Here is a 228551-nt window from a genome sequence, read left to right as displayed (position 1 = left end):
ATGGCTTGAACGACTTGATCTTCGTCGCTCAACGGCGCGGCGAGTTCGTGCGACAGGGCGCGCGTCGCCATCAGTCTCTGACCGAGGCGGTCGTATCGCGTTGGTGTGTCTTGGGGTGAGTCTGCGAGGATAGTCTGTGTGAGGCTCATGGTTCCTCCCGGTTACCGTTTGGACCCTAAGGGGCAACACTACGCCGAACAGCTTGTTCCATATCTCGAAACACGTCACCATGCACAATTCCGTGACGATGATCGGGCAATTTCAGAAGGAAATGTCAGTGCCCAACGTGGAACAGGATCCGTTGATCGTGGTCGACGGGCGCCAGTCGGAGGCCGCCGCCGCGCTACAGCGCGGCGTCTGCCGCACGTTGCGCGCCTATGGCCATTCGGTGATCACGGAATTGCCGCTCTCGAACGGCCGGCGTGCGGACGTTGTCGGGCTTTCCGCCTCGGGCGACATCACGATTGTCGAGATCAAGTCCTGTCTTACCGATTATCGCACTGACGGAAAGTGGCACGAATATCTCGACTATTGCGACAGGCTCTACTTCGCGGTGTCTGCGGATTTCCCGAGTGAGGTGATTCCGGAACACGCCGGGCTGATTCTCGCCGATCGCTACGGCGCGGAACTTGTCCGCGAGCCCAAAGAGGACCGGCTCAATGCCGCGCGGCGCAAAGCGATGATGTTGTGTTTCGCGCGCGCCGCCGCGCTCCGGCTCCAGCACCAGCTGGATCCGGGGTGTGGCTTGAGAAGCTAACGCGCCCTGTCGCTATTTGGGGGCGCGCTTCGCCAAGATTCGCTGAAGCGTACGGCGATGCATGTTGAGCCGGCGCGCCGTCTCCGAGACATTGCGATTGCAAAGCTCATAGACGCGCTGAATGTGCTCCCACCGGACACGGTCCGCCGACATCGGATTTTCCGGCGGCAACGCCTTGTCGTCGGGTGCCGCAACGAGCGCATTGTAAACGTCGTCGGCATCGGCGGGTTTGGCGAGATAATCGACGGCGCCGATCTTCACCGCCGAAACGGCCGTCGCGATATTGCCGTAGCCGGTGAGGATCACCGCCCGCGAATCGGGCCGGATTTCCTTCAAGGCCGCGACGACATCGATGCCGCTGCCGTCATCGAGACGCATGTCCACGACGGCAAAGGCCGGGGGCCGCTGCCGAAGCATTGCCAAGCCTTCATCCACCGAGCCTGCGGCCTCGACGGCAAAGCCCCGGGTTTCCATGGCGCGCGCCAAGCGCTGCAGGAACGCCCGATCGTCGTCGACAATCAGTAGCGTGTTGTCCTGGAGGGGGCCGCTGAGATCCTCTGACATCGGTAGTACCGGCTGCATATCCATAAGTCTGCTCCCTTTGCGGTCGTACAACCCAACCAAAGGGCGTGTCCTCCCGGACGCGAGTACAATTTGCCTTATATAGCTTGGCTGACAGGTAAGGTCTTTAACCAGTCATGACAAGTCTTGGCAGTTTCCGCCACGGCCTATTCTAACGGAAAAACGGAAAAACTGGGCCGTTCACGGCTGTGTTTTACCCTTATGGTGAAGAATACGGCAGCCGATGGGCAAAGGGGGCCACGGAAGCCTAAATCGCCAATTCCGCTTGATCGCAACATTGGGGCTCTTCGAACGCCTTCCTTGGCCAGATCACCGTTACGACGGCCCCTGTTTCGGGCTCGGGCCGATTGGCGAGTTCAAGGCGCGCACCAGACCGCTCGAGCAGCGTCTTGGCAATGAAGAAGCCCAATCCCATGCCGGCATGACCCGGCTCGTCGTGGTCGACAGTCGCGGCGGGCCGTGTGGTCACGAACGGCTCGCCGAGTTGCTCGAGGACATCGGGGGGAACCCGTCCCCGTCGTCGGTAACCACGATCCGGACTTCGTCGCGCGACCAGCTCGCGTCGACATTGACCTCGTCCTTGGCGAAGTCGAGGGCATTCTCGATCAGATTACCGAGGCCGTACAGGACACCGGGATTGCGATCGGTCACCGGCTCGCGCACCGCATCGCTGCTCGTGGACACGCTAGGTTGCGGACCTGCAGTCACGTGGATCGGGACGGCGAGCGGCCGATAGGGTTCGACCACCTCATCGATGAGGTGGCTGACAGGCAGCCGCGAGAGAATCGTATCGAGTTCCTCGGCGCGCGCGCTCAATTCCTTCAGGATGTCGCGGCAGCGCTCGGCCTGATGCCGGACGAGAAGCAAATCGTCGTAGATCGGGTCGCCTTCCTTGGCCGCGTGCAGGAGTTCCTTGGTGGCGACGGCGATCGTGGCGAGCGGGGTGCCGAGGCCATGAGCGGCGGCTGCGGCCATGCCGTCGAGAGCGGACAGTCTCTGCTCGCGTGCGAGCACCATCTCCGTCGCGGCCAGCGCCTCGGCCATGCGCCGGTTCTCTTGCGCCGTTCGCCACGTATAGAAGCCGATGAAGACGATCCCGAGCACGACCGCCGCCCAGACTCCCAGCACGTAGAGCTGCGGGATCGCGATCGTTTGGGAATGGCACCAAGCAATCGGGTGATGAAAGAGTTCGGAGCCCGCATTGTCGTGGTGACACCACGGCAGCGGGTAGTGGACGTATGCGAGGACGCTCGCCGCAGCGATCGCGAGAAGGCCCAGTGCAATGGTCGTGCGCAGCGGCAGGGCCGAGGCGGACACGGCGACCGGCGCGACCAGGAGAAACGCAAACGGGTTTTCCAGCCCGCCGGTGAGATAGAGCAGCGCGGCGAGCTGGATAATGTCGAAGCCAAGCATCAGAAACGCCGAGCGGGCGGTCAGGCGCTGGCTCTCCGGAAAACGGATGCGCAAAGCCACGTTGAGCCATGCCGACAGCGCGATCACGGCGAAGCACCAGCCGATCGGGACGGTCATGCCCAGTCCCCATTGGACCGCCAATATGGTCAGGCTCTGCCCGACCACGGCAAGCCAGCGGAGGCGCACGATCGTATGGAGGCGCAGCCGGGAATCGCCTGCGCGCAACCATTCCGGCTGCACGGGATCGATTGTCGCCTGCTGCGTTTCTGTGAGGCTCATGAGGAAACCCTAGCATGGGCCGGAAGCTATAATTCCGACAAAGATGTTCCGTATCGCAAGGCGCCCCAACACCGCAAGGCGACCGAAAAGCGCGGGGGCAGCAAGGATCGAGACGACGTGGCGCGAGACATCAACCAGGACGAAGGCGGAGCGGCTGCGGCCGACCTGGCTCCTGTTGTCGTGCGCGGTCTCACCAAACGATTCGGATCCGTGACCGCCGTCGATCATCTCGACTTCACCTTGGAAGCGGGATCGACCGTCGCGCTGCTCGGCGGCAACGGCGCCGGCAAGACCACGACCATCGCCATGCTGCTCGGATTGATCCGGCCAAGTGCGGGGACGGTGCACGTCTTCGGCGCCGACATCACGAGCAACCGCTATGCGGTCGCGCAGCGCATGAATTTCCAAAGTCCCTACGTAGACCTGCCGCAGCGGCTCACGGTGCGTCAGAATCTCATGGTCTATGCCGGTCTTTACGGGATCGCCAACGCGCGCGAACGTATTGCCAGCGTCGCCGCGCAATTGCAGATCGACGCGCTTCTGGAACGGCCGACGGGCAAACTCTCGGCGGGACAGAAGACACGCGTGGGACTTGCCAAGGCGCTGCTGAACGCGCCGGACCTTCTGCTCCTGGACGAGCCCACCGCATCGCTCGATCCGGACACGGCCGATTGGGTGCGTCAAACGATCAAGGGCTACGCATCGGCCCGGGGCGCCACGCTGCTCATCGCCTCGCACAACATGGCCGAGGTCGAACGGCTGGCGGATCGCGTCATTCTTCTGCACGCCGGCCGCATCGTCGAAGACGAAACGCCCGCGGCCCTCATCGCCGCCTACGGCCGCGAAACGCTCGAAGACGTGTTCCTGGACGTCGTGCGCGGACGCAGCGCGTCCGACGTGCCGGATCGTGTGCAAAGAGAAGCCTCATGAGTGCGCACCGGCTCGACGAGACTGTCAGTCCCATCCTTCTTGCGCCGACCGGCGTGCGATCGTCGGTGCGCCGCATCGGCGCGCTGCTGCGGCGCTACATCTATCTCTTGCGCAGTTCGAGCGTGCGGCTCGTTGAGCTGATCTATTGGCCGTTCCTGCAGATGCTGACCTGGGGCTTCCTGCAGAAGTTCCTGGCGAGCACGAACAATCCGTATGCGAAGGGCGCCGGCGTCCTGATCGGGGCGGTGCTGCTCTGGGACATTCTGTTCCGGTCCAATCTCGGCTTCTTCACGACGTTCATCGAAGAGATGTGGTCGCGCAATCTGGGCAATTTGCTGATCAGCCCCTTGCGCCCGCATGAGCTCGTCATGGCGCTTTGCATCTGGAGCGTCATGCGGCTTTCGGTCGGTATGATCCCCGTGGCGCTGGCCGCGTTCCTCATCTTCGAGTTCAACCTGCTCAACCTCGGTCTGTGGCTCGTGGTGTTCTTCGCCATGCTTGTCCTGACGAGCTGGTCCTTGGGACTGATCGCGGCGGGCGTCATGTTGCGCTACGGCCTCGGCGCGGAGGAACTGGCCTGGTCGCTTGCCTTCTTGCTGTTGCCGCTGACTTGTGTGTACTACCCGCTATCCGCACTCCCGGGCTGGCTCCAATACGTCGCGCTTGCGCTTCCGCCGACCCATGTCTTCGAAGGCATGCGCGCGATTCTGTTGGAACACCGTTTCGATCCCGGCGATCTGTGGTGGGCGTTCGGATTGAACGTGTTCTATCTCGCCGTGGGGTACGGCGTGTTCCGTTGGTTGTTGAGCCGCGCCCGTGACAACGGCTCATTGCTGCAGCTTGGTGAGTGAGACAATGAAACGTCGTTTGCTTCTCGTGATTGTCGGCAGTTTTCTGCTTGGGTCCCTGATCGGCGTCGGCGCGCTCATGCTCAATCAGGCATCCCCGAACAAGAACCGCGTGATCACGAGCGGGCAGGCACTGATCGGCGGCCCGTTCGAACTCGTCGGCAAGGACGGTAAGACCGTCACGGACGAGGATTTTCGCGGGCGCTACATGCTTGTGTTTTTCGGCTTCACACACTGCCCGGATATTTGTCCCGCGGAGTTGCAGGTCATGTCTGCCGCGCTGGACGAACTTGGCGACAAGGCGGACAAGGTCGTCCCGATTTTCATCACCGTCGATCCGGAGCGCGACACGCCGGAACTGGTGACCGCGTATGTTGAGAATTTCGGACCGAACTTTGTCGGTCTAACAGGTTCGCCGCAGGCGATCGCAGAAGCGGCGAAAGCGTACCGCGTGACCTATCAGAAGTTCCAGGAAGAAGGTGCGGGCGACAACAACTACAGCGTCGACCATTCGGCGCTCCTCTATCTCATGGGGCCGGACGGCAAGTTTGTGACGCATTTCCCGTACGGAACGTCCCCGGAAAAAATGGCTGAAACATTGCGCCGCTATTTGTGATCGCGCGACAGTCGGCCCTGCGGCCATCTGTCATTGTACAGCAGCACAATATCACCATCCCATTTTGCGATGCAGCATTAAGATGAAATGAGTCGGAGACTCAAATGCTGTACCACCTCTATGAGCTAAACCAGGCCGCGCTGCATCCGGCCCGGGCGGCGGCGGAAGCCTACCGGATGATGTGGCGAAATCCGCTGAACCCGGCCTCCCACACGGTCGTTGGGCGAGGTGCTGCGGCTGCGCTCGAGCTCTTCGAACGTTCGACACGCCGGTACCGCAAGCCCGAGTGGGAGATCGATACGGTCACGGCGCACGGCATGACGGTGCCGGTGAAGCCGGTCACGATCCTCTCCAAGCCTTTCTGCAATCTGGTGCATTTTCAGCGCGAACTGCCGAATGCCGTCCAGAAGAAGGACCCGAAAGTGCTGCTGGTGGCGCCCATGGCGGGCCACTTCGCGACGCTTCTGCGCGGAACCGTGCGGGACCTCCTGCCGGACCACGATGTGTATGTGACCGAGTGGATCGATGCCCGCTTCGTGCCGCGCGCGACGGGGCCTTTCGATCTCGACACGTACATCGACTACATCATCGAGTTTCTTCAAGGCTTTGGCGGCAACGTCCATGTCATGGCCGTCTGTCAGCCGACTGTGCCGGTGTTCGCGGCCGTCTCGCTGATGGAGGCCCGGCGCGACCCCAACGTGCCCCGGTCCATGGTGCTCATGGCCGGTCCCATCGATGCCCGCAAGAGCCCGACCGCAGTCAACAAATACGCGACGGGCAAGCCCCTGAGCTGGTTCCGGCAGAACGTGATCACCCAGGTGCCGTGGCCCTATCCCGGCCATATGCGGCTGGTCTATCCCGGCTTTTTGCAGCTCTCGGGTTTCATGGGCATGAACCTGGAGCGGCATGTGACCGCGCACCGCGATCTGTTTCACAATCTGATCCAGGGCGACGGCGACTCCGCCGACAAGCACCGGGAGTTCTACGACGAGTTTCTCGCCGTGATGGATTTGTCCGCCGAGTATTATCTCCAGACCATCGAGAGCGTGTTCATGGAACACAAGCTGCCCAAGGGCGAGATGCGCCATCACGGGGAACTCGTGGATCCCTCGAAGATCAAGCACGTGCCGTTGATGACCGTCGAAGGGTACAAGGACGACATTACCGGGATCGGCCAGACGGAAGCAGCGCTTGAATTGTGCACGAACCTGCCCGACTCGATGAAGGCGCATCATCTCCAAGAAGGCGTCGGACACTACGGCGTCTTCAACGGATCGCGCTTCCGCAATGAGATCCTGCCGAAGGTCCGCAAGTTCATGCGGTCCCATCAGGGGCAGGGCAACTTGCTCAAGCGGGTTCTGCAGCGCGTGGCGTGAGGCAAGCGCGCATGTTTCCGCCACGCTCCGTGCTAGGCTGACATCTTCGGATTCGGAAGGCCGATTCGGCCTGCAGCCAGGGGATCCTGCAGCCATGGGATCGTGCATGCCTTGGGACGCCGCATGCTGAAGCGACTCAAACTCGGACGGGCCGGGACGACGGAGATCGCGATCAACGGACTGGACGTGCCGTTGGTCCTGCGCCGCAACGCGCGCGCGCGGCGATTCAGCCTGCAGGTCAGCGAAGCGCGCCGGAGTGCCGTGCTGACCGTGCCGGCCTATTCGAGCCTTGCCGATGCGCAGCAGTTCCTGTCGCGCCACATGGACTGGCTCAGGGAACGGCTCGACGGGCTATGCGATCCCGTGCCGTTCGCGGACGGTGCTGTCATCCCTTTGCGCGGCCTCGCTCACCGGCTGAATTTCGTCGGCCCCGTCCGGCGCCGCGGCGTGGTTTGGATCGAAGATTCCGACGAGGCGCGGATCGCGCCCGTATGGCCGGACGGCCTCACCGATGCGGATGATGTCCTTCCGCTCCTCAACGTGGCGGGGGAAGGGGAGCACGCCCCGCGGCGCCTGCTCGATTGGCTGAAGCGTCAGGCGCATGACGATCTCAAACTCCGTGTCGATATCCACGCGAAGCGGCTTGGCCTGTCTCCGAAGCGGATCAGCGTGCGGGATCAAAACACCCGTTGGGGATCGTGTTCCTCGACGGGGACGCTGTCGTTCTCCTGGCGCCTTATCCTCGCGCCACCCTTCGTGTTGGACTATCTCGCCGCGCATGAGGTTGCCCATCTCGAAGAGATGAACCACGGGCCGCAGTTCTGGGCTCTGGTCGCGCGCACGATGCCGCGCCAGGGCGAAGCCCGTGATTGGCTTCACGAGCACGGATCGCATCTGCACGCGTTCGGCGCAGACGGTGCGCCGCCGCTTGACCAAGAAGACTGACTCGAACGAAGCGTAGTTGCGGCCGCTCAACCGCCGCCGAAGAATCCCATGACACGTTGAAACAGGGGACGTGCCCTCTGGGCGGCGCCGTTGGGCCCGTTACCGAGGAAGGGAAAGCGCGAGGCGACAGCGCCGCTGCCCTGCCACGGCATGCCGGGGCCACGCTGGCTCGGAAGCGCCGTGGGGCGCTTGTCCTTGTGAGCGGCAAGCATGATGTCGTGCCACAGTTCGGCGGGGAGCGAGCCGCCGGTAACCTTCTGCATCGGAGAATTGTCGTCGTTGCCGATCCAGATTCCGGCGACGTAGTGCGCCGTGTACCCGACGAACCAGGCATCGCGCGAGTTCTGCGTCGTGCCGGTCTTGCCACCCGCCGGGTGGCGCGGAATGGCCGCGCGCCTGCCCGTGCCGTCACGGACCACCGCGCTCATCATCTCGTTCATGGCCGCGACATGGGCCGGCGCCACGACGCGCCCGACGGCCGAGCGCTGGCGCGTATAGAGCGTTTCGCCGTCCTCGGTGCGGATGTGCGTGACGACATGGGGAAGCACGCGCGCCCCCCCGTTCGCGAACGGCGCGTAGGCGCCCGTCAATTCGACCAGTGTCACTTCGGATGTGCCAAGCGCGAGCGAGGGCTGCGCGTTGAGCTTCGAACTGACGCCGAGACGTTGAGCGGTCTGCGCGACGCGGGCCGGCCCGACATCGGCGGTCAGTTTCACGGCCACGGTGTTGATGGAATGGGCCAGCGCGTAGCGCAGCGAGACCCGGCCCTTATATTTGTTGGTGTAGTTCGAGGGCGTCCAGCCGCGAATGTTGACCGGCCCGTCGATCGCAACGGAGCCCGGCCCGTAACCAGCTTCCAGCGCCGCGAGATAGACAAACGGCTTGAAGGCGGAACCCGGCTGCCGGCGCGCGTTGAGCGCGCGGTCGTAGGGGCTGTTCTTGTAGGAGCGCCCACCGACCAGCGCCCGCACGGCCCCGGTGTTCGGATCGAGCACGACCACCGCGCCTTCACCTGCGCGGAGCTTGCGGCCCTTCCCGTCGAGCAGCTTGCGCAGGCCTTCTTGCGATAGCCGCTGCAGTCTTGCATCGATCGTCGTTTGTACGACCAGGGCGTCGTCGTGATGGCCTACGTATTCCGGCAGCAATTCCGCGACCCAATCGACGGCATAGGGAAAGCCCGTGGCGTCGCCTTTGGCTTGCAGGCGCAGCGGCTGTTGTCCCGCCTTCTGCGCTTCCGCCGCCGTGATGAAGCCGGCCTCGACCATGTTGTCGAGCACGACCTGGGCGCGGGCGCTCGCCGCCTTGATGCTGCGGGTTGGTGCATAACGCGACGGGGCTTTGAGTAACCCGGCGATCACCGCGGACTGCGCGAGCGTCACATCGCGGGCCGAGCGGCCGAAATAGTGCCGCGCGGCCGCTTCGACGCCATAGGTCCCGCCGCCGAGATAAACGCGGTTGAGATAGAGCTCGAGGATTTCGTCCTTGGTGAAGCGCTGCTCGAGCCAGGCCGTGTAGACCAGCTCCTCGAGCTTCCGCATCACGGTGCGCTCGGGCTTCAAGAACAGGTTCTTTGCAAGCTGCTGCGTGATGGTCGAGCCGCCTTGCACCACGCTGCCGGCCCGGAAGTTCCGATAGCTCGCCCGGATCAGGCCGCCGACATCGACGCCCCAATGATCGTAGAAGCGGCGGTCTTCGGTCGCGAGAACCGCCTTGATGAGATGGTCGGGCAGCACATCGACGCGGATATGGCCGCGGCGCAGGCCCCGTTCGGCGAGCACCGAGCCGTCGGCGGCGAGCACGGTCACGTTCGGCGGCCGGTCGTCCAGCGTCGCGAGCAGCGGGTCGGGCACGCGCGAAATGAAGAACAGGACAGCGCCCGCGAGAATGAGCGTGCCGAACAGCGAGGCGACGAGGCCGAGCTTGGCGGTGCCCATCAGAAAGGGATGGCGTTGGGAGAAGCGCTTGTAGCGGCTCCAAAGACCGCCGCGCTTGCCGCGCGTCCGGCGGGTGGACGGCTTACGGCGCGCGGTCGAACTCGTACGCGACGTCTTTGTCCCGGGTGACTTCGGCGTGGACGAACGGGATCGCGCGCGTCCTTGGCCTGTGCCTTGAGGTTTGGGCCTGCGCTTCGCGCCGCTCATACGCAACTACACTCCGTGCAAACGATGGAGATGGGCCTTGCCGCCGCCGCGGCAGAACCTTGGCCACGTCAAGACCTTGGGGGTCTTCCACTGCAAGCACCCTAGGACAGCCATGTTGCCATCCCGTTAAGGAATGTGGCCTGACAGCGCGGTTAGACGTCCAAATTGGCCACTTGCAGCGCGTTTTCCTGGATGAACTCGCGCCGGGGCTCCACCACGTCGCCCATCAGCCGGGAGAAGATGTCGTCGGCGTCTTCGCCTTCCTTGATCTTCACCTGCAAAATGGTCCGCGTTTCCACGTCGAGGGTGGTCTCCCAGAGCTGCTCCGGGTTCATTTCGCCGAGGCCCTTGTAGCGCTGCAGCGAGAGACCCTTCTGCCCGGTCTCCATCACGGCGCCGAGCAGATCGGATGGCCCGTGCACGGCGAGGCTCGTATCTTTGCGCTTCAGCGTGGCGGGTTTCGCATAGACTTCCTGGAGGTGCCCGGCGTAATGGTCGAGCTTGAGCGCGTCCGCCGACGCGATGAACGGCCCGTCGATCAGATGGGATTCCATCACGCCGCGGAGCTCGCGCCAAAAGCGCAAGCCGCCCTCAGGCAGGGCTTCGCCTTCCCAGCCCTGCTCGGTCTCGTCCGATAGTGCATCCAGCCGGCGCGCGATGTAATCGGCGGCCTCTTGAGCCTGGCTGACTTCCTTCAACATCTTCGGATTGAGAACGCCGGCGATCGCCGCCTGCTCGACGATGAAGCGGGGATAGCGGCTATGCAAGCCGCCGAGGATCGATGTGATCTTGCGGGCCTTCTCGACGATGTCGCGCAGGTCCGCGCCACCGCGCGCCGCGTCGTCACCCGTCATGAGCACGGCGTCATGAAGGCCCTCATCGATCAGATAGTCCTGAAGGCTGGCCTCGTCCTTGAGATAGCGCTCCTGTTGTCCGCGCTTCACCTTGTAAAGCGGGGGCTGCGCGATGAAGAGGTGGCCCGCCTCGATAATCTCCGGCATTTGCCGGTAGAAGAACGTCAGCAGCAGTGTGCGGATATGCGAGCCGTCCACATCGGCGTCCGTCATGATGATGATCTTGTGATAGCGCAGCTTCGACAAGTCGAACTCATCGCCAATGCTGGTTCCAAGCGCGGTGATCAGCGTGCCGATCTCGGCGCTCGACAGCATCTTGTCGATGCGTGCCCGCTCAACGTTCAGGATCTTGCCGCGCAGGGGCAGCACTGCTTGGAAGCCCCGCTCGCGCGCCTGCTTGGCGCTGCCGCCGGCCGAGTCGCCCTCGACGAGGAAGATTTCCGACTTGGCCGGATCGCGCTCCTGGCAGTCGGCGAGCTTGCCCGGCAGGGACGCCACATCGAGTGCGCCCTTGCGCCGCGTCAATTCACGTGCCTTGCGCGCCGCTTCGCGGGCCGCCGCGGCCTCCACGATCTTCTGCACGATATTGCGCGCTTCGTTCGGGTTCTCCTCGAACCATTGCGACATGCGTTCGGACATGACGCTTTCCACCACGGGGCGCACTTCCGAGGAGACGAGCTTGTCTTTCGTCTGGCTTGAGAATTTCGGATCCGGCACCTTCACCGACAGCACACAGGTGAGGCCTTCGCGCGCATCGTCGCCCGTCAGCGACACCCGCTCTTTCTTGGCGATGCCGGATTCGGCGGCGTAGGTGTTCACCGTGCGGGTGAGCGCCGCGCGGAAACCGGCCAAATGCGTGCCGCCGTCACGCTGCGGGATGTTGTTCGTGAAACACATCACGTTCTCGTGGTAGCTGTCGTTCCACCACAGCGCCGCTTCCACGGTGATGCCGTCTTGCGTTTTCTCCACCACGACGGGCTCGGAGATCAGCGGGTGTTTCGTCCGGTCCAGGAACTGCACGAACGCCCGCAGGCCGCCTTCGTAGTGCATCTCTTCCGACTTCGGCTCGACTCCGCGCAGGTCGGTGAGGTTGATGCGCACGCCTGAATTCAGGAACGCCAGTTCACGCAGCCGGTGTTCGAGCGTCGCATAGTCGAAATCGACCATGGTGAACGTCTCGGTCGACGGCACGAAGGTAATCTGCGTGCCTGTCTTGCCGCCGGAGTCGCCCACGACCTCAAGCGGCCCTTCGGGCACGCCGTTCGCGAAACGCATCGCATGTTCCTTACCGGCCCGCCAAACAGTGAGTTCGAGCCGGCTGGAGAGCGCGTTGACCACGGAGACACCGACGCCGTGCAGACCGCCCGAAACCTTGTAGGAGTTCTGATCGAACTTACCGCCCGCATGGAGCTGGGTCATGATGACCTCGGCGGCCGAAACGCCTTCGCCCTGATGGATCTCGATCGGAATGCCGCGGCCATTGTCGTTGACCGTGACGGACCCGTCCGCGTTCAGCACTACGTTGATCAGGTCGCAATAGCCGGCGAGCGACTCGTCGATCGCATTGTCCACCACCTCATAGACCATGTGATGGAGGCCCGAGCCGTCGTCGGTGTCGCCGATATACATGCCGGGACGTTTGCGCACGGCATCGAGGCCCTTCAGAACTTTGATGGACTCGGCGCCGTAATCGGCCGCGGCTTCAGCCTTGCGTTTGGCAGCAGGTGTCATGGTCTACGAATGTACTTTTGGAAACGGTTTCGAGGGTCGTTCGAGGGCCAGGCAAGGGTCCCAAGCGGGGGTGCCGGCGAACGTGTGAATCATGGAGATATTATACCCCGATTCACGTCCAGAATCTGAGCACTTTGTGCCAAAGGTGAAAAAAGTTCCTTGTCCGTTCCGGTCATCCAGGCCTGGACTTTTAGCCTTAGAATCTCGGCAAAAAGGGCCTCGCGGCGGACGCCGTCCAGGTGGGCCGCGACCTCGTCTAGGAGCACGAGCGGGGCGATCCCTTCCATGGTCTTGATGAGCTCGGCTTTGGCCAGGACGAGCCCCAGCAACAGGGCCTTTTGCTCGCCCGAGGAGCAGATGGCGGCAGGGGCGTTTTTGGGCCCATGCACCACCAGGAGATCGCTCCGATGCGGGCCTTCGAGGGTGCGGGACGCGGCCCGGTCCCGCTCCCGGCCTTCCTCCAACAGGATCCGAAAGGCATCTTCGGCCTCGGTTGCCGACCGTTCCGCGAGGTCGGCCTCCACCGTGCCGTGCAGCGCCAGCACCGCATGGGGGAAAGGCGTTTGGTCTTGGGCTTCGCGCCGCTCGTCGATGAGGGCGGAGAGCCGTTCCACCGCGTCGAGCCGCGCCGCGGCGATGGCGACGCCGGCTTCGGCCATCTGCTCTTCCAGCCCCTCGAATAGGCTCCTCCCGTACTCGCGCATCTGGAACAGCCGATTGCGCTGGCGCATGGCCCGCTCATAGCGGCTGAGCGATGTTCGAAGGCCGGGCGCGATCGCGACAACGAGACGGTCGAGGAAGCGCCGCCGGTCCGACCCGCCGCCGGTGAAGAGCCCATCCATGGCCGGGATGAGGAAAACCTGTTTCACGTAGTCGCCGAGTGCGCCGGCGCTCGCGTCCTTGCCCGCGATGCGGACGGTGCGCCCCGTGCCGTCCTCGCCCGGACGCGGCGTGTAGCCCGTTCCGATATCGAGTTCGCCGTGGCACGTCCGAATGGTGGCGGCGATCGCAAAGCCGCCCTGGCCGTCCTTGCGCGCGAGCTCGGCATAGGGACGTCCGCGCAAGCCGTGGCCGGGCCCGAGCAGTGACACCGCTTCGAGGAGATTGGTCTTGCCCGATCCGTTCTCGCCGACAAGGACCACCGGGCGCGCGTCGAGGTCCAGCCGGGCGGACGCGTAGTTGCGAAAGTCCGAAAGCTTCAGGGTGCGGACGGAAAGGGTCGTTGTGCCGGTCTCGGCCGGGTCGGTCTGGTCGATCTTTATCGTGTGTTCGTTTGGGCTCGCGGTCATACCCGCATCGGCATCAGCACGTAGAGGGTCGATGTATCTTTCACGTCGCGGACCATCGTCGGCGAGCCGGGATCGGCGAAAAGGAACTCGGCCGTCTCGCTTTCCAGCTGCTGCGCGATGTCGAGCAGGTAGCGGGCGTTGAAGCCGATCTCCAGCGGATCGGCGTCATAGCTGACCGGCAACTCCTCCGTGGCGCTGCCGGACTCCGGATTATTGACCGTGAGGGTGAGCGTGTCGCCGGCGAGGGCAAGTTTCACCGCCCGGCCCTTGTCGTTCGAGAGGGTCGAGACCCGGTCCACAGCCTGCTCGAAGGTCACGTTGTCCAGTTCGAGGCGCTTGTCGTTGCCTTGCGGGATCACGCGCTCATAGTCCGGGAACGTGCCGTCGATCAGCTTCGAGGTCAGAACGATCTGACCGGCGGACACGCGGATCTTGGAGGGCGACAGCTCGATGCGGATATCCTCGTCGCCCGCTTCCGTCAGACGCAGCAGGTCCGCCACCGTTTTGCGCGGCACGATCACGCCCGGCATGCCCTTGGCGCCGGCCGGCAGAGCGATCTCCACCTGCGCCAGCCGGTGGCCGTCCGTGGCGACCGCCCGCAACGTCTCTTTGCCGTCGGTCTCGGCGGCATGCAGATAGATGCCGTTCAGATAGTACCGGGTCTCTTCGGTCGAGATCGCAAAGCGGGTCTTTTCGATGAGGCGCTTGAGATCGGCCGCCGGCACCGTGAAGGCATGGTCGAGATCCTCGACCGACAGGGTCGGGAAATCGTCGGCAGGCAGCGTCTGCAGCGAGAATTGCGCGGGGCCGGACGTGATGGTGAGGCGTTCCTGCTCCGCGTCGCGATCGATCGCGATGTCTCCGTCCGGGAGTTTGCGCACGATGTCGTTGAACATATGCGCGGGCACCGTGACGGCGCCGTCGGCGGCGATGGTGCAGTCCACCGTCTCGACCACTTCCATGTCGAGATCGGTGGCGGTCAGCTTCAAGGCATTGTCGCCGGCCGTGAGCAACACATTGGACAGGATCGGTATCGTGTTCCGGCGCTCGACCACGCTCGCCATATGGGCGAGGGCTCGGGCGAGTTTCGGCTTCTCGATAGTAAGGCGCATGGTTGGAGAGTATCCCGAAATCTAGCGTCTTTTCCGCTGAACGGTCCCCCGTCCAAGACCCGCATTCCGGCTGAGCCAGGGCTCCCCTTGGAGCCACCGCGCTCCCGATGGAGCCTTGGGGAGGCGGGCGAAAAACCCGCGTCAAAAAACCCCAGTGAACTTGCAGTGATGCGGCGGAATTTGCAAGTGCGCCACGCGTTCAAGGGCCACGTGGATAGGGGCCTTGGCGCGGCGCGATGGCGGCTACAATAGGCGGCGGGGCCCGGAGCAGCGAACTCCGGGCCCCGCGAGCCTCAAGCCCTAGTCGCGCAGGAGCCGTTTCAGCAGCTCAATCTCCTCGCGGAGCTGCGTGTCGTCACCCATCAACTGCTCGATCTTGCGGATCGCATGCAGCACCGTCGTGTGGTCGCGGTTGCCGAAGCGGCGTCCGATCTCGGGCAGCGACCGGGACGTCAGCAGCTTGGCCAGATACATTCCGATCTGCCGGGGCCGCACGATGGAGCGGTTCCGGCGCCCGGAAAGAAGGTCGCTGCGATTGACGCCGTAGTGCTTGGACACCGTCCGCAGGATGTCGTCGATGCGCACCCGGCGGGGTTCGGCGCCGCGCATGAGATCGCGCACGATCTGTTCCGCCACGGCGATGGTGACCGGCTCGTCGGTGAGCTGGTAGCTCGCCCGCAGACGGTGGACGGCGCCTTCAAGCTCGCGCCCGCTCTCGGTCAACCGCTCCGCCAGGAAGGCGAGGACCGTGTCCGACACTTCGAGGCCATTCGTCTCCGCGCACGCTTCCAGCGCCCGCTTCTCGAGAATCTTGTGGCGCAGGTCGTAGTCCATGGCCTTCATTTCGGCCACGAGACCGCCGCCGAGGCGGGAGCGCATCCGCATATCGAGCTTGTCGAGATGGGTCGGCGCCCGGTCCGCGGCCACGACCACCTGCCGTCCGCCATCGATCAGCGAATTCAGCGTGTGGCAAAACTCCTGCTGGATGGTCGGGCCCTGCAGGAACTCCATGTCGTCAATCAGGAGAATATCGATATTGCGGAGCTTCTCCTTGAAGGCGAGGGCGTCGCGTGCCCGCAAGGCCTGTACGAAGCCTGACATGAAGCGCTCGGCGGTGAGATAGAGAACCTCGGCCTCCGGCTTCTGCCGCTTCACCTCCCAGGCGATGGCATGCAGGAGGTGGGTCTTGCCCAGCCCAACGTTGCCGTGAAGAAACAACGGGTTGAATGGAGACTGCGGGCTCGACGACGACAGCGCCACCTGATGGGCCGCCGCGTGAGCGAGCTTGTTGGTGTTGCCGACGACAAAGCTGCCGAAGCTCAGGCGCGGGTCCAACGGCGACCCCTCGAAGCCGTCATAGCCCGTGCGCAAGGGCATCGGCAGGGCCGAGCGTTCCGACAAGACCTGCGGCGACACCGGGCGCGGGATGCACGCATCCTTCGGCGGTTCGGCCGTGAAATGCGGTGTCCGCACGGAGAACTCCAAGCGTTCCGCATCGGGCCACTCGCCCTGAACCTGCCGCAGCACGGTGTCGTAATAATGGGTTCTGAGCCAGTTGCGCAGGAAGCGCGTCGCGACCGTCAGATGGATGACGCCGCCGGCGATGTCGTCGACTTCGACGCCCCGAAACCAGCTTGCGTAAACGTCCTCTCCCACCTCGCCGCGCAGCCGGGATTTGACGCGCGTCCAAGCTTCGCCTGGGCCGCATTGTTGCTCTTGATGGACTCCATGGTCGTGAGCCCGTGCTTGTGCCTCTGCCACGATATTGTTCTTTCCCTAATCATTTTTTGTCGCGCCAACACGCACCGTACGCAGCTACTGAAGCGGCCAACAATCTTGGACGCAGACCATCCCGACAGTTCCAATGACTGGCTTCCTAGCCCTGTAGCCAGGGGAGCCCAGTCGCTTTCCAACCAGACAGGATGCCCCGATGCCTATCGTCGTCGAGCGGTCCTTCGAACCCCTCCGAGACGTTGTGACAAGCGCGATACCCCGCCGACGCCATCGCGTTGGCCGCGGCCAAGCTCCGGCTACCAGAACGGCAAATGAAGAAAAGATCGTCGTCTACTTGGACACCGAGAGCCTGCAACTCGTGTGCAAGGCGATCGGCAAAGCGCGGGTCGACGGACTGGTCGGGAAAGGTCTGCCACTCAACAAGGACAGCCCGTTTGCCGAGGGCCCCCAGATCCGGGATGCCCACATAAGTCCACTCCGCGCGTGTACGCACATCGACTAACTGCGATCGAGGATTCCCCTGGAGAGCGCTCCAGGTCGACGCCACATCAACCTCATCGACCGTGTAATTGTCCATGCGCGCGCCCAATTATCGAGCCTCCTCCCCAAATTCATGAGCACGGTACAAGTACAGAATTCGTGCCACCCACTATCCGTGGTGATCTTGTGCGGTTTACGCACGTAATATTCACAACTTACGCATAAGCATTCCACAAGATGTTCATGAAGCCCCACGCTCAAGACAAAGAAATCCTGTCTCGGCAACGGCCAAGATCAAGGTACTCGATTGTAAGGAGGGGACTTCCCCGTTCGGATAACTAGACTATACACACGCCCTTCCCACCGATCAAGCAAACGAGATTCTGGCTCAGGTCAGTATTCGTCAGTAGACTCACTGTTGATCGGCGCCCCTCAAGCCTCTGTGCAAAAAGCCTGAATCGGCTGAGTCACCGAGACCGGCCTTACGCGCCAAAGCTTTTTTGCGCCTCCGAGGGGCGAAAATTTTTTTTCCAGGGACATTCGGTGGAAAAGTGAGGCGCCAGGGCCACAACTGGCAGGCGGCAATTCCATGACAGAGCCGTCAAGCAATTGATATCTCAGTGTCAAGCAATTGAGACAAACGGGCAGCACGTCGGGTGCAGTGTCAGCGTCGCCCGATGCAAGCACAAATGTGCGGGAGGAAGCGCCGTTCCAAACGTCCGTCGGAAGCGAATTGGAGCCGCGCGCAGGCGCAGCCGGAAAGCCTCGATCCCCATGGCCGGCACACCGCCGATGGCGCGCATTGCGGCCCCTAGGCCAAGACGCAAAAAGACCGCCCGGCGCCGCGTGAAAGCGGAACCGGCCGGTCCGTCATGTCATCAGATAAAGAGGCGACGAAACGCGCCTGCTACGCACCCATGGCGCCGACGCGCTTGGCAAGACGCGAAACCTTCCGCGACGCCGCGCGGCGGTGGAGGATGCCAAGCTGGGCCGTGCGGGCGACAACCGGCTCAGCGCTGCGCAGGGCTGCCTGGGCTGCGTCTTTGTCGCCGGAGGCGATCGCCTCCTCGACCTTGCGGAGGTAGCTGCGCATGTTGCTCCGCCGGGTCTTATTGACGGCGGTACGACGGGTAATCTGGCGAACGGCTTTCTTCGCCGACTTGGTATTGGCCATGTTCAGGATCCTTGAGGGCTTCCGGTCCGCCTGGGGCGGCTCTCAGGAAGCGCCGTAAATACGAATTTGGCATGCTCTATACAGAGCGCCCTCCGAGGCGTCAACCAGGGCTGGAGTTAGCGGTTCTTGAACTGGGGTTTCCGCTTTTCGATGAAGGCGGCCATTCCCTCTTTCTGATCTTCGGTGGCGAACAGCGAGTAGAACTGGTTCCGCTCGAAGCGAACGCCCTCCGACAGGGTCGTGACGAAGCCCCGGTTGATCGACTCCTTGATCATCATGACGACGTGGATCGGGAAGTCGGCGATCTTGGTGGCCGCCTTCATCGCCTCGTCGTGGAGCGACTCCACCGGGACGACGCGGCTCACGAGGTTTGAGCGCTCGGCCTCGTCGGCGCGCATCTGCCGGCCGGTCAGGCACAACTCCATGGCCTTGGCCTTGCCCACGGCGCGGGTCAGGCGCTGGGTGCCGCCGGCGCCCGGCATGATCCCGAGATTGATCTCCGGCTGACCGAACACCGCATTCTCCGCGGCCAGGATGATGTCGCACGACATCGCCAGTTCGCAGCCGCCGCCGAGCGCGTAGCCGGCAACCGCGGCGATGATCGGCTTACGGGTCGCGGCGATCGTGTCGTAGGGCGCGAGGAACGCGGTGCTGTACGCCTCCACGGACGTCTTGCTCTGCATCTCCTTGATATCGGCGCCGGCCGCGAAGGACTTCTCGCCGCCGGTAATGACGATGCAGCCGATCTCGGGATCCTTGTCGAAGATGTTGAGCACTTCGCACAGCTCGCCGACGAGCTGGGAGTTGAGCGCGTTGAGCGCCTTCGGGCGGTTGAGGGTGATGACCCCGACTTTGCCCTCGCGCGTCACGATCAGCGTTGCGTATTCCTTGGTGGCTGGTTCTCCGCCGACCGTGGTCTGATCCATATACATGTGTGTCAGTTCCCTTATCTCTGGCAGATTGGACAGTAGAAGGTCGAGCGCCCGGCTTGCGCGATCCGGTGGATCGTGCCGTTGCAGGCCTCTCGCATACAGCGCGCATCCTCCCGGCCATAGGTGCGGAAGCGGTGCTGGAACCGGCCCAGCCGCCCGTCCGTATGGCGGTAGTCGCGCAAAGAGGAGCCGCCCGCGCGAATAGCGTCGTGCAGGACGGAGGTGATGGCCTCGACCAGCGCGCTCGTCTTGGCGGTCGGGCGGCCTGTCTTCGTGGCGAGCGTGCCGGCTGCCCGGGTCGGCGAGAGCCCCGCGCGGTGGAGCGCTTCGCAAACATAGATGTTGCCGAGACCGGCGATGAGCCGCTGGTCCAGAAGCGCCGATTTGATCGGCGTGGTCTTGCCCTTCAGCCGGCCGGCGAGCCAGGCGGGCGTCAGTTCGTCACCGAGCGGTTCGATGCCGAGGTCTTTGAAGAGTGCATGGGACTCAAGTTCGCCGGCATCCGCGAGATCCATGATCCCGAAGCGGCGCACGTCGGAATAACGGACGGTCGATCCGTCGCCCAAATGGAAGACGATGTGCTCGTGCTTGGGAAAACCGAACGCGGCCGATGGGCTGGGGTCGTGTGCGAAGTCGCCCAGCGCGGTTCTTTTGGCGCCCGCCTTCTCGATGGCGAAGCGGCCGGTCATGCCCAAATGCATGATTAGCACCTGGCCGTCGTCCAAGCGCGCCAGGAGATATTTCGCGCGGCGGTCCAGCCCCTCGATGGCGCGGCCGGTCAGCCGCTCGCTGAACCGCTGGGGCAGGGGAAAGCGCAAGTCCGGCCGGCGCTGCTCCACGCGCGCGAACGCGTTGCCTACAAGCACGGGCTCCAATCCCCGGCGCACGGTCTCGACTTCAGGCAGTTCTGGCATGGGCCTCGAAAGTCCTCAGGGGCAGAACGAGTGTCGGAAAATGACAGTTTCCAAGGCTGCGCCGGTACGCTGCAGTGCAAGGTCACCATCATTGCACCGCAACAATAGCGTGAACTCAGGGCTTAGGCTATTGTCCGCTGCCATGCCAGATGACGTGAAAAATCCAGACGATTCCGGGACCGAGACGAGCTTCGGCTTCGCCCGCGTTTCGGAGACCGCTCGCCAGGGCCTCGTCAACGAGGTCTTCTCCAAGGTCGCCAGCCGCTACGACCTGATGAACGATCTGATGTCGGGCGGGCTGCACCGCCTGTGGAAGGCGGACCTCGTGACCGCGCTCGCCCCGCCGAAGTCGGACGTGCCCTTCGCGCTGATCGACGTGGCGGGCGGGACGGGCGACGTGGCCTCGCGTTTCCTCGATGCGGCAGGCAAAGGCAGCTCGGCCACGATCTGCGACATCTCCAAGGAGATGATGGAGGAGGGCAAGCGGCGCGCGAAGGGGCGGGAGCGGCTCTCCTTCGTTCAGGGCAACGCCGAAAGTCTGCCCTTCGAGGACCGCCGTTTCGACGCCTATACGATTGCCTTCGGGATTCGCAACGTCACCCATATCGACACGGCGCTCGCGGAAGCCTATCGCGTTCTGAAGCCGGGCAGCCGGTTTCTGTGTTTGGAGTTTTCGAGCGTCGAGATGCCGCTGCTGGACCGGGTCTACGACGCCTATTCGTTCAACGCGATTCCCGCGCTCGGCCGCCTTGTCGCCGGGGACGCGGAGTCCTATCGCTATCTCGTGGAAAGCATAAGACGCTTTCCCACTCAGGAACGCTTCGCCGAGATGATACAAGATGCCGGGTTCGAGCGTGTGCGCTACCGGAACCTGACTGGCGGCATCGCCGCCATCCACTCGGGCTGGCGGCTTTAGAGCATCGTGCGAAAAAGTGGATACCGGTTTTTCGCGAGAAACGATGCGGCACCAAAAAAACAGGGCTCAATACGTTCTGGTTCCATCGGAACCCATTGAGCCTGAAGTGAGGCGATAGACGTGAACGCCATTGCGAATATGGCGCGGCTGACGAAGGCAGGCGCGACGCTCGCCTGGAGCGGCGCGCGGGTTCTGCCCGACGATGCGCGCGTGTCCGGCCCGCTGGCCGTGTTCGGCCGGGTCACCGCACCCTTGCGCAAAAAGGGCGCCACGGAGAACGAGGCGCGTCTCTCGTCGGCGCTCACGTCGCTTGGTCCGTCCTACATCAAGCTCGGCCAGTTCCTCGCCACGCGGGACGACATTGTCGGCCGGGAGCTCGCGCGGGATCTGTCGACCCTGCAGGACCGCCTGCCGCCGTTCTCGCAAGGACAAGCGGTCAAGCTGGTCGAATCCGAGCTCGATGCGCCGATTACCGAACTCTTCGTCGAGTTCGGCCCGCCGGTGGCCGCGGCGTCCATCGCCCAGGTGCACAAGGCCAAGGTCAAAGACCCCGACGGTAGTCTCAAGGACATGGCCGTGAAGGTGCTGCGCCCCGGTATCGAGCAGCGCTTCAAGAAGGATCTCGATTCGTATTTCTTTGCCGCGCGCATGATCGAACGGTTCCATGCGCCCTCGCGGCGCCTCCGCCCCATCGCCGTCGTGGACACGCTGGCGAAGTCGGTCGCGATCGAGATGGATTTGCGCATGGAGGCGGCGGCCATTTCGGAGATGGCCGACAATATCGCCGGCGACGAAGGTTTCCGCGTCCCCACCGTTGATTGGAAGCGCAGCGCCCGCCGCGTGCTCACGCTCGAGTGGATCGAGGGCACGCCCATGGGGGACCTTGAGACGCTGAAGGCCAAGGGCCATGACCTCAAGGCGCTGGGCGCGACGCTGATGCAGACCTTCCTGCGCCATGCGCTGCGGGACGGCTTCTTCCACGCCGACATGCACCAAGGCAATCTCTTCGTCGATGCCGAAGGCCGGATCGTTGCGGTCGATTTCGGCATCATGGGACGCCTCGGCATGAAGGAGCGCCGCTTCCTTGCCGAGATCCTCTACGGCTTCATCACGCGCGACTATCGCCGTGTCGCCGAGGTGCATTTCGACGCGGGTTACGTGCCGCGCAAACATTCGGTGGCGCAGTTCGCCCAGGCGCTGCGCGCGATCGGCGAACCCATCATGGACCGTCCCGCCAACGAGATTTCCATGGCGCAACTCTTGGGCCAGCTTTTGCAGTACACGGAAGTGTTCGACATGCAGACCCGGCCCGAGCTGATCATGCTGCAAAAGACCATGGTCGTGGTCGAAGGCGTGGGCCGGACGCTCGATCCCGAGCTGAATATGTGGGTCGTGTCCGAGCCGATCGTGAAGGAGTGGCTCGAGAGCCAGCTCGGCGCGGGCGCGCGGATCGAGCAGGCCGCCGAAGGGGCCGCGTCCGTCGGCCGCTTCGTCGGCGATCTGCCGAAGCTCCTGCGCCAGGCCGAGCGGACGGCGGATTCGTTCGGGGCCATGGCCGAAGACGGGTTGCGCCTGGACGATGAGAGCGTGGCGCGGCTGGCCCAAGCGCAGAAATCCCAAGACCGCTGGACGCGGCTAGGCATCTGGGTGGGCGCGCTCGCGCTCCTCGCCATCGCCGTCTCGCAGATCTTCTGAAGCCCAACCGAAGGGCTTGGCTGTGATAGACTATCGCTCAAGAACCCAAGGACTGATCCGATGCTGAGCGGCAAGCGCATCCTCCTGATCGTCGGCGGCGGCATCGCCGCCTACAAGGCTCTTGAACTCGTCCGCCGTCTGCGCGAGCGGGGCGCCTCCGTGCGGGTCGTGCTGACAGAAGGCGGGGCGCAGTTCGTGACGCCGCTCTCTTTTGCCGTCCTGTCGGGCGAGGAGGCCTTCACCGATCTTTTCGACCTCAAGGACGAGGCGGAGATCGGCCACATCCAACTCAGCCGCGAGGCCGATCTCGTCGTGGTGGCGCCGGCGACCGCGGACCTCCTCGCCAAGATGGCGAACGGGCTTGCCAACGATCTCGCCTCCACCGTGCTCATGGCGACCGACAAGACGGTGCTCGTGGCGCCGGCCATGAACGTGCGCATGTGGGAGCATCCCGCGACCATGCGCAACGTCGCGACATTGCGCGCCGACGGCGTGCGCTTCGTCGGCCCCGAGGCTGGCGACATGGCGTGCGGCGAGTTCGGTCCCGGCCGCATGGCCGAGCCCGAGGACATTGCCGATGCGATCGAGCGCGTGCTTCCGGGCGCGCGCGGCGCATCGCTTGTGGGCCGCCATGTCCTGATTACGTCCGGGCCGACTTACGAGCCGATCGATCCCGTGCGCTACATCGCGAACCGCTCCTCGGGGAAACAGGGCCATGCGTTGGCGCGGGCCGCCAAGGACATGGGCGCGCGCGTCACGCTGATCTCGGGCCCGACGCATCTGCCCGATATTCCGGGCGTGACCACGGTCAAGGTCGAAACCGCCGCGGACATGCTCGACGCGGCGCTTGGCGCGCTTCCCGCCGATGTCGCGATCTGCGCCGCTGCCGTCGCCGATTGGCGCGCGGCCACCCAAGCGTTGGAGAAGCTGAAGAAGGAAGAGGGCCAGACCGCGCTCAGTCTCGCGCTCGCCCGCAACCCGGACATTCTCGCGACCCTCGCGGCGCCGGGCGCGCGGCGGCCGACGCTCGTTATCGGCTTCGCGGCCGAGACCGAAACCATCATCACCCATGCCCAGGAGAAACTGAGCCGGAAGGGCGCTGATTGGATCGTCGCCAACGACGTGTCGCCGGATACCGGCATCATGGGCGGCGACCGTACCGAGGTCCATCTCGTCTCGGCCTCGGGCGTCGAGGATTGGCCGGCCATGGGCAAGGACGAGATGGCCGTGAAGCTTCTCGGCCGCGCCGCCGAAGCGCTGCATGCCATGCAGCTCGCGGCGGAATAAGGGGGCGGCATGAAGCCTCGCCTGCGCGTCCTGCGGCTCCCGCATGGAGAAGGTCTGCCGCTGCCGGCCTATCAGACCGAGCACGCGGCCGGGTTCGACCTTGTCGCGGCGATCGGCGAAAACGAGCCCGTCGTCTTGAGTGCCGGTGCGCGTGGGGCCGTGCCCACGGGGCTCGTGTTCGAATTGCCGGAAGGCTATGAGGCGCAGGTGCGGCCGCGCTCTGGGCTTGCGTTGAAGCACGGCGTGACGGTGCTCAACAGCCCCGGCACGATCGATGCGGATTATCGCGGCGAGGTGCAGGTCGTGCTGATCAATCACAGCGATGAGCCGTTCCGCATCGCGCGCGGCGATCGCATCGCCCAAGTCGTCATCGCGCCGGTCACATGCGTGGAGATCGCCGAGGTCTCGGATGTGGGTGATACAGCGCGCGGCGCGGGCGGCTTCGGCTCGACCGGCTGAGCGTTGCCGACAACGGGCGCACTTCAGCGCCGCCGACGTTGTTCGGCCAAGGAGATGCTTCGATCAATACCATGCTGACAGACCAGGAAATCGCCCGCTACCGCCGCCATCTCGTGCTGAAGGAGATCGGCGGCGAGGGCCAGCAGCGCTTGAAGGCGGCCCGGGTACTCGTGGTGGGCGCGGGTGGTCTCGGGTCGCCGCTGATCCTCTATCTGGCGGCGGCGGGTGTCGGCCAGATCGGGATCATCGACGACGACCGCGTCAGTCTGGACAATCTCCAGCGCCAGGTTCTGCATGGCACCGAGTCCGTCGGCATGCCGAAGACGCGCAGTGCCGCCAACACCGTCTGGAGCCTCAACCCTCATGTGGACGTGAAGCTCTTCACCACACGGCTCGTGGCGGAGAACGCGCTGAGCATTGTCGGCGCCTTCGACATCGTCGCCGACGGCTCCGACAATTTCGCCACGCGCTATCTCGTCAACGATGCCTGCTATCTCGCCAAGCGGCCTCTGGTCGCCGCCGCGCTCGGACCGTTCGACGGACAACTGACCACCTTCCGCGCCTTCGAGACCAATGCGGACGGCCAGCCCAATCCCAACTATCGTTGCCTGTTTCCGGCCCCGCCGCCGGACGGGACGGTGCCTGCCTGTTCGGAAGCCGGCATCCTGGGGGCTGTGGCGGGCGTGCTGGGCTGCCTTCAGGCCGTGGAGGTCGTCAAGGAACTTCTCGGTATCGGCGAGGGGCTCGTGGGCCGGCTCATGCTCTATGACGCCCTCCAGGCCCGTTTCTCGCAAGTGGGCTATGCCTGGGATCCCGAGAACCCCCTGAATGGCAGAAACCCCAGCCTCAAAGACCTGTCGCACCATATCGGCTGAGGCCCAGGCGCGGCTGCTGGAGCCTCGACGTGGCCTGCTGGAGCCCTGGCGTCACCCTCCGGAACAGGATTTCTCAACCTTTTGACGGCACGATTTCCCCGTGAAACTCTAAATTGATCGTGTGAATATCAATTGTGGGATCGCCTGGCTGTCATGCCGGGGCCCCGCGAATGGGGCTGTGCGATGTCCGACGAGCCAAGGCAACAGACGATCACCGCCCAGTGCGCCATTGCCGGCGGTGGGCCGGCGGGCGTGATGATGGGGTTCCTGCTTGCACGCGCCGGCGTGAAAGTGGTCGTCCTCGAGAAGCACGCCGATTTCTTTCGCGATTTTCGCGGCGACACGATCCATCCCTCCACACTCGAAGTGATGGACGAGCTCGGCCTGCTCGATGCCTTTCTCGAACTGCCGCATCAGAACGTGGACGAGCTCAGCGTCGAGATCGGCGATCGGACGCTGAAGGTTGCCGACTTCTCGCACCTTCCGACGGCGGCGAAATTCATTGCGATGATGCCGCAATGGGACTTTCTCGATTTTCTCGCCGCGCGGGGGAAGGGGTATCCGAACTTCGATCTGCGCCTCGGCGCCGACGTAGACGAACTCCTGACCGACAACGGCAAGGTCGTCGGCCTGAAAGCGGCAACCCATGAAGGCGATCTGGAGGTGAGGGCTGATCTCGTCGTCGGCGCGGACGGCCGTCACTCGACGGTGCGGTCGCTTGCCCGCATGGAGGTCGAGGATATCGGCGCGCCGATGGACGTGCTGTGGATGCGTGTGTCGCGCAAGCCCGAGGATGGCGATGCAACCTTCGGCCGGGTCGAGCCGGGCCGGTTCTTCATCATGATCAACCGCGGCGACTATTGGCAGTGCGCCTATGTCATTCCCAAAGGCGGGTTCAACCAGTTGCGGCGCGACGGCCTCGAAGCCTTCCGGCAGATTATCATGGGGCTGAAACCGTCTCTTGGCGCGCGTGTGCGTGAACTCGAAACCTGGGACGACGTGAAACTGCTGTCGGTCCGCGTCGATCGGCTGAAGAAATGGTACCGGCCGGGGCTTCTGTGCATCGGCGATGCGGCCCACGCCATGTCCCCGATCGGCGGTGTCGGTGTCAATCTCGCCGTCCAGGACGCCGTTGCGGCCGCCAATATCCTGGCGCTGCCCTTGCTCGAGCGGAATGTCTCCGAGGCCGATCTCGCGCGGGTCCAGAAGCGCCGAACCTTGCCCATGAAGCTCACGCAACGGCTACAGGTCTTCCTGCAGGACCGGGTGGTCACCAGCGTCCTGACGGCGAAGGAGATTACGGACATCCCATTCCCGGTGCGGATCTTGAATGACTTTCCGTTGCTCCGGCGCATTCCGGGCCGGATTATCGGCCTCGGCTTTCGGCCCGAGCACGTCGCCCTGCCGGAAGTGGCGCGGATGACCCGCGCCTGATCCTGCCTAGAACCTGATCCCGCCTAGAACATAGCCGGGTGGACGCGATCCGGCGGCGCATGGCCGTCGAGGAACGTCTTGATATTCACGATGACCTTCTCGCCCATATCGACGCGGCCTTCGAGCGTGGCCGATCCCATGTGGGGGAGCACCACGACTTTCTCGTTCCGCAGAAGCTTGGGGTTTACCGCAGGCTCGTGCTCGAACACGTCGAGCCCGGCACCGGCCAGTTCATGGTTTTCGATCATGCGGGCAAGGGCGTTCTCGTCGATGACCTCGCCGCGTGCCGTGTTGACGATATAGGCCGACGGCTTGAGCAGCGCGAGGCGGCGCGCCGACAGCAGATGATAGGTCGCCGGCGTGTGCGGGCAGTTGATGGAGATGATGTCCATCCGCGCCAGCATCTGATCGAGGCTGTCCCAATACGTGGCCTCGAGCGACTTCTCGACATCGGAAGGCACCCGGCGACGGTTGTGATAGTGGATCTGAAGGCCGAACGCCTTGGCGCGCCGCGCGACGGCCTGACCGATCCGGCCCATGCCCACGATGCCGAGGCGCTTGCCGTAGATGCGGTGACCCAGCATCCAGGTGGGCGACCAGCCTTGCCATTCGTCGCTGCCGGATTTCAGCAGTGCCGCGCCCTCGGTCAGCCGCCGCGGGACGGAGAGGATCAAGGCCATGGTCATGTCGGCCGTGTCCTCGGTGAGGACGCCCGGCGTGTTCGTCACGATGATGGCGCGGTTACGCGCCGTGTCGAGATCGATATTGTCGACGCCGGTTCCGAACTGGGCGATGAGCTTGAGGTCCGGTCCGGCCTGGCTCAGCACGGTGCGGTCGATGCGATCGGTGACGGTCGGCACGAGCACGTTGGCTTCCTTCACGGCGGCGATCAGCTCGTCCCGCGTAAAGGGCCTGTCCTCGAGGTTGAGCCGCGCGTCGAACAACTCCCGAAGCCGTGTCTCTACGACATCCGGTAGCTTACGCGTGACGATAACGAGCGGTCGTTCAGTAGCCATAAGTCATGTCCCGTCAGAAGGCTGGGCGGTCCCGAGCCCTAGTTTTCGTAGAATTCTGCGCCCTGTCTAACAGAAGCGACTCCGAGAGATAAAGCGTCAACTTGGCCCAACTGTGCCGCACGGGCCCCCAAGATGGCCCCTCTGGCCCGCGGAGCCACGATCCGTTCACTTTTCTCCGCCATTCAGAAGGTAAGATTCGGTTTCTGAGGGGTGAATTGATGGGCAATCGCAGGACTGCACGGCTGGGAACGGCGCTGGCACTGGCCGGAGGCGCTCTTCTGGCGGGGCTGGTTCTGCACGGGTCTCCCGCGCCGGTCGCGGCTGCGGACGTCGTCGTCCCCATCGCCGCGAACGGCAAGAGCTCGGGCCTGCGCGTGCCGCGCTTCGTCAGCCTCAAATCCGACAAGGTCAATGTCCGGCGCGGTCCCAGCACCGATCAGTCGATCGTCTGGGTATTCTCGCGGGCCGGTCTTCCGGTGGAGGTCATCGCCGAGTTCGAGAACTGGCGCCGGGTCCGGGACAGCGAAGGTGCCGATGGCTGGGTCTTCCACAGCCTCCTCAGTGGACGGCGTACCGTCCTCGTCAGCCCCTGGAGCAAGGGGAAGCAGACCCCGGTTTCGATCCCGCTTCACAGCAGCCGGTCCGCCGGGTCGGGTGTGGTCGCGCAGCTTCAACCGGGGGTCTTGGGCGACCTCGTCGAATGCGACGGCTCCTGGTGTGAGCTGTCGGTCGGCAATTACTCCGGCTACGTCCAACAGGAGAAGCTGTGGGGCGTGTACCGGGATGAGAAGTTCGAGTAGCGGGAAGTCCGCCTGGTTCAAAACGACCGCAGGCGTTCGAGGGACCGTCTAGCCGTCCTTGTCGACGAGACGGACCAGCACGTCCACGCGGCTGATCACCTTGCCGTCCGGCGCTTCGGGCAGGCCTTCGATGCGGATCGCGCTCGTGTCGATATCGAGCAGGTCCGAGCTGTCCTCGCAGAAGAAGTGGAAATGGTTCGACGTGTTGGTGTCGAAATACGTCTTCGCACCTTCCACGGCCACGGCGCGCAACAGGCCGGCCTCGGTGAACTGGTGGAGCGTGTTGTAGACGGTCGCCAGCGAGACAGGGACCTGTGAAGCGACGGCTTCCTCGTGCAGGCGTTCGGCCGTCACGTGCCGGTCGCCTTCGGCGAAGAGCAGACGGGCGAGGGCGAGACGCTGACGCGTGGGCCGAAGTCCGGCACCGCGCAGCAGCCTTGCTGCGTCGCCGGCCGGAGCCATCTTGGGATCGTCTGCGGTCGTGATCTCTGTCATCGTCTCATTCGAATAAGTCATTGAAGCTGGGAATATAGTGGGAACCCACGGCAACCGCAATGCTATGTCCCAGTGGGCATTTTAGTACCTTGACCTGGGTCATCTAACCGCCCGAAAAAACTCCCTCGGCCGGGGGGGGCCGGGCGGGGTTTTGGTGGGCCCGGGCATGTGTTAGGAAACCTGCCCACCGAATGGACCACATTTCCAACGAAGGACAAATGAGCGTGCAAGAACCACTGGCGGAACGGCAGTCCAGCTTCGACTATGAGGATCTGCTCGCCTGCGGCCGGGGCGAACTGTTCGGCCCTGGCAATGCGCAGTTGCCCCTGCCGCCCATGTTGATGTTCGACCGGATTCCGCTGCTGGAGCCGGCCGGCGGCGAATTTGGCCGCGGCCGGATCGTGGCGGAATTGGACGTGAAGCCCGATCTGTGGTTCTTCGCCTGTCACTTCCAGGGCGATCCGGTCATGCCCGGCTGCCTTGGTCTGGACGCACTCTGGCAGATGCTCGGGTTCTTCCTCGGCTGCACGGGCGCACCCGGTAAAGGGCGGGCGCTCGGGGTTGGCGAGGTGAAGTTCTCTGGCATGGTGGTGCCGACGGTAAAAAAGCTGGAATATGTCGTCGACGTGCAGCGGGTCATCAGCCGCAAGTTCACCCTTGGGACCGGCAATGGCTTGCTCAAGGCCGACGGCGAGACGATTTACACGGCCAAGGACCTCAGGGTCGGGCTGTTCCAGGCGGAAGAGGCCGCACCCGCCGGTGCATAGACGCTATGTCGCGGCACAGGCCGCAAGGACGTTGAGCCAATGAAACGCGTGGTCGTAACCGGCATGGGCATCGTTTCCTCGATCGGAAACAACGCTCAGGAAGTCGTGGCCTCTCTCCGGGAGGCCAAGTCCGGCATCGTCAAGGCCGACAAATATGCCGAGCTTGGATTCCGCTGCCAGGTTCACGGCGCTCCGTCGCTCGATTGGGAGGAGGCGATCGACCGGAAGGTTCGCCGCTTCATGGGCGCGGGTGCGGGCTGGAACTACGTGGCCATGGAACAGGCCATCCAGGACGCGGGGCTCGAGGAGAGCGATATCTCCAACGAGCGCACCGGGCTGATCATGGGCTCTGGCGGCCCCTCGACCCGGGCCATCGTCCAGGCCGCCGACACGACGCGCGAGCGCGGGCCGAAAAAGGTCGGACCTTTCGAGGTCCCCAAATCCATGAGCTCGACAAATTCGGCCACGCTGTCGACGCCCTATCACATCAAGGGCGTGAGCTATTCCATTTCCTCGGCCTGCTCCACGAGCGCGCACTGCATCGGCAACGCAGCCGAGCTGATCCAGCTCGGCAAGCAGGACGTTGTCTTCGCGGGCGGGGCGAGGAGCTCGATTGGACGCTCTCGGTACTGTTTGATGCGATGAACGCGATGTCGTCCGACTTCAACGACCAGCCGGAAAAAGCCAGCCGCGCCTACGACGCTGCGCGCGACGGTTTCGTGATCGCCGGCGGCGCCGGCGTGCTTGTGCTCGAGGAGCTGGAGCATGCCAAGGCGCGAGGCGCGAAGATCTATGCGGAGCTTGTCGGCTATGGCGCGACTTCGGACGGCCACGACATGGTGCTGCCGTCGGGCGAGGGCGCGGTGCGCTGTATGCGGATGGCCATGCAGGGCCTCGGCGATGACAAGATCGACTATATCAATCCGCATGCGACATCCACGCCGCAGGGCGACGTCTTGGAGATCCAGGCCATTCGCGACGTGTTCGGCAAGGACTGTCCGCCGATCAGCGCCACCAAATCGCTGACGGGCCACTCGCTCGGCGCGGCCGGGGCGCACGAGGCGATCTATTCGTTGCTGATGATGAAGAACGGCTTCATCTGCGAATCCGCGAATATCGAAAATCTTGACCCGGAGGTTGCGGACGTCCCAATTGTCCGTGAACGTCAGGACGGCATTGTGATGAACACGGTAATGTCCAACAGTTTTGGTTTTGGGGGCACGAACGCCTCCCTCGTTTTCCGCCGGTTGGATGGCTGAGGCCGACGGAACGGGACTTTAGGCAACTTTGAGCAGAGTAAGCACGATGACGAAAGATATTGCAGAACCTGGACCGCTGATGGCGGGCAAGCGCGGCTTGGTGATGGGCGTCGCCAACGATCGATCGATCGCTTGGGGCATTGCCCGCGTCCTGCACGGACAGGGCGCCGAGCTGGCGTTCAGCTATCAGGGCGGGGCCTTTGGCCGGCGCGCGGTACCCCTGGCCGAATCGATCGGTGCGGAGATCATCGAAGAAGTCGACGTCGAGGATTTGGATAGCGTCGACCGCATGCTCGACGTGATCCGGAAAAAGTGGGGCAAGCTGGACTTCGTGGTCCACGCGCTGGCCTTCTCTGACCGGACCGAGCTCAAAGGCCGCTACTGCGACACGACGCGGAAGAACTTCGAGCACACGATGGTCATCTCCTGCTTTTCCTTCACGGAGATCTGCAAGCGCGCCTCCGACATCATGAACGAAGGCGGCTCGCTACTGACGTTGACCTATGGCGGCTCGACCCGCGTCGTGCCCTGCTACAACGTCATGGGCGTCGCCAAGGCGGCCCTGGAAGCGTCGGTGCGCTATCTGGCCTCCGATCTCGGGCCGCAAGGCATCCGCGTGAATGCGCTGTCCGCCGGGCCCATGCGGACGCTGGCGGGTGCGGGTATCTCCGATGCGCGGACGTTGCTCCACTACCAGCAGCAGCATGCGCCCATGCGCCGCTCGCCGACGCTGGACGAGGTCGGCGGCTCCGCGCTGTATCTCCTGTCCGATCTTTCCGGCGCGGTCACGGGCGAGGTGCATTTCGTCGATTGCGGTTACGCAACGACCTTCATGCCCGACCTCGAGTCGCTGAAGGAGATCGAACGGGCCGAGGAAATCGGCAACGCGATGGCCAAGGCCGCGCCGCGGGAAGCCGCGCAATAATCAATCGACAGCTTTGCCGCTGCGGATGGATCGCTAGGGAGTAGCCATGTTCGAAATCATCGTGATGGTTTGCCTTGCCGCCACAGGCGAGGATTGCCGCGAGTACAAGATGCCCGACACGCAATTCGAGGACGCGGTTTCGTGCATCCGCGAAAGCCATGGCAAGGCCTACGATTGGCAAAGCGAGAACGAGAAGTACACCATCATCGGAACGCGCTGCGCCAAGGATGCCAAAGTCCCGGACGTGCCGAAGGACTAGCGCGGCCGGGCCTCACACTGAACGAGATGCAAAATAAAAGGGGCGCCGAAGCGCCCCTTTCGTACGTTTGGATGCCGGTGTGATGCCGGCGGTGCGTCTGGCCTAGCCGGCCTCCGCAACCTCTTTTTCCTGACCGGTCTCCTGGTCCACCACCTTCATCGACAGGCGGACCTTGCCGCGCTCGTCGAAGCCGAGCAGCTTGACCCAGACCTCGTCGCCTTCCTTGACCACGTCCCCAACGGTCTTGGGGCGGCCTTCGGCAAGCTGAGAGATGTGCACGAGGCCATCACGCGGGCCGAAGAAGTTCACGAACGCGCCGAACTCCATGCACTTGACGACCTTGCCCCGATAGATCTCGCCGACCTCGGGTTCGGCCGCGATCGACTTGATCCGGGCGATGGCTTGGCGGATCGATTCCGCGTTGGCGGACGCGATCTTGACTGTACCGTCGTCGGAGATATCGATCTTGGCGCCCGATTCCGCGACGATCTCGCGGATGACGGAACCGCCGGAACCGATGACCTCACGGATCTTGTCGGTCGGGATCTGGATCGTCTCGATGCGCGGGGCGTATTCGCCGAGCTCGGGACGGGCCTCGTTCAGCGCCTTGTCCATCTCACCAAGGATGTGCAGGCGCCCATCCTTGGCCTGATCGAGCGCGATCTTCATGATCTCCTCGGTGATGCCGGTGATCTTGATGTCCATCTGGAGCGACGTCACGCCCTCGGACGTACCGGCCACCTTGAAGTCCATGTCGCCGAGATGATCCTCATCGCCCAGAATGTCGGACAGGACGGCGAACTTCTCGCCTTCCTTGATGAGGCCCATGGCGATACCGGCGACAGGCCGCTTGAGCGGCACGCCGGCGTCCATCAAGGCCAGCGAGGAGCCGCACACCGTCGCCATCGAGGACGAGCCGTTCGACTCGGTGATCTCGGAAACGACGCGCAGCGTGTAGGGGAACTGCTCGTGATCCGGCAGGATCGGATGAACAGCCCGCCAGGCCAGCTTGCCGTGGCCGATTTCGCGGCGCCCCGGTGAGCCCATGCGGCCGGTCTCGCCGACGGAGTAGGGCGGGAAGTTGTAGTGCAGCAGGAACTTCTCTTTGTAGGTTCCCTGCAGGGCATCGACGAACTGCTCGTCGTCGCCCGTGCCCAGCGTCGTCACGACGAGGGCCTGCGTCTCGCCGCGTGTGAACAGCGCGCTACCGTGGGTGCGGGGCAGAACGCCGACCTCGCAGACGATCGGACGGACGGTCACGAGATCGCGGCCGTCGATGCGCTTCTTGGTGTCGAGAATGCTGCCGCGCACGACATCCTGCTCGGCCTTCTTGAAGGCACCGGCGACCTTGCCGGCGATCGAGCCGTCATCGTCCTCGGGGACGAGCGAAGAAACGACCGTCTCCTTCACCTGGGCGATGCTGTCGCGGCGCTCCTGCTTGGAGACGATGGCGTAGGCGTCGCGAAGACCGGCGTCGGCCAGTTCGCTGACCTTGGCGACCATGTCCGAGTTGTCCTCGGTCTTCAGATCCCATGGCTCCTTGGCGGCAACCTCGGCCAGCTTGACGATGGCATCGATCACGGGCTGGAAGTGCTCATGGCCGTACATCACGGCGCCGAGCATGACGTCTTCGGGAAGCTCGCTGGCTTCGGATTCCACCATCAGAACGGCGTCTTTGGTGCCCGCGACCACGAGGTCGAGCGAGGTTTCAGGCATCTCGTCGACGAGCGGGTTCAGGATGTACTGGCCGTCCACATAGCCGACGCGCGCGGCGCCGATGGGGCCGAGGAACGGAACACCCGAGAGGGTCAGCGCCGCGGAGGCGGCGACCATGGCCACGATGTCGGGGTCGTTCTCCATGTCGTGCGAGAGCACGGTGGTGATGACCTGGGTGTCGTTCTTGAAGCCCTTGGCGAAAAGCGGGCGGATCGGACGGTCGATCAGGCGCGAGGTGAGGGTTTCCTTCTCGGTCGGACGCCCTTCGCGCTTAAAATAACCGCCGGGAATCTTACCGGCGGCGAACGTCTTCTCTTGGTAGTTCACGGTCAAAGGAAAGAAGTCGATTCCGGGCCGTGCTTCTTTTGCGGCGACAACCGTCGCAAGAACGCAAGTATCGCCATAAGTCGCGAGGACGGCGCCGTCGGCCTGGCGCGCCACGCGCCCGGTCTCGAGTTTGAGCGGGCGCCGGGCCCATTCAATTTCTACAGTGTGTTTATCGAACATGTGTGTGTCCCATTCGGTAGGGAAAGATTAGGCCGCCCCAAAGCCCGGTGGCGATGGGACGAGCCCGTGCATAAGTGTGGAAGCTCCCACGCACGCCGCGGCATGCGGCGCGGATGCTACCGGCGAATTCCGAGCCGGCCGATGAGCTTCTTGTACCGTTCTTCGTCTGACGCTTTCACGTAGTCGAGCAGGCGGCGGCGCTGGCTGACCATTTTCAACAGCCCGCGACGCGAATGGTTGTCCTTACCGTGCGTCTTGAAGTGCTCGGTGAGGTTGCTGATGCGCTCGGTGAGAATGGCGACCTGGACTTCCGGGGATCCGGTATCGTCCGCCTTCGTCGCGTATTCCTTGATAAGCTCTTGCTTGCGTTCAGCACTAATCGACATCGGGTTCTCCTTATAATTTGAGGTGTTTGACAAGGCCGGGCCGGGATGTCGTCCAGCGCGGTCGGATCTGATTGCGGGGCAAGGCTGCGAATATCGCGAGGGGCCCCAAGCAACCGCTGCACTATAGGGATAAAAGTCCCCGAAGCCAGCGCTATTTGGGGGTCTATTCGGGCAGAACAAAGACCCTGGATGGGTGGAATTCCCCTTGGGCAACCTCGCCGATGGCGACGGGAGCCCCCCTTGATACCGCATAGGCGGCACCGGCCATGATCGGCGCATCCCGCCCCCGCAGCAGAACCGCGCGCCCCAGGCGGATATTGGCGGCATCCGCAGGGCTGACGGGCAGCGCCGGCAGGTCGGAAAGCGCCGTCTCCACGGGCTGCAGCAAGGCCAGGAGCGCCTCCCGGCCCTCCTCCGCGGCCTGCTCCACCGCTTCGAGAGTGACTGCCTGGTCGACGGTGAAGCCGCCGACCCGCGTCCGCCGCAGGGCCGAGATATGCCCCAGGCACCCAAGGGCCCGGCCGAGGTCCCGTGCCAGCGCCCGGACATAGGTGCCCTTGCCGCAATCGGCCTCCAGGACGCAATGATCCGGGTCCGGCTGCTCCACCAAGGTCAGACGGTCGATGGTGACCGTCCGGGGCGCCAGCTCGAATTCCTCTTGGTCGCGCGCCAGATCGTAGGCGCGCGCGCCGTCGACCTTCAGAGCCGAGAACCGGGGCGGTACCTGCTCGATATCGCCGATAAATTGGGTCAGCGCGGCCTCGATGGCGCCACGGGGCGCGCGCATCTCGTTGGTCGCGGTTACTGAGCCTTCGGTGTCGTCCGTGTCCGTTTCGGCCCCGAAGCGGACCGTGAAGCGGTAGGTTTTGGCGCCGTCCACCGCAAAGGGGACGGTCTTTGTGGCTTCACCGAAAGCGATCGGCAAAACGCCTGTTGCCAAAGGATCGAGCGTTCCGGCGTGACCGGCCTTTTGTGCGTCGAAGAGCCAGCGCGTCCGTCCCACCGCTTTCGTGGAGGTCAGGCCCTCGGGCTTGTCCAGAATAAGCCAGCCACTGACCGCTTGGCCCTTGCGCCGCCGTGCCATCGAGAAGCCCTCTACGCGTTCTTGCTAGTCGTCGAGGTCACGTGGCGCGTCGCGCCCCACGTCGCGGGCCACTTGGGGAGAGGCCAGAAGCTCGTCGATCCGCGAAGAGGCCTCGAACGAGGTGTCCACCCGGAACCGCAGTTCCGGCATATAGCGGAGGTCGACCCGTTTCGCGACCTCGCCGCGCAGGAAGCGCTTGTGCTGTTCCAGATGCTTGACGACATCGCCGGCTTCGCCGCCGCCCAGCGGCATGACATAGCAGGTCGCGACCTTGAGATCGGGCGACATGCGCACTTCCGGAACGGTCAGGGAATGGCGCGCGATCACGTCGTCCAGCACCTCGCCGCGTGCGAAAATCTCCGCAAGCGCGTGGCGGACGAGTTCGCCCACCTTCAACTGGCGCTGGCTCGGCGCTTTGGGGCCACCATGGTTTCTGTTCATCTCGAACGTTCCATTCAAATGAGAAGTGGATATCAGGTCGTGCGGATGCGACTTGCCCGGTATCCGAACAAAAAGTAAGTCGCTGCAAAAGCTACCCAAATAGCTATGTCAGCAGCGTTGGTAAGGGGGGACAGGCAACCTTCCCGAAGTGAATCTTCATAAAATGGACCAGGTTCGACCGCGTTGGCCACCAGCAGCAGGCTGACCAATATGCACCAAGCTGAGATCGGAAAGGCGAGCCACCACAGTCGGAAGTAAGCCACGCAAACGAGACCAATAGCTAGAAGCGAGAGAGTAATTGGGAAGCCAATCGGGTTGAAAGACGTGGCGGCAGGATTCAAGAGCCACGCCGGACCATCTGCTAGACGCCAATACTCTCCAACTCCCTTGTCGCACACTTCCGCGAACGCAGGCATTGTGCCGATTATCAGCGAAAGAAACGGACTGATTGCCAACAAACATCGTCGGAGCAATGCCATGGCTGTCCCTGGTCTGCGTTGACTAGAACTCCACGCGCACGCGAGAACTGCTGCACTAAAGCGTGCGCTGAACGTGCTCCACCTGGAAGCACTCGATCACGTCGCCCTCGCGCATGTCCTGATAGCCCTCGAACGCCATGCCGCATTCCTGGCCGGCCACGACTTCTTTGACCTCGTCCTTGAAGCGCTTGAGCGTGGAGAGCTCGCCTTCGTGAATGACGACGTTGTCGCGGATCAGGCGGACATGAGCACCGCGCTCGACCTTGCCCTCGGTCACGCGGCAGCCCGCCACCTTGCCGACCTTGGAAATGTTGAACACTTCCAGGATCTCGGCATTGCCGAGGAAGGTTTCGCGCCGCGTCGGGGCCAGAAGGCCCGACATGGCCTGGCGCATATCGTCGACGAGGTCGTAGATCACCGCGTAGTAGCGCACTTCCACGCCGTCGCGCTCCGCTGCCGCGCGGGCCTGCGCATTGGCGCGCACGTTGAAGCCCAGCACCACGGCGCCGGACGTCGACGCCAAGGAGATGTCGGACTCGGTGATGCCACCGACGCCCACATGGACGAGACGGGCCCGGACCTCGTCGTCGCCGAGCTGGCTGAGCGCCGCATTGATCGCTTCGACCGAGCCCTGCACGTCGCCTTTGATGACGAGCGGGAATTCCTTGATCCCATCTTCCTTGAGCTGATTCATCATCTGCTCGAGGCTGCCGCGCTGACCGGCGACGGCAAGCGTCTTGCGCCGCTCGCGCTCGCGATATTCGGTGATCTCGCGGGCCCGCGACTCGTTCTCGACGACGGCGAACTGATCGCCGGCTTCCGGCGCCGTGTCGAAGCCCAGAACCTCGACCGGAACCGACGGACCGGCCTCCTTCGTGTGCTCGCCAAGATCGTTGATCAGGGCCCGGACACGGCCCCAGGCCGAACCGGCGACGATGATGTCGCCGAGCTTGAGCGTGCCGCGCTGAACCAAGGCCGTGCCGACGGGACCGCGCCCGCGCTCGAGCTTGGCTTCGACGATGACGCCATCGGCGGGGCGGTCGGGATTGGCCTTGAGCTCCAGGACTTCCGCCTGCAGCACGACCGCTTCCAGCAGCGCGTCGAGATTGGTTCTCTTGAGCGCCGAAACCTCGATCTCGAGCGTGTCGCCGCCCATGCTCTCCACCACGATCTCGTGGCTCAGCAGTTCCGTGCGGACCCGCTGCGGGTCGGCGCCCGGCTTGTCGATCTTGTTGATGGCGATGATGATCGGCACTTCCGCCGCCTTGGCGTGATTGATCGCCTCGATGGTCTGAGGCTTCACGCCGTCATCGGCAGCCACCACCAGAATGACGATGTCCGTGACCTTGGCGCCGCGGGCACGCATGGCGGTGAAGGCCGCGTGACCCGGCGTGTCGATGAAGGTGATCTTCTGACCCGACGGAATGGTGACCTGATAGGCGCCGATGTGCTGGGTGATGCCGCCGGCTTCCTGACTGACCACATTGGCGGCCCGGACGGCGTCCAGAAGCGAGGTCTTGCCGTGGTCCACATGGCCCATGATGGTCACCACGGGCGCGCGCGGGACGAGATCCTCTTCGTTGTCCTTTTCGCCGATGAAGCCTTCTTCCACGTCGGCTTCCGACACGCGGCGCACGGTATGGCCGAACTCCTCGGCGATGAGCTGCGCGGTATCGGAATCGATCACGTCGGTGATCTTGTGCATCGCGCCGTCCTTCATCAGGTATTTGATGATTTCGACGCCGCGCTCGGCCATGCGGTTGGCCAGTTCCTGGATCGTGATGACATCGGGAATCGTCACCTCACGGGCGATCTTCTGGCCCGTCTGAGGCCCGGTTCCCTGCTTCTTCTGCCGTTCGCGATGGCGCTTCAGCGAGGCAAGGCTCCGCTGCCGCTGCTCTTCGTCGAGCGCGTTGGTAATCGTGAGGCGTCCGCGAACGCGGCGCTCTTCGCCACGGCGCGGTGTCGGCGTGGCTTTCTTATGCCGGGCATCGGCCTGGCGCTTCGGGCCCTCCTGATCGGGCTCCATCGGCCGGCGCGGCGCCTCGGCGGCCTTCGGCGCAGCCTTGGGCTTCGCCTTGGCCTCGGCTTCCGCCTCGGCGGCCTTTTGGGCCGCTTCCTCGCGCTCCCGCGCCTCGGCCTCTGCGGCCTCCTTGGCGCGCTGCTCGGCGAGGGCGGCCTCTTTGGCAGCATCCTCCTTGGCCCGCTCGCGCTCTTCGGCCTCGCGGACCCGGGCGTCGGCAAGCGCCTTGGCGCGCGCGCCCTTCTCCTCTTCGGAGAGCTGTTTCAGAACGACGCCGGAACGGCGCTGCTTGCTGGCTGCCGGCTTGGGTGCAGGCTCTCTCGCAGGCGCCTCTTGTGCGGCGGACTTGGCCTGCGGCTTCTCTTTGGCCTCGTCGGCCGCGCCGCCAGATCCGATGGACCGGCGCTTTTTCTTCTCGACCAGGACGGACTTGGAGCGCCCATGGCTGAAGCTCTGGCGCACATGGCCCGACTCCACCGTCCGGCGCAAATTAAGCGTCATCTTGCGCCCGCCGCTCTTGCCTTCAGTCTCGTTGGTCTCGCTCATTCTTGTTCCGTATCCAATCCGTGTGTGTCTGCGAATGCAGAAATTCCCTTGCGGTAGCGCTCGACACGCAAGGCCGCCGCAAGAAACTTTTGAGCCGCACCGCCCTGGATGAGGGCAGCATGTATCACATTTGTCCGGCCCGATGCCAAACCCAATTCATCTGCGGTAAAGACGCAGATCGCCGGAAGGCCTTGGCCGCTGGTGACGGCGCGGGCCTTGCCGTCCAGTTTCCGGACGCCGTCCGCCGCCGCATCGGCGGCGTGAACCAAGGCGATGGTCCGGCCTGATCGCAGGGCCTCTTCAACCTTGGTATGGCCGAAAACCAGTTCGCCAGCCTTGTTGGCCAAGGCCAGCGCTCCGAGAGCAGACTCCGCCAGGAGGCCGTCAACCTGCTCGGCCAAGCCGTCCGGCGCGCGAGCATCGGTCTTGAGCGCGCGGCCGAAGGCGCGACGCTTCGCAGCCTCCGCTATCGTATCATATGCGGCGGTGAGCCAAACCCCCCGGCCGGGGAGGCGCTCCTTGAGGTCCGGGACGACGGTGCCGTCTGGCCCCAGCACAAAGCGGATAAGGTCAGATTTGGCCCGGTGGGCACGCGTCAGCGCACAGCGCCGCTGGGTATCCCCAGAGGCCTGTCGCGACGGGGACCGCCGCGTCTTGCCATGCACTGCCGTTTCCAACTGCAATCGCCTTGTGTTCTAGCCGCCTCATGACGCTGTTGCGTCTTCGCCGGAAGTTTCGTCCTTGTCCGCGGCGCCCTCGGTGTCCTCGGAACCGTCTTCTTCGGTCTCCTCGGGCTCGTCAGGGATCAAATCCGCCTCGTCGATCCAGCCCGCCTTCACGCGGGCGGCCAGGATCAGGTCCTCGCATTGGGCCCGGGTCATGCCGAAACCGTCGAGGAACCCGGAATGACGGGTCGTCTCCTTGTCCTGCCGCTCGGTCCAGCCCGCGAGATCGTCGGTGGCGCAGTCGGCCAGATCTTCGACCGACTTAACCTCGTTCTCGCCAAGTGCCACCAGCATCGCGGTGTTCAGGCCCTCGAGCTGCAGCAGATCGTCCGCAACGCCGAGTTCCTTGCGCTTGGCATCGAGTTCGGCCTCGAGCTTCTCGAGATGCTCGCGCGCACGCGCCTGAATCTCGCCTGCGGTTTCCTCGTCGAAGCCTTCGATGGAGGAAATTTCGTCCGTGTCCACAAAGGCCACTTCCTCCACCGAGGAGAAGCCTTCCGAAGCCAGCAGCTGGGCGATGACCTCGTCCACGTCGAGGGCTTCCATGAACCGTGCCGAACGCTCGGCGAACTCCGCCTGACGGCGCTCGGATTCGGACGCCTCGGTCATGATGTCGATATCCCAACCGGTGAGCTGGGAGGCGAGGCGCACATTCTGGCCCTTGCGGCCGATGGCGAGCGACAATTGCTGGTCCGGTACCACCACCTCGATGCGCTCGGCATCTTCATCGAGCACGACCTTGACGACTTCTGCTGGAGCCAGTGCGTTCACGATGAAGGTCGCGGCGTCCGGCGACCATTGAATGATGTCGATCTTCTCGCCCTGAAGCTCGTTGACGACAGCCTGCACGCGGGAGCCGCGCATACCCACGCACGCGCCCACGGGATCGATCGAACTGTCGCGGGAGATGACGGCGATCTTGGCGCGGCTGCCTGGGTCGCGGGCGACGGATTGAATGGTGACGATGCCTTCGTAGACTTCGGGTACTTCCTGCGCGAAGAGCTTGGCCATGAATTCCGGGTGAGTCCGCGACAGGAAGATCTGCGGTCCGCGCTGTTCGCGCCGCACGTCGTAGACATAGGCGCGTATGCGGTCGCCATAGCGGAAGTTTTCGCGAGGCAGGGTCTCGTCGCGGCGCACGACCGCTTCGGCGCGGCCGAGATCCACGATCACATTGCCGTATTCGACACGCTTGACGATGCCGTTGACGATCTCGCCCACGCGGTCCTTGTACTCGTCGTACTGACGCTCGCGCTCGGCCTCGCGCACCTTCTGCACGATCACCTGCTTGGCGTTCTGCGCGGCCACGCGCCCGAAATCGAGCGGCGGCAGAGGCTCAGCGATGAAGTCGCCGACCTGGGCTGCGGGGTTCTTGCGCCGGGCCTCGGCCAGCGCAATCTGCGTGGCCTCGAGCGTGACGTCCTCGACCACTTCCAGCAAACGGGCCAGCGAGATCTCGCCGGTCTTCGGGTCGACTTCCGCCTTGATTTCGTTCTCGCTACCGTAGCGCGACTTAGCCGCCTTCTGGATCGCGTCTTCCATGGCGGTGATGACGACTTCGCGGTCGATCGACTTCTCACGCGCGACCGCATCGGCGATTTGCAGGAGCTCCAACCTGTTGGCGCTCACACCTGCCTGAGACATTCCTTAGCCTCCAAACAAAGTTACGTTCGTATCCGGCAAGCCCCAACGGATTGCCGCAAAATTCAATGGGCGGCGTCGCCACCCGAAAGATCTGCACGAAGCGTGTCCGCGTCGATGGTCAGCTTCGCTTCGCCGATGAGCGAGAAGGGCAGGCCGATGATCATCGGCTCCGGATTGCCTTCCAGCTCGACCTTCAAATGCACTTCGTCGTCGACCACATCCTCGATCCGGCCTTTGAACCGTTTGCGGCCGTCGACGGCCTCTTTCAGCTCGACCTTCGCGTCATGCCCCACCCAGGTGGCGAAATCGCTCGGGCGGACCAGAGGCCGATCGATACCGGGCGAGGAAACCTCCAGGTGGTATGTCTCAGGCATCGGGTCGTAGGCATCGAGTACGGGAGACAGGCGCCGGCTGATCGTCGCGCAATCGTCCACACTCATCTGTCCGTCCGGCCGCTCGGCCATAATCTGCACCGTGCCGCCGTCACGCCCCGAAATCTTGATCCGCACAAGACGGAAACCAAGTTCGTCCAGGACAGGTTCGGCGAGGTCCGCAACAGCGCGCTCCTGCCCGGTCTCCCGGACAAAGCGGCGATCCTCGTCTGCAGCAACGCTCGACATTGATGTCCGCACTCAAGGGTTTCGATCGATCAGGGTCTGCGATAGCGAGAAACGGCTATGCGCACCGCGTGCGGCCGAAGCCCATAACAAAAAGGAGCGGGCCAAGGCCCACCCCTGATCAAATCAATCATGAGTTTCTGGCGCTAATATACGGTCTTTTTCGAACGATTCAAGCGCGCCACGCTGCGGAAATTCGATATTTTTCAGTCGGTTCCGATTATTCGGACAGGAGCTGGCGCTTGATGCGGGCAAAATCGGCCGCGCGCGCCAGACTCAAGGAGCACAGGCAGGCCGAGTAGTTTCCCCCGATCGACGTGGCACCGAACGCGAGTTCGTCCTCGAAGGTGCAGTTGGAGTCGCGATAGGCCATCCACTTCATCTGGGCCGCCGTGAGCGCCTCTAGTTGGAGGTCGGGTTTCTGCCCCATGACATCCGCGTGCCGCCGAATGGCCGATTTGAGCGTGCCGTAGGCCTCGTTGAGAGCAGTATCCGAAGCATCGGCTTTGCGGGACAGGCACGCCTTGTATTCCGGGTTCGAGGTCGTCTGGGATTCGCAGTCCGTGTAGCAGGTGGATTCGATGTCGGCCGCGTGCGCGGGCAATGCCGCGGCAAGGCTCGGCAGCACGAGTGCCAGCACGATGAGAAGGACGGTCCGCATGGCGTGCTCCAAGGGGTTGTTCCAAGGTCAGCGACGGCGAAAGCAAAGATAGGACGGCTTCCGGCCCTCGCTCAATGCCTTGCGCTCGTAGCGGGTTTCCGGCCAGTCCGCGGGCCGCTCCCGCCAGTCGTTGGCGCGGCGCGCGGTCCAAGCAAAATCCCCATCGCGGCCGATCGTGGCCAGCGCCGCGCGCACATAGTTCATATCGTCGCTGGCAAACCGCAGCTCTCCCCCGGCACGGAGGATGCGGGCGAGGGACCGGACGAGTGGCGGCGTCAGCAGCCGCCGTTTGGCCTGGCGTTTCTTCGGCCAGGGGTCCGGGAACAGAATGAAGGCGCGGGAGATCGACGCGTCGGGCAGCCAGGCGATGAGGTCGCGCGCGTCGCCGTCATGGATGCGGATCGTGTTGATGCCGTGATCGTCGATGCCCCCGAGTAGGCTGGCAACGCCGTTGAGGAAGGGCTCGCAGCCGATAAGGCCGATGTCCGGGTTCGCGCGCGCCTGCCAGAGGAGGTGCTCCCCGCCGCCAAAGCCTATTTCGAGCCAGGCCTCGCGCAACGGGCGATCGAACAACGTCCGCACATCGTTGGGGGCCGGGTGTGAGAGGTCAGGACGCAGCTGCGGCAGAAGATCGGCGACGAGCGTTGCCTTGCGGGCGGTCAGCCGTTTGCCCTTGCGCCGTCCATAGGAGCGGAGCGGGCGCGCGTCGCCGCCGTCTCGTGTCTCCGTCGTCATCTCACGCTGCGTGCCAAGCATGGGGTCGCCTGTCTACCCCCAAAAAGCCGATGGCCGGGGCGATGCCCGGCCATCAAGCGAGTTCGTTGCGTGTCCTTGCGGCTTAGCTGAGCGCGCCGCGAATCGGGTCGGCCAGGTCGACGCGCTCCCAGGAGAAGCCGCCGTCGTTTTCCGGCGTCCGGCCGAAATGGCCGTAGGCGGCGGTGCGCTCGTAGATCGGCCGGCTGAGGCCGAGATGCTCGCGGATACCGCGCGGGCTGAGATCCATCACCTCGCGCAGGGCGTTCTCGAGCTTGTCTTCGGCGACCTTTCCCGTCCCATGCAGATCCGCATAGAGCGACAAAGGCTGCGACACGCCGATGGCGTAGGACACCTGCAAGGTGCACTTGTCGGCAAGTCCCGCCGCGACAACGTTCTTGGCGAGGTACCGGGAGGCGTAAGCCGCCGAACGGTCGACCTTGGTCGGGTCCTTGCCGGAAAAGGCGCCGCCGCCATGCGGGGCCGCACCGCCATACGTGTCGACAATGATCTTGCGGCCGGTCAGTCCGGCATCGCCGTCGGGGCCGCCGATGACGAAACGGCCGGTCGGGTTCACGTAGAACTTCGTCTTGCCGTCGACCCAGCCCTTGGGAAGGACTTCGTCCACCACGCCGCGGACGATCGCTTCGACCTGTTCCGTTGTGGCTTTCTCGTCGTGCTGAGTGGAGACCACGACGGAATCGGCGCGGACAGGCATGCCGTTCTCATAGACCAGCGTCACCTGGCTCTTGGCATCGGGACCGAGTTCCGGCGTGCGGCCCGCGTGACGGGCTTTGGCCATCTCGTGAAGGATGCGATGGGAATAGAAGATCGGCGCGGGCATCAGCGCGTCCGTCTCGCGGCAGGCATAGCCGAACATGATGCCCTGGTCGCCGGCGCCCTCGTCCTTTTCCTTATCGGCATCGGCGTCCACGCCCATGGCGATATCGGCGGACTGCTCGTGCAGGAGGTTTTCGAACGTGGCGAGGTCCCAGTGGAAGCCTTTCTGCTCGTAGCCGATCTCCCGAACTGCGCGCCGCGCCGCCGCTTCGATGGCTTCGCTGGTCACGCTCTCCGGGCCCCGGACCTCGCCCGCAAGGACGATATGATTGGTGGTGACAAGTGTCTCGCAGGCCACCCGCGAGAGCGGATCGGCAGCAAGATACAAATCGACCACGGCGTCGGAGATGCGGTCGCAAACCTTGTCCGGATGTCCTTCGGACACGGATTCGCTCGTAAAGAGGTAGTTTCCTCGGGCCACTGGGCTTCCCTTCGTGTGAGATCGTCGGCACAGGCCGACGTGCGGGGCCGGTTCTGGCAACGGCGCGACCCGAGGTCAAGCCCCTTACGTTGAGAGAGTGCTGCGGACCCTACTTCTGATCCTTCGGCTCGATCAGGGCCCGGACGAGGTCGACGATGCTCTTGCGAACCTTTGGATCGGGAATCTTGGTGAAGGCGCGATTGAGCTCAAGTCCTTCGCGCGTATTCAGAAAGTCGAGGATGAAGGCCTCGGATTCCGGTTCCGCCATGCCGGGCGTAGCCGCGTTCTCTTCGATGTTGGGAGCTTCCTCGAAGAAGAACCCCACGGGCACGCCGAGTATTTTCGAGATGTGGTAAAGGCGGCTCGCCCCGATACGGTTTGCGCCCTTCTCGTACTTTTGCACCTGCTGAAAGGTCAGCCCCATGCTATCGCCGAGGCGCTCCTGGCTCATGCCGAGAAGCATGCGCCTTAACCGGACTCGGCTGCCAACATGGGCGTCGATGGGATTGGGTTTTTTCCCTGCCATTGAATCGTTCTCGTTTGGGGCTGATTGCGAAAGAGGCCGCCGGGCTCTCCCGCCAAAGTTTCTAGGTTAGGCAAGTACATAGGTTGGCCCAGGTCAGCCCGTCAAGCGCGGCGGCCCGGTCCAGATGCGGCATACAAGCCATCCCAATAAGGCGATTCCGAGGGCAAGAAACTCCGCCCACAACCCCCATACGGCATAGGGCGTGATGAGGCCCAAAGTGGGCACGTCGACGTCGCGGATGGCCCTCTTATCCAGATCGATCTTCGCAAGAACGCGGCCGTGAGGATCCACGACCGCCGACACGCCCGTATTGGCGACACGCACCAAAGGCAGCCCGAGTTCCACCGCGCGCACGCGCGCCTGATAGAAGTGCTGATAAGGTCCCGCGCTCGACCCGAACCACGCATCGTTGGTGACGTTGAGCATCCAGCCCGGACGTTCGGCGCCGCCAGGAGGGGAAGCTTCGGCACGGACCTCGTTCGGAAAAATGATCTCATAGCAGATCAACGGCAGTGCCGGCGGCGCGCCGGGGACCGTCATTAGGCGGGGACCTGTTCCCACGCTGAAGCCCCCGCGCACACCGGTCATTTGCATGACGCCGAGGCTCTCCAGGAAGTCCTGGTAAGGCAGATATTCGCCGAAGGGGACCAGGTGGATCTTGTCGTAAACGGCGACGACCTGCCCCTCATCGTCCACGGCCATGAGGCTGTTGTAGGCGTGGCGGGCGAGAAGAATTCCGTTGTCGTTGCGCCGTTCCGTCCAGCGTGCGCTTCCAACCAGCAGGACCGTCCCGTCGGGCAGCATGTCTCCGATCGCGGCGAGTGCGTCTGGAGATTTGTCGAGCGCGAAAGGCAGGGCCGTTTCCGGCCAGACCACGACGTCGACGTCCTCGAGTCCCGGCCGGTCGGTCATTTCGAGATAGGTCTCGAAGATCCGGGTGGCGTTCTCGGGCCGCCATTTCTCGGCTTGGTCGATATTGGCCTGTACGAGGCGGACGCGAAAGTTCGTAGGCGTGTCGGTCGCGTCTGCGAGGCGCAATGCGCCCCAGACATAGGATGCAGCGACCAGTGCCAGGAGGAGGGTGGCCAGAGCGGCCGACCCGCGGCTGGGTTTGCCGCCACCGCTCCAAATGGCCGCAGGGGACGCGAACACCAGAACCGCGAACACGGTCGCGGCGTAGACGCCGAAGAGAGCGGCGAGCTGCATCAGAGAGGGGTCAGCGAGGAGCCCGTAACCGATCAGGTTCCAGGGAAGACCCGTCAGCACGTATCCGCGCGCGAGTTCCGAAAGTCCGAGCCCCAGTCCCAGGGCGAAGATCCGAGCCGGGCCTTCGCGCCACAGCACCATGGCGAACGCGCAGCCGCCCGCGAAGAACAAGGCCATGCCGGCCGGGAATGCCGTCATGACGAAGGGGATCAACCAGCCGTGGCGCCAGGGCTCGACCAGGAAAGCTTCGGCGATCCAATAGAGCCCCGTGAGGAAGAACCCGAAGCCGAACCAGACGCCCGTCAGGCCGGCGGCAAGCACGCGTGCGGTGCGCGTTTCTCCGCTGCGGTAGCTGCCGTCGAGCAGCCAAACGAGCCCGCCAAGGCTCACGAACAGGATGGGCCACAGATGAAACGGCGCGAAGGCGAGAACTGAAATTGCCCCGAGCGCGATGCCCGTGGCGGCGCGTTTCAGGCCGGTCAACCCCGCCGTCCAGGCCGCGATGCGCGCGGGCCCTGCCACGGCGCCGCTCAAGACTCGCTTGGCGTTGCGCCGCTCTTCTCGACGGGGATGACATGCCCCTTGGGCAGATGGATGCGCACGCGTTTGATCCGTCGCGGGTCGGCGTCCAGAACCTCAAACTCGACGCCGCACGGATGGCTCACCACCTCGCCGCGAGCGGGGATCCGGCCGGCGAGCGCAAACACCACGCCGCCCAGCGTGTCGATATCCTCTTCCTGTTCGTCGGTGACGAGGTCGACGCCCAGATACTCGTCCAGCTCTTCGATTGGCAACCGGGCGTCCGCGACAAGCCCAAGCACCGGATCGTTCTCCAGCATGGGTTCGTCTTCGACGTCGTGCTCATCGGCGATGTCGCCCACGACCTCTTCCACCAGGTCCTCGATCGAGACGAGGCCGTCCGTGCCGCCGTACTCGTCGACGACAAGCGCGAGATGAAGCTGCGCCGTCTGCATCTTGAGCAGGAGGTCGAGCACGGACATGGACGGCGGCACGTAGATCAACTCGCGTGCGATTTCGATCGAGCCGACGGTGCGCGTTAGGTCGACCTTGCCGAGGTCGATGCGGCCGTCATCGTTGCCGTTCGCTTCCTCGGTGATCCACGACATCAGGTCGCGGATATGAATCATGCCGCGCGGGTCATCCAAGGTCTCACGATAGACCGGAACGCGGCTGTGCTCGGACTTCCGGAACACCCGCAACAGATCCTCGATGCTCACGCTGTCGTCCACGGAGACGATGTCCGCGCGCGGGACCATGACGTCCTCCACGGTCAGCGTGCCGAAACGCAGTATACGCAGCATCATGCTGCGTTCCTGCGGGCTCAGCGCATCGCTGGTGCTCTTGACGAGGGCGCTCTCGATGAGGGTGCGCAGGTCTCGTTCGTCGTTGAGCCCGAACGTCTGCAGCAGCCGTTCGAACCAGGAGGACTCGTCGTCGGCCGTGCGGGCCGACTCTATTTCACGATCGCGCTCTGGCGCGGGGGTACTCATCTATGCGATCTCCGCTAGGCCCGCATTGCTGTCCCGGGCGGGAACATCGTCCGCGTAAGGGTCGGCAATGCCCAACGATGCCAGGGCCTGTCGTTCCAAGTCTTCCATCTGTTCGGCTTCTTTGTCGTAAAGATGGTCGAAGCCCAGCAAGTGCAGGGCGCCGTGCACCACCAGATGCGACACGTGGTCGGGCAGGGGAATGCCTTTGTCCACCGCTTCAGCGGTCGTGGTCTCGAGTGCGATGACGATATCGCCGAGGAGCACAGGGACGCCATCCGGGGCGTCGTCCTCGATCGCGCCGGCCGCGTCGGGCATGTCTCCCGACGGAAATGAAAGCACGTTTGTCGGCTCGTCCTTGCCGCGCCAGGTTCGATTGAGATCGCGGATCTCGGCGTCGTCCGTCAGCACGACGGTCACTTCGCAATGCGCAGTCTTCGTAGGCGGTGCGCAGGCAAGTGCGGCGTGGGCTGCAAGCTCCACCATGGCGTCGCTGATACCGCGTTCGGTCCACGCGCCGTCGTGGCGCACGACATCGACGTCCAGCGCGCACGCGGCCGATGTCTGCCTGGTACTCGGTCTAGGGCCGTCGTCGCTCATCAGTCTTCCCCGGCGCCGGGAGCATCGGTCGTCCGCTCCGCAGGCGAGGGCTCCACGAGGGGCTTTGCGTCCGGACGCTCGGACTGGCTGGCGGCATCGTAAGCCGCGACGATGCGCCCGACCAGTTCGCGCCGGACCACGTCCGCATTGGCGAACGCGATGTGGCCGATCTCATCGATCCCGCGCAGGATCTCGATGGCCTGGAACAGGCCCGAATCCTGCCCCTTGGGCAGGTCGACCTGGGTCGGATCGCCGGTCACGATCATCTTGCTGCCTTCACCGAGGCGCGTGAGAAACATCTTCAGTTGAACCGCCGTGCAGTTTTGCGCCTCGTCGAGAATGACCATGGCATTGGAAAGCGTGCGCCCGCGCATGAACGCGAGTGGGGCGATTTCGATCATGCCGGTCTCGAGCCCGCGTTCCACCCGCTCGGAGCCCAGCGTGTCGTAAAGGGCATCATAAAGCGGGCGCAAATATGGATCGACCTTCTCGCGCATGTCGCCGGGCAGGAAGCCCAGGCGCTCGCCGGCCTCCACGGCCGGGCGCGACAGGATCAGCCGGTCGCAAAGACCGCTCTCCAAGGCGGCTGCGGCGAACGCCACGGCGAGATACGTCTTGCCCGTGCCGGCCGGTCCCGTGGCGAACACGAGGTCGTTGTTCTGCAGGCATTCGAGATAGGCGCTCTGCGCGGGCGTCCTTGCGGTGATGACGCGCTTGCGGGTCTTGATCTGCTGTGCCTTGGGGCGAACGCCGCTCTCGGCCACGTCGGCTGCGGTGGCGTGACGGACTGCACCGGCCACGTCTCCGACGCCGATGGTCTCTCCCGCGGCGAGGCGATTGTAGAGGTGCTCGAGGATGACCTTTGCGGCGGCGCAGGCCTCAACCGGGCCGCGCAGGGCGATCGCCGTGCCGTTGACCACGGCCTCGATGCCGAGCCGTTCTTCGAGAACCGCTAAGTTTGCGTCGAAATGGCCAAGAAGGTCGCGCACAAGGGCCATATCGTCAAAATAGACGACCAGGGGCTCTTGGACCCCATTTGCCTGCGCCGTATCTAGGCGCTTTGCCGTTGCTACTCGCCCGCGCGTCAAAAGTGCTTTCCGAAAACTGCCTTGCAGCTCAAACGGCTGTTCGAATCGGCTCGCGCCATTCAAATCCCGCGTTCATGACACCGGTAAGACTGTTCGGCCCCGCGGCCGAGATGTCAACCTTGGCGATGCGACCTATCAACCGTTCCGGACCGTCCACATACACGGCCTGAAGGTAAGGAGAACGCCCGGCGATCTGTCCGGGTTTCCTGCCCTTGCCCTCGAAGAGCACCGGAATCCGGCGGCCGACTGTCGCACGGTCGAAGGCGCGGCGGCTTTCTTCGATCTGCGCCTGGAGGATGGCGAGCCGTTCCTTCTTAACCATGTCCGGAACTTGTCCCTCGAGCGAGGCGCCGGGCGTGCCCGGACGGGCGCTGTATTTGAACGAAAAGGCTTGGGCGAAGCCCACGCGCTTGGCCACGTCGAGCGTGGCCTGGAAGTCTTCATCCGTTTCGCCGGGAAAGCCGACGATGATGTCCGTTGACAGGGCAAGGTCGGGCCGCGCGGCCCGGATGCGCTCGATGAGGCGCTCGTACTCCTCGGCCGTATGTTTGCGGTTCATGGCCGCCAGGATCCGGTCCGATCCCGCCTGATAGGGCAGGTGCAGATACGGCATCAGCTTCTCTTCGTCCCCGAACAGGGCGATGAGGTCCTCGTCCATGTCGCGCGGATGGCTGGTGGTGAAGCGCATGCGGGCGATGTCCGGGATCTCCGCGAGCCGCCGCAGCAGTCGCGCCAGGGACCAAGCCGAACCGTCCTCGCCGTCGCCGTGATAGGCGTTGACGTTCTGGCCGAGCAGCGTCACCTCGCGCACCCCGGCGGCGGCGAGCCGTTCCACCTCGGCGACGATGTCCGTCACGGGCCGCGAGTATTCGGCGCCGCGCGTATAGGGCACGACGCAGAACGTACAGAACTTGTCGCAGCCCTCCTGCACCGTCACGAAAGCGGAAACCTGGCGTTTGCCGCCGGCACGTGTGGGAAGCGCGGTGAATTTGTCGTCGGCCGGGAATTCGGTCTCGACCGAGCGTTCGCCGGTCTCGGCCTTGGCCACGAGGTCGGCGAGCCTGTGCAGGCTTTGCGGTCCGACCACGATATCGACCACGGACGCGCGGGCGATGATCTCCTCGCCTTCGGCCTGCGCCACGCATCCGGCCACGGCGACCATGGTGTTGCGCCCTTGGCCTTTGCGCGCTTCCTTGTTGACCCGCACGCGGCCGAGTTCCGAGTAAACCTTCTCGGCGGCCTTCTCACGGATATGGCACGTGTTGAGGATCACGAGATCCGCATCGTCCATGGCCTCGGTCACGTCGTAACCGGCAGGCGCCAGCGCTTCGGCCATGCGCTCTGAATCGTACGCATTCATCTGGCAGCCGAAGGTCTTGATATGGAGCTTTTTGCGGCTCTGGGTCATGCGCTGTTGTGAGCAAGCCCCTGACATTCGTCAAGAGGCGCGCGCGAGCCCTATTGCTGCAGGCGCACGAGCACGCTGTCGGCCGCGCCGAGCGCGTCGGTCACGGTTAGCCGCACGAAGCCTGGGCCTTGGGGTGAGAAGAACACGGTGCCGGCGCCACGCGCCGATTGCAGCGGCAGCCCGTCCACCAGGATGTTCAGCGGGGCCGTGCCGCCGGTGAACTTGATGGCGACGGGATCGATGGCGTCGCCGTCGGCCTCGAGCGCCAATGAGGCGCCGTCCGGTGGGAACAGGATGCGCACGTCCGGTGCGCGCGTCGTGCCGGCAAGTGTGTTCGCGCCGAAGCGCCGGAGCGGCGGCGGCAAGTGCGCGGTGCGGGCAAGCAGGACCCCATTGGGCGCGGGGCGCAACGGACGCGGCTGCTTGATGAGACGCGCGAACACGTCGAACAGGATCGGCGCCGCCGCGGTGCGCCCCAAAAGACCGGGCACCGGGGCCCCGTCGGGACGTCCCGTCCAGACCCCGACCGTGTAGCGCCCGTCGAAGCCGACGGCCCAAGCGTCGCGATAGCCGTAGCTCGTGCCCGTCTTGAAGGCGATTCGTCCGCCGAGCGCGTTCGGCGGCGGCGGGGCGTCGCGCAAGACGTCGCCCACATACCAGGCCGCCACCGGCTCCATCAGCCGCCGTTCAGGCCAGCGCGGCTCTGCCTCCCGTTCGTAGAGCGGCAGGACCGTCCCCTGACGCGCCAGGCCCGCATAGAGCGCGGTAAGATCGACAAGCCGAATGCCGATACCGCCGAGGCCCAAAGCAAGTCCGGCCGTTTCGTGCTCAGGCAGTTTCAGCCGCGCGCCCGCCTCGTCGAGACGCGCCAGAAGGCGGCTGGGGCCGACCGCATCGAGCAGCGACACTGCCGGCACGTTGAGGGACTGTTGCAGCGCCCGGCGCACCGTGACGGTGCCCTGGAAGGTCTGGTCGAAATTCTCCGGCGCGTAGTCGCCAAATCGAATGGGCCGGTCCTCGATCAGCGACTCCGGATGGATCAGGCCATCCTCGAAACCGAGCCCATAGATGAAGGGCTTCAGCGTGGAGCCCGGCGAGCGCACCGCGCGGGTGAGGTCCACCTGACCGGCGCGGTCGAGATCGAAATAGTCGGGTGTGCCGACACGGGCGAGGACGCGGCCCGTGTCGTTCTCAACGACCACGATGGCCACGGACATGGCATCGCCAAGAGCGATGGCGCGGTCGCGGGCCAGCCGCTCCAGGCGCCGTTGCAGCCGTGCGCGGATCGTCAGCCGTATGATCGATTGCCCGGAGGACGCGGCCTTGGCGTCGTCCGCGGCGTGGGGCGCGCCGAGCGGCATGGGCCGGCGCGCGTCCGGCACCGGCTCGGCTTTCGCGGCTTCCAGTTCCGCAGGGCTGAAGATGCCGCTGTCCGAGATGCGATCGAGAACGCGATTCCGGGCGGCGCGCGCGTGATCCGGGTGGCGATCGGGGCGGCGATATTCCGGCGATTGCGGTAAAGCGACCAGCAGCGCCGTCTCGCCGAGCGTCAGGCGCCGCGGTTCCTTCCCGAAATAGGCGAACGACGCGGCGCGAATTCCTTCGAGGTTGCCGCCATAGGGCGCGAGCGTGAGATAGAGCGCGAGGATCTCGTTCTTGCTGTAGGCCTGCTCGAGTTGCAGCGCCCGCACCATCTGGCGGTACTTCGCATAGAGCGAGCGCTTGCGCCGCGGCTCCAAGAGGCGGGCGACCTGCATCGTGATCGTCGACCCGCCGGAGACGATCTCTCCACGCGTCGCGAACTGGAAGAAAGCGCGCGTCATGGAAAGCGGATCGACGCCGTGATGGTCGTAGAAGCGTTTGTCCTCATAGGCGAGAAGCGCATCCAGGAAGCGCGGGTCCACATCCGTTCGTGAAGCAGGGAGACGCCAGCGGCCGTCGGGCGCGAGATAAGCGCGCAACAGGTCGCCGTCGCTGCCGAGCACGGTCTTGGAATAGGTGAGGTTCTTGCCGAGCGGCGGCGGCCCGAACGTGTCGGCAAGGCCGACAAGCGCGCCCGCGACGATGGCGGTGCACCACAACGCGCCGACCGCCGCGTAAGCGAGGCGGCGGCGCCAGTTGCGTCTCTGCGGAGTCCCCATCAGCGCGCCGTTACCTTCACCGTGCCCGTCGCCGTCCGGCCGAAGCGGTCGGGCTGATACATATCTTCGACACTTGCCTGCGGCAGCACATAAGTGCCCGGCGAGACGGCGCGCACGATATAGGCGACGCGGTAGACGACCGGGCTCTTCGCGGTGCGGTCGAACGCCGCCACGAAGCGGTCGTCACGGAACGCCGTGTGCACCGGACGTGCCGCATGGGTGATCCAGGGCAGTCCGCCCGTGTCCGCCGACGAGACCAGCTTCGGATTGTCGATCTCGAAGCCCGCGGGCACGTGGTCGGTCAGGGCGACCCGCGCGAATTGCGGCTTGGCTTCCGTCACGGAGAGCAGAACCACATAGCGTTCGTTCTGCTTGGCCTCGGCGATGTCGACCTCCTGGCCGTCCAGCGTGTGGAAGGTGCGCTCGAGCGCAAAGCCGCTGTCGGTTGCGGGCTCGGGCGATGTCGGTGCGCCGGAAACAGAGAACACCACGTCGACGGGCGCGCTGCCGCGATTGGTCACCGCGACCGGACTGATGCCGAGGTCCTCTTCGCTGTAGTCCCGATAGAGCGGGCCGCTCTGCGGGATAGGCTCGGCCGCGCCCGATGCGACGTCGAGCTCGACGCCCTGGTTCCCGAGAGCGCGCGCGGCCAGGATGAGCCAGGCGTCTTCCTGCGTCGATGTGCGGGTCACGGCCTTGCGGGCAACGCCGATCTCTTTCGTGGCACTGACGAGGATCGGCTCCGCCGCTTTGCCTTCGGCGGCGAGGGTCACCACCGTGGCCGCGTCCCGCAGCCGCGATCCGAAGTCGACACGGCCGTTCGTCGTCACGATCTCATCGGGAAGCGCACTTGCGGCGACGCGGAACGCTTTCTCGGCACGCACGCGGTCGCCGAGCATGGCGAGCGCCGCGCCGATTTCGGCCTGCGCCGCAGGCGAACCCAGCTGGCTCATCTTCACGTCGGCCACGTAACGCAGATCGCCCACCGGCGCCGCCCCGTTCCGCGCCAACACATAGAGCGCGTAAGACAGGGCTAGACCGCCGTCATTGGAGACGTCCGGCGCGGTGCTCACATAATTGCGCAAGCGGTTGATCGCGAGCTTGAAGCGCTCGTCGGGGATGGCGTGGCCTTGGGCCCGCGCGCGCGTCAGGAAGTCGGCGACATAGGCATCGAGCCAAGCATCGCCGCCGCCGGGCGACCACAGGCCGAAGCCGCCTTCGTAGCCCTGACGGGCCAGCACGGTCTCGATGGCGGTATCGATGCGCTTGGCCGTATCCGGGTCTGGCGTTTGTTCCGTCTCCAGCTCGCTCAAGTAAAGGAGCGGGAGCGCGCGGCTCACGATCTGCTCGGTGCACCCCAGCGGGTAGCGGTCGAGCGCCGCCAGCCGGCCGGTGACGTCGAGCGCCGCGGTCGGCGTCACGGAGAGTGCGAGGCTGCCCGTTCCCGGCACGAGATTGGCGAACACATCATTGGAGAGCGTGATGCTCTTGCCGGGTGCAAGCGGTGTCACCGTACGGCGCGCAAAGATCTGCGTGGCCGGTTGCACCTCGATCGTGTAGCGCCGCGCGACCTCGAAGCTCTCGGGGCCGCTCACGGTGATGTCGACGCTGCCTTCGCCGACGCCGAGTGCCGCAAGCTCGAAGGACGCGGCCTTGCGCGTCTTGGCGTCAATGCCGAGCACGCTCTCCGTCTTGGGCAGCGCAATGGGACCTGTCGCGGCCAGCGCGATTGTGTAGTCGCCGCTCGCGCCTTCGACATTGTCGAGGTCAAGGCGCAGCGTCGAGCGGTCGCCCATGAGCAGGAAGCGCGGAAGCGTGGTCGTCACCACCACGGGGTCGCGCACGATCACGTCGCCCGACCCGTGTCCAACTTGGGTCTTGTTCCAGGCGACGGCCATGACCCGCGCCGTTCCCGTGAAGGCGGGAATGTCGAATTCGATCTCCGCGGTGCCGTCGTCGCCGACAGTGACGATGCCCGAGTAGAGCGCAAGCGGCGGCCCGGACGGGGGGCTGCCCTGGAGCGTTCCGGCGCCGCCATCGCCGCCGGTCCTGATCTGGCCGCGCGTTCCTTGCATGCCGTCGATCAACTGCCCGTAGAGGTCGCGGACCTCGGAAGAAAGCTTGCGTTGGCCGAGATAGTATTCGTCCGGGTTCGGCGGCTCGTAGCCGGTGAGATTGAGGATGCCCACGTCGACCGCCGAAACGACGATGTGCGCCTGCTCGCCCGGCACGAGGTTCGTGAGCTTAACCGGCACGAGCAGCTTCGAGTTGGGGCGGATGAGATCGGGCAGGTCCATCGCGACGCCGATCGTGTTCTGCGCCTTGTCGATGCTGAACCATTGCGTGCCGATGGCCCGGCCCGGCATGCGCTTGGCCGCCGCATCGAGCGGACGGCGGAGCGTCGCCAGCACATAGGCGCCCGTCCCCCAGTCCGAACCGACGGTGAGCGGGATCGTCGTGAGGCCGGGTTCGACATCGGCCGTGCTCTGGGTGAGGAGCCTGTCGCCGATCACAGAAAGCGTGACGGTGCCGGCGGCGCGCGCGGTCACGGCGACGTTCATCGTGTCGCCTTCCGCATAGCCGGACTTATCCAGCGCGATCTCGAGGCGGTCGGGCGTATCGGCGCTGGCCTCAGCGTACCAGCCGGAGTCGAAGCCGTAGGTCGTGACGGGACCGAGCGGGTCGGGGCTTTCGACCTCGAGCCGGTAGCGGCCCCAGGAAGCAGGCATCTCGATCGATGCGGGCGCGTCCGCGCCTGCGTCGATCACGCCGTTCGCGACACGGCGCGTGACCTTGATGGGCTCGTAGTTCCAGCTGCCGTATTGGCGGTACCACTGGTACTTCCGCTCAATGCGCAGCAGCTGCCATTTCAGGCCTTTGCTCGCCAGTTGCGTGCCGTCGGGCGCGACCATCACCACGTCGAACTTGGCGATGTCGTTGTCGCTCAGGGCCGTGCCCTTAAAGAGAGGCTTCACGCCGATCATGTCCGCCTTCGGCTCGATCGGCAGCGTCAGATCGTGCTCGACCGCGCGGCCGCCGGGCTCCGCGAGGCGCACCACGATCTTGGCTTGAAGCGGGCGCGATGCGGCGGGCAAGGCGCCGAGCGCCACGTCGAACGTAGCTTGGCCATTGGCGTCCGTTTCAGGGAGATCCGCGAGCGGCAGCGTCTCGACGGTGAAATTCTCGCCGCTGTCGGCGTCCTTGGTGCCGAACACAAAGCCGTCGTATCCGGGCCGGGCGCTGGTGGCCGTGACCTTCAATTCGCCGTCGACCGGAAGTCCCGATGCCGGCGCCCCGTACAGGAAGCGGCCGTCGAGGGCGATCTTGGCGGGGGCAGCTTGCGACAGGCTTTTCGCATCGGTGGAGATGTCGAATTCGAGCCGCTCTGGCACATAGTCTTCGACGAGGAAGCTCGTCTCGCCGATCGGCGCCGCCTTCGGATCCGAATAGACCTTGACCCGGTACGTGCCGGTCTGGGCGGCGGCGATGAGCGGCAGATCGACGGACAGGCCGCCGACCCCTGCGTCCTGCGCGACTATGCGGCGATACTCGATGCCGTCCGGCCGGTCGACAACGAGTGTCGCGTTTAGGTCCGGCACGGCGATCCCCGCAGCGTTCCGGAGCAGAGCCGTGATGTGCACGGTCTCGCCGGTGCGGTAGACGCCACGCTCGGTGAAGACGAAGGAGTCGAGGCCCTTCGGCGCATCCCGCCCCGCCACGCCCCGGTCGGTCAGATCAAAGCCCGGTGTCTTCAGGTTGAGGAAGGCGTAATCGCCTTCCGTGGCGCCCGTCACCAGCAGCGCAGGCGCAAGGCCGCCCTTACCGCGCGCGAGACCCGGCGCGAACGTCACTGCGCCGTCCGCATCGGTCGTTGCTGTGCCGAGAACCTCGTTGTTGCGGGCGATCAGCCGCAGTTCGATGCCGGAGATCGGCTCCGTCGTGGCGAGCGAGTTGACGAAGGCATGAATACCGTCCGAGCCGGAATAGGCCGTCAGCCCGTAGTCCGAGACAACGAACCATTGGGTCGCGCGCTCGCCGTAGTCGTCGCCCGGAACGTCGGAGGGCCGCGCGGCGAGGATATAGATGCCGGGCGCCAAGTGGGGCACGGCCTCGCTGATCGGGAAGGCCGTCGTCACGTCCTTGTTCAGGTCCTTCTTGACCTTGAGCGAACCGCTCCAAACTTCCTCGCCGCTTTCATCCGCGATGTTTTCGAGGCTGTAACCGTAGAGATTGCGCTGAAAGTCGTAGCCGAGCACGGTCCCCAGCAGATTGCGGTCGCCGATGCGATACAGCGTGACGTCGAGTGCGCCGGTATTGACCGACTGGAGCGGAATGCCCTGCTGCCCGGTGCTGGGCAGTACGTACGCCTTGCCCACGGGCCGTACCGACGGCGTGCGATCGCGCACATAGATCGTGAACGGGGCGTTCTTGATGAGATCCTCGTGGACGGACGAGGGCAGCCCCGCACGCAAGGTCACATTATAGGACTCGCCGTGCTTCAGGCCCTCCACGCAAAGCTGCTTGTCATCGAGCGACAGGGCCGGTTTGTCCTCGCCGGCGACGGCGACGAATGGAGCGTAGTCCGCGCGCGCAAGCAGAGGCTCGGTGAACTGGAAACATGCCCGGGGTGAGGTCGCGTCGGAATCCACGCTGAAATCGGCGACCCGGAATCCGTATTTCTCGCGAAGCTGAGCGTAGGTGGCCGCCAGGCCCGGATCGTCGTCGAGCGTGGTGGCAAGCCGCAGCGCGTTCAGCGCCGGACGCCACTCGCTGCCCTTGGCGAACGCGTTGGCGAGAGACCCGAGTGCGGCGGCTTGGCCCTTCGGTGTCTTCGCCTGTGTGTAGGCGATATAGGCGGCAGTTCTGGCTTCGCGGTAGCGCTCGCTGCCATCGTCGTCTTCGTCCGGCGGGATGGCCAGCCAGATGTCGGCAAGGCGCCGCCAAGCCTCGGAGTCGTTCGGCGCGGCGGTAACGATCTGCCCATAGATAAAGGCGGCGTTCCCGAGAGACTGCTTCCGCAGCTGCACGGCGGCCTGCTCCTTCAGCATCGGCACGGGCCGCTCGATGGTGCCGGACTCGTTCTTGAGGTCGACTTTGAGCGTGATGGCCGCTTCGTCCAGCGCGTCGTCTTGATAGGTCTTGTCGGCGGCGAAAGCGGATAGGGAGACGCAGGCGAAAAGCACAGCGGCAAAGCCGGTGCGAAACCACACAACCATGGGTGTCCTCCAGACGCCCGGCCCTCGGCGGCGAGCGGGCGAGGAGGCCATGGTAGCGGAGCATCATGACGGAAACAATTGAGCGGTTGTGGGCCGGTCGGCCGCAACGTGACCGCGCCGCAAACGCCCGACGGACGGGCCATTGCCAATGATTTGACGCTAGCCCGCCACGTCCTGAGCCAGGAGCTCTTGGGCTAGAAGCGAGAACTCGCCGCGCAGCCATTGATGGCACTCGTCGCGGTCGTAGCTCGTGTGCCACAGGAGGCGCACGGGAAACGTCACGGGCTCGACGGGTTGCTTGATCCGCGAGAGGCCGAACTGCCGTTCCAGCAAGCTTGCGAGTGAGGCCGGGAGCGTAAGCAGGGCATCGCTGTTGAGCGTGGCCATGACGCCCACAAGCGCGGAGGAGACCTGCGACGTTCGCCGGATGTCGTGCCCCGCCTGCGCCAGCCGGTCGGCGAGACCTTGGAACCCTGGGAGGGAGTGAACGGCCACGTGCTCCGCACCGGCGAAGGCTTCGCCGTTCGGGCGCCGCTTGGAGAACGGGTGCCCCGGCCGCGCCAGGGTTGCGAGTTCGTCGTCGAAAAGCTTGGCGGCGCGTACGTCCGGCGCCTGGGCGCTCTCGCCCATGATGTCGATGACGAAGTGGCAGCGCGCGTTGCGCAACTCGTCGATAATCGACTCCATATTGGACGACGTCCAATCGACCCGGACGCTCGGCGCGCCCTCCTGCAACCGCTTGCGCAGTGGCTCGATGAGGATCAATTCGCCGGCCTCGCTGGAGGCTGCGGCAAACGCGCGCATCGTCAGCGACGGGTCGAACGGCTTGTTGGGACGAAGCAGGCTCTCCATGCCCGCGAGGATCACGTGGACCGTCGGCGCTAGTTCCTGAGCCCGGGCGGTTGGAACAAGCCTCTGCCCGGCGCGCACGAAAAGCTCATCGTCAAACAATTCCCGCAACTTAGCCAAGGCATGGCTGATGGCGGAGGCGCTGCGCCCGAGCCGTTCGGCGGCACGTGTGACGCTGGCGTCGACCAGCAGTGCATCGAGCGTCACGAGCAGATTGGCGTCGACTTCCTTAAGATGCATATCATTCAACTATTATCATGAAAACTGTTCACTTCATTCATGATAGGGCCCCCGTAGGGTTCTGGCAAGACATTCGGCCGCCCAGCCCGAGTGTCTGAAGTGTTTCAGCCCGAGCCGAAACGCTTCCTCATCTCAGCCTTGCGGCGGCCCACGGTCCCTGGCCGCTGGGCCGTCGCATCTTTCGCCCTTGTCATAGACAAAAGCGATCGAAATTGGTGATTTTAGATAGAAAACGACCGGCGAGTCGTAGCAACTTGAGAGGGAGTTCGATGTTTCGAGGACTAAAGACGATGGTGCCGGCGGCTGTCCTGGCGTTTGGCTGTTACGTCTCGCCCGCGCTGGCCGATAGCCCTAAGGACGTTTTGAAGAATTACGCCGACATCGCGCAGGCCGGATACGAAGATTCGCTTGAGACTGCCAAGACCATGCAGCTCGCGATCGACGAGTTCCTGGAGAGCCCGACGGAGTCGAACCTGCGCGCCGCCCGCGCCGCCTGGATCGCCGCGCGCCCCTCCTACATGCAGACCGAGGCCTACCGTTTCGGCAATCCGATCGTCGATGATTGGGAAGGCAAGGTGAATGCCTGGCCGCTGGACGAAGGTCTGATCGACTACGTCGCCGAGGTCTATGGTGACGAGTCGCCCGAGAACGAACTCTACGTGGCCGACGTGATCAAGAACGTCTCCCTGTCGCTCGGCGGCAAGAAGATCGATACCTCGAAGATCACGAAAGCGCTGCTTGCCGACACGCTGCAGGAAGCGGGCGGTGTCGAGGCGAACGTGGCGACGGGGTATCACGCGGTCGAGTTCCTACTTTGGGGACAAGACCTGAACGGCACGGAGCCCGGCGCCGGCGAGCGTCCCGCGTCCGACTACGATCTGAAGAACTGCTCCAACGGCAATTGCCAACGGCGCGCCGAGTACCTGAGCACCGTCACCCAACTCCTGATCGACGATCTGCAGTGGATGGCCGATCAGTGGAAAGAAGGCGGCGATGCGCGCAAGGCCGTCATGGACGCGGGCGATGAAGGCGGCCTGACCGTCATCATGACCGGTCTCGGCAGCCTGTCTTATGGCGAGCTGGCCGGCGAGCGCATCAAACTCGGCCTGATGGTGCACGACCCGGAAGAGGAGCATGACTGCTTCTCCGACAACACCCATGCCGCACACTTCTTCGACGCGCTCGGCATCCACAATGTCTACACGGGCCGCTATCGCCGCGCCGACGGCTCCGTCGTTTCGGGCCCGAGTGTCTCGGATGTGGTCAAGGCCAAGGATCCGAAAGTAGACGCCGAAGTCATCGCCGCGCTCGATGCCACCATGGACGCGATGAACACGCTCTATCTGCGTGCTCTGACCACCGAGAACTACGACCAGATGATTGGTGAGGGGAACGACGAGGGCAACAAGGTCGTCCAGGACGTGGTCGACGCTCTGCTCGTTCAGACCAAGGCGATCGAGCGGGCCGTGGCAACGCTGGATCTGAAAGCCATCGAGTTCGAGGGATCGGACAGTCTCGATGCGCCCGAGAAGGTGGGAGCTGAATAGACCAAACAGTACGGTCGGCAATAGTTGAAGAGAAATCAGCTACTGCGACGACAATCGACCTTGAGAAAAGATGACTCGGAATGTTGTATTTTACGCATTCCGAGTCGGATCAACGGCGAAAAACAGCCGAAGACGATTAGCAGAATAGAACCTGAAGCCGTTGGGGGGCTGAAAGAATGACAAAAGATCGCAGAGGGTCGGGTGCTCGACCCATTGACAGTATGAGCGCCAGAGGACAGCTTGTGGCTGTTGAAGGTTCCTCGAAGACTCGTTCCGAGAGGATGAAAAGGGAACACGGTGTGTGCCTCTATGGCGCCGAAGCCGTGGCTGCCCCCGCAACTGTGAGCGGTGAGCTCGCTGCCAAATGTGACCACTGGGCAACCGGGAAGGTCGGGCAGAAAGCGATGAACCGTGAGCCAGGAGACCTGCCTTCAACCGTGACAGGGCTGATGGGCGAACGGGGGTGTTCGCACATTGTCGGGATCTTCCGCCGGAATTCTCCGAAAGCGCTGACGCGATTTTTTAGTCACTCGGCTTCGGAGGGAAGAATGTCCGACACACAGAATTCTCCACGCGCGTTGCGCGTTCCTACAGGCTTTCAAATCGGCAAGGGGCTGCGCGCTGCGGCGTTCGGTGCGCTCGCACTCGTCCTTGCACCGGCCGCGGCCAACGCCGCCTGCGAGATCCCGGAAGATCCGTACGATCGGTTTGCCTCAGGGGCCAACGGAAAGCTCGACTTCATCGACGGCGCGAAGGGCGGCATGACCGGGTCGCTGAACAACACGGGCATCGACATCGGCGGCGCCTATGTCGCCGAGCCGTTCTACAATTGGGGCGGCACCGACGAGGGCGGCGAGTATCAAGGTGTGCTCGAGCTCTACGTCAACGCCGACATGAAGAAGCTCGGTCTGTGGGACGGTCTTTGCTTCCACGCCAATGGCTACCAGATCCACGGCAACTCCATCACGGGCTCCAATATCGGGTCCCTGATGCCGGTCACCAGCTTCGAGGCGAACGACGCGACGCGCCTGTTCGAGATCTGGTTCGAGCAGTTCCTGTTCAACGACACGGTGTCGGTCAAGGTCGGTCAGCTCGCGGCGGACGCCGAGTTCTTCTTCGCTGAAGGCGGTGGCTACTTCATCAACGGCACGTGGGGGTGGGCGCCGATCGCGGCCGAAAACAACCCCGGCGGCGGTCCGGCCTACCCGCTGGCCACGCCCGGCGTTCGTGTCGCCGTCACGCCGACGGAGCAAACCAGCCTGATGGTCGGTGTCTACAACGGTAATCCGGCTCCGGACTGCGCCGCGGACGATCCGCAAGTGTGCAACAACGACGGACTGGATTTCGGTCTGCGCGATCGGACGCTCTTGATGGCGGAAGGCGCCTACAGCTATTCGCTGGCGGGCGGTGAACTGCCGGGTTCGATCAAGATCGGTGGTTGGAACCACTTCGGGGACTTCAACCACATCTATACCGATGTAGGCGGCAACCCCATCGCGATCTCCGGCAAGGACGGCAAGCCGCTGGACAACGATTACGCTCTCTATGTGATCTTGGATCAGCTTCTGTGGCACGCGCCGGGTACGGAAGAGGGGCAGGGCCTCGGCTTCTTCACCCGCTTCGCCGGAGCGCCGGACGATCGAAACTATGTCGATTTCTACTTCGACGTGGGTGTGACCATGACGGGCATGATCCCGGGCCGTCCGAACGACGCACTGGCCATCGGTTATGCCTATTCGAGCATTTCCGATCAGGCGCAGGCGTTCAATGTTACCAACGGCGATCCGGCCGGCGAGGGCTACGAGGCCTTGATCGAGATCGCTTACACCATGGAGGTCATCGACGGCTGGACGTTGCAGCCGGACTTCCAGTACATCATGAACCCGGATGGCGGCGTAGAAGCCGACAATGCAACGGTCATTGGCGCTCGCAGCACGTTCGCGTTCTAGAAAGGTGGGCGCGTGAACACAGTACGGTTCACGCCTTCTCAGAGTCAGTCGACCCGACAGCACCGTCAAGTCACGCGAAAGCATGGCTTGGCGGTGTCCTTCTTGTTGGGGCCTGCGTACCTCTGCTGGCGGGTCTCGTATTGTACGCGCGCTCCGCCGGCGGAGCGGGCGCGCCCGACGTGCCGGTGCCGGCGATCGATTTCACGAAAGCCGAGCCGGGCGAAGACCGGCCGGGCGGCGGCGCCACATCCCGTGCCGCGACCGACACCGCCAACGCGTTCTCGCAATCATCCGGCAATATGGGGTTCCGCAAGGAACTCGACTTCAAAATCGGGAACAGCATTTTCCGGCGGCATTGGGTTTCGGCGCCCGCCTCGACCGATGCCTCGGACGGCCTGGGGCCGCTCTTCAATGTGCGTGGCTGCCAGGACTGCCACCTCAAGGACGGACGCGGCCATCCTCCGCTCGCCTCGAACACGCCGGGACCGACGGCCTCGCTCCTGTTCCGTCTTTCCGTGCCCCCCAAGACCGATGACGAGAAGGCTCTCCTCGCCTCCGGCAAGGTGACGGTGCTGCCTGAGCCTGTCTACGGCGGGCAATTGCAGGACATGTCGATCCAGGGCCACGACGCCGAGGGCGCCGTCAAAGTGTCCTACGAGGAGAAAGAAGTTTCGCTCGGGGACGGCGAGACAGTCTCGTTGCGCGCGCCGCACTACGAACTGACCGGACTCAACTACGGTCCCATCAGCCCGGACGTGATGGTGGGCCCGCGCATCGCCCCGCCAATGATCGGGCTCGGACTGCTCGAGGCGGTTCCGGAAGAGCAAATCATGGCCAACGCCGACCCGGACGATGCGAACGGGGACGGTATTTCAGGCCGTCCGAACCGGATGTGGTCCAAGCTGCATGACAAGGAGATGCTGGGCCGTTTCGGCTGGAAGGCGAATGTGCCGACCATCGTCGAACAGAACGCCGATGCGTTTTCCGGTGACATCGGCATCTCGACGACGCTGCATCCGAGCGGCGCCGGCGAATGCACCGAGAGGCAGACGTCGTGCATCGACGCGCCGTCGGGCAACTCGCCCAAGTACCAGAACGTGGAAGTGGGCGACGAGCTGTTCGATCTGATGACGTTCTACACGCAGAACCTGGCGGTTCCGCCGCGCCGGAACGTGGATGCGCCCGAGGTGCTGAAGGGCAAAGAGCTTTTCTACAAGGTCGGCTGCGCTCAATGTCACCAGCCCAACTTCACGACCGGCGATATGCCTGAGCAGACCCACCTGTCGAACCAGCTCATCTGGCCGTACACGGACATGCTGCTCCACGACATGGGCGAGGGGCTGGCGGACGATCGGCCGGACGGCAAGGCAACTGGGAGCGAATGGCGTACGCCGCCGCTCTGGGGTATCGGTCTGACCGAGACGGTGAGCGGCCACACCCAGTTCCTTCATGACGGCAGGGCCCGTAATCTCACGGAGGCCATCCTGTGGCACGGCGGCGAGGGCCAAGCGGCCCGCGACCGTTTTGCCTCGCTGGACAAGGAGGATCGGGAACGCCTCCTGGCGTTTTTGAACTCGCTCTAGTCGCGACAACCGGGCCCCACGCCAAGCTGCGCATCAGATGTTAGACATATGCCAATGACCCGTTTCCTCCATTCGGCCCTGTCCCTCGGGATTCTGTTTCTTGCTCTTGGTTCGGCCGGGCCCGCGGCGCGGGCGGAGGCGGATCATGGCGCCGTTGCCGAGGCCGCGCTGACGAAAGTCATACGGCCGGGTTACGAGGCATTCGCGGACGATGCCGCGACCTTGGCGGCCGTGACCGCCATGCTCTGTAGGGATCCCTCCGACAAGGCTTTGGCAGATGCCCGCGCGGCGTTCGTTGCGGCCGTCGAGGGTTGGAGCGCGGTCGAGATCTTTCAGTTCGGACCGGTCAATCACGAGCATCGCTACGAGCGGCTGTTCTTTTGGCCGGACCGGAAGGGCCTCGGCTACCGGCAGGTCCAGCGGGTCCTCTTGGATAAGGACGAGAGTGTCACGAGTGTGGGGACGCTCGCCAAGAAGAGTGTCGCACTGCAGGGCTTGCCGGCCCTCGAAATTCTTCTTTACGGCAAGGGATCCGACGCCCTTGCGAGCCCCGGAGACGATGCGGTGTTTCGCTGCCGCTTCGCCGCGGCAGTGACTGACAATATTGCGCAACTCTCCAAAGACCTTGTCGAGGCGTGGGCGCCCGATGCGCCGTTCACCAAGAGCTTCCTGGAACCCGAGCCCGACGGCGTGCTCTACCGCGCGCCGAAAGACGTCACGCTCGAACTCTTCAAGGCCTTCAGCAGCGGCATCGAACGGGTGCGCGATCAAAAGCTCGGCCGGGTGCTGAGCGAGTCCGCCGAGCGCGCACGCCCGCGCCTCGCAGCGTTCTGGCGGAGCGGGCAGACCTTTCCGAACATGACCGTCAATCTTCAGTTCGTGCAGGCCCTGTTCGTCGAGGGCGGCTTTGCGGGGATCGTTGCCGACCAGTCGCCGGGCGTCGAAGACTCGGTCGTGTTCGACCTCAAGCGCAGTATCGACGTTCTTGGCGCCGAAACCGAGCCGGTAGCCGAGGTGGTCACCGACCCCGAACAGCGCGGTAAGCTCGAGGCCCTGCGCGTCGGTTTGAAGAGCGCGAACACCACCGCATCCGTATTGATTGCCGAGGGTGCGGGGCTCAGCTTCGGTTTCAACGCAGGTGATGGAGACTAGCCATGACGCTCAACCGCCGCACGTTTCTCACGGCGCTGGCCGGATCCTCGCTGGCGCTGACCGTTCCCGCAGAGCTTGCCGCCGCGTCGTTGCCGGAGCGCTTCGCCGCCGCGCGCAAGGACGACCAAGGCAACTATTCTGCGGCGCTGTTCGACCTCGAACGCGGCGACATTCGCGAAGTCCTGCTGCCGGCCCGCGGCCACGATGTCGCGCTGCGTCCGGGCGGCTCGGAATGGGTGGCATTCGCGCGACGCCCCGGCCGTTTCGGCGTCGCCGTCCCCATGGATGCGCGTAAGCCGGTTTGGTTCTCGGCCCGTCCCGGCCGGCACTTCTATGGGCATGGTGTGTTCTCCGCCGACGGCAGGCTGCTGTACACGACCGAGAACGATTACGACGGCGGGCGCGGCGTGATCGGCGTCCGCGACGCGGGAGCCGGCTATCGTCAGATCGGAGAGATTCCGAGCCACGGCATCGGCCCGCACGATCTGGCGCTGCTCTCCGACAAGCGCACGCTGGTCGTGGCCAATGGCGGCATTCAGACCCATCCGGACCGCAGGCGCGAGGAACTGAACCTCGCCGTCATGGAGCCGTCGCTCACCTATGTGGATCTCGAGACGGGGGACCTGCTGGAGCGGCACGGTCACCCCGAGGAACTTCGCCGTCTGTCCATTCGCCATCTGACGGTCGCGGGCGATGATATTGTGGCGTTCGGCTGCCAGTATCGCGGCGATGCCGACGACCTGCCGCCGCTGATGGGATTCCACCGGCGCGGTGAAACGCTGACCGTCATTCCGGCGCCGGAAGAGACTCAACTCACCCTGAAGAACTACATCGGGTCGGTGACGGCCGATTCGGATGGCTCGGTTGTGGCGGCGTCCGCGCCGAAGGGTGGGGTCGTGACCTATTGGGACCCGAAAGCACGACGCTTTCTCGGATCGTGCAGTCTGCGCGACGGCTGCGGACTGGCGCCGACCCACAAGGGTGCGACATTCTTGCTCACCAGCGGCGAGGGCTGGCTCCTGTCGGGCAGTGCGGACGGCCTCGGCCCGCGCCATTCCACGCGTTTTCACTGGGATAATCACGCAATTCTCGTGCGCTGAGCGGCGCAACTCGGCATACCGGATAGTTTGTCCGTGGACGAAGCGCGCGGTCTTGCGTTTCGTTCCAATTCTCACCGCATTTGTCGGGCTAATTCGGACAGTTCGTCCGGGGGATCAATGCAGCGCCACACATCTGACAAGACGCGACAGCGTTCGCGCGCACTCGTGCCTGTTTCGCGATCGCTGCAGCCCGCATCTGTGGGACTTCGCGGCGTCGAGTTAGAAGGCGCGCTCCCCCCGCAAGCACCCCGGCGCCGCATTTGGGGTCTCGGACTGAAGATTTTCGGCGGCGTCACCGCCGTGTGTGCCGTGGCTCTCGCCGGCGCCAACCTATTGGCTCCGTCTAGCTGGGTCGAAGCGCGGGCCGTCTCTTGGCTCAACGCGCATACCGGGCGCGACCTCGCCATCAACGGCGGCACGCGGCTTTCGTTTTTGCCGACCCCTCATATCGAGATCACCGATGCCGTCATCAGCGCACCGACCGCGCAGCCGGACGCCGCAGCGCTGTCGATCCCGAAGCTCGAAATCGATCTTGGCTTTCTTGATCTCTTTGGGGCCCCCGCCTCGATCGAGCGTGTCGTACTCGATCGCCCCGTGCTTTCGCTGCATGCGGATGGCAGCTCGGATGATGCGTCGTCGGCCCTGACGGCTGTCGGACAGGCCGATGACCCGGCGGCTCCGCAAGCGTTCGCCATCGAAGAGCTTGAGATCCGCGATGGCACGGTTCTCGTCCACAGCGCCCGCCGCGCGAAACCGCATCGCTTCGAGCGCGTCAACGCCGCGCTGACCATGCCGGCTCTCACCTCGCCGATGGCCGGGCGCGGACACCTCAACTGGAAAGGCAAGTCGGTCGGCTTCGACTTCAAACTCGCGTCCCCGGCTGCTCTCGCAGACCAAGGCGCCGCACAGCTGAAGCTGGCCATCGAGGCGGATACCGTGTCCGCGCGCTACGAGGGCGACATCGCGATGGTTCCGCGCCTGTCCGGCGAGGGCACACTCTCCGCCAAGACCCGCTCCGTCCGCCAATTCCTCGCCTGGCTGAAAGGCGTCTCCGGCGCCGTCCCGGTGACGGGCGAAGGAGAGATGCAGAGCACGGTGGCCTGGACCGGCGAGCAGGTGGACCTTAGCGACATACGTTTTGTGCAGGAGAATGCACGCGGCCAGGGAAGCGCGAAGATCGCGCTGACCACTACCCGGCCGCGCATCGAGGGATCGTTCGTCGTCGACGAACTCAATCTCGGCCCGGTTCTGGCGATGACGGGCCGGGGCGCGCTGCCCGCGATTCCAGCCGCGACGCCGTTGGCATTTGCGGCTCCAAGCCCGGCCAACCCGAACACGGGCCCCGCTACGCATGTCGAGCAGGACATCGCACCGCCGCCCAACCCCGACGCCGCATCGGGCGCCCCGCGTCTTCTCAAGCCGGGGCCGGGCGTGTCGCAGCCCAGCCTCACGATTTCGATGCCGCAGGAGGCCATTGACCAGGTGCTGGCGACGGCAGCCGTCCCACAGTCCAACGAGCCGCTCTTCGATGCCGATGTGGACCTGGATATCCGAAGGGCGCGGCTCGACGGCGTGCAGATCGGACCGAGCGCGGTGAGCCTCGACTTTGCGAACGGCACACTCGCGGCCACGCTCTGGCACATGACATTCTACGGCGGCAGCGGGCGTGGAACGCTGACAGCCGCCTTGAACGATTCCGTTCCAAGCTTTGCCGGTGATCTTCGTCTCGAGGATGTCGACACCCGCTCGCTGCTGAAGGATGCATTCGGAACGGAGCGGATCGGCGGCCAGGGCAAGCTGACACTCAACGTTTCGGGTATTGGCGGAGACTGGCAGGAAATGGCGTTGTCGCTCATGGGCAACGGCGCTTTCGCGATCGCCGACGGCGCAGTCGATGGGATGGCGGCGTCCACGCTCGTCAGCGGACTCGAGGCCGGGAAGCTCGACCTGCACCAGGATCCCGGGGCCACAATGCCGTTCAGCCTGCTTGCGGGCAGCTTCGACATCAATCACGGCTTGGCGGCCACCCGGAACCTCAGACTGCGGAGCCCGTCGGCGAACATCAATGCCGACGGCGTCGTGAACCTTCCGCGCGACAGTCTCGATCTCGTCGTGAATCCGGGACCGGTCGAGAAGACGCAAGGCGGCGGCGTGGCCTCGACGGCCGAACATCTGCCGCAGCTTCGGATTGCGGGGCCCCTGACGAACCCCCGGATCGGCATCGCGGGTAACCCGCTGGTGGCCGGAAGCGGCGAAGCCGCCACGGAGATCGTCATTCCCGGTGTGGCTCTTCGTGAGAAGCGTGGCGCTCGCCGCCGGACGCAGATCACAAGCGGTGGTCCCGCCGCAGGTCAGGAAGCGCAGCCGAGCGCGCTGGCGCCATCCTTCTCCGTCGCGCCTGCGGACGGCGATGGCTCCCCGCCGCTGCGGATGGAATCGCTGCGTTAGGTTTCGCGCCTTTGGTTCTTTGCGGCGCTAGTTGTTCTTCACGATTGCGGTGCGTTTCTTGTCGAGGGCCTCAAGCCCCAACGCGAGCCCATCGAACTCGGCGACCGTCTGGATTTGCTTGCCGTTCAGCGCGTAGACGACGATCGTTCCTTTTTTCGAGTTCAGTAGGTCCTGCCGCATCTCGTCGGGCACGAGATAGAGCGCCTTGCAGCCCATGGGCAGGCAGGTTTGATACGGCATTGTGTAGACCTTCTCCGAATCCGTCGCGAGCTGCACGCCGCGCTGGAGCGCAACGCCTGTCGGCCCGTCCACGCGAAGGACCAGCCGGCCCTTGGGGCCGTAGACCAGAATCACCCGGAAGATCAGCTTCTGGGTCTTCTTCTCGATCAGCGGCAGGACGAGCGAGCATCGCTCCTCGGCGGTCTTCGGGTCGCCCTCCTTGCCGCACAGAAGTGTCCAGTTGCCGTAGCTTCCGGCGACCCGTGTCGCAGGCTTATTGGGATCGGTTTGGGCCGGAGGGGTCTTCTTCGCCGATGTGGTTTGGGCCGAGGCCGTGCCGAGCGGCGCGCCGCAAACCAGGACCCCGGTCAAGAAGGCCAGAAACATCGGACGCAGACGCATGAGCAAGCCCCTTTCGCAAGCTTAAGAGTCTCTCCGTACCGGCGGCCCTCAGCTACCGGGAGATAAACGCCAAACGGCGTATCATGCAACGGCCTTGCCGACGCCGGGGCCTTGCCCCTCACGCCCTATTGCCTCGGGCACCGGCAAGCCTATAAGTGCGACCGATGACTGAAACCACACCCGACGAAAATGCGCCGAACAGCGCCCACGCCCCGAAGATCGGCCTCGTGAGCCTTGGTTGTCCCAAGGCCCTTGTGGATTCGGAGAGGATCGTCACGCGCCTGCGCGCGGAAGGTTACGTGCTGTCGCCAAGCTACGAGGGCGCCGACGCCGTCGTCGTCAACACATGCGGTTTCCTCAACAGCGCCAAGGAAGAATCGCTCCAGGCCATCGGTGAAGCGTTGGCAGAGAATGGCCGCGTTATTGTCACGGGTTGTCTCGGCGTCGAAGCCGGGCGCATCCGCGATCAGTATCCCGACGTGCTCGCGATCACGGGACCGCAGGCCTATGAGGCCGTGGTCGAGGCGGTGCACAAGGCCGTGCCGCGCGCTCACGATCCGTTCCTGGATCTCGTGCCGCCGGACGGCGTCCGCTTCACGCCGCGCCACTACGCTTATTTGAAGATATCGGAAGGCTGCAATCATTCGTGCAGCTTCTGCATCATTCCGCATTTGCGCGGGCCTCTACAAAGCCGGCCGTTCACAGACGTGATGCGCGAGGCTGAGCGGCTCGTCGCTGCCGGCGTTCAGGAACTCCTGGTGATCTCGCAGGATACGAGCGCCTATGGCGTCGATCTCGGATATGCGGAGACCGAGTGGGGTGGCCGGCAAGTGCAGACCCGTTTCGCCGATCTCGCGGCGGCCCTGGGCTCGCTCGGCGTTTGGGTCCGCATGCACTACGTCTATCCGTACCCGCATGTGGACCAGGTTTTGCCGCTGATGGCCGAGGGGCGCATCCTTCCCTATCTCGACATTCCGTTTCAGCATGCCAGCCCGCGTATTCTGAAAGCGATGCGCCGGCCCGCCCATCAGGAGAAGACGCTGGAACGGCTCGCACGCTGGCGGGCGCAGTGCCCCGATCTTGCCGTGCGGTCGACGTTCATCGTGGGTTTTCCGGGCGAGACCGAAGAAGACTTTGTTCAACTGCTCGACTGGTTGAGCGAGGCACGGCTCGCGCGCGTCGGGTGCTTCAAATACGAAGACGTCGACGGGGCGCCGGCCAATGCGCTGCCGGGCGAAGTCCCCGAAGAGGTCAAGGAAGAGCGCTACGCCCGTCTCATGGCGCACCAACAGGCCATCAGTGCCAAAGTGCTCGGGGCCCGTGTCGGCGAAACGCTCGAGGTCATCGTCGACGATGTCGACTCCGAAGGCGCGATCGCACGATCTCATTGGGACGCACCGGAGATCGACGGAAACGTCTTCATCGAGGATTGCGAGGGGCTCGAGCCCGGTGACCGGCTGTTGGCAACGGTGACGGACGCGAGCGAATACGATCTATGGGCGAGCCCTGTGCGCCAGCCCGCGGGAACCGATGCCTAGCAGGAATTGTCGGTCTTCTTGACGGTCAGGCTCCGCCTCGGCCGCGCATAGAACGTGCGTTCCATATTATATGCGCCGGGACTGAAGAACTCGGTGAGCCCGATCAGCGGCTTGAAGGCGTAGGTCACCTCGGCAACGATCACGCTACTGTCCGGCTCAGTGAGTCCACTGGGAACCTGGTACGTCGAGCCCTTGGTGCGCGCCGCGCCTGTGTTGGCGCAACTCCATTCAACTTTGCCCACATTGTTGTCGTTCGCGACCACGCTCGTCAAAACGATCTTGAGAGGCCCGGCCGAGTAGGGGGTGAGGATGCTCGTTGCCGCAGCCTGAATGTCGGCGATGTCGGTCTTGGTGACGGATTTTACTTGCGCGGTGAGGTCGGCGGCCGTCGTCGCGACCTGCATGGTCCGGCGATAGACTGTGAGCGCGTTGTTCAATTCGACAGCGCCGGTGTACAGGATGAGCATGACGGGCAGGATGAACGCGAACTCAATCGCCGAAGCGCCGCTGCGTGCGTCGGCGAGACGACGCGCGAGGCGCTTCATGGACCGCTGCAGGCGCGATCCCATGCGTCGGAACGATGTCACGCAGCAGACCCCTACAAATACGGTTCGTTACGGAACGCGGCGGTGGATACGAGCATGCGGTCTCCATCGGCCATGTTGCCCATGCTGCCGAGACCGTATGCGGATGGGAAAAGCGAGCCTATCTCCAGCGGATAGAAGGCGCGAACGATGACAACCTGCTCCGGGCTGCCGGGATCGAAGGCCACCTTGGTATTTATTCTTCCCTTCGAATCGAGAGGCGGTGTCAGTCCGGACGCGGCCGTCGAGAAGCTGTCGTAGCTGCGCACGTCGAGCATCAACTTGCCGCATGACAGTGGGCCGATCAGTCCCTTGCACAGTTCTTCTTTGAACTTCGCCGCATCGAAGCCCTGCATCTGCGCCTGACCCGTCCGGATGAGGCGCGCGCCGTTCGCAACCGCACCGTCGAGCGCAAAGTTCGCGAAGAACACGTACCCGATCTGCATGATAGCGAGCATGAGGAAGATGAACGGGGCCGCCACGATGGCAAATTCGAGGGCGGAGGCGCCCTTCTGGTCGTGGACGAAGCGAGCGCGAGCCCCGATGCGCCGCGCCCCAGCGACCGCCTCTCTAATCAAGAACAACATGTTGAAACGAATAGAGGCTGTACGTTTAACGGCGAGTAAATGGGAAGTTCTGCTGCAGGCGAAGGTAAACGAAGAAGAAACTCATCTTAATTCTAAGTATATTTGAATTTTATCAAATTGAGAGACGGGCCGTAAGGACGTTTCTGCTTAGATGACGCCCGCTGGACAGGGGGCACGTCGAATGATGCCCCTGCCGGCCAAAACACACAGGGGTGTCAAATGCTGCAGGCTTCGACGGCGCGCGCGCGCCGCTTTTCCCGTGACAAGCGTGGCAACGTGGCAATTCTTTTCGGCCTCGCCATCGTTCCGCTCGTTCTTTTCGTCGGCTTGGCCGTCGACTACGGCAGGGCCATGACGGTTCGGGGCGCGATGTCCGATGCGGCCGACTCCGCGGCACTGGCGATCGGATCATGGGTAGGGCTGAGCGAGTCGGAGCTTGAGGACAAGGCGAAGAAGTTCTTCGAGGCCAACTACGCATCAAGCCTGTCTGCGGATATCAAGAGCAACTTCGAGGTTCGCTTCGTCGGCGACGATATCGTCGTAAAGGCGACGGCCTCGGTGCCGACGACCTTCATGCGGCTTGCCAACTACGACAATATCGGCGTGAGCATCGAGAACACGATCACGAAGCGTCAGCGCAACATCGAGCTTGCCCTCGTGTTGGATACAACCGGCTCGATGGGGTCCAGCGGCAAGATGAATGCCATGAAGGACGCGGCCAAGAAGATGGTCAACGACATGTTCGGCGATCGCGACACGTCGGACACGCTGGACGTGGCGCTCGTGCCCTTTGCCGCGGCGGTCAATGTTGGATCCAACAACGAGAACGCTGATTGGCTCGATACCGAGGCCAAGTCTCAAGTCGCAAAGGAAGACTTCGGTTCGGGTACGAAACCGTTCGACTTCTTCGACAAGCTGCGCCGCAAGAAGTCTTCTTGGGACTGGGAGGGCTGTGTGCGGGAGCGGGCCGGCTCCGCCTATGAGCTGACCGATGCAACGCCGAGTCCCTGGGCCCCCGATTCCCTTTTTGCGCCCTACTTTGCGCCGGACGAGCCGGACTCGGACAATGATGACGGGTACAGCTACCCCAACAGCTATATTGACGACCAAAAATGCGGAGAGCGGAAGAAGAAGAATCGCACGCCCGAGAAATGCCAGAAGTACACGGGCAAGTACGACAACATCAGCATCGACAGCAGCTCCAAAGGTCCGAACCAGAATTGTCCTCCGCGCCCCATCACGGCTCTGAGCGACAGCAAGAGCGATGTGACCGACGCGATCAATGCGCTGCAGGCGAACGGCTACACGAACATCCCGGCCGGGCTCCTTTGGGGCTGGCGCGTGCTGTCGCCGAGCGCGCCCTTCACGGAAGCGGAGGCGTACGACGAAGAGGAGCGCGTCAAGGCGATCGTGCTACTGACGGACGGATCGAACGACCCGGGCCGCGTCTACAACCATAACGGTTCCAACTACAACGCCTTTGGCTATCCGTCGGAGGGCCATTTGGGCAGCACCAGCGGCTCGACCGCGGAGAATGAGCTCGACGACAAGACGGAGACGGTCTGCAACAACATCAAGGCGAAGGGCATTCTGATCTACACGATCGGCTTTCGCGTGAGCAGTTCCTCGACCCACACCCTACTGAGGAACTGCGCGTCGAAGCCGGACATGTACTACAACTCGCCGTCCAATTCTCAGCTCGCGGCGATCTTCGCCGATATTGCGCAAGGCTTGAGCGAACTGCGCATTGCGCAATAGGGTCAAGACGGCAAAGGGTGCGGTATCTCGGAGCCCGGCGTGTCAATCGCGCCGGGCTTCGGTGCGTTTGGACGCGGGGAAGCGTGTTGCGGGCTACTCGCCGCCGGCTTCGCCTTGCGCGGAGGACTGACCGATGCCTTGCTTGACGCGAACCTCTTTCGCGATCGTATCGAAATAGGTCGCGTTGTCGCCGATGACGAGCGGCGTCTCGCAGTTGGGCGCGCAATGGACGGTCTCGCGGCTGACGCCCCGGTATACGGTGACGAAGCCCCCATCGGGTTCCTGAACCACGATGCGGCGGTTCACGAGGACCTTCCGTCCCGATCGGTCACGATCAGGTTGGTCTCGCCGAACGACTTGCCGGTTAGAACGAGCGTATTGCTGCTCTGTACGGCGACATCGGCGATCGAGGGATTGCCGACCACGATTTCCGCGGCGGGACGTTCCAGGCGCACCATCATCGCTTGGTCCATGAGGACCTCGATGTCCCGGCTGGAGGCATGCATGCCCGAGGCCCACGCAGGCTGAATGGAGGCCATGGCCACGGTCGCGGCAACTGAGATACCGCAGGCCTTAAGACCCGGGCGAAAGCGGAATGCCATTGGCTTCCTATCCCCTACGCTCAACTACTAATGAGGACTGAATGTCTGAGGCGATCTCACCCGGAAAAGGTGAAGGATTGGCAAACCTTGTTCACCACCGATCGGTTAACGCGGTCTTTAACCCTTGGCCCCAAGACTGCCCCCGCTGCACGGGACCGTCCGTTCTCGTGCGAGATTCCCAAAGCGTCCCGTAGAGGCAGAACGGCACATGGTAACCGACCTACTCATCATCTCGATCTTTCCGTTGGCGATGGCTTTTCGCGGCTGCCTACGACCTGTTCTCGATGACGCTGCCCAACTGGATCTCGCTGGCCTTGATCGCCGGGTTCGCCTTGCTCGCGCCGCTGGTCGGCATCGGCTGGGAGACCGCGGGCCTTAGCGTCGCCCTGGCCATGGGCGCACTCGTGATCACCTTCGCGATGTTCTCTATGGGGTGGATCGGCGGCGGCGATGCGAAGTTCTTCGCGGCCACGTGCCTATGGATGGGGCCCGAACACGCCCTGGCCTTCGCGATCTATGCCGCAGTCTTTGGCGGCGTTCTGACGCTGTTTTTGCTCGTGATGCGGTCCATGCCGCTCCCGGCGGCGCTGTACTCGCAGCAGTGGATCACGCGGCTGCACGATTCCAAAGAGGGGGTTCCCTACGGCATCGCTCTCGCGGCCGCCGGCCTTCTGGTCTACCCCCATACGGCGTTCATGGCCGCGTTTGGCGGGTAGCGCGCCCTAGCGCACCTACGCATCTCCCGATCGACGTCAAGTCACGGCACCAGGGCTCTGGCGCCGCGATGCCGCGTGGCCGGGCCTCTATTTAGGCCCCGCTCAGGCCTCGACCCTGGCACCACCTCGGCCCCCAACCCCAAGGGTTCCTGCGCCCAATTTGGCACAGGCATTAACTTCGCGTTGAGGTTTGATGCGGCACAGTCGGCCTTAACTGGCGCGATGTTCAAAGCGCCGAAGGGGAAGGGCTGACAATGAAAAAGGGAAGGGCCGTTGTTCTGGTGATTGCCGCGACTGCAGCAATCGCTGCGGCGTGGATGGCGAATTCCATTGTTTCCCGGCCTCCCGAGGTGCAGGAGGTCGAGAAGACCGTGGGCGCCACGGATGTGCTCGTTGCGTCGAAGGACATTAACCTCGGCGACAGCGTGGATGCAGCCGACTTCAAATGGCAGCAATGGCCCGTCGAGGGCGTGACGCCGGGATTGATCACCCGGGAGTCGCAGCCCGATGCGCCATCGGATCTTTCCGGCGCTGTCGCGCGCGCGCCCTTTATCGCGGGCGAACCCATCAAAGATCAAAAGCTCATCAAGATTTCCGAAGGCGGCGTCATGGCCGCCATTCTGCCGCGCGGCATGCGGGCGGTGTCGACGCCGATCCAAGAGGAAACAGCCGCCGGCGGCTTCATCCTGCCGAACGACCGGGTGGACGTGATCCTGTCGCACAAGCAGCAAGTCGGCCGGAAGGACCAGATGGTCAGCGAGGCCATTCTCCGCAACGTTCGCGTGCTCGCCATCGGCCAGGCCCTGGAAAACAACGATGGTGAGAAGTCCGTCTCTGGAAAGACGGCCACGCTCGAACTTACTCCGCGCCAGGCGGAGGTGCTGATGCTCGCGCAGTCGATAGGGGAGATCTCCTTGTCGCTGCGCAGTCTTGCCGACGCACAGACGAACGGAGAGTCCGCGGCGCCGATTGGCGACGACGGTTCAAGCACAGTGAAGCTTTTGAAATACGGCGTGCCGTCGCGCGCCTTCGGGATCAACTGAGAAAGCGCATGACGAATACAACAAAAAAAGCTCACAGGATGCGTCGCTCTCTCTTTGCTGCCCTGTTCCTGCCGGCCGCGATTGCGGCGGCCTTCGCTGCGGCCGCGATGACGATGGCGCCGCAAACAGGCTACGCTCAGTCCTATCACCAGTCGCTCCTGCGCGTCGGAGACGGCCAGGTCCGCCAGATCAAGCTCGGACTCAACAAGTCGATGATTGTTGAGCTGCCGCGTCCGGTGCGGGAGGTCATGGTTTCCAATCCCGAACAGATAGACGCGGTGATGCAAAGCGCCACCCGCGCCTATCTCATCGGCAAAAATCTCGGTGAAGCCAACATTCTCTTCATCGACAACAACGGCGGTCAGGTCGCCGTGCTCGAAGTCACCATCGAGCGGGACCTTGGGGCCCTCGAGAATCTGATCGCACGTCTGGTTCCCGGCTCGCGTGTTCACGTCGAGACCGTTGGTCAGAACGTGGTCCTGACCGGGAGCGTTCCCACGCCGATCGACGCGACCCGCGCGAGCGAGATCGTGAACAGCTTCCTCGATTCCGGGGCCGCGCCGACCAGCACGTCGGCTGGTGGCGGAGGTGCCGCGGTCACGATCAACAACAGCAGCGGTGGTGGCGGCTCCGGCGGCGATCAAGGGTCCAGCCGGGTGATCAATATGATCACCGTCGAAGGCCGCGAGCAGGTCCTGCTCAAAGTATCCGTGGTTGAAATGGAGCGGAACGTCGTCAAGCAGCTTGGCGTCGATTTGGCCGCCATCGTCAATTCCGGCAATTTCGGTTTCGCTGCGCTCTCCGCGTTGCCATACCCCATCAACGGTGCCGTGGGCGCCGCCGCGGGCGGATTGCTCGGCGCCGGCGGCCTGCCCAATCTCGTCGACAGCCGCCCGGGTGCCGCGCTTGCAGGCGTGGGGTGGCAGTCCGGAACGAGCCAGGTCGACGCCGTCCTGCGCGCGCTCGACCAGAACGGCCTGATCCGTACGCTTGCAGAGCCGAACCTCACGGCGATTTCGGGAGAGACGGCGAACTTCCTCGCCGGCGGTGAGTTCCCGATCCCGGTCGCGCAGCAGCTGGATCAGATCACCGTCGAGTTCAAGAAATTCGGTATCGGCCTGTCCTTCACCCCGGTGGTGATGTCCGAGGGGCTGATCAGCCTGAAAATTTCGACGGAAGTCAGCGAACTGTCGACCGAAGGCGCGGTCGTCCTGAGAAATATCTCGATCCCGGCCCTAAAGGTCCGCCGTGCGGAGACGGCCGTCGAGCTGCCGAGCGGGGGTTCGATCGTGATCGCCGGATTGCTGTCGGACCAGTCGCGGCAAGCCATCAGCGGGTACCCCGGCCTGAAAAGCCTGCCCGTCCTCGGGACGTTGTTCCGCAGCCGCGATTTCCAGTCGAAGGAAACGGAACTCGTCGTTCTGGTTACGCCCTATGTGGTCAAACCGGCCGCTCGCCAGCAGTTGGCGCGGCCCGACGACGGCTTCGCCTGGGCATCGGACGTGAACAGCGATCTCCTTGGCCAAATGAACCGGATTTACGGACGTGATCCCGAACGCGCACCTGTCGGCGACTACGCAGGCGACGTCGGATTCATCGTCGAGTAGAGGGAAGAGGAAAGTCAGATGAAGTCTACCGCTCAAGGTCTCACGGGCTTTGCTCGACCAAAGCTCGCGCTGCTCGCGGCCGTCATGGTGGCAGCGCCCACAATGACGCTCTCGGTCGCCGGGTGCGCGCAAGGTCCGCGCATGCAGGCGCCGTTCACCTTGTCCGATCCCACGCAGCGCCATCCGATCCAAGTCGGAGAGGGCGAGGCGATGCTGGATATCGCCGCGCCGCGCGGGACGCGTGGCCTGAGCGGCACGCAGTGGAACCGGCTGTACGGCTATCTCGCCAACTACCACGAAAGCGGAACGGGCGGTCTGATCGTGCGGACGCCTTCTGGCAGCGGCAATCAGGCCGAAGCCAAGCGCGTCTACGGGGATGTTCGCCACGCCATGCGCCGAAGCGGCATCAGCCCGCGGGATGTCCGCGTGGAGCCCTACTATGCGAATGGCGACCCTTCGGCACCGGTGCGCCTGTCCTACATGGAATTCCGCGCGAAGGGACCTGATTGCCCTGATTGGTCGGAGAACCTTGCACGAAATCCCGCCAATCTGCCCTCGCCGAATATGGGCTGCGCCACGCAGAAGAACCTGGCGGCCATGATCGCCGACCCGCAGGACCTTCTCTCGCCGAGGCCGGAGGCCCCGCGTCCGGGCGAACGGCGTGACACGGTCTGGAGAAAGTACGTGAAGGGCGATCCGACGGGCGCCAAGTGGGCTCCTCAGAATCAGCCTTTGCCTGAGCGCGCGCTCACGAGTGAATCCGCCGTAGGAAACTAGCGAATGTCGAGCAACGTCGCCTATTCCCTGGAATCACCACCGCCGTCCACGCCGGACGCGCCTGAAGAGCCGCGTGCGCGCCCGATTCCACGGGTCAATATCCAAGCGTTCTGCGAGGACCAGGACACCGCTTCTGTCATTCAGAAGGCGTCGGAAGATCGGCGCCTGTCCAAGGCGCATGTCACGGTGCAGATGGGAGGCGTCGAAGCGGCGGTTGCTTTCTACCGAGATGCGTCCACCCCCAATCTCATCGTCATCGAGTCTCTCTTGGACAGGACCGAGATGCTTGCCGATCTGGAGCGTCTCGCGGAAGTCTGCGACGCGGGCACCAAGGTCATCGCGGTCGGACACGTCAACGACGTGGTGCTCTACCGCGAGCTCCTGCGCCGTGGTGTAAGCGAGTACGTCGTTGCGCCCACGGGCGTTGCCCAGCTAATCGAAAGCATCTCTTCGATCTATACGGATCCGTCGACCGGGCCGGTCGGACAGTCCATTGCTTTCGTCGGCACGAAGGGCGGCGCCGGGTCCAGCACCGTTTGCCACAACACCGCGTTTGCCATCGCGGGCGCGCTGGAAAGCGATGTCGTCATCGCCGACATGGATCTTCCCTTCGGTACGGCTGGGCTCGACTTCAACCAAGACCCGCTCCAAGGGATTGGCGACGCATTGTCCGCGCCGGAACGCCTGGACGAGGTTCTTCTGGATCGTTTGCTGTCGCGGTGCTCGGAACACCTGAGCCTTTTTGCGGCCCCATCGCCCTCGATCGGCCTTATGACATCGATGCGCACGCCTGCGAATCCGTGCTCGATATTGTCCGTGAGAGCGTGCCATGGGTCGCGATCGACGTCCCGCACATGTGGACAGCCTGGGCAAAGGACGTGGTTCTGAAGGCCGACCATGTGGTGATGACCGCGATGCCCGATCTGGCAAGCCTGCGGAACACCAAGAATCTCGCCGACCAGCTCAAAGCCGCCCGGCCGAACGACCGCCCGCCGATGCTCGTGCTCAACCAGGTCGGTGTGCCCAAGCGCCCCGAGATCCCGGTCAAGGATTTCGGCCATGCCATCGAGCTCGAGCCGCGCGTGGTCATCGAGTTCGACGCCCAGCTCTTCGGCACGGCTGCGAACAACGGTCAGATGATCGAGGAAGTCTCCGACAAGGCGAAGGCGGCGGACGCGTTCCGGAGCCTTGCGAACCTTCTGACGAACCGGGTCGAGCACAAGAACGAAGGCTCATCGCTTCTCGCGCCGCTGCTCGAGCGGCTCAACCTCAAGAAAGCGCGCAGCTAGTACGTACCCATGTTCGGAAAGAGAAACAGCACCGGGGCACAGGTCAGCTCCACGCCAGCGCCCCAGCAGGGACCCACCGCGGTTCCCAAGGCGCCACCAGTGGCCGCGCCCGACGTCCCCCCTCCGCCAACCGAGCGGAGTGAAGCGCCGTCCCCTGCAGCGCCGGCCCAGAAGGTGCCCGTGGAGGCCGCGCCGGCGCCGCGCAAGGCGCCGGAGTCCAAGCGGTCCGAGGAGTATTACGACGTCAAGACGACGGTCTTCAACGCGCTGATCGATACGATCGATCTTACCCAGCTCGGAAAGCTGGACGCCGAGGCGGCCCGTGAGGAAATCCGCGACATCGTCAGCGAGATCGTGGCGATCAAGAATGTCGTCATGTCCATCGCCGAGCAGGAAGAACTGCTCCAGGACATTTGCAATGACGTGCTGGGCTATGGCCCGCTTGAGCCACTGCTCATCCGCGATGACATTGCTGACATCATGGTCAACGGCGCGGAGACGACCTACATCGAAGTGAGCGGCAAGGTCGAGGCGGCGTCCGTCCGCTTTGCCAGTAATGCGCAGCTCATGAATATCTGTCAGCGGATCGTCAGTCAGGTCGGCCGACGCGTCGACGAGTCGAGCCCGATCTGCGACGCGCGGCTGCCCGACGGTAGTCGCGTGAACGTGATCGCGCCGCCGCTGGCGATCGATGGTCCGACCCTAACCATCCGCAAGTTCAAGAAGGACCGGCTGACCCTCGACCAACTGGCGCGGTTTGGCTCGATCAGTCCGGAAGGCCAGACGCTTCTATCGATTATCGGGCGGGTGCGCTGCAACGTCGTCATCTCCGGCGGCACGGGCTCCGGTAAGACGACCCTGCTCAACTGCCTCACCGCCTATATCGACCAGGACGAGCGCGTCATCACCTGCGAAGACTCGGCGGAGCTTCAATTGCAGCAGCCGCACGTGGTCCGGCTCGAGACACGCCCGCCAAACCTGGAAGGCGAGGGCGAGGTCACGATGCGCGATCTCGTCAAGAACTGCCTTCGCATGCGCCCCGACCGCATCGTCGTCGGCGAGGTGCGCGGCCCGGAGTCTTTCGATTTGCTCCAGGCCATGAACACGGGTCATGACGGCTCGATGGGAACGTTGCACTCCAACAGTCCACGCGAATGCCTGAGCCGTTTGGAGAGCATGATTCTCATGGGCGGGTTCAACCTCCCGGCCAGGACCATTCGCGAAATGATCACGTCGTCGATCGACATTATTGTGCAGGCCTCGCGGATGCGCGACGGCAGCCGCAAGATCACGCACATCACCGAGGTCGTCGGTCTCGAGGGCGACGTGGTGACTCTCCAGGATCTGTTCGTCTACGACCTCATGGGCGAGGACGCCAACGGCCGCATTGTCGGTCGTCACCGCTCGACCGGAATCGCGCGCCCGATGTTCTACGACAAGGCCGTCTATTTCGGCGAGCATCAGCGCCTAACTGAGTGTTTGGCTTCGGCCGAGGTCGCCGACGAGAACGGCCGCCCGCTGGGAGAGAAATTTGTTACCGCCTGAGCTCATTCAGTTCGCTGCCATCGCTCTGGCCGCGCTCGCCGTCGGCGGTGTGGTCTATGTTTTGGTGATGCCGTACCTCAGCGGCGAACGCAATGTGGACAAGCGCTTCGAAGTCGCCGCCAAAGGGCAGACATCGCTGCGTCAACGGGCCGCCGTGCCGCAGCAGCTGCAAACCCGACGCCGGCAGGTTCAGGACACACTCAAGGACATTGAAGCCAAGCAGAAGAAGCAAAAGCGACCGTCGCTGCGGGTGCGGCTGATGCAGGCCGGGCTGAACGTCAAGCCACGGGTCTATTACATCTTCTGCGCAATCATGGCGCTTCTCGGTGGGCTGGTCTTTCTCCTGTCCGGACTTTCGCCGATCGTGTCGCTGCTCGGCATGGTGGTTTGTGGGATCGGCTTGCCGCGGTGGCTGCTGTCCCGCCGTATCCGCTCGCGCCAGGCCAAGTTCCTGACCGAGTTCGCCAATGCGATCGACATCATCGTGCGCGGCATCCGGTCCGGTCTTCCGCTAACGGATTGCATGGAGGTGATCGCGTCGGAATCGCCCGAACCGGTTCGCAGCGAGTTCGTGGAACTCGTGGAACAGCAGCGCATCGGCATTCCGCTGCCGCGGGCGTTCGAACGCCTGTATGAGCGTGTGCCGCTCCAGGAGGTGAGCTTCTTCTCGATCGTCATCGCCATCCAGTCGCAGACCGGCGGCAATTTGGCCGAGGCCCTGTCGAATCTGTCGGGTGTGCTGCGGGACCGCTACAAGATGCAGGCCAAGGTCAAGGCGCTCAGTGCCGAGGCCAAGGCGTCCGCCATGATCATCGGCGCTCTGCCGCCGCTCGTGATGGCGGCTGTCTATTTCATTTCGCCTGACTACATCGCCCTGCTTTGGACCCGGAAGATGGGGCAGGTCATGCTGATCGCGGCGGTCGTATGGATGCTCATCGGCATTCTGGTCATGCGCAAGATGATCAACTTCGAGATCTGACGAACGGACAAGCCATGTCGATCATTATGGATTTCGTGACCGACCCGAAGGCTGTCGTGGTGCTCCTCACCGCGATCGCGGCCTTCGCCACGGTTGCCTCGCTGATCATGCCGTACTTTGCCGGCGACCGGTTCGGTGCGCGCATGAAATATGTCTCAAGCGAGCGTGACAAACTTCGGGCCGAGCGCGTGGCAGCGATGGCCGACGAGAGCCGTCAGGCCAGGCTGCGCCGCGAGCCGAAGAGCTTCATGAAGCAGGTCGTGGAGAACTTCAATCTCAGCAAGGCGCTCGAAACGGACTCGACGCGGGACCGGTTGAAGATGGCCGGCTTTCGCGGTCAAGCGCCGGTCGTCGCGTTCCTGTTCTTCCGGGCGGCGTTGCCCTTCGCCGGCTTCACGGTCGCGTTCGCCTATCTGTTCTTTGTGAACGATTTCGGTCTGCCCATGATGGCGCGGCTTGGGATCTCGATCGGCGGGGCGTATCTCGGCTTCTATTTCCCGGACATCTTCATCAGCAATCTCATTCAGCGCCGGCAGAAATCCATCACGAGCGTGTTCCCGGACTCGCTGGATCTGCTGCTGATCTGCGTTCAGGCCGGCATGTCCGTGGAAGCGGCCATGAACAAGGTCGCTGGCGAGATCGGCACGCGCTCCATCGAACTGGCCGAGGAGTTCAGCCTCACCACGGCCGAACTGTCCTATCTGCCGGAGCGGCGCCTTGCCTATGAGAACCTTGGCAAGCGCACGGGCCTTGCGGCCGTGAAGGCCGTCGGTACGAGCCTGATCCAGGCGGAACGATACGGAACGGCCGTGAGCGAGGCCTTGCGCGTTCTGGCGCAGGAAAGCCGGGACATGCGCATGTCTCTTGCCGAAAAGAAGGCCGCGGCGTTGCCGCCGATGCTTACCGTGCCCATGATCGTATTCTTCCTGCCGGTGCTGTTCGTCGTCATTCTCGGACCGGCCGGCATTCAGGTCATGGACAACTTCCGCCAGTAGACCGCGACGCGGCGCCTGGACGGGTCTGCCTTCCGGAGCGGGCACCGCACCGGGCGGGACAGAAGGGCGCCCACAAGAAAGGCGCTCCGAAGAGCGCCTTCCCTCGTTTCCCTCAAAACTTTCGCTAGGCCTGCGGCGGTCCCCAGGGGGCTCTATCGCGACGACGACTTGGAGAACGTCGAGGTGCCGGGGCTCGATGCTTGCGCGACCTTCGGCGGTGCGGAGACCACTTCCTCGACCGGCTTGACCATCTGGACCGTCGGCAGCGGGCGCGCCTGCAGGGGGCTCGCCGCCGCGACGCTAGGCGCGGCCGGCTTGGCGGGGGTGCTGGGGCCGAAGGGCGACCAGCCTTGGTCGGCCTGCGCCGGGGCTTGCGGTTCGGCGGCGGCAACCGCGGTCGGCTTGGAGAGCATGTTCTTCAAGTAAGCCACGCTCCTTTTGGCCTGGGTCTCGCCGACGTCGACGGCGGCCACGTCCTTGGCCTCGTTGTATTTGCCCTGGACACCGAGAACGAGCGCGAGGTTCTGGCGCAGGCGCTTGTCGCTGCGACCATCTTTCTCGGCTTTGCGAAGAAGGGTCTCGGCCTGCTTGGCCTTGCCGTCCAGCGTGTAGGACAGCGCCAGGTTGTTGATCACGGATGTCGAGTCAGGCTTCTGCCGCAGGGCTGCCTGATAGTATTGCTGGGCCTTGGCATGGTCGCCCCTCTTGGCGGCGAGCGTGCCCTGAGCCGAAAGCGTCTTCCAGTCTTTGACGCCTTTCTCCTCGGCGGTCTGGAGCGCCTTAGTGGCGACGCTGACCTGGCCGGTCTCTAGCGCGACCTTGCCGATTTCGGCGGCAAGTTCCGGATTGTTCGGATTGGCCGCGTAGGCGGTCTGCAACACTTCGAAGGCGCGCTTCTTGTTGCCCAGTGTCCGCAGCGCCGCGGAGTAGCCGAGCGCGTTGCGCGCGTTGGTGGTGTCCTTGTTGTAGGCGTCGTTCCACTTGGTCGTGGCCTCGAACGCCTCGGCGGCGGTCATCTGCACTTCGGGCGGTTTCTTCTTGAAGAGGCCGAGCCCGCTACTGGCGAGTCCGCCGCCCATGCCTCCGCCGGCGTGACCGCAGCCGCCAAGAAGTACCGCTGCGGCGGATGTGGCCAGCAGCGCTATCAGCAGTGAATGTCGCGGAGAGTGGTTGCGGACCATAGGTGTGACTGTCCCCGGCGGGCGAGGGTCGGTGCGCCCGCTGTTTCTGGCATGCTTTGTTGAGTGTCATGATGTGGGACAGATGTATAAAAAGTCTTAACCATAAGGCGGCGCACGCGCCGGCTTGCGCACCAGCGCCTCGACGGCTGCCGATCCGCGGGCTCGCGCACGGCTTTCGATGAGAAGGCGGTCTAGACCAACTCGCGCTCGCGCATTTCGGCGTCCGCGCCCGCCAGCCACTCGGCCATATCGGGCAACGCGTAGATCGCGTCTATGTAGTCGGCGGCCGTACCGTCGTCGCCGAAGTCGGCGAGAGGAACGCCATAGGTACGGAAGCGCGTCGCGACCGGCGCATACATGGCGTCGGCATTCGTGAAGCCGCCGAACAGCAGCGGTCCGCCCTGGCCGAAGCGCGCTCGTGTGTCCATCCAGATGGCGACCACCCGGCGGATGTTGTTCTCCAGGGTCTCGCTGAGCTCCGGCATCGGAAAGCGCGAAATAAGATCCATAGGCATGTCGTTGCGCAGAGCCTGAAAGCCCGCATGCATCTCCGCGGAGACGCACCGTGCCGCGGCGCGCGCGGCGGGATCCGCGGGCCACAGCCCGGCATCGGGATATTGCTCGGCGAGATACTCGACGATCGCGAGGCTGTCGTAGATCACGCCGAGATCGGTCTTGAGGGCCGGGACCTTGCCCGAAGGCGAGCGCTTGAAGATCTCGGCCTTGCTCTCGGGCATCCTCAGGCGGACGCGGTCCTCGTCGAACGGAACCCCGCAGGCTTTCAGCGACAACCAGGGGCGCAGGCTCCACGACGAGTAGTTCTTGTCGCCAATTACCAACGTGTAGCCCGTACCGGTCATCGTTCCGCCTTCCGTCGTTGTCATGTTTCCGCTCCCCTGCCATTAATGCGCGGCCCCTTCAAGACTCATCCGGGATTTTTCATGCAAACACACGTGACCTCGCTCGATCCTTTGCGCCAAACGCTCGAAGAGCTGCTTCTGGAGCCCGGCTCGCCGTCCATTCCCATTGAATTCATCACTTCGGGAGAGGACGTATCGCGGCTCGGCGCCCACGCGGTCCGCTGGGTCGAGGCGCGGGGATGGAAGCCCGCGCAAGGGTCGGTGCTTCTGGTCCCCGACGAGACGGGCGCGATCGACAAGGTTCTCTTGGGCACGGGCGGATCCGATTGGGCGGAGCGTGAGCCCATGCTCACAGGCGCTCTCCCCGGCGTGCTGCCGGCGGGCGACTACCGCTTTGTTGGGGATTTGCCCGATCCCGATCTGGCGGCGCTTGGCTTCCTGAAGGGCTGCTACCGGTTCACGCGCTACAAGTGCGGCGGCACGGGCGACGTGAAACGCCTGGTCCTGCCGGAAGGGGCGGATCGCGCGCACGTCCTGGCGCTGGCAGAGGCGGTCTATCTCGGGCGCGACCTGATCAATACGCCAGCCAACGATCTGGGGCCGGCCGAACTCGAAGCCGTTGCGCGCGATATTGCCAAGACCTTCGGCGCCTCCATCAAGGTCACCGAAGGCTCGACCCTGCTTGCGGACAACTTCCCGATGATCCATGCGGTCGGCCGCGCAAGCAACCGGGCCCCGCGCCTGATCGACCTTCATTGGGGATCGGAAAGCGCGCCGAAGGTCACCATCGTCGGCAAGGGCATTTGCTTCGATACGGGCGGGCTCAACCTGAAACCCGGCAACGCCATGAACCTGATGAAGAAGGACATGGGCGGCGCCGCCGCGGCGCTCAGCTTCGCGGTGATGGTGATGCGCACCAAGCTGCCTGTCCGCCTGCGCGTCATCATTCCGGCCGCGGACAACTCGGTCGCGGGCAACGCCTTCCGGCCCGGCGACGTGCTGCCCAGCCGCAACGGGATGACGGTCGAGATCGGCAATACCGATGCGGAGGGCCGATTGGTGCTGGCCGACGCGCTCAGCCTCGCCGACGAGGAGGCGCCCGACTATCTCGTCACCTTCGCGACATTGACCGGCGCCGCGCGCGTGGCGCTGGGTCCCGACCTCCCGCCGTTCTACTCAACCGATGAGGCCTTCGCCGAGGGCATGATCAAGGCGGCGAGCGCTGTCGGCGATCCCGTCTGGCGCATGCCGTTCTGGGCGCCCTACGACAAGATGCTCAAGAGCAGCATCGCCGACGTCAACCACATTTCCGACGGCCCGTTCGCGGGGTCGGTGACGGCGGCCCTGTTCCTCAAGCGTTTTGTGAAGGACGCCAAGCGGTATGCCCATCTCGACATCTATGGCTGGGTCCCGCGCGACCAGCCCGGGCGGCCGCGTGGTGGCGAGCCGCATGCGGCGCGCGCGTTGTACGAGTACTTTCGCGGAGAACTGAACGCGTGACGAAGCTCGATCCACGCCGGCATGCCTTCCGCGACGATCTCGCGGCCGAGAGCTTGCGTGGCGTGGTCGACGCCGGCCGCTATGTGCAGGGGGAGCGCCGGCAGGTCGCGGCCAGCACCTTGCCGCTGCGCCGTAAGCCGCGTGACGATGCCAACCTCGATACCGAAGCACTGCACGGCGAAACCGTCATGGTCTTCCACGAGGCCGACGGCTGGGCCTGGGTCCAGCTCGATCACGACGGCTATGTGGGCTATGTGCCGAGCGAAGGGCTCGGCAGCATGGGCGCGCCGGCGACCCACCGCATTGCGGCGCTTCGCACCTATGTCTTCCCGGAGCCGGACGCCAAGGCACCCCCGCAAGGGATGCTCAGCCTGAACGCGCGCGTGAGCGTGACCGAGGAGGGGGGGCGTTATGTCCCGCTCGAGACCGGCGGCTTCGTCTATGCCAGTCATATCGTACCCGTCGGCCATCAGGCGCCGGATTTCGTTGCAGTCGCCGAAGGCTTTCTCGGCGCGCCTTATCTCTGGGGCGGGCGCACCAGCGTCGGCCTGGATTGCTCCGGGCTCGTGCAGCTTGCTGCCGGGGCCGCCGGTCATGTGTTGCCGCGCGATGCGGATATGCAAGAAGCCGAGGCGGGCGAGCCTCTCGACATCGCGGGCGGCGCCGGCCTCCAGCGCGGCGATCTCATCTTTTGGGAAGGCCATGTAGGCATCATGACCAGCGCCGACGAATTCCTGCACGCCAACGCCTATCATATGGCGGTGGAACGGGAGCCCTTCGAGGAAGCCCGGCGGCGCATCAAGGACGCAGGGTTCGAGGTCACGAGCGCGCGACGTCTCGCCGCCAAGCTCTAACCTGCAGCCTCAGGTGGAAACGGCGTCGGCGGGTGTGGTCTCGAGTTCGAAGGCCGCCGCCAGCAGCGCCTTCGTATAGTCCGTCTTTGGATTGGCGAACACTTCCTGCGAGGGGCCTTGCTCCACCACTTTGCCGTGCCGCAGTACGATGATCGAGTTGGCCAGCGCGCGCACGACTTTCAAATCGTGACTGATGAAGAGATAGGCGAGCCGATGCTTCTTCTGGAGATCCCGCAGCAGGTCGACGATCTGCGCCTGCACGGAAACGTCGAGCGCCGATGTCGGTTCGTCGAGGATCAAGAATTTCGGCTCCAGCACGAGCGCGCGGGCAATGGCGATACGCTGGCGTTGACCGCCGGAAAATTCGTGCGGGTAGCGGTCGCGGACCTTCGCATCAAGCCCCACTTCGGTTAGCGCCCTTGCCACCCGCGCATCGCGGTCCTCGCGCGAGATGTCCGGATTCTGGATCAGCAAGCCTTCCTCGATGATCTGTCCGATGGACATGCGCGGGCTCAAAGAGCCGTACGGGTCCTGGAACACGATCTGCAGATCCTTGCGCAAGGGGCGCATCTGTTTCGAGTTGTAGCCGTCGATGCGCTGGCCGAGATAGACGATCGGACCGTCGGACGAGATCAGGCGCAGGATCGCCTGGCCGAGCGTCGTCTTGCCCGACCCGGACTCGCCGACCACGCCCAAGGTCTGACCTTCCCTGACATCCACATCGACGCCGTCCACCGCTTTGACATGGCCGACCGTCTTGCGCAGGAAGCCGCGCTTGATCGGGAACCACACTTTCAGGTCGTCCGTCTTGAGGATCGTCTTCGCGTTGGCGTCGGCCGGCGGCGGAGAGCCTTTCGGCTCCGACGCGATGAGATGCTTGGTGTAATCGTCCTTCGGGTGCTCGAAGATGTCTTTGGTCAATCCATGCTCGACGATCTTGCCGTGATGCATCACGCAGACATGATCCGCCATCTTGCGCACGATTCCGAGGTCGTGGGTGATGAGCAGCATCGCCATGTTGAACTCGGCCTTGAGCTGCAACAAGAGCTCGAGGATCTGCGCTTGGATCGTCACGTCGAGCGCGGTGGTCGGTTCGTCAGCGATCAGGAGGTCCGGTTCGTTGGCCAGCGCCATGGCGATCATCACGCGCTGGCGTTGCCCACCCGACAGCTGGTGCGGGTAGGAGCCGAGCCGCTCCTCCGGCTGTTGGATGCCGACCTTGGTGAGAAGATCGAGAATGCGTGCGCGCGCCTTCGCGCCGGTGATCCCCATATGGATCCGCAGCACCTCTGCGATCTGCTGCTCGATCGTGTGGAGCGGATTGAGCGAGGTCATCGGCTCCTGAAAGATCATGGAGATCTGATTGCCGCGCACATGGCGCAGGCCCTCAGGCGGCAACGCCAGGAGGTTCTCGCCTTTGAAGTAGATCGCCCCACCCGGATGCGAGGCCGCGGGGTAGGGGAGCAACTGGAGGATCGATAGGGCCGAGACGGTCTTGCCTGATCCGGACTCGCCCACGAGCGCGAGCGTCTCGCCGTGGTCGATCTCGAACGAGACGTCCTTCACCGCGTGGGTCACCTTCTCGCCCGCGCGGAAATCCACACAGAGGTTGTCGACGGTCAGAAGAGTGGGCTTATCGGTCATGAGGTCGCTCGATGAGGTTCGTCCGTCGTGTCGGCGCAGGCGGTGCACTCGACCTCGACCGTCGCGTGATCCAGATTGAATTTTTCCTTCAGCCGCGCCTTCACGCCCTTCACGACCATGTCGATCTCCGCCGCGTCGTCGATGACCGCGTGCAGCGTCGCCATACGGCGCGACTGGGTGATGGACCAGACATGGACATGGTGGACTTCGTCCACGCCGGGCACATTGTCCACGAGGTCCGGCGCAATCTCGCGCGTGTCGAGTTCCTGCGGCGCGCCCTCGAGCATGATATGCGCCGACTCCGTCACCACGAACCAGCCGCTGCGCAAGATGATTACCGCCACGAGGATCGACAGCAACGGATCGATCGGCGTCCACCCGGTCAGCATGATCACCGCGCCCGCGATCAACGCGGCCACCGAGCCAAGCAAGTCGCCGAGCACGTGCAGCGCCGCGCCGCGTACATTGAGGTTCTCCCGGTCGGCGCTGCGCAGGAGCAGGAACGACACGATATTCACGAGTAGGCCGGCGACGCCGATAACGACCATGATGCCGCCCGCCACATGCGCCTCACCTGCCAATAGCCGGGTGATTGCCTCGTAGACGATCCAACCGGCGATCACGAACAGCGCCAGGCCATTGGTGAACGCCACCAGCACCTGAAAGCGGTCGAAGCCATAGGTACGCTTCCAGTCGGCGGGACGCCGCGCCAGCCGGAACGCAAACCATGCAAGTCCGAGCGCTGCGAAATCGGTCAGCATGTGCCCGGCATCGGCGATCAGCGCCAAGGAGTTGGCGATAATGCCCCCGGCCAGCTCGACGACCATGAAGCCGCCCGTCAGCAGGGCAGCGATTCCCATGCGGGTTTCGTTCTTGGCGTTCACCGTGTGGCTATGGTCGTGCGAACCGTGCATGGAGTCCCCTCAGGTCAGCGTCTTGCGCGGATCGAGCGCGTCGCGCACCGCCTCGCCCACGAAAATCAAGAGGCTGAGCATGATGGCGATCACGAAGAAGGCCGTAAGCCCGAGCCACGGCGCCTGGAGATTGTCCTTGCCTTGGGCCAGCAGTTCACCGAGCGACGGCGATCCCGGCGGCAATCCGAAGCCGAGGAAGTCCAGCGACGTCAGCGTGGTGATGGAGCCATTCAGGATGAAGGGCATGAAGGTCAGCGTGGCGACCATGGCGTTCGGCAGCAGGTGCTTGAAGATGATCTTCAGGTTGGGCAGCCCCAGCGCCCGCGCGGCCGTGACATATTCGAAATTGCGCGCACGCAGGAACTCGGCCCTGACCACGCCAACGAGGGCAACCCAGGAGAAGGCCAACAAGATGCCGAGCAGGATCCAGAAATTCGGTTCGATCACCGCCGCCACGATGATCAACAGATAGAGTTGCGGCACGCTGGTCCAGATCTCGATGAAGCGCTGGAATATGAGATCGGTCCAGCCGCCGAAATAGCCCTGTATCGCGCCGGCTGCGACGCCGATGATGGTCGAGAAGACCGTCAGCACCAGTCCGAACAGCACGGAGATGCGGAAGCCGTAGATGATCCGCGCGACCACGTCGCGGCCCTGATCATCGGTGCCGAGCCAGTTCCACTCGAGACTGGAATTGCAGGGGTGGAAGCCCTTCTCGACGGCGAGCTCGCAATCCTTGTCGGTGAGCAGCCAAGTCGGCTTCACCGGAAACGCCATCGGCGGATTCTTGTTCTGCGTATTGTACGAGAAGCGGATCGGCGGCCACAGCATCCAGCCGCCCTTCTCGGTGATCAGCTCCTGTACGACGGGGTCGCGATAATCCGCTTCGGTTTCGAAGATGCCGCCGAAATCCGTCTCGGGGTAGGCCTGGAAGATCGGCCAATAGAGTTGCCCCTCATACTCGACGAGGATCGGCTTGTCGTTGGCGATGAACTCGGCGAACAGGCTGATCACGAAGAGGAACAGAAAGATCCACAAGGACCAGTAGCCGCGCCGGTTGGCCTTGAAGGTCTGCCAGCGGCGCTTGTTCAGCGCCGAAACCCAAGCCCGCGGCTGCGGGATGCCTTCCGCCGCGACTTCTTCTGTGACGCTGACGTCTGTTGGCGCGTCCATCAGACCTCCCGCGTCTCGAAGTCGATGCGCGGATCGACCCAGGTATAGGTGAGGTCGGACAGAAGATTGATGAGCAGTCCGAGCAGCGAGAAGATGTAGACGGTCGCGAACACGACCGGGTAGTCGCGATTGACGATGGACTCAAAGCCGAGCAGTCCCAGCCCGTCCAGCGTGAAGATGGTTTCGATCAGCAGCGAGCCGGCGAAGAACGCCCCGATAAACGCGCCCGGAAATCCGGCGATCACGATCAGCATGGCGTTGCGGAAGACGTGTCCGTAGAGCACCTGTCGCTCTGTCAGCCCTTTGGCGCGCGCGGTGGTGACATATTGCTTGCTGATCTCTTCCAAGAACGAGTTCTTGGTGAGGAAGGTTGTCGTCGCGAAAGCCGACAGCGCCATCGCGGTGAGCGGCAGCACCAGGTGCCAGAAATAGTCGGCGATCTTCGCGTACCAGGGCAGGGACCAGAAATCCTCGGAGACAAGGCCTCGCAAGGGAAAGATCTGCAAGAAGGACCCGCCTGCGAACAGCACGATCAGGAACACCGCCACCAGGAAGCCTGGAATGGCGTAGCCGATGACGATCACGCTCGATGTCCAAACGTCGAAGCGGGTGCCGTCTTTCACAGCCTTGCGGATGCCGAGCGGAATGGAGATCGAGTACGAGATGAGCGTCATCCAAAGTCCGAGCGAAATCGAAACCGGCATGCGCTCGGCGATAAGTTCCAGCACGCTCGTGTCGCGGAAGTAGCTCTCACCGAAATCGAAGCGCATATAGTTCCAGATCATCTGGCCGAAGCGCTCGTGGGCCGGCTTGTCGAAACCGAACTGCTTCTCGAGGCTGGCGATGAACTCGGGGTCCAGCCCTTGCGCGCCCCGGTATTTCGACGAGGCGCCGCTCACGTCGCCGCCCGGCATGCCCTGCTGACCGCCGCTTCCGGCAAAGTCGCTGCCGCCGCCGCTGAATTTCGCGGTCGCGCCCGCATCTGTGCCGGTCAGCTGCGCGATCAGCCGCTCAACGGGCCCGCCCGGCGCAAACTGCACGATGACAAAGGTCACCAGCATGATGCCGAGCATCGTTGGAATGATCAGTAAGAGTCGGCGAAGGATATAGGCGGCCAATTGTGTCGGGCTTCCCGTCGCTGCGCTGCCGATTGCAAAGGAGTGCCGACGCTCAGCCCAGGAGGGCCGGAGGATCGGCATTTGCAGCCTTTGCTTACTGGATTCTGGGGGCGAACGGAACCCGACAGAATGCCCAGAATTGTTGCAAGTTGGTAAGGCTAGGCGGTGAGGCGCCAAAAGGGCGGCCTGCCGGGCCCAGGGGGCCACCTCCGTGGGACGGCGCGCGGTGGACCGGCAGGCCGCCCTCGACCAGCGCCCATGCTGCTTTGGTGGCTACATGACCCGGATGGTGCCGTTTTCGCCATGGACAGCGATGTCGGCGAATTGGCACTTGCCCTCGGTCTGCTGGAAGATGCTCACGGCGATTAGCCAGACTTTGACGATCTTTTGGGGCATCGGGCCGCCGATCCGCTCCGCGTAGTCTTTGTAGAGGTCCCGCTCCTCCGAGAGCCATTTGCCGAGGTCGCCGAGGCCGCTCCGCACGACTACGTGGGTCTCGCGCTCCGCCCAGGTGGGGATGGGGCACCGGAACGTCGTCTCGAGCGGCAGTTCGCAGCTCCAGAAGTAGGTGAGGTCCTGGCCGTTATCGAACTCGACGGCGACGCTCAGATAGTCGTGGGTCGGGAAGGTGTCCTCGCGCACCTCGGACGGGAGCTTTTCCATGCGCCAAGACCAGGAAACTTTGGTGCCCGGCTTCAGCGGCACGACGCAATCCTTGATCAAAAGGGCGCCGTTGTTGTCGCTGTGGCAGCAGATCGCGTGATCGCGCCCGTGGTCGCTGCACTCTTTGTAGATCTCGGACGGGCCGATGAACCACAGATACTCCCAGCCCTTGGGCACCGGAACCTGGGTGGCGAAACGGTCGATCTCCGCGGCGACCATCCCGTTCACGTCGCCGACCGTCTGGAGTTTCTTGAGAGCTTCCAGCGGGGCCACCTGCCAACGGACCACGAGAAGCGTGAGAATGCCGTCGGCCATGGCGTAGGCTTCCGGCGGCACGGCAAGGCCGCCCGTGCGGGTGGCGAACTCGCCGGGAAAGCTCGTGCCGACATAGAGCCGTCCCCGCTTCACGGCTTCGAAGCTGTTGGTGGCTCGCGTGCCTCGAAAGATCTCGCCCTCCGGTCCGATCCGGCTCCACAGTTGCAGCGCGGTCGGAAACGAGATGGGCGTGCCGGGAAGCGAGGTGATGCCGACCGCGAATGTGGAAACCTGGTCGCCGGGCGCGATGTCGATCCCCGTGTCGAGCCAGGGCGGCTGGTTCGAAGGCACCCGGACAAAGTGGAAGTCCTTGACGGTACCGGCAGGCGCGTTGCGCAAAAGCGCCGTGAACTGCGCTTCAAATGCCGCGCCGTCGAGTTGAGGCCTGTCTTGCATGCATTCCTCCAGTCGGTTCCCTTTGTGCGCCCCGCCGATTGCTTGTCGTGCAAGGGCTTTGTTCTTGCGCGGCGACAATAGCCGAGCGACCATAGGCTCGACTTGCAGGAACCTGCTATGGACCGATTTCATCCGTTTCATTCCCAGCTCTATATCGGCAACGGCCGGGCCGTGTACTGCGGGCCACTGCAGCACTTGGAGGACCACGTCTACGGCGCGCCCGTGCTCCATGTCGGCATCTACAAGCCCTTCCACCTGATGCTCGCGGGCGGGGAGTGGCAAAGTTATCGCGTCGCCCTTGTGCCGCCGGGCCTGCGCCATGCCCTCAACCTCGAAGGGGGCGTGCACGGAAAACTTTTCGTCGACGCGGAAAGCGCGTCGGCGCCTGCCTTCCGCCGCCGCTATCCGTATCGGAAGGGTGCGGTGAGCAGTTTTAACGATCCCGATATTGTCGCGGCGTTTCATTGGGTGTTCGAAGAGGATCCCCGCCAGCCCGATGTGGAGGCCTTGCTCGACCGAATGTTTCCCGAAGATCCCGGCAGCACCATCGACCCGCGCATTCTGAAAGTGCTCGATCTCATCCGTAGGGAGCCGGACCGCAATCACTCGCAAGACGAACTGGCGGTGGCGCTGGGCCTGTCGCCGTCCCGGGTGCTACATTTGTTCAGTGAACAGATCGGCGTTCCCTACCGGCGCTATCGTATGTGGAAGAGGTTGTGGCTTTCGGCGGAACGGCTTCATGCATCCGACAGCATGACGAACGCGGCCCTCGACAGCGGGTTCGCTGATGCGACCCATTTCAGCCATGCCTTCCGGGATACGTTCGGCGTCAATCCCGCGCCGGTCTTTCGCAAGATCGAGCGCTTCGAGCGGCTAATCTAAGCCCGCTACTGATCGCCGGTCGTCTGGGTCTTCGCGCCCTCGAACCACCAGGTGTCGAGGATGCCGCGATCGAATTTCGGCTTCGTCTCGGGCTGGCCGAACTTGTCCCAATACGCGATCGTGTGAGACGCCTTGTACCAGTGCGGCACCCAGTAATGGCCAGCGCGCAAAACACGGTCGAGCGCGCGGGCGGCAGTATGCATGTCCTCACGGTTCTCGGCGCCAATGATCTTTTCGATGAGCGCATCCACCGCGGGGTCCTTGATGCCGGCCAGGTTCAGCGAGCCGACCATGTCTGCGGATCCGGAACCGAAATAGCTGCGCAGTTCCACGCCCGGCGTATTGCGCATCACATAGCGTTGGGTGGTGACGTCGAAATCGAAATCCTTCAGGCGCTGCTGATACTGCGCCGGGTCGACGCGGCGGATGCCGGCATCGATCCCGAGAAGCGAGAGGTTCTTCACGTAGGGCGCGATGATGCGCTCGAAGGTTGGCTCGAAGGTGAGGAACTCGACCGTCAGCTGCTCGCCCTTATCGTTCACGCGCTTCTTGTCCTTGATGCGCCAGCCGGCCCCGTCGAGGAGCTTGCTCGCCCGCTGCAAGGACGCCCGGTCGCGGCCTGAGCCGTCACTAATCGGCGGCAGCGGAACGGGGCCCAGCACGTCCGGATCGACATCGGCACCGAGCCCTTCGATCAAGGCGCGTTCCTCGGCCGACGGCTCGCCTTCCGCCTTCATCGGAGAGCTCTCGAAATAGCTCTGCGTGCGGTTGTAGAGGTTGAAGAACATGTTGCGGTTGGTCCACTCGAAGTCGAAGGCGAGCCCCAGAGCTTCGCGGACACGCTTGTCCTTGAACTTGTCGCGGCGCGTGTTGATGAAGAACCCTTGCGTCCCCGATGGCGTCAGGTCGGGCAGAACGTCCTTCTTCACGCGCCCGTCGCGGATCGCGGGGAAGTCGTATTCGGTCGCCCAGACCTTGGAGGTGAATTCCTCGCGGAGGTCATAGGTGCCGGCCTTGAAGGCTTCCATGCCGGCCGTGCGGTCGCGAAAGTACTCGAAACGGATCGTGTCGAAGTTCCAGCGGCCATTGTTGACCGGAAGGTCCTTGGCCCAATAGTCGGGGTTCCGCCGATACGTGATGTTGCGGCCCTGTTTGAGGTCGTCGACGAGGTACGGCCCCGACCCCAGAGGCGGCTCCAGCGTTGTTTCGTCGAACTTTTTGTCCGCGTAGTAGGCCTTCGAGAACACGGGCAGTTCCGCCACGGTGAGCGGCAGATCGCGGACGAGGTCGCCTGTGAAGGTGTAGCGCACGGTAGCCGGGTCGAGCGCCTCAGCCTTCTCCACGTCGCGCAACATCTGCGAATAGAGCGGGTGCCCCTTTTCCTTCAGGACGTCGAACGAAAAGACGACGTCGTCGGCGGTCACGGGCGTGCCATCGGAGAAGCGGGCCTCGGGCCGGAGATAGAAGGTGACGGACTTGCGGTCGTCCGCGACTTCCGCGCTCTCGGCGATCAGTCCGTAGACCGCGTCCGGCTCGTCCATCGCCCGCGTCATCAATGTGTCGAACAGAAGTTCGAGCCCTTGAGCGGCGTCGCCCTTGAGAATGAAACTGTTGAGGCTGTTGAACGTGGTGACGCCGCCCCAGCCGATCAGGGAAAACGCGCCGCCTTTCGGCGCATCCGGATCGACATAGGCAAAGGCTTCAAAGTTCTCGGGCTGGGCAAGGTCGCCGAAGGCGGAGAGCCCGTGTTTGCGCTCGGCGGCCGCCGGTTGGGCGAGGAGGAGCGTGCAAAACAGGCCTGCGGTAAGAGCGGCTGCGGTGCGTGTCGTTGTCATCGAGCAAAACATTGTCATCGACCAGACTTCCGCCCTGCTGAGATCAATTCGATGCTTGAGAGTCAGCTGCGGCCTTGTCCTTCTCGTCCCACCAGACTTGGAAGAACCCTGGGGTCAGTCCCGGCAGTTTCTCGGGGCGCCCGTAATGGCTTCGATAGGCGATGCGCTGATAGGGCGAGAACCATTGCGGCACCACGAAGTCGTGCCACAGCAAGACGCGATCGAGCGCATGCGTCGCGGCAACGAGTTCCTCGCGGTCCTTGGCGAAGATGATGTAGTCGATCAGCTTGTCGATCGCCGGATCCTTGATGCCGATGAGATTCATGCTGCCGTCGCGGTCGGCGGCTTCACTGCCCCAATAGTCGCGCTGCTCGTTGCCGGGCGACTCGGACTGACCGAAATTGCCGACGACTACATCGTAGTCGAAATTGTTGAGCCGGCGCGTGTACTGCGCCGAGTCCACAAGACGGATCGAGCCCTTGATGCCGAGCCGGTTGAGATTGCGCAGATAGGGCTGAATGATGCGCTCGAACAGGGGCGAGATGATCAGGAACTCGATGTTCATCTGCTCGCCGGTCTTCGTATTGACCAGAGCCCCGTCCTTCACCTGCCAGCCCGCCTCGCGCAGCAGCATCACGGCCTGGCGCAGATTCTTGCGCATCTCGGTCTGGTCGTTGTTGGTCGGGTTCGCGTGCACGGTTGTGAAGACTTCCTCCGGAACCTCATCGCGCACCGTCTCGAGGATCTCCAGTTCACGTCCTTCGGGCAGAGCCTTGGGCGACGCTAACTCCGAATTCTGGAAGTAGCTGTCGACGCGCTCATACTGGCCGAAGAACAAATTCTTGTTCGTCCACTCGAAGTCGAATGCGAGATTCAGCGCCTGACGCACGCGCCGGTCCTGGAACTTGGAACGCCGCTGGTTCAGCACGAAGGCCTGCATGGGCATGCCGCGCTCGAGCCTGACCTCTTGCCGCTCGATCTCGCCATTCTCGACAGCCGGAAAGTCGTAGGCCATGGCCCAGTTCTTCGAGCTCGACTCGTTCCAGTAGTCCAGATTGCCGGCTTTGAAGCTTTCGAACGCGACCGTGATGTCGCGATAGGAATCGAAGCGGATCTCGTCGAAGTTCCACATGCCTTTGTTCACGGGCAGGTCCTTGCCCCAATAGTCCTCGACGCGCTCGAAGCTGATCGACCGCCCAGGGCTCACCGACTTGACCCGATAGGGCCCGGAGCCGAGCGGCGGCTCCATCGTCGTCTTCATGGGATCGCGCTGCTCACCCTCCGCATTCGTTCCCGTCCAAAAGTGCTTCGGCAGGATGGTGAGCTGGCCCATGATCATCGGCAGCTCGCGGTTGCCCTTGGAGTCGAAATAGAAGGTGACCTCGTTGTCGCCGGTCTTCTCCGCGCGGGTCACGTTCTTGTAGTAGAGGCCCATGCGCGGGTTGGCCTCCTTGTTCACTTTGAGGCTGTAGATCACATCCTCGGGCGTGATCGGCTCGCCGTCATGCCACCGTGCTTCGTCGCGGAGCTTGAATGTCACGGAGGAATAGTCGTCCGGATAAGACGCCCATTCCGCGATGAGCCCGTACGCCGTGGACGGCTCGTCGATGCTGTCGGACATCAGGCTCTCGTTGACGAAACCGATGCCGGGCGCTTGCTCGCCCCGATACAGAACGGGGTTGAGGCTGTCGAATCCGCCGATCGAAGGCAGGCGCACAAGACCGCCTTTCGGGGCATCCGGGTTCACGAAGTCGAAATGGGTGAAGTCCGCAGGGTATTTCGGTTCGCCGACGAGTGACAGCGCATGATGCTTCGTCTGAGCGGAGGCCTCTGAGGGGGCCGACTTGGCCTCTTGGGCAGCGGGCTCTTGGGCAACGGCCTTTTGGGCAGCACCATCTTGTGCAGCGGATTCTTGGGCGGTAGCCGGTCCGATCAGGAGCGCCGTGAGCGCCGCGGCGAAGGTCAGTCGTGAAAACACCATGGGGAGAGAAGCACCATTCCGCGTTGACGGGATTGTCGGGGCGAGGCGGCTTCCGGCGTACCACTCCGGCGGCCATGAAGCGCGAACCCTGCCTCAAACCTTGCAATGGGGCCGCAAAAACCCCGGTGGGCAAAAAAGTTAGCATGCCGGGGTACGGGACCAAATGAATTATCGGTCATGTCGCGGCCCCTAACGTGGCGCGAGCTGCCGGCTGGACTTCGATGGACCCGGCCCAAAGAAAAAGGGCCCCGGAAGCGGGGCCCTTGATCGGAATGTTCTGTCTGAGACCGGTCAGGCCTAGATCCCGTCCGGCTTACCGTCGGGATACACAGGCTGAGGCTGCGAAGAGGTGCTGCCGCTGTCGTCCGAGGCGCTGCCGCTCTCATCGGACATGCTCGGCTCGTCGGCCTGTGTCGTGGTGGACGAAGGGTCGGATGGAACGACAGGCTGCGGCTGGTTGGGCGAGGGCGGCTCACCCTTGTGCGGCAGGGACGGCGCATCCTCCGAGACCATCGGCGAATTCACGACCGTGTCGTCGCTGCTCGCCGCGTCCTCGGCCGCGGGTTCTTCCGCAGCAGGCTCCTCGGTGGCAGGCTCTTCCGCAGCGGGTTCCTCCGCCGGCATAGCCTTGTCCTCGGCAGGAGCCGCCTCTTCAGCCGGCGCGGCCTCTTCCTTGGCGGGCGCGGCTTCGTCCGCGGACTCTTCAGCGGCCGGTTCGTCAGCCGGCATGGCTTCGTCCTCGGCAGGAGCCGCTTCTTCGGCGGGCTTCGCCTCTTCCTCGGCAGGAGCGGCGTCGTCCGCGGACTCTTCCGCAGCGGGCTCCTCGGCAGGAGCCGCCTCTTCAGCCGGCGCAGCTTCTTCCTCGGCCGGTGCCGCTGCGGCATCGCCCGCAGGAAGTTCCGGCGGGTTTTCAGTCTGGCTGCGCAGGAACGCGATCACGTCCGCACGCGTCTTCGCATCGGCAATGCCGGGGAAGGCCATCGTCGTGCCGGGCGCGAATGTGGCCGGGCTGGTCAGCCACTCGTCCAGACGCTCGTAGGTCCAGTCCCCGCCCTTGTCCTTGAGAGCCGCGGAGTAGCTGTAGCCCTCATGATGCCCGACCTGGGCACCGACAACATTGTGCAGGTTCGGCCCCAGACCGTTGGCGCCGCCCGCCTCGAACGTGTGGCAGACCTTGCAGAGCGCCGCGGACTGCTCGCCCTTGGCCGGGTCGGCTTCAGCGAGAAGCGACAAGATTTGAGGCGCCGCTTCGTCCGGGTTTTCTGCTTCCGCGGACTCTTCGGCTGCGGGCGCGGCCTTGGGCTCGGGGATCGCCACCGGGCTGTCGCTGTTCTGGTTCAGATAGGCGATGACGTCGGCGCGCTTCTGGAGATCCTTGATACCGGGGAAGGCCATGCTGGTGCCGGGCGAGAAGCCGGCCGGGTTTTCGAGCCAATGATCAAGGTTCTCGAAGGTCCACTCGCCGCCATGATCCTTAAGGCCCGCCGTGTAGCTGAAGCCCTCATGCGCGGCGATCTTGTGCCCAACCACGCCGTAGAGGCCGGGGCCGATCATGTTCGGGCCGCCCTTCTCGAAGCTATGGCAAACTTTACAAAGTCCGACGGCTTGCTCGCCCTTGGCGGGGTCGGCCTTGTTCAGGGCTGCGATGAAAGCCGCGCCCTTGTCTTCTTCGCCGCCCTTTTTCGCGTCGCCATGGACGAGATCTTCCTCGGCGCCGGCCACCTCGTAACCCGGCGTCGCCGGCAGGTGTTCTTCATAGATAATGTCGATGAGTGTCCGTGTGCCAAAGAACAGAAGCAGTGCCAACAGCACCGCCATAGCGACTTTGTTCAAGTAGTAGTATTTCATGTTGGATATCCCCCCGGCAGGAAACAAAGGCTACTTCAGAATAGCTCTTGCGACGCTGGCTGACACTATAAGGGGCCGACGGCGGTTGCAACTGAGAGAATCAGCACAGCTGGCAAGGTCAGCCCATTTGGCATTCGAACGCTAACAAACGGGAAAAAATGACAAAATCGATAGTCGTCATTCCTGCGAGGCGCGCCGCGACCCGCCTGCCGGACAAGCCGCTGGCCGAGATCGCGGGCGAGCCCATGATCGTTCACGTCTGGCGCCGGGCTATCGAGGCGGAATGCGGCCCCGTGCTGGTGGCGACTGATTCTCAGGAGGTGCAGGACGCCGTTGCGCGCGCAGGTGGCGAGGCGGTTCTCACGCGCGCGGACCATGCAAGCGGGTCCGACCGGATCTTCGAAGCGCTGGCGTCAGCGGACCCCGAGCGGGAATTCGACGTGGTGGTCAACCTGCAAGGGGACCTGCCCACGCTCGATCCTGCGTTGATCGGCAAATGCGTCGAGGCGCTCGAGGAGGGCGAAGCGGATATCGGCACGATCGCGGCGGAGATCGTCCGCGAGGAGGAGCGCAGCAATCCGAATGTGGTCAAGGTGGTGGGGTCGCCCTTGTCGCGCGGCGGCATTCTCAATGCCCTCTACTTCACACGCGCCACGGCACCGCACGGAGACGGGCCGCTCTACCACCACATCGGGCTCTACGCCTATCGCCGCGCCGCGCTGGAACAGTTCGTCGGTTTGCGCCCCTCGCCGCTCGAAATGCGCGAGAAACTCGAACAGCTCCGGGCGCTCGAGTCTGGCATGCGCATCCATGTCGGTCTCGTTGACACGGTTCCGCTCGGTGTCGATACTCCGGCCGACCTCACGCGGGCCCGCGAAATTCTTGAAACCGCGTAAGAATTTCCGATCCCCGCCTGCCTAACCGACGATGAAGCCCAAGACTGCGATGGCTACGAAGCGCGCAAATCGAATCGCCTTCCAAGGGGAGCCTGGTGCGAACTCGCACCTCGCGGCCAACGACGCCTATCCGGATATGGAAGCGTTGCCGTGTGCGACCTTCGAGGACGCGCTGGCCGCCGTCAAAACCGGTGCTGCGAAGCTCGCCATGATTCCCATCGAGAACTCGGTGGCGGGGCGCGTGGCCGATATCCATCATCTGTTGCCCCATTCGGGTCTCTTCATCATCGGCGAGCATTTCGAGCGCATCCGGCATCAATTGCTCATGCTGCCGGGTGCCAAGCTTGCCGATCTCAAATCCGTCCACAGCCACATCATGGCGCTGGGCCAGTGCCGGAAGATCATCGCCGAGTTGCAGCTCACGCCGGTGACCGAGGCCGATACGGCCGGGGCCGCGCGCCATGTGAGCGAGGCCGCCGATCCGACCCAGGCGGCGATCGCCTCCAAGCTCGCCGCCGAGATCTATGGGCTGCGCGTCGCGAAGAAAGATGTCGAGGACGCGGCCCACAATACGACGCGGTTCGTGGTGCTGTCCGCCAAGCCCGTGAAGACGAAGGCCGATGACGGGCCGGTCCTCACGACCTTCGTGTTCCGCGTGCGCAACGTGCCCGCGGCGCTCTACAAGGCGCTCGGCGGCTTCGCCACGAACGGGGTGAACATGACCAAGCTGGAATCCTACCAGCTCGAAGGCTCGTTCAACGCGACCATGTTCTATGCCGACATCGAAGGTCATCCCGACTCGCGGCCCGTGCAGCTCGCCATGGAGGAACTCGACTTCTACACGAGCGAGATCACGTTGCTCGGGACCTATCCGGCGAGCCCGTTCCGAAGCACGCTGAAGGCGTAGGCGCGCACGAGTCTCGTCTCGACAGCTTGGTGCCACAAAACGGCGCTAGAGACGGAACCCAATGATTCTGTGGTTCTTTTAGTATCGGTAAGCCGAGTCGGCAGGAGGAGATGTCAGATGAGCAAGAAACCCCAATCGAAAGCATGGACTCCGGCTCTGGGAGTGGCGCTGGCAGGCTTGGCCGTGGCTGGCTCGGCCTCCGTCAGTGATGCCTGCACCCGCATTCTCTACGAGACGGGAAGCCAGGACTACATCGTCGGCCGCAATATGGACTGGGCCGACAACACGCAGACGAACCTCTGGGCCTTTCCGAAGGGCATGGAGCGCAACGGTGGCGTGGGCGAAGGCTCGGTCACCTGGACCTCGAAATACGGTTCGGTCATCGCCACGATCTACGATGTGGCCACGGTCGACGGGATTAACGAGGCCGGCCTCGTCGGCAACGTCCTCTATCTGGCCGAGTCCGACTACGGTCCGGCCGACGCGGGCAAACCCAAGATGTCCGTCGGCGGCTGGCTGCAATACGTCCTCGACAGTTTCGCGACGGTGTCGGAAGCCGTCGACGCCTTGAAGGACAACCCCTTCACGGTCGTGGCGCCCAACCTCCCGAACGGCAAGGCGGCGACGGGCCATGTGGCATTGTCCGACCCGTCAGGCGATTCCGCCATCTTCGAGTATCTCGACGGCAAGCTCGTCATTCATCATGGGCCGGAAACGAAGGTAATGACCAATTCGCCGCCTTACGATCAGCAGCTAGCCATCGACACCTATTGGACGGGGATCGGCGGCAGCACGTTCCTGCCCGGCACGAACCGCGCGGCGGACCGTTTCGTGCGCGCGAGCTATTATTTGAGCGCGTCGCCGAAATTCGAGGACAAGCGGACTGCGGTCGCAAGCGTCGCCTCGATGATGCGCGCGGTCAGTGTTCCTGTCGGCGTCAAGGATCCGGCCAAACCGAATATCGCGACAACCCAGTGGCGGACCTACGCCGACCAAGGCACCAAGCGCTACTATTACGACTCGGTGTTCAATCCCGGACTGTTCTGGGTCGACCTCGATAAGCTCGATCTGTCGGAAGGAGCCGCGCCCAAGAAACTGGAACTGACCAGCTTCCCGATCCTTGCAGGTGAGGTCTCCGGCAGTTTCGAGGACGCGAAGCCGTTCAAGTTTCTGGCGCCCTGATCCGGCGTCGCCGGCTGCGCACGTCGTCCAAAACCCACTGGAATCGGCGCATCGCGAAGATTAGTGGCGCTCACGGTTGCCACGGGGCCCCGCTTCCCCGATATAGTGCTCCAGGGAGGTTGGCGGCAGGCGCGTGCCTCGCCAACCGGGTCAGGTCCGGAAGGAAGCAGCCCTAACGAGCGTTTCGCGGGTTGATTGTCCAGCCTCCCACCTTTCCCGTGCGTCGAGTAAACTCCGCGGGTGCCGCCGTCTTGCACCCGAAGGGTTCAAGAACCGGCCCTGATTGAAGCCATGGCGTGAGCGCTCCTTTCTCGATGTCCGAAGACAACGCCCAAAACCCGACCAAGGATGCGGCCCCGAGTGCGGCGGCAAGTCATGCGGCACTGGCGCGCAAATACCGGCCGAAAATTTTCGCGGAGCTGATCGGCCAGGAGCCGATGGTCCGCACCTTGCGCAATGCCTTTGCGTCGGGCCGCATTGCCCAGGCCTATATGCTCACGGGCGTGCGCGGCGTCGGCAAGACGACCACGGCGCGGCTGGTGGCGCGGGCGCTCAACTACGAGGGGCCGAACGGCGAAGGCGCCACGATCGATATCGAAGCGGAAGGCGTCCATTGCCGCGCCATCCTGGAAGGCCGCCACCTCGATGTGATCGAAATGGATGCGGCCTCCCATACCGGTATCGATGACATCCGCGATCTGATCGACAGCGCGCACTACAAGCCGAACTCGGCACGATACAAAGTCTATATCGTCGACGAGGTGCACATGCTGTCCAAGCAGGCCTTCAATGGCCTCTTGAAGACGCTCGAAGAGCCGCCCGAGCATGTGAAGTTCATCTTCGCCACCACAGAGATTCGTAAGGTGCCGGTCACGGTGCTGTCGCGCTGCCAGCGCTTCGACCTGAAGCGCATCGATGTGGAGACCATGTCCGCCCATCTTGCGCACATCGCCAAGGAGGAAGGCACCGAGGCGGAGCCCGCGGCGCTTGCGCTGATCGCCCGGGCCGGCGAGGGGTCGGTGCGCGATGCCCTCTCCATTCTCGACCGGGCCATCGCTTTCGGCTCTGGCCGCATCGAGCCTGACACCATCCGGGAGCTTCTTGGGCTCGCGGACCGGGGGCGCATCTTCGATTTGCTCGAAACGGTACTCAAGGGCGATGCGGGCGGTGCCCTTAAGGCTCTTGAACAGCTCAACCGCGATGGCGCGGAACCAGGCCAAGTCATCACCGATCTCGCCGACGCGGTGCACGCGGTCACGGTTGCCAAAGCCGCGGGTCCGCAAGGTATCGATCCCGCCGCCGGCGAAGTGGAACGCGGCCGCATCGAAGATCTCGCCAAGCGGCTCTCCATGCCCGTGCTCGCGCGCGCCTGGCAGATGCTGCTCAAGGGCCATGACGAAGTCCGCAGCAGCCCACGGCCGCTTGCGGCGGCCGACATGGTGCTGGTGCGGCTCGCCTATGTGGTCGACTTGCCGCCGCCGGGCGATGCCGCCCGTCAGACCAGGCCCGAGACGGGCGAGACGAGAACACCTGCGTCCGCCGATGCGCCGTCCGCGGACGCCTCCTCGGCCAAGACTCCTGCCACTGCGCAAATGGCGCCTGTGGCCGCGCAAGAGGCGCCTGCTACCGCTGGAGAGGCGCCCGAAGAACCCTCGGTGTTTGAGTCGGAAAATCCCGCGCCGCCGGATTTCGAGGAAGAACCTGTTTCGGAGCCGGCACCGGCATCGCCCATGCCGCAGAGTTTCGAGGATGTCGTGGCTCTTGCCGAGACGAAGCGCGACTTGAAACTGAAGAACGCTTTGCTGGAACAGGTGCGCCTGGTCCGTTTCAAGCCCGGGGACATTGCCCTCAACCCGCTACCGCTCGCGGCGCCGGATCTGCTGCAAGAGCTGATGCGCAAGCTCAAGGCGTGGACCGGCCAAGTCTGGATCGTGTCCACCAGCGAGCAGGAAGGCGAGGAGCCGCTGGGGGTTCAGCGCCGTGCCGCCGAAGCCCGTGAGATCGAGGCGCTTCATGCCCATCCTGCCGTTCAGGAAGTGTTCCGGTATTTTCCCGGCGCAAAGATCAAAGAGGTTCGCAACGCGCCGCAAGAGCGCGCAGGTTTCGACGAGACGGACGACGTCGAAGACGACGATGTCTTCACCAGGGGCGGGACAAGTTAGAGCGCGAAGCGCCGAAACCAAAATGACCACGCAACGCGACAGACAAGGACCGCGATGAAGAACTTCATGGACATGATGAAGCAGGCGCAGCAGCTCCAGGGCAAGATGCAGGATATGCAGACCGAGATGGAGTCCCTGACCTGTGAAGGCCGCGCCGGCGCCGGCATGGTGACCGTCACGTTGAACGGCAAAGGCGAGATGAAGGCTGTCGCCATCGACCCGTCGATGCTGAAACCGGAGGAGACGGAAATCCTCGAAGACCTGATCATCACCGCCCATGCGGATGCGAAGCTGAAAGTCGAGGAGGCCATGAAGGAAAAGATGGCCTCGCTGACAGGCGGCTTGCCGATTCCCCCGGCTTCAAACTCTTCTAGCCCTCGTCAACACACGAAGACTGCGAAGACGCGTGCCGGCGGCACGATTTGTCGCATTGCTGCGTCGCAACGTCACCATGTTGCGGCGCACTGCCTCGTGTATGATTCTTTCATCCCGGCTTTGAACGGATCGCATCCGTCGAGGTGGCGGACGAACGCGCGTTTCCTCGGCGTGCGCGCGAGTCGCATCGAAAGTCACACCGGCGGACGGGACGTTCAAACATCAGCTTCGCAAAACATTGCAAGGACCAAAAATGAAGACCGGACATAGACTCCCCGAGGTCACCTTTCGCACGCGCGTCCGCGACGAATCCGTCGGCGGGCCGAATCCCTACCGTTGGCAGGACCAGACCACCGACGATTACTTCAAGGGCAAGCGCGTGATTCTGTTCTCGCTGCCAGGCGCGTTCACACCGACCTGCTCGACCTATCAGCTCCCGGGTTTTGAGGGCTCCTACGAGAAGTTCAAGGATCTCGGCATCGACGACATCTACTGCCTGTCGGTGAACGACAGCTTCGTCATGAACAAATGGGCGAAGGACCAGGACCTGAAGCATGTGAAGGTCATCCCGGATGGGTCCGGCGAGTTCACGCGCAAGATGGGCATGCTCGTCGAGAAAGATAATCTCGGCTTCGGCATGCGCTCGTGGCGCTATGCCGCCATCGTGAGCGACGGCGTGATCGAGGCTTGGTTCGAGGAGCCGGGCCTTTGCGACAATCACGCGGAGGACCCCTATGGCGTCAGCGCGCCGGAGACCCTCCTGCAGTATCTCCAGGACAAGGATATCGAGAAGGCCGCGTAACCCGCGCGCTCGTTCACTCCACTCTACGATCTGGATCGGCGGCACGACTCAGCTAAGCTGGGCCGTGCCGTCGGCGTTTTTGGCTGGGCGATGCCTTTTGCCAAACCGATTCCCGGTGTACGGGGCTCAGCGGCTCCAGAAGTCTAGAAGAGGAAGCGGTCCATGGCGCGCGCGGCGGCAGGTCCCGAAATCGAGCGGCTCATACAGCTCCTGGCGCGTCTGCCGGGGCTCGGGCCGCGCTCGGCCCGGCGCGCGGCTCTGCATCTCGTGAAGAAGAAAGAGCAGTTGCTCGACCCGCTGGCCGCGGCGCTTGCCGAGACCCGCGACACGATTCTCACCTGCGAGGTATGTGGCAACATCGATACGCAAAGCCCGTGCACGCTCTGCCGGGACGCGACGCGCGATCCCTCGCTGATCTGCGTTGTGGAGGAGGTGGGCGATCTGTGGGCGCTCGAGCGGGCGGCGGTCGTAAACGGGCGCTATCACGTGCTGGGCGGCACGCTATCGCCACTCGACGGTGTCGGCCCCGACGATCTCAATATCCCGAAGCTCATCGAGCGCGCACGCGCGGACGAAGTCACCGAAGTTCTGCTGGCGTTGAACGCGACGGTCGAGGGACAGTCCACGGCGCACTACCTCACCGACCAGCTAGCCGGCTGCAACGTCTCCGTCTCGCGCCTGGCCCAAGGCGTCCCCATTGGCGGGGAACTCGACTATCTCGACGAAGGCACGCTCGCCGCCGCCGTCAAGGCGCGCAAGGCGATGGGCGGGTAGGCTAGTCGGCCGCCGGCCTCGTTCCGGGGCCTTGATAGGTCTCGGCCACCCTGTTCGCGGCGGCTTCGAATTCCCGCAGGCACTCTTCCGGAAGGTTCGCCTCGGCGATGATCTCCCAATAGACGCTCGACTCGATCTCGCCGCCGATCCAGATCCCGGCGAGCAGGCCAACGGTCGCTGCGGCGAATATGCCGACAATCCAGAGAAGCCTCCCGCCGTCGCTCATGGGCTCGCCTCCTCCTCAATGGCCGCCTCGTCTTCCAAGGCTTCCTCCCGCGCCTCCTCGTCGGGCGTCTCGTCATCCTCGTTCCAGGGCGCGACCTTGAACAGCATCAGCATGCCGGGGATCGCGAGAAGCGCGCAGATGACGAAGAACTGAGTCCATCCCACGGACTCCACGATGAAGCCCGTTGTCGCGTTGGCAACCGTACGCGGCACGGCGATGAGACTTGAGAACAGTGCGAACTGCGTGGCGGTGAAGGCCTTGCTCGTTTCGCGCGCCATGAAGGCGGTGAGGGCCACCGTGCCGAGCCCGACGGCGAGATACTCGCCGCTCACGACGACGAACAGGCCCACCAGCGAGTGCCCGGCCTGGCTCAGCCAGATAAAAGGAATGATGGTGAGGAGCTGAACGAGGCCGAAGATCCACAATGCCTTATTGATGCTCAGCTTGAGCATGGCCGCGCCCCCGATTGTGGCGCCGGCAATGACGGCCCAGAGCCCGGCGAACTTCGCCACGCTCCCGATCTCGGTCTTGCTGTAGCCCATGTCGAGATAGAACGGCGTGGCCAGTGCCGTCGCCATGTTGTCCCCGAGCTTGTAGAGGAACAGGAAGGCGAGGATGGCGAGCCCGGCCGTGATGCCGTCACGGCTGAAGAATTCCACGAACGGTTCGATCACCGCTTCGCGCAGCGTGTGCGGCGCCAACTCGTCGTCGCTGACCTCTTTGACGAGCAGAGTGGTGACGATGCCGATCAGCATGAAGGCGCCGGTGATCCAGAACACGGTGGACCAGGGCAGATGGTCGGCCAGGATCAGGGCCAGCGAACCCGGTACCAATCCGGATAAGCGGTAGGCATTGATCCAAAACGAGGTGCCGGTGCCGAGCTCGTCGTCCGCCAGCAATTCGCGCCGGTAGGCGTCGATGACGATGTCCTGACTGGCGCTGAACAGGGCGACCGCGAAAACGAGCCAGACAATGGCCTGGAGCGAGGTCGCCGGATTGAAGTGGCCGAGCAGACCGATCGAAATCAGCAGGAGCAACTGGGTCAGCAAGGCCCACCCGCGCCGCCGTCCCAAGAAGGGCAGCTTGAAGCGGTCCATCATGGGGGACCACAGGAACTTCCAGGTGTAGGGCAGGCCGACCAGGGCGAACAGGCCGATGGTGGCGAGATCGACGTCGTTGTCGCGCAACCAAGCCGGCACCAGCGACACGAGCACGAACAACGGCATGCCCGAGCTGAAGCCGAGGAAGATGCACGCCAGCATTTTGCGCGTGAACAGAATCTCGGTCCAACTGCGGCGCGCGTCCGCAACGGTGGCTTGGTCGGTCGTTCCCTCGGTGCCCGTCATCGTTCTAAGCTCATAGCAGCCGGGCGCCCTGCCGTCATGACAAAGGAGTCTCGAGAATGGTCCGCGTCGTGGGTATCGATCATCTGGTCATAAGGGTGAGCGACTTCGACAAATCGAAGGCGTTCTACGACAAGCTCTTCAAGTTCCTCGGCTTCGAGGTTCTGGACGAATACGCCGACGCCATTGGGTGGACCAACGGCAAGACCCGCTACTGGATCGGCCCTGCGGACGCCGAAGGACGGGCGCGCGGCTATCGCATCGGCGATATCGGCTTTCACCATTACGCCTTCGAACTGCGCAGCCGGAAGGACGTGGACGACCTCGAAGCCTTCCTGAAACGGGAGGGCGTGAGGATCGTCGACCCGGCGGACGAGTACTACGACGACTACTACGCCGTGTTCTTCCTCGATCCGGACGGACTGAAGCTCGAAGGCATGAAATGGGGGGAGCGGCAGGCCAAAGCGGAGGCGGCCAAGAAGAAGGCTAAGAAGAGCAAGAAATAGCCAAAATTCGGCGCAGCCCAGCGCCGATTTCGCTCCTCCCGATATTTCCTACTTGCGAATGATTTGCAACTAGCGCTATGCTGCGTTGCGAAAAGGATCGTTCGCGATATTCAGGAGGCTTCAGGTGACAGCGCGTTTGGCATGCCAATTCCGGCTTCTGGTCGCAACGATGGTCATTCTTGCCGTTTCGGTGCTGGCCGGATGCGGGGATCAGGAGGGTACGTCCACCTCGGAAGGGTCGAATGCCGGGGACGACAAGTTCCGGGTCGTGACGACCTTCACCGTGATTCAGGACATCGCCCAGAACGTTGCGGGCGACGCCGCGGTAGTAGAGTCGATCACGAAGCCGGGCGCGGAGATTCACGACTACCAGCCAACCCCCGGCGACATCGTCAAAGCGCAGCACGCCGACCTCGTCCTCTGGAACGGGTTCAACCTGGAGCGCTGGTTCGAGAAGTTCTTCCAGAACGTCAAGGACGTCCCCAGTGTCGTCGTGAGCGACGGCGTCGAGCCCATGGGTATCACGGAAGGTCCGTATAACGGCAAGCCCAATCCGCATGCGTGGATGTCGCCCACGAGCGCGCTTCAATATGTCGAGAACATCCGCAAGGCGCTTGTCGAATACGATCCGAAAAACGCCGAGGTCTACAACAAGAACGCGGCCGTCTACGCGGACAAGATCAAGGCAATGGATGCGCCGTTGCGCAAGCGGCTCGCTGCGATCCCCGAGGACAAGCGTTGGCTTGTGACCTCCGAAGGCGCGTTCGCCTATCTTGCCCGCGACTACGACATGCGCGAAGCCTATCTCTGGCCCATCAACGCCGATCAACAGGGGACCCCGCAACAGGTCCGCCATGTGATCGAGCTCGTGAAGGAGAACGGGATCCCCGTCGTGTTCTCCGAAAGCACGGTTTCCGACCGGGCCGCGAAACAGGTCGCCAAGGAAAGCGGTGCGTCCTACGGTGGCGTTCTCTATGTGGACTCGTTGAGCAACGAGGGCGGCCCCGTTCCCACCTACCTCGATCTCTTGCGCGTTACCGTCGACACGGTCGCCAAGGGTTTCGAGAATGCACAAGGGTCCTGAGATCGACAAAGACCTCGGGAACGCTGAAGGATCTTAGAAAAGCCGATGAGCCGTATTGATTTGCTGACCCGCTCCGACACCGTGGCCCGTCCCGCGAGCATCGCGGTTCAAGACGTCAGCGTCACCTATCCCAACGGGTTCACGGCGGTGCGCGACGCCTCGTTCGAACTGGGGCCCGGCACGATCTGCGCGCTGGTGGGTGTGAACGGCAGCGGCAAGTCGACCATCTTCAAAGCCATCATGGGCTTCGTCACCCCGTCCGCCGGTCAGGTGCGGCTGTGCGGTCTTCCCGTGGACAAGGCGGTGTCGAAGAACATCATCGCCTACGTGCCGCAAAGCGAGGATGTCGACTGGAACTTCCCGGTGCTGGTCGAAGACGTGGTGATGATGGGCCGATACGGCCACATGAATCTGTTCCGCATTCCCTCCAAGACGGACCGGCGCAAGGTCGACGAGGCCTTGGAACGCGTGAACATGACCGCCTACCGCACGCGGCAGATCGGTGAGCTCTCGGGCGGACAGAAGAAGCGCGTCTTCCTGGCGCGTGCCCTGGCTCAGGAAGGGCGCATCATTTTGCTCGACGAGCCGTTTACCGGCATCGACGTGACGACGGAAGCCGCGATCATCGATCTGCTGCGCGAGTTGCGCGACGACGGTCATTTGATTCTCGTCTCGACGCACAATCTCGGCAGCGTCCCCGATTTCTGCGATCAGGTCGTTCTGCTCAATCGCACGGTTCTGGCGGCGGGACCGACCGCCACGACATTCACCCAGGAGAATCTCGAGCGCACCTTCGGCGGTGTGCTGCGCAATTTCGAGCTCAGCGGGCAAGCGCTCCACGAGGACGACGACGCGCGCAGCCTCAACGTCATCACGGACGATGAGCGGCCGCTCGTATTCTATGGCGTCAAGGAGGGCAAAAAGAAGAAACAGGCTCGGGACAAGGCGAAATGAGCGGCATCCTGACCGAACTCATCGTCCCGTTCTCGTATGACTACATGTGGAAGGCGATGTGGGTCAGCGCGCTGGTGGGTGCGGTGTGCGCCTTTCTGTCCTGCTATCTGATGCTGAAGGGTTGGTCGCTGATGGGCGATGCCCTCGGCCATTCCATCGTGCCCGGTGTCGCCGGCGCCTACATCATCGGCGCCCCCTTTGCCGCGGGCGCGTTCTTCGCCGGCATCCTCGCTGCGCTCGGCATGGCCTTCGTCAAGTCGCACTCGCGCCTGCGCGAAGACGCCACCATCGGTCTCGTCTTCACGACGCTGTTTGCGCTCGGTCTGCTCATGGCGTCCCTGCATCCGACCTCCGTGTCGATCCAGACCATCGTGCTCGGCAACATCCTCGCGATCCCCGACGCGGACGCGATGCAGGTCGTCATCATCGCGGTCGTCTCCTTCGCGGTGCTGGCGTTCATCTGGAAGGATTTGATGGTCACGTTCTTCGACGAGACCTATGCGCGCAGCATCGGACTTCGGACACGCACGCTGAAACTGGTTTTCTTCACGCTGCTCAGCGCCTGCACCGTGGCGGCGCTGCAAACCGTCGGAGCGTGTCTCGTGATTGCGCTGGTCGTCACGCCGGGCGCGACCGCCTACCTGCTCACTGATCGTTTCGACCGTCTGATCGCGATTGCGGTCGGCATCGGGACGGTCACCAGCTTCGTCGGCGCCTATCTCAGCTACTTCATCGACGGCGCGACCGGCGGTGTCATCGTCACGCTCCAAACGCTGCTGTTCCTTGCCGCGTTCTACTTCGCGCCGAAACATGGCGTGATCGCCGCCCGCCGCAAGGCCCGCGCCGTCCGGGACGAGAATATGCGCAAAGGCAATGCGCTGCCGGAGAGCGGCCCGGTACAGGAGAGCGCCTGATGGACCCGATCGCGTTCTTCGTGGAGCCGTTCGCCTATGACTTCATGCAGCGGGCGCTCGGCATGTCGCTCCTCGTGGCCGCCGTATGCGCGGTGCTGTCCTGCTATCTCGTGCTGAAGGGCTGGTCGCTGATGGGTGACGCGATCTCGCACGCCGTGCTGCCCGGCATCGTCATCGCGTTCGTCCTCGGCATTCCACTGGCGGTGGGCGCGTTCGTCGCCGGGCTCGCCTGCGCGCTGATGACCGGCTATCTGAAATACAACAGCCGGGTCAAGGAAGACACGGTCATGGGCATCGTGTTCTCAGGCATGTTCGGCTTCGGGCTGGTGCTCTTCACCAAGGTCGAGACGGACCAGCATCTCAACCACATCCTGTTCGGCAACGTTCTCGGCGTGACTACGGGCGATCTCCTAGAAACGGCAATCATCGCCGGCGGCACGCTTCTCATCGTGTTCGCCAAGCGCCGCGACCTTCTGCTGTATTGTTTCGATCCGAACCACGCCCGCGCCATCGGTCTGCCGGTCAACGTGCTGCATTACGGGCTTCTGATCTTGCTCTCGCTGACCATCGTCAGCTCGATCAAGGCGGTAGGTATCATCCTCGTCATCGCCATGCTGATCGCGCCGGGTGCCACGGCCTATATCCTCACGGACCGCTTCGAACGCATGCTGGTGATCGCCGTCGCGGTGGCATGCGGTTCCGCGGTGCTCGGCACCCTCGTCAGCTTCCACATTGACGGCGCGACCGGCGCCTGCATCGTACTGGTGCAGGCTTTCGCGTTCTTCATGGCCTTCCTGTTCTCGCCGAAGCATGGGCTTTGGCCGCTGCAGAAGCTCTTCCGCCGTAGCGGCGATGGCGCCGTCGATAGTGCCGACCGCGCAGATGCGTCCTAGCTCTTGCTCGGGCTCTGGACCGAGCGGTGCAGCAGGTCATAGACGAGCGCGGTCGACCAGCCGATCAGCATGACGCCGTTCAAGGCCGTGAGCGGTCCAAGCATGTGCCATTGCGGCACGGGCACGACGTCGCCATAGCCGAGCGTCGTATAGTTGCCGAAGGCGAAATAGATGAGGTCCGTGTCCTTGGGCACCGCGCCGACCCATTTATATGTGTAGGCCCAGATCACGCATTCGCCGAAATGGCCGACGACGAGAAGTGTGCCCGTCGCGACGATCACGAGCATGTACTGCACGAAGCCGGGAAACGAGGCGTCCGTGTTCGCGAGGTTCCGCAAAGTCGCGGCGATGGCGCCGACCAGAATCGCATGAATGAATAGATTGACGAGGCTCGTGGCGCCACCAACGGCGATCTGATCGAGCATCGACACGTTCATGGTGGAGATCCACATGGACTCTTTCACGGTTTCTGCGACGGTCGGATCCATCTCTTTCCCCCAAATCCCTGTCGTGACGTTATTCGCCGGCCAGTAGATCCGGCTGACGGATGATGCGCGGCCCCTTGCCGGGCGCGCGTGTGGCGCCAGCCTGCGTGACGTTGGGGGCGGATGCGGCCGCCGGCGCGGCGGGCGTGCCGTGCTCCACGGCTTTGGTGTCCCGTGCGGTTTTGGCTTCTTCGTCGAAGTCGAGCTGCTCGATCTTCTGCCCGCGCTTCGTGATCTTGTCCGCGGAGGTGAGGATCTTGTCGATATCGGCATTGGCCTGGCCGAAGTGCCGCTGCAGATCGAGCACGCGGTCGCGGAAGCGTCCCATGTCCGCCATGAGCGTTGCCACTTCGCGCTGGATGAGATGAGCCTGCTCGCGCATCTGCACGTCCTTGAGGATGGCCTGCATGGTCTGCACCGCGAGCATCAGCATGTTCGGCGCACAGATCACGATGCGGGCGCGATGTGCCTTCTGGAGGATATCGGGGAAGTGCTCCGACAGATCCGCCGAGATGGACTCGGACGGCACGAATAAAATGGCGGTGTCCTGGGTCTCACCGGGGATAAGATATTTCTCGGCGATCGCATCGATATGTTTGCCCACATCGGTGCGAATGCGCCGGGCGGCGATTTTCTTCTCCTCATCTCCGCGGGCGGTGCGAAAGGCCTCGAAGCCTTCCAGCGGAAACTTGGCATCGATCACGACGCCCGCCGGTGTGTTCGGCATGTGCAGGAGACAGTCGGGCCGCGTGTTGTTGGAGAGCGTGGCCTGGAAAGTGTAGGCGCCGGCTGGGAGGCCGTCCTTGATGATGGCCTCCATGCGGATCTGGCCGAAGGCGCCGCGCGCCTGCTTGTTCGCCAGGATCTCCTGAAGGCTGACCATGTTGCCCGAGAGTTCGGTGAGGTTTTTCTGGGCCGTGTCGATGACGGCCAGCCGCTCGTTCAGGCGCGAAATGGTCTCGTGTGTCTTACGGGCGCTCTCGTTGAGATCGGTGCCCACCTTGTGGGTCATGCGGTCCAGGCGTTCGTTCACGGCGCGCGCCAACTCGCCGTGCCGCGTCACGCTGATCTCCGCAAGCGTCTGAAGCCGCACGCGCAGTTCTCCGAGCTGGTCGCCCTGCGCGGCGGCGTCCTGCTTCCGGCGGGTAAGGTGCACCACCATCACGATCGCCAGAATCAGGAGGGCGAGCACGGCCACGCCGGCGAGCACAAGGCCCACCAGAACGGGGTCGATCGTCATCGTCCCAATATGCAGGGGCTCAAGGACCATGGTGCCTAGCTATAGGCTGATTCGGGAGGCTAGACCAAAACAGGAACACGCGCTCTGGGAGCGCGATCCACCCGGGGTCGATGCAGCGCATTGACCGGAGCCGCCTCGGTCCTTATGTCAGCGTCAGTCATGGCTACCATCCATCCCATCGTCACCATCCCCGATTCGGTGCTGCGCCAGACGGCTGACCCCGTCGAACGCGTGGACGACGAATTGCGCACGCTGATGGACGACATGCTGGCGACGATGTACGACGCGCCGGGCGTCGGCCTGGCCGCGCCTCAGATCGGCATTCTGCGCCGTGTGATCGTAATGGATCCGGCCCGCGACGAGGAGGAGCCTGCGCCGCTCGTCATGGCGAACCCTGTGATTCTGCAGCGGTCCGACGAGATGCGCGTGCATGAAGAAGGCTGCCTGTCGATCCCCGACGTCACGGCGGAGGTCGAGCGTCCCTCGATGGCCCGCGTGTCGTATCTCGATCGCGAGGGCAAGTCTCAGGAGGCGGAACTCGAGGGCTTTCTGGCCACGATCGTCCAGCACGAGGTCGATCATCTGAACGGGGTTCTGTTCATCGACTATCTGTCGCGCCTGAAGCGCGACATGATCGTGCGGAAATTCACCAAGCAAAAGCGCGCCACGGCGGTCTAGCCCCGCGAAGCGGCGTTCCATCCCGCTAAGCGGCTTCCCAGCCCGCGAAGCGTCTTCCCATGCGCATCGAACCGGCCTAAGACCGGCCCATGCGGATCATCTTCATGGGCACGCCGGATTTCGCCGTTCCGGCGCTGCTGTCTATCGCCAAGGCGGAGCACGACATTGTGGCGGTGTATACGCAGCCGCCGCGGCCCGCCGGCCGCGGCATGACGGTGCGCAACTCGCCGGTGCACCAGGAAGCCGAAGCGCTCGGGCTGCCCGTGCGGGTGCCGGAAAGTCTCAAGAGCCCCGCCGAGCAGAAGCGCTTTGCCGCGCTCGAAGCGGACGCCGCCGTTGTCGTCGCCTATGGGCTCATCCTGCCGGAAATGGTCCTGAACGGCACGCGGCGCGGCGTGTTCAACATCCACGCGTCGCTGCTGCCCCGCTGGCGGGGCGCGGCGCCGATCAACCGCGCGATCATGGCGGGCGATGCGGAATCCGGCGTCGCCATCATGCGGGTCACGCAAGGGCTCGACGAGGGCCCTGTCTGCCTCATGGACCGCGTCGCGATCGGCCCCGACATGACGGCTGGCGAGTTGCATGATGCGCTTTCGGATCTCGGCGCCGAGCTGATGGTGGAAGTGCTCGGCTCGCTCGTTGAGGGCAAGCTTCACTGCGTGGAGCAGGACGGCAACCTTGCGACCTATGCGGCGAAGCTCAGCAACGAAGAGACGCGCATCGATTGGGCGCGGCCCGCGCAAGAGGTGCACAATCACATTCGCGGACTGTCGCCCTATCCCGGCGCCTGGTTCCAGATTGTCCAGAACGGTAAGGCCGAACGCGTGAAGGTCCAGGGCTCGACGCTGGAGACGGGACGCGGCGCCCCCGGCACGCTCCTTGACGACCGTCTCACGGTGGCGTGTGCCGACGGTGCGGTGCGCCTCACCCGGGTGCAGCGCGCCGGCAAGAAGCCCATGCTGGCGGACGCCTTCCTGCGCGGCGTCGACCTGCCGGTCGGCAGCACGTTTATCTAGGCGGGCGCGAGACCATGCCCCGCTACAAACTCCTTCTGGAATACGACGGCACGCCGTTCGTGGGCTGGCAGTTGCAGGACGGGCCGATGTCCGTTCAGGGGCGGCTCGCGCAAGCGGTCGAGGCCTTCTCCGGCGAGCCGGCGATCCCGCGCGGGGCGGGGCGCACCGACGCGGGCGTTCACGCGACTGGGCAGGTTGCCCATCTCGATCTCGAAAAGGACTGGGAGCCGGCGCGGGTGCGCGACGCTCTCAACGCGCAGGTGCGCCCGGACCCAATCGCTGTCCTGTCGTGCGAGAAGGTGGCCGAGAGTTTCGATGCGCGCTTCTCGGCCAAGGCGCGCCATTATGTCTATCGCATCGTCGATCGCCGGCCGCCGTTGGCATTAGAGAAGGACCGGGCCTGGGGCGTGTTCAAGCCGCTCGACGCCGGGGCCATGCATGCAGCCGCGCAATCCCTTATTGGCCATCACGACTTCACGACCTTCCGCTCCTCGGAGTGTCAGGCGGCGTCGCCCGAAAAGACGCTCGACCGGCTGGACGTGTCGCGGCATGGCGAGATCATCCGGGTTGAGGCCTCCGCGCGCTCGTTCCTGCACAATCAGGTGCGCTCCATGGTCGGCTCGCTGAAATGCGTCGGCGAAGGCCGCTGGACCGCCGACGACCTGAAAGCAGCCTTGGACGCGCGCGACCGGGCGGCCTGCGGACCCGTGGCGCCTGCTTGCGGCCTTTACCTGGTCAAGGTCGACTATTAAGCCTGGGTGGGCGCCCGAGCGGGCGAAGGGGACACAGCCATGATCAGGCGCATTGCCACCGTCGGCGGGCTGACGCTCGTATCGCGCCTCTCGGGATTCATTCGCGACGTGGTGATGGCCGCCATCCTCGGCGCCGGCCCGGTCGCCGACGCCTTCTTCGTCGCCTTCCGCCTGCCCAACCATTTCCGCGCGATTTTCGCCGAAGGCGCGTTCGCGGCGGCCTTCGTGCCGGCCTATGCCCACACGCTGGAAAAGGCGGGGCTCCCTGCGGCCAAGCTCTTCGCGGACCAGGTCGGCGCCGCCCTCATCGCCATCAACCTCGTCTTGCTGGCAATCGCGCTTCTGTTCACGCCGGACGTGGTGATGCTGCTGGCGCCGGGTCTGTCCGACGATCCTCAACGCTTCGATCTCGCCGTCGCGCTCACCCGCATCACCTTCCCGTATCTCGCACTCGTGTCGCTGGAGACGCTGTTCGCCGGCATCTTGAATGCCAACAACAGGTTTGCGTCGGCCGCAGGCGCTTCAATCCTGCTCAACGTCTCGCTGATCGCCACGCTGGCACTCGCACCCTATTTCGAGAGCGCGGGCCACGCCGCCGCCTGGGGCGTGCTGATCGCCGGCGTCGCGATGGTGCTCCTCGTCGGCGGCGATGCGGAGATGCACGGCTATGGCATCCGCCTGCGCATGCCCAAGCTCGACGAGCCGACACGGCGATTCCTGAAGGCGCTGGGGCCCGCGATCATTGGGGCGGGCGGCGTGCAGCTCGCGCTCTTCGCCGATACGGTGATCGCATCCTTCCTCCCAACCGGCGCGTTGTCGGCGCTCTACTACGCCGACCGCATCAACCAGCTTCCGATCGGTGTCGTCGGCATTGCCGTCGGCACTGTGCTGCTGCCGGAAATGTCGCGGCGGCTCGCGGCAGGGGACAAGAAAGGCGCAGCCTCGGCCCAGGCGCGTGGCATCCAGCTGGCACTGCTGCTGACGCTTCCCTGCGCAGCGGCGGCGATAGCAATCCCCGACCTCATCATGCGGGCGCTGTTCGCCCGCGGCGCTTTCACGAGCCAGGACGCTTTGTCCGCGGGTCATACGCTTGCCGCCTATTCGCTCGGCCTCATTCCCTTCGTGCTGCTGAGAAGTTTCACGGCGCCCTTCTATGCGCGCGGCGACACGGCGACCCCCGTGAAGGCGGCACTGCTCGCCGCCGCGGTGAACATCGCGCTGAAGGTCGTACTAATGGGCCCGCTGGCCCAGGTCGGCCTTGCGCTTGCGACTAGCATCGGGGCCTGGATCAATCTGGTCCTGCTGGCGGTCCTGGCGCGCCGGCAAGGCTTTGCCGTCTCGGGCGCGGCCATCGGCGGCCCCGTAACGAAACTCGCGGTGATCGGGATCGCCTTCGCCGTCGCGCTCTATTTCGGTGGCCTTGGGCTCGAGAACGCGTTGTCTTCGATGACCAAGTTCCGCGAAGAGACGATCCTTGGCGTGCTGGTCGTTGCCGGCGGCATCGTCTATTTCGCGGCCGTGTTCCTCGTTTTGGGGCGTCGCTGGCTCACAGGTCTTATGAAGGAGATCGAGCACGAGGCCTCGCAGCCCGCGCCGGTCAAGCCGGACCTTATCGAAGATCCGACGGATGCCTCGGAAAGCCTGCCCGACTCCGAGCCGCCGCCCAGGATCTAGCGGGTCGCGTTTTGGCCTAAGCCATCTTCAGATCGACCAGCGTCACCGCGCCATCGTCGATGTCTTGTCCGAAGAAGATGGCGCCGATCCTCGCGAAGCGCTCCGGCGAGTCCGTGGCGAAGAAGCGGACGTTGCGCGGCGCACCGCTATTTCCGGCTTGCAGCGTCGAGGTCGCCAGCGTCTCGGCGACAGCCGCTGCCGTGGTCTCAGCCGAATCCACGAGCGTGATGCCGTTGCCCACATGGCGCTGAATAGCAGCTGCCAAGACCGGGAAATGCGTGCAGCCCAGCACCAGCGTGTCGGGTGCGTCGGCGCGCGCGAAGAGCGGTTCGAGATAGTCTTCGACGGCCGCCGTGGTGGCGCGCGTGTCCGCCCAGCCTTCTTCGGCCAACGCGACGAAGACCTGGCAAGCCAGTTGCTCCACGTGCGCCTCGGCCATGAGATGGTGGATGGCCCGCGCGTAGGCGCCGCCTTTGACCGTGCTCTCGGTGGCCAGCACGGCGATGCGTTTGTTGCGCGTGGCCGCGACGCCCGCGCGGGCGCCCGGCTCGATCACGCCGATGACGGGTAAGGGCGCCAGCGCCTCCTGCAGCGCTTCCAGAGCCACCGACGAAGCGGTGTTGCAGGCGATCACGACCATCTTCACGTCCTCGCCGAGGAGAAGGTGCGTTGCCTGCAGCGCATACGCGCGCACGGTGTCAGGGCTCTTGGTGCCGTAGGGGAGGCGCGCGGTGTCGCCGAGATAGACGAAGTGCTCGTCCGGCAGACGGGCGGCCAGCGCCCGCAGCACGGTCAGTCCGCCCATGCCCGAGTCGAACACGCCGATGGGGCGCGGATCACCGGCCATTCTTGTCCCCGGCAGCGTCGCCAAACGTCTCGAAATAGCGCGCGATGAACCGGCGGTAGATCGCGGTCAGCGTTTCGAGGTCGGCCAGAGCGGCGTTCTCATCCGTCTTGTGGATCGTCTCGGTCGTCAGTCCGAACTCCACCACCGGGCAATAGTCCTTGATGAAGCGCGCATCGGACGTACCGCCGTCGGTGGAGAGCACAGGCGTCTTCCCGGTGAATTCGGTCACGGCCTCGCTGAGGAGTTGATCGAGCGCGCCGGGCTTCGTCACGAACACGTCCCCATGCGGCGCAAAGTCCAACGTGAAGGTGAGGTCGGTGCCTGAAAGCGCGGCGGCGATGCTCTCCTGCAGCATGGCCTTCAATGTTTCGGCCTCATGGTTATCGTTGAAGCGAATGTTGAAACGCGCTTCGGCCCGCGCCGGGATCACATTGGTGGCCGGATTGCCCACGTCGATGCTCGTCACTTCCAGATTGGAGGGCGAGAAATGCGTGCTGCCGGAATCGAGTGGCGTCCCGTACAGCTTCGCGAGCGCCGTGACGATGCCCTTGACCGGATTGGCCGCAAGATGCGGGTAAGCCACATGGCCTTGCTGACCGGTCACGGTGAGGTGTCCGGTGAGGCTTCCGCGGCGGCCAATCTTGATCATCTCGCCGAGAACGGCAGGGTTGGACGGCTCGCCCACGAGGCAATGATCGGGAACGAGGTTCGTTTCCTCCATCCAGGCCAAGACCTTCTTGGTGCCGTTGACCGCGGTGCCTTCCTCGTCGCCGGTGATCAGGAGGCTGATCGTACCCGGCACCTGGCCGCCGCGCTCGGCAACATAGTCGATCGCCGCCGCGGCGAAACAGGCGACCGCGCCCTTCATGTCCGAGGCGCCGCGCCCGTAGAGCCGCCCATCGGCGATCTCGGCGGAAAAGGGCGCATGGGCCCACGAGCTTTCGTCGCCGGGCGGAACCACGTCCGTATGGCCGGCGAAACACAGATGCGGGGCGCCGCTGCCGATATGCGCCACGAGGTTGTCGACGTCCGCCGTCCCGTCTTCGCTGAAGGTCAGCCGGTCGCACGTAAAGCCCGCGGCCGCCAAAGGCCGGCCGAGCGCATCCAGGGCGCCTGCGTCCACTGGCGTGACGCTCGGGCACCGGATCAAATCTTGCGCGATGGCGACCGCGTTATCGGCGGGCGATGACATGACCCAAGTCCTTAGAATTGCGACGCGACCATAGCGGGCACGGCTCACGAACATGACCGCGCGCGCTTCCTATGGCAAGCAGCGGTAAGGGCGGAAATAGCGCGGTCTGCTTGATGAAGACCGCCTGTCGACTGCGTCGAAGGCTTCGACGGCTCTTAGGTCAGGGCTGCCAGCGGGTCGCCGCCATAGTGGTTGGGCCCTGGCGTTCCCTTGAGGATCCCGAGCTCGATCAGGAACCACAGGCCGACGCCGAGATTCACGAGGACGCAGAGCCAGCCGATAATGTTGAGCTGATCGCCTATGCCGGTCAGGCCCCAGCCGTCGAGGAGGCTCGCGACGAGGGAGGGAACCAATCCGTACAGGGCCATCTTTCCGGGCTTGTCCCGGTCTTGGAACCGCTTGGCGCAGACGGCATAGGTGGGGAAGAACAAGGCCAGCGCGACGACCGTCGCCAGGAATCCACCGAAGAAACCCGTTCCGAAGATCACTTCGATCAGCACCCCGAGAATGATGCTGATAATGCCGAGGATCACCACACCGGCCCACCATTTGGCCCGGTTGATACGGCCGTCCAGCGACGTGAAGATGTACTGCAGATCCATTGTTTCCCCCATTGTCAGCCTCTGACGCAGGACTCACGTTTTAGGCCCGAATCGTGACATTGCGAAGGGCGCGAGTCGAATCGCAATCTGTCCGTTCGGGTTCTTATGAACCGCAAGGCCGCGGGCCGGTCTTGGCCGAAGCCGCCAGACCACGGCGTACTGCGCGCATTTCTAGTCGCGCAGCAACTCGTTGATGGACGTCTTCGAGCGCGTTTGCTCGTCCACGGTTTTCACGATCACCGCGCAATAGAGCGAAGGCCCAGGCGTTCCGTCCGGCAGCGGCTTGCCCGGCATGGAGCCGGACACGACGACCGAATAAGGCGGTACGCGGCCCTGGTGGACGAAGCCCGTGGCCCGGTCGATGATCTTGGTGGACTGGCCGATATAGACGCCCATGGACAACACCGAGCCTTCGCCCACGATCACCCCTTCGGCCACTTCGGCGCGGGCGCCGATGAAGCAATTGTCTTCGATGATCACGGGATTGGCCTGCAGCGGCTCGAGCACGCCGCCGATACCGGCGCCGCCCGACAGATGCACGTTCTTGCCGATCTGCGCGCATGAGCCGACCGTGGCCCAGGTATCGATCATGGAACCGCTGTCCACATAGGCCCCGAGGTTGACGAAGGACGGCATCAGGACGACGCCCGGCGCGATGAAGGCCGAATGCCTCACGAGGCAGCCCGGCACGGCCCGGAAACCGGCTTCCTTGAAGTCCTTGGCCTTCCACTTCTCGAACTTCATGGGGACCTTGTCCCACCAGGAGGAATCGCCGGGGCCGCCGTCCATCCGCTTCTGATCGTTCAGCTTGAACGAGAGCAGAATGGCCTTCTTGACCCATTGATTGACGACCCAGTCGCCGTCGACCTTCTCCGCGACCCGCAATTCGCCCTTGTCGAGCAGGCCCAGAACCTCCTCGACGCCGTCGCGCACCACGCCCTTCGTGTCCGAATTGATGTCGGACGCGTGCTCGAATGCGCCGTCGATGAAGTTCTTCAGATGATCGTGCGACATGGATTTCTCCCAAAACTCTACAGATTATTGTGTGTTGCGCTCTCCGCCGGGGGGGCCGCGGCAGGATCCTTGCGGCCTGCCGCGTCCTCCGCGAGAGACGCGCCGATGGCGGCGACGAAAGGCGTGAGCGCCTCCGTGCGGTGATGAATGTGCTCGGGCAGTTCGGCCCAGTCCTCATGCGCGACGTGTTCGGGACGGCCCATCGCGCGGCAGTCGATCCAGATCGTTGTCATGCCGATCGCGTGCGCGGTCTCGAGATTGTGCGGCAGGTCGTCGAAGATCGCGGCCCGGCTGCTCTCGACCCCATGGGTGGCGACGAAGCGTTCGAAGGCCTCCCGCGACGGCTTGGGGTTCACGTATTCGAGGGCGTGGATATCGAAAATGTCCTCGAACAGGTCCCGCACGCCAAGCTTGGTCGTGACGCGTTCGGCGTGCTTGCGGCAGCCGTTCGTGAACACCAGCTTTCGCCCCGGCAGCGCCTCGATGGCGGCACCGAGCTCCGGTGACGGGTCGACCACAGCGAGGTCGATGTCGTGGACATAGTCGAGGAAGTCGTGCGGCTTGACGCCGTGAAGACGGATCAGTCCGGCGAGCGTCGTACCGTGCTCGAAATAGTATTGCTTGCGCAGGGCGTGCGCGTCCTCGAGCGACAGACCCAGCGTTTCGGCGATGAACGAGCCCATGCGGTGGTCGATCTGAGCGAAGAGATCGCACTCGGCCGGGTAGAGCGTGTTGTCGAGATCGAAGACCCAGGTCTCCACATGACCGAAGCCGCGCTCCGCGATCGTGTTTCCCTGAAGCGTTCGTGTCCGAAGCTTGCTTGGCGCCGCATCCGTCATGGCTGCCTCGTGCGGTAGCCATGGGGGCGCCGCCGCTCGATCAGCGTGCCGGCGCCATGCTCGGTGAAGAGCTCGAGCAGCACCGAATGGGGCACCTTGCCGTTGATGATGACCACGGCTTCCACGCCCTCGGAGATCACGTCGATGCAGCTCTCGATCTTGGGGATCATGCCGCCGGTGATCGTGCCGTCAGCGATCAGGCTGAGCGCCTCCGACGTGGTCATGGAGCGGACCAAGGCGCCGTCCTTGTCCAGAACTCCGTCCACGTCCGTGAGCAGAAGCAGACGCTTGGCCTTCAGCGCGACCGCGATGGCGGCGGCGAACGTGTCCGCATTGATGTTCAGCGTCTCGCCGTCGGGGCCTACGCCGATCGGGGCCACCACCGGGATCAGATCCGACTGAATGATCACGTCGATGATGTGAGGTTCGACGAGGCCCGGCTCGCCGACGAACCCGAGATCGAGGACCTTCTCGATATTGGATTCGGGATCGCGCACCCGCCGTTCGAGCTTCGTGGCCCGCATCAGATTGGCGTCCTTGCCGCAGATGCCGACGGCCTTGCCGCCCTGATCGTTGATGGCGGAGACGATTTCCTTGTTCACGGAGCCCGCCAGGACCATCTCGACCACGTCGACCGTCTGCCGGTCCGTGACCCTGAGGCCGTCCTTGAACTCGGACTTGATGTTGAGGCGCTCCAGCAGCCGCCCGATCTGCGGGCCGCCGCCATGCACCACCACCGGGTTCACGCCGGCCTGCTTGAGCAGCACCACGTCGCGCGCGAAATCCTTCGCCAGTTCCGGGTCGCCCATGGCGTGGCCGCCATATTTCACCACGACCGTCTCGCGGTCGTAGCGCTGCATATAGGGCAGGGCCTCGGAGAGGATCTTCGCCTTGGCGTGCACCGGGCCGAGCGCGTCCGTCAGCGCGGCGCCGGTCGCGGCTGCATCAGTGCCCGAAGGCGGTTTTGAGGTCGTATCTGTCACGGGTGCGCTTATAGCGGCGGAAGGCCTTACGGTTCAACGCCGTTCGCTACGAGGCTGGCGATCGTTGCCCGCAATTCCGGGATGCCGACGCCCTCCTTGGCCGATGTCACAAGAAGATGGGGGAAGGCGGCGGGGTGTTTGGCGAGTTCCGCCTCCGTCTTGGCGATGACGGCCTCCAGCTCGCTTAGCTTCGGCTTGTCGGCCTTGGTCAGGACGCCCTGATAGGACACGGCGGACTCGTCCATAAGCTTCATCGTGTCCCGGTCGTTGGCTTTCAGGCCATGGCGGGCATCGATCAGCAGGAACACGCGCTTCAGTTCCCGGCGCCCCTTCAGATAGTCCTCGATCAGCCGCGTCCACCCTTTCACGGCGGACCGGGAGACCTTGGCATAGCCGTAGCCCGGCATATCCACGAGATAGGCGCTGCCAGCTCCGTTTGGTCCGTTGGCACCCAGCGTGAAGAAATTGAGCTCGCGCGTCCGGCCAGGGGTCACGGAAACCCGCGCCAGCGTCTTTCGGCCCGTCAGGGCATTGATGAGGCTCGATTTGCCCACGTTCGAGCGCCCTGCAAAGGCGATCTCCGGGCGCCCGTCAGCGGGAAGCCCGTCGACGGCAACGGCGCCCAGGACGAACTCGCAAGGTACGCGGAACAGGGCTTCGCCGCGCGCAAGCTCGCTGTCGGTGAATTCGAAATCGGTCATGGGTATGAAGTGCCCGGCTTCGCGGGCGACCTCAAGCGGAAAGCGCCGGCGCCTACGCCGGGCTTTCCCCGTCCGCTTCCTGATCGGCCGCCTTGGAAGCGCTCTTCTTGGCCGCCCGCTTGCGCGGCGCGCGCTTCTTCGGCGCAGCCTTCTTGGGTGCCGGGGCAGCGGCGTCTGCGCCATTGACGGCGTCTTCGGCGTCGCCCGCCTCTTCGTCGGCTTCGATCTGCTTGGCAGCCCGCTCCGCGCGCCGCGAAGCCTTGGCGCTACGCTTCTCCTCGGCCGCCTCCCGCGCCGATTTCGCGTCGTCCGTGTCATCCACGGGGTCCGCCTTCGGCTTCAGGCCGAGATTCTCAAGCAGCGGGATGTCCACGCCCTGACGCCACATGATGACCGATTGCTGGAGGATCGACAGGAAGTTGTTCCACGCCCAGTAGATCACGAGGCCCGACGGGAACGACGCAAGCATGTAGGTGAAGACAATCGGCATCCAGCCGAAGATTTTCTGCTGAATCGGATCCGGCGGCGCCGGGTTCAGCTTCATCTGGAACCACATGGTGATGCCCATGATGATCGGCCACGCACCGACCATGAGAAACATCGGCGGATCCCACGGAATAAGTCCGAAGAGATTGAAAACCGTCGTCGGGTCCGGCGCGGAAAGATCCTTGATCCATCCGAAGAACGGCGCATGCCGCATTTCGATGGTGACGAACAGCACCTTGTAGAGCGCGAAGAACACAGGAATCTGCACGAGGATCGGCAAACAGCCCGAGGCTGGGTTCACCTTTTCCTTCTTGTACAGATCCATCATCGCCTGCTGCTGACGCATGCGATCGTCGCCGTAGCGCTCCTTGATCTTCTGCATCTCGGGCGCGAGCTTCTTCATCCGGCTCATCGACACGTAGGATTTGTTCGCGAGCGGGAAGAGCACGAGCTTGATCAGCACGGTGACGATCAGGATCGAGACGCCGAAATTGCCGACGAGTTTGTAGAAGTAGTCGAGCGCGTAAAAGAGCGGCCTGGTGAGGAAGTAGAACCAGCCCCAGTCGATCAGGAGGTCGAACTTGGGGATGTCGTAGGTCGCGGCATAGCCGTCCACCACATTCACTTCCTTGGCGCCGGCGAACACCTGCCCCGATAGCGACACCGTCGCGCCCGGCGGCACGTCCATGGCCTGCATCAGGTAATCGGTCTGGAAGTGTTTGCGGCCGCCCTTGTCCGAGCCCTTGAACGTGGCGTCGAAGGGAATGCCTTGAGCTGGGATCACAGTCGTGGCCCAGTACTTGTCCGTAATGCCGAGCCAGCCGTTCTTGCTCTTGAAGGTCGCCGCCGGATCCTCGAGCGCGCTGCTGTAGCTGATTTCCTCGAGACCGTCGTCGACGACGCCGATCAGGCCCTCATGCAGAATGTAGAAGCCTTGGACGTCGGGCAGCTCGTGGCGGGAAACGAGGCCGTAAGGGTAGATCGTCGCCTTTTCGGTCCCCGTGTTCGCCACCTTGTCGTCGATCGTGAACATGTACTTGTCGTCGACGGAAATGGTGCGGGTGAACGTCAAGCCCTCGCCGTTGTCGTAGGTGAGCGTGATCGGCGTGTCGGGCGTGAGCTTGCCGTCGCCCTCGGCGGTCCACAGCGTGTCGCCAGTGGGCAGCGGCATCTTGTTGCCGCTGTCGCCCACATAGCCGCGCTCGGCATAGTAGGCATGAGGGCCGCCGGCCGGAGACAGCAGGATCACTTGGGGGCTGTCGGGATCGACCGTCACCCGGTAGTCCTTCAGCGTCAGGTCGTCGATCCGGGCGCCCTTCAGCGAGATCGAGCCACGGACGCTCGGCGTGTCGATGGCGATGCGGGGCGAGGCCGCGAGCGCCTCCTTCCGGCTCATGCCGGTCGGAGAGCCCTCAGGCTGCGGAGCCGTGCCCGCGCCCGGGCGCGGCGCCTGACCAGCCCCGGATGGGGTGGGAGTCGTCGCCTCGCCGGCCGTCTGGGTCTGCTCTGTCTGAGCGGCTTGCTGCTCCTCGGGCGGCTTCGTCGGCACGAAGAAGAACTGCCAGGCGAAAAGCACGGTCATCGACAGCACGATCGCTAGAATAAAATTGCGGTTGTTCTCGTCCATGTCGTCTTTGGGCCCGGTGGCTGTTGTCGTGCTCGTCTCGTCCGATCGGCGCTAGGCCGAAGGAGGTTTGCGGTGCCGTTTCCCCGAAGAGGGCTCGTGCACCTTGGTCAGCGCGCGCTGAAGATCCTTGATCACCTCGGTGAAGGGCCGTTGTACCGCGCCCCCGCGCGCGATCAACACATAATCATAGCCCTCGACGGCCTGGTCGGCGGCGGTCAGGCGCACTGCCTCCTTGAGTCGCCGCCGCGCACGGTTGCGCACCACGGCGCCTCCGAGGCGTTTCGTCGCGGTAAAACCAAAGCGGGCCAGTTCGGGGCTGTGTGCGGTGTCCGGCGCACGCCGCCTGGCCTGGAGCACGAGCGAAGGCGTCGCGAAGCGCGTTCCGCCCTTCACGAACACAAATTCAGACCGGGTCTTGAGGCGTCCGATGGCCGTCACCGGGGTGAGGCGGTTTGACTCCGCCTAGGCTGACAAGCTCTTGCGGCCCTTGGCTCTCCGGCGCGCAATAACCTTGCGGCCGCCCTTGGTGGCCATACGCGCGCGAAAGCCATGGCGGCGTTTGCGGACGAGCCGCGAGGGTTGATAAGTGCGTTTCACGGACTTTCTCCTGCCATCCGTCCACGCGGTTCACCAATGGAACGCGGGCCTCGGAGGCGAAATGGTTCGGAGCGGCTTATAGGTGCGGCAGGCGGCCAAGTCAATCAATCGGAGGACATTTTGGCCCCGAGCGCCTCGAAAAACGGCCCGGATTGCTCCCGGCGGGCCGAAATCCCTTCACAGACGCTGACGGACCATCACAAGACTGCGACAGGCCATTCCCCCGGCCGTTCGGTAGGCCCTATCTATAGAAGGCCGGAAATCGGGGCGTCTTAGTCCCCCGGAAGGAGCCGGTCCATATGGAGCACGCAGAAAACATGGCTATGGGGGCTGCAAATTGGCTGAAACGGCTTTGGCCGCTGCTGCTGTTGGCGGCCGTCACTACGCTGGTCGTGGCCATGGGCTGGCATCGCTATCTGACGCTGGAACAGTTGGCGGCGAACCGCGAGAGCCTGCGGGCGCTGATGGACGACCACTACGTGCTCGCCCTGACGGCATTCACGGCCCTGTACGCCGTAACGGTTGCGCTCTCGATTCCAGGCGGCGTGGTCCTGACGGTCGCCGCCGGGTTCCTGTTCGGCTGGTTCCTCGGCGGCGTTCTGTCCGTGGTCGGAGCCACGATCGGCGCGACGGCCGTCTTTCTGGTCGCGCGCAGCGCGCTACGGGACGTTCTGGTCGAGAAGGCCGGCCCCAAGCTGCAGCGCTTCGCCGATGGGTTTCGCGAAGACGCAACGAGCTATCTTCTCTTTCTCCGGCTGATCCCCGTGTTTCCGTTCTGGCTTGTGAATCTCGCCCCTGGGCTCTTGGGCGTGTCTTTCTGGACCTATGTCCTCACGACTTTTGTTGGCATTATCCCCGGCACGTTCGCGTTCGCGCTTGCCGGCAATGGGCTCGACAGCGTGTTCGATGCGCAGCAGGCGTCCTACGAATCCTGTCTTGCAAAGGCCGGTGAGGGCGGTCATGACTCCTGTCAGTTCGGGATTGACCCCGGCGCTCTGCTGACCACGGACGTTATCGTGGCGGTCGTGGCGCTGGGAGTGGTGGCGCTCATTCCAGTCGTGGCAAAAAAGCTAAGCCGCCGGACGGTATGATGGGTGCAACCGGCCGGTTCGGTGCAAGGGGACCAGAGCAAGAATGGAAGAGGAGCTAACTCCTGACCTGTGCGTGATCGGCGCGGGCTCGGGCGGTCTCTCGGTGGCCGCCGCCGCAGCTCAACTCGGCGTTTCCGTCGTGCTGGTCGAGAAGGGGCTCATGGGCGGCGATTGCCTAAACTATGGCTGCGTCCCGTCCAAGGCTCTTCTGGCAGCGGCAAAGCGAGCCGATGCGGTCCGGACAGCGTCCAATTTCGGTATCGACGTGCTCGAGGCCCAGATCGACCACCGCGCCGTCCACGATCACGTGCACCGCGCGATCGCTAATATCGCTCCCAACGATTCCCTCGAGCGGTTTACCGGCCTTGGCGTGCGAGTCATCCGGGCGCAGGCGAGCTTCCTCGACAAAGAAACGCTGGAAGCGGGCTCCGTGCTCGTCCGTGCGCGGCGCTTTGTGATCGCCACCGGCGGCAAGCCGAACGTGCCTGCGATCCCCGGGCTCGACGAGGTTCCCTATCTGACCAACGAAACCATTTTCGATCTCGGGGAGCGGGTGCAGCACCTGATCGTGCTCGGCGGCGGGCCCATCGGGCTCGAACTCGGGCAGGCCTACAACATGCTCGGCGCGGATGTGAGCATCTTCGACACCGGAGAGTTCCTCACCAAGGAGGACCCCGAGGCGGCGCGCGTCGTGCTCAAGCGTCTGCACGAGGCCGGCGTCGCGATGTATCCCAATACGCGGGTGGAGCGGGTCGAGCCATCAGTCCAGGGGCTCGCGGTCCATTTCAGCCAGGGTACGGACAACGTCATCGTCAAAGGCTCGCACATCCTCGTGGCGACGGGCCGCCGGCCGAACCTAAAGGCGCTCAGCCTCGATCGCGCCGGGGTCACGCACACCGATCGCGGCATCAAGGTCAACGAGCAGCTCAAGACGTCCAATCGGAAGATCTATGCCATTGGCGATGCCATCGGCGGCCAGCAGTTCACGCACCTCGCCAACTATCATGCGAGCATCGTGATCAAGAACGCACTGTTCCGGCTGAAGCCGGACGTCAGCGCGATGCCCATTCCCCGGGTGATGTACACCGATCCAGAATTGGCCCAGGTCGGGCTGACGGAGAAGGAAGCGCGCGAGAAATCCCGCCGCATTCGCATCTACCGCTGGCCGTTCGCCGACAACGACCGCGCCCAATGCGAACGCCAGACGGAAGGGTTCATCAAGGTCATCACGAAAAAGGACGGTACGATACTCGGCGTCACGCTCGTGGGGCCCGAGGCCGGTGAACTGTTGCAGCTCTGGATCGTCGCGATCGCCAAGGAGATGCGCATCGGCGACCTGACGTCGCTTGTTCTGCCCTATCCGACCTTCTCCGAAATCTCGAAGCGGGTTGCCTTCTCTTATTATCGTCCCTTGCTGACCAAGCGCTGGTTGCACTGGATCATCGGTCTGCTGCGCAAGCTCGGCTGATCGCCGCCCATCCCACGCCGCAACGCCCCCTAAATCGGCCGGTTTCCCGGGGCCACAAACTAGGGATTCTTGCTCCAATAACGGGTATTATGATGGGACGCCAGGGCGATAGCCCGGCCGAGCCGCGTTTGAACCTGAAAACGCGTTTGAGCCGAAAAGACGAGCAATACCAGTGAACGACCAGTCCGAGCATAAGAGCCTCGCCACCTCGCGGGTCACCCGGGCCGTAGCCGGGCTATCCACGAAGCTGCTTTTGCTGACCATTCTGTTTGTGATGTTGGCGGAGGTCTTGGTGTTCGTGCCTTCGGTGTCGAATTTCCGGCGCCAATGGCTGATGGAGCGGCTGCAGGCGGCGCAGATTGCCTCGCTCGCCGCGGAGGCGGCACCTGACGGACGCCTGCCGACCAAGCTGCGTGACGAGCTCCTGGATCGCGCGCGGGTGAAAGCCATCTCGGTGAAGCACGAAGATTCGCGCGTGCTCATCGTGCGGATGGCCAAGCCCCAAGAGGTCGAGACCTACGATCTGCGCGAGGCCTCTTGGGCCGACCTCATCGGCGACGCGCTTATGGTCTATCTCGCCCCGGACAATCGCGTGATCCGCGTTGTCGGCGAGCCTGACTTCAGCCCGGGCGAGATGGTCGATGTCGTGATGGAGGAGGGGCCGCTCAAGGCGGCCATGCTGAAATACGGGCTCGACATTCTCGGCCTGTCCATCCTGATTTCGATCATCACCGCGACGCTCGTCTTCCTCGCGCTCGACTGGCTGCTGGTGAAGCCCATGACGCAGCTCACCCGCAATATGGTGCGGTTCGCCGAGCAGCCCGAGGATCCGAGCCGGATCATCGCGCCTTCGGCCAGGCGGGACGAGATCGGGACGGCGGAGCGCGAGCTCGCCGCGATGCAGAACGAACTCTCCCAAACGCTGTCGCAAAAGACGCGTTTGGCCGCGCTCGGGCTGGCGGTGAGCAAGATCAGTCACGATCTACGCAACATGCTGTCGAGCGCGCAGCTCCTGTCCGACCGCCTCGCCGAAGTGCGGGACCCGACCGTGCAGCGGCTGGTGCCGAAGCTGATTGCATCGCTCGACCGTGCCATTCGCCTCTGTGTCCAAACGCTCGACTTCGGCCAGGCTCAGGAGGCGCCCCCCAATCGCGCGCGCTTCGCGCTGGCGCCGCTCGTGACCGAGGTCGGCGATTCACTCGGCCTTCCGCGTGAAGGGGCGATCGATTGGGACGTGAACCTGGAGAGCGGGATCGAGGTCGATGCGGACCGGGACCACCTTTACCGGGTGCTCTCAAATCTTTGCCGCAACGCGGTGCAGGCGTTCGAAAGCGTGCCGGACGGCATGGGGACGATCAGCGTGTTCGCGCGGCGGGACGGCGCGGTGGTGACGATCGATGTCGCCGATACGGGGCCCGGGGTCCCCGAGCAAGCGCGCAAGCGCCTGTTCCAGGCGTTTCAGAGCGTGGCGCGCAAAGGTGGTTCGGGGCTGGGCTTGGCCATCGCGGCCGAGCTGGTCATGGCCCATGGCGGCCATATCGAGCTGGTCAGCAATGACGGCGGCGCCACGTTCCGCATTACCATCCCCGACGTGGTCGTCGAACTGGAGCGGGCGCGGCGCCGCCGTGCTTAGCCGTTAAAGGCGCTTCAGAAGAGGCGCCTTGCTATTTCTTCTCGGCCGGGACGGCGCTGCCTTCTTCCTTGCCGTCCTTGTAGGCCGTCTTGCTGTAGCCGTCGCCGTCCTTGGTGATCTTTGTCACCCAGCCGTCGGCCCAGTTCACGGTGGCGGTGTCACCCTCGGCCTTCCACGAGCCGGTCAGGTCGTCGCCGGCGCGTGTGCCTGTGGCCGAGCCCTCCTCGTCGAGGGTCACGGACATATCGTTGCCTTGCGTGTCCTTGGTCGTGTAGCTGCCGACGAAGCCGCTGCTTTCGGTGGCGGTATCTTCCTCTTTCGGGGCATCGCAGCTGGCGAGCGTCAAAGCCAGGGCGGCTGCCGCGAACATGGCGGTCCATCGTGAGACATTTCGAGTCATGGTGTTTCTCCCTTGACAGTTATGGGCACGAGTATAGCCGAAAAACATGTCGGGTTGTCTGTCGCTGTCGTGCGGGGGCGGAGCGTCTCACTCAAAGTCGCTCCAATCAACGGTGTCCTCGCTGACAAGCTCACCTTTCATGGACGGGCCATCTTCGTGGACGCGATTTCTGTCGCCGCAGACGAGATAGTGCCAGTCTTCGAGCGGTTCCCCTCTGAACACCATGCGGTAGGCGCAAGTATGGGGAAGCCAGTTCAGCTGAGAGACATTCTGGGGTGTGATCTTGACGCAGTCCTCGACCCTGGCCTTCCGGTTTGCGTAGTCCGTGCAGCGAAGGCTGTCCAAGCACAGCAAGCGGCAGGCGGCGTTGGACACTACGATTTCACCCGTGTCGATATCCTCGGCTCTGATCTGGCAGCAGAGGCCGCAGCCGTCGCACAGCGATTCCCATTCCTGCTCGCTCATCTCGTAGAGCGGCTTGGCTAGAAAATCGGGCTGGTTCGTCGAGGACATTAGTCTTTGGCGGGCTCTCATATCCCGGCGTGTTGTGGAACAGCGGATCGGACGATGCAAATTTGGGGTTCGCCCCGCTACGGACGCCTCTCGGAGCCAAATTGCGACAAGAATTGCCGGAAGCTCTTGCTATCGAAGTCCCCAGGTATTAGCTAGGCGGGTCTTGAGGGGACCGGTCACTGACCGCCTTCGACACGCCGAACCGCCAACTCATTGCGGTTCTTGGCCTTTTGCGCCGGTAGCTCAGCTGGATAGAGCACCAGACTACGAATCTGGGGGTCGGGAGTTCGAATCTTCCCCGGCGCGCCAATAAATCAATGACTTAGCACAATTAAGTCAGTATACGGAGTTCATATTTAGCTACCATTTAGCTACCGAACTTCCGTCCGTCACGGCCTCGCGGCACGTTTTATTGGTTAAAAATCAATATGTTGTGTGAGCGCTGGTAGCGTGAACATAGCTACCAAAGTGACACCTTGCATCGGGCCGTCTATCAGCGCGATGAGGGCCGAATTTCGAATCCGAGGCTCTCAGCCACCCAGTCGTGGCGTTTCCGGTTCTCTCCACTTACTCACCACATAGCGCGGAAAAAGCGCAGATGTGCGCCACTACTTGGCAGGGGTTCTGCGGAAAGGGTGTAGAGAGACGCAAGCGTTTGCACGAGCAGCGGTGTTTCTCGCGCATTTTCTCAACTGGCCACTCTTGGGGGGCACACTTTGTGAAACGCCTGCCATCGGCTTAGCAAGTATTAAGATGACCAATGGCCGGCACTCCAATAAGCGCCCCCTCGGGGACGTGAGTGGTAGAAGTGACCGTCGGCGCCATTCAAAGGCGCCGAGACGGAGGCTACGTGATCGCGTCTACGCCTCGGCGTCGACCAGCTCGATGGCGTAGCGTACTTCAGGTAAGGGATCGGTAGCCGCCTCTTCCATCCATTTGTCAATTGAGGGCGTGCTTGATCCCGCATTCTTTAATGCGGCGGCCAACCTGAGTGCGGCCTCGCGAATAAGTCCAACGTCAGAACGGCGCTCTTCGTCCGACCATGTCTCATAGGACGTTTCCGTGCGGACTAGCTCGATGGCCTCGATCAGTCGACGCATGCCTTGGTCGTCAATGGCGTTAGCGGCAACAAGGTCCCGCGCAACACTAAGCGCTGAGGTTAGTCCCTGCTCCCTCCGCATGACGCATAAGGAAACAACCTCCGCCGCCAGTATATAGGGTATTGGCTCACCTCCGTTGCGCGCGAATCGTGCGAGCCAATAGATCGCTGACAGTGCCGACACCACGACGTGAGAGTCCAAGCTGGACAGGCCGTTTCGTATGGACTCATGTGCTTCGTCCGCAATTGACTTGTTGGCGCGAACTAAGGCGGGCAGAACCCTGAGTAACGAAGGCAACGAACGGTCTGCGATATGCGCAAGAATGGCACAACATCGTTCTGCGTCGATTTCTCCCTCTGACAACGTGGGAATGACAGTGCTTGCAAGTGCGCCGGCGATTGCCTCAGCAGTGCGCTCGTCTTCGTGATCCAACCTGGCGGGTGATTTTCCTGAGGCATTCCACTCTAGGGCATTGTCTATGATGGAACGAGCATCATCTGGATACAGTCTGTAGGGTACATAGTCCCCATTCAGCTTGTAGGACGCACCCTCGAGAGATCGCAAGAGATCCGGTGTTAGCGATCCCTCCGCTAGCTTCCTTACGACCGCGGCGTCAAACGCCGTACGTGGATTCACGATGCTTGGATGCGGCAGTTCAATGAAGATGTGAGGGAGCAGATTTGTATTTGCTGGTAGGCCCTCTTGTGAGGTGTGTCTCCAGATGGCCTCGCCGAATGCGCTAGCTTCATTGTCGAGTAGCGCGCCCGCTTCAAAGAGCTTGAACAGCCGAAATACCGCTTGCTCGCGAGATTGTTCGTGCTTGTTCTCTGCAGCAACGTTTATGAGGAAGGCGATCCTTGAAGACCATGCATAACAGCCTTCTCGGTGACTCCAATCGCTCCGGCCCAGTAAGTCAGATATCTCGGGAAAATCACGTTCGTTGCCGAGTATATCTTTTTCACAAGCCAATGGCAGGGAGAGAACTTCTAGTGCTACTTCCCTTCTTCTGTCAGGCTCCAAAGCTTGAAGACTGCGGCGCATAAGGTTGCCGATTGCCTCAAAGAGCCACCAATGCGCAGTGGCGGGGTCGTGAAGCAGTGATGCACCAAGCCTAAACAGAGCTATGGCCTCGTCGCCTTGACAACTCAGACTAAGGCGGGAAAGCAGTTCGATATGGGTGCGAAGGCGACTGACCCAATCGCTGTGAGGGCGCGGCTTGCCATCCTGACCGATTTGCGTGAGTCGGGTTCGGCCGAACTCAACCGATTGTCGGAGTGCAGAGATCAAGTCCTGCACTGCATCGAGCGGGAGTCTCGCGACGGCAATTCGACTGAACCGATCGTTTATGAGACCACGATCATATGATGTAATTGATCGAAGTGCTGCCCACGCCCCGGCGATGCTCTCGTCATGCTCGATATCGATGGCCCGAGCAAGGCGTTCCTCTAGTAGACTGAAAGAGCCAAGACGTGGTGGGATGCCGACGGTCTCACTCAGAAATAGTAGGTCGATATAGGGTGACTCGGTCGTGGGGCCCTGCATCTCAAAGAGGTTCAATTTGATTCGGTAGGTGCCTGCGTCAAACATTGGTTCCCGGTCGCGCGCAGCCTTCCGCTTATTGGTCTCCGCCTTACTTAGGTTGCCGTCTAACCGCTGAAGCTCATCCCAAGGATCCGCATCAGCGTCTTTGTATACGGAAGGCCAATCTGGCAACTCCTGCCGCCTGCGAGTTTCGTCTAGTTCGTAGCGAGCGCTTTGCATCAACCACGTTGCCCAAGCTTCACGCGATAGAAGCCATAGCCCTCGACGATCTTGAGCCCGACGACGTCGAAGTTCTTCATAGGCTTCCTGAATTGCCCGTGCCGCCTCTTGCGCGTCGAGAATCTCTGCAAGAAGAGACGCGCGCCGTAGTAGCCAAACAGGGTCGGAGCCCGTGATCTTATCGCTGTGGGCTAGGACGTAAGAATAGTCCAACTGGTCTCGGGCTCTCAAACAACGTTGGTAGACCGCGTCTGGTTCGGCATCGGCACTCGGCAGAGCTTCAAGTGACGCGATGCGACGGTCAAATGCTGGCCAGTCGCATTTTAAGCGAGCGAGTCTTGTGATTGCAGCACGCAATGCCACACGGCGTTCCAGGGGCAATGTGCGATCGTCTTCGTTGGTAACGAGGCTTTCGATGGCCTCTTCTATGAAGGGTGGAATTTGCCAGAACAGGGCTTTCCAACGCCATACTGCTTCGTAGAGGATACTTGCCCGGATGGGCGCGCTTGCTTTCTGCAGATTGGCAGAGATGAGTCCCAGACCATCGAAACTTCTGTGCCTGGTTCGCTCTCTCACAAACAAGGGCGTGATGAGCCAACCGGGATGGTTCTGTCGATCCTTGGCCCAAACTTCTACAAGTCGCGTCAGTCGAGCATCGGCATCGGGAAGCTCTTTCGCGCTGTAATCCTGTTCTGACAAAACTGTCCAGTCGGATGCAGTCCTGGGACGTGCCTGCCACAGTGATTCTAGAAAAACTTCAGTTGCTCGCCGATGGCGATCCTCCCGAGGTATGTCACTCACAAGCGGCGCCAAATCAACCGGCGTGATATTGCGCCCTTCGAGCAAACGCCGACGTGATGGAGAAAGGTTGAGCACCCCTATCAGTCGGATCGGGCGAGCTGATTTTCCAAGCTGATCTCGAACCCAACCTGCCCACTTGAGAAAGTTTGGGTCATCTCCGGAGAAGCCAAGAAGGCAAAGCTCATTTTCCAGCAATACCTCCTGTGCGAGGTTCACAAAGGGTGCAAAGCGTTGTGGATATGTCCGAAAATCTTCCTCACTAAAAATGAAGGGGCCGTGTGATGGCAAGCTTCCGTGCAGCTTTACGATTCTAGGCGAGCGAGCGCGGGCGATGTCTGCAGCCACGCGCACGACGCTATAGTCGTAGTCTGGGTCAAGCTCCTTGGCACGCTCCAGAAGTGTGTCCCAATTGGTCGTCAGCACGTCCGCCCACGGAAGCCGCAGCAATTGCTGATGCAAAGGTCCCGGCGTCCATTCTTCATCTCGAATCCGACCTCGAAGGAGATTCTCAAGGGCCTGCTCGCCAAGAGCAGCGCGGTACTCCTCAGCAAGTTCCAATGGATCACTCGGACCTCCACCCTCCGGATAGAGGCTACTTAGCATCTCGTCCCGAAAATCCTGCCACAACGGGGGGAGCGGAGTGGTCGCCGCTGCGCGGTCGGCAAAACGGCTGAAGCCGGCTCCAACCATCACGGCAGCGCCGTGGACTTCGCCAGTCTTCCACAACGCATCTTGAACTTGCCGCAGCGCTGGGTAGTCAGGAAGGGATTCAATTTGCATCCGCGCGACTCCTGGTCAGGGACGGCAAGCTTGGGAGGTACGTTCCGTGTTGTCGAGACAAGATGAGACTACTTTCGGTCGAGCTCGGGTAACTCGATTGTCCAGCCTTTAATCATGCGCCATGGCTTGCCCGGTGCAATATTTGGATGTCGTGACACGAGATCCAACCGTCCGTGCTGATCACGCAATTTTTCGATCTATTATGAGGCAGTCGCTCGCGAGCACCGCTGTCTCGGTCGTGGGGCTCTTACAGATGCTCTCGCCATCGGCCCGACATCATGATTTGTATCAGGCTTCGAATCTGGGATTGCACGGTGGAGCCGTGCCTGCTCGCGCTGGCTGTTCAGCGGGATTGATGCGACGGCCAATCCTGTTTGGTTCGCTCTTGGCAGTCTCTTGTGCCTAGCGGTACCGATGCGAAATTGGCACGCCGCATCGTTGCCAGCGTGCTCAATGTGCTCACGTAAAATGGTATGAGCGACTAATATGGAGCCGCCGGCACTATCTGGAAACTCGTATTTTTCATTGATGACAGCGACCTCACATATAGACCACCGCTATCTTCCGCGCCATTTGACTTCATACGACGAGCGTGGAAACAGGCTGGAAATTGTTGATGCAGAACTGCCGAAACGGATGCCCCCGATAGTAGTGTTGGGCGAGCCGGGGATGGGCAAGACGTGGTTGCTTGAGCAGCTCGCAAAACACAGCGGCACCGATCTGATTCGTGCCCCCTCGTTCGTTCGCAGTCCTCAGCGTTTTAGACCTTCTGACCCCATGCAAGTGCTCGTTATTGATGCGCTTGATGAGGTCGCCGCGCTTCAGGAAGGTGATCCGTTACACAACGTACTAAGGGCTCTCGGCACCATCGGATGGCCACCCTTTATTCTGTCGTGTAGGGCTGCTGACTGGCAGCACACAGTGGACAGCGTCGAAATCGCTGACGATTACGGACGTAAGCCGGAAGAGTGGACTCTTGAGCCGATTGCGCGCGAGGAGGCTCTCCGGTTCCTCGTCCACGGCAAAGTGGATCAAGCCAGCGCAACGAATCTCATCGAGCAGCTCGAAGAAAAGGGGCTGGCTGAACTCTATGGGAATCCGCTAACGCTTGATCTGCTTGCGAAGCTTACGCAGAAGGCAGGCTACTCTCTGCCGAACACGCGAGCCGCCTTGTATGAGCAAGCAGTCGAAGTCCTGCGGCTCGAACCAAATCCAAGATATGTCAACTCCGAACTGGCGCGGTTGCCGAAGCTAGAAGCCTTGGATGCGGCTGGGGCGACTATGGCCGCATGGCTGATGACCGGCAAAGACGCAATTTCTATTCAGGATAGGATTCCTGATACGAATAACGATCTGCCTATAGCCGAAGTTACGACGTTACCTCACAGCAAATATTCCAGATCGCTTTTGCACAGTCGCCTATTCCGAAGTGCAAGATCGGGGGAAAGTCGTTTTCTGCCCTTTCATCGCACGGTCGCCGAATACCTTGGCGCCCGATGGCTTGCTGAGCAGGCGAAGGGTAATAGCCGCGTAATGGCGCGCTTGTTCGCGCTAATCACCGTCGACGGCTTAGTCCCAGCTTCGCTCCGCGGATTGCACGCTTGGCTCGCTCACTTTGATGAAGAGTTGGCCACAACAGTGATAGCGAATGACCCGTATGGGCTCCTTCGCTACGGCGATGCCGATGGGCTCACTTTCGAACAAGGTAGAGAATTGCTCAAGTCTCTCCGACGACTTGAGCAAGAGGACCCCTATTTTCGGGCAGGAGATTGGGGTTCCCACTCAGCCAAGGGACTCATACACACCGAACTAGCCGACGATGTGCGCGAGGCAATCACGTCTGAATTCACAGGTTACCACCTTCGCACGCTTCTGCTTGAGGTCATTAAGGACACACCGATGGCTGTGGCGCTCAAAAGAGATCTCAAAGGGCTCTTGAGTGACACCACTTTGACTTACGCAGAGCGCGCTGATGCCGGGGAAGCCCTAGTGAGCATTGCTCGCGACACAACGGATTGGCCCACTCTATGCCGTGAGCTGTGCCAGCTGCCGGACCATAGTTCTGCACGCTTATCATTGAGCCTAATGCGTAGCGTCGGAGTCGAGCACTTTGCAGAAGGGCTTATTGCGGAAGCGATCTTGGCGCATCTCGATTTGTCGAGTAAGGGCCACCGTACGGGAGAAACTGTAGTCGCTGGTCTACTTTACGGTTTCCCAAAGCTCATCCCGATAGAATGCATTCCGTCGTTGCTGGATCATCTAGCGGATGGCGTAATTGACAGACGAGAACGCTCAGATGACGTTCTAGACCGTTGGGAAAGCCGGTCTGAACTATCTGGGTTTTCTCAAGAACTCATTGTTCGGTACTTGGCACAATCGCCTTTGGAGCCCGTTCGCCTATGGCGCTGGCTTGACTCGCTCATACGCCGTGTTGGCTATGATCATGACGACAAAGATGAGATCGCACGGTATTTTAGGTCACATTCTGAAGATCGACAATCTATTCAGAACCACATGCTTTTTTCCGGCGATGTCGAAGCGCCTCGGTTCACTAGTTACTTTTGGGGTGGTCCGAACTCGTTTGGTCTTCGACTGCAGCAACAGGACATCCTTGTCCACTTGGAGGAACTATCTGCGAGGCATGAACGGTCGAAACATTTTGATGAAGTTTGGCGTGATTTGGTTTCGGCATCTCGCACGGACAAAGGTGTTCCTGACGAAGTGCGATTGCTTGCCCAGTCTTATGCGTCTGGCGACAAACAGCTCCTAGATTTTCTCGATCCCAGGGAAACTGCACAGTCAAAGAGGTGGCGCGACAAGGAGAGGAAGTGGGAGGAGAAACGCAAGCGACGTGAACTCAGGGACAAGGCGAGAAAACTAGAACAACGCGCAGAGTTCGCTGCACACGAGTTGGACCTACGTTCAGGAGAACTGCAATGGGTTGCGCCATCGGCGAAAGCCTATTTCGGGCTCTTCGCCGATATCAACAACGAAAAGGAACCTCCGGAACGCATTGGCGACTGGTTAGGTGAGGAACTGCAGGGCGCGGCTTTGGCCGGATTTGAAGCAACGCTTTTCCGCAAAGACCTTCCCACGCCACAGCAGGTGGCCAATAGCTACGCAGACGGAAAGTTCTGGCATTTCATCCACCCTATCATGGCGGGCCTCGCTGAACGATGGCGCAATGGGCGCGGCTTTGAAGATATTCCGGTTGAAGTGGTCATGACGGGTCGCATCGGCATTGCCGGTGATCTGGTTCAGCAAAGCGGCAGCATGGATGGCTTTGAAGAGGCGCTTGATGGAGTGCTTCGTTCCAATCCACCCCTTTTTGAGACATTTCTTCGCACGTGGTTTGAGCCGCACTTCCTGACCGAACACCAGCACATAACTGGTTTGTACCAATTTGCGAGGGACGCAACTTATCGCCCTCTATCGACACAACTGTCAGCGGAGTGGCTTGAGAGGTTCTCCAATATATCGCGCGAAACTGAGCATGAACTTGTTCAATGTCTAGCGACTGCGCCTGGCCCTGAACGAGACTTCGCCTGGAGTGCGCTGAGGTCAATTGCCGAAATGCGGCTTAGCGAGAGCAAGCGGAAAACCGAAAACCAGCGGCTTTGGCAATCAGTGTGTTTCCTCGTCAGCTTTGAGCAACACGCAGATTGGGTTAGTGCTGATAAAGTCTTAGACCCAGATTTTATCTGGAGCATTCGGTCAATAGTCAACATAGACCGATGGGACAGAACTGCGGGGCTCCCGATCTCTGCAAACCAATTGGCCTGGATTGTCAGGTCGTTTCGCAGTCTTTGGCCCAAAGCGGCGAGACCCAGCGGCGTTACGGGCGGCGATACCAATTCATGGGACGCCACAAAGTTCTTGGAATGGGCGATCTACCGACTCGCCAACGACACATCCCAAGAAGCGGGGCAGCTTCTTGACGCTCTCGTAGAAGAGGTCGAGGACGATTATTCAGAGCAACTTCGTTCAGCACGTGCGATGCAACGCAGGGCCCGCATGGAGGATGCGTTTCTCCCAGCCAAAATCGACCAGCTTGTCGCTACGCTTAACGATGAGCCGCCTTCCAGTGCGCAAGAGGTTCAGGCGATAGCTCTCGACTCGATCTCAAGGCTGCAGAAAAAAATTAAGGGCAGTGCAACGGACACGAGAGATCGATTTTACGACGACGCTGGTAAGCCGCGTACCGAGAACGACTGTCGGGACTTGTTGCTCGATCTGCTGCACTTGCCCTTTGGCATTCAAACTTCTCCGGAAGAGGCTATGCCAAAGAAAAAAAGATCTGACGCTGGGTTCCGATTAGGCACAGTCCGCGTCCCGTTGGAAGCAAAAGGGCAGTGGAATAAGGATGTTTGGACCGGCATGTCGTCCCAACTAAGTGAGCTTTACGCCATCGACCATATGTCCGATGGGCGAGGCATCTACTTGGTGTTCTGGTTTGGCCGGAATGCGCCACCGGGAAAGCGCTTGAAGCGACCCCCAAAGGGCCTTCCCTCTCCAGAATCCGCGGAGCAGATGCAGACTATGCTCGCGCGGGAGCTACCGAAAGGACAGCGAGATTCAATCGCCATATTTGTCCTCGATCTCGACAAAGAGCCAGACAAGCAATGACGGGGTCGGCAATCGATCCTGGGGCGAATGCCGCCGCTGACAATCACGTCGAGCGTGTTCTCAAGAAAGAGATTCTTACAAAATTGGAGAACGTGGATTGCGTAGCGCTACTTGGGTCCCGACAAGTTGGAAAAACAACGCTGGCTTTTGAAATCTACGAAAGCTTCCCTGACGCTGTTTATTTGGATCTTCAGAGTCCAGAGGACATCAAACAGTTGGGCGATGGAGAGGCATTTTTTCGTGAACATCCTTATGCTCTGATCGTTTTGGATGAAATCCAAATTCGACCCGATCTATTCGGGGTGATGCGGGCCCAGATTGACGAACGTCGCCGAAACTTGGGGGATAAGAGAGGACGATTTTTGATTTTGGGGTCTGCTAGTTTGAACTTGCGGAGAGAAGCTTCCGAGTCACTCGCAGGCCGCATCAGCGAGTCACATCTACCAGCCCTTCAACTGATCGAGGTTGTTGGGCCAACAGTTGCAAGGGGCGAGACAGCTGTAGCAGGTGGCGATGTACAAGAAGGGCCCGTCCAGAGTGATCACAATGGCCCAGTACAAACCAAAGAACTGATTGATCGTCTTTGGTTGAGGGGTGGGTACCCGGAGAGCTTCAGGGCTGCCGACAACGCGACGAGCCTCGAATGGCGGCGCGACTTTATTCGAACCTATGTCGAGCGTGACATCGCCGCCTTAGGGCTCAACGTTGACGGCCAAACACTGCACCGGTTTTGGGAATTGCTTGCTGCTAGACAGGGGGGGCTCTGGAATCGCGGACACAGCTTTGCAGCGGATCTCGGCCTACCGAAGCCGCGAATTGAAGAATGTATGACCGCTTTGAAAAGCTTGCTGTTCATTCGGGAGCTGAGGCCTTGGTTTGCCAACGTTGGCAAGCGTCTTACCAAGTCGCCAAAGTACTTTGTCCGAGACTCGGGTCTGCTTCATGCCTTGCTGAACCTAAGCACTCTCGAAAACGTTCTGGGCCATGACATTGCTGGGCACAGCTGGGAAGGCTTTGTAATCGAGACGCTCATCAATGTTGCTCCCCGCGAGCACAATTCATTTTTCTACCGCGACGAGAACAGGGCAGAAATCGACTTGATATTGGAGCTCCCTAGGTCGGGTTTCTGGGCAATCGAGGTGAAACTAGGGGACAAGCCGGAAGTTCAGCGAGGTTCAGTCACTGCTGCTGAAACAGTGGGGGCCAGCAGACGTATTGTCGTTCACTCAGGGCCAGAAACTTTTGCTGCAAGAGATGGCTTCGAAGCCATGCCTTTGCTGGCCGCGTGCGACGCTGTGGCCTCGGCATAGGCAAAGCGTTGGGGCCAGATTCAGTGAATCGAGTGAACGCAAGCGACCGAATCGGCGGGTTCGTCGGGCTATCGTGGAACGAGGTTGTTTGCTTCAACGATTTGATCGGTCAAAACTTCCGAGCGACGTTTCAACGCGAGGTCGTAGAAGTCGTCCAGGAACTCTCTCAGCCTTTGAGACCACTCGGACCTGTCTGTACTCTCGAGAACATAGCTTCTAGAAATCGACGCCGCGCGGAATGGTCCTACAAGTTCACCGCTGGGGTATTCGTGGCTTGGTACGATAAGGCGCAGATCACGCAGCCCCACCGCGCCTAACTCCAGGGCGAACGGCGGTCTAAATTTGAAATCGCGCTCGTACACCCGAATGAAATTATCAAGTGCAATTGTGTAAGCCTGCTCCGCCGCGATTGCTATGACAAAGGCGGGAGTTCCGCTGCGAAATGGGCGCTCGCTGATCCCCCAAAGCTCCCCGCTCTCGAACGCCTGTACGAAGGATGTGATGCCAGTGCCGTGCGGCACAAGAACTGTGGCGCCGAACTCATTGTAGGTATGTAGAGGATTGATCTCATTAGCCATCGGTTTGACTTTCGCGACCAAGTCATCAAGGTCCGCTAGCCTGGGCGGCTTTCGATCCGCGTATGATGGATAGAGGCGGATAAAGACCGCGCGCGAGCGTTTGAACCGCAGCTCCTGTTCGCCGGGACCTCCAAAGTTTGCGATGAGGTCACTTGCGTTGAAGAAGAAGGCGGGCGGCCGGACCGGCGTTCTTGGCACGAAAGGTTCTCGTTCTCTGGCGCTTTTCGCCTTGTGCGACGCCACCGCGCGCAATATTGCCTCAAACTGATCTGTCAGCGTTTGTCGAACCGTCCGTCTTTCTCCGTCCGCTATCGTGGGCGAAATATTGTACTGGACCGGATGCCGGAGATGCCCAATGTCGAAAGGCAGGTTGCTCGGTGCTCCATAGTGCGTATTCATCGTTGGCATCATGGCCTCGAACCCGAGAGCATTCAGGGCATAGCCATATTCGATCATCACATTCGGATTCGGAATGAGCTTGCCGCCCTCTGTCTCCGCAACAAAAGTTAGATCCGCCGCGAAGACATCAGCCTTCAAGATCTTCTCAAGAATGCTTGCAGTGATGGGCGGCGTGCCGACGAGGCCCTGGGTATCGGAATCGATGATAACCTTGACCCCAAGTCTAGCGTCGTCATTGAGACGCCCAGCCGCGTTATCCAGAGCCTTGCGGATGAAGTTCTTGCCGATCTTCGTTGGCGTGTCGCTCTGCCAAGCAAAGAAGACAGTTAGGGAATTGGCCGTTGTCGCTGTCGTTGCCATATTAGTCACACCTACTGTCAGTCTGATACATGGGTTGCGGGTATCCTACTAGCGTCACAAGCAGACGCTGAGCCCACGGCACTCAGCCATCGCCACAGGTCAAGGTCGCGACACTCTGAATCTGCACCGAGCCCCAGGCGTCGAACTAGTTTCCTTCGGACTAGGAAACGGCGTAAAGCGACTGCAACTGGCGGCTGCAGACGAGGGATAGCTTAAGTCCTGAGTTTCTGAGCCGCTTGGCGGTCAACTCCGTCGGCTGTCGTCCTTCCAGTATTGCTTTGGTGATCTCCGGCGCGAGAAAAGCCAAACAGACCTGGCGGGTCACATAGGCAGGATCGAGCCGTTCGGCGCGCGCAAGAGCGCCTATCCCGTCCATCTCGTCTTAAACGATCCGACCGAGCAATCCGCGCGCGTGCGAGCGCCTTGACGAGCTTGGGATCGAGCCTGGAATCAGGGCCCCCATGGTCTTGAATGACCCGCCTCGTCTCGACGCCACCCATCCACATACCCTTTTTCTTGGAGGCGGCGATGCTGTCGGGGGCGCATTCACTCGTGACTTCGTGCTCGAACGGGGTGAAGGAGAGCACAACGTTGACGGTCAGCCGACCCATGAATGACGTGGTGTTGAAGGCCTTCGTCGGAGGACTTTTGGACACGCAAGGCGCAACAGATGCATCCTTTGCGCATCGTGTAATAGCTACCGAATAGCTACCAGATAGCTACCACATTTGCGGTAAAGTGCGGTATCCGGCGGGATCGACCGGTAAGCAGCCTATTGATTTTACGTAGGAAAAACTAACTGGATAGAATGTTCGGTAAGGCGAAATCACAGACTACGAATCTGGGGGTCGGGAGTTCGAATCTTCCCCGGCGCGCCACCCTTTCCCGACGATCGCTGGAAACGCGCCCTTGCCGGTGTGCCGGGATGACTGTGGGTTATTCGCCGGGCGCCGGCGACGGCGCGGCCGATGAGCCTTGTGTTTCGGCCGTCTTGCCGTAGCCCGCGAGCCGGAACACGAAGATCGACAGCGCCGGCAGGAAGGTGACCGTGACCACCGCCGTGCCCAGAATACCAAACAAGACGATCGCGCCCACGCCGCGGTAGAGCTCGGTGCCCGCTCCCGGGATGAACACGAGCGGGGCAAGGCCGCAGATCGTGGTCACCGTGGACATGGCGATGGGACGGAGCCGCGAGGAAACCGCCTCCATCACGGCCTCCTTGGCGTCGAACGCCTTTTCGCGCAGGTTCGACAGCGCCCGGTCCACGATCAGAATCGGGTTGTTCACCACGGTCCCCATGAGAATGAGGAAGCCGAGCATGGTGATCATGTCGAAGGGCTGCACGAGCGGATCGAGGCCGAAGCGCGGCAGGAACGAGCCGACCCAATTCATCAGCGCGAGACCCACGAGGCCGCCGGCGACGCCGAGCGGGATCGTGGTCATGATGAGCAGGGGATAGCCCCAATGGGTGAAGATCGCGACCAGCAGGAGATAGATGATCACGACCGCCACGAGATAGTTGCCCGAGAGGGCTTCCCGCGTGGCGTCGAGCTGATCCGAGGCGCCGGAGATCGACATGGTCACCTCGTAGGGTACTTCGCCGGCATGCTTCATCTGATCCACGAGTTCGGTACGGACGATCTGGACGGCCGTTTCCAGGGCGACATTTTCCGGTGGGATAATGTTCAGCGTGACCGTCCGCCGGCCGTCGATGCGGCGGATCGTGTTCGTGTCCACGGTCTCTCTGATTTCGGCTACCGACGACAGCGGCACGATCGTGCCTTGCGGCGTGTACACCGGCATTTGCGGAAGCATGTCTAGCGAGGTGCGCAGCGCGTCCTCGCTATAGAAATAGATGTCGATCTTCTCGTCGTCCTGGAAGAACTCGCCCACATAGGCACCGTCGGTCAGTGCGGCCACGGTGAAACCCACATCGTCCGAGGTCATCCCGAGTTCGGCGGCGCGGTCCCATTTCGGGCGCACCTCGATCAAAGGCTGGGACAGGGTGAGCGTCGACGGATCGGCCTGGATGCGCGGATTGTCGAAGATCTCTCCGGCACGGCGGTAGGCGGTCGCGGCGACGGCATAGACTTCTTCGAGGCTCGGACCGGAGATATCGAGACTGACGCTCCGCGTGCCGCCGTCATTACTGGTGATGATGGAGCCGCGTGAGACGAAGGCCTGCATGCCCGGATAGGTGCGGTATTTCTCGTTCACCACCTTCATGAGTTTGCTGATGTCGCCGGGATCGACGGTCTCCGCGACGATGCGAAGGCCGTCCGCCTCCACCATCAGGAACGAGTATTTGAGCGCGGGCACTTCCGCCTCGCCGCGATGGAAGCGTTCCGGATCGTCGTTCACGAACGGCATCAGCCAGGCCTGCACGTCCTCGCCGATCTCCTCCACTGCTTCGAGATTGTAGCCGGGGGGTGCGTTGAGACGCGCGAACATCTTCGGCTCTTCGCCTTCGGGGAGATATTCGGCGGGCGGGGTCAACAGCAGGATGATCGCGGCGCTCCCACCCGCAACACCCAAGATGCAAAGCGCCCGCCGCAACGCCGTTGCCATCAGCCAGCCCACGCCGCTCACGATGGCGCCGTCGGCCGCATCCGCGGCCTTGTTATCCTTCGGCGTCAAATCGAAATGCGCCGCCGCGGTCGGCACGACGGTGATCGCTACGACCATCGAAGCGAGAATCGAGGCCGATACGGCGATGGCGATATCGGAATAAAGCTGACCCGCCTCTTCCTTGATGAAGACGATCGGGACGAAGACGAGCACCGTGGTCAGCGTGGAGGCAAGAATTGCGGGCCAGACCTTGCGGACGCCTTCGATCGCGCCCTTGAGGCGCCCCAGCCCCCGTCGTCGCTCGAGATCGATGCTTTCCAAGACAACGATCGTGTTGTCGAGCGTCATGCCGATTGCAAACGCGACGCCGGCGAGCGAAATCACGTTGATGGTTCGTCCCGCCAGAAGCAGCCCGATAAAGGCCGCGATGGTACAGATCGGGATTCCGATGACCCCGATCACCGTGGCCTTGGCCGACCGCAGGAACAGGAACATCACCAAGGTCGCCAGGACCGCGCCGATCGACAAGTTCGTCCAGACATTGCGGATCGAGGCTTGCACGTAGTTGACGTCGTCTGCGGTGAGCGACAATTCCAGCCCCGCCGGGATCAGCACCTCGCGATTGATGTTCTCGACTTCCTCCATCACCGCGTCCTTGATGGCGATGACGTTGGAGCCGGCCTCACGCCGGATCGAGAGGAACATGATGGGCCGCTCGTTCACGAAGGCCCTCGTGTAGATCTCGAAATGGCCGAGACGCACGTCTGCCACGTCGCCGAGGCGAATGATGTTATCGCCGCGCCGGGCGATGATGAGCTCCTCCAGGTCTTCCGGTCTGTCGAACCGGCCGATGGTGCGCAGCAGATAGCGGCGCTTGCCGCTCTCGATCTCGCCGCCGGAGGTGTCGCGATTGCGTTCGGACACCGCGCGCCGCACGTCGGTCAGGGAGATCTTACGTTCCGCCAGCGCGGCGGGATCGAACATGATCTGTATCTGCTTCTCGGCGCCGCCGCCGAGCCGCACGTCCGAAACGTCCTTCACGCTTTCCAGCCGCGCACGCACGTGGTCATCGATGAAATCGCGCATCATGTCCATGTTCAGATGGCGCGGATTGCCCGGGAGCGGCGACACCCGGAAATACATGAAGGAGTTGGCGCTGAAGGAACTTGCCCGCACGCGCGGCTGGTCGACGTCCTCCGGATAGGAGGGGACTTGGCTCAGCGCGTTGTTGATGCGAATGAGCGTCTCGTTGAGATCGATATTGTAGGGGAACTCAAGCTCGATCCGCGCTTCGCCGCTGGAGGAGCGCGAGATGATGCGCTCCAGGCTCGGGATCGAACGGAGATATTCCTCCTGCTCGATGATGATCTCCTTTTCCACGTCCTGGGGCGTCGCGCCGGGCCAGCGCGTATGCACGGTCACCGTACGAACCTCGAGATCGGGGATCATCTGGACGGGGATGCGGAAGGCCGCAACGATACCCAACACGCAGACGATGAGCGTCATCACCGTCACAAGGGTTCCGCGTTGGATTATCCGCTCGATCATCAGGGGCCTTTCTCTCGCACCGCAGCCTAGCTTGCCAGCTGAACGGCTTGCCCTTCACGCAAGGACTCGTTCCCGCGCACGACCACGCGCTCGCCCTCCTTCAGTCCCGAGAGCACTTGCACAAGTCCATCGAAGGCGAGTCCGATTTCCACGCGCCGCTCGGTGACGCTCGTCTTGTCTCCGTCGTTCTGTACGACCCAAACGGTGATGCGGCCATCCGGATAGCGGATCAGCGCGTCGCGGCTCACGACTACATCGCGCGCGCCGGTATCGAGATCCACGAGGACGCGGGCCGACATGCCCGGCGTGATGGGGATGTCGGTTCGCGTGGGCAGGACACGCAGCGTGAAGGTCCGTGCATCCGGATCGCTCACGGGGATCAGCGCGCCAATCTTGGCGGGGATCCGTTCGCCGGGAAGTGTATCGATCTCGAGAGCCACATCGGCGCCGTCGCGCAGCCGCGCGTAATAGTCCTGCGGCACTGGCACGTCGACGCGGAAGTTCTTCATGGCGACGAGTTCGAAGACGGCGGTCCCGGGCGTGACCCATTGGCCGACCTCGACCATGCGCTTGGAGATGACGCCGTCGAAGGGCGCCTTCAACTTGTGGCGGGCAAGGAGAACCGCCCGGCGCCGCTGCTCGGCGCGATGACCGTCATGAGTCGCGGTGTCGATCTCGACTTCCGCTTGCCGGGCCTCGACTTCGTTCTGCGGGCCGTATTTCCGCTTGGCGAGACTAGCCGCGATATCCAAGCGGCGTTTCGCATCCTTGACCTCGCCGGCAGCCTGCGCGGCCAGCGCCGCCGCCTGCTCGTAGGCTGCTTCCTCGAGTTCGGAGTCGAGCTCCAGCAATTGCTCGCCCTTCTTGACGTTGGCACCGCTGTCGAAATTCACCTTGCTCACAAGTCCTGCAACCAAGGGGAGATCTGTGAGGCATGGGGCGAGGATACGGTCCCGGACAGTTCGAGCTTTCGGATCACGGGCGACAGCCGCACGGTCTCGGTCTCGACCGGCGGAACGGGCTGAGCCGCGGCGATGCCGCCCGCCAGCCCCGTGGCCGCCAGGCAAAGAGCGATGACCGAAAGGCCGGTCTTGGTGGTCCGGCCAAGGGGAAGCCTTGGTTCGGTAGCGCTTTGGTGTTCGCGGTCCATGTACTCTCAGGTCGGCGTTGGGCGTTCCGGCCAATGTAGGGCACGAGTCCCGGCCCGAACATTACGTTACGGAAAGGTCGCTCAGCCCAGCCTGACGACGATCGGCGCGATTGTAGGGATCGGGGGCCGAACGGACTAGGTCGCATTTGGCAAAATAACTGGGATGTGAAGCCACAGGGCCGTTCTCTGCCGGCGCTATCGGTGGGTAGCGTTAACGCGAACCATCCGCGAAAGGGCCCGGATGCCGGGGACTGGCGGCGCGGCTACGAGGCCAGCAGGTCCATCAAGGCTTGGTCGATGAACTGCGTGTCGGGCTCGTTCTGTCCCGCCGCGCTCATGTGTCCCCAGATCGAGGGAATCTCCAGGAGGCGTCCGCTCTGGAGGTGCTGCAACTCGTCCTCGCTGTCGGCCGTCCGGAAATACAAGTCTGTCATGCAGGGCATCAGCACCGTCTTGGCGGTGATCGCCGCGAGTGCCGCGCCAAGATCGCCTTTGAACCGGTCGTTGGCGCTGATGTCGTTGTGGATCCAGGTCCACGTCATGGCCATGATGTTGTTGGCGTCGCGTTCCTTGTAGAGCGCGTCCCAGTAGCCGGTGATGTAGTCGTCGAAGGTCTCGAAGCCGAGTGCTCGATACCCTTTGGCACGGTACCAATCCTGCGAATAGGCCCAGCCCGCGTAGATGCGCCCGACCGCCCTCAGGCCGCCGAGCGGCGGCGCGTCGTAGTGGCCGTCTTGGAACAGGCTGTCGGCCTCGATCGCCGCGCGCAGACTTTCGAGGAACACGCGGTTGTGGTCCGTCGTCTTGGCCGTCCCGCACAGGCAGGCGAGGCGCGGCACCATCTGCGGATAGAGTGCGGCCCATTGGAAGGCTTGCTGGGCGCCCATGGACCAGCCGACCGCCATGGCGAACTGCTCGATGCCGAGCGCCTCGGTCATCAACCGGTGCTGCTGCCGCACATTGTCGTAGATGGTGACGTTCGGAAAACCGCCGCCGCCAAAAGGGGCCGGCGTGTTGGTCGGCGACGAGGAAACGCCGTTGCCGAACATGTTGGGCACGATGATGAAGTAGTGCTCGGGGTCGAGCGCTTGGCCCGGGCCGATCATGAATTCGTTCTGCTCGTGCGTGCCCCCGAAACGGGTGGGAAACAGGATCGCGTTGGAGCGATCCGCGTTCAGCGTGCCGTATGTCTTGTAGACCAGCCGGGCATCGGGGAGTGGTTCGCCCCCTTGCCGTACAAGATCGGCAACGAACTCTGAGATCTCACCTTTGGACACAATGCACTCTAGAAGAATTTGAGGTAGCGGTCCCGCTCCCAATCGGAGACGTGGTTATGATAGCTCGACCATTCGTCTCTTTTGAAGTCGATCCAGGCCTCATGCATGGCGGGACCGAAGACCTGTTTAGTCAGAGGGTCGGCCTCGAACGCGTCCACGGCCTCTTCGAGCGTGCGGGGCAGCAGCTTCACGCCGAGTGCGTCCAGCTCCTCCGGCGTCTTGCGGTACATGTTCTCCCGGTAGGGTTCGCCGGGATCGATCTTCTCCCGGATGCCCTCGAGCCCCGCCGCCAGCGCCAGCGCAGCGCCGAGATAGGGGTTGCAGGAACTGTCGGCGGGCCGCAGCTCGACGCGGCCGCCTGCCAGTGGGATGCGCAAGGAGTTGGTACGGTTGTTGTTGCCGTAACAGGCGAAGACGGGAGCCCAGGTGAAGCCCGACATTGATCCTTGCTTGATCAGCCGCTTGTAGCTGTTGACCATGGGTGAGCACACCGCGCAGATCGCGGGAACATGGCGGAGCAACCCACCGAGGAAATGGTAGCCAAGCTGGGACAGCTTGTTGCCGCGGGCATCGCTCGGTGAGGCAAAGAGATTGTCGCCGGTCTCGGTGTCCGCCAGGGACATATTGAAATGGGCGCCGGAGCCCGCGCGGTCGCCGAGGGGCTTGGGCATGAACGTGGCGAAAGCGCCATGCTGCCGTGCGATCGAATTCGCCATGAAGCGGAAAAAGACGTAGCGGTCCGCCATGGTCAGGGCGTCGGCGTAATTGAAATCGATCTCGAACTGTCCGATGCCGTCTTCGTGGTCGAACGAATACACGCCCCAGCCGAGGCCGTTCATCGCGTCCACGAGATCGGAGAGCCAGGGAAGATTGTCTAGCAGCCGCGTGGCGTCGTAAGCGGGCTTGTCGAGATGAGGGAGCGTCGAGAGCGGTTCGTAGCCGCCGTTGTCCGTGTCCTTGAACACGAAGAACTCGGCCTCCATGCCGAACTTCATGGCAAAGCCCAATTCCGCCGCAGCCTCGACTTGGCGCTTGAGGATGTTGCGCGAGCAAGGCTCGAAGGGCTCGCCCTCGCACCACAGGTCGCTGGCGAACCAGGCGATGTCCGGCTGCCAGGGCAGGATCGTGCAGGAAGCGGGATCCGGGTGGGCGGACACTTCTTCATCGCTGACGTCCTGCGGCACGCCGTCCAGCGCCGCGCCCGTATAGAGTTCCGAGCCGGCCAGCATCTGGCCGATATGATCGAGCGGGACGATTTTCGTCTTCGACACGCCGTGCATGTCGGAAAAACTGGCCATCAAATATTTGACGCCCTTGTTCGCAAGAACCTGCTCAAGCTTTGCTGTGCTCTCCGGCGCGTGCTCGTCCAATGGAACTTCCTCTCCGTCAGCGTTTGTCGAGTCTTCTTGGCCCCTCACGACGAACCCCGCCAACCCAAAAGGGGCCAACGGGGTTCGCCGCTTCGGTGGGCTAACTCAGTCTTTGCCTTTGATCTTCTCGAAGGCTTCGGTTTCGTGTTTCGCGGCCATGACGATCGTGCCGAAGCAAGCGATCACCGCTAGGGCCAGGATCAGGTAAAGTACTCCCGGCATGTCCGCGAAGGTGAAGTAGGCGCCAGCCCCTTCCCAGGTTGTGATCGGACTACTGTCCATCGATTTCTCCTTTCAATCTTTGCGTAACGAGCCGGTCGGCTACTCGGCCGGCGCCAGGGTTGCACTCTTGTATCCCGCCGCTTCCGGGTAGGCCTTGGCGGGAATTTCCGCCAGGTCGAGCCCGATCTCCTGCACTTCGTCCGGCACCCGCAAGATGCCGACCGACTTGAGAAGGAGTGAGACGAGATAGCCGGGAACGAACCCGCACAGCATCATCACGATCACACCGACGAGCTGCCCCATGAAGGACGTTGCCGGAGCATCGCCCGGTCCAGGGAAACCCGAGGCGAAGATGCCGACGGCCAGAACCCCGAGAATGCCGGAGAAGCCGTGCACGGAAACCGCGCCGACGGAATCGTCGATACCCATTTTGACCAGGAAGTCGTTGCCGGGCTTGATGATAACGCCGCCGACGATACCCAGAAGGAAGGCCAGAGGCGGATACCAAAGGTCGAGGCCCGCAGCTGCCACGAAGATGCCGGCAAGCGCGCCGGACATCATCCAGAACGGATCGCGCGTGGTGATCCAGGCTCCGATGATGCCACCCGAGAAGCACATCAGCGTATTGAAGCCATAGGCCGACAGCGTCATGGGCTGACCGTAGATGTTCGTCCACTGAGCGCCCGGATTGAGGATGGCACAGCCGCCGAGGAAGCCGAAGAAACCGACGATGATGAGCATCAGTCCGATCAGCACCATTGGAACGTTGTGCGGCAGGAGCTCGTTCGCTGTCCCATCCTCGTTGTACTTGCCGATACGCGGCCCGAGATTGATCAAGACGCCAAGCGCGAAGAAGCCGGCGACCACGTGGATGAGGCCGGCACAGCCGACATCATGGTAGCCGAATTTCTTCAGGAGCCAGCCGTCCGGATGCCATCCCCAAGACGCGGCGAGGATCCACGCCCCGGAGCCCAGGACGATCGCCAAGATCACGAACGCTGAAACACGAATGCGCTCGATCACAGCACCCGAGAACACCGACGCGGTCGTCGCCGCGAACAGGACGAAGGCAGCCCAGAAGACGCCCGTCGCATTGTCCTGCAGATTCGGTCCCATCTCCGGCGCCCACGGAAGGCCAACGTTGCCGTCCGCGGAAGGAATGAGGCCGTTGGGGAAGGCGAGATAGATCCACCAACCGAAGAAGAAGAACGTGGGGACGATGAAGGCAAAGGCGAGAATGTTCTTCACGCCGGATGCGAGCACGTTCTTGGCTCGCGACGCCCCCATCTCGTAGGCGAGAAAACCTGCATGAATGCAGATCATGATCGCCGTACACCACCAGTAGAAGATTTCTACGTCGACTGTGCCGAGCATACCGCTCGACTTTGTTAGTTCCGCTATTTGCTGTTCCATCAGCAACACCCCCTTCGAAGCACAAAGGCCTGTTTTTCCAGGCCGATTGCCGCTTTGCGCAGCGCCATCCCATTTCCGCGCAGGAAACAGAATTTACGAGCATTTACGGGAGCAAAGAGTGTGCCAGGCCAAAGAGCGTGCGCGAATCAACGGCTTGCCCAAAGTGGGCCAAGATTGCTGTAGCGCTTGCTGATTTCGCAGGCAGCGAACTGCCTAAGGATTGAGACGCCGTACGCGGACTAAAAGAACTTCAGGTAGCGGTCGCGTTCCCAGTCGGAGACGTGGTTGTGATAGGCATCCCACTCCTCGCGGCGGAAGGTTGCGTAGGACTTGAACATCTCCTCGCCCATGACCGTCTTCGAGAACGAGTCCGCTTCGAAAGCGTCGATCGCTTCTTCGAGCGTGCGGGGAAGGAGGGCGATGCCCATTTCCTGCAGCTCCGCCGGGGACTTGTTGTACATGTTCTCGGTATGCGGTTCGCCCGGATCGAGGTCCTCCCGGATGCCTTCCAGTCCGGCGCTGAGGACCATTGCGGCTCCCAGATAGGGATTGTTGGCCGAGTCGGCTGCCCGCAATTCAACGCGTCCGCCGCCGAGCGGAATGCGCAACGCATTCGTTCTGTTGTTGTTGCCGTAGCACACGAAGACCGGCGCCCAAGTCGAGCCGGACATGGAGCCTTGCTTGATGAGGCGCTTGTAGCTGTTCACCGTCGGCGAGACGACTGCACTGATTGCAGGCAGATGACGCAGGACGCCGGCGACGAACTGGTAGCCAAGCTTCGAAAGTCGGCATCCGCGCGGATCCTGATCGTCCTTGAAGAGATTTTCGCCCGTCTCCAGGCTCGCGAGCGACATGTTGTAGTGGGCGCCGGACCCGGTGCGATTGGCGAAGGGTTTCGGCATCCATGAGGCGAAGTAGCCGTGCTTGCGGGCGATCGCGTTCGACATCATGCGCAGGAAGACGAAGCGGTCCGCCATGGTCATCGCATCGGCGTAACTGAAATCCAGTTCGAACTGCCCGTTGCCGTCTTCGTGGTCGAAGGAATAGACGTCCCAGCCGAGGTCATCCATGGCGCTCACGAGTTCCGAGAGCCAATGCAGGTTGTCGAGAACGCCGTAGCCGTCATAGCAGGGCTTATCGAGCGTATCGCGATCGGAGACTGTGACGGCACCGTTCTCCGTGTCCTTCAACACGTAGAACTCGGCCTCCATGCCGAGATTCATGACGAGGCCTAGATCCGCGGCCGCCTGCGTCGCGCGCGCCAGGATGTTCCGGCTGCAGGCCTCGAAGGGCTTGCCCTCGCACCAGAGATTGCTTGCGAACCAAGCCACGTCGGGCTGCCACGGCAGAATGATGCACGATGCGGGGTCCGGCCGGGCGGAGACCTCCTCGTCGCTCACGTCCTGGGGAACACCGTCGAGGGCCGCGCCAGTATAAAGCTCCGAGCCGGCCAGCATTTGTTCGAGATGGGAGAGGGGCACCATCTTGGTCTTCGACACGCCATGCATGTCGGAAAAGCTCGCCATCATGTACTCCACGCCTTTGTTGCTCAGTTGACGGTGGAGTGTTTCGAGCTCTGTAGGCGTGGACGACATGCTGTTCTCCCATTGCTGACACTGAACCAAGCTGCGTGAATGCTAGCAATGGAGGGAGGATGTGTAAGAGGTTTTGTCGTTGCAAGCCTCTTATGCCGCACTGTGTCGCGGCTTGATCTCGGCGACTAGGGATTGAGAGCCTTCAAGAGGTCGTTCCGCGCACTTTCCAGGTGCTCGGCCATGCGCTTCTGCGCGAGCAACGGATCGCGGGACTCGATGGCGTCGAGAACGGCTCTATGCTGACGGTTATATTCCGCGATGGCCTCCGGCATGAGGATGTTGGCCTTCATCGCTCCCCATTGTGCGTTGAGGCGCACGTGGTTGATCTGCCGGAAGACGTGGATCAGAAACGGATTGGCCGAAGCCTGGGCCAGAAGGAGATGGAACTCTCCATCCCATTTCGAGAAGTCGTCTTGGTCGCGCGTGGCGCCCGCGCTTTCCAGAACGCCCTCCAAGTCCTCGATCATCCCGGCATCGGCGTGCTCTGCGGCAAGCCGTGCTGTAAAGGGTTCGACGGCGGCACGGGCATCGATCAGGTCCAGCGGCGTCAGTCCGCCGATGAAATCCAGCAGTGAGCCGTTCGACTGAGGGGCCGCACCGACGAACGTCCCGCTGCCGAGCCGCCGCGACACGAGGCCGGCCTTCTCGAGCTTGTCGAGCGCGCGCCGTACGGTCGAGCGGGCCGTGTTGAATGTCTGGGCCAGCTGGCGTTCGGCGGGAAGGCGCTCGCCTTGCGAGTAGGCGCCCGTCTCGATCGCACGCTGAAGGTACGCGGAGACGATCTTGACGCCGGACGGACGCTTGGGGGCTTGCGAGACCGGGAGCTCGGTATCGTCGTTCGATTGCGGATTCACTCAAAGAGCTCCTTGCTGCCAGCCCGGTCCGGCGGGCTGCTTCGCCACAAGTCTATCCGATCGCATCGCGCTCGCTATTACCCCATTCGATATAGTCGCTTAGGGGAATGCGGTAGCGAACGAAGTTGTCGGCTTTGGTGTAGCGGTCGTAGAGGGCCCGGGCGGTTTGGTTGCCGGCGTCCGTATGCCAGTAGAGCCGGTCCCAGCCGTTCTTTTTGGCGAGCCGGAGAAGGTCGTCGATCAGCGCGCGCCCCACGCCGTGGCCGCGCGCGTTTTGATCGACGAACAGATCTTCGAGATAGCAATTCGGTCCGGCCGTCCAAGTCGAAGGATGGAGCGTCGAGATCGCAAAGCCTGCGATCTTGCCGTCCATCTCCGCGATGCGCGCGAACACCGGAACATCCGGATCGAGAATGCGGGACCAGGTGAGGGCGGTCACCGCCTCGGGCACATCGACTTGGTAGAACTCGGTGTAGCCGGACCAGAGGCGGCGCCAAGCCGCCTCATCGCGCGGGTCCGGATCACGGATCACGATCTTAGCGACATCCGCCACTAGCAATCGAGCGAGTCGGCCCGCTCCCAGCTTGTGAGTTCGCGCGAAAACTCGTTCCAGTTCTTCATCTTCAGTTTGACGTAAGCGTCCACGAACTCGTCGCCGAGTTCGCGCCGCAACATCGCCGAGCAGTCGGTAAGCCGAAGGGCGTCGAGAAGGTTGAGCGGCAGCTTCTTGACGTTGGCGGGCGCCTTGTAACCCTCTGCATACATGTCGATGTCGAGCGGCTTGCCCGGATCGGATTTGTTGGCGATGCCATCGAGGCCGCTGGCCAGGAGCACGGCGGGAAACAGATAGGCATTCGTCGCACCATCGGCGAGCCGGAACTCGAACCGGCCGCCGCCGGGCACGCGGATCATGTGCGTGCGGTTGTTGCCGGCGAAGGTCACCGTGTTGGGCGCCCAGGTCGCACCTGACGACGTGACCGGCGCATTGATGCGCTTGTAAGAGTTGACCGTGGGATTGGTGATCGAGCAGATCTCGTCCGCATGGTCGATCAGGCCGCCGATGAAGTTGTAAGCGTCCTTGGAGAGGCCAAGCGCATCATCGGAATCTTTGAACAGGTTCGTGTCGCCCTTCCACATGGACAAATGCATGTGGCAGCCATTGCCCGTGAGGTGAGCGAACGGCTTCGGCATGAAGGTCGCGCGGATGCCGTGCTTCTCGGCGATGGCCTTCACCATGTATTTGAAGAACACCATGCGATCCGCTGTGGTGAGAGCGTCAGCGAAATCCCAGTTCATTTCGAACTGGCCATTCGCGTCCTCATGGTCGTTCTGATACGGCCCCCAGCCGAGTTCCAGCATGCAGTCGCAAATCTCTCGGACCACGTCGAAGCGGCGCATCAACGCCGATTGATCGTAACAAGGCTTGGCTTGAGTATCGCCGGCGTCGCTGAGAGCCTCACCGTCGGCACTGACGAGGAAGTATTCCGGCTCCACGCCGCTCTTCATCGTGTATCCGGCATCCTCCGCCTTCTTGAGCAGGCGCTTCAGGATGTTGCGGGGGGCCTGTTCGACAGGTTTGCCGTCCATGTAGGGGTCGGCGGCAAGCCAGCCGACTTCCGGCTTCCAAGGAAGTTGTATGAGGCTTTCCGGATCCGGAATGGCCAGCATATCCGGATGCGCCGGCGTCATGTCGAGCCAGCTCGCAAATCCGGCAAAGCCGGCGCCTTCCTGCGCCATATCCGAGATGGCACTGGCCGGGGCCAGTTTGGCGCGCAAGGTTCCGAACAAATCAACAAATGAGATAAGGAAGTATTTGATGCCCCGGTCCTGGGCCTCTTTCGCAAGATCGATCGCCATTATCGTCCCTTTCATATGAAAAGAGGCCCGCAAATGCGGGCCTCTGAATGTGTGTTCAATCTATTTGCCGGTCAGCCCGGGAATCCAAGTCGTTCCCGCCAGAGGCACCTGAGCCATGGCGGCGGCTTCGACGGTGAGGGCCACAAGATCCTCAGGTTCGAGGTTGTGGACGTGGCTCTTGCCGCAAGCCCGCGCGATGGTCTGGGCTTCGAGCGTCAAGACCGAGAGATAGTTGGCCAGCCGGCGCCCACCCAGTTGGGGATCAAGGCGCTTGGCCAGTTCCGGGTTCTGAGTGCTGATGCCGGCCGGGCAATTGCCCTCGTGCCAGTCGTCGTAGGCGCCGGCCGTTGTGCCAAGGCGCTGATACTCTTCTTCAAAGGCTGGGTCGTTGTCGCCGATCGCCACGAGCGCAGCCGTCCCGATGGCGACGGCATCGGCGCCGAGTGCAAGGGCCTTGGCAACGTCCGCGCCAGAGCGAATGCCGCCGGACACGATCAGTTGCACTTTGCGATGCATGCCCAAGTCCTGCAGGGCCTGGACGGCCGGGCGGATCGCGCCGAGCAGGGGCAGGCCGATGTGCTCGATGAACACTTCCTGCGTTGCCGCCGTGCCGCCTTGCATGCCGTCGAGCACCACCACGTCGGCCCCTGACTTCACCGCAAGCGCGGTATCGTAGTAGGGACGGGAGCCACCCACCTTGATGTAGATAGGCTTCTGCCAGTCGGTGATTTCCCGCAGTTCCTGAATCTTGATTTCAAGGTCGTCGGGGCCCGTCCAGTCGGGGTGACGGCAGGCGGAACGTTGATCGATGCCCTTCGGCAAGGTCCGCATCTCAGCCACGCGGTCGGAAATCTTCTGGCCGAGCAGCATGCCGCCGCCACCGGGCTTCGCGCCTTGGCCGATAACGACCTCGATCGCATCTGCACGGCGCAGGTCGTCCGGGTTCATGCCGTAGCGGGAGGGCAGGAGCTGATAGACGAGAATAGAGGAATGTCCTCTTTCTTCCTCCGTCATGCCGCCGTCGCCCGTCGTCGTCGATGTACCCATCTTGCTGGCGCCGCGGCCAAGGGATTCCTTGGCTTGCGCGGACAGCGAGCCGAAGCTCATGCCGGCAATCGTGACAGGGATCTTGAGGTGAATTGGCTTTTGCGCAAACCGCGTTCCCAGCCACACATCCGTCGAGCATTTTTCCCGGTAGCCCTCGAGCGGATATCGACTCATCGAGGCGCCCAGAAAGAGCAGATCGTCGAAGTTCGGCAGCTTGCGCTTCGCGCCGCCGCCGCGAATGTCGTAGATGCCGCTGGCTGCCGCCCGGCGAATCTCAGACAGCGTGTAGTCGTCGAACGTCGCGGACTTGCGCGGTGTCGTAATCGGTGTCGCGTCCATTAGTATTCCCCAGCGTGATCGACATTGAAGTTGTAGAGCTGGCGAGCCGAACCGTACCGCTTGAATTCGGATGGATCGATTTCGCCGTTGAATCCGGCTTTGGTCAGGATGTCGTGAACGGTGGCCTTGTGCTCGTCTCTCATTTCTTTCTCGATGCAGTCCGCACCGAGACTCTTGACGCCGCCCCGGACGAACAGCCGGGCTTCGTAGATCGAGTCTCCGAGAGCATCGCCCGCTTCGCCAAACACGACGAGATTGCCCGACTGCCCCATGAAGGCGCTCATGTGGCCGACGGATCCTTTCACCACGATGTCGATGCCCTTCATCGAGATGCCGCAGCGCGACGACGCGTTGCCGTCGATCCGCAGGAGCCCGCCGCGACCCGTGGCGCCGGCGGCTTGGCTCGCATCGCCGCTCACATGCACGAAGCCGCTCATCATGTTTTCGGCGACGCCGACGCCCGCATTCCCGCGAACCTGCACAGTCGCAAGCTTGTTCATGCCCGCGCAGTAGTAGCCCACCGGACCGTTGATCTCGACATTCAGCGGTGCGTCGAGACCGGCGGCGATGGCATGCTGACCGGCCGGGTTCTCAATGACCCAATGCGTTTCATTCGTGTCCTTGGGGAGCTTGTGCAGCGCCCCGTTGAGTTCTCTTAGTGGCGTAACGCCAAGATCGATTTCCGGCATTCTCAGCGCTCCCAGAAGTAAACAGTGGCGGGCTCCGGCTCCCAGATCCGCGCGTCGCCGATGCCCGGCAAGTCCGCGAGAACCCGGTATTCGGATCCGAAGGCGACGTATTGATCGGTTTCGGCCATGACCGCCGGCTTGCAGGCGATCCCGTCGCGCAGCACGCCAAAGCCGTTCTCGGTGCCGACGACAAAGGTGTAGAAGCCGTCCAGGTCCTCGAGACCCACTTCCAGCGCGTCGCCGAGGGAGAGCCCCTCGTGCATGCGGTGGGTCAGATAGCCGGCCGCCACTTCCGTGTCGTTCTCCGTCTCGAACGTCATTCCATCGCGGCGAAGTTCGCGGCGAAGGTTGTTGTGGTTCGAGAGCGACCCGTTGTGGACCAGGCACTGGTCTTGGCCGGTCGAGTAGGGATGCGCACCATTGGTGGTGACGGCGGACTCGGTCGCCATGCGGGTATGGCCAATGGCATGGGTGCCCCGCATCGTGGCGAGCCCGAAGCGGGCCGCGACATCGGCCGGCAGCCCCACTTCCTTGAAGATCTCCATGCGGTTGCCGCGGCCCACGACCTCGGTGTCGGGGCTCTCAGTCGCCAGCCACTCGTCGAGGCGGTGCTCGGCCTCGTCGGGGATCGAAATGACCGCATGGGTGTCATGCAGCACCGCGCTCGCGTCCGAAAAGGCTTTCTCGATGTTCGAGACGGTCTCGCGAATGGCGTCGGCGGACGTGCCGCGCAGCGTAATCTTGGTCCGGCCTTCCTCACCTTCGCCATACACGGCGAAACCAGCGCTATCGGGCCCACGCCCCGTCATCGTCTCGAGCATGCGCGCCGTCAGGCGGCCAAGCTCAGGTTCGAGAGCGGGGTCTTTTATGAATAATCCAACAATCCCACACATGTGATCGTGCTCCAGTTTTCTACTGCAGCCAGCATGCGACAAAGCGCCCGCCGGCGTCAACCAGCAAGAAATAATTTTTCCTAAGAGGAAATGCAAGGGCTGCGTGGGAGACAGCCTATTGGCGCGGGTAGACGATGATAGAGAGGTAAGTCATTGGAGTCGTGACAAGTTCTTCCGGCCCATGCAGCGCGCCGGCGTCGAAGAAAAGCGAGTCTCCGGGCCCCAGCGGGTAGAGCTTGTCTGCATGGCGGTAAACGACCTTACCGGTGAGCATAAAAATGAACTCCATCCCGTCATGCTGGAACTGCGTGTAGGTGCTGGCGTCCTTGCTGAGCCGGATCAAATAGGGCTCCACGACAATGTCGCCGGCGAGGGAGTGGCCCAGAAGTTCGTAGTGGTGGCCCGCTTTGGTACCGCGCCGCTCGATCCGGACGCCTTGTCCGGCCGGTACGAAGGAGCAATCGCGCCGTTCCTCGAAATCGGCGAAGAAGCTCGTCATGGGGACGTGGAGCGCCTCCGCGAGCGCCCTCAGGGTCGAGAGCGAGGGGGACGTGCCGCCGTTCTCGATCTTGGACAACATGCCCGGCGAGAGGCCGGCCTGCGCGGCCAGATCGGTCGCGGTGAGTTGGAGCCGCTGGCGCAGCGCGCGGACGCGGCGGCCGATGGACGCCTCGAGGTTGAGATCGGTCGAGGGGGCGTTAGACCCCGTAACCGAGGCAACGGGCGCGGTTGGCTTGGCGGGCTCGCTACGCGCGACCGACTTCTTTCTCGTCTGGGTGCGCGCGCGGAGTTCCTTTGAAGTCAGTCGTGATGCCATCGCTCCCCTCCGTGGCGCTCATGGACAAGCTTGCCGGCAGCGGAAATCTCCCGGCAGAGCAAAACTCTAGCACCAATGGTTTGACCGGCGCGACTGCTACGTAAGCGTTCGTGTCCGGCTGGGCGGTTCCCCGAATGTTTGCGCGTAAGCCCGGGAAAATTGGCTGGCGGAGCCGAAACCGGTGGCGAGCGCGACGTCGAGGACAGGCAGCGACGTCTCGCGCAAGAGGTGACGGGCCCGTTCCAGCCTCAGCCAGCGATAATGCTGGTGGATACCGTGGCCCACATACTCGTGGAACAGCCGCTCGAGCTGCCGGAGCGAGATCCCGGCTTCCTGGGCGAGCTCGTCGCGGGGGACCGGGTGTTCGAGGTTCATCTCCATTACGCCGAGGACGCGCAACACCTTCTCGTCCGCGATGCCAAGGCGGTAGCGCAGGTCCAGACGCTGCGGCCCATAGCCTTCGCGAATGTGCGTGTGCAGGAACCAGTCGCCGACTGCCGCCGCCAGGGGACGCCCGTGGTCCCGCTCGATCAGTGCCACCATCATGTCGAGCGCGGAAATGCCGCCGGAACAGGTGATGCGGTTCCCGTCGATCTCGAAGAGGGACGGCACCACGGTCACATGGGGGAAGGCCTCGCGAAAGGCCGGCAGGTGTTCCCAATGCAGGGTGGCGCGGCGATCGTCCAGCAGTCCGGCACGCGCCAGGAGAAACGGACCGCCCGAGATGCCTCCTAGTGTCGTGCCCTTACGTGCCAGCCGGCGAAGCCAAGAAAACGTCGTCCGGTCGCTGAAGGTCGCCGGGTTGCCGCCCGCGCACACAAAGACAATGTCGGCGGTTCGTTCGGTGCGCGTGCCGCAATCCGGAATGACCGCCACGCCGTTCGACGCCGAGACGGGCTCGCCCGACGGGGCCGCATGCCACCAGCGATACAAGGTCTCGCCGGATAACAGGTTCGCGGCGCGCAAGGGCTCGATCGCCGCCGTGTAGGACATCAGGGCAAAGCCCGGGACGAGCAAGAAGCCGACAGTTGTGCCCGAGCTCTCACGAGTCATTCGACATCTCGAACCATGTTGCGGGCGCGAGAATTGCGCGCGTTTGGATGCGGGAGTTGAAGCACCGTATGCTGACCCATGGTGGCCGCCTTTGCGACTATCTCCAAAGTCGTAACCCCCCAAAGGCGGGAAAGCTCAAGTATATGTCGTAAAATGTCAATCAGCAAAAACGCCTTCGCGCACAGTTGCGCTCATGCGTTACTCACTCGCCAGCCTTCTCACGAACGCCCTGACCGGCAACCGGAACTGGAAACCGGTCTGGCGCGAGCCGGAGCCGAAGCCGTCCTACGACGTGGTCATCGTCGGTGGTGGCGGGCACGGACTCGCCACGGCGCACTACTTGGCCAAGGTACACGGCATCACGAATGTCGCCGTGATCGAGAAGTCCTATCTCGGTTCGGGCAATGTGGGGCGCAACACGACCATTGTCCGCTCCAACTATCTCCTGCCCGGCAACGAGCCGTTCTACGAATGGTCGATGAAGCTCTGGGAAGGGCTGGAGCAGGATATCAACTACAACGCCATGGTTAGCCAGCGCGGCGTGCTGAACGTCTTTCACTCCGACGGGCAGCGCGACTCCTTCGTTCGGCGCGGCAACGCCATGCGCTTTCACGGTGCCGATGCCGAACTGCTCGACAAAGAGCAGGTCCGGGCACTGGTGCCGTTCGTTGATTTCGAAAACGCACGCTTTCCCATAAAGGGCGGCCTGTATCAGCCGCGCGGCGGCACGGTGCGTCATGACGCGGTGGTCTGGGGCTATGCGCGGTCCGCCGACCAGCACGGCGTGGACATCATTCAGAACTGCGCGGCGACGGGCTTCCGGATCGAGAACGGTCGCATCGTCGGCGTGGAGACCGAGAAGGGTTTCATTGGCGCCAAGAAGGTCGCGCTGTCCGTCGCGGGCAGTTCTTCGCGCGTCGGCGAGATGGCGGGGATGCGTCTGCCCATCGAGGCCCACGTGCTGCAGGCCTTCGTCACCGAAGGCATCAAGCCGCTGCTCGATACGGTGATCACCTTCGGCGCGGGCCATTTCTATTGCAGCCAGTCCGACAAGGGCGGTCTCGTTTTTGGTGGCGACATCGACGGCTACAACACCTACGCCCAGCGCGGGAACCTGCCTGTTGTCGAAGACGTCGCGGAGGGCGGCATGGCGCTGATCCCCGCGATCGGCCGGCTGCGGGTCCTCCGGTCCTGGGGCGGTCTGCTCGACATGTCGATGGATGGTTCGCCCATCATCGATCAAACCCATATCGACGGGCTCTATTTTAATGGCGGCTGGTGTTACGGCGGCTTCAAGGCCACGCCGGCCGCCGGATGGTGCTTCGCCCATCTCATCGCCACCGGTCAGTCTCATCCCTTCGCCTCAGCCTATCGCTTCGATCGCTTCGCCTCGGGCCGCGTGATCGACGAGAAGGGCATGGGCGCCCAACCGAACTTGCACTGAGGAAGGGCCATGCGGATCACCTGTCCTTATTGCGGCGCGCGCAATCTCGAAGAGTATACCTATCGCGGCGATGCGACCGTGAAGCGGCCCGAAAGCATCGAAGAGACCGCGCGGGATGCCTGGATCGATTACGTGTACCTCCGCGACAACCCGGCCGGTCTCCACAAGGAGCTTTGGCACCACAGCGCGGGCTGCCACGCCTGGCTTGAGGTGACGCGCAACACCACCACCCACGAAATCGTTGCCGTCGAACCTGCAGCCAAGGGTGCTGAAAAAAGGAGCGCTGAGGAACGATGAGTCAGATCAACCGGCTGACCGGCAAAGGACTTGTCGATCAGAACAAGACGGTATCGTTCCGTTTCGACGGACAGGAGTTCCAAGGCCATCCGGGCGACACGCTGGCCTCCGCGCTTCTCGCCAACGGTATCCGTTTGGTTGGGCGTTCGTTCAAGTATCACCGGCCGCGCGGCATTCTCACCGCGGGCTCCGAGGAACCCAACGCGCTGGTCGAGCTTCGCACCGGCGCGCGGCGCGAGCCGAACACGCGCGCGACCACGATCGAGCTGTACGACGGTCTGGACGCCACGAGTCAGAACCGCTGGCCGTCGCTGAAATATGATCTGCTGTCGGTCAATCAGCTGGCCTCACCGATCTTCGGCGCCGGGTTCTACTACAAGACTTTCATGTGGCCCGCCTCCTTCTGGGAGAAGCTCTACGAACCGATGATCCGACGGGCCGCCGGCCTCGGCTATCCGTCGAAGGAGCCCGATCCCGACACGTACGAGAAGACGAATGCGTTTTGCGACGTCCTCGTCATCGGCGCCGGTGCAGCCGGACTTTCCGCGGCTTTGGCAGCAGCACGGGCAGGCGCGCGCGTTGTTCTGTGCGATGAGGACTTTGCCCTCGGCGGCCGGCTCTTGGCCGAACGCGGCGAGATCGACGGCCAGTCCACGCAAGACTGGGCACAGTCCGCGGTTGCCGAGCTCGAAAGCCTTCCCAATTGCCGTATCCTGCGGCGCACGACGGTCTTCGGCGTCTATGACGGCGGAATCTATGCGGCTGTCGAGCGCGTCGGCGATCACCTTCCCGTGCCTGAACCCCATACGCCCCGGCAGCGCCTCTGGCGGATCGTCGCCAAGCAATCTGTTCTTTGCGCGGGTGCCTTCGAGCGGCCCATCGTGTTCGGCGACAACGACCGCCCCGGCGTCATGCTGGCAGGCGCGGTACGAACCTACGTGAATCGCTTCGGCGTCACGCCCGGCCGCAGCGCCGTGATCTTCGCCGACAATCACGATGCACTGCGGACGGCCACAGATTTGGCCGACGCGGGTGTCGCCGTGCGCGCCATCGTCGATCCGAGGCCCCAGCGCTCCGCCGCGGCGGAACAAGTCGCCTCTGCGGCGGGGGCTCTCTACGTCAACGGAATCATCGACGGCGTCAGCGGCGCCCATGGCATCAAGTCCGTAAGGATCAAGGATGCGCAAGGCGCCACGACGGCGGTCCCGTGCGATCTCCTGGCCGTCTCCGGCGGCTGGAATCCGGCGCTCAACCTGACGACACATTTGGGCGGCAAGCCCGCGTGGGACGAAGCCCTATCGTGCCTCGTCCCCGGTGGCCTTCCCCCAGGCATGCGCGTCGCCGGTGCGGCGGCGGGGCAATTCTCTTTGCAAGCCTGTTTGGCAAGCGGGGAGGCGGCGGGTGCCGGATCCGCAGAGGAAAGCGGATTCTCTCCCTCGGCGCCCAGCCGTCCCGCGCCTACCCAGAACGGCGGGCCGGCCACGCCCGTCTGGTATGTCGAAAGCAGAAGCGGCAAAGCGTTCGTCGATTTTCAGAACGACGTTGCCTCGTCCGACGTGAAGCTTGCGGCCCGGGAAGGCTTCCGCGTGCCCGATCACGTCAAGCGCTACACAACGCTCGGCATGGCGACGGACCAGGGCAAGACGTCGAATCTCAATGGCGCGGCCGTGCTGGCCGAGGCGACAGGGCGGCATCTCGGCGCCGTGGGCTCCACGACGTTCCGTCCGCCCTTCACGCCGGTCGCGATCGGCGTCCTCGCCGGTCATCATCGTGGGAAAGACTTCCGTCCCACGCGTCTGGCGCCCTCGCACGCTTGGGCCGAAGAGCAGGGCGCCGTGTTTGTCGAGGTCGGGGCATGGATGCGTGCGCTGATGTTTCCGAAACCAGGCGAGACGGCGCAACAGACCGTTGATCGCGAAGTCGCCAACACGCGTACGAATGTCGGCGTTTGCGATGTATCCACGCTGGGCAAGATCGACGTGCAAGGCACCGATGCCGGAACGTTCCTCGATCGCGTCTACATCAACGGCTTCTCGAAGCTTGCCGTGGGCAAGGCGCGCTACGGCCTCATGCTGCGCGAGGACGGCTTCGCCATGGACGACGGCACCACCGCGCGGCTGGCCGACGACCACTTCTACATGACGACCACCACGGCCAACGCCGTGAAGGTCAGTCAGCATTTGGAGTTCTGCCAGCAAGTGCTGTGGCCCGAGCTCGACGTGCAGACCGTGTCGCAGACCGAGCAATGGGCACAGTATGCGGTCGCGGGTCCCAACGCCCGCAAGGTCATCGAGGCGTTGCTCGATGCGGGCCAGGATATTTCGAACGAAGCCTTCCCCTACATGGCGTGCGGTGCCTTCACCGTGTGCGGCGGGACGCCGGCCCGGGTGTTCCGGCTCTCCTTCTCCGGCGAACTCGCCTATGAGATCGGCGTGCCCGCACGGTTTGGCGATGGCCTGATCCGCGCGATCATGGAGGCCGGCGCCGAGCATGGCATTGCGCCCTACGGCACCGACGCACTCGGCGTCATGCGGATCGAAAAGGGCCACGCCGCGGGGCCGGAGCTCAACGGCCAAACCACGGCGCATGATCTCGGGCTCGGGAAGATGATGTCCAAGAAGAAGGACTTCATCGGCCGCTTCATGGGTGAGCGCGACGCGCTGAACGAATCGGCGCGGGCCGCGATGGTCGGCCTCAAGCCGCTCGATCCGAAGATGCGGATCAACGCGGGCGCGCACCTTGTTCCCAAGAACGCCGCAGCCAATGCCGAGAATGATCAGGGCTATGTGACGTCTCAGGCCTATTCACCGGAGCTCCAGAGCTTCATTGGGCTGGCGATGCTGGCCGACGGGCCCGCGCGCTACGGCGAGGTGGTCAAGGTCTGCGATCCGTTGCGCAACTACGAAACGCTGGCCGAGGTGTGCAGTCCTCACTTTGTCGATCCGGAAGGGGGGCGGCTCCGTGTCTAAGCTGAAATCCATGTCCGCTCTTCAGGGCGTGTCGGTCCCGGGACGCCATGGCAAATCCGACGGTCAAGCAGGCGTCATCTTGCAGGAGCGCGCCGATCTTGGTCTGGCGACGCTCGAGGTCCGCAAAGGCCAAGCGGCCGCCCTCGATGCCGCCATCCAAGCCGCCTATGGCGTGGCGCTCCCGAACGGGCCCGTGTCGGCCATAGGCAAGGGCGTCCGCTTTGTCGGCGTCGGCCCTGGTCAATGGTTCGCCGTTTCCGAGACCCATGCGAACGAAGCCCTCGCGAACGATCTCGCCAAGAAGCTCGAAGGTCTGGCGTCTGTCGCCGACCATAGCAGCGGTCGGGCCGTGGTTCGCGTCGAAGGGCCTACCGTCCGCGACGTGCTGGCCAAGGGGCTCGCGATCGATCTTGACCCGAACGTCTTCGTCGACGGTGCGGCGGCCGTCACCAATATCAGCCATATGGGCGTCCTGGTCTGGCGGGACGGCGAGGCTTTCGATCTGGCGGTCTTTCGCAGCGTTGCCGGCAGCTTCTATGGCTGGCTCGAAGAAGCCGCCGCCGCATACGGCCTGGATGTCGTCACGACATCGTGACCGGCTAAGGCGCGGCCTCAGCCTTTGCTGACGGCAACCGGCTTGGGAATTCTGGTAATTCCTATTAGACTTATTCTAACTGGGGGAGGTCGGGGCATGGGTCCCGAAGCGGCATCGGCCGGCCGCAGGCAAGTTTCTCGATGAGGGCGTGGCCGTCAGCTCTCGAAACGTGAGAGACAATGATGAAATCTCCCGTGACGCTTGCCTTCGCGCTCGGCGCCTTGTTCTGCGGTCCCGCAATGGCCGAACCCGATCAACCGACCCGTATGGGCGCGGACAAAGAAAAGACCGTATACGTACAGCTCATCGTCAAGGCGTGCCCAGCGGCCGAGACGCCCCTTGAGCCGACCAACCAAGGCAAGATCTACGACAACGAGAAGTCGCTGACCCCCGAGGAGCGCAAAGCCGCGCTCGTATCGCTGGGTTGCATCGACGTCCCCGTGCCCATGGACTTCCTGGCCGACGCCATGTCACCGAACGCCTGTATCGGCCGTGGCGGCTTCATGGCCGCCATGCAGTTCCTGCAGCAGCGGCAGGACCTGCACGACTTTCCAGCCGTCGGATCCTGGCACTGCGTGATCTCCGATCACGAGGTCGTCGGCGCGTCGACCATGTAGAACGTGTCGGACCGCTGCCGCCCCGTGCGGCCGGCGCTGCCCCGGCAGACCGCGAAAAGATGAGGCACGGTGGATATTCACCGTGCCCTTTTTTTGTGTGGGCTGGGCTGATCGTGCCAATTTTGCCAAGGTTCTGAAAAACCTTGGAGCACACCAAAACTTTCGTCACAGCGCGGCATGGATGTCGTATTGAGGACGATGCGACTTGCGGCCGGCTGACTCCCAGGTCTGCCCATGCGCGCACTGCAACGACGACGGCCAGCCGGGACCGATTGAAATGCTACATGTGCCACCACTCGTTTCGACGCTGACGATTGGTCTGGTGCTTGCCTTCAGCCTGGGTCTCGTTGCCCACCGGCTGAAGTTCCCGCCGCTCGTGGGATACCTGGTGGCGGGTATCGTCATTGGCTTCGCGCCCGCGGTCGGCGCCGACCAGAACATCGCCAACCAGCTATCTGAAGTCGGTGTGATTCTGCTGCTGTTCGGCGTCGGGCTCCACTTCTCCGTTCAGGATCTGTTGTCGGTTCGCGCCATCGCGATCCCCGGCGCCATTGCACAGGGTCTTCTCGCCACGCCGCTCGGCATGGCCGTCGGTTGGGCGCTTGGCTGGAATCCGGCCGCCGGTTTCATCTTCGGTCTTGCCCTGTCCGTGGCCAGTACCGTCGTACTCCTGCGTATGCTGCAGGAGCGCCGCCTGCTCGAGACGGAGCGCGGCAAGATCACCATCGGCTGGCTGATCGTTCAGGACATCGCCATGGTTCTGGCTTTGGTGCTCTTGCCGGCCATCACCGGGCTCTTCCAGGGCGAGGCGCCGCCCGACGCGACCGTGATGTTGACGCAGGTCGCCGAGGTGGTCGGCAAGCTCCTCGTGTTCACCCTGGCCATGCTCGTTGTCGGCAAGAAGCTGATCCCGGCGTTGCTTCACTATGTAGCGCACACGGGCAGCCGGGAGCTGTTTCGCCTCGCGGTGCTGTCCATCGCACTCGGCTTCGCGTTCCTCGCGGCTGAACTCTTCGGCGTCTCTCTGGCGCTCGGCGCCTTCTTCGCCGGCATGGTGCTGAGCGAGTCCCAGCTCAGCCAACAAGCGGCGACGGAATCGCTGCCTCTGCGCGATGCCTTTGCGGTCCTGTTCTTCGTCTCCGTGGGCATGTTGTTCCACCCCGCGATCATGATCGATGCACCGCTTGCCGTGCTGGCAACCGTCGCGATCATCGTCATCGGCAAATCCATCGCGGCCTTCGCGGTGGTGCGTTTGTTTGGGCAGTCATCGGACACGGGCCTGATGATCTCCGCGTCGCTCTCTCAGATCGGCGAGTTCTCCTTCATCCTTGCGAGCCTCGGCCTGACCTTGGGCGTCCTGCCCAGCGAAGGGCGCGATCTGATCCTGGCCGGCGCCATCATCACGATCCTGTTGAACCCGCTTCTGTTCGGGGCGCTGGACCGTTACTTCGCTTGGCGCGACCAGGCGCGCGCCGAAGAGGCCATACCGGAGACCAAGGAAGAGGAGAGCGAGGAAAAGGAAGCCACCCCGACCCGCGAACCCATTCCCGAGACGGCCTTGACCGACCATGTGGTCCTGATCGGCCATGGACGCGTGGGGCGGTATGTCTCAAAGCAACTTCTGGAGAAGGGCATCCCTGTCTACATCATCGAGGACGACGCAGAGGATGCCGCCGACCTGACCGCGAACGGCGTTGAGGCTCTGCACGGCAACGCGGCCGATCCAGAAGTCCTCAAGTCGGCCAAGCTCGGGGAAGCACGGTGCCTGCTGGTGGCTATTCCCGACGCCTTCGAAGGCGGGCAGGTGGTCGAGCAGGCCCGCGCCATCAATCCGAAGCTCCGGATCGTGGCGCGCGCCCATTCGGAAGCCGAAATCGATCATCTCGCCAAGCACGGTGCGGACTTCGTGGTGATGGGCGAGCATGAGATCGGCAAGGCCATGCTCGGCGAACTGAATGCCCAGGAACGGCCAATCACCGATGCGATGGCCGGCATGGCGACGGCGGGTCCTATCCGCGGCGGCCGCTAGGGGCGCTTCGAGGCTCTTCGTTCTAGGAGGCGGCTTCCGCTTCCGCCGCGAGCGCATCGGCTTCTTCGTCCGTGAAGACGCGGCCTCGCGTCAGGAACCGGACGCCTTCCGGCGCTTCGAGAGAGAACCCTGCACCCCGTCCCTTGACCACGTCGATCGTGAGCTGCGTGTGCTTCCAATACTCGAACTGATCGGAGCTCATGTAGAAGGGACAGCCGCCAATCTCTCCGAGTTGCACGTCGCTTGCACCAGTCCGGAATTCACCTGCGGGGTAGCACATGGGCGCGGATCCGTCGCAGCACCCGCCGGACTGATGAAACATCAAAGGCCCATGCATGTCTCTCAGCTTGTCGATCAGCTCGAGAGCCGCATCCGTTGCTAAAACCCGTTCAACCATTGATCCGCTCTCCTTCGTGTCGCGTTCTGGCGCCATCCGACTGCTCCGCAATCTTCAATGCGGCCTCTTCGTCGCTGGTGAGGTTCCGGCTCCGCATGAGAAAGCGGCGCCCCTCGGGCGTTTCCATCGAGAAAGCGGAGCCATGGCCCGCGGCAACGTCGACGGTAAGCTGAACATGCCGATAATTTTCGAACTGATCGGCGTCCATGTAAACAGGGCAGCCCCCGATCTCACCGAGGCGAATATCATTCCGGCCGAGCGTGAACTCGCGGTCCAGGTGACACATCGGGGCGGATCCGTAGCTGCATCCGCCGGACTGATGAAACATCAGCGGTCCGTACTTATGTCGGAGCCTGTCGATGAGTTCGAGAGCCGCATCCGTCGCCAAAACGCGCTCAACCATCACGTCGCCCTTCAAAGTAGAACGGCCCGGCGAGGATGCTCGCCGGGCCGCCAATGACGATCGTCTTGACCAGACCCTTCCGGCCTAGAAGAAGCCCAGCGCTTTGGGGCTGTAGCTCACCAGCATGTTCTTGGTCTGCTGGTAGTGGTCGAGCATCATCTTGTGGGTCTCGCGCCCGATGCCGGACTTCTTGTAGCCGCCAAAGGCCGCGTGGGCCGGGTAGAGGTGGTAGCAGTTGGTCCAAACACGGCCGGCCTGGATGCCGCGCCCGAAATGGTAGGCGCGGTTGATATCGCGGGTCCACACGCCAGAGCCGAGGCCGTAGAGCGTGTCGTTGGCGATCTCCAGTGCTTCCGCATCGTCCTTGAAGGTCGTCACGGAAAGAACCGGGCCGAAGATCTCTTCCTGGAAGATGCGCATCTTGTTGTGGCCGCGGAACACCGTCGGCTTGACGTAGTAGCCCTCGGCAAGATCGCCTTCATGAATGGCGCGCTCGCCGCCGGTCAGCAACTCGGCGCCTTCCTTGGTGCCGATATCGACATAGGAGAGGATCTTTTCGAGCTGATCGTTGGACGCCTGGGCGCCGATCATCGTGTCCATCTCGAGCGGGTTGCCCAACTTGATCTTCTCGACGCGGGCGATCGCCTTCTCCATGAAGCGATCGTAGATCGATTCCTGCACCAGCGCGCGCGACGGGCAGGTGCAGACCTCGCCCTGGTTCAGCGCGAACATCGCGAAGCCTTCGAGCGCCTTGTCGAAATAATCGTCGTTCTCGGCCATCACGTCGGCGAAGAAGATGTTCGGTGACTTGCCGCCGAGTTCCAGCGTCACGGGGATCAGGTTTTCCGAGGCGTACTGCATGATGAGGCGGCCGGTCGTGGTTTCGCCCGTGAAGGCGATCTTGGCGATGCGCGGGCTCTGGGCCAGGGGCTTGCCGGCCTCGACGCCAAAACCGTTCACGATGTTGAGGACGCCCGCGGGCAGGATATCCCCGACCAAGTCCATCAGCACCATGATCGACATGGGCGTCTGCTCGGCCGGCTTCATCACCACGCAATTGCCGGCGGCAAGCGCGGGAGCGAGTTTCCAGCACGCCATCAAAATCGGGAAGTTCCAAGGAATGATCTGGCCGACGACGCCGAGAGGCTCATGGAAATGATAGGCAACGGTGTCGTGGTCCAATTCCCCGAGCGTGCCTTCCTGGGCGCGGACGCAAGAGGCGAAATAACGGAAATGGTCGATGGCAAGCGGAATGTCGGCCGCCGTGGTCTCGCGGATCGGCTTGCCGTTGTCGATGGTTTCGACAGCCGCTAGCAGCTGGAGGTTCTCCTCCATGCGGTCGGCGATCTTGTTGAGAAGCTTGGCGCGTTCCGCCGGCGCCGTCTTGCCCCAGGCTTCGCGGGCCTTGTGGGCCGCGTCGAGAGCAAGATCGACATCGGCGGTCTGAGAACGGGCGATCTGACAGACGGACTTACCGGTGACGGGGCTGAGATTGTCGAAATAGCGCCCATCCACCGGCGCGACCCAGTCGCCGCCGATGAAATTGTCGTAGCGCGACCGGAGGGCCACGCGCGCATTTAGGGTTTCTATGACCTCGTGAAGCATTGTTTTCTCCCTAGATATTCGGCGATTTCGCCAATTGTTACCCAACTTCGAGCGGCCAATTCATCACCGATTCCCGGGCACGGCCCGTTACGCTCGATAGGTTGCCGGATAGCCTATTCGACTTTCTTCAAAGGTAGAATTCTACTTTTGGAGCAAAGCGGTCTCGGGTGAGGGGGCCGAGCTGCCCATCCACCCTTACGCCATCCATGCTCCTGTCTTTCCGGATGCGGATCTACGCATTCGCAATGCCGCCGGAATATGACACTCCATTGATTGCTTCTCCTTGCGGGTATTGTACTTTGGTCCAATAGCGCTGTTTGGCGCGGTAACAGACCCGGAAGTCGCTGGTGCCAACCAGGATGAATCGAACCGGGCGTGCCGGCGGCGATGGAGGAAGCGTGCTGTGCCCAGAGCGCATGCAGAACGTCGGGCTTGTGGCGTCCAGACGGCCTGGACCTGTGCCGACACCCCGGAAACGGCGGTTGCCGAGATCGCCGGGGTCGTGGATCCGTCCGATATCGGGCAGCTTCTGGTCTTTTTCTCCCAGCCCTACGAGGCGGAGGGGCTCATCGCGGCCCTGTCCGAGGCTTTCTCCGGCGTCCCGGTTGCAGGCTGCAGCACGTCCGGAGAGATCACGTCGGACGGATTCAGCGAGCGCAGTGTCCTCGTGGTGGCTTTTCCGAAGTCGGGCTTTCGCTTCGTCAGTTGCGTCATTCCCGAGGTGCGCTCCCTGAGTGTGGACCGCGCCTCTGAGGTCGTGCAGGCCCTGCGCGCGCGGCTCGACAAGGACAATGGCGAGCGCCACCCCAACCTTTTTGCTATCTCGCTGATCGACGGTCTGTCCCGATGCGAAGAGGCCATCGTGTCCGCAATCGCTTGGGCGCTCGGCGACGTGCCGCTGGTGGGCGGCTCGGCGGGCGACGGGTTGACGCTCTCCGGCACGAGCCTGCTGCATGACGGGCGGGTCCATCGAGGCGCGGCGCTGTTGCTTCTCGTCGAGACCGAGCACCCCGTGCGCAGTTTCTGTTGCGATCATTTCGAGCCGACCGACACCAAGCTCGTCGTCACGGCCTCCGACACATCGACCCGAACCGTCTACGAACTCAATGCCGAGCCTGCGGCCTTGGAATATGCAAGCTCGGTGGGGCTCGAGCCGTCCTCCTTGGCGCCCATGAGCTTCGCGGCCCATCCCGTGGTCGTGCGCATCGGCGGCGACTATTATTGCCGGTCCATTCAGCGGGTGAACGACGACGGGTCGTTGTCCTTCTTTTGCGCCATCGACGACGGAGTGGTGCTCACCGTGGCCGAGCCGAGAGACATGGTGAAGTCGATGGAGGCCGAGTTGGAACGTCTGGACGCGGATGTCGGGGGCGTCGATTTCGTCTTGGGATTCGAATGCGTGCTGCGGCGGCTCGATGCCGAGAACCGGCAGATGAAGCACAAGGTCAGCGACCTCTACCGCCGCTACCATGTCGTCGGGTTCCATACCTATGGCGAGCAATACAACGCCATGCATCTCAACCAGACCTTCACCGGCGTCGCGATCGGACGGCAGGGAGCCAACTGATGCGTCGGGATGAGCATGACGAGTCCATGAGCGGTTCCGAAGATGAGGGGCTGGAGCGGCGCGTCGAGAAGCTCGCCAAGATCAATGCCGTCCTGATGGACCGCGTCGAGCGGTCGATGGATCAGCAGGGCAACGCCTTTTCTCTGTTCCAAACCGCGATCGGCCTCGATGCGAAGGTTCGCTCCCGAACGGAAGAGCTGACCGCTGTCCTACGCCGTCTCGAATGTTCGAACGAAGCGCTTGTCGAGGCGAAGGACGAGGCCGAACGCGCCAATCTCAGTAAGACGCGCTTTCTGGCGGCGGCCAGCCACGACCTTCTGCAGCCGCTGAACGCAGCGCGTCTGACCATCTCGGTCCTTTCCGACCTGCAGGAGAGCGACGACGCGCGGCACTTGGCCGGGCGTGTCGATCAATCCCTGCAAACGATCGAGGACTTGATCAAGACGCTGCTCGATATTTCGAAGCTCGATGCCGGCGTCGTCACCCCGGAGATCCAGTCCTTCCCCCTCGACGAGGTGCTCGACGTGCTCGAGGCCAGCTTCTTGCCGCAAGCAGAAGCCAAAGGGCTGAAGCTCAAGGTCCGCCGTTCGGGTCTCTTCGTCCAAAGTGATCCGTTGCTTCTGCAACGCGTGCTGCAGAACCTCGTCTCCAATGCGGTGCGCTATACGTCGAAGGGTGGCGTTCTCATCGGTGCGCGCAAGCGCGGCGAGAAGTGCCTGATCGACGTGGTCGACACCGGCTGCGGGATCTCGGAGGTCGAACTCGAGACGATGTTCGAGGAGTTCTATCGAGGCGCTGCAGCCGCCAAGAGCGACCACGCAGGCCTCGGACTCGGTCTTTCGATCGTGCAGCGCACGGTCCAGGCGTTGGGGCACACCCTCGAGGTTCGGTCGAGGCCGGAGAGGGGCTCAACCTTCCGGCTCACGCTCGACTGTGCCGACGGCGCGACGTCACATGAGGTCCGTCAGCCGGCGGAGCGTACCAGCCCGGAGGTCACGCGCGGCGCAGCCGTTGTTGTCATCGAGAACGACCGGGATGTTCTCGACGCGACGGTCCGCCTGCTGACCAATTGGTCCTGCACCACATTGGCCGGGTCCCGTCTCGATGAGGTCGAACAGGCGCTGGCCGACCTCGGGCGCGCACCGGATATCGCGCTAGTCGACTATCATCTCGACGAGGGGCGGACCGGCGTCGATGCCGTGAAGGCCTTGCGCGACCGGTTCGGCGCGGATTTTCCGGCCGTCGTGGTGACCGGCGACTGGAGCCCCGAGGTCGCCGCCGATGTGTCGGCAGCCAAATGCGAACTCCTCCGTAAGCCCACGCGTCCGGCGGAGCTACGCGCCCTGATGACCCATTTGTTGGGGACGTACGCCGCGCCGAAAGCCTAGCTGCTGGGCGCGCCTTCGTCTCCCGCGATCGCGTCGAAGTCGAGTTGCGACGTCTTGATTACGGCCTGGGTGCGGCTCACCACGTTCAGCTTACGCAGGATCTCCGAGACATGGGCCTTGACGGTCGTCTCGCTCACCCCGAGCTCGTAGGCGATCTGCTTGTTCAGTTGGCCATGGCGAATGAGCTGAAGAACGCGCATCTGCGCGGGCGTGAGGTTGGCCACCAGATCCGCGATATCGCTGGCGCGCGATGCAGCCCGTGGCCCTTGTGCGTTCTGCGCCAGTTCCGGCGGCACGAAGACCGAGCCGCTCAGGACCTCCGACAGGCCTTGGGCCAGCGTGGCCTTGTCGACGGATTTCGGCACGAAGCCCGCGGCACCGAGCCGGATGGCTTCCTGGACGATTTTCGGGTCGTCGAGGCCGGACACGATCATGATCGGCGTTCTTGGAAATGCCGAACGCAGAAGCATGAGGCCGTCGAAGCCGGTCGTTCCGGGTAGGGAAAGGTCCAGCAGCACGATCTCGATACCGGGTTCGTCCCGAATGACCTCATGCGCGGCCTCGATGCTGCCGGCTTCGAGAATTTCGGCATCGTCGCGCGAAAACTTCACGGCGCTGCGCAAGGCCTCGCGAAACATAGGATGATCGTCAACGATCAGGATCTTTGTCATCGTCTGCGGCCGTCTGGTTGATGGGTCCCTTTACGAAACCCCCGAACGGTAGTGTGCCGCAATTCTCATAAAGTCGTAAGAGCCAACCGGACGCAATTCCTGACTAGGGAATAAGGACGGCGGCGCCCGTCAGGGCCCCTTCGCGCAGGCGCGTCAGCGCTTCGTTCGCCTCCGAGAGCTTCATCGGCACGACCGTCGTTCGCACCGGAACTTCGGGCGCCAGCGCGAGAAACTCGCGCGCATCGTCGCGCGTCAGGTTCGCGACCGAGCGGATTTCGCGTTCCTCCCACAGGATGTCGTAGGAGAAGGCCGGAATTTCACTCATATGGATACCGCCGCAGACAACTACGCCGCCCTTGCGAACCGCCTTCAAAGCCGCAGGTATGAGCGGTCCGACAGGGGCGAAGATGAGCGCCGCGTCCAGTTCATCAGGGGCTTGTTCATCGGACCCGCCAGCCCAAACGGCGCCGAGGGAGCGGGCGAAATCTTGAGCCTGTGTGTCGCCGGGTGAGGTAAAGGCGTATACGGCGCATCCCTGATACCGCGCCACCTGAGCGACGATATGGGCCGCCGCGCCGAACCCGTAGATGCCGAGCCGCTTCGTTTCGCCCTGCAGTGCGTCCTCGGCCATTTTGAAAGAGCGGTAGCCGATGAGCCCGGCGCACAGCAGGGGCGCGGCCTCCGCATCGGAATAGCCGTCGGGAATTGCGAAGCAGTAGCGCTCGTCGGCGACCGTGTAGGCGGCATAGCCCCCGTCGATCTGGTAGCCCGTAAACTTCGGCTCGTCGCAGAGGTTCTCATGGCCCTCGCGGCAGTAGCGGCAGGTGCCGTCCGTATAACCAAGCCACGGAACGCCGACACGCATGCCCACCTCGAAGCCGGATGTATCGGGCCCGAGCGCTTCCACGCGGCCGACGATCTCATGGCCAAGTACGAGGGGGAGCTTCGGATGGTCGAGTTCGCCATCATAGATGTGCAGGTCCGTGCGGCAGACCCCGCAGGCCAGGACCTTCAGCAGAATTTGCCCAGGGCCCGGCGCGGGAACCGGCAGCGTCGCGGAACGGAGCGGCTGGCCGGCCTGTTCCAAAAGCATCGCTGCCATTGTGTCGGACATGGCGGGTCGGCCTATTTCTGCAGGGCCGCGGTGATGGCGGCGCGAATGCGTTCGTCCGGCTCGCCGAGCCAGTTCACGCCGGTCAGGGGCGAGCCCATGAGCGCCCATGCCTTGCTTCCGTCCGGGGCGAAAAGGACGAAGATCTGGAACTGCTCGCACTCATTCGGCTTGCACGTGAAAGCCAGCGAGTAGGTCTGATTGTCGATGGCGACGGGAATGCTGGGCACCGGAGGCCCATCCAGGGTCTGGGTGTACTCCTGCAGCCAGTCAGGCGCTTCCTTGCCGCCGGCAATGGCTTGCCAGGCGTTGAAATAGGCGGGGTTCTTGAGGAGGTCTCCGAGGACAGGCCCCGCCGGTGCGGCCGCCTCTTGGGCGAGCGCAGGCGAACTAAGCGACAGCAACAGGGCCAGCAGAAAGGAAAGGCGCATCGGGAACTCCGTCATCCATTATGAAGGGCGAACGGCTCGCACCAAAGGATGACGTTATTATAACAGCGCGTCCTAGTGCCTCAGAAGGGGCCAGCCTTCGACGGGCCGGTCCACGGCCGCAAGCGGTGCATCTTTCGCGCAGGCTTCCGCGGCGAGTGACCCGGCGGCGGCGTGGATGTTCAGGAGATGCGCGGGTACCCGGTTGGAGGCGGCCCACAGCGCCTTGAAGGCGTGAGCACCGCGCAGGAGAGCCGCCGGTGCGTCATCGAATAGAACGAGCCGGTTGCGCTTGTCGGCGTCGCGGCGGACCGCATCCCCGGTCCAGCAGAGCTCCGGGCCGTAAACAGCCTGCTCATGGGCATCCATGAGCCGGGGATCCTGTGCCCAGCGCACATGATCGTCGAGATCGGCCTCGGGCAGGAGCGCCGACAGCGCAGCAAACAGGGCGTGCAGGTCTTGCTCGGGGTCGACCTTGGTCAGGATGACTTTGACCGCAATTCCGGCCGCAGCCAGCGCCTCTTGGGTCTGGACGAGGGCCCGGGCCGGCGCCGATTTGGCCGAGCGGATGACCAAGGTACAGACCGGCGGGTCGATTTCCATGTTGAGGGCCCGTTCGGCCAACCGCGAGAGAGCGTTCACATGGCATTCCAGCTCGTCTTGCTGGGAATGTTGACCCCGGCAGTTCGCCCCGTTCCGTCCGGCCACAACGCGCATATGTCCCCCACTCGGTTTTGCTGCTGCGCGGGCTGCCTATCGCAACCCTTGGTAATGAGGATGCAGCCGGGCTGGTTAAGGAAGCCTTGATGAGTGTTTCTTTTTGAGGGGAAGAACTTGCGATTTTCGCCCGAAAAGGTGCCTGCCCGGAACCTTTCTCCGGTCCGCACGTTCACCATACCGGCCGGCGGTGTGCGCACCCTACCCGAACCCAAGCTCCGCTTGGCCGATGGCTCTCCCCAAGCCCGGAAGCCCGGCGGAAACGCCGGGCTTTTTCTTTCACAGCAAAACTGGCAAACCATGCGGCGACGCGCCCGGTGCCTCGGACGGCCGGTCGGCTCGGGGCGTCTCCCGGCGCGCCCGTTTACCGGAAGGGTGCTTGAAATTTTGCACTGCGGTGCCTTCCTCACTACATTCCGGCGAAGGGTACGACACCAAAACACGGAAAATGACGGAAACACTCACAAAAGACCAAATCCTGGCCGCGCTGAAAGGCGTCAAAGGTCCTGATCTGTCTGACAATATTGTCTCTCTCGGTCTTGTGTCCGAGGTCGTCATCAACAAGGGCAAGGTCTACTTCGCGATCTCGGTAGACCCGGCCAGGGCGCCGGAACTCGAAGGCCTGCGGCAGGCGGCCGCAACCGTTGTCGAGGGGCTGCCGGGCGTCACGAGCGCCATGGTGACATTGACCGCCGATCGCGAGCCGGGGAGCACGGATACGAGCTCCGCCTCGACTCCGCGCCGCGCGCCTCAAGCCGAGCCGGCCCCGACAGCTGCGAAGGGGCCCGGTGCGCCCCAGCCGACACGCCAAGGTGGGGGCGGCATTCCCGGCATTAGCAAAATCATTGCCGTCGCGTCCGGCAAGGGCGGTGTCGGCAAATCCACGACAGCCGTCAATATCGCGCTGGCGCTGAAGGACCAGGGAATGAAGGTCGGCATTCTCGATGCGGACATTTATGGCCCCTCGATGCCGCGCCTGTTGGGGCTCAGCGGTCAGCCGCAGCAATTGGCCGGCAACAAGCTCGACCCGATGCGGCGCCACGGCGTCAAGGTCATGTCCATGGGCTTCCTGGTCGACGAAGAGACGCCGATGATTTGGCGGGGCCCCATGGTCATTTCGGCCATTTCCCAGATGCTCAAGGACGTTGCCTGGGGTGACCTCGATGTCCTGGTGGTCGACATGCCGCCCGGCACGGGCGACGCCCAGCTCACCATGGCGCAGCAGGTGCCGCTCGCCGGCGCCATTATCGTGTCCACGCCGCAGGACCTGGCGCTGATCGATGCGCGCAAGGGCCTCAACATGTTCACGAAGGTCAACGTGCCCGTCCTCGGCATCGTCGAGAACATGTCCACCTTCATCTGCCCCCATTGTGGCGGCCGGTCCGACATTTTCGGCCATGGTGGCGCCAAAGAGGAAGCCGAAAAGCTTGGCGTCCCCTTCCTGGGCGAGGTCCCGCTGACAATGGCGGTGCGGGAAACGTCCGATGGAGGAGAGCCAGTGGTCGCGAGCGATCCCGACAGCGAAGTTTCCAAGGCGTACCGGGACATCGCCCGGACGGCCTGGGCCGAGATTGAGCGCGCGTCGAGCGATGCCCGGCCCGCACCGAAGATCGTAATGGAGAACTAGCCGCAACGGCTGCGCCGTAGGGTTCAACACTGGGGGAAGCCGCTATTGGCGTAGCTGACCCTATTTGGCGCGAGCGCTCCGGAACGGGCGCCGCGCTGCAAAGGAATGATTGCATATGTGCGGCATTGCCGGATCGATCGACCTAGCAGGCAAGCGACTACCGGATCGGGGCATGCTGCAACGGATGGCGGACGCGCTCGTCCATCGCGGGCCCGAGGATGAGGGATTCCTGTCCGTGCCTGGCGTGGGTCTGGCGCAGCGCCGCTTGAGTATCGTCGGTCTCGAGGACGGACGGCAGCCGATCTACAACGAAGACCGCACCGTCGCCGTGATCTGTAACGGCGAGTTCTTCGAATACCCGGAACGCCGCGCCGATCTCGAAGCGAAGGGGCACGTTTTTCGGACTCATAGCGACAGCGAGATCCTGGTCCATCTCTATGAGGAGCACGGCGAGGACCTGTTCCCCTACTTGAAGGGTCAATTTGCCTTTGCGATCGTGGATCTCGCGCGCGGCGTCGTGCTTCTCGGCCGGGACCGTGTCGGCATCTGTCCGTTGTTCTGGTCGCGTCAGGGCGACACGATCTATTTCGCTTCCGAGATCAAGGCGCTGATCGCCTCCGGCGCCGTCCGGCCGGAAGCCGATCCCCGCGGGCTGGATCATCTCTTCACATTCTTTGCGATGGGTTCGAGCCGCACCGCCTTCAAGGGCGTTCAGTCGCTCGAGCCCGGGCATTGTCTGCGGATCGACCTGCCGAGTGGCGTCGGGGTAGCCAGTCCCGTCCAGCGCAAATACTGGGATTTCGATTTCCCCGATTGGGGCGACGAACTGGATGGGGACGTCGGCCAGCTCACCGATTCCTTCCAGTCGGTGTTCGAACGCGCTGTCGACATACGCCTGCGCGCGGATGTGCCCGTCGTCGGCTATCTGAGCGGCGGCGTGGATTCAGCCTTTGTCATGGCGACGGCCGCACGTGTTGCCGGTCGTCCCTTGCCGAGCTTCACGCTTCGCATTCCCAAGAAAGGCCTCGACGAGGTCGATGAGGCGATGGAGGCTGCGGAGGCAATCGGCGCGCATCCGACCGTGGTGCATGCCTGCTCCAACCTCATCATGGACTCCTACGAGGCCTTGACCCGCGCGGCCGAGTGCCCCGTTCTCGACACGTCTTGCGCCGCGCTCTTGGCGTTGTCGCGCGAAGTCCGCTCCCAAGGCTACAAGGTCGTCTTGACGGGTGAGGGTGCCGATGAGGGCTTCGCCGGCTACATTTGGTTCAAGATGCGTGAGATGGCGCGCCTCCTCGACTATGGCGACGCCTTCACGCCGACCTCGGTGCTTAGCCGGGCGATCCGCAAGATCGGTGCGAAGCAGAATTCCGACGAACTCAAGCAGATCGACGCGCTCGTCGGCGGTCCACATGCCCAATCGGTCATGTACAGCCTCGTGTCCACGTCGCGGGACCGCTATTTCAGCACTGGCTTCAAGGAAGAACTCGGCGGTCACGTCGCATACGAGGACTTCGATCTGGACCTCGATCGCATGGCGCGCTGGCATCCGCTCAACCGCTCGCTCTACTTCGGCTACAAGGTCCATCTCGCGGGCCTGCTTCTCACCCAGAAGGGCGACCGTATCGCCATGGCCAATAGCGTGGAGACCCGCTACCCCTTCCTGGACGAGGACGTCATCGGCTTCATGTCGCAACTCAGTCCGCGCTGGAAACTGCGCCGGCGCATGCGCGACAAGTTCCTGCTGAGGCAGGCTGCGGAGCGGATCTTGCCGAAAAATATCGCGCAGCGTCGAAAGCACATGTTCCAGGCGCCGTTGGCGGACAGTTTTCTCGTGAACGCGCCGGAATTCGTGCGCGAATTGATCAGCGAGGAAAGCCTGAAACGGACGGGCTATTTCGACGTCGATCAGGTGCGGCGGGATTGCGCCATGGTCGCCGAGGAGGGATCGAGCCGCAGTCTCGGCAGGTTCTACAGCCTCGGTCTCGGCGGCGTCGTCGCCACGCAGCTCTGGCACCATGTCTATCTTGGCGGCGGCCTGTGCAGCCTGCCGGCCTACACACCGGCCGAGCCGCAGGAAGAGGTGCCGCTCGAGGCAGCCGTCTCCGCGTAGCGGCGTCTTATCGCAAAACTCGGAAGTGCCGCCGGTCCCGGGCGACTTGGCGGAGGGGTCGTGGTTGCTAAGCCGCGCTGTGGCGCTTTGGCAGCGGCGAAACCTTTGCGGTCGCCTTGAGAGCGCCCTTTGCGTGAACCTCGGCGGTCTCGGGCCGGCCGTAGAGGAAGCCCTGAACCTGCGGACAGCCGAAGCGCCGCAGCATGCGGGCTTGCTCGGGCGTCTCGACACCTTCCGCCGTGACGGCAATCCGAAGCGACTTGCCGAGGGCAACGACCGATTTCACGATGGCGCGCATGGCCGGATCGCGGGTCATGTTGCGCACAAACTGCTGGTCGATCTTGATTTTCGAGAACGGGAACCGTGCGAGATAGCTCAGGCTCGAGTAGCCCGTACCGAAATCGTCCATGGCGATCCGGACACCGATTGACCGGAGGCGATTCAACTTCGCCAGAACCTCTTCGGTGTCGTTGATCAGAAGGCTTTCCGTGATCTCGAGTTCCAGCCGGCTCGCAGGCAAACCCGTTTGATGCAGGGCATCGGCCACCGTCTCGGTGATGTCGCCGACGCGGAACTGGGCCGGAGACAGATTGACCGCGACCGTCAGGTGCTCGGGCCACTGGGTTGCATCGGCGCAGGCCTGCCGCAGCACCCACTCGCCGATCGGAACGATGAGCCCGGTTTCTTCGGCGATTGGAATGAAATGCCCCGGCGAAATGAGCCCATGCTCCGGGTGGCGCCAACGGATCAGCGCTTCCGAGCCGCATGGCATCTCGGTCTTCAAATCGTACTGGGGCTGGTAGACGATCTCGAACTCGTTGCGTCTCAGCGCGTGCCGCAGATCCTGCTCGATCGTATGACGCCGCTGAAGAGCTTGGTCCATGCTCTCTTCGTAGAAGCAGACGCGCTGCCCGCCATCGGCCTTCGCCCGGGAGAGCGCAATTGCCGCATGCCGCAGCAGAACATCGGAGGTATCGCCATCGGCGGGCGCCAGCGCAATGCCGACGCTGGTCGCCAGGACGACCTCGCGATTGCTGACGTGGAACGGTTGGGCCAGAGCAGTGCCCAAGCGATGCATGAAGGCCATGACATCGCTGAGAGCCGCGATATCGGTCAGGACGATCGCGAACTCGTCACCGTCGACCCGCGCAACGATATCGGTGTCCCGCGCGAGATGCTGAATACGGCTTCCGAAGTCGTGGAGGACGCGGTCGCCGCCGTGGCCCTCCAAGGATTCGTTGAGTTCTTGGAAACGGTCGATATCGAGGCTGATAAGCGCCAAGTGCCGATGACCGGATTTCGTCCGCTCGAGGGCACTGTCGAGAAGGTCCGTGAGCGTAGCCCTGTTCGCAAGGCCGGTCAGCGTGTCATGCTCTTGCAAGTACCGGACTTCTTCGCTGGCGCGCCGCTGCGCGCGGCCGCGGCTCCAAGCCACAATAAGGGGGATGGCGATGCCGGCGCTGACGAGACCGAGAATGACGAGCGCGACGACGCCGAAATAGTTGGAGAGGACACCGGCCTGCTCGGTCTGGTCCAGATAGACCTCCAAGGAGCCATGCACTTTTCCGCGAAGGTTGATGGGAATATGCAGACGTGCGAAGTGCGTCGGCTTGGAGAGTTCTTCCCCGCCGTATAGGCCGATCGTGGCACCATTCATTTTGGGGTTGATGGCCGCGGCGACCGCCGACCGGTCCAGCCGAAGATCGGCAACGCCGCTCGTGTAGATCACTTCGCCTTTGGAATTATACAACTCGTAGCGCAGGACGCGCCGTCCGTATCCGGCCTCCGAGAAGACTTCCGCCAACTGCGCGGCACCGCCGGGGACCGTCAGCGCCTGCAGGATGACCTGAGGATCGGACAAGACCGCCTCGCGGATTCGGTCCTCGGCGGAGAAGGCCTCACGTTCCAGTTCGAGAAGGCCAATGCGATTCGGCGCCACCAGTGCGGCCAGCGCAATCGCGACGGCGAATGAGGTCAACCCCAGCCAGTGCCAGTATTCTTTCAGCAGTTCTTGTAGGCGCATGATGCCACTGCGACGGAAGTCGTTCGATTTGCTCTGTTCAACTTACGGCAAAATTTGGCGTCAGGAGGTTAAGAAACGACGTAAGCGGAGGGAATTAAAGTCTTTTTGTCGCGCAAGCGCCGCGATTCTGAGCAGAATCGGGGTGCCGCGGACGCAAAATCCGCAGTTTTCCGGGGATGAAACGCCTTCTTAATCGCGTTCGCGGTTAGCCGCCGGTCGCTGACATGAATCGAGGCAACGAGGGGGCCGAGTCGCGATCAATGATGAAATCGTGCCCCTTCGGCTTGCGGGCGATGGCTTCGTCGATGGCCGCGTGCAGCAAATCGTCGTCACGGCTGACACGCATCGGCGCCCTGAGATCGGCCGCATCCTCCTGTCCGAGGCACATATAAAGAGTGCCCGTGCACGTGACCCGAACTCTGTTGCAGGACTCGCAAAAATTGTGGGTCATCGGCGTGATGAAGCCGAGACGGCCGCCCGTTTCGCGAATACGAACGTAGCGAGCGGGGCCGCCTGTCCTGTCGGGAAGATCGTCCAGGGTGAAGTGCTGGGCCAAACGGGTCCGCACGAGGGACAGCGGCAAATATTGATCCGTCCGGTCTGTGCCGATCTCTCCGAGAGGCATGGTCTCGATCAGGGTCAGGTCGAAGCCGCGGCCATGGGCCCACCGCACCATGTCTTCGATCTCGTCCTCGTTGACGTCGCGCAGGGCCACGGCATTGATCTTGATCTTGAGGCCGGCGCGTGCGGCACGGTCGATGCCGCGCATGACCTGGTGGAAATCGCCCCAGCGCGTCAGGAAACGGAACTTGGCCGGATCGAGCGTGTCCAGGGAAACGTTGATTCGTTCGACGCCGTGGTCGGCCAACTGGTCGGCGAAGCGGTAGAGCTGGCTGCCGTTTGTGGTGAGCGTCAACTCCTCGAGCCCGCCGCCCAAGTGCCGCGACAGCGATTCGATAAGGCTCATGACATTGCGCCGCACCAGCGGTTCTCCGCCGGTGAGCCGCAATTTCCGCACGCCGCGCGCGATGAAGGCGCTGGCGAGGCGATCGATCTCTTCGAGCGTCAGTAGATCCTTGCGCGGCAGAAAGGTCATGTCCTCCGCCATGCAATAGGTGCAGCGGAAGTCGCAGCGATCGGTCACCGATACGCGCAAGTAGCTGATAGCGCGGCCAAACGGGTCGACCAGGTTGGTCTCAACATCACTCATAAGGGCGTCTCTTCGAGCCTGTTCCTCGCAAGTCGGCACGTTGGTTCGTGCCTCGTGTTTCGTCAGGGGGCGTGCCGTAAAACACGTCATGCCTTGCGGCCCCTAACTTCCGCCTCGATAGGGCAGGATCATCTAGAGTATATTGAATCTACAGCCTTTCAATAGCGCCAGGTCCCTCGCAGAGCGACCGTCATCGCGCACATCTCAGCAAGGGAGTCCGGCCATGGATGAGGATCGGTTCAACATGTCGATGCGACGTTTCTTGAAGGAAGTCGGCGTCACGTCACAGCAGGCGATCGAGGCCCTTGTCCGCGACTTTGGGTTGCAAGGGGAAGGCAAACTCAAGATGAAGATGGTTCTGACGGCCGACGGCACGTCCCTCAACCACGTGGTCGAAGGTGAAATCGATCTTGGTTGAGATGATCTTGGCTGACGAAAACCGGCTGACATGAGTTGGGTGACGCGATGAATGCTCCGGATGGCGGCTCGGCAAACTGGCCGACAGAGTTGAAACTCGACAAAGACAAACGCGTGCTGACCGTTTCCTTCGACGACGGAGCGCAGTTCGCGCTGCCGGCCGAGCTCCTGCGGGTGCTCAGCCCGAGCGCCGAGGTCCAAGGCCATAGTCCGGAGCAGCGAGTGACGGTGCCGGGCAAGCAGAACGTACGCATCGTGCAGTTGGAGCCGGTCGGGACCTACGCCGTGCGCATCACCTTCGACGATGGCCACAACACCGGACTCTATATGTGGGACTATCTGCGCGACCTCGGCGTGAACCAGGAGGCGCGTTTCAGGGACTATCTGACCGAGCTCGCCGACAAGGGCCTCTCGCGCTGAACTGAAATCTCGGCTGTGGCGCGGGATACCGCCTCAGCCTCTCTCTTTGTCGAGCAGGGCACGCTTGCGCTCCGGGCCCCAGCGATATCCTGACAGCGAGCCGTCACGGCGCACGATCCGGTGGCACGGGATCGCCACGGCGAGTTTGTTGGCGGCGCAAGCGCCCGCCACGGCGCGAACCGCGCCGGGAGCCCCGATCGCGGCGGCGAGGTCGCTATAGGATCGCGTCTCGCCGGCCGGGATCTTGCGCAGCGCCTCCCAGACGCGCCGCTGGAATGCGGTACCGCGAATGTCGAGCGGGATGGCGCTTTGGCTCCCAGGCTTATCGACCAGGGCGACAATGGAAGCCGCCGTCGCGGCGAAGTCCGCGTCCGCTTCGCTCAGGACCGCCTGAGGGAAGAGCGCGCGCAGCTCGCCGGCAAGGCCGTCGGCACTGTCGCCCAGCAATATGGCGCATACACCCTTCGTACTTGCCGCGACGAGGACATGGCCGAGGGAACAAGGCATCGTGGCGAATGTCAGCTGCTCGGAGGCGCCGCCTTTACGGAACGAGTCCGGCGCCATGCCGAGGGCGGCCGCGGCGCCGGAGTAGAAGCGTCCCGACGAACTGAATCCGGCTTCATAAAGTGCCTCCGTCACCGTCGTGCCGCGGGACAAGGCATCCCGCACGCGGTCGTTCCGCAACGCGGCCGCATAGGCCTTCGGCGTGATCCCGAGCGCGGATCTGAACTGACGATGGAAATGGTGGGTACTCGAGCCCACGGCGCGCGCGAGGTCCGCAAGGGGGATCGGGACTTCGGACTGCTCCAAGAGACGGCAGGCTTTTTCGACCCTTCGAGCCCAGGCAGGGGCCGCGGCCGCTTCGGTGGGCTTGCAGCGCATGCAGGGGCGGTAGCCGGCGCGCTCCGCCGCCGAGGGGCTCGCGAAAAAGGAGACATTGGCCCGGTTCGGCTTCCGAGCCGGACAGGAGGGTAGGCAGTAGATCCCCGTGGTCTTGACCGCGTAGTAGATAGCGCCGTCCAACCGGCTGTCGCGCGTCTGGACTGCTTGCCACGCGCTGTCGTCGTCGAGATGTCGGAAGCTGGTGGCTGGGTTGGGAGACATTGTTCCGAGGGTCGGTGTGCCGGGGGCGATCTGCCGCGATTGGAGGACGTGATATCGTGGGGATTGTGCCACCTGGATTGCTCGTGCGCACTCCGATCCTTGCCGGCGAACTGGACAGGATCGCCCTTGGGCAAATTTTGGGGCAGGCGAACGGCACGCCGGAAGTCGTGGTGGCAATCCCGTGCAGCGTGACCAATATAGAATGCGAAGGGATAGATTGCGGCGCGGTAACGCCCGTCGCGATGGAGGAGGCGTCCAACGCGGCCTTTCTTGGGGTTGGAGCGGCAGAATGTCGCGAAAAAGTGATAATTCGGGCGCACACAGGCGAATCATGATGCGGCGTAGGCCGTCAGCATCGAGACGAACGCGTGCCACCAGGAGACCACAGTGACCGACCATGCCGAACATGACGCGCGGGTGCCCCGGCAGCGCCGCGTTTGGCGTGCGCGTCAGGTCGCCAAGCGTGGGCTTCAGGCTCTGACCGCGAAGCTTTGGTCGTCCTTCTGGCTGATCGTCATCGTGGCCGTGATCATGGCAAGCCTCGTGGCGCTGGGAGATCTGTCCGTCGGATTGGCCCTGGCGTCCTTCGGCGGTTTCGTCGCGGCCGTGCTGCTGCTTCCTCATCAGGACACCGATCAGGAAGAAGAAGCCGGCTTTGCCCCGGCGCCCGTCGCCGACCGCAACCGCTCGCCCATGTCGGCGGTGGTCGATGCGCTCCCGGACCCGGGCATCCTTCTGAGCCCCACGGGCCAAGTGGTCTTCTTCAACGCCCCGGCGAAGGGGGTCTTCTCATCCTTGCGCGAAGGGAGCCATATTTCCTCACTGATCCGCGCGCCCGAATTCCTCGATGCCGTCAGCGCGGCGCCGCAGACCGGCCAGGCGGTTTCGGTCGTTTACGCCGAGCGCGTACCGGTCGGCCGCCGCATGGAAGCCACGGTGGCGCCGCTGGGACGGAAGGGTGGGCCCAATAGCGATATCCTGGTCCTTCTGCGCGACTTCACCGAGGGCGATCGCATCAATCAGATGCGGACGGACTTCATCGCCAATGCCAGCCACGAGATGCGCACGCCGCTTGCTTCGTTGCGCGGGTTTATCGAGACACTGCAAAGCACGGCCAAGGAAGACGAGGCGGCCCGCGAACGCTTCCTGCCGATCATGGCGGAGCAGGCCGCGCGCATGACCCGGCTGATCGACGCCCTCCTGTCGTTGAGCCGTCTCGAAATGAACGCGCACGTCCCGCCGAGCGACCTGGTCGACCTGAACGACGTTTTGGGCCATGCCCGCGATACGCTGGAGCCGATCGCGGCGGACAGTCACATGACCTTGGAGGTCGAGCGGTTCGCGAAGCCGGCGATCGTGCGTGGCGATCGTGACGAACTCTTGCAGGTGCTTCAGAACCTCGTGCAGAACGCGCTAAAATACGGCCGTCCAAACGGCAGTGTACGGATCGAAGCCAAGCACATTCCCTCGCTCAATCAGCACGCGAGGGGACGTTTCGCGATCTCGGTGATCGACAACGGGCCCGGCATCTCAGCCGAGCATCTGCCCCGCCTGACGGAACGCTTCTATCGGGTCGACGTCGATTCGAGCCGCGAGAAGGGCGGGACCGGCCTGGGTCTTGCTATCGTGAAGCACATTCTCAATAGGCATCGCGGCGAGTTGGCGATTGCTTCAAAGCCGGAGCAGGGCTCGACCTTCACGGTCATGCTTAACGAGTCGCAACCGGCGGGCGACCGGGCATCGTTGTCCACAGCCTCAAAATAGAAAACCTATTACAGAACAGCAAGTTGAGCTGTCATAATAGAGAATCATCAGCGTCATAAAACAATGGTCGAGGGCCATTAGCGTGCCCATGAGCTGGCGGCGTAGGGCACGCCGGCGGAGGCGCTTATTTGAGCGCCGTTATCCAAGCCAAGGGAGTTCTATTGTGAACAGGTTTGCTATCGCAGCGTCGACGCTCGCCGTCGCCGCTCTCTGCACGGGCGGCCCCGCGCTGGCCCGTGATCAGGTTCAGATCGCAGGTTCCTCGACCGTTCTGCCGTATGCGCAGATCGTTGCCGAGGATTTCGGTAAGACCTACTCCAAGTTTAAGGCGCCGGTCGTCGAGTCCGGTGGTTCGTCCGCTGGCCTGAAGCAGTTCTGCAAGGGCGTCGGCGAAGGCACGATCGACATCGCCAATGCTTCGCGTCCGATCAAGGACAAGGAAATCGAGGCCTGCGCCGAAGCTGGTGTGAAGAACATCATGCCGGTCCGCTTCGGTTATGACGGCATCGTCTTCGCGACCGACGCCAAGTCGGACGCTTGGGCTCTCGAGCCGAAGGACGTCTATCTCGCTCTGGCCGAGGAAATCCCGGTCGATGGCAAAATGACGGCCAACCCGAACAAGACCTGGAAGGACGTGAACGACAAGCTGCCGGATTGGAAGATCGTTGCGTACATCCCGGGCGAGAAGCACGGCACCCGTGAAGTCTTCGAAGAGAAGGTTCTCGCGGTCGGTTGTGAGGCCGTTGGCGGCATGAAGGCGCTTGAAGAAGGCGGCATGGACGAGAAGGCCGCTGAAAAGGCTTGCGTGAAAGTCCGCAAGGACGGCGGCGCAGTCGACATCGACGGCGACTACACCGAGACGCTGGCCCGCATTCAGTCCAACCCGGAAGGCGTCGGCGTCTTCGGTCTGTCGTTCTACGAGAATAACACCGACAAGCTGAACGTCGCCACCATGAGCGGCATCTCGCCGTCCGTGGAGACGATCTCCTCCGGTGAGTATCCGGTCTCCCGCCCGCTGTTCTTCTACGTGAAGAAGGACCACATCGGCGTGATCCCCGGTCTGAAAGAATATGTCGAGTTCTTCACCAGCGAGAAGATGATCGGCCCGGACGGCCCGCTGGCCGACTATGGTCTCGTCCCGCTGCCTGAGAACGAGCTCGAAGCTCTTCAGGAAGAAGTCGAGGAGGGCAAGGTCCTCAGCATGTAATGCTGACGATCTCGTCTGACTAAAGCCAAGTTGGGGGAGCGGCGCGCGAAGAGCGCCGCTCCCCCGGCCGGCCCTCGAACCGGGGCCAGCTAGACTTAAGAATGACGGACCGAGGGGGGTCGCCGGGTGTCCACTTTTACGATACTTGCCATACTCATTGGCGCAGGCGTCGTCGCCTATTTCATCGGCCGCATGCGCAGCATCCAGGTCTGCGGCGGTGAGCAGCACAAGCTTCACTCGCGTCCGTCCTATAACGGCTACTACCTCGCGATCCTGACGGCCCTTCCGGCGATTATCCTGCTCGCCGGCTGGAGTATCGCGGAACGGCCCGTCACCCGATACATCGCCATGCAGGAGCTCGGGCCCAAAGTGCTGCAGGGCACCGATGCCGAGCAGGCTCTCACCATGAGCGTGGTCGATACGATCGCAGAGGGCCTGCCGCAGCTCACCTCCGAAGAGTATGAGGTGCTGCGCAAGGCCCGGTACGGTTTCGTCACCACCTCCGATGCGCGGGACGTATTGTCCCGGCACAGCGTCGTTCTGGGATCCGATCCTGAGCGTTCGGTGCTGGCCGCCGCCGATGAGCTGGCATCGTCGCGCGCGACCAGCCGGTTCGTCCTGCCAATTGCCTGTTTCGCTCTCGCCGCGCTCGGCTTTGCCTGGGGCTACTCGCGCATCCGTCCGGAATTGCGCGCCCGCAACATCACCGAGGCGGTGATGCGCTCAGGGCTGTTCCTGGCATCGACCGTCGCGGTGCTCACGACCGTCGGCATCGTCCTGTCGGTGCTGTTCGAAACCATCCACTTCTTCCAGTTTGTCTCGCCGTTCGACTTCTTGTTCGGAACGGTCTGGGATCCGCGCTTCGCGACAGTCGGCAAGGCCGAAGGCCAGTTCGGTCTCCTCCCGCTTCTGTGGGGTACGCTGTTCATCTCGGCGGTCGCGCTCCTGGTCGCCGTGCCGGTCGGTCTCTTCGCCGCGATCTACATGTCCGAATATGCCGGATCCAAGGTGCGCGCCTTCGCCAAGCCTGTTCTTGAGATCCTCGCGGGCATCCCGACGATCGTATACGGCTTCTTCGCCCTGTCGGTCTTCGGTCCGCTGCTTCGCGACCTTGGTTTCAACATCGGACTCGAAGTCTCCGCCTCCAGCGTGCTGACTGCCGGCATCGTCATGGGCGTCATGATCATTCCATTCGTGTCCTCGCTGTCCGACGACATCATCAACGCCGTGCCGCAGTCGCTTCGTGAAGGCTCCTACGGCCTCGGCGCAACCCAGTCGGAAACGATCAAGAAGGTGATCTTGCCGGCGGCCTTGCCCGGGATTGTCGGCGCCGTGCTGCTCGCGGCTTCGCGCGCCATCGGCGAGACCATGATCGTGGTGTTGGCGGCCGGTATCGCCGCAAATCTGACGCTCAACCCGCTCGAGCCGGTCACGACGATCACCGTGAAGATCGTCAGCCAGCTCACCGGTGACCTTGAGTTCAACAGCCCGCAGACCCTGGTGGCGTTTGCCCTCGGTCTCACGCTGTTCATCATCACCTTGGCGCTCAACGTCTACGCCCTCTACATCGTGCGCAAATATCGGGAGCAGTACGAATAATGACCGACCAGACCGTCTCCCTCGCGTCCTTCACGGGCGACGAAGCTCGGAAGAAGCTGCGCAAGCGGCATCGGGCCGAGCGCCGGTTCCGCATGTACGGGATCGCCGCGATCCTCTTTGCGCTTGCCTTCCTCGTCTTCCTGTTTACGTCGATCTTCAGCCAAGGCTGGTCAGCCTTCCTGCAGACCTCCATCAAACTGCCGGTCGAGTTCAGCCAGGAAGTGATCAATCCTTCCGGCAATCCCGACGCGGAAGACGAAATCTTCCGCGCGAACTACGTGAAGCTGGCGCGCGCAGCGCTCTATAAGGAGCTTGGCGTCGATCCCGAGGTTCGCAAGGAGCGGCGGGCCGCCAACGAGCTCTTGTCCCGCGGTGTTGACGTCCAACTCCGCGACATGGTCCTGCGCGATCCGTCGATTGTCGGCAAGACCGAGGATGTTTGGCTCCTTGCAAGCGACAATGCCGACGCTCTGCTGAAGGGCTCTATTGACCGCGAGACGCCGAGCGATCGCCGCGCGGTGAGCGATCAGCAGGTCGCCTGGATCGACCAGCTTGTCGACAACGGTGACATGAAGAAGCGTTTCAACACAGGCCTGTTCCTGAACGGCGCCTCGAGCAGCCCGGAGACCGCCGGTCTCGGTGTGGCGCTCATCGGCTCCTTCTTCATGATGCTCACGGTGGTGTTGCTGGCCGTGCCTCTGGGCGTGTGCGCGGCTCTCTACCTCGAGGAGTATGCTCCCAAGGGCAAGATCGCCGACACGATCGAGGTGAACATCAACAACCTCGCGGCCGTGCCGTCGATAGTGTTCGGTCTCCTTGGCCTCGCGGTTTTCATCAACTTCTTCGGACTGCCGCGGTCGGCGTCCCTCGTCGGCGGTCTCGTGCTGACGCTTATGACGCTCCCGACCATCATTATCACCACACGTGCCGCCATTCGCGCGGTGCCGCCGTCCATCCGCGAGGCGGCTCTCGGTGTCGGTGCGTCCAAGATGCAGCTGATCGGACACCACGTCTTGCCGTTGTCCTTGCCGGGGATTCTGACCGGAACGATTATCGGTCTCGTGCAAGCGTTGGGTGAAACCGCGCCGCTTCTGATGATCGGCATGGTCGCCTTCGTGGTGGAATATCCGACGACTCCGCTCGATCCCGCGACGGGCTTGCCGGTGCAGATCTACATGTGGGCATCGTCGGCGGAACGTGGTTTCGTGGAACGCACCGCCGGTGCGACCATGGTATTGCTGGCCTTCCTGATCGTGATGAACAGTTTGGCCGTGTATCTACGCAACAGGTTCGAACGGAAATGGTAAAGGGGACCGAAGCTATGGAGGCGAAGGTGGAAGACAGGCCTGCTACGACGGTCGAGCAGCCCGCCGAGCCGAAGGAGACGGGCGACGCCGCTCCTTCCGCGACGGGCGAGCTGAAGATGAAGGCGACGGACGTCAACCTGTGGTACGGCGAGAAACAGGCGCTGTTCGACGTCAACCTCGAGATTTTCGGTCAGTCGGTGACGGCGTTGATCGGTCCCTCCGGTTGCGGCAAATCCACGTTCCTGCGCTGCCTCAACCGCATGAACGATGTGATCGATATCTGCAAGGTGAAGGGTGATATTCGCCTCGACGGCGAAGACATCTACGCCCCCGAGGTCGATCCGGTGCAGCTTCGCGCCCGCGTCGGCATGGTGTTCCAGAAGCCGAACCCGTTCCCCAAGTCCATCTACGAGAACGTGGCCTACGCGCCGCGTTTGCACGGCCTGTGCGCCACCAAGGCTCAAATGGATGAGGTCGTCGAGACCAGCCTCATCAAGGCGGGCCTTTGGGAAGAAGTGAAGGACCGGCTCGATGCGCCGGGCACCGGCCTTTCGGGCGGTCAGCAGCAGCGCCTCTGCATCGCCCGGGCCATCTCGGTGAACCCGGAAGTCCTTTTGATGGACGAGCCGTGTTCCGCACTCGATCCCATTGCGACGGCGACGATCGAAACACTCATGGATGAGCTCAAAGAGAATCTCTGCATCGCGATCGTGACCCACTCGATGCAGCAGGCCGCACGTGTGTCCCAGCGTACGGCGTTCTTCCATCTCGGCAAGCTCGTCGAGGTGAATGACACGTCGACGATCTTCACCAACCCGTCCGATCAGCGTACCCAAGACTACGTCACTGGTCGCTTCGGTTGATATCGGCGCTCAGGAGTCCCGCCCCCCATGGAACAACAGAACGAACATACAGTCCGGTCCTACGAGGAGGAACTATCGCTCCTCAACAACAAGATCGCCAAGATGGGCGGCCTTGCGGAGAAGGTTCTCGGACAATCCTTTGAGGCTCTGGATCGCCGCGATCCGGACCTTGCCGCCAACACGATCGGCGAGGACGAGGAGATCGATCAGCTTCAGCGCGAGATCGAAGAGCAGGCGGTCATCATGATCGCCCGGCGGCAGCCGATGGCCTACGATCTCCGCCAGATCATGGCGGCCTTGCGGATTTCAACGGATCTCGAGCGGATCGGCGACCTTGGCAAGAACATCGCCAAGCGCGCCGTCGCGGTCGTGACGGAGCAGCAGCCGAAGCAGCTGATGCTGGGCCTCAAACATATGGGCGAGCTATCGCTCAGCCAGCTCAAGGACGTGCTTGATGCTTTCATCGAGCGCGATGCCGAACGGGCGCTGAACGTCTGGTACAAGGACGAAGAGATCGACTCGATGTACAACTCGCTGTTCCGCGAGCTCCTCACCTACATGATGGAGGATCCGCGGAATATCGGCCTATGCACGCATTTGCTTTTCGGTGCGAAGAACATCGAGCGGGTCGGCGACCATGCGACCAATATCGCCGAGACGGTGTACTATCTCGTGCATGGCCGGCCGATCACGGATCAGCGTCCGAAAGGCGATACGACCAGTTCGACGGCCTATACGTCGTTGAGAAGCTCGTCCTTCTAACGGGGGGATGTCCGTGATGAACGCGGGAGCAAAGGTACTGGTTGTCGAGGATGAAGAGCCGCTGGCTCTTCTCCTTCGGTATAATCTGGAGGCCGAAGGCTTTGCCGTCGATGTGGTGCATCGCGGTGACGAAGCCGAAGTGGCAATTGCGGAAAACTCGCCGGACTTGATCGTCCTCGATTGGATGTTGCCGGGCCTGTCTGGGCTTGAGCTGTGCCGGCGGCTGCGCACGGGCAAGGAGTCGCGGACGATACCGATCATCCTGTTGACGGCACGCAGCGAAGAGAACGACCGCATTCGGGGTTTGACGACGGGCGCGGACGACTACGTGGTGAAGCCCTTCTCCCTGCCTGAGCTGATGGCGCGGGTGCGGGCAATTCTCCGCCGCACAAACCCGGAGCGCATCGCCTCCGTGCTGACGGTGGGAGATATCGAGCTCGATCGCGACTCCCATCGCGTCACGCGCAACGGCCGCCAGGTCCACCTCGGGCCGACGGAGTTCCGGCTCTTGGAGTTCCTGATGCAGAGCCCCGGCCGTGTCTTCAGCCGTGCGCAGCTCCTTGATGGGGTCTGGGGGCGGAACGTCTATGTCGACGAACGCACGGTGGATGTGCATATCGGCCGTTTGCGGAAGGCCATGATGCGCGGCAGCGAACGCGACCCCGTTCGCACCGTACGCGGCGCGGGCTACGCATTTTCCGACAAGCTGGAAGAGACGGCCTAGGTCCGCTCGGGAAGTCAGCCAACCAAGAAAAAAAGGCGCCGGTTCCCCGGCGCCTTCAATCGTATCTCAGACAGAGATTGCTCTCGGAAGAGTGGCTCAGCCATTGGCTGAGCGCTTCTCCCGCCGCCGCGCTTGAACCGGTTGAAACGCCATGCGGGCATGATGCTCGCAATAGGGCGAGGTGCCGGTCTTCTTGCGTCCGCAAAAGTGAAACCCTTCTTCGGTCGGGTCGCCGATCGGCCATTTGCACATCGACTCCTTCAACGTGAGGATGGTGGCGCGCTCATGCAGCGGGATCACCAGTTCCTCGACGGGAGCCGGCGCCGGAGCCGCCTCGTATTCTTCTTCATAGGTCGGCTTCAGCGCGACGTTGCCGCGTGTGCCGAAAGTGATGGACGGCGCTCTGTTTTGCCGTGGCGCCTGGGTGCGTCTCGGCCGGGGAACGCTGGACCGTGAACTGGTCGCGCGTCCCGACAGTCCGAGCCGGTGCACCTTGCCGATAACCGCGTTACGGGTCACTCCGCCTAAGCGTCCCGCAATCTGGCTCGCGCTCAGTCCTTCGGACCAAAGCTTCTTCAGCAGTTCAACTCTTTCGTCAGTCCAAGCCATAATTTCGGCCTCCTCAGTTTGGACTCAGATTCCACCCGTCGTTAGCGACGGCATTTTTTTCGCAATACTCGGATTTACTGCTGAGAAATGACCGCTCGGGAGTCTACCGTGCCTACGACATCTGGTAGCCGAACGATTATTACCCTACTAAGGCCGGTAGGAACCGACAAGCGTCCGCCACGCTTGTGTGCCTCGTTTTCCACCGGAACCATTGGATTCTGCCATCACTCCGCGCCGAGCACAAACCCGAGGATGAATAGAAGCGTGGAGAACCGTTGGATAAGCGGGTCATAAGGACAGATTGACTCAAGTGTGGTGCAGACCTAACACTCTGACAAAGCTTGCTGCCGCCCGTTGGCGGCACTTTTGTTTCAAGAACACGGAAGTTTCATGTCGGCTCTCCTTCCGACCTATGCCCGCAGCGGATTGACCTTCGCGCGGGGCGAAGGTGCCTTTCTCTTTGACGAGGGCGGTGAGCGCTATCTCGACTTCTCGAGCGGGATCGCGGTGACCGCGCTCGGGCACGCGCATCCGCACCTGGTGGCCGCGCTGAACGAGCAGGCGCAGAAGGTCTGGCATGTCTCGAACCTGTACGGCATTCCCGATCAGGAGCGGCTTGGTCGGCGGCTTTGCGATGCGACTTTTGCCGACCGCGTGTTCTTTGCAAACTCCGGCGCCGAGGCCGTGGAGGCCTCGATCAAATGCGCCCGGCGCTATCATTTCGCCAACGGCGCGCCGGAACGCTACCGGTTGATCACCATCGAGGGCGCCTTTCATGGCCGCACGCTCGCGACCATCGCCGCCGGCGGCCAGGCCAAGCATTTGGAAGGCTTCGGGCCGCCCGTGGATGGGTTCGATCAGGTAGCGGGCTTCGATATCGATGCCATCGAGGAAGCGATTTCGGGGGAGACCGCCGGTGTGCTGCTGGAGCCCATCATGGGCGAGGGCGGCATGCGCGACGTGCCCTATCGTTTCCTGCAGGACTTGCGGGCGCTGTGCGACGAGAAGGGGCTGCTGCTGATCCTCGACGAGGTGCAGTCGGGCGTTGGCCGCACAGGCCGGTTCTATGCGCATGAGTGGGCGGAGATCACGCCGGACATTATGGCCTCCGCGAAAGGGCTCGGCGGCGGCTTCCCCGTGGGCGCTTGCCTCACCACCGAAGACGTCGGCCAGGCAATGGTTCCGGGCACGCATGGGTCCACGTTCGGCGGCAATCCGCTGGCCATGGCAGTCGGCAACGCCGTGCTGGACGTCGTCCTGGAGCCGGGCTTTCTCGAACATGTCGCGCAAATGGGCTTAAGATTGAAGCAGCAGCTTGCCGGCATTGCCGACGAGCACAGCGAGATCATCGCCGAAGTGCGGGGCCAGGGACTCATGATGGGACTGCAATGCAAGCCCGAGAATACCAAGCTTGTCGCGGCGCTGCGCGAGCGGGGGATGCTGACTGTCCCGGCCGGTGACAATGTCGTGCGGCTGCTTCCGCCCCTGATCGTCGGCGAGGAGGAAATCGATCTCGCCAGCCGTACCATCGATGCCGCTTGCGTCGCCCTGAAAACGGGTGATGCGGTTTAGGGCCTCTTCCTTTCAGCCTCCCCAATTTCAAGACAATCCATTCATGCCTTCGACGCCTTCCCATTTTCTCGATATCGACGCGCTGGATACGCGGACTCTGCGCGCAATCCTCGATGCGGCCGCCGCCCTGAAGAAGGCGCGCAAAGTCCCGAAAGGCCTTGCCGTACCGGACGGCGCGGTCCTCGCCATGATCTTCGAGAAGCCGTCCACGCGGACGCGCGTCTCGTTTGAGATGGCCATGCACCAGCTCGGCGGCGCGGCTATCGTGCTGAACGCCCAGGACATGCAGCTCGGCCGCGGCGAGACGATCGGCGATACGGCGCGGGTGCTCTCGCGCTACGTGGATGCGATCATGCTGCGCACCGGTGCGCACCAGGGACTGCTGGACTTCGCCGAGTATTCCGACATTCCGGTCATCAATGCGCTCACGGCGCGATCCCATCCCTGCCAGATCATGGCCGACGTCCTCACCTTCGAGGAGCACAAGGGCCCGATCAAGGGCCGCGTGGTCGCCTGGATCGGCGACGCGAACAACGTTGCGACCTCCTGGGTGCATGCCGCGGCGCGGTTCGGCTTCACCTTGCGTATCGCAGCCCCGGCGGATTTTGGCCCGGCCCCGGATCTTCTGGCTTGGGCCCGTGCCGAGGGCGCGCAGATTGAAGTCATGGAAGATGCGCGCGCGGCCGCCAAGGATGCCGACTGCGTGGTGACCGACACGTGGGTTTCCATGGGCGACAAGGATGTCGAGGCGCGCAAGAGCGCGCTCGAGCCCTTCCGAGTGGACGAGGCGCTGATGGCGCTCGCCAAGCCCGATGCGATCTTCATGCACTGCTTGCCTGCCCACCGGGGCGACGAGGTCACCGATGCGGTGATGGACGGACCGCAGTCGGTCGTTTGGGACGAAGCCGAAAACAGGCTGCATGCGCAAAAGGCCATCCTGGTCTGGTGCTTGAACAACGGCCGCCTGCCGGCGCGGGCGGCGGCAAAGAAGAAGTCCGCGCGCAAGGCCGCGCCAGCCAAGCGGAAGGGTGCTGCGAAGAAGGTTGCGCCCAAGAAGAAGCCCGCGCCCAAAAAGGCTGCGTCCAAGAAAAGCGCGGCGAAGAAACCCGCCAAGAAACGGGCGGGTAAGCGCGGAGGCAAGCGGTGAGCGAATCCGCCTCCACCGAGGCAATCGAGTTCGCGCTGCCGGCGGACGACGTCTTGCTGCCGTTCCAGGCCGAGCAAGCGGACGTTCTGGGGCGTCTCGTCAAACTCGGATCGACCGTCGACACGATCCTGTCCCGGCACGACTATCCGGAACCCGTCTCGCGCCTGCTTGGCGAAGCCGTGGCGCTGACGGCGCTACTGGGAGCGTCGCTCAAGTCAGACGGCAAGCTGATCCTGCAGGCCTCCACCAACGGCGCCATCGATCTGCTCGTCGCCGACTTCGTGGTTCCGGGCTTGATGCGTGCCTATGCCCGGTTCGACGAGAAGAAGCTCGCCGCACTCGACCACAGCGACGACGCGGCTCTGCTGGGGACAGGCCACCTCGCCATGACCATCGATCGAGGTGTGGACGCCGAGCGGTATCAGGGTGTGGTGCCTCTCGAAGGCTGCAGCCTTGCCGAGGCCGCGGACACGTATTTCAAACAGTCCGAGCAACTGCCGAGCTTCCTGCGGCTCGCCGTGGCGCGGCATTTTCAGGCCGGGGAGAACGGCGAGGGCGCCTGGACCTGGCGCGCCGGCGGACTGCTCGTCCAGAAGCTGACCCGCGAAGGCGGCATCATCAGCCCCAAGCGCTTTGAGGAAGACTGGACCCGAGCGAAATCGCTGGCCGAAACGGTCGAGGATCATGAGTTGCTCGATCCGACGCTGGCGCCCGAGCGGCTGCTGTTCCGTCTCTTCCACGAAGAACAGGTGCGCGTCTATCACGCCATCGAGCTGACAACCTATTGCAGTTGCTCGCGGGAGCGCGTCGGGGAAATGCTCCAGCGCTTCTCTGGCGAAGAGCTCTCGGACATGGTGGTCGACGGCCAGCTCTGGGTGAATTGCGAGTTCTGCAACGCGCACTACGATTTCGACCCGAAGGACTTCGGCGCCGCTTAAGCGGCACGGCCCATGCCTTATGCGCTCATCCGCTCCGTCAGCTTCGCAAGAAACGTGAGGCAGGCCTCGATCTGCGACAGTGCGACGAACTCGTCCGCCGCGTGGGCCTGCTCGATACTGCCGGGCCCGCACACGACCGCCGGACAGCCTGCGTCCTGGAAGAGCCCGGCCTCCGTGGCGTAGGACACGCCGGAGGCCCGGTTCGCGCCGGTCAGCATCATCGCCAAAGATACGGCTTCGGAATCCGGACCGGCCGAGAACGCCGGCACGGCCGTCTCCGTTTTCGTGTCGATGGAAGCATCGGGCGCGACGGCGCGCATGCCGGGCAGCAGCGTCTTCTCGGCGAATGCCTCCAGCCGTGCGGGGGCGTCCTTGGCCTTGGTGCCGGGCAACCCGCGAAGCTGCCACAGGACATCGCAATTGCGCGGCACGATGTTCGGCGCCGTACCGCCGTCGACCATGGCCACCATTACTGTCGAATAGGGCGGATCGAAATGTGGATCGTTCTCAGTACTCGCGACCTCGGCCGCCATGCGGTCGATTTCCTCGACGAGCTTGGAAGCAGCGGAGATCGCATTCACGCCGATCGCAGGCATGCTGGAATGCGCTTCCTTGCCCGTGACCGTCGTTCGGAACACGTCGATGCATTTGTGCCCGTCGATGACCTGCATGTCGGAGGGTTCGCCAATGATCACGACGCGCGGCCGCGGCAGGTCCTGTCCCAGGCGCGCGATCATCGGCCGGACGCCGACGCACCCCACCTCCTCGTCATACGAGATGAGGATGTGGATGGGCTCCGTCAGGGGCGCGGATTTGAACAGCGGCACGGAGGCAAGCACGCAAGCCAAGAAGCCCTTCATATCGCATGTGCCCCGGCCGTAGAGCTTGCCGTCGCGCGTCGTCAGCGTGAACGGGTCGGACGTCCAGGACTGCCCTGTCACCGGCACGCAATCACTATGGCCCGAGAGGCCGACGCCCCCTTTGCCTTCGCCGATGGTGGCGAAGAGGCAAGCCTTCTTGCCGTCGCCGTCCGGCACCAGAGTCGAGGCGATCCCATGCTCGTCGAGGTACTCCCGCACGAAGGCGATCAGATCGAGATTCGATTTCGCGCTCGTCGTATCGAAAGCAATGAGCTTTGCGAGAAGCCCGATTGCGTCCTGCGTGCTTGGCGGTGTTGGCATGCTGCTATTTCAATGCTGCAAGGGCTTGATCGAGATCGGCTTCCAGATCGCCGGCGTCCTCAAGTCCGATGGAAATCCGGATCGTGTTGTCCAAGATGCCGAGGTCCGCGCGGGCCTCGGGGCTGAGGCGTTGATGCGTCGTGGTGGCCGGATGCGTGGCGAGGCTCTTGGCGTCGCCGAGATTGTTGCTGATCTTGACGATATTGAGCGCGTTCAGCACGGCGAAAGCGTCTTCCTTCCGGGTTCCGACCTCGAGGGCCACGAGCGGCCCGCCGAACGCCATCTGCTTCTGGGCGATGTCGTACTGCGGATGATCCGCCCGGCCAGGATAGTGAACCCGTGTGACACCGGGCCGATCCGCCAGGAAATCGGCGATGCGGGCCGCGGACTCGCAATGACGCGCCACGCGCAAGGGCAGAGTTTCCAGCCCCTTGAGCAGGACCCAGGCGTTGAACGGGCTCAGCGAGGGGCCGGTGTGCTTGAGGAACGTATGCAAGGTCTCGTCAATGAACTCTTGCGGGCCGAGGACCACGCCGCCGAGGCACCGTCCTTGCCCGTCGATGTGCTTCGTCGCCGAGTAGACAACGATATCGGCGCCGAGGGCCAGGGGCTTCTGGCCGAGCGGCGTCGCGAACACATTGTCGACGATCGTCAGCGCGCCGCAGCCCTTCGCAATCTTGGCCACGGCCTCGATGTCGACCAGGTCCAGGACCGGATTGGTCGGCGTCTCGAAGAAGAAGGCCTTGGTGTTCGGTGTGACAGCCGCCTCCCAGGCGCTGAGATCGCCTCCATCCACGATGGTTGAGCTGACGCCATAGCGCGGCAGCAGGTCCTCGACGATGTAGAGGCAACTGCCGAATAGCGCGCGGCTGGCAACGACATGGTCGCCCGCCTTGAGTTGGCACAGGAGCGAAGCCGCGACAGCGGCCATGCCGCTTGACGTGCCGCGAGCGGCTTCTGCGCCTTCCAGAGCGCACATGCGCTGTTCGAACATGGAGACGGTCGGGTTCGCATAGCGGCTATAGACATAGCCGTCCGTGTCGCCCTTGAACCGGGACTCGGCCTCCTCGGCGCTTTCGTAGACGTAGCCCGAGTTTAGAAAGATCGCTTCCGAGGTTTCGCCGAACTGGCTGCGCAGCGTCCCCTCGTGCACCAACTGCGTGGCGGGGCTCCAACTCTCGCGGCTCTTCTTTTTCCCGGCCATGACCGACACTCCTCATACGTTTTCGCAAAACGCGTTTCTGGCCGGCGGCATAAAAAAACCCGGATCTGGCAAGTGCCAAAAGCCGGGAAGCGTGTCGTCCGCGGCCCTTTTAGCGACTTGTTTTACGTGGCTGCAAGCCGGCCGGCCAAATCACCACAGGCAGATTAATGTCGCGTGGGGGCAGGGCCGTCAAGCAAAAGGGCGGTTCTACCCGTCCGTCGGCACCGAGACGCCAAGCCGGCGGGCCACCTCCCGCGCGGTCTGTTCCCGCCGCGCGGTCAGTTCGGCGGTCGCATTCCGGACGGCCGAAACGGCGGCTTCGGGCGCAGTCTCGGGTGTGCCGGCGTCGAAGGGCGGGTCGGGCGCATACTGCATGGCGAGCTGGATGGTTTTCGCGGCCTCGTCGCCCCGCAGCATCGCCGCCACGCGCAAGGCCCCGTCGATCCCCGATGTGACGCCACCCGCGCAGACCAAATTGCCGTCCACGACGACACGGGCATCGACCGGCGTCGCGCCGAACAAAGGCAGCAGATGCTGGACGGTCCAATAGGTGGTGGCCTTGCGCCCCTTCAACAGACCGGCGGCGCCGCAGATAAGCGCGCCCGTGCAGACCGAAAACAGGATTTTCGCCCCCTCCGCCTGCCGGCGGATCCAATGGAGCAGCGCCTCATCGCGCATGAGAGCTTCCTGGCCCCCGCCGCCCGGAATGTGCAGGACGTCGAGCTGGGGCGCGTCCAGGACCGAGCCATCGGGCGTAAGCTGCAGGCCACCCACATCCGTCACCGGCGCGTCTGTCAGGCCATAAAGGCGGGTGGTGGTGTTGGGCAGGCGGGTAAAGACCTCGAACGGGCCCGTGAGGTCGATCTGGTCCAGCCCCTCGAACAGCAACGAGCCGATTTCGAGGGGTTGATCGTCTGGAATCCGGCCTTCCGGGATCATGGGATGCCCTCTGGTGTTCGGTGTGAATCCGGGGGAGAATCGCATTCGCAGGATGACCCGCCACGCGGCAAATGCAATGAAGATCGGTTATGAGCCAGCCCGACCCAGTTTTTGATGCATCCTCCGGGGTTGCAGCCGTCACAGGTGCCGCAGACGGAGCGAGCCGCGCCCTGTCCCGGACCGGCGTTCTGCCCAGCCAGGCGCTCCGTGCGCTCATCGCCGCGGGCGAGCTCGGCGGGTCGGCTCCGATCGAAGAAGCCCAGATCCAGCCCGCGAGCCTCGATCTCCGTTTGGGTGAGGTCGCCTATCGCATCCGGGCGAGCTTCCTGCCCGGCACCAAGGCAACCGTGCGCGACAAGCTCGAAGGGCTCACCTTTCACGAGATCGATCTGACCAAGGGGGCCGTGCTCGAAGCGGGCTGCGTCTACCTCGTCCCACTGATCGAGCAACTGAATCTGCGTCCGACGATCGCGGCCTTTGCGAACCCCAAGAGTTCCACGGGCAGGCTCGACGTGTTCACGCGGCTGATCGCCGACTATCAAGAGAGCTTCGACTACGTGGAAGAGGGCTACCGAGGCCCGCTCTTCGCGGAGATCTGCCCCCGGACGTTTTCCGTCAAAGTGCGCACGGGCACGCGCCTCAATCAAATTCGATTCCGCCGCCGCGTCAGTCAGCAGTCGGACGAAGCGCCGGGCCGGATCGGCGACAAGCACTTGCGGGCCATCCACTCCGACGTGGGGCTCGTGGAAGGCGAGGCCGCGATTCGCGACGGGCTCAATCTGCGCATCAGCCTGGCGCCGGTCGAAGCCGGTGGCATCGTGGGGTATCGCGCCCGGCGCTACGCGGGCGTGATCGATATGGACAATGTCGGCGGCTATGACGTCGGGCAGTACTGGGAGGCGGTGTATCTCGGGAGCGACCAGCGCCTCGTGCTAGACCCGCAGGAATTCTACATTCTCGCCTCGAAGGAGAGCGTCTCGGTGCCGCCGGAATACGTGGCAGAAATGGCCCCGTTCGACCCGATGATCGGCGAGTACCGGGTGCACTATGCCGGCTTCTTCGATCCGGGCTTCGGCTACTCGGCCGGCAAGGTGCCGGGCGCCAAGGCGGTTCTCGAGGTCCGCAGTCTCGACATCCCGTTCATCGTCGAGGACGGGCAGATCGTTGGCCGGCTCGTCTACGACAAGCTCACCGAGATTCCCGAAACCCTTTACGGCCAGGGCATCGGCTCGCATTATCAGTCGCAGGGGCTGAAGCTGTCGAAGCATTTTCGTCAGTCCTAAGCCTATCTTACATCTGGGGTGGGGCCCGCATCAGGGAAGCGGTAGCCCGTAGTGGGGACACGGGGGGACCAACGGCATGGAGACGCTGACATCGGCCATTCAGTGGCTGAGCGGGATCGTTTGGGGCGTGCCGATGCTGGTGCTCCTGCTCGGCGTCGGAATCTTCCTCACAATCGGATTGCATTTCCGCACCGTGCGCGATCTTCCGCTTGCGCTGGCCATGCTCTGGCACGGCCGGGTCGCCGAAGGCAAAGGCGAGATCACACCCTTCAGGGCCCTGATGACGGCGCTCGCCGCAACCATCGGGACGGGGAACATCGCCGGCGTCGCGACCGCCATCTTCGTCGGGGGGCCGGGCGCGATCTTCTGGATGTGGATGACCGCCTTGGTGGGCATGGCCACGAAGTTCGCCGAGGCGGTGCTTGCCGTGCGCTACCGCGAAGTGGATGAGCGCGGCAAATATGTCGGCGGCCCCATGTACTACATCAAGAACGGGCTCGGGCCGCGCTGGGCCTGGCTCGGGACGGCCTTTGCTCTTTTTGCGGGTTTTGCCGGGTTCGGCATCGGCAACACGGTCCAGGCCAACTCCGTCGCCGACGCGTTGGATGCCGCCTTCGGCATGCCGTTCTGGCTAACGGGTGTGATCCTGGCAGCCCTTGTCGGCCTCGTTTTGATCGGCGGCGTCCAGCGCATTGCCGCCGTCGCCGGCACACTGGTGCCGGTGATGGCGATTGGATACCTCGCGGCGGGGTCCATCGTTCTCATCCTCAATGCCGGGGCCATACCGGCATCGTTCGGACTGATCTTCGAGCATGCTTTTTCGCCGGCAGCGGCCACGGGCGGCTTTGCCGGCGCCGCCGTCTGGGCGGCGATCCGCTTCGGTGTGGCCCGCGGCGTATTCTCCAACGAAGCCGGACTCGGTTCCGCGCCGATTGCGCACGCGGCTGCCGAATGCAAAGGGCCTGTCAGCCAGGGGCTCGTGGCCATGCTCGGCACGTTCATCGACACGATCCTCGTCTGCACCTTCACCGCCCTTGTGATTTTGAGCACGGGGTCTTGGACGAGCGGGCTGAACGGGGCCGAACTCACCTCGAGCGCGTTCGAGTCCGCGCTTCCGAATGTGGGCAGCGAGATTACCTCCATCGCGCTTGCGGTGTTCGCCTTCACCTCTCTCCTGGGCTGGAGCTATTACTGCGAACGGGCCTGGCAGTATCTTCTCGGTGTGAAGGTCATCGTGCCGTTCCGTGTGCTGTGGTCGCTGGCACCGATCCTCGGCGCGACCGTCAAACTCAGCTTCGTATGGCTGCTGGCCGATACGCTCAACGCGCTGATGGCGATCCCGAACTTGATTGCGCTGGCGCTGCTGAGCCCCGTGGTGTTCACCGCGGCGAAAGAGTTCTTCGCCACGCGTGGGAAGTCGGAGAACAATCCGTTCTAGACTCCGCGCTTAGCCGCCAGTCTTTGTCACCGTCTCGGCCCACATCAGGAAGCCGAGAGTCGCTGCGTTGGCCACCATCCACAGCAGCGTGAGTAGGCCGACCCGAAGGAGCATGGGCCGGTCGACAGTGCCCGCCTTGGCGCGCTGGCGGTACCACAGCCAGATCAGGACGAGCGGGAGGATCAGAAGGACCAGTGAGAACGCAAGATAGGCGCCTCGCAGGGCCGGATCGGAGAGTGCTTCGGCGAATGCATGCATGGCCGGACACTAGAATGGAGCACCCTGGTGAGCAATCCTGCCCTGGTGACGCAGCCTTGGAGTAGCGCAAGGCCGGTCCATATGCGATTGTCACGAATTCCGAGCAGCAAGCGGCATTTCAGGGGTTCAGGGGGGACGATGAGACACGGTGCGATCGCATTTCTATTGGCTTTCGTCGCGAGTGTCGGTGCCGGAGGGCCAGGTCACGCCCAGAGCGTTCAGGAGCTTGCGAAGACTGCCGCAAGCGAAGCGAAGAAGGGCAACGACCTCGATGCCTACAATACGATCCGCAAAGCCGCGCTGAGCATCTGGGAGCAAGGCCCGCTGATGTTCCGCGAGGCCCTCTTCGTGAAGTCCGCGCCGACCGGCTACGGCATCTACGACCCCCGGCCCAACACCGTCTTCAAGCCCGGCGAAAAGCTGTTCATCTATGTGGAGCCCGTGGGCTTCACCTGGAAGAAGCAGGGCGGGTTGAACCACGCGGAGCTCGTCTCCGATCTGATCCTGAAGGATAGCGAGGGCAAGGTCCTTGGCGAGCAGGCGGGCTTTGGGACCTTCACCTTCGACAGCCGCGACAACAATATGGAAGTGATGACGGCCCTCACGATCGATTTCACCGAGGCGCCGACCGGCAAGTACGTGGCGGAACTGAAATTCACCGACAAGCTCGGAAAGAAGTCCGCGTCCTTCGAACTTCCCTTTGAAATCAAGAGCGGGGACAGCGAGCCCGACAAGGCCGAGGACAGCGAGTCCGGCTCGGACCAGTAAGTCAGTGTGCGGCTAATGCGCTGCAAGCTCCCATTTTTGGCCGAAAACGGGAGTGTTCTGTTGACTTGCAATTCTTAGATGCAACAATCGCGCGTCGCACTTATTTGTATGGGGCTTGCACATTGGAGAGTTCGCCTTCGCCATACGCCCATCGGCCGCTCGACTTCGTCGAGAAGATCGAGGGTCTGAAGGACTACGACGCCATCTGTTCCGCGATCTCCGAGGAGCTGGCTTGGTACGGCTTCACCTGCGTCACCAGTTTCATCATGCCGGGCCCCGGCGAGCCTTTTAAGAAAGGCGTGCATCTCAACACCCGGCCCCAGGACTACATCGACCACTACGAAGAGAAGAACTACGTCTTGCGCGACCCCGTGGTCACGGAGTTGCGCGATTCGGTGCGGCCCTTCTCGTGGAGCGACGTGGTTGAGCGCCGGGACCTCAACCGGGCGGACAAGCGCATTATCGAGGAGGCGCGGGAGTTCGACGTCAATGACGGGCTGATCATCCCGATCGTCACCCTGTCGGGAGCGCTGTCCGTCTTCAGCCCGTGCGGCCGGAACCCGGATCTCTCGCAGGACGCGCGCCGCGCGGTCGAACTGATCTCGCTCTACAGCCATCAGGCGCTCAAGCGCGTCCTTCTGGAGCAGGTGCGCGGGAGCGAAGCGCATACACCGCTGACGCCCCGGGAGAAGGAGGTGATGCGCTGGATCGCCGCCGGTAAATCCGACCAGGAAATCGCCGCCATCCTGGCGATCTCGCCGGCCACCGTGACCGTGCACGTGGAGCGTGCCAAACGGAAGCTCGATGCCTTCCGACGCACTTTTGCCGTCGTAAAGGCCATCCGGTTTGGTGAAATCACGCTGTAGAGCGTTGAATCACCAACAAAAATTCAGGCAATACAAAGAAACTAGGATAGTCGGAACCCACGTCTTTAGGGCCTGATTGCCCCCGCGATTCCAATCGGGGGGCTTAACGATGGTCCAAGTCATTGAGGGTAAGGACAGGGCGCACCACGCTGGCCTGTTCGAGACGCTTTTCCGCGCACGGTACGAAACATTCGTGGTCAATCGCCGCTGGTCGCTGCCCGCCAGGAACGGGCTCGAGATCGACCAGTACGATACCGACCAGGCGGTGTACTTCGTAGATATCGACGAAGTAGGACATTTGCAGGGCGCGGTTCGTCTGACGCCCACGACCGTCGCATCGCTCACGGCAGACTACTACCCGCACCTATCCGACGGCGGTACCGCCTTGCGCGATCCGTTCGTGTACGAGGGGACACGCTATATCGCATCGCCGCGGGAGAAGACGGCCGAGAGCAATCGGGTCGTGAAGGCCCGCATCCTCGGTGCCATGACCGAATGGGCTTGGAGCTACGGCATCCGGCATATCCAAACGGTCATCGATGCGCCTCTTCTGAGAAGCTTCAAGAAGGTCAACTCGCAGACCTTCGCACTCGGATCCGCGCACCCCTATGGCGGCGGCAAGGGGGTACCTGGCGGGGGCACCTGCATGGCCATCCGGCTGCCCGTCACCGAGCGCGCCATCACCGAAATCCGGAGCTACGGCGCGCTGGAATACTCGCCGGCGCCGGAAGCTTTCGCTTATCCGAATGCTGCTCCGCAGTTCAGAGACGTTGCTTAGCGCAGTTCTTGAGAGGGAGTTGATCAGATGTCACACCACATCACACGAGCGGTTACGCAAGACGAAATTGCCGCCTACAGGCAGGCCGGGGTGGTCCTGCTCAAGGGCATTCTCAGCCTCGAGTCGGTCAATAGCTTGAGGCGGTCCATCGACCTCACCGTGAACAAGCTCGACGACAGCCCGAGCGGCTACGACTTCACCAAGGTCCTGAAGGCGACCGCCGAGAACGACGTCGACCAGCTTCGCGCCATGAGCGATGGTCAGTACGACCTCGAGGCGATCATGGACTACGTCAAGTCGACCGGGAAACCGCTCCTGGCCGACGAGGGTTCCGAGGCGCGCCAGGGGGCGTACTTCATCGATACCGGCGTGGCTGCGCGGCTCGACAGCTATCGCCAGCTTTGCACGCACGGCGCGCTGCCGGAGATTGCTGGAGAGTTGCTGCAATCGGGCACGGTCCGCTTCTTCGGCGACCAGGTTTTCGTCAAGGAGCCCAACACGCCCGGCAAAACTGCCTTCCATCAAGATGCGACTTATTTCGAGATCGAAGGCGAGCAATGCTGCGTCATGTGGGTCCCCGCCGATCCGGTGACCTTGGAGACCGGCGCCATGATGTATGTGCGCGGGTCGCACCGCGACGGCACGCTCTACAAGCCCAATGTCTTTATCTCGCAGGCCCCGTTGCCGGGTTCGGAGGGCGAGGATCTACCGGACATCGAGAACAATCTGGACGACTACGACATCGTTCACTTCGACGTCGAGCCGGGCGATGTCCTGGTCCATCACTACAGGACGATCCACGGCACGGGTGGAAACCAGAGCCGTTACCAGGTGCGCCGCGCCGCCTCGATCCGCTATTGCGGTGACGACATCCGTTTCAAGGAACGGCCCTGGGCGCCGGCGCAATTGCATCACACGGGCCGGCTCAACACCGGTGATCCGCTAAGCGGCGCGGACTTCCCTGTCGTCTGGGAGAGGGCCCCGAGTGATGCGGTAGCCGCAAGCGCGGCGCCCGGAACGGCCTTGGGTCAACTGACCGGGAGTAAAGCGGCGTGAGGCGCCGTCCTCCCGGTGCCGGCTGGCCATCGCTTGAGAGCGAGTCCGTCGAGGCGACAGACGGTGGGATCGACGAAATCGCCGATCCCGATCCCACCGTGAATTTTCCACAATGGTCTCGGACCCTGCTCCTGCTGCTCGACTACGCCATTATCGAGGGCCTGCAGCACCGGCAGCACAATTTCGTGCACTATTTGAAACTGGCGGAAGCTGAACTGAGCAAGGTCATCTCTGACAGCGTCGACAGGGAGGACATAGACGCCGCCGAGGAAGCGCCTCCGTCCTCGAAGGCGCATTGAAGTCGGCTCGATCTACTTCGCGCCGTTCTCTTCGGGCTGGCTGCCCGCGATGCCTTCGACGAGGTTCACGACCGAGCGGCGCAGCCCCGCGTCGTCGATATCGGCAAACGCGCGGACAAGGCGCAGAGCTTGCTGATCCCCGACGAACTTGATGGGCGATTCCGTCTCGTCTGTCTGCGGGCCGGCGCCGTCGAAGAAGGCGTGGATTGGCACATCGAGAGCGGTGGCGATCTGCATGAGCCGGCTTGCGCCCACGCGATTCGCGCCATTTTCGTACTTTTGAATCTGCTGGAAGGTCAGACCAAGCAGGTTGGCCAGATCGGTCTGCGACATCTTCCGTTCCAACCGCCAAAAACGGATGTTGTGTCCAACTACCACATCTGTCTGTTGCGGCGACTTCTTTCCCATATTCGCTCCTGTGATGCGCTGAGTGTCGACAACCAATTACAGTTGTTTCTCTCGGTTGCAATAGTCCTAAAGACGTAGCAGGCCTCTAATTTAGAGCCGTTATAGACTAGGGCGTAACACTCTGATGTTGCTTGATAGGCGGGGTCTATTCAAGGGGGGCTGCCGAGCAGGAAGCCCCACCCAGGACGCAGAACCGCGCGCAATGCGGGTGGCAGAGTTTAACCGTACCCTGATCAAATAGATCGCCGTCGGCCGTTGCTGCCTGCGCGAGCGTGGCCCCCATGCCAAAACGTGGAAGGTCCGTGAGCAGCGTGCAAGGGAGAACGACAGGGACCCGGTCGCCGCGCCGTTTCGCGACCATGCGGCTCGACGCGCACATCATTTTGGTTGGCGACAGATTCAGGATGTCCCAGCACCCCTCGGTGATCTCCGGCACATCTTCTTGCGCATCCATTTCCGGAAACAGCGCGAGCGCATCCGGCCGTTCGGCCGCGATGGGCCAGGAGCGGGTAGCGATCAGCGCGGCATATCCCGCCCTGGCGGCTTGCTCGGATTCGCCCCAACATGTGCGTCCGGCAAGCGTGATCGAGAAGCCCTCCGTCGCGAGCCAGTCGATCCCTTCCAGCGTCTTGTCGAACGTGCCGGCGCCGCGTTCTTCGTCGTGACGCGCGGCCGTGTAGTGATCGAGGCTAACGCGCAGTGTCAGCCGGTCCCCGTGGGCCTCCCGAAGTGCCAGCAAGCCGTCGCGCACGGGGCGCCGCATCATCGGCTGCATGGCGTTCGTTAGGACGAGTACGGATAAATGTCGATCGAGCGCGTCCTCGATCATGCCGATCATGTCCGGGTTCATGAAGGGCTCGCCGCCGGTGAACCCGATCTCTCCCACCGGCCAGCTGTCTTCAGCGATCTCGTCGAGGAAGGCGGCGGCCTCGGCCCGGCTGATATAGACGAAGGTGTCGTTGGTCGGGCTCGATTCGATGTAGCAGTTGCGGCAGGCGATGTTGCACAGCGTGCCCGTATTGATCCACAGCGTACGCAGTCGCGTCAGCGGGACCCGGGCGCGGCGGCTGCCGTCGGCCGTCAGGTCCGGGTCGGAGAACTTTTGTGTTGGTTTGACGAGGGTGGCGTCTGTCATCTGCGCGGCGGCTCAATCCCCAATGGATATGCGCGCATTAACCGATGCGGCTTAGGGAACCGCAAGCCCTTAGGTATTCACCCTTGCGTGAGGGCCGCTTGCTTTTCTGCCTTTCCAAGTCATTCTGCTCCGGCTACCCATGGTGGCCGCGGGCGGGTGTAGCTCAGTGGTAGAGCAGTAGCTTCCCAAGCTACGTGTCGCGGGTTCGATTCCCGCTACCCGCTCCAATCCTTCCCCACTTCCGTTTTCTTTCGCCGCAAGTCGTGCCTCACCGCGAGGCGCGCGTTTTCGCTCGACTTCCGTGTTCCGTCTTCTCCCATTTGAAAGGGGCGACGGCGAACTGCCACACGGCCCGGTATGCCGCGACCGAGATCAGGAGCCAGTAGAGCGGCATCAACGGGACCTGCCACAGGAGACCATGCAAGCCCCGATGGCGTAGGGCGAGTGCGCCAAGGCCCATGGCCGTCGCATAGCCGGCAACAAGACTGAAAAGCGAAACCGTCCAAAACGGAAGGCCAAGCCCGGTCTGTGGCAGGGCGAGCAACCCGCCACCCGCGAGTTCCAACGCCAGAAGACCGTAGAACCAGGGATGCACGAGTGCGGACAGGATGGTGCCGCCGATCATGATCTGAAAGGCAAGAAAGCCACGCGGGCCCAGTTCGCGGAAGAGCGTGCGCGGCGCGCGCATATGCACGAGCCAGGTCTGAATGAAGCCCTTGAGCCAGCGGGTGCGCTGCTTGATCCACCCGCCGAGCCGTACAGGTGCCTCTTCGTATGTCGTGGATCCGATCACGGTGCAGCGATAGCCGAAGCGGGACAAGCGCGCGCCGAGATCGGCGTCTTCCGTCACGTTATACGGGTCCCAGGCCTGGAGCCATTTGAGGGCCTCGACGCGGAAGTGATTGGAGGTCCCGCCCAGCGGGATGGGCAGATCCATCGTGTCGAGCAGGGGCAAGAGCCCGTCGAACAGGGCCGAGTACTCGATCGTGAACTGGCGCGTCAGCCAGTTTGCCTCCGGATTGTATATGTTGAGGCGCGCCTGCACCGTCGCGAGATTGGGCGGGCCCGCGCGGAACGCCTGATAGGCGCGCCGGAGCTGGTCGGGTTCCGGCCGGTCCTCCGCATCGTAGACGACGAGATAGTCTCCGCGCGCCAAGGGCAGCGCGAAATTCAGTGCCTTCGGTTTGGTGCGCGGGCCCCTGTCAGGCACGACCACGAGTTCGACATTGGCGGGCAAGCGCAGCCCATGTGCGGCCGCGACCGTCTCGGTGTCCGCGGCTTCGAGGATCAGCTTGATGTCGAGCTTTGCCGCGGGCCAATCGAGCCGCGACAGCGCGTGCAGGAGCGGCCGCAGCATGTGCGCCTCGCGATAGAGCGGTGCGAGGATCGTGTAGGTCGGCAACTCCCGGTCCGCATCTCGCGCCGCATACTCGGGAGCTTCATTGGGGCCTGCGCGGGTGAGCGCGAAAGCGGCGAGCAGCCGGAACACGATCACAGGCACGAACACCAATGCGAGACCGATGGACACGGCATAGGCCGTCGCGATCGGCGCGGTCAGTCCCGCCGCCATGAGGGCGAGACAGCCCAGGACGAGCGCCCAAACCTGCCAAGCGCTGGCGGGATGGTGCGCGCTCAAGTTTGGCCGGCGCGATTTCAGAGCAGAGATGGCGCCCTGCGCTAGGCTCGAGCCGAAGCACTCTGCAAGCGCGCGGCGGAGTTCGCGCGGGGGCACCAGCGCGACGGGGAGCGGAGCGAGACGGGCAAGGAGCGCCCGCATGGCGAAAGGGCGCAAGCACGTAAATCCGAGGAGCAGACGCCGCGCCGGACCTGTTTCCTGCAGGATGCCGGTGGTCAAACATTGGCGCAGCTTCGCCTTGCCCGGCGCACCGGCACCCCCTTCGGGAATGCGGCGCACGAAGGCGACGCCGGCCGAGGATGCGAGCGCGGCCATGTAGGCCTCTTCTGTAATGTGGCCGGCGGCGATCAGCACCTCGTGGGGTGGAACGCCCCACTGCTCGGCAAGGCGGCAGGCATGGGCGAGGGCCGCGGGGTGAAGCTGCGCCCGAGCCAGGAAGCTGTATTCGACCGACGCCGACAGCGGCGCAACAGCCGGAGCGGACGCCTCCGGCGGATCGACCGCCGGGGTCTCGTAGACAAGCGACACGGGTATTTCCCCCACAACGCACTCGTTGGTATTTTTCCGTATTTTCGCTGTGAGGCAACGATTGAATACAGGTACAGCAACGTATTGCGCTAATTTACACTTATAGATTGTGCCTTGGCGTTCTGCAGCCGAAGGCGTCCGCCGCTCTGGCGATGGCCATCAAGGCGCGCTAAGACGGAGACGACGAAAGACGCGTGGTGATCTTCAATGATGCGATTTCTTGCGGGGCCGATCGGGGCCGTCCTAGTGGCTCTCGCGACGGTGGGCGCTGTGGCGTTCACCGCCCACGCGCAGTCCCCCGAGACCGAGACCAAGCCGATCGTGCCGGACGCGTGGCAGGGCGATGCCTATCGGCCGAAGCCCGATTTGGCGGGGCTGAAGAAGATCCGCTTCATCACTGATTCCGACTACCCGCCGTTTCACTATTACGACGAGGTCGGCGCATTGACCGGCTTCAACATCGATCTTGCGCAGGCGATCTGCAACGTCCTTGCGGTCGAGTGTGAGATCACCGCGACGAACTGGAGCAGTCTGATGCCGGCGATCGAGACCGGCGAAGCGGATGCGGCGATCGCTTCGATCCGCATCACGGCGGAGGCTCTGAAATCGGCCGACTTCACCTTGCGCTACTACGCGACGCCCGCGCGGTTCGCGGCGCGGAAGGACAGCGAGATCACCGACATCGGTCCCGAGACCATCGAGGGCCTCAAGATCGGCGTGGCCAAGGACAGCGGACACGAGGCCTATCTGAAGACCTTCTTCCCAGGCGCGGCGGTTGCCGCGTTCGAGTCGAGTGAAGCGGCTCAGAAAGCGCTCAAGGAGGGAGCCATCGATCTCGTGTTCGCCGACGGGATCACGCTTGCCTTTTGGTTCAACGGTGTCGAGAGCGAGAACTGTTGCGAGTTTCGCGGCGGGCCGTATCTGGACTCGCGTTTCTTCGGTGAGGGCGTCGGCATCGCCGTCAAGAAAGGCAACCGCACGCTGGTTCAGGCTTTGAACTATGCGCTCGAGCAGGTCCATGCGCGCGGCACCTACGAAGAGCTGTTCCTGCGCTACTTCCCGATGAACTTCTTCTAGCCACTCGTTCTAGCGGCTTGTATCGGAAGCCCCGGCCGCGTCATCGGCCGGGCCCTTAGGCGCGCTGTTCTCCTCGGATGGGTAGCCCACAAAGGGAAGCCACAGGCTCCAGCCGAGCCGCGTAGGCGAGGGTGTCTGGTATGGGGTGAGCCCGATGCGCATACCCAGATGGCCGTCCTTCGGCTGGGCGACATAGGTGCGGAACAGCCGGTCCCAGATCGACAAGTTGAAACCGTAATTGGAATCGTGTTCGGACCTGTACACCGAGTGATGGACCCGATGCATGTCCGGCGTGACGACCACGAGACGCAGGAGCCGGTCGAGCGGCCGGGGCACGTTCATGTTGGCGTGGTTGAACATCGCGCAGCCATTCAGAATGACCTCGAACAGAAAGACCGCCAGCGGGGAGGCGCCGAGCCCGATCACCACAAGCATCTTCCACAGCATCGACAGCCCGATCTCGATGGGGTGGAAGCGGATCGCCGTCGTCACGTCGATGTCGCGGTCCGCGTGGTGGACCTGATGGAGGCGCCACAGGATGGGGATCTTGTGTGAGGCCAGGTGCTGGGCCCAGATCGCGAGATCCAGCACCAGGAGCGCGAGGACGATCTTGAGCCAGTCGGGCCAGTCCACGGCATTCAAAAGCCCCAGTCCTTTTTGCTGCGCATAGAGCGCGGCGGCAATTGCCGTGAGTGGGACGGCGAGCGCCGCCATCAGCCGCAGCAACACGCTGGCGGTGACGCTGATGCCGAGATTGGTGAACCACCGGCGCCCTTTCGAGGCGACGAGCTTGCGGCGCGGCAACAAGAATTCGATCGCAGCGAACAAGATGAAGAGCCCGGCGAAAACACCGAACCGCACCAGCGTATCGTTGAAGTGAAACAGCCCTTGCATGGCCGGGAGTGTGCCGCGCTTCGCCGCTCAAACCAATGGCGCTGCGATCAAAACGCCGCGAGGGACCTTGTAGAGAGCGCGCGCAAAAAAGGGGGCGGCGCGTGATGCACCGCCCCATGAGCTTCGATGCCAAGCAGGTAAGGACCGGCTAGGCCTTGGTCGCGGCGTCCGCTGCCGGCGGGGCCTTGCCGACGCTCTCGTCTTTCTTGCCCTTGAGCTTGAAGCCAAGGATCAGCAGCAGGATGCCGAAGGCGACGGCGTAGGCGCCGATCCACCACGTCAGCACCACCGCGCCGAGAACCGGAGCGATGAACAGCAGAATGCCGAATATGACGGAGGAGATGCCGGCCAGCGCAAGCCACCAGCGGCCATGGTCCAGTTTCAGGCTGAAGGCCGCGTAGACCAGGAGCGCACCGGAAATCACGGCCCAGATGCCAACGATGAGCACGAAAACGACGGCAGCCATGCCCGGCCACGTGAAGGCGATGACACCGGCGGCGATGTCGACGATGCCTTCGAGGATCAACAGGCCCCAGCGTTTGCCGTTCCGTGCGGCCTTGACGCCCGAGATGATGGCGAGAACGCCGTCGACGAGCATGTAGGCCGAGAAGAACAGGACCGCGGCGAGAATCGCGGCCGGTGTGAAGAAGAAACAGATCAGGCCGAATATGATGGCGATCACGCCGCGCAACAGCACGACCCACCATTGATCGGCAAGAACTTCGCTGAGAGCCTCTTGGTGCTCCGTGAGTTCCTTCGCGTCTTTCGTTTCCGCCATTGTTGCCCCCTTCGGCATTGGATCGAGTTCAGATTGGTGCGCCGGTTCGCATGTCCATGGTCCGCACGCTCTTGGTCCGCTTGTCGGTAGCATGTCCGTTGGTGCCGCGCGGCTGGATCATGCGGCGAGAATATAACGCGCTTGTTGCGGCTTGGGGAGTTGCAGTGAAGTGTGTCGTCAAAGTTCGAGACTGTCTTCCGAAACCAGCGAGGCGATGGTCTGCCGCAGCCAGGTATGGCTCAGGTCACGATTGAAACTGCCGTGCCAAAGCAGCGAGATGGTGAAACGCGGCAGGTCGATGGGGACGGGGCTTGTCGCGAGTGAAAAGGCGTCGGCGAAGTAGTGCGCGAGCCGCGACGGCATGGTGATCAGGATCGGCGCGCGGCGCACCACGAACGGCACGGCAAGGAAGCCAGGCGTCGTCATGACGACTCTGCGGCGGAGCTTCTGCTTGGCGAGCGCCTCATCGACGACGCCCCGCGTATCATCTGCAAGACTGGTGAGTATGTGCGGGAAACGTAAGTAGTCTTCCAGCGACAACGGCGCCGATACGCCGAGCTGCTCCGGGCTGAATAAGCACAGAAAGTCGTCGGTGTAGAGTTGCCGGCGAAAGTGGTGGACGTGCCCCTGTTCGAACACTCCGATGCCAAGGTCCAACTGGCCGGTGTCGAGTTCCTCGACCACGTCGATGCGGTTGGCGGGCCGCAGCCGGATGGAAACGCCCGGCGCGAGCGACAGGATCCGCTCGATGACGGCCGGCATGATCGCGACTTCGATCGAGTCCGCGATACCGATCCGGAACACGCGCTCCGCCGTTGCCGGATTGAACGTGCCGCTTTCCAGGACGGCGGACTGGACCGTCCGGAGTGCGTTGCGGACCGGTTCGGCAAGCGCCAGCGCCCGCGGGGTCGGCCGCATGCCGTCCGCGCTGCGGGTCAGGAGTTCATCGTCGAAGAGGCGGCGGAGCCGGGCGAGATTGTGACTCATGGCCGATTGGCCGAGGCCGATCCGGCTCGCCGCCCGCGTCACGCTCCGTTCGGACAGGAGCGCGTCGAATGCGACGAGAAGATTGAGGTCCAATCGGCTGAGATTAGTGTGATCGATATCCATCATCGATCCTATCAATTGGATTAATTCTACGAGAAGACGCATGCTGGTCGCAACAGGATCATCTAAAGAGCCTGATCACGCGCAGGCTTTTGAGATGTCCTCGCGCGAACGAGATTGCTCCCTAGCGGCGTGAAGTGCGAGGCCCCGGCCGTCCTTCTGCTGAGCCAGCGGTGAGGGCGGCCGGACTTTCAGGCGCCTGAGAGCGGTAACCTTTTGTTATGGTTAACGCGCGGGCCTTCAAATCGCCACGAACCGCTTGAAAATACACACTTTCCGGATCGGGGAACGCCGTTGGGGGCGTTAACCATAGACTTCGGTTCGTCAGCACTCTGGGGCGTGGGGGAGGAAGCTGATGAGATGCGTACCGCTTGTGTCATCGCGCTTGGCGCCTTGAGCCTGTTCGGCGTTGCCCAGTCCAATGCAGGGCATGCGGCCGACGCGGTCGCGCCCGCGTCGAACAGCAGTGCGTTCTCCAAATCGCCTGCACCTCAACCCTCGCGCCTCGCCCCACCGCAACAGCAGCGCCCGACGGTGCACACTCCGGCCGCGCAGCCCACAAGCACGCCGCAGCCCAACGCAACCGAGTCAGACGCAACCGAGACAAGTACGGCCGAACCGGCAGCCCCCGAAGTAACGGCACGCGGCGCCGATGCCGACATCCCCTACCAAGGGGCGCCCGACACGTTCTCCGCCCGGCCGTCGCTTCAGCTGCAAGGTTCGGCGACGCCAGGGTACGACGCGCCGTCTAATCCACCGGCGGGCCCGCCGGAATTCGCTTCCGCCGAGCGCCTGCTCGATTGGGTCTCGAACTATCGGGACAAGCCGGAATATTGGAAGGTCCCCGCCGCTGTCCATGCCATGCGCGATCATCGCCTCTTCACGGACGAGGAGCAGCGCTGGTTCTGCATCGGGTTCATCGCCGGCGTGCTCGGCACAAATCCCAAGGACGGGCCCGGTCTGATCCCTCAGATGTTCCCCATGCCGCCGAAGGAGCAGGAGGTCATCATCCGCGCGATCGCCTACTCGGGGCGGCCAGACTGGCAGGATCTTCTCGTGAAGAACGCGGACCGCATGCCGCTGCGCAAGCCGTTGATCGATGATCTTCTGAACGAACGGCGCCCGACGCTGCAGGCAATGGAACTCGACACGGGCGGAACGACCGCAGTCTACGCTCTTTGGGGCTACTATGTCGCCTCGGGGCAGTACGAGCCGGTCATGCGCATCATGCAGGCGCTGCAATGGTCGAAGGGCGCCCAGAAGTCCGGCTTCTTCGAAAAACTGGCCTCAGGCTGGGGCAAGGACGCCAACAATGTAGAGAAGGTCACGACGGGCGGAACCGCGAAGTGGACGCTTGCCTCCTATGCGGAGCGTGACCGCGACTTGATCGACCTTTACCGCGCCGAGCTCGTCAATCAGCCTGAAGAGATCGCCGGCCCTCTGAAAGACGTCATCGAGGCGGCGTCCTTGTTCGAGGCCGAGAAAATCCGAAAAGAGCAGTACGGGGCCATCGAGGACGCGGAGCGCCAGCAGCTCACCGCCGATGCGGGCATGTCGAAGGGATGGACCGCGGGCTCGATCGCCATCGCGACGGGCTGCATGGCCGCGACCGCTCTGGGCCAGGCGCAGATCGCCGTGCCGTGCGTCATCGGTGGCGCGCTCTACTCCGGCGCAGGCAAGCTCGCCCGCTAACTGTCGCGAAGTCGCAGGTGTCTTAGAGGACCTTGTTGCGGGCCCGGATGCCGCGTTCGATCGCCGTCTTCGTCAGCATGTCGATCTCGAGCGCGTCTGCCAGCATCTCCAGGAATCTCGTCTCTTCAGGCCGCACATCGAGATCCGCCGCGGCCACTTCCAGCGCGATCGCATACGCCGTCTCACGCAGGCGCATGGGCAGGTTGCTTCGGATCAGTTCGAGAACAAGATCGAGACCGGACTCGCTGCCGAGGAGTTCGCCGCAAGCTTGAGAGGCATCGACCAGGCCGTCGGCGTCGTAGTCCGCGAAGATCGGCAAATACGAAACGATCTCCCCGATGCGGGCAAGCTCCGCGCCGGACATGGTTCGGTCGACCGCCGAGGTCGTGACCATCGTGTAGATCAGTGCTTCGTGATGGTCCAAGGACTTCGTCATCGGCTTTCAACCCTCTCTGGCCGTGGATCTCCAAACGGGCGCGACGGTATGAAATTGAAGCGGGCCGGGCAAGCGCCCGTGTGAGAAGAAAGTTTGCGAAACACTGGCGCGGCAGGGGAATTTGTGAAATTTACTGGCTCTTGAGGGCGCCTTTCGTCTTTGGCGCCGATGACCGCTTCTTCAGCACACCTAATTTCAGTCATGCCCGAGACCACGAGCGCTGGCCGCGACGCGGCCCCAATTGAGATCAACTCCGAACTCCTGGCCCATGCCCATGTGAGCAAGGCCTGGCCGTTCGAAGAGGCACGCAAGGTCCTGAGCCGGCTGAAGCGGATCCCACAGCCGACGGGCTCGATTATTTTCGAGACGGGCTACGGGCCCTCGGGGTTGCCGCATATCGGCACGTTCGGCGAGGTTGCGCGCACGACGATGGTTCGGCATGCGTTTCGGGTCCTGACCGAGGACAAGATCCCCACGCGGCTGATCTGCTTTTCCGACGACATGGATGGCCTGCGCAAGGTGCCGGACAACATCCCCAACAAGGAGATGGTCGCCGCGCATCTGGAAAAGCCGCTGACCCAGGTCCCGGACCCGTTCAACGAGTATCCGAGCTTCGGCCAGCACAACAATGCGCGGCTGCGGAACTTTCTGGATACGTTCGGCTTCTCATACGAGTTCCTCTCGGCGACCCAGTGCTACACGTCGGGCCGGTTCGACGCGACCTTGCTCAGGGTGCTCGAGCACTACGAGGAAATCCGCGATGTGATCCTGCCGACGCTGGGTCCCGAACGGCGCGCCACCTACAGCCCGTTCCTGCCGATCTCTCCGGCGACGGGCAAAGTGCTGCAGGTGCCGATCATCGACCGGGATCTCGCCGCCGGTTCCATTCTCTACAAGGACCCCGACACAGGGAAGCTGACGCAGGTCTCCGTGACCGGCGGCCATTGCAAGCTGCAATGGAAGGCGGACTGGGCCATGCGTTGGGCCGCGCTCGGCGTCGACTACGAGATGGCGGGCAAGGACCTGATCGACTCGGTGCGCCTGTCGGGACGGATTTGCCGCATCCTCGGCCGCCAGCAGCCGGAAGGCTTCAACTACGAACTCTTCCTCGACGAGAACGGGGAGAAGATCTCGAAGTCTCGCGGCAATGGTCTGACCATCGAGGAATGGCTCTCCTACGCCTCGCCCGAGAGCCTGGCGCTCTACATGTATCAGAGCCCGAAAAAGGCGAAGCGGCTCTACTTCGATGTGATCCCGCGCGCCGTCGACGAATATGCCGGGCATCTCGCGGCCTTCCCCAAGGAGGATCAGGCGGCGAAGCTGACGAATCCCGTCTGGCACATTCACGAGGGCTCGCCGCCCGAGGCCGATCTGCCGATCAGCTTCGCGCTCCTGCTCAATCTCGCCTCTGCCTCGAACTCCGAGGACCGGTCGGTGCTATGGGGCTTCATCCAGCGCTATGCGCCGAAAGCGACCCCTGAGACCGAGCCGCTGCTGGATGAACTCGTGGGCTACGCGATCCGTTATTTCCATGACTTCGTGAAGCCGTCGAAGCAGTACCGCGCGCCGACCGATCAGGAGCGCGCAGCGCTCGCCGATCTCGACAAGCGGCTCGTCGCGTTGCCGGACGATGTGCTGGCCGAGGAAATTCAGAACGAGGTCTATGCGGTGGGCAAGGAGCACGGATTTGAGCCGCTGCGGGACTGGTTCCAGGCGCTCTACCAGGTGTTGCTGGGCCAGTCGCAAGGACCGCGCTTCGGGTCCTTCGTACAGCTCTACGGGATCGACAACACGCGCTCCCTGATGGCACGAGCCCTTTCCGGCGAGCTTGCCGCCGCACAAGTTGCAAATAACTGATGTGCGCTGCAAAAGTAATACTAAATACCGCGTCCATCCCAAGATAAAATTTGGAGAAAACGTGGCGCAGGCGGTGTAAGTCCTTCAAGTCCGGCGGCTTTATTTGCCGCCAAATCGTCACATAATATTTCGGAACAGTGCCTGCCTATTGCGTGTTCTTCACGTAACGGGGCCCGCGAAAGCGTGTTTTTCGCTGGTCTTGTTTTAAGTGACTAAGAAAACGCAAAGGAGGAATGTGATGAAACTCACGACCCTTACGACTGCGATCCTGATGTCGACGGCAGGCGTTGCGCTTGCCGGTGGTGGCGCTCCGGTGCCCGAGGGCGCCATGAAGGACGACCCGTCGGGCCGCCCTGGCAAGATCCTGAGCGAAGCCGAGTGCAATAAGGCCTGGCAGATGGCGGGTCCTGACGGCGATACGCTGTCGAAGGACAAGGCCACGCCGTTCGTTCTGAACTTCCAGATGGTCGACTCGTCCAATGACGCGGAGATCTCGGCCGAAGAGTGGCAGCAGGGCTGTGCCAAGGGCTGGGTGAGCGCGGATGCGTCCGCGGCCACTGACACCGGCAACACGCCGCCCCAGCCTGAGTCCAAGAAGATGTAGTCTGACGACCGCAGTCGTCTAAGACGCCCAAGGTGCGCGGACACCTAAGGAGCGCGGCCCCGGTTTTCCGGGGCCGCGTTTCTTGTGTTGGGTCTTGCGGACGCTAGCGCCATATCCCGGCCCGCCGTTCGCGGGCGGCCTCCGCGGCCTCCTTGAAGGCCGCTTGCGCCGGCTGCTTCGGCTTCGCCCAGCCTTGGGCGACCATCCAGAACGACAGGTCGTTGCCGCCGACCGAGCAGCGCGCCACGAGCGACTTGTGATCGCCCTTTACCGGCACGTGGCACATCACGGCGCGGCCGCGGATCAGTCTTGTAAGTGCCGAGCGTGCCGCGCGCCCGCACGGCCACGCCTGACCGCGCGAATCTTTGCATTGGCCGGTGAGCCCCGCGACCTCGATCTCGGCGAGAGTGATGGTCGTGTCGCCGGCCCTAAGGGAGCCGCCATCCTGCACCACGACGCGGTAGAAGCGCTTCGGGTGCAGGACGGCCTTGGGCTTAGGCTGTTCGCGCGCGCCTTCATCCGGTGACGCGGCGTCTTGAGGCGCGGCCGCCTCCTTGGACAGCGGCTTGGTGAAAAGCTGGTCCTGTCCGGTGTTGGTTTGGTTTGTATCGGGCTGCGGCGGCGCGATGGGGACCACGTCGTCGTACTTGCCGAACGGCCAGAAGAACCAAACGGCGCCGAGAACGGCCAAAGCGAGAATGATGCGTGAAACGCGGAACATGGAAATGGCTTTCGTGCGGCGTCTATTGGCTCGCCCAGATGATGCGTGCGATCCATTCGACCCGGTCGAGCGGGAAAACGAAATTAGGATGGTCGGGGTTCATGGACGCGAGCTCGATTGTCTTGGCGGTCCGGCGGACAAGGAGTTTGGCCATGACCTCGCCGTCCGTCGTGCGGATGACGACACGGTCGCCGTTGCGGGTCGGCGCGTTGGGCGAAACGATCAGGATGTCGCCCTGCCGGTAGAGCGGCTCCATGCTTTCGCCGGTGACCTCCAGCGCGTAGGCGTTTTCGTCCTCGACCCGCGGAAAGGGCACCTGCTCCCAGGCGCCGCCGACGGGATAGCCGCCATCGTCGAAAAACCCTCCCGCGCCGGCCTGGGTCATGCCGATCAGCGGTATCGGCAGATTCCGATTGGGCTGTCCGGGCTCCGACGAGGCGAGCACGGTGAAATCCTCGAGCGTCGCGCCCGTCGCCTCCAGGACCTTGGCAATGCTTTCGGTGGTGGGCCAGCGCGGCCGCCCGTCGCCCGTCGCCCGCTTCGACTTGTTGAAGGCCGTCGGGTCCAAGCCCGACCGCTTGGCGAGCCCCGAGACGGAAAGTCCGTAGCGGTGCGCCAGGGCGTCTATGGCAGACCAGATTCGGTCGTGTGTGAGCCTTCTCAAGGAAACGGCTCCGGTCCTACGAAAGCGACAAGGAAATAATACCTATTCCCCTCTTTATGACGCAACTGCGCCCGGCGGTCCACCATGCCCGAATTGAAGAGGTCAGCCCGGTTCACCCGCCACGTGTGAACCTTGTTGGTGCGCACCAGGGCCGCTAGTGTGGCACCGCACCATGGCCGAACCCATCTACAAAATTCTCGCCGACGCCGCCTACGACGCCGCCAAGAGCGAAGGGCACTTCCTCGGGACGTCCGACGATCTGCGTGACGGGTTCATTCATTTCTCAGCTGGTCATCAGGTGGCCGAGACGCTGGCCAAGCACTATGCGGGGCAGGAAGATCTCGTGCTGCTCGCCGTCGATCCGGATCGGTTGGGCGAGGCGCTGAAGTGGGAGGAATCCCGTGGCGGCGACCTCTTTCCGCACCTCTATGCGCCGCTCGACCTCAAAGCGATCGTCGCGGAGGCGCCGCTCGCTCTCGACGACGACAATCGTCACGTCCTGCCCGAGGGTGTCGCGTGAACCCGCTGTTCGGCCTCGGCCAGGCCCTCATGCTCGCGCTCGACCCGGAGCGCGCCCACACGCTGACGATCAAGAGCTTGGAGATGGGGGTCTATCCCCGCTGCATCACGCCGGACGATGCGCGGCTGCGCCAGACCCTCTGCGGGCTGGAGTTCCCCAATCCCATCGGCATCGCGCCGGGCTTCGACAAGAACGCACGCGTCGTGACGGCGCTGTTCAACATGGGCTTCGGCTTCGTCGAGGTCGGAACGCTCACCCCGCGCCCGCAAGGTGGAAATCCGTGTCCGCGCGTGTTCCGCTCGGTGGAGGACCACGCCGTGGTGAACCGGCTCGGCTTCAACAACGAGGGGCAGGCGACCGCATTGGAGCGTCTGCAGCATGGCGTCCCCGGGATCATCGGCGTCAATTTGGGCGCGAACCGCGACAGCGAAGACAGGATCGCCGACTACGCGGAAGGCGTGGCGCGGATGGCACCGGTCGCCTCGTATCTCACGGTGAACATCTCCTCGCCCAATACGCCGGGCTTGCGGGATCTGCAGGCGCCGAAGGAACTCGCGACGCTTCTGACCAAGGTCGAACAAGCGCGCGCGGCGCTGCCCGGCCACAAGCCGCCCTTGTTCGTGAAGCTCGCCCCGGACCTTGCGGACGCGGACCTGCCGGAGATCGTCGGGATCATCCAGGGCAGCGGTGCCGACGGCATTATCGTCTCCAACACCACGCTCGCGCGCGATGGCCTCACGGACGAGACGTTGACGGCGGAGCAGGGCGGTCTGTCGGGGCGGCCTCTGTTCGACCGTTCCACGCGCATGCTGGCGCGGGTCTACAAGCTCACGGCCGGCACCATGCCGCTGATCGGCGTGGGAGGCATCGACTCCGCCGAAACGGCCCTCGCCAAGATCGAGGCCGGCGCATCGCTCATTCAGATGTATACGGGGCTGATCTTCGAAGGGCCGGATCTGATCGGCCGCATCAAGCGCCGCCTGGTGCAGGCGGTCTCGGACGCCCAAGCCAACACGCTGTCGCCCCTCATCGGGCGGCGTGCGGAAGAATGGGCGCAAAAGACGCTCTAGGAGCAAGACTCTTCGGGAGAAAACGGAATGACCGTCACGATCTACCACAACCCGCGCTGTTCGAAGTCGCGCCAGACCTTGGCCTTGATCGAGGAGCGGGGCGTTGAGCCGGTCATCGTGGAGTATCTGAAGACCCCGCCGAGCGCAGCCGAACTCAAGGCAATCCTGAAGAAGCTCGGGCTCAAGCCGCAAGACATCGTGCGGACGAAGGAAGTGCGCTATGCCGAACTCGGCTTGAAGGAGCGCAGCGTCACGGACGACGAACTGCTCGCGCTCCTGGCCGACAATCCAATTCTGATCGAGCGGCCGATCGTGGTCGCCGGCAACAAGGCGGCTATTGGCCGGCCGCCGGAGAAGGTTTTGGCGATTCTTTAGCCGACCCCGCCACATGCGGCTCCCGTTCCGGTGGCACCAATTCGTCGGACGAGGCATCGCCGCCGCCGAACACTTTGAACACTCGCATCAGGAACCAGATCGGGAAGACGATCACGGCGCCGAGCAGGAAGTAGCGGAAGCCCTTCTCGACCGCGGCAAAGCCCATGTCGTACAGGCGCTGAATGAGGTCGCGCACGGTCTGGACAAGGTCGTAGGGGCTGAAACCCAACGCCGCCAGGACGACGCCGACGATCAGCGATATGATCGCGAGTCGGGCGAGGACGAGGCCCGGATTGCCGCCAAAAAACCGTTCCATAAACACGCGTAGCCTCCGCATCGTGGGCGTTGCTTCAGGTCTGTAGCGAAAGGTGGGGGGCAAAAGCCCGAAGATCAAGGCGAGAGCCCGCCGGGGCCTCCTAGGCGAAGAGACGGGCAACCGAGGGATTCACGTCAGTGAGTGTGCGAACGAGCAGACGGACATCGGAGGACGTAGCGCGCTCCTCGCCCGCGCTGCTGCCGAAACCGTTCGCGGATTGGTTCGTCTCGCGAGGCTGGCACCCGCGTGACCA

Annotated in this window: 202 protein-coding genes, 2 tRNA genes, 1 other RNA gene, 4 pseudogenes and 2 riboswitches (2 of these 211 cut by a window edge); of the genes and pseudogenes, 98 read left to right on the top strand and 111 right to left on the bottom strand. The window is 63.2% G+C overall.

What is annotated here, in order from left to right; translation table 11 throughout:
- Window positions 1-149, bottom strand: the beginning of a protein-coding gene (egtB, locus tag DCY11_RS06325) for an ergothioneine biosynthesis protein EgtB (RefSeq protein WP_108681977.1). The gene continues 1141 nt to the left of window position 1, outside the view; 149 of the gene's 1290 nt are visible here — the first part of the coding sequence; it begins with the start codon at window positions 147-149; its stop codon lies off the left edge, out of view.
- 122 nt (window positions 150-271) lie between these two features.
- Here egtB and DCY11_RS06320 point away from each other — a divergent pair, with 122 nt between their 5' ends.
- A complete protein-coding gene (locus DCY11_RS06320; RefSeq protein ID WP_108683711.1) occupies window positions 272-757 on the top strand; it encodes an MmcB family DNA repair protein in 486 nt (161 codons plus the stop codon).
- A gap of 12 nt (window positions 758-769) precedes the next feature.
- Here DCY11_RS06320 and DCY11_RS06315 read toward each other — a convergent pair whose 3' ends face one another.
- The 3 genes from DCY11_RS06315 to DCY11_RS06310 all read right to left on the bottom strand — a co-directional run bounded on the left by DCY11_RS06315 (window position 770) and on the right by DCY11_RS06310 (window position 3031).
- Window positions 770-1321 carry an ActR/PrrA/RegA family redox response regulator transcription factor gene (locus DCY11_RS06315; protein WP_174202163.1) on the bottom strand — a complete coding sequence of 184 codons (552 nt, stop codon included), beginning with the start codon at window positions 1319-1321 and terminating at the stop codon, window positions 770-772.
- Between the two features lie 265 nt (window positions 1322-1586).
- Window positions 1587-1808: a hypothetical protein gene (locus DCY11_RS15880; RefSeq protein WP_245409473.1), complete on the bottom strand. Its 222-nt coding sequence runs from the start codon at window positions 1806-1808 to the stop codon at window positions 1587-1589.
- Entirely contained in the window at window positions 1805-3031 is a 1227-nt protein-coding gene (locus DCY11_RS06310) for a sensor histidine kinase (RefSeq protein WP_245409472.1), read from the bottom strand. The genes DCY11_RS15880 and DCY11_RS06310 overlap by 4 nt, the downstream gene beginning before the upstream one ends.
- A 117-nt stretch (window positions 3032-3148) precedes the next feature.
- Between DCY11_RS06310 and DCY11_RS06305 the strand changes: the two genes are divergently transcribed.
- The 5 genes from DCY11_RS06305 (at window position 3149) to DCY11_RS06285 (ending at window position 7746) form a co-directional block, all read left to right on the top strand.
- Window positions 3149-3961 carry an ABC transporter ATP-binding protein gene (locus tag DCY11_RS06305; protein ID WP_245409471.1) on the top strand — a complete coding sequence of 271 codons (813 nt, stop codon included), beginning with the start codon at window positions 3149-3151 and terminating at the stop codon, window positions 3959-3961.
- The gene (locus DCY11_RS06300) at window positions 3958-4812 is read left to right on the top strand and encodes an ABC transporter permease (protein WP_108681974.1); all 855 of its coding nucleotides are present in this window, start codon (window positions 3958-3960) and stop codon (window positions 4810-4812) included. Before DCY11_RS06305 ends, DCY11_RS06300 begins: the two co-directional genes overlap by 4 nt.
- A 4-nt stretch (window positions 4813-4816) precedes the next feature.
- The gene (locus DCY11_RS06295; protein ID WP_108681972.1) at window positions 4817-5425 is read left to right on the top strand and encodes an SCO family protein; all 609 of its coding nucleotides are present in this window, start codon (window positions 4817-4819) and stop codon (window positions 5423-5425) included.
- Window positions 5426-5529: 104 nt separating this feature from the next.
- Window positions 5530-6801 carry a polyhydroxyalkanoate depolymerase gene (locus DCY11_RS06290; RefSeq protein ID WP_108681970.1) on the top strand — a complete coding sequence of 424 codons (1272 nt, stop codon included), beginning with the start codon at window positions 5530-5532 and terminating at the stop codon, window positions 6799-6801.
- Window positions 6802-6924: 123 nt separating this feature from the next.
- Complete coding sequence (locus DCY11_RS06285; RefSeq protein ID WP_108681968.1) at window positions 6925-7746, top strand: M48 family metallopeptidase; 822 nt, start codon at window positions 6925-6927, stop codon at window positions 7744-7746.
- A 26-nt stretch (window positions 7747-7772) separates the two neighbouring features.
- Here the strand turns inward: DCY11_RS06285 and DCY11_RS06280 are convergent, their stop codons facing one another.
- From DCY11_RS06280 to mutM, 9 genes are all read right to left on the bottom strand, one after another.
- A complete protein-coding gene (locus tag DCY11_RS06280) occupies window positions 7773-9887 on the bottom strand; it encodes a transglycosylase domain-containing protein (protein ID WP_108681966.1) in 2115 nt (704 codons plus the stop codon).
- A 152-nt stretch (window positions 9888-10039) separates the two neighbouring features.
- Window positions 10040-12472, bottom strand: a complete 2433-nt coding sequence (gyrB, locus tag DCY11_RS06275) for a DNA topoisomerase (ATP-hydrolyzing) subunit B (protein WP_108681964.1) — start codon at window positions 12470-12472, stop codon at window positions 10040-10042.
- A gap of 89 nt (window positions 12473-12561) precedes the next feature.
- Window positions 12562-13761 carry a DNA replication/repair protein RecF gene (gene recF / locus DCY11_RS06270; RefSeq protein ID WP_108681962.1) on the bottom strand — a complete coding sequence of 400 codons (1200 nt, stop codon included), beginning with the start codon at window positions 13759-13761 and terminating at the stop codon, window positions 12562-12564.
- Window positions 13758-14873 (bottom strand): DNA polymerase III subunit beta, encoded by a 1116-nt coding sequence (gene dnaN / locus DCY11_RS06265; RefSeq protein ID WP_108681960.1) that lies wholly within the window; start codon window positions 14871-14873, stop codon window positions 13758-13760. Before dnaN ends, recF begins: the two co-directional genes overlap by 4 nt.
- 300 nt (window positions 14874-15173) lie before the next feature.
- Window positions 15174-16541, bottom strand: coding sequence for a chromosomal replication initiator protein DnaA (dnaA, locus tag DCY11_RS06260; RefSeq protein ID WP_245409503.1), 1368 nt, complete (start codon window positions 16539-16541; stop codon window positions 15174-15176).
- Between the two features lie 208 nt (window positions 16542-16749).
- Window positions 16750-17184 carry a rhodanese-like domain-containing protein gene (locus DCY11_RS06255; RefSeq protein ID WP_108681956.1) on the bottom strand — a complete coding sequence of 145 codons (435 nt, stop codon included), beginning with the start codon at window positions 17182-17184 and terminating at the stop codon, window positions 16750-16752.
- Between the two features lie 810 nt (window positions 17185-17994).
- Complete coding sequence (gene rpsT, locus DCY11_RS06250; RefSeq protein ID WP_108681954.1) at window positions 17995-18261, bottom strand: 30S ribosomal protein S20; 267 nt, start codon at window positions 18259-18261, stop codon at window positions 17995-17997.
- Between the two features lie 116 nt (window positions 18262-18377).
- Window positions 18378-19193: an enoyl-CoA hydratase gene (locus tag DCY11_RS06245; protein ID WP_305791580.1), complete on the bottom strand. Its 816-nt coding sequence runs from the start codon at window positions 19191-19193 to the stop codon at window positions 18378-18380.
- Window positions 19194-19207: 14 nt separating this feature from the next.
- Window positions 19208-20107 (bottom strand): bifunctional DNA-formamidopyrimidine glycosylase/DNA-(apurinic or apyrimidinic site) lyase, encoded by a 900-nt coding sequence (gene mutM / locus DCY11_RS06240; protein ID WP_108681952.1) that lies wholly within the window; start codon window positions 20105-20107, stop codon window positions 19208-19210.
- Between the two features lie 142 nt (window positions 20108-20249).
- Here mutM and ubiE point away from each other — a divergent pair, with 142 nt between their 5' ends.
- The 6 genes from ubiE to DCY11_RS06210 all read left to right on the top strand — a co-directional run bounded on the left by ubiE (window position 20250) and on the right by DCY11_RS06210 (window position 26773).
- Window positions 20250-21023, top strand: a complete 774-nt coding sequence (ubiE, locus tag DCY11_RS06235) for a bifunctional demethylmenaquinone methyltransferase/2-methoxy-6-polyprenyl-1,4-benzoquinol methylase UbiE (RefSeq protein ID WP_108681950.1) — start codon at window positions 20250-20252, stop codon at window positions 21021-21023.
- Between the two features lie 120 nt (window positions 21024-21143).
- Entirely contained in the window at window positions 21144-22718 is a 1575-nt protein-coding gene (ubiB, locus tag DCY11_RS06230; RefSeq protein ID WP_371515039.1) for a 2-polyprenylphenol 6-hydroxylase, read from the top strand.
- Window positions 22719-22778: 60 nt separating this feature from the next.
- Window positions 22779-24005: a bifunctional phosphopantothenoylcysteine decarboxylase/phosphopantothenate--cysteine ligase CoaBC gene (coaBC, locus tag DCY11_RS06225; protein WP_108681948.1), complete on the top strand. Its 1227-nt coding sequence runs from the start codon at window positions 22779-22781 to the stop codon at window positions 24003-24005.
- 9 nt (window positions 24006-24014) lie between these two features.
- Window positions 24015-24464 (top strand): dUTP diphosphatase, encoded by a 450-nt coding sequence (gene dut / locus DCY11_RS06220; protein ID WP_108681946.1) that lies wholly within the window; start codon window positions 24015-24017, stop codon window positions 24462-24464.
- Window positions 24465-24535: 71 nt separating this feature from the next.
- A complete protein-coding gene (locus DCY11_RS06215; RefSeq protein ID WP_108683707.1) occupies window positions 24536-25339 on the top strand; it encodes a molybdopterin-synthase adenylyltransferase MoeB in 804 nt (267 codons plus the stop codon).
- 183 nt (window positions 25340-25522) lie between these two features.
- Window positions 25523-26773 carry an FAD-dependent oxidoreductase gene (locus DCY11_RS06210; protein WP_108681944.1) on the top strand — a complete coding sequence of 417 codons (1251 nt, stop codon included), beginning with the start codon at window positions 25523-25525 and terminating at the stop codon, window positions 26771-26773.
- Between the two features lie 23 nt (window positions 26774-26796).
- Here the strand turns inward: DCY11_RS06210 and DCY11_RS06205 are convergent, their stop codons facing one another.
- Window positions 26797-27789 (bottom strand): D-glycerate dehydrogenase, encoded by a 993-nt coding sequence (locus DCY11_RS06205; protein ID WP_108681942.1) that lies wholly within the window; start codon window positions 27787-27789, stop codon window positions 26797-26799.
- 218 nt (window positions 27790-28007) lie between these two features.
- Here DCY11_RS06205 and DCY11_RS06200 point away from each other — a divergent pair, with 218 nt between their 5' ends.
- The gene (locus tag DCY11_RS06200; RefSeq protein ID WP_108681940.1) at window positions 28008-28589 is read left to right on the top strand and encodes an SH3 domain-containing protein; all 582 of its coding nucleotides are present in this window, start codon (window positions 28008-28010) and stop codon (window positions 28587-28589) included.
- A gap of 48 nt (window positions 28590-28637) precedes the next feature.
- Here the strand turns inward: DCY11_RS06200 and irrA are convergent, their stop codons facing one another.
- A complete protein-coding gene (irrA, locus tag DCY11_RS06195; protein ID WP_108683706.1) occupies window positions 28638-29051 on the bottom strand; it encodes an iron response transcriptional regulator IrrA in 414 nt (137 codons plus the stop codon).
- Between the two features lie 269 nt (window positions 29052-29320).
- Between irrA and fabA the strand changes: the two genes are divergently transcribed.
- The 5 genes and pseudogenes from fabA (at window position 29321) to DCY11_RS06175 (ending at window position 32294) form a co-directional block, all read left to right on the top strand.
- Window positions 29321-29851 carry a 3-hydroxyacyl-[acyl-carrier-protein] dehydratase FabA gene (gene fabA, locus DCY11_RS06190; protein ID WP_108683705.1) on the top strand — a complete coding sequence of 177 codons (531 nt, stop codon included), beginning with the start codon at window positions 29321-29323 and terminating at the stop codon, window positions 29849-29851.
- A 39-nt stretch (window positions 29852-29890) separates the two neighbouring features.
- Window positions 29891-30561, top strand: a pseudogene (locus tag DCY11_RS16150) (beta-ketoacyl synthase N-terminal-like domain-containing protein); the annotation flags it as partial.
- 126 nt (window positions 30562-30687) lie between these two features.
- Window positions 30688-31110, top strand: a complete 423-nt coding sequence (locus DCY11_RS16145) for a hypothetical protein (RefSeq protein WP_371515042.1) — start codon at window positions 30688-30690, stop codon at window positions 31108-31110.
- 46 nt (window positions 31111-31156) lie between these two features.
- Window positions 31157-32035, top strand: coding sequence for an enoyl-ACP reductase FabI (gene fabI, locus DCY11_RS06180; protein ID WP_108681938.1), 879 nt, complete (start codon window positions 31157-31159; stop codon window positions 32033-32035).
- 46 nt (window positions 32036-32081) lie between these two features.
- Window positions 32082-32294 carry a hypothetical protein gene (locus DCY11_RS06175; RefSeq protein ID WP_108681936.1) on the top strand — a complete coding sequence of 71 codons (213 nt, stop codon included), beginning with the start codon at window positions 32082-32084 and terminating at the stop codon, window positions 32292-32294.
- Window positions 32295-32396: 102 nt separating this feature from the next.
- On the opposite strand, the gene pnp is transcribed toward DCY11_RS06175, so the two are convergent.
- From pnp to DCY11_RS06075, 21 genes are all read right to left on the bottom strand, one after another.
- Entirely contained in the window at window positions 32397-34517 is a 2121-nt protein-coding gene (gene pnp / locus DCY11_RS06170; protein WP_108681934.1) for a polyribonucleotide nucleotidyltransferase, read from the bottom strand.
- 116 nt (window positions 34518-34633) lie between these two features.
- Window positions 34634-34903, bottom strand: coding sequence for a 30S ribosomal protein S15 (gene rpsO, locus DCY11_RS06165; protein ID WP_045364565.1), 270 nt, complete (start codon window positions 34901-34903; stop codon window positions 34634-34636).
- Between the two features lie 163 nt (window positions 34904-35066).
- Window positions 35067-35987 carry a tRNA pseudouridine(55) synthase TruB gene (truB, locus tag DCY11_RS06160; RefSeq protein ID WP_108681932.1) on the bottom strand — a complete coding sequence of 307 codons (921 nt, stop codon included), beginning with the start codon at window positions 35985-35987 and terminating at the stop codon, window positions 35067-35069.
- A 24-nt stretch (window positions 35988-36011) separates the two neighbouring features.
- Complete coding sequence (gene rbfA, locus DCY11_RS06155; RefSeq protein ID WP_108681930.1) at window positions 36012-36428, bottom strand: 30S ribosome-binding factor RbfA; 417 nt, start codon at window positions 36426-36428, stop codon at window positions 36012-36014.
- Window positions 36429-36460: 32 nt separating this feature from the next.
- Window positions 36461-36907 carry a hypothetical protein gene (locus DCY11_RS15475; RefSeq protein WP_159079845.1) on the bottom strand — a complete coding sequence of 149 codons (447 nt, stop codon included), beginning with the start codon at window positions 36905-36907 and terminating at the stop codon, window positions 36461-36463.
- Between the two features lie 55 nt (window positions 36908-36962).
- Window positions 36963-39476: a translation initiation factor IF-2 gene (infB, locus tag DCY11_RS06150; protein WP_108681928.1), complete on the bottom strand. Its 2514-nt coding sequence runs from the start codon at window positions 39474-39476 to the stop codon at window positions 36963-36965.
- Entirely contained in the window at window positions 39473-40141 is a 669-nt protein-coding gene (locus DCY11_RS06145; RefSeq protein ID WP_108683704.1) for an RNA-binding protein, read from the bottom strand. The genes infB and DCY11_RS06145 overlap by 4 nt, the downstream gene beginning before the upstream one ends.
- A 39-nt stretch (window positions 40142-40180) precedes the next feature.
- Entirely contained in the window at window positions 40181-41845 is a 1665-nt protein-coding gene (nusA, locus tag DCY11_RS06140) for a transcription termination factor NusA (protein ID WP_108681926.1), read from the bottom strand.
- Between the two features lie 62 nt (window positions 41846-41907).
- Window positions 41908-42465, bottom strand: a complete 558-nt coding sequence (gene rimP / locus DCY11_RS06135) for a ribosome maturation factor RimP (protein WP_108681924.1) — start codon at window positions 42463-42465, stop codon at window positions 41908-41910.
- Window positions 42466-42682: 217 nt separating this feature from the next.
- Window positions 42683-43123, bottom strand: a complete 441-nt coding sequence (locus tag DCY11_RS06130; RefSeq protein ID WP_159079844.1) for a lysozyme inhibitor LprI family protein — start codon at window positions 43121-43123, stop codon at window positions 42683-42685.
- 27 nt (window positions 43124-43150) lie between these two features.
- A complete protein-coding gene (locus tag DCY11_RS06125; protein WP_245409469.1) occupies window positions 43151-43879 on the bottom strand; it encodes a tRNA (guanosine(46)-N(7))-methyltransferase TrmB in 729 nt (242 codons plus the stop codon).
- A gap of 82 nt (window positions 43880-43961) precedes the next feature.
- Window positions 43962-45137, bottom strand: a complete 1176-nt coding sequence (gene metK / locus DCY11_RS06120) for a methionine adenosyltransferase (RefSeq protein ID WP_108681920.1) — start codon at window positions 45135-45137, stop codon at window positions 43962-43964.
- 109 nt (window positions 45138-45246) lie between these two features.
- The gene (locus DCY11_RS06115) at window positions 45247-45663 is read right to left on the bottom strand and encodes a helix-turn-helix domain-containing protein (RefSeq protein WP_108681918.1); all 417 of its coding nucleotides are present in this window, start codon (window positions 45661-45663) and stop codon (window positions 45247-45249) included.
- Between the two features lie 93 nt (window positions 45664-45756).
- The gene (gene lnt / locus DCY11_RS06110) at window positions 45757-47391 is read right to left on the bottom strand and encodes an apolipoprotein N-acyltransferase (RefSeq protein WP_159079843.1); all 1635 of its coding nucleotides are present in this window, start codon (window positions 47389-47391) and stop codon (window positions 45757-45759) included.
- An 8-nt stretch (window positions 47392-47399) separates the two neighbouring features.
- Window positions 47400-48380 carry a hemolysin family protein gene (locus tag DCY11_RS06105; RefSeq protein ID WP_108681914.1) on the bottom strand — a complete coding sequence of 327 codons (981 nt, stop codon included), beginning with the start codon at window positions 48378-48380 and terminating at the stop codon, window positions 47400-47402.
- Window positions 48381-48977, bottom strand: a complete 597-nt coding sequence (ybeY, locus tag DCY11_RS06100; protein ID WP_245409468.1) for an rRNA maturation RNase YbeY — start codon at window positions 48975-48977, stop codon at window positions 48381-48383.
- On the bottom strand, window positions 48977-49975 hold the full coding sequence (locus DCY11_RS06095; RefSeq protein ID WP_108681912.1) for a PhoH family protein: 999 nt from the start codon (window positions 49973-49975) through the stop codon (window positions 48977-48979). The genes ybeY and DCY11_RS06095 overlap by 1 nt, the downstream gene beginning before the upstream one ends.
- Window positions 49976-50093: 118 nt before the next feature.
- Window positions 50094-51473, bottom strand: a complete 1380-nt coding sequence (gene miaB, locus DCY11_RS06090) for a tRNA (N6-isopentenyl adenosine(37)-C2)-methylthiotransferase MiaB (protein ID WP_208430510.1) — start codon at window positions 51471-51473, stop codon at window positions 50094-50096.
- A 50-nt stretch (window positions 51474-51523) separates the two neighbouring features.
- Window positions 51524-53614 carry a penicillin-binding protein 1C gene (pbpC, locus tag DCY11_RS06085; protein ID WP_108681908.1) on the bottom strand — a complete coding sequence of 697 codons (2091 nt, stop codon included), beginning with the start codon at window positions 53612-53614 and terminating at the stop codon, window positions 51524-51526.
- A complete protein-coding gene (locus DCY11_RS06080) occupies window positions 53614-58830 on the bottom strand; it encodes an alpha-2-macroglobulin (RefSeq protein WP_108681906.1) in 5217 nt (1738 codons plus the stop codon). Before DCY11_RS06080 ends, pbpC begins: the two co-directional genes overlap by 1 nt.
- A gap of 159 nt (window positions 58831-58989) precedes the next feature.
- Window positions 58990-59919 carry a LysR substrate-binding domain-containing protein gene (locus tag DCY11_RS06075; protein ID WP_108681904.1) on the bottom strand — a complete coding sequence of 310 codons (930 nt, stop codon included), beginning with the start codon at window positions 59917-59919 and terminating at the stop codon, window positions 58990-58992.
- A 269-nt stretch (window positions 59920-60188) separates the two neighbouring features.
- Between DCY11_RS06075 and DCY11_RS06070 the strand changes: the two genes are divergently transcribed.
- From DCY11_RS06070 to DCY11_RS06045, 6 genes are all read left to right on the top strand, one after another.
- On the top strand, window positions 60189-61466 hold the full coding sequence (locus DCY11_RS06070) for an imelysin family protein (RefSeq protein WP_108681902.1): 1278 nt from the start codon (window positions 60189-60191) through the stop codon (window positions 61464-61466).
- Between the two features lie 236 nt (window positions 61467-61702).
- Window positions 61703-61914: riboswitch (cobalamin riboswitch) on the top strand.
- A gap of 100 nt (window positions 61915-62014) precedes the next feature.
- The gene (locus tag DCY11_RS06065; protein ID WP_159079842.1) at window positions 62015-63415 is read left to right on the top strand and encodes a carbohydrate porin; all 1401 of its coding nucleotides are present in this window, start codon (window positions 62015-62017) and stop codon (window positions 63413-63415) included.
- Window positions 63416-63555: 140 nt separating this feature from the next.
- Complete coding sequence (locus DCY11_RS06060) at window positions 63556-64998, top strand: di-heme oxidoredictase family protein (RefSeq protein ID WP_245409467.1); 1443 nt, start codon at window positions 63556-63558, stop codon at window positions 64996-64998.
- 54 nt (window positions 64999-65052) lie between these two features.
- On the top strand, window positions 65053-66150 hold the full coding sequence (locus DCY11_RS06055) for an imelysin family protein (protein WP_159079841.1): 1098 nt from the start codon (window positions 65053-65055) through the stop codon (window positions 66148-66150).
- 2 nt (window positions 66151-66152) lie between these two features.
- Window positions 66153-67250 carry a DUF1513 domain-containing protein gene (locus DCY11_RS06050; RefSeq protein ID WP_108681896.1) on the top strand — a complete coding sequence of 366 codons (1098 nt, stop codon included), beginning with the start codon at window positions 66153-66155 and terminating at the stop codon, window positions 67248-67250.
- Between the two features lie 198 nt (window positions 67251-67448).
- The gene (locus DCY11_RS06045; RefSeq protein ID WP_159079840.1) at window positions 67449-69698 is read left to right on the top strand and encodes an AsmA-like C-terminal region-containing protein; all 2250 of its coding nucleotides are present in this window, start codon (window positions 67449-67451) and stop codon (window positions 69696-69698) included.
- A gap of 27 nt (window positions 69699-69725) precedes the next feature.
- Here the strand turns inward: DCY11_RS06045 and DCY11_RS06040 are convergent, their stop codons facing one another.
- Window positions 69726-70319, bottom strand: coding sequence for an invasion associated locus B family protein (locus DCY11_RS06040; RefSeq protein ID WP_108681892.1), 594 nt, complete (start codon window positions 70317-70319; stop codon window positions 69726-69728).
- Between the two features lie 164 nt (window positions 70320-70483).
- Here DCY11_RS06040 and rimO point away from each other — a divergent pair, with 164 nt between their 5' ends.
- Window positions 70484-71857: a 30S ribosomal protein S12 methylthiotransferase RimO gene (gene rimO / locus DCY11_RS06035; RefSeq protein WP_108681890.1), complete on the top strand. Its 1374-nt coding sequence runs from the start codon at window positions 70484-70486 to the stop codon at window positions 71855-71857.
- Here rimO and DCY11_RS06030 read toward each other — a convergent pair.
- Window positions 71854-72444, bottom strand: coding sequence for a TadE/TadG family type IV pilus assembly protein (locus DCY11_RS06030; RefSeq protein ID WP_159079839.1), 591 nt, complete (start codon window positions 72442-72444; stop codon window positions 71854-71856). The genes rimO and DCY11_RS06030 overlap by 4 nt on opposite strands.
- A gap of 11 nt (window positions 72445-72455) precedes the next feature.
- Window positions 72456-73028 (bottom strand): TadE/TadG family type IV pilus assembly protein, encoded by a 573-nt coding sequence (locus tag DCY11_RS06025; RefSeq protein ID WP_108681886.1) that lies wholly within the window; start codon window positions 73026-73028, stop codon window positions 72456-72458.
- Between the two features lie 219 nt (window positions 73029-73247).
- Here DCY11_RS06025 and DCY11_RS06020 point away from each other — a divergent pair, with 219 nt between their 5' ends.
- The gene (locus DCY11_RS06020) at window positions 73248-74786 is read left to right on the top strand and encodes a pilus assembly protein (protein WP_108681884.1); all 1539 of its coding nucleotides are present in this window, start codon (window positions 73248-73250) and stop codon (window positions 74784-74786) included.
- A gap of 93 nt (window positions 74787-74879) precedes the next feature.
- On the opposite strand, the gene DCY11_RS06015 is transcribed toward DCY11_RS06020, so the two are convergent.
- Together DCY11_RS06015 and DCY11_RS06010 are read right to left on the bottom strand one after the other, a co-directional pair.
- Window positions 74880-75092 (bottom strand): hypothetical protein, encoded by a 213-nt coding sequence (locus DCY11_RS06015; RefSeq protein WP_108681882.1) that lies wholly within the window; start codon window positions 75090-75092, stop codon window positions 74880-74882.
- Window positions 75089-75388, bottom strand: a complete 300-nt coding sequence (locus DCY11_RS06010; protein WP_108681880.1) for a pilus assembly protein N-terminal domain-containing protein — start codon at window positions 75386-75388, stop codon at window positions 75089-75091. The genes DCY11_RS06015 and DCY11_RS06010 overlap by 4 nt, the downstream gene beginning before the upstream one ends.
- A gap of 284 nt (window positions 75389-75672) precedes the next feature.
- Here DCY11_RS06010 and DCY11_RS06005 point away from each other — a divergent pair, with 284 nt between their 5' ends.
- From DCY11_RS06005 to DCY11_RS05970, 8 genes and pseudogenes are all read left to right on the top strand, one after another.
- Window positions 75673-76104 carry a prepilin peptidase gene (locus DCY11_RS06005; RefSeq protein WP_371515038.1) on the top strand — a complete coding sequence of 144 codons (432 nt, stop codon included), beginning with the start codon at window positions 75673-75675 and terminating at the stop codon, window positions 76102-76104.
- Window positions 76105-76358: 254 nt separating this feature from the next.
- Window positions 76359-77147: a Flp pilus assembly protein CpaB gene (gene cpaB / locus DCY11_RS06000; RefSeq protein ID WP_108681878.1), complete on the top strand. Its 789-nt coding sequence runs from the start codon at window positions 76359-76361 to the stop codon at window positions 77145-77147.
- A gap of 38 nt (window positions 77148-77185) precedes the next feature.
- A complete protein-coding gene (locus tag DCY11_RS05995) occupies window positions 77186-78754 on the top strand; it encodes a type II and III secretion system protein family protein (RefSeq protein ID WP_159079838.1) in 1569 nt (522 codons plus the stop codon).
- Between the two features lie 18 nt (window positions 78755-78772).
- The gene (locus DCY11_RS05990; protein WP_108681874.1) at window positions 78773-79531 is read left to right on the top strand and encodes a CpaD family pilus assembly protein; all 759 of its coding nucleotides are present in this window, start codon (window positions 78773-78775) and stop codon (window positions 79529-79531) included.
- A 3-nt stretch (window positions 79532-79534) separates the two neighbouring features.
- Window positions 79535-80820: pseudogene (locus DCY11_RS15875) on the top strand (CpaE family protein).
- Window positions 80821-80829: 9 nt separating this feature from the next.
- Window positions 80830-82365: a CpaF family protein gene (locus DCY11_RS05980; protein ID WP_108681871.1), complete on the top strand. Its 1536-nt coding sequence runs from the start codon at window positions 80830-80832 to the stop codon at window positions 82363-82365.
- The gene (locus tag DCY11_RS05975) at window positions 82352-83344 is read left to right on the top strand and encodes a type II secretion system F family protein (RefSeq protein WP_245409464.1); all 993 of its coding nucleotides are present in this window, start codon (window positions 82352-82354) and stop codon (window positions 83342-83344) included. Before DCY11_RS05980 ends, DCY11_RS05975 begins: the two co-directional genes overlap by 14 nt.
- 14 nt (window positions 83345-83358) lie before the next feature.
- Entirely contained in the window at window positions 83359-84339 is a 981-nt protein-coding gene (locus tag DCY11_RS05970) for a type II secretion system F family protein (RefSeq protein WP_108681869.1), read from the top strand.
- 152 nt (window positions 84340-84491) lie between these two features.
- Here DCY11_RS05970 and DCY11_RS05965 read toward each other — a convergent pair whose 3' ends face one another.
- Window positions 84492-85418, bottom strand: coding sequence for a tetratricopeptide repeat protein (locus DCY11_RS05965; protein WP_159079837.1), 927 nt, complete (start codon window positions 85416-85418; stop codon window positions 84492-84494).
- Window positions 85419-85711: 293 nt separating this feature from the next.
- Window positions 85712-86404: a glutathione S-transferase family protein gene (locus tag DCY11_RS05960; RefSeq protein ID WP_245409463.1), complete on the bottom strand. Its 693-nt coding sequence runs from the start codon at window positions 86402-86404 to the stop codon at window positions 85712-85714.
- Window positions 86405-86461: 57 nt separating this feature from the next.
- Here DCY11_RS05960 and DCY11_RS05955 point away from each other — a divergent pair, with 57 nt between their 5' ends.
- Complete coding sequence (locus tag DCY11_RS05955; RefSeq protein ID WP_108683698.1) at window positions 86462-87880, top strand: M17 family metallopeptidase; 1419 nt, start codon at window positions 86462-86464, stop codon at window positions 87878-87880.
- Entirely contained in the window at window positions 87877-88734 is an 858-nt protein-coding gene (locus DCY11_RS05950; protein ID WP_108681865.1) for an NlpC/P60 family protein, read from the top strand. Before DCY11_RS05955 ends, DCY11_RS05950 begins: the two co-directional genes overlap by 4 nt.
- Window positions 88735-88743: 9 nt before the next feature.
- Here DCY11_RS05950 and DCY11_RS05945 read toward each other — a convergent pair whose 3' ends face one another.
- From DCY11_RS05945 to DCY11_RS15470, 5 genes are all read right to left on the bottom strand, one after another.
- On the bottom strand, window positions 88744-90378 hold the full coding sequence (locus DCY11_RS05945) for an ABC transporter ATP-binding protein (RefSeq protein ID WP_108681863.1): 1635 nt from the start codon (window positions 90376-90378) through the stop codon (window positions 88744-88746).
- Window positions 90375-91292 (bottom strand): cation diffusion facilitator family transporter, encoded by a 918-nt coding sequence (locus DCY11_RS05940; protein WP_108681861.1) that lies wholly within the window; start codon window positions 91290-91292, stop codon window positions 90375-90377. The genes DCY11_RS05945 and DCY11_RS05940 overlap by 4 nt, the downstream gene beginning before the upstream one ends.
- A gap of 9 nt (window positions 91293-91301) precedes the next feature.
- Window positions 91302-92465 carry an ABC transporter permease gene (locus DCY11_RS05935; RefSeq protein WP_108681859.1) on the bottom strand — a complete coding sequence of 388 codons (1164 nt, stop codon included), beginning with the start codon at window positions 92463-92465 and terminating at the stop codon, window positions 91302-91304.
- Window positions 92465-93583 (bottom strand): microcin C ABC transporter permease YejB, encoded by a 1119-nt coding sequence (locus DCY11_RS05930; protein WP_108681857.1) that lies wholly within the window; start codon window positions 93581-93583, stop codon window positions 92465-92467. The genes DCY11_RS05935 and DCY11_RS05930 overlap by 1 nt, the downstream gene beginning before the upstream one ends.
- Window positions 93584-93856: 273 nt before the next feature.
- Entirely contained in the window at window positions 93857-94957 is a 1101-nt protein-coding gene (locus DCY11_RS15470) for a DUF3047 domain-containing protein (protein WP_159079836.1), read from the bottom strand.
- 117 nt (window positions 94958-95074) lie between these two features.
- Between DCY11_RS15470 and DCY11_RS05920 the strand changes: the two genes are divergently transcribed.
- Complete coding sequence (locus DCY11_RS05920) at window positions 95075-95839, top strand: AraC family transcriptional regulator (RefSeq protein WP_108683697.1); 765 nt, start codon at window positions 95075-95077, stop codon at window positions 95837-95839.
- A 5-nt stretch (window positions 95840-95844) separates the two neighbouring features.
- Here the strand turns inward: DCY11_RS05920 and DCY11_RS05915 are convergent, their stop codons facing one another.
- The 3 genes from DCY11_RS05915 to DCY11_RS05905 form a co-directional block, all read right to left on the bottom strand.
- Complete coding sequence (locus DCY11_RS05915; RefSeq protein ID WP_245409462.1) at window positions 95845-97674, bottom strand: extracellular solute-binding protein; 1830 nt, start codon at window positions 97672-97674, stop codon at window positions 95845-95847.
- Between the two features lie 43 nt (window positions 97675-97717).
- Entirely contained in the window at window positions 97718-99655 is a 1938-nt protein-coding gene (locus DCY11_RS05910) for an extracellular solute-binding protein (protein WP_245409461.1), read from the bottom strand.
- Window positions 99656-99952: 297 nt separating this feature from the next.
- Window positions 99953-101503 (bottom strand): cytochrome c family protein, encoded by a 1551-nt coding sequence (locus tag DCY11_RS05905; protein ID WP_108681851.1) that lies wholly within the window; start codon window positions 101501-101503, stop codon window positions 99953-99955.
- Window positions 101504-101661: 158 nt separating this feature from the next.
- On the opposite strand from DCY11_RS05905, the gene DCY11_RS05900 reads away from it, so the two are divergent.
- The 8 genes from DCY11_RS05900 (at window position 101662) to recR (ending at window position 108601) form a co-directional block, all read left to right on the top strand.
- Window positions 101662-102399, top strand: a complete 738-nt coding sequence (locus DCY11_RS05900) for a 3-deoxy-manno-octulosonate cytidylyltransferase (RefSeq protein WP_108681849.1) — start codon at window positions 101662-101664, stop codon at window positions 102397-102399.
- A 49-nt stretch (window positions 102400-102448) separates the two neighbouring features.
- On the top strand, window positions 102449-103306 hold the full coding sequence (locus tag DCY11_RS05895) for a prephenate dehydratase (RefSeq protein WP_108683695.1): 858 nt from the start codon (window positions 102449-102451) through the stop codon (window positions 103304-103306).
- Between the two features lie 117 nt (window positions 103307-103423).
- Window positions 103424-104488 carry a linear amide C-N hydrolase gene (locus DCY11_RS05890; protein ID WP_108681847.1) on the top strand — a complete coding sequence of 355 codons (1065 nt, stop codon included), beginning with the start codon at window positions 103424-103426 and terminating at the stop codon, window positions 104486-104488.
- A gap of 112 nt (window positions 104489-104600) precedes the next feature.
- Window positions 104601-104701: signal recognition particle sRNA small type (gene ffs / locus DCY11_RS05885), an RNA gene on the top strand.
- A gap of 83 nt (window positions 104702-104784) precedes the next feature.
- Window positions 104785-106650: a DNA polymerase III subunit gamma/tau gene (locus DCY11_RS05880; protein WP_159079835.1), complete on the top strand. Its 1866-nt coding sequence runs from the start codon at window positions 104785-104787 to the stop codon at window positions 106648-106650.
- A gap of 66 nt (window positions 106651-106716) precedes the next feature.
- Window positions 106717-107295 (top strand): YbaB/EbfC family nucleoid-associated protein, encoded by a 579-nt coding sequence (locus DCY11_RS16140; protein WP_371515037.1) that lies wholly within the window; start codon window positions 106717-106719, stop codon window positions 107293-107295.
- Entirely contained in the window at window positions 107279-107827 is a 549-nt protein-coding gene (locus tag DCY11_RS05870; protein WP_108681841.1) for a peroxiredoxin, read from the top strand. Before DCY11_RS16140 ends, DCY11_RS05870 begins: the two co-directional genes overlap by 17 nt.
- 162 nt (window positions 107828-107989) lie before the next feature.
- Window positions 107990-108601 carry a recombination mediator RecR gene (gene recR / locus DCY11_RS05865; RefSeq protein ID WP_108681839.1) on the top strand — a complete coding sequence of 204 codons (612 nt, stop codon included), beginning with the start codon at window positions 107990-107992 and terminating at the stop codon, window positions 108599-108601.
- A 1-nt stretch (window position 108602) separates the two neighbouring features.
- On the opposite strand, the gene DCY11_RS05860 is transcribed toward recR, so the two are convergent.
- Both DCY11_RS05860 and DCY11_RS05855 read right to left on the bottom strand, forming a co-directional pair.
- Complete coding sequence (locus DCY11_RS05860) at window positions 108603-108827, bottom strand: hypothetical protein (protein ID WP_108681837.1); 225 nt, start codon at window positions 108825-108827, stop codon at window positions 108603-108605.
- A complete protein-coding gene (locus DCY11_RS05855) occupies window positions 108824-110173 on the bottom strand; it encodes an AmpG family muropeptide MFS transporter (protein ID WP_108681835.1) in 1350 nt (449 codons plus the stop codon). The genes DCY11_RS05860 and DCY11_RS05855 overlap by 4 nt, the downstream gene beginning before the upstream one ends.
- A gap of 56 nt (window positions 110174-110229) precedes the next feature.
- Between DCY11_RS05855 and DCY11_RS05850 the strand changes: the two genes are divergently transcribed.
- The 5 genes from DCY11_RS05850 to DCY11_RS05830 all read left to right on the top strand — a co-directional run bounded on the left by DCY11_RS05850 (window position 110230) and on the right by DCY11_RS05830 (window position 114521).
- Window positions 110230-110676 carry a VOC family protein gene (locus DCY11_RS05850; protein WP_108681833.1) on the top strand — a complete coding sequence of 149 codons (447 nt, stop codon included), beginning with the start codon at window positions 110230-110232 and terminating at the stop codon, window positions 110674-110676.
- Between the two features lie 169 nt (window positions 110677-110845).
- Complete coding sequence (locus DCY11_RS05845) at window positions 110846-111760, top strand: metal ABC transporter substrate-binding protein (protein WP_108681831.1); 915 nt, start codon at window positions 110846-110848, stop codon at window positions 111758-111760.
- 45 nt (window positions 111761-111805) lie between these two features.
- Window positions 111806-112714: a manganese/iron ABC transporter ATP-binding protein gene (locus DCY11_RS05840; protein ID WP_108681829.1), complete on the top strand. Its 909-nt coding sequence runs from the start codon at window positions 111806-111808 to the stop codon at window positions 112712-112714.
- A complete protein-coding gene (locus DCY11_RS05835) occupies window positions 112711-113628 on the top strand; it encodes a metal ABC transporter permease (RefSeq protein ID WP_305791562.1) in 918 nt (305 codons plus the stop codon). The genes DCY11_RS05840 and DCY11_RS05835 overlap by 4 nt, the downstream gene beginning before the upstream one ends.
- Window positions 113628-114521: a metal ABC transporter permease gene (locus DCY11_RS05830; RefSeq protein WP_108681827.1), complete on the top strand. Its 894-nt coding sequence runs from the start codon at window positions 113628-113630 to the stop codon at window positions 114519-114521. Before DCY11_RS05835 ends, DCY11_RS05830 begins: the two co-directional genes overlap by 1 nt.
- Here the strand turns inward: DCY11_RS05830 and DCY11_RS15465 are convergent.
- Complete coding sequence (locus DCY11_RS15465) at window positions 114518-115009, bottom strand: potassium channel family protein (RefSeq protein ID WP_159079834.1); 492 nt, start codon at window positions 115007-115009, stop codon at window positions 114518-114520. The genes DCY11_RS05830 and DCY11_RS15465 overlap by 4 nt on opposite strands.
- 28 nt (window positions 115010-115037) lie before the next feature.
- On the bottom strand, window positions 115038-116246 hold the full coding sequence (locus DCY11_RS05820; RefSeq protein WP_245409459.1) for a DNA recombination protein RmuC: 1209 nt from the start codon (window positions 116244-116246) through the stop codon (window positions 115038-115040).
- Window positions 116247-116405: 159 nt separating this feature from the next.
- Between DCY11_RS05820 and def the strand changes: the two genes are divergently transcribed.
- From def to murJ, 4 genes are all read left to right on the top strand, one after another.
- Window positions 116406-116924 carry a peptide deformylase gene (gene def, locus DCY11_RS05815; protein WP_108683693.1) on the top strand — a complete coding sequence of 173 codons (519 nt, stop codon included), beginning with the start codon at window positions 116406-116408 and terminating at the stop codon, window positions 116922-116924.
- Window positions 116925-117013: 89 nt separating this feature from the next.
- Complete coding sequence (gene fmt, locus DCY11_RS05810) at window positions 117014-117940, top strand: methionyl-tRNA formyltransferase (protein WP_108681820.1); 927 nt, start codon at window positions 117014-117016, stop codon at window positions 117938-117940.
- Window positions 117941-117954: 14 nt separating this feature from the next.
- Window positions 117955-118692: a tRNA pseudouridine(38-40) synthase TruA gene (truA, locus tag DCY11_RS05805; RefSeq protein ID WP_108681818.1), complete on the top strand. Its 738-nt coding sequence runs from the start codon at window positions 117955-117957 to the stop codon at window positions 118690-118692.
- 39 nt (window positions 118693-118731) lie between these two features.
- Window positions 118732-120366: a murein biosynthesis integral membrane protein MurJ gene (gene murJ / locus DCY11_RS05800; protein ID WP_108683692.1), complete on the top strand. Its 1635-nt coding sequence runs from the start codon at window positions 118732-118734 to the stop codon at window positions 120364-120366.
- Window positions 120367-120382: 16 nt separating this feature from the next.
- Here the strand turns inward: murJ and murI are convergent, their stop codons facing one another.
- The 10 genes from murI to rpmH form a co-directional block, all read right to left on the bottom strand.
- Window positions 120383-121213: a glutamate racemase gene (murI, locus tag DCY11_RS05795; RefSeq protein WP_108681816.1), complete on the bottom strand. Its 831-nt coding sequence runs from the start codon at window positions 121211-121213 to the stop codon at window positions 120383-120385.
- Window positions 121203-122405, bottom strand: coding sequence for a succinyl-diaminopimelate desuccinylase (dapE, locus tag DCY11_RS05790; RefSeq protein ID WP_108681813.1), 1203 nt, complete (start codon window positions 122403-122405; stop codon window positions 121203-121205). The genes murI and dapE overlap by 11 nt, the downstream gene beginning before the upstream one ends.
- A gap of 155 nt (window positions 122406-122560) precedes the next feature.
- Window positions 122561-123019: a DUF805 domain-containing protein gene (locus DCY11_RS05785; protein ID WP_245409458.1), complete on the bottom strand. Its 459-nt coding sequence runs from the start codon at window positions 123017-123019 to the stop codon at window positions 122561-122563.
- Window positions 123020-123178: 159 nt separating this feature from the next.
- Complete coding sequence (dapD, locus tag DCY11_RS05780) at window positions 123179-124021, bottom strand: 2,3,4,5-tetrahydropyridine-2,6-dicarboxylate N-succinyltransferase (RefSeq protein ID WP_108681810.1); 843 nt, start codon at window positions 124019-124021, stop codon at window positions 123179-123181.
- 17 nt (window positions 124022-124038) lie between these two features.
- Window positions 124039-124860, bottom strand: a complete 822-nt coding sequence (locus tag DCY11_RS05775; protein WP_108681808.1) for a pyrimidine 5'-nucleotidase — start codon at window positions 124858-124860, stop codon at window positions 124039-124041.
- On the bottom strand, window positions 124857-125720 hold the full coding sequence (gene argB / locus DCY11_RS05770) for an acetylglutamate kinase (protein WP_108683691.1): 864 nt from the start codon (window positions 125718-125720) through the stop codon (window positions 124857-124859). The genes DCY11_RS05775 and argB overlap by 4 nt, the downstream gene beginning before the upstream one ends.
- A 149-nt stretch (window positions 125721-125869) precedes the next feature.
- Entirely contained in the window at window positions 125870-126544 is a 675-nt protein-coding gene (gene yihA / locus DCY11_RS05765; RefSeq protein WP_108681806.1) for a ribosome biogenesis GTP-binding protein YihA/YsxC, read from the bottom strand.
- 52 nt (window positions 126545-126596) lie between these two features.
- Window positions 126597-128657 (bottom strand): membrane protein insertase YidC, encoded by a 2061-nt coding sequence (yidC, locus tag DCY11_RS05760; protein WP_108681803.1) that lies wholly within the window; start codon window positions 128655-128657, stop codon window positions 126597-126599.
- Window positions 128658-128708: 51 nt separating this feature from the next.
- On the bottom strand, window positions 128709-129095 hold the full coding sequence (gene rnpA / locus DCY11_RS05755; RefSeq protein ID WP_108681800.1) for a ribonuclease P protein component: 387 nt from the start codon (window positions 129093-129095) through the stop codon (window positions 128709-128711).
- A 24-nt stretch (window positions 129096-129119) separates the two neighbouring features.
- The gene (gene rpmH, locus DCY11_RS05750; RefSeq protein WP_082025450.1) at window positions 129120-129254 is read right to left on the bottom strand and encodes a 50S ribosomal protein L34; all 135 of its coding nucleotides are present in this window, start codon (window positions 129252-129254) and stop codon (window positions 129120-129122) included.
- A 299-nt stretch (window positions 129255-129553) separates the two neighbouring features.
- Between rpmH and DCY11_RS05745 the strand changes: the two genes are divergently transcribed.
- The 3 genes from DCY11_RS05745 to DCY11_RS05735 all read left to right on the top strand — a co-directional run bounded on the left by DCY11_RS05745 (window position 129554) and on the right by DCY11_RS05735 (window position 133446).
- Window positions 129554-130345: a TVP38/TMEM64 family protein gene (locus DCY11_RS05745; protein ID WP_108681798.1), complete on the top strand. Its 792-nt coding sequence runs from the start codon at window positions 129554-129556 to the stop codon at window positions 130343-130345.
- A 43-nt stretch (window positions 130346-130388) separates the two neighbouring features.
- A complete protein-coding gene (locus DCY11_RS05740) occupies window positions 130389-131813 on the top strand; it encodes an NAD(P)/FAD-dependent oxidoreductase (protein ID WP_108681796.1) in 1425 nt (474 codons plus the stop codon).
- 172 nt (window positions 131814-131985) lie between these two features.
- Window positions 131986-133446 (top strand): HAMP domain-containing sensor histidine kinase, encoded by a 1461-nt coding sequence (locus DCY11_RS05735; RefSeq protein WP_245409457.1) that lies wholly within the window; start codon window positions 131986-131988, stop codon window positions 133444-133446.
- 31 nt (window positions 133447-133477) lie between these two features.
- Here the strand turns inward: DCY11_RS05735 and DCY11_RS05730 are convergent, their stop codons facing one another.
- Window positions 133478-133846: a hypothetical protein gene (locus DCY11_RS05730; protein WP_159079833.1), complete on the bottom strand. Its 369-nt coding sequence runs from the start codon at window positions 133844-133846 to the stop codon at window positions 133478-133480.
- Window positions 133847-133933: 87 nt separating this feature from the next.
- A complete protein-coding gene (locus tag DCY11_RS05725) occupies window positions 133934-134359 on the bottom strand; it encodes a YcgN family cysteine cluster protein (RefSeq protein ID WP_108681792.1) in 426 nt (141 codons plus the stop codon).
- A gap of 232 nt (window positions 134360-134591) precedes the next feature.
- Here DCY11_RS05725 and DCY11_RS05720 point away from each other — a divergent pair.
- Window positions 134592-134668, top strand: a tRNA-Arg gene (locus tag DCY11_RS05720).
- Between the two features lie 551 nt (window positions 134669-135219).
- Here the strand turns inward: DCY11_RS05720 and DCY11_RS05715 are convergent.
- Window positions 135220-138801: an SIR2 family protein gene (locus tag DCY11_RS05715; protein WP_108681790.1), complete on the bottom strand. Its 3582-nt coding sequence runs from the start codon at window positions 138799-138801 to the stop codon at window positions 135220-135222.
- A 486-nt stretch (window positions 138802-139287) separates the two neighbouring features.
- Between DCY11_RS05715 and DCY11_RS05710 the strand changes: the two genes are divergently transcribed.
- Window positions 139288-143427, top strand: coding sequence for an NACHT domain-containing NTPase (locus DCY11_RS05710; RefSeq protein WP_159079832.1), 4140 nt, complete (start codon window positions 139288-139290; stop codon window positions 143425-143427).
- On the top strand, window positions 143424-144737 hold the full coding sequence (locus tag DCY11_RS05705) for an ATP-binding protein (RefSeq protein ID WP_108681786.1): 1314 nt from the start codon (window positions 143424-143426) through the stop codon (window positions 144735-144737). Before DCY11_RS05710 ends, DCY11_RS05705 begins: the two co-directional genes overlap by 4 nt.
- Before the next feature lie 68 nt (window positions 144738-144805).
- Here the strand turns inward: DCY11_RS05705 and DCY11_RS05700 are convergent, their stop codons facing one another.
- The 18 genes and pseudogenes from DCY11_RS05700 to DCY11_RS05625 all read right to left on the bottom strand — a co-directional run bounded on the left by DCY11_RS05700 (window position 144806) and on the right by DCY11_RS05625 (window position 164766).
- Entirely contained in the window at window positions 144806-146074 is a 1269-nt protein-coding gene (locus tag DCY11_RS05700; protein ID WP_108681784.1) for a hypothetical protein, read from the bottom strand.
- Window positions 146075-146562: 488 nt separating this feature from the next.
- Window positions 146563-146712: pseudogene (locus tag DCY11_RS16135) on the bottom strand (recombinase family protein); the annotation flags it as partial.
- Between the two features lie 298 nt (window positions 146713-147010).
- On the bottom strand, window positions 147011-150190 hold the full coding sequence (locus tag DCY11_RS05690; protein ID WP_108681782.1) for an efflux RND transporter permease subunit: 3180 nt from the start codon (window positions 150188-150190) through the stop codon (window positions 147011-147013).
- 26 nt (window positions 150191-150216) lie between these two features.
- Window positions 150217-151092: an efflux RND transporter periplasmic adaptor subunit gene (locus tag DCY11_RS05685; protein WP_159079831.1), complete on the bottom strand. Its 876-nt coding sequence runs from the start codon at window positions 151090-151092 to the stop codon at window positions 150217-150219.
- Window positions 151089-151340 (bottom strand): hypothetical protein, encoded by a 252-nt coding sequence (locus DCY11_RS15460; RefSeq protein ID WP_159079830.1) that lies wholly within the window; start codon window positions 151338-151340, stop codon window positions 151089-151091. The genes DCY11_RS05685 and DCY11_RS15460 overlap by 4 nt, the downstream gene beginning before the upstream one ends.
- A 263-nt stretch (window positions 151341-151603) precedes the next feature.
- Window positions 151604-152617, bottom strand: a complete 1014-nt coding sequence (locus DCY11_RS05680; protein ID WP_108681778.1) for an alpha/beta fold hydrolase — start codon at window positions 152615-152617, stop codon at window positions 151604-151606.
- Window positions 152618-152625: 8 nt separating this feature from the next.
- On the bottom strand, window positions 152626-153987 hold the full coding sequence (glnT, locus tag DCY11_RS05675) for a type III glutamate--ammonia ligase (protein ID WP_245409456.1): 1362 nt from the start codon (window positions 153985-153987) through the stop codon (window positions 152626-152628).
- A 105-nt stretch (window positions 153988-154092) separates the two neighbouring features.
- Window positions 154093-154269, bottom strand: coding sequence for a hypothetical protein (locus DCY11_RS15680; protein WP_174202138.1), 177 nt, complete (start codon window positions 154267-154269; stop codon window positions 154093-154095).
- Window positions 154270-154308: 39 nt separating this feature from the next.
- Window positions 154309-155622: an ammonium transporter gene (locus DCY11_RS05670; RefSeq protein ID WP_108683688.1), complete on the bottom strand. Its 1314-nt coding sequence runs from the start codon at window positions 155620-155622 to the stop codon at window positions 154309-154311.
- A gap of 239 nt (window positions 155623-155861) precedes the next feature.
- On the bottom strand, window positions 155862-157217 hold the full coding sequence (glnT, locus tag DCY11_RS05665) for a type III glutamate--ammonia ligase (protein WP_108681776.1): 1356 nt from the start codon (window positions 157215-157217) through the stop codon (window positions 155862-155864).
- 125 nt (window positions 157218-157342) lie between these two features.
- Window positions 157343-158071 (bottom strand): FadR/GntR family transcriptional regulator, encoded by a 729-nt coding sequence (locus tag DCY11_RS05660; protein ID WP_108681774.1) that lies wholly within the window; start codon window positions 158069-158071, stop codon window positions 157343-157345.
- Window positions 158072-158123: 52 nt separating this feature from the next.
- Window positions 158124-158606 carry a GNAT family N-acetyltransferase gene (locus DCY11_RS05655; protein WP_108683687.1) on the bottom strand — a complete coding sequence of 161 codons (483 nt, stop codon included), beginning with the start codon at window positions 158604-158606 and terminating at the stop codon, window positions 158124-158126.
- Window positions 158607-158623: 17 nt separating this feature from the next.
- Window positions 158624-159928 carry a type III glutamate--ammonia ligase gene (gene glnT, locus DCY11_RS05650; protein WP_108681772.1) on the bottom strand — a complete coding sequence of 435 codons (1305 nt, stop codon included), beginning with the start codon at window positions 159926-159928 and terminating at the stop codon, window positions 158624-158626.
- A gap of 60 nt (window positions 159929-159988) precedes the next feature.
- Entirely contained in the window at window positions 159989-161314 is a 1326-nt protein-coding gene (locus DCY11_RS05645; protein ID WP_108681770.1) for an FMN-binding glutamate synthase family protein, read from the bottom strand.
- Complete coding sequence (locus DCY11_RS05640) at window positions 161314-162003, bottom strand: protein glxC (protein WP_069443704.1); 690 nt, start codon at window positions 162001-162003, stop codon at window positions 161314-161316. Before DCY11_RS05640 ends, DCY11_RS05645 begins: the two co-directional genes overlap by 1 nt.
- Before the next feature lie 2 nt (window positions 162004-162005).
- A complete protein-coding gene (locus tag DCY11_RS05635; RefSeq protein WP_108681768.1) occupies window positions 162006-162896 on the bottom strand; it encodes a glutamine amidotransferase family protein in 891 nt (296 codons plus the stop codon).
- Between the two features lie 115 nt (window positions 162897-163011).
- On the bottom strand, window positions 163012-163713 hold the full coding sequence (locus DCY11_RS05630; protein ID WP_108681766.1) for a helix-turn-helix domain-containing protein: 702 nt from the start codon (window positions 163711-163713) through the stop codon (window positions 163012-163014).
- Window positions 163714-163809: 96 nt separating this feature from the next.
- Entirely contained in the window at window positions 163810-164766 is a 957-nt protein-coding gene (locus DCY11_RS05625) for a GlxA family transcriptional regulator (protein ID WP_108681764.1), read from the bottom strand.
- Between the two features lie 193 nt (window positions 164767-164959).
- On the opposite strand from DCY11_RS05625, the gene DCY11_RS05620 reads away from it, so the two are divergent.
- The 6 genes from DCY11_RS05620 (at window position 164960) to ybaL (ending at window position 172717) form a co-directional block, all read left to right on the top strand.
- Window positions 164960-166210, top strand: coding sequence for a sarcosine oxidase subunit beta family protein (locus DCY11_RS05620; RefSeq protein ID WP_108681762.1), 1251 nt, complete (start codon window positions 164960-164962; stop codon window positions 166208-166210).
- A gap of 9 nt (window positions 166211-166219) precedes the next feature.
- Window positions 166220-166507, top strand: coding sequence for a sarcosine oxidase subunit delta (locus tag DCY11_RS05615; RefSeq protein ID WP_108681761.1), 288 nt, complete (start codon window positions 166220-166222; stop codon window positions 166505-166507).
- Window positions 166504-169476, top strand: a complete 2973-nt coding sequence (locus tag DCY11_RS05610) for a sarcosine oxidase subunit alpha family protein (protein ID WP_108681759.1) — start codon at window positions 166504-166506, stop codon at window positions 169474-169476. The genes DCY11_RS05615 and DCY11_RS05610 overlap by 4 nt, the downstream gene beginning before the upstream one ends.
- Window positions 169469-170071 carry a sarcosine oxidase subunit gamma gene (locus DCY11_RS05605; protein ID WP_245409455.1) on the top strand — a complete coding sequence of 201 codons (603 nt, stop codon included), beginning with the start codon at window positions 169469-169471 and terminating at the stop codon, window positions 170069-170071. The genes DCY11_RS05610 and DCY11_RS05605 overlap by 8 nt, the downstream gene beginning before the upstream one ends.
- Before the next feature lie 179 nt (window positions 170072-170250).
- Window positions 170251-170688 (top strand): hypothetical protein, encoded by a 438-nt coding sequence (locus DCY11_RS05600; RefSeq protein ID WP_069443112.1) that lies wholly within the window; start codon window positions 170251-170253, stop codon window positions 170686-170688.
- A 277-nt stretch (window positions 170689-170965) separates the two neighbouring features.
- Entirely contained in the window at window positions 170966-172717 is a 1752-nt protein-coding gene (gene ybaL / locus DCY11_RS05595; RefSeq protein ID WP_108681755.1) for a YbaL family putative K(+) efflux transporter, read from the top strand.
- Window positions 172718-172739: 22 nt separating this feature from the next.
- On the opposite strand, the gene DCY11_RS05590 is transcribed toward ybaL, so the two are convergent.
- The 3 genes from DCY11_RS05590 to adh all read right to left on the bottom strand — a co-directional run bounded on the left by DCY11_RS05590 (window position 172740) and on the right by adh (window position 175122).
- The gene (locus DCY11_RS05590) at window positions 172740-173114 is read right to left on the bottom strand and encodes a DUF779 domain-containing protein (protein WP_108681753.1); all 375 of its coding nucleotides are present in this window, start codon (window positions 173112-173114) and stop codon (window positions 172740-172742) included.
- The gene (locus DCY11_RS05585) at window positions 173107-173517 is read right to left on the bottom strand and encodes a DUF779 domain-containing protein (RefSeq protein WP_108681751.1); all 411 of its coding nucleotides are present in this window, start codon (window positions 173515-173517) and stop codon (window positions 173107-173109) included. Before DCY11_RS05585 ends, DCY11_RS05590 begins: the two co-directional genes overlap by 8 nt.
- 84 nt (window positions 173518-173601) lie before the next feature.
- Window positions 173602-175122 carry an aldehyde dehydrogenase gene (adh, locus tag DCY11_RS05580; protein ID WP_108681749.1) on the bottom strand — a complete coding sequence of 507 codons (1521 nt, stop codon included), beginning with the start codon at window positions 175120-175122 and terminating at the stop codon, window positions 173602-173604.
- 403 nt (window positions 175123-175525) lie between these two features.
- Here adh and DCY11_RS05575 point away from each other — a divergent pair, with 403 nt between their 5' ends.
- Both DCY11_RS05575 and DCY11_RS05570 read left to right on the top strand, forming a co-directional pair.
- Entirely contained in the window at window positions 175526-176689 is a 1164-nt protein-coding gene (locus tag DCY11_RS05575) for an FIST N-terminal domain-containing protein (protein WP_108681747.1), read from the top strand.
- A complete protein-coding gene (locus DCY11_RS05570; protein ID WP_371515036.1) occupies window positions 176689-178077 on the top strand; it encodes a hybrid sensor histidine kinase/response regulator in 1389 nt (462 codons plus the stop codon). The genes DCY11_RS05575 and DCY11_RS05570 overlap by 1 nt, the downstream gene beginning before the upstream one ends.
- Here DCY11_RS05570 and DCY11_RS05565 read toward each other — a convergent pair.
- The 4 genes from DCY11_RS05565 to DCY11_RS05550 all read right to left on the bottom strand — a co-directional run bounded on the left by DCY11_RS05565 (window position 178074) and on the right by DCY11_RS05550 (window position 180929).
- On the bottom strand, window positions 178074-178748 hold the full coding sequence (locus tag DCY11_RS05565) for a response regulator transcription factor (protein ID WP_108681745.1): 675 nt from the start codon (window positions 178746-178748) through the stop codon (window positions 178074-178076). The two genes, DCY11_RS05570 and DCY11_RS05565, sit on opposite strands and share 4 nt — an antisense overlap.
- 103 nt (window positions 178749-178851) lie before the next feature.
- Window positions 178852-179850, bottom strand: a complete 999-nt coding sequence (locus DCY11_RS05560) for a zinc-dependent alcohol dehydrogenase family protein (RefSeq protein WP_108683685.1) — start codon at window positions 179848-179850, stop codon at window positions 178852-178854.
- Between the two features lie 23 nt (window positions 179851-179873).
- Window positions 179874-180290 carry an Ivy family c-type lysozyme inhibitor gene (locus DCY11_RS05555; RefSeq protein WP_159079829.1) on the bottom strand — a complete coding sequence of 139 codons (417 nt, stop codon included), beginning with the start codon at window positions 180288-180290 and terminating at the stop codon, window positions 179874-179876.
- 72 nt (window positions 180291-180362) lie between these two features.
- The gene (locus tag DCY11_RS05550; RefSeq protein WP_108681741.1) at window positions 180363-180929 is read right to left on the bottom strand and encodes a hypothetical protein; all 567 of its coding nucleotides are present in this window, start codon (window positions 180927-180929) and stop codon (window positions 180363-180365) included.
- 523 nt (window positions 180930-181452) lie between these two features.
- On the opposite strand from DCY11_RS05550, the gene apbC reads away from it, so the two are divergent.
- Window positions 181453-182631: an iron-sulfur cluster carrier protein ApbC gene (apbC, locus tag DCY11_RS05540; protein ID WP_108681737.1), complete on the top strand. Its 1179-nt coding sequence runs from the start codon at window positions 181453-181455 to the stop codon at window positions 182629-182631.
- Between the two features lie 115 nt (window positions 182632-182746).
- Window positions 182747-184744, top strand: coding sequence for an asparagine synthase (glutamine-hydrolyzing) (gene asnB / locus DCY11_RS05535; RefSeq protein WP_108681735.1), 1998 nt, complete (start codon window positions 182747-182749; stop codon window positions 184742-184744).
- Between the two features lie 67 nt (window positions 184745-184811).
- Here asnB and DCY11_RS05530 read toward each other — a convergent pair whose 3' ends face one another.
- Window positions 184812-186767, bottom strand: a complete 1956-nt coding sequence (locus tag DCY11_RS05530) for a bifunctional diguanylate cyclase/phosphodiesterase (RefSeq protein WP_108681733.1) — start codon at window positions 186765-186767, stop codon at window positions 184812-184814.
- Between the two features lie 205 nt (window positions 186768-186972).
- Window positions 186973-187977, bottom strand: coding sequence for a GTP 3',8-cyclase MoaA (gene moaA / locus DCY11_RS05525; protein WP_108681731.1), 1005 nt, complete (start codon window positions 187975-187977; stop codon window positions 186973-186975).
- Window positions 187978-188200: 223 nt separating this feature from the next.
- Between moaA and DCY11_RS05520 the strand changes: the two genes are divergently transcribed.
- Together DCY11_RS05520 and DCY11_RS05515 are read left to right on the top strand one after the other, a co-directional pair.
- The gene (locus tag DCY11_RS05520) at window positions 188201-188395 is read left to right on the top strand and encodes a DUF6494 family protein (protein ID WP_108681729.1); all 195 of its coding nucleotides are present in this window, start codon (window positions 188201-188203) and stop codon (window positions 188393-188395) included.
- A gap of 47 nt (window positions 188396-188442) precedes the next feature.
- Window positions 188443-188814 carry a gamma-butyrobetaine hydroxylase-like domain-containing protein gene (locus tag DCY11_RS05515; RefSeq protein ID WP_108683684.1) on the top strand — a complete coding sequence of 124 codons (372 nt, stop codon included), beginning with the start codon at window positions 188443-188445 and terminating at the stop codon, window positions 188812-188814.
- A 33-nt stretch (window positions 188815-188847) separates the two neighbouring features.
- On the opposite strand, the gene ada is transcribed toward DCY11_RS05515, so the two are convergent.
- Window positions 188848-189918: a bifunctional DNA-binding transcriptional regulator/O6-methylguanine-DNA methyltransferase Ada gene (gene ada / locus DCY11_RS05510; RefSeq protein ID WP_108681727.1), complete on the bottom strand. Its 1071-nt coding sequence runs from the start codon at window positions 189916-189918 to the stop codon at window positions 188848-188850.
- A 387-nt stretch (window positions 189919-190305) separates the two neighbouring features.
- Between ada and DCY11_RS05500 the strand changes: the two genes are divergently transcribed.
- The 7 genes from DCY11_RS05500 (at window position 190306) to phoB (ending at window position 198144) form a co-directional block, all read left to right on the top strand.
- Window positions 190306-191682: an ATP-binding protein gene (locus DCY11_RS05500; protein ID WP_108681723.1), complete on the top strand. Its 1377-nt coding sequence runs from the start codon at window positions 190306-190308 to the stop codon at window positions 191680-191682.
- A gap of 163 nt (window positions 191683-191845) precedes the next feature.
- Complete coding sequence (locus tag DCY11_RS05495) at window positions 191846-192889, top strand: PstS family phosphate ABC transporter substrate-binding protein (RefSeq protein ID WP_174202137.1); 1044 nt, start codon at window positions 191846-191848, stop codon at window positions 192887-192889.
- Between the two features lie 126 nt (window positions 192890-193015).
- Window positions 193016-194488: a phosphate ABC transporter permease subunit PstC gene (gene pstC, locus DCY11_RS05490; protein ID WP_108681719.1), complete on the top strand. Its 1473-nt coding sequence runs from the start codon at window positions 193016-193018 to the stop codon at window positions 194486-194488.
- On the top strand, window positions 194488-195795 hold the full coding sequence (pstA, locus tag DCY11_RS05485; RefSeq protein WP_108681717.1) for a phosphate ABC transporter permease PstA: 1308 nt from the start codon (window positions 194488-194490) through the stop codon (window positions 195793-195795). Before pstC ends, pstA begins: the two co-directional genes overlap by 1 nt.
- Window positions 195796-195911: 116 nt before the next feature.
- Window positions 195912-196658, top strand: coding sequence for a phosphate ABC transporter ATP-binding protein PstB (pstB, locus tag DCY11_RS05480; protein WP_245409502.1), 747 nt, complete (start codon window positions 195912-195914; stop codon window positions 196656-196658).
- A gap of 27 nt (window positions 196659-196685) precedes the next feature.
- A complete protein-coding gene (phoU, locus tag DCY11_RS05475; RefSeq protein WP_069443093.1) occupies window positions 196686-197420 on the top strand; it encodes a phosphate signaling complex protein PhoU in 735 nt (244 codons plus the stop codon).
- A gap of 16 nt (window positions 197421-197436) precedes the next feature.
- Window positions 197437-198144: a phosphate regulon transcriptional regulator PhoB gene (gene phoB / locus DCY11_RS05470; RefSeq protein ID WP_069443124.1), complete on the top strand. Its 708-nt coding sequence runs from the start codon at window positions 197437-197439 to the stop codon at window positions 198142-198144.
- Window positions 198145-198240: 96 nt separating this feature from the next.
- Here the strand turns inward: phoB and DCY11_RS05465 are convergent, their stop codons facing one another.
- Window positions 198241-198753, bottom strand: coding sequence for a GcrA family cell cycle regulator (locus DCY11_RS05465; RefSeq protein ID WP_108681713.1), 513 nt, complete (start codon window positions 198751-198753; stop codon window positions 198241-198243).
- Window positions 198754-199143: 390 nt separating this feature from the next.
- Between DCY11_RS05465 and DCY11_RS05460 the strand changes: the two genes are divergently transcribed.
- From DCY11_RS05460 to DCY11_RS05450, 3 genes and pseudogenes are all read left to right on the top strand, one after another.
- Entirely contained in the window at window positions 199144-200325 is a 1182-nt protein-coding gene (locus DCY11_RS05460; RefSeq protein WP_108681711.1) for an aspartate aminotransferase family protein, read from the top strand.
- A 43-nt stretch (window positions 200326-200368) separates the two neighbouring features.
- A pseudogene (gene argF, locus DCY11_RS05455) lies at window positions 200369-201280 on the top strand (ornithine carbamoyltransferase); the annotation flags it as partial.
- A 188-nt stretch (window positions 201281-201468) separates the two neighbouring features.
- Complete coding sequence (locus tag DCY11_RS05450; protein WP_108681709.1) at window positions 201469-202410, top strand: Hsp33 family molecular chaperone; 942 nt, start codon at window positions 201469-201471, stop codon at window positions 202408-202410.
- Between the two features lie 17 nt (window positions 202411-202427).
- Here DCY11_RS05450 and argE read toward each other — a convergent pair whose 3' ends face one another.
- The 3 genes from argE to DCY11_RS05435 all read right to left on the bottom strand — a co-directional run bounded on the left by argE (window position 202428) and on the right by DCY11_RS05435 (window position 205734).
- Complete coding sequence (gene argE / locus DCY11_RS05445) at window positions 202428-203591, bottom strand: acetylornithine deacetylase (protein WP_108681707.1); 1164 nt, start codon at window positions 203589-203591, stop codon at window positions 202428-202430.
- Window positions 203592-203595: 4 nt separating this feature from the next.
- Entirely contained in the window at window positions 203596-204795 is a 1200-nt protein-coding gene (gene metZ, locus DCY11_RS05440; RefSeq protein ID WP_108681705.1) for an O-succinylhomoserine sulfhydrylase, read from the bottom strand.
- 88 nt (window positions 204796-204883) lie between these two features.
- Window positions 204884-204962: riboswitch (SAM riboswitch) on the bottom strand.
- Between the two features lie 40 nt (window positions 204963-205002).
- On the bottom strand, window positions 205003-205734 hold the full coding sequence (locus DCY11_RS05435; protein ID WP_108681704.1) for a DJ-1/PfpI family protein: 732 nt from the start codon (window positions 205732-205734) through the stop codon (window positions 205003-205005).
- 89 nt (window positions 205735-205823) lie between these two features.
- Between DCY11_RS05435 and DCY11_RS05430 the strand changes: the two genes are divergently transcribed.
- On the top strand, window positions 205824-207017 hold the full coding sequence (locus DCY11_RS05430) for a 2'-deoxycytidine 5'-triphosphate deaminase (RefSeq protein ID WP_108681702.1): 1194 nt from the start codon (window positions 205824-205826) through the stop codon (window positions 207015-207017).
- A gap of 76 nt (window positions 207018-207093) precedes the next feature.
- Window positions 207094-208455, top strand: coding sequence for a sodium:alanine symporter family protein (locus tag DCY11_RS05425; RefSeq protein WP_108681700.1), 1362 nt, complete (start codon window positions 207094-207096; stop codon window positions 208453-208455).
- Between the two features lie 9 nt (window positions 208456-208464).
- Here DCY11_RS05425 and DCY11_RS05420 read toward each other — a convergent pair whose 3' ends face one another.
- Window positions 208465-208713 (bottom strand): hypothetical protein, encoded by a 249-nt coding sequence (locus DCY11_RS05420; protein WP_108681698.1) that lies wholly within the window; start codon window positions 208711-208713, stop codon window positions 208465-208467.
- Between the two features lie 138 nt (window positions 208714-208851).
- Between DCY11_RS05420 and DCY11_RS05415 the strand changes: the two genes are divergently transcribed.
- The 5 genes from DCY11_RS05415 (at window position 208852) to DCY11_RS05395 (ending at window position 212480) form a co-directional block, all read left to right on the top strand.
- Complete coding sequence (locus DCY11_RS05415) at window positions 208852-209481, top strand: hypothetical protein (RefSeq protein WP_108681696.1); 630 nt, start codon at window positions 208852-208854, stop codon at window positions 209479-209481.
- A gap of 122 nt (window positions 209482-209603) precedes the next feature.
- Complete coding sequence (locus tag DCY11_RS05410; protein WP_159079828.1) at window positions 209604-210347, top strand: LuxR family transcriptional regulator; 744 nt, start codon at window positions 209604-209606, stop codon at window positions 210345-210347.
- Window positions 210348-210456: 109 nt separating this feature from the next.
- On the top strand, window positions 210457-211125 hold the full coding sequence (locus DCY11_RS05405; protein ID WP_108681692.1) for an acyl-homoserine-lactone synthase: 669 nt from the start codon (window positions 210457-210459) through the stop codon (window positions 211123-211125).
- A gap of 27 nt (window positions 211126-211152) precedes the next feature.
- A complete protein-coding gene (locus DCY11_RS05400; RefSeq protein ID WP_108681690.1) occupies window positions 211153-212181 on the top strand; it encodes a phytanoyl-CoA dioxygenase family protein in 1029 nt (342 codons plus the stop codon).
- Window positions 212178-212480: a hypothetical protein gene (locus DCY11_RS05395; RefSeq protein ID WP_108681688.1), complete on the top strand. Its 303-nt coding sequence runs from the start codon at window positions 212178-212180 to the stop codon at window positions 212478-212480. Before DCY11_RS05400 ends, DCY11_RS05395 begins: the two co-directional genes overlap by 4 nt.
- Window positions 212481-212492: 12 nt before the next feature.
- On the opposite strand, the gene DCY11_RS05390 is transcribed toward DCY11_RS05395, so the two are convergent.
- Together DCY11_RS05390 and DCY11_RS05385 are read right to left on the bottom strand one after the other, a co-directional pair.
- Window positions 212493-212813, bottom strand: a complete 321-nt coding sequence (locus DCY11_RS05390) for a helix-turn-helix domain-containing protein (RefSeq protein WP_159079827.1) — start codon at window positions 212811-212813, stop codon at window positions 212493-212495.
- Between the two features lie 220 nt (window positions 212814-213033).
- Window positions 213034-214023, bottom strand: a complete 990-nt coding sequence (locus tag DCY11_RS05385; protein ID WP_108681684.1) for a radical SAM protein — start codon at window positions 214021-214023, stop codon at window positions 213034-213036.
- Between the two features lie 152 nt (window positions 214024-214175).
- On the opposite strand from DCY11_RS05385, the gene DCY11_RS05380 reads away from it, so the two are divergent.
- Window positions 214176-214250 (top strand) — tRNA-Gly (locus DCY11_RS05380).
- Between the two features lie 41 nt (window positions 214251-214291).
- Here DCY11_RS05380 and DCY11_RS05375 read toward each other — a convergent pair.
- A complete protein-coding gene (locus DCY11_RS05375) occupies window positions 214292-216187 on the bottom strand; it encodes a glycosyltransferase family 2 protein (protein ID WP_108681682.1) in 1896 nt (631 codons plus the stop codon).
- A gap of 207 nt (window positions 216188-216394) precedes the next feature.
- Between DCY11_RS05375 and DCY11_RS05370 the strand changes: the two genes are divergently transcribed.
- Window positions 216395-217264: a transporter substrate-binding domain-containing protein gene (locus tag DCY11_RS05370; RefSeq protein WP_069443074.1), complete on the top strand. Its 870-nt coding sequence runs from the start codon at window positions 216395-216397 to the stop codon at window positions 217262-217264.
- 9 nt (window positions 217265-217273) lie between these two features.
- Here the strand turns inward: DCY11_RS05370 and DCY11_RS05365 are convergent, their stop codons facing one another.
- The 3 genes from DCY11_RS05365 to DCY11_RS05355 all read right to left on the bottom strand — a co-directional run bounded on the left by DCY11_RS05365 (window position 217274) and on the right by DCY11_RS05355 (window position 220049).
- On the bottom strand, window positions 217274-218158 hold the full coding sequence (locus DCY11_RS05365; RefSeq protein WP_108681680.1) for a sterol desaturase family protein: 885 nt from the start codon (window positions 218156-218158) through the stop codon (window positions 217274-217276).
- A 148-nt stretch (window positions 218159-218306) separates the two neighbouring features.
- Window positions 218307-218936 (bottom strand): HdeD family acid-resistance protein, encoded by a 630-nt coding sequence (locus tag DCY11_RS05360; protein ID WP_108681678.1) that lies wholly within the window; start codon window positions 218934-218936, stop codon window positions 218307-218309.
- 177 nt (window positions 218937-219113) lie between these two features.
- Window positions 219114-220049: a LysR family transcriptional regulator gene (locus DCY11_RS05355; protein WP_371515035.1), complete on the bottom strand. Its 936-nt coding sequence runs from the start codon at window positions 220047-220049 to the stop codon at window positions 219114-219116.
- Between the two features lie 354 nt (window positions 220050-220403).
- On the opposite strand from DCY11_RS05355, the gene DCY11_RS05350 reads away from it, so the two are divergent.
- Window positions 220404-221735: a hypothetical protein gene (locus DCY11_RS05350; RefSeq protein WP_159079826.1), complete on the top strand. Its 1332-nt coding sequence runs from the start codon at window positions 220404-220406 to the stop codon at window positions 221733-221735.
- A gap of 22 nt (window positions 221736-221757) precedes the next feature.
- Here the strand turns inward: DCY11_RS05350 and DCY11_RS05345 are convergent, their stop codons facing one another.
- Window positions 221758-222171: a tellurite resistance TerB family protein gene (locus DCY11_RS05345; RefSeq protein ID WP_108681674.1), complete on the bottom strand. Its 414-nt coding sequence runs from the start codon at window positions 222169-222171 to the stop codon at window positions 221758-221760.
- A gap of 201 nt (window positions 222172-222372) precedes the next feature.
- Between DCY11_RS05345 and DCY11_RS05340 the strand changes: the two genes are divergently transcribed.
- Together DCY11_RS05340 and DCY11_RS05335 are read left to right on the top strand one after the other, a co-directional pair.
- Entirely contained in the window at window positions 222373-224028 is a 1656-nt protein-coding gene (locus DCY11_RS05340; protein ID WP_108681672.1) for a lysine--tRNA ligase, read from the top strand.
- A 238-nt stretch (window positions 224029-224266) separates the two neighbouring features.
- Window positions 224267-224632 carry a hypothetical protein gene (locus tag DCY11_RS05335; RefSeq protein ID WP_108681670.1) on the top strand — a complete coding sequence of 122 codons (366 nt, stop codon included), beginning with the start codon at window positions 224267-224269 and terminating at the stop codon, window positions 224630-224632.
- A gap of 103 nt (window positions 224633-224735) precedes the next feature.
- Here DCY11_RS05335 and DCY11_RS05330 read toward each other — a convergent pair whose 3' ends face one another.
- Together DCY11_RS05330 and DCY11_RS05325 are read right to left on the bottom strand one after the other, a co-directional pair.
- The gene (locus DCY11_RS05330; protein WP_108681668.1) at window positions 224736-225353 is read right to left on the bottom strand and encodes a thermonuclease family protein; all 618 of its coding nucleotides are present in this window, start codon (window positions 225351-225353) and stop codon (window positions 224736-224738) included.
- Window positions 225354-225375: 22 nt separating this feature from the next.
- The gene (locus tag DCY11_RS05325; RefSeq protein WP_108681666.1) at window positions 225376-226017 is read right to left on the bottom strand and encodes a helix-turn-helix transcriptional regulator; all 642 of its coding nucleotides are present in this window, start codon (window positions 226015-226017) and stop codon (window positions 225376-225378) included.
- Between the two features lie 172 nt (window positions 226018-226189).
- Here DCY11_RS05325 and DCY11_RS05320 point away from each other — a divergent pair, with 172 nt between their 5' ends.
- From DCY11_RS05320 to arsC, 3 genes are read left to right on the top strand one after another with little or no spacing between them, the layout of a single operon-like run.
- The gene (locus tag DCY11_RS05320) at window positions 226190-226537 is read left to right on the top strand and encodes a DUF952 domain-containing protein (protein WP_108681664.1); all 348 of its coding nucleotides are present in this window, start codon (window positions 226190-226192) and stop codon (window positions 226535-226537) included.
- Window positions 226534-227607, top strand: a complete 1074-nt coding sequence (locus DCY11_RS05315) for a quinone-dependent dihydroorotate dehydrogenase (RefSeq protein WP_108681662.1) — start codon at window positions 226534-226536, stop codon at window positions 227605-227607. Before DCY11_RS05320 ends, DCY11_RS05315 begins: the two co-directional genes overlap by 4 nt.
- 27 nt (window positions 227608-227634) lie before the next feature.
- The gene (arsC, locus tag DCY11_RS05310; protein WP_108681660.1) at window positions 227635-227982 is read left to right on the top strand and encodes an arsenate reductase (glutaredoxin); all 348 of its coding nucleotides are present in this window, start codon (window positions 227635-227637) and stop codon (window positions 227980-227982) included.
- Here the strand turns inward: arsC and DCY11_RS16130 are convergent.
- Window positions 227942-228376, bottom strand: a complete 435-nt coding sequence (locus tag DCY11_RS16130) for a DUF6460 domain-containing protein (RefSeq protein WP_371515034.1) — start codon at window positions 228374-228376, stop codon at window positions 227942-227944. The two genes, arsC and DCY11_RS16130, sit on opposite strands and share 41 nt — an antisense overlap.
- A gap of 65 nt (window positions 228377-228441) precedes the next feature.
- Between DCY11_RS16130 and DCY11_RS05300 the strand changes: the two genes are divergently transcribed.
- Window positions 228442-228551: the beginning of a ligase-associated DNA damage response DEXH box helicase gene (locus DCY11_RS05300; RefSeq protein ID WP_108681658.1), read on the top strand. The gene runs 2494 nt beyond the window's last position; 110 of the gene's 2604 nt are visible here — the first part of the coding sequence; its start codon is at window positions 228442-228444; the stop codon falls past the right edge of the window.

Source organism: Methyloceanibacter sp. wino2 (assembly GCF_003071365.1).
In the GTDB taxonomy this organism is placed as follows: domain Bacteria; phylum Pseudomonadota; class Alphaproteobacteria; order Rhizobiales; family Methyloligellaceae; genus Methyloceanibacter.
The sequence above is the reverse complement of the archived record's forward strand: the minus strand, read 5'-3'. Positions and strand labels throughout refer to the sequence as shown.

Bases quoted from the DNA above. Each gene is read 5' to 3' on its own strand.
- argB (WP_108683691.1), bottom strand. From the start codon at position 125,720: ATGCAGCGCTACGACCGCGAGACGGTCGTGGTGAAATATGGCGGCCAC.
- coaBC (WP_108681948.1), top strand. From the start codon at position 22,779: ATGCTGAGCGGCAAGCGCATCCTCCTGATCGTCGGCGGCGGCATCGCC.
- DCY11_RS05600 (WP_069443112.1), top strand. From the start codon at position 170,251: ATGATGAAATCTCCCGTGACGCTTGCCTTCGCGCTCGGCGCCTTGTTC.
- rpsT (WP_108681954.1), bottom strand. From the start codon at position 18,261: ATGGCCAATACCAAGTCGGCGAAGAAAGCCGTTCGCCAGATTACCCGT.
- DCY11_RS05740 (WP_108681796.1), top strand. From the start codon at position 130,389: ATGGAAGAGGAGCTAACTCCTGACCTGTGCGTGATCGGCGCGGGCTCG.
- DCY11_RS06255 (WP_108681956.1), bottom strand. From the start codon at position 17,184: ATGGACAATTACACGGTCGATGAGGTTGATGTGGCGTCGACCTGGAGC.
- yihA (WP_108681806.1), bottom strand. From the start codon at position 126,544: ATGACCGATTTCGAATTCACCGACAGCGAGCTTGCGCGCGGCGAAGCC.
- DCY11_RS05465 (WP_108681713.1), bottom strand. From the start codon at position 198,753: ATGGCTTGGACTGACGAAAGAGTTGAACTGCTGAAGAAGCTTTGGTCC.
- DCY11_RS05350 (WP_159079826.1), top strand. From the start codon at position 220,404: ATGCGTACCGCTTGTGTCATCGCGCTTGGCGCCTTGAGCCTGTTCGGC.
- DCY11_RS05630 (WP_108681766.1), bottom strand. From the start codon at position 163,713: ATGGCATCACGACTGACTTCAAAGGAACTCCGCGCGCGCACCCAGACG.
- DCY11_RS05860 (WP_108681837.1), bottom strand. From the start codon at position 108,827: ATGAGCGACGGCGGGAGGCTTCTCTGGATTGTCGGCATATTCGCCGCA.
- asnB (WP_108681735.1), top strand. From the start codon at position 182,747: ATGTGCGGCATTGCCGGATCGATCGACCTAGCAGGCAAGCGACTACCG.
- DCY11_RS06040 (WP_108681892.1), bottom strand. From the start codon at position 70,319: ATGCGTCTGCGTCCGATGTTTCTGGCCTTCTTGACCGGGGTCCTGGTT.
- ybaL (WP_108681755.1), top strand. From the start codon at position 170,966: ATGCTACATGTGCCACCACTCGTTTCGACGCTGACGATTGGTCTGGTG.
- DCY11_RS05570 (WP_371515036.1), top strand. From the start codon at position 176,689: ATGCGTCGGGATGAGCATGACGAGTCCATGAGCGGTTCCGAAGATGAG.
- DCY11_RS06300 (WP_108681974.1), top strand. From the start codon at position 3,958: ATGAGTGCGCACCGGCTCGACGAGACTGTCAGTCCCATCCTTCTTGCG.
- DCY11_RS05895 (WP_108683695.1), top strand. From the start codon at position 102,449: ATGGCTACGAAGCGCGCAAATCGAATCGCCTTCCAAGGGGAGCCTGGT.
- def (WP_108683693.1), top strand. From the start codon at position 116,406: ATGGCTACCATCCATCCCATCGTCACCATCCCCGATTCGGTGCTGCGC.
- ubiE (WP_108681950.1), top strand. From the start codon at position 20,250: ATGCCAGATGACGTGAAAAATCCAGACGATTCCGGGACCGAGACGAGC.
- DCY11_RS06070 (WP_108681902.1), top strand. From the start codon at position 60,189: ATGTTTCGAGGACTAAAGACGATGGTGCCGGCGGCTGTCCTGGCGTTT.
- DCY11_RS06075 (WP_108681904.1), bottom strand. From the start codon at position 59,919: ATGCATCTTAAGGAAGTCGACGCCAATCTGCTCGTGACGCTCGATGCA.
- dut (WP_108681946.1), top strand. From the start codon at position 24,015: ATGAAGCCTCGCCTGCGCGTCCTGCGGCTCCCGCATGGAGAAGGTCTG.
- DCY11_RS06215 (WP_108683707.1), top strand. From the start codon at position 24,536: ATGCTGACAGACCAGGAAATCGCCCGCTACCGCCGCCATCTCGTGCTG.
- DCY11_RS06105 (WP_108681914.1), bottom strand. From the start codon at position 48,380: ATGAGTACCCCCGCGCCAGAGCGCGATCGTGAAATAGAGTCGGCCCGC.
- pstA (WP_108681717.1), top strand. From the start codon at position 194,488: ATGACCGACCAGACCGTCTCCCTCGCGTCCTTCACGGGCGACGAAGCT.
- dapE (WP_108681813.1), bottom strand. From the start codon at position 122,405: ATGTCATCGCCCGCCGATAACGCGGTCGCCATCGCGCAAGATTTGATC.
- DCY11_RS05345 (WP_108681674.1), bottom strand. From the start codon at position 222,171: ATGACGAAGTCCTTGGACCATCACGAAGCACTGATCTACACGATGGTC.
- truB (WP_108681932.1), bottom strand. From the start codon at position 35,987: ATGGCACGGCGGCGCAAGGGCCAAGCGGTCAGTGGCTGGCTTATTCTG.
- recR (WP_108681839.1), top strand. From the start codon at position 107,990: ATGGCGCGCGCGGCGGCAGGTCCCGAAATCGAGCGGCTCATACAGCTC.
- DCY11_RS05590 (WP_108681753.1), bottom strand. From the start codon at position 173,114: ATGGTTGAACGGGTTTTAGCAACGGATGCGGCTCTCGAGCTGATCGAC.
- DCY11_RS06310 (WP_245409472.1), bottom strand. From the start codon at position 3,031: ATGAGCCTCACAGAAACGCAGCAGGCGACAATCGATCCCGTGCAGCCG.
- DCY11_RS05690 (WP_108681782.1), bottom strand. From the start codon at position 150,190: ATGATCGAGCGGATAATCCAACGCGGAACCCTTGTGACGGTGATGACG.
- DCY11_RS05515 (WP_108683684.1), top strand. From the start codon at position 188,443: ATGAATGCTCCGGATGGCGGCTCGGCAAACTGGCCGACAGAGTTGAAA.
- cpaB (WP_108681878.1), top strand. From the start codon at position 76,359: ATGAAAAAGGGAAGGGCCGTTGTTCTGGTGATTGCCGCGACTGCAGCA.
- DCY11_RS05900 (WP_108681849.1), top strand. From the start codon at position 101,662: ATGACAAAATCGATAGTCGTCATTCCTGCGAGGCGCGCCGCGACCCGC.
- DCY11_RS05905 (WP_108681851.1), bottom strand. From the start codon at position 101,503: ATGAAATACTACTACTTGAACAAAGTCGCTATGGCGGTGCTGTTGGCA.
- DCY11_RS06175 (WP_108681936.1), top strand. From the start codon at position 32,082: ATGTTCGAAATCATCGTGATGGTTTGCCTTGCCGCCACAGGCGAGGAT.
- recF (WP_108681962.1), bottom strand. From the start codon at position 13,761: ATGACCGCGAGCCCAAACGAACACACGATAAAGATCGACCAGACCGAC.
- DCY11_RS06280 (WP_108681966.1), bottom strand. From the start codon at position 9,887: ATGAGCGGCGCGAAGCGCAGGCCCAAACCTCAAGGCACAGGCCAAGGA.
- DCY11_RS05340 (WP_108681672.1), top strand. From the start codon at position 222,373: ATGCCCGAGACCACGAGCGCTGGCCGCGACGCGGCCCCAATTGAGATC.
- DCY11_RS05890 (WP_108681847.1), top strand. From the start codon at position 103,424: ATGAGCAAGAAACCCCAATCGAAAGCATGGACTCCGGCTCTGGGAGTG.
- DCY11_RS06295 (WP_108681972.1), top strand. From the start codon at position 4,817: ATGAAACGTCGTTTGCTTCTCGTGATTGTCGGCAGTTTTCTGCTTGGG.
- DCY11_RS05555 (WP_159079829.1), bottom strand. From the start codon at position 180,290: ATGCGCCTTTCCTTTCTGCTGGCCCTGTTGCTGTCGCTTAGTTCGCCT.
- nusA (WP_108681926.1), bottom strand. From the start codon at position 41,845: ATGTCTCAGGCAGGTGTGAGCGCCAACAGGTTGGAGCTCCTGCAAATC.
- DCY11_RS06290 (WP_108681970.1), top strand. From the start codon at position 5,530: ATGCTGTACCACCTCTATGAGCTAAACCAGGCCGCGCTGCATCCGGCC.
- pnp (WP_108681934.1), bottom strand. From the start codon at position 34,517: ATGTTCGATAAACACACTGTAGAAATTGAATGGGCCCGGCGCCCGCTC.
- DCY11_RS15470 (WP_159079836.1), bottom strand. From the start codon at position 94,957: ATGCAAGACAGGCCTCAACTCGACGGCGCGGCATTTGAAGCGCAGTTC.
- DCY11_RS05520 (WP_108681729.1), top strand. From the start codon at position 188,201: ATGGATGAGGATCGGTTCAACATGTCGATGCGACGTTTCTTGAAGGAA.
- DCY11_RS06315 (WP_174202163.1), bottom strand. From the start codon at position 1,321: ATGTCAGAGGATCTCAGCGGCCCCCTCCAGGACAACACGCTACTGATT.
- DCY11_RS05945 (WP_108681863.1), bottom strand. From the start codon at position 90,378: ATGACCGATAAGCCCACTCTTCTGACCGTCGACAACCTCTGTGTGGAT.
- dapD (WP_108681810.1), bottom strand. From the start codon at position 124,021: ATGTCGCACGATCATCTGAAGAACTTCATCGACGGCGCATTCGAGCAC.
- DCY11_RS06025 (WP_108681886.1), bottom strand. From the start codon at position 73,028: ATGTTGTTCTTGATTAGAGAGGCGGTCGCTGGGGCGCGGCGCATCGGG.
- adh (WP_108681749.1), bottom strand. From the start codon at position 175,122: ATGCTTCACGAGGTCATAGAAACCCTAAATGCGCGCGTGGCCCTCCGG.
- glnT (WP_108681776.1), bottom strand. From the start codon at position 157,217: ATGTCGTCCACGCCTACAGAGCTCGAAACACTCCACCGTCAACTGAGC.
- DCY11_RS05390 (WP_159079827.1), bottom strand. From the start codon at position 212,813: ATGTCGCAGACCGATCTGGCCAACCTGCTTGGTCTGACCTTCCAGCAG.
- DCY11_RS05640 (WP_069443704.1), bottom strand. From the start codon at position 162,003: ATGCCGGAAATCGATCTTGGCGTTACGCCACTAAGAGAACTCAACGGG.
- DCY11_RS05635 (WP_108681768.1), bottom strand. From the start codon at position 162,896: ATGTGTGGGATTGTTGGATTATTCATAAAAGACCCCGCTCTCGAACCT.
- DCY11_RS05845 (WP_108681831.1), top strand. From the start codon at position 110,846: ATGGTCATTCTTGCCGTTTCGGTGCTGGCCGGATGCGGGGATCAGGAG.
- DCY11_RS05870 (WP_108681841.1), top strand. From the start codon at position 107,279: ATGAAGACCGGACATAGACTCCCCGAGGTCACCTTTCGCACGCGCGTC.
- DCY11_RS05785 (WP_245409458.1), bottom strand. From the start codon at position 123,019: ATGGGGGAAACAATGGATCTGCAGTACATCTTCACGTCGCTGGACGGC.
- DCY11_RS05725 (WP_108681792.1), bottom strand. From the start codon at position 134,359: ATGTCCTCGACGAACCAGCCCGATTTTCTAGCCAAGCCGCTCTACGAG.
- DCY11_RS05625 (WP_108681764.1), bottom strand. From the start codon at position 164,766: ATGACTCGTGAGAGCTCGGGCACAACTGTCGGCTTCTTGCTCGTCCCG.
- DCY11_RS05565 (WP_108681745.1), bottom strand. From the start codon at position 178,748: ATGACAAAGATCCTGATCGTTGACGATCATCCTATGTTTCGCGAGGCC.
- DCY11_RS06205 (WP_108681942.1), bottom strand. From the start codon at position 27,789: ATGGCTACTGAACGACCGCTCGTTATCGTCACGCGTAAGCTACCGGAT.
- DCY11_RS05705 (WP_108681786.1), top strand. From the start codon at position 143,424: ATGACGGGGTCGGCAATCGATCCTGGGGCGAATGCCGCCGCTGACAAT.
- mutM (WP_108681952.1), bottom strand. From the start codon at position 20,107: ATGCCAGAACTGCCTGAAGTCGAGACCGTGCGCCGGGGATTGGAGCCC.
- DCY11_RS05400 (WP_108681690.1), top strand. From the start codon at position 211,153: ATGTCACACCACATCACACGAGCGGTTACGCAAGACGAAATTGCCGCC.
- DCY11_RS05335 (WP_108681670.1), top strand. From the start codon at position 224,267: ATGAAACTCACGACCCTTACGACTGCGATCCTGATGTCGACGGCAGGC.
- DCY11_RS06245 (WP_305791580.1), bottom strand. From the start codon at position 19,193: ATGTATATGGATCAGACCACGGTCGGCGGAGAACCAGCCACCAAGGAA.
- DCY11_RS05960 (WP_245409463.1), bottom strand. From the start codon at position 86,404: ATGACAACGACGGAAGGCGGAACGATGACCGGTACGGGCTACACGTTG.
- DCY11_RS06095 (WP_108681912.1), bottom strand. From the start codon at position 49,975: ATGGCCCTTGTGCGCGACCTTCTTGGCCATTTCGACGCAAACTTAGCG.
- DCY11_RS05835 (WP_305791562.1), top strand. From the start codon at position 112,711: ATGAGCGGCATCCTGACCGAACTCATCGTCCCGTTCTCGTATGACTAC.
- DCY11_RS05730 (WP_159079833.1), bottom strand. From the start codon at position 133,846: ATGACTCGAAATGTCTCACGATGGACCGCCATGTTCGCGGCAGCCGCC.
- DCY11_RS06320 (WP_108683711.1), top strand. From the start codon at position 272: ATGTCAGTGCCCAACGTGGAACAGGATCCGTTGATCGTGGTCGACGGG.
- DCY11_RS05850 (WP_108681833.1), top strand. From the start codon at position 110,230: ATGGTCCGCGTCGTGGGTATCGATCATCTGGTCATAAGGGTGAGCGAC.
- DCY11_RS05820 (WP_245409459.1), bottom strand. From the start codon at position 116,246: ATGACGATCGACCCCGTTCTGGTGGGCCTTGTGCTCGCCGGCGTGGCC.
- DCY11_RS06200 (WP_108681940.1), top strand. From the start codon at position 28,008: ATGGGCAATCGCAGGACTGCACGGCTGGGAACGGCGCTGGCACTGGCC.
- rimO (WP_108681890.1), top strand. From the start codon at position 70,484: ATGACTGAAACCACACCCGACGAAAATGCGCCGAACAGCGCCCACGCC.
- moaA (WP_108681731.1), bottom strand. From the start codon at position 187,977: ATGAGTGATGTTGAGACCAACCTGGTCGACCCGTTTGGCCGCGCTATC.
- DCY11_RS05670 (WP_108683688.1), bottom strand. From the start codon at position 155,622: ATGGAACAGCAAATAGCGGAACTAACAAAGTCGAGCGGTATGCTCGGC.
- DCY11_RS05840 (WP_108681829.1), top strand. From the start codon at position 111,806: ATGAGCCGTATTGATTTGCTGACCCGCTCCGACACCGTGGCCCGTCCC.
- DCY11_RS15475 (WP_159079845.1), bottom strand. From the start codon at position 36,907: ATGGCATTGCTCCGACGATGTTTGTTGGCAATCAGTCCGTTTCTTTCG.
- murJ (WP_108683692.1), top strand. From the start codon at position 118,732: ATGATCAGGCGCATTGCCACCGTCGGCGGGCTGACGCTCGTATCGCGC.
- DCY11_RS05915 (WP_245409462.1), bottom strand. From the start codon at position 97,674: ATGACAACGACACGCACCGCAGCCGCTCTTACCGCAGGCCTGTTTTGC.
- phoU (WP_069443093.1), top strand. From the start codon at position 196,686: ATGGAACAACAGAACGAACATACAGTCCGGTCCTACGAGGAGGAACTA.
- rpsO (WP_045364565.1), bottom strand. From the start codon at position 34,903: ATGTCGATTAGTGCTGAACGCAAGCAAGAGCTTATCAAGGAATACGCG.
- DCY11_RS05370 (WP_069443074.1), top strand. From the start codon at position 216,395: ATGATGCGATTTCTTGCGGGGCCGATCGGGGCCGTCCTAGTGGCTCTC.
- DCY11_RS05855 (WP_108681835.1), bottom strand. From the start codon at position 110,173: ATGACGGGCACCGAGGGAACGACCGACCAAGCCACCGTTGCGGACGCG.
- yidC (WP_108681803.1), bottom strand. From the start codon at position 128,657: ATGGACGAGAACAACCGCAATTTTATTCTAGCGATCGTGCTGTCGATG.
- DCY11_RS05700 (WP_108681784.1), bottom strand. From the start codon at position 146,074: ATGGCAACGACAGCGACAACGGCCAATTCCCTAACTGTCTTCTTTGCT.
- DCY11_RS06005 (WP_371515038.1), top strand. From the start codon at position 75,673: ATGACGCTGCCCAACTGGATCTCGCTGGCCTTGATCGCCGGGTTCGCC.
- DCY11_RS05615 (WP_108681761.1), top strand. From the start codon at position 166,220: ATGCGGATCACCTGTCCTTATTGCGGCGCGCGCAATCTCGAAGAGTAT.
- irrA (WP_108683706.1), bottom strand. From the start codon at position 29,051: ATGGCTCCGGCCGGCGACGCAGCAAGGCTGCTGCGCGGTGCCGGACTT.
- DCY11_RS05920 (WP_108683697.1), top strand. From the start codon at position 95,075: ATGGACCGATTTCATCCGTTTCATTCCCAGCTCTATATCGGCAACGGC.
- gyrB (WP_108681964.1), bottom strand. From the start codon at position 12,472: ATGACACCTGCTGCCAAACGCAAGGCTGAAGCCGCGGCCGATTACGGC.
- DCY11_RS05530 (WP_108681733.1), bottom strand. From the start codon at position 186,767: ATGCGCCTACAAGAACTGCTGAAAGAATACTGGCACTGGCTGGGGTTG.
- DCY11_RS06285 (WP_108681968.1), top strand. From the start codon at position 6,925: ATGCTGAAGCGACTCAAACTCGGACGGGCCGGGACGACGGAGATCGCG.
- DCY11_RS16140 (WP_371515037.1), top strand. From the start codon at position 106,717: ATGGACATGATGAAGCAGGCGCAGCAGCTCCAGGGCAAGATGCAGGAT.
- DCY11_RS05430 (WP_108681702.1), top strand. From the start codon at position 205,824: ATGAGCCAGCCCGACCCAGTTTTTGATGCATCCTCCGGGGTTGCAGCC.
- DCY11_RS06065 (WP_159079842.1), top strand. From the start codon at position 62,015: ATGTCCGACACACAGAATTCTCCACGCGCGTTGCGCGTTCCTACAGGC.
- arsC (WP_108681660.1), top strand. From the start codon at position 227,635: ATGACCGTCACGATCTACCACAACCCGCGCTGTTCGAAGTCGCGCCAG.
- DCY11_RS05710 (WP_159079832.1), top strand. From the start codon at position 139,288: ATGGAGCCGCCGGCACTATCTGGAAACTCGTATTTTTCATTGATGACA.
- DCY11_RS05610 (WP_108681759.1), top strand. From the start codon at position 166,504: ATGAGTCAGATCAACCGGCTGACCGGCAAAGGACTTGTCGATCAGAAC.
- pbpC (WP_108681908.1), bottom strand. From the start codon at position 53,614: ATGGGGACTCCGCAGAGACGCAACTGGCGCCGCCGCCTCGCTTACGCG.
- DCY11_RS06125 (WP_245409469.1), bottom strand. From the start codon at position 43,879: ATGCTTGGCACGCAGCGTGAGATGACGACGGAGACACGAGACGGCGGC.
- DCY11_RS16145 (WP_371515042.1), top strand. From the start codon at position 30,688: ATGGTGCTGCCGTCGGGCGAGGGCGCGGTGCGCTGTATGCGGATGGCC.
- rbfA (WP_108681930.1), bottom strand. From the start codon at position 36,428: ATGAACAGAAACCATGGTGGCCCCAAAGCGCCGAGCCAGCGCCAGTTG.
- DCY11_RS06020 (WP_108681884.1), top strand. From the start codon at position 73,248: ATGCTGCAGGCTTCGACGGCGCGCGCGCGCCGCTTTTCCCGTGACAAG.
- DCY11_RS15465 (WP_159079834.1), bottom strand. From the start codon at position 115,009: ATGGATCCGACCGTCGCAGAAACCGTGAAAGAGTCCATGTGGATCTCC.
- DCY11_RS05415 (WP_108681696.1), top strand. From the start codon at position 208,852: ATGAGACACGGTGCGATCGCATTTCTATTGGCTTTCGTCGCGAGTGTC.
- pstB (WP_245409502.1), top strand. From the start codon at position 195,912: ATGAAGGCGACGGACGTCAACCTGTGGTACGGCGAGAAACAGGCGCTG.
- ada (WP_108681727.1), bottom strand. From the start codon at position 189,918: ATGTCTCCCAACCCAGCCACCAGCTTCCGACATCTCGACGACGACAGC.
- DCY11_RS05955 (WP_108683698.1), top strand. From the start codon at position 86,462: ATGCAAACACACGTGACCTCGCTCGATCCTTTGCGCCAAACGCTCGAA.
- DCY11_RS05620 (WP_108681762.1), top strand. From the start codon at position 164,960: ATGCGTTACTCACTCGCCAGCCTTCTCACGAACGCCCTGACCGGCAAC.
- ybeY (WP_245409468.1), bottom strand. From the start codon at position 48,977: ATGAGCGACGACGGCCCTAGACCGAGTACCAGGCAGACATCGGCCGCG.
- DCY11_RS05990 (WP_108681874.1), top strand. From the start codon at position 78,773: ATGAAGTCTACCGCTCAAGGTCTCACGGGCTTTGCTCGACCAAAGCTC.
- DCY11_RS05980 (WP_108681871.1), top strand. From the start codon at position 80,830: ATGTTCGGAAAGAGAAACAGCACCGGGGCACAGGTCAGCTCCACGCCA.
- metZ (WP_108681705.1), bottom strand. From the start codon at position 204,795: ATGGCCGGGAAAAAGAAGAGCCGCGAGAGTTGGAGCCCCGCCACGCAG.
- DCY11_RS05365 (WP_108681680.1), bottom strand. From the start codon at position 218,158: ATGCAAGGGCTGTTTCACTTCAACGATACGCTGGTGCGGTTCGGTGTT.
- DCY11_RS05645 (WP_108681770.1), bottom strand. From the start codon at position 161,314: ATGGACGCGACACCGATTACGACACCGCGCAAGTCCGCGACGTTCGAC.
- DCY11_RS05360 (WP_108681678.1), bottom strand. From the start codon at position 218,936: ATGGCGGAAACGAAAGACGCGAAGGAACTCACGGAGCACCAAGAGGCT.
- DCY11_RS06050 (WP_108681896.1), top strand. From the start codon at position 66,153: ATGACGCTCAACCGCCGCACGTTTCTCACGGCGCTGGCCGGATCCTCG.
- DCY11_RS05330 (WP_108681668.1), bottom strand. From the start codon at position 225,353: ATGTTCCGCGTTTCACGCATCATTCTCGCTTTGGCCGTTCTCGGCGCC.
- DCY11_RS05405 (WP_108681692.1), top strand. From the start codon at position 210,457: ATGGTCCAAGTCATTGAGGGTAAGGACAGGGCGCACCACGCTGGCCTG.
- fabI (WP_108681938.1), top strand. From the start codon at position 31,157: ATGACGAAAGATATTGCAGAACCTGGACCGCTGATGGCGGGCAAGCGC.
- miaB (WP_208430510.1), bottom strand. From the start codon at position 51,473: ATGACCCAGAGCCGCAAAAAGCTCCATATCAAGACCTTCGGCTGCCAG.
- murI (WP_108681816.1), bottom strand. From the start codon at position 121,213: ATGGCCGGTGATCCGCGCCCCATCGGCGTGTTCGACTCGGGCATGGGC.
- DCY11_RS05970 (WP_108681869.1), top strand. From the start codon at position 83,359: ATGTCGATCATTATGGATTTCGTGACCGACCCGAAGGCTGTCGTGGTG.
- glnT (WP_108681772.1), bottom strand. From the start codon at position 159,928: ATGGCGATCGATCTTGCGAAAGAGGCCCAGGACCGGGGCATCAAATAC.
- dnaN (WP_108681960.1), bottom strand. From the start codon at position 14,873: ATGCGCCTTACTATCGAGAAGCCGAAACTCGCCCGAGCCCTCGCCCAT.
- DCY11_RS05355 (WP_371515035.1), bottom strand. From the start codon at position 220,049: ATGATGGATATCGATCACACTAATCTCAGCCGATTGGACCTCAATCTT.
- DCY11_RS05715 (WP_108681790.1), bottom strand. From the start codon at position 138,801: ATGCAAATTGAATCCCTTCCTGACTACCCAGCGCTGCGGCAAGTTCAA.
- DCY11_RS05425 (WP_108681700.1), top strand. From the start codon at position 207,094: ATGGAGACGCTGACATCGGCCATTCAGTGGCTGAGCGGGATCGTTTGG.
- DCY11_RS05745 (WP_108681798.1), top strand. From the start codon at position 129,554: ATGGAGCACGCAGAAAACATGGCTATGGGGGCTGCAAATTGGCTGAAA.
- DCY11_RS06130 (WP_159079844.1), bottom strand. From the start codon at position 43,123: ATGCGGACCGTCCTTCTCATCGTGCTGGCACTCGTGCTGCCGAGCCTT.
- infB (WP_108681928.1), bottom strand. From the start codon at position 39,476: ATGAGCGAGACCAACGAGACTGAAGGCAAGAGCGGCGGGCGCAAGATG.
- DCY11_RS05775 (WP_108681808.1), bottom strand. From the start codon at position 124,860: ATGACGGATGCGGCGCCAAGCAAGCTTCGGACACGAACGCTTCAGGGA.
- DCY11_RS15460 (WP_159079830.1), bottom strand. From the start codon at position 151,340: ATGGACCGCGAACACCAAAGCGCTACCGAACCAAGGCTTCCCCTTGGC.
- rimP (WP_108681924.1), bottom strand. From the start codon at position 42,465: ATGTCGAGCGTTGCTGCAGACGAGGATCGCCGCTTTGTCCGGGAGACC.
- DCY11_RS05995 (WP_159079838.1), top strand. From the start codon at position 77,186: ATGCGTCGCTCTCTCTTTGCTGCCCTGTTCCTGCCGGCCGCGATTGCG.
- DCY11_RS05435 (WP_108681704.1), bottom strand. From the start codon at position 205,734: ATGATCCCGGAAGGCCGGATTCCAGACGATCAACCCCTCGAAATCGGC.
- DCY11_RS05830 (WP_108681827.1), top strand. From the start codon at position 113,628: ATGGACCCGATCGCGTTCTTCGTGGAGCCGTTCGCCTATGACTTCATG.
- DCY11_RS05320 (WP_108681664.1), top strand. From the start codon at position 226,190: ATGGCCGAACCCATCTACAAAATTCTCGCCGACGCCGCCTACGACGCC.
- fmt (WP_108681820.1), top strand. From the start codon at position 117,014: ATGCGGATCATCTTCATGGGCACGCCGGATTTCGCCGTTCCGGCGCTG.
- DCY11_RS05910 (WP_245409461.1), bottom strand. From the start codon at position 99,655: ATGGTGTTTTCACGACTGACCTTCGCCGCGGCGCTCACGGCGCTCCTG.
- DCY11_RS05935 (WP_108681859.1), bottom strand. From the start codon at position 92,465: ATGGACGCGCCAACAGACGTCAGCGTCACAGAAGAAGTCGCGGCGGAA.
- truA (WP_108681818.1), top strand. From the start codon at position 117,955: ATGCCCCGCTACAAACTCCTTCTGGAATACGACGGCACGCCGTTCGTG.
- DCY11_RS05585 (WP_108681751.1), bottom strand. From the start codon at position 173,517: ATGGTTGAGCGCGTTTTGGCGACGGATGCGGCTCTCGAACTCATCGAC.
- DCY11_RS05460 (WP_108681711.1), top strand. From the start codon at position 199,144: ATGTCGGCTCTCCTTCCGACCTATGCCCGCAGCGGATTGACCTTCGCG.
- apbC (WP_108681737.1), top strand. From the start codon at position 181,453: ATGACGGAAACACTCACAAAAGACCAAATCCTGGCCGCGCTGAAAGGC.
- DCY11_RS05385 (WP_108681684.1), bottom strand. From the start codon at position 214,023: ATGACAGACGCCACCCTCGTCAAACCAACACAAAAGTTCTCCGACCCG.
- DCY11_RS06055 (WP_159079841.1), top strand. From the start codon at position 65,053: ATGACCCGTTTCCTCCATTCGGCCCTGTCCCTCGGGATTCTGTTTCTT.
- DCY11_RS06115 (WP_108681918.1), bottom strand. From the start codon at position 45,663: ATGGCAGGGAAAAAACCCAATCCCATCGACGCCCATGTTGGCAGCCGA.
- DCY11_RS15680 (WP_174202138.1), bottom strand. From the start codon at position 154,269: ATGGACAGTAGTCCGATCACAACCTGGGAAGGGGCTGGCGCCTACTTC.
- DCY11_RS06080 (WP_108681906.1), bottom strand. From the start codon at position 58,830: ATGGTTGTGTGGTTTCGCACCGGCTTTGCCGCTGTGCTTTTCGCCTGC.
- DCY11_RS06010 (WP_108681880.1), bottom strand. From the start codon at position 75,388: ATGGCATTCCGCTTTCGCCCGGGTCTTAAGGCCTGCGGTATCTCAGTT.
- DCY11_RS05965 (WP_159079837.1), bottom strand. From the start codon at position 85,418: ATGGGCGGCGGACTCGCCAGTAGCGGGCTCGGCCTCTTCAAGAAGAAA.
- argE (WP_108681707.1), bottom strand. From the start codon at position 203,591: ATGCCAACACCGCCAAGCACGCAGGACGCAATCGGGCTTCTCGCAAAG.
- DCY11_RS05560 (WP_108683685.1), bottom strand. From the start codon at position 179,850: ATGGCAGCGATGCTTTTGGAACAGGCCGGCCAGCCGCTCCGTTCCGCG.
- DCY11_RS05940 (WP_108681861.1), bottom strand. From the start codon at position 91,292: ATGCACGGTTCGCACGACCATAGCCACACGGTGAACGCCAAGAACGAA.
- DCY11_RS06210 (WP_108681944.1), top strand. From the start codon at position 25,523: ATGTCCGACGAGCCAAGGCAACAGACGATCACCGCCCAGTGCGCCATT.
- phoB (WP_069443124.1), top strand. From the start codon at position 197,437: ATGAACGCGGGAGCAAAGGTACTGGTTGTCGAGGATGAAGAGCCGCTG.
- DCY11_RS05420 (WP_108681698.1), bottom strand. From the start codon at position 208,713: ATGCATGCATTCGCCGAAGCACTCTCCGATCCGGCCCTGCGAGGCGCC.